Origin of the sequence: Brevundimonas sp. TWP2-3-4b2, from assembly GCF_049897345.1 — a bacterium.
GTDB lineage: Bacteria > Pseudomonadota > Alphaproteobacteria > Caulobacterales > Caulobacteraceae > Brevundimonas.
In genome coordinates this window covers 228558-447080 of sequence record NZ_JAFCWB010000002.1, presented here as the reverse complement: position 1 = coordinate 447080, position 218523 = coordinate 228558, and the positions used below count along the sequence as shown (strand labels likewise).

Genomic DNA, 218523 nt, shown 5'->3' with positions numbered 1-218523 from the left:
ATCCGACCAGGACGCGGATCGTCTCCGGATCGGTGACCCCCGGCATGAACAGGCCATCGGCCCCGGCCGAGCGATACAGGGCGGCGCGCGCCTCCGCCGCCTCCAGCCGTCCCTCGACCGGCCCGATCCCCCTCAGCCACAGGTCGCAGCGGGCGTTGATGAACAGGTCCGGCCCCACCGCCGCGCGGACGGCCGCGATCTTGTCGGCCAGCAGCTCCGGCGCGTCGGCGCCGTCCTCGATATTGATCCCCGCCGCCCCGGCCTCGACCACCCGCTGCACGAAGGACGCGGCCCCCGCCGGGGTGTCGGAAAAGCCGGCCTCGCAGTCGGCGCTGACCGGCGTGGTCCCCGCCGCCCGCACCATCCGCGCCAGCGCGCCGAGCAGCTCGCCTTCCGGCGGCTGGGCCCCGTCCGGCCAGCCCAGAGCCCAGGCCACGCCCGCGCTGGTCGTCGCCACCGCCTTGGCCCCCGCCGCCACCGCCAGCGCCGCCGACGCCGCGTCCCAGGCATTGGGCAGGATCAGCAGGCCGGACTCATGCAGCGCGTGGAAGGGGGTCATGGCACGGTCTCCGGTTCGGCCGCGATCATGCCCCGCCGGCCCGCCGCCGTCTCGCGGTTTTCGGACCGGAACACGGGACCGCCCGTGGCGTTACGGTCAAGCTGGTCGCCGCACTCCGCGCCGTCCCGGACAGGACAGAGCCCATGGTCAATCGCAGCGCCGGCCTTCCCCTCACGGCTCCCTCCGTGCCCCTGTTCGCCATCGCCGTGATCCTCGCGATCCTCGCCGTGCTGGCCCACTACGGCGGTGTCGCCGTCCCCTTCATCAGCGCGCACGTCTTCGACACCCTGGCCGTCGCCTTCGCCGTCCTCACCGCGGGCGTTCTTCTCCGCGGCGCATAGCCCGCCACTAGCCGAGCCGGGGGTCGGCACCTAAGTTCCGTTCATGAACCGTTCCAGTTCGCCCCCCAAGGGCTCCGCGCCGCGCATCACGAAACCGGTCCACGTCCCGGGCGAGTCCCTGGCCGAGGCGCCCGCCGCCTTCCTGCGCGACGAGGAGGGCAAGGGCCCCCGTATGCCGGTCAAGACCCCGAACATGCCGATGTTCGCTCCCGTCACCGGTCCGCGCCTGACGCCGGAAGAGGCCCCCGGCAAGCCCTCCGACTGGACCCCGCACCGGCCCGACCGTCCCGCCGGCCGCAAACACATCCCCTTCCGGCTGGAGACCAAATACACCCCCGCCGGCGACCAGCCCGCGGCGATCAAGGAACTGGTGGCCACCGCCGCCACCGGCGAACGCGATCAGGTCCTGCTCGGCGTCACCGGCTCGGGCAAGACCTTCACCATGGCCAAGGTCATCGAGGCCACCCAGCGCCCGGCCCTGATCCTCGCCCCCAACAAGACCCTCGCCGCCCAGCTCTATTCCGAGTTCAAAAGCTTCTTCCCGGACAACGCCGTCGAGTATTTCGTCAGCTACTACGACTACTACCAGCCGGAAGCTTATGTCCCGAAATCAGATACTTACATCGAGAAGGACTCGTCCATAAATGAGCAGATCGACCGCATGCGCCACTCGGCGACGCGGGCGATTCTGGAGCGGGACGACGTCATCGTCGTCGCCTCAGTCAGCTGCATCTACGGCATCGGCTCGGTCGAGACCTACACCGCCATGACCTTCACCCTGAAGGTTGGCGACCAGATCGACGAGTCCAAGCTCCGCGCCGACCTGATCGCGCTGCAGTACAAGCGCAACGACCTGAATTTCGACCGCGGCATGTTCCGCAAGCGCGGCGACGTGCTGGAGATCTTCCCCGTCCACATGGAGGACCGCGCCTGGCGCATCCAGCTGTTCGGTGACGAGCTGGAATCGATCCAGGAGTTCGACCCCCTGACCGGCAAGAAGACCGCCGACCTGACCGAGATCACCGTCTACGCCGCCAGCCACTACGTCACCCCGCGCCCGTCGCTGAACCAGGCCATCACCGGCATCAAGGCCGAGCTGAAGGAGACGCTCGACTGGATGGTCGAGAACGGCAAGCTGCTGGAAGCCCAGCGCCTCGAGCAACGCGTGCGCTTCGATCTGGAGATGATGGAGGCCACCGGCTCCTGCGCCGGCATCGAGAACTACAGCCGCTGGCTGACCGGCCGTTCGCCCGGCGAGCCGCCGCCGACCTTCTTCGAATACATCCCCGACAACGCCCTGCTGTTCGTCGACGAGAGCCACGTCACCGTCGGCCAGATCAGCGGCATGTACCGCGGCGACTACCGTCGCAAATCCACCTTGGCCGAATACGGCTTCCGCCTGCCCAGCTGTATCGACAACCGCCCGCTGAAGTTCGACGAATGGGACGCCATGCGGCCCCAGACCCTGTTCGTCACCGCCACCCCCGGCCCGTGGGAGATGGAGCGCACCGGCGGCGTCTTCACCGAACAGGTCATCCGCCCCACCGGCCTGATCGACCCCCCGGTCGAGATCCGCCCGGTCTCCGGCCAGACCCGCAACCAGGTCGACGACGTCATCGATGAGGTGAAGGCCGTCGCCCGCGCCGGCTACCGCTCCCTGGTCACCGTCCTGACCAAGAAGATGGCCGAGGACCTGACCGAATACATGCACGAACAGGGCGTCCGCGTCCGCTACATGCACTCCGACGTCGACACGATGGAGAGGATCGAGATCCTGCGCGACCTGCGTGTGGGCTCCTTCGACGTCCTGATCGGCATCAACCTGCTGCGCGAGGGCCTCGACATCCCCGAGTGCGGCCTGGTCGCCATCCTCGACGCCGACAAGGAGGGCTTCCTGCGCTCCGAGACCAGCCTGATCCAGACGATTGGCCGGGCCGCGCGCAACGTCGACGGCCGCGTTATCCTCTACGCCGACCGCATGACCGGCTCGATGGAGCGCGCCATCGCCGAGACCAACCGCCGCCGCGAAAAGCAGGAGGCCTATAACCTCGAACACGGCATCACCCCGGAATCGGTCAAGCGCGACATCCGCGAGATCATGGCCAGCCCCTATGAGTCCCGCGCCCTCGACAAGCTGACCGCCCCGGGCATGAAGGAGGAGTCCCGACCCTTTACCGGCTCCAACTTCCAGGCCGCCCTCAAGGACATCGAAGGCCGCATGCGCAACGCCGCCGCCAACCTCGAGTTCGAGGAGGCCGCGCGGCTCAGGGACGAGATCAAGCGCATGAAGCTGATGGACCTGGAGTTCGCCAATGAGGTCCTGACCGCCGAGGGGGAGACGGTCGACAAGTCCGCGCCGAAGCGTTGGCGGGCCGACGCGGCGGCGGAGAAGGCGGAGGCGTTCCGGAAGGGAAGGTAGGGGGGGGCGTGTTTCACCCCTAGGGGGCGCCCCTAGTCCTCCAATCAATCGTCTGCTGGATAGCGAGGTGAGGCGGGGAGAGTGACCTTCTGTCCCACTGTAATTTAAACTCGCTTCCAGGCGGCAGCGTTTCCGAGTTTTCCCGGAACCCGTTCTATCAAGACTTTATCGCGAAGCCTGTAAAAGACATCTTTCATTTGGTTTTCTGAGTGTATTCCAGTCATCTCTCTCGCATCAGCGTTACGAATCTCGGGATACTTACTTAAATATTCGATGACCATTTCTTCTGGTGTAGCGAGTGGCGTGTGCGGGATTGTCACGATTACGTAGTTGCCTTCCTCCCGCAGTACCGGATCTTTTAGTCTCCACTCTTTCATTTTGTCGAAAGCCGTATTGAGTCCCTCACCAAGATCCTTGTTCGGAGGATTCTTGTATCTTGCCAGTGAGCGAACGATCTTTGCGTTCCGGCTGTAGCGAACGTCGAGATAATTCTCTGTAGTTACAAATCCCGGCAGCTTGCCGGGACTTCTAATTTCGATTCGGTTCTGGTAAATTATTACTTGAACGTCGTCGGCAATCGAATAATCGCGATGAATGAGCGCGTTTACAAGAATTTCCCAAATAGCTTCAGGTGGATAGTCGACGGTCTTTAGGCCGTCAGGTCCCATAACGCTGATACTGGACATGATTTCCGCGACGCGCGCCGCGGTTTTATGAGCAAGTTGGTACAAAGGGCCGGAGATTGATTCGTTAATCTTTAAATGTTCACGCTCTGGTTTTTCAAGTTTAGTGTCATAGAAGACGATTTTGACAGCACATCTCTTAGGGAAACTTGCTGACGGGTTGTCGCCATACAAGAGCAAGCCGGCAACGCACGGCGAAAATGTCTTCCGATCAATCAGCCCCTCATTGACGCAAAATGCCAATGGCTCTTGAGCGGGTATGAGTTCGGCGCAAAATCTTGCCATCTCGTCAGAGTCGACAACTGTTTCCGCGTCAACATTGGCTAATGAGATATTCTCATAACTTGCCGCACCCTTTGCGAATGCAAGCGCGGTAATCTTGGCGGGATCAGTAATGGGTTGGGATGAGGCGCCGACCCGCTGGTATACTTTTCCGTCGGCAGTTTTTGCAACTTCAACAATCTTGTCGATGTACAATCTAAGGATCGTGCCCGGGAACGCGTCAGATTGGCAAAACTCGTATCTAAATTCGACGAAAGGGTTGAGCGTAAAGAGAGATTGCAAAAGACCATTGAAATCTTCTGGCTCGGACAAGCCGCTCCATCGCTTCGCAACTTCGGGCTCTTCTTTACTGTCCGCGATCCCTACCGTGACTTCGCCACCGTTGGCGTTGGCTAGAGCGACGGCAATCTTCTGCAGTCCGCGACCGTCTACCCTTGAGCTCTTCCGGTCGAAGAGCTCGTCCTCGGCACGGGCCGCAAGCGCCAGCGCTTCATCAGTTGACAATGAAAGGATCGCCATTGGTTCCTCAAACGCTAGTGAGCACCGACAGCAACTAACGGGTGGCCGTTGCTGGTCTTCCGCGTGTCGAGCGTGACCATACCGCAGGTTGTCGCGCTGTCCACGGCAAAGAAAGTCCTCGGGTGCCGGCCATGACATACCGCTTGGCTGTTTGGACCGACTGACTGCAGGCGACAAAGGAGCGTGCTATTCGCCCCGCTCATCGGTGAGCGTTCAAGGAGTTTGACCACATTGTTCTGCAATGCGGGTTGTCAGCGGCGAGCGGCGACGATTAAATCAACTCCACCTTCAGCCCTCGCCCCACCACCTTCGCGGCGCGGCTCAGCGTCTCCAGCGTCACGTTGAATTCCTCCGGGTCCAGCACCCGGTTCAGCTGCGCCCGGCTGGTGTCCATTTCGGCGGCCATGGCGGACAAGGTCATCTTCCGCTCGGTCATGGCCTGACGCAGCTGCAGCGCGATCACGCTCTTGATGGCGCGCAGGGTGACCTCTTCCCGGATGCCGTCCTCGTCGAGGAAGTCGTCCAGGGAGTCGAACTCGGAAATATCACGAGGTTGGATATCGTTCATGGGTTGCCCTCATAGGGACTGCACTCCTTCATTCGTCGATACGCCAGATCGAGGTCGGCCTTCGGTGCCTTCTGCGACTTCTTGAGGAAGCCGTGCACCACCACCAAGGCCTTGGCCTCGAGGTCGTGGAAGAAGATCATCCGTACCTCACGGTTCCCGCCGAGGCTCGAACGGACCTCCCACAGCCCGCTGCCAAGAGAATGGCAGAGGGGCAGTCCCATCGGAAAGCCAAACTGAATCCGTTTGAGATCGTAACCGAGGATGGCGCGATCAGGCTTATCGAACGAGCGCAGCCACTCCTTCATGACAGGCCGGCCAGCCAAGGTTCGGTAGAAGAGAACGGTGTGCATAAACACCTCCCGCGTGCAGGTTGATACAACTATGCATATCGGTTCATTCCGTCCACTGATTCACCCGACCCATTGCCGTGGTGTGCAGATGCAGTGTACCATAAATGATCCGAGATGCAAGTTGAGTTATCGCTGGCGGCGAGAGCGATCTTCAACGCACGGAGAGGCTAACCCTCTGACCATCCACCCGCTAAGGTGGGTGGATGGGGCAGGACGACAATCACTGGTGCGCGCTCGGCTTCGCCGAGCCGGCCGTCGTCTTCAAGGGGCCGACCCGGACCGCGCGGTCGGTCACCGAGGCCTGGGTCGCGCTGCACGGCTTCTGTCCCAATCGCGCCGCCGACCGCCTGCCGCAGCTGATCCCTTCCTTTCGTCATCCTCTGGCAAGGCGCTTCAGCGCCGCGACCGGGGGACCCAGCGGCGCGCGGGAGCGCGAACCTATCGCGGATGCCGCTGTCCGACATCGTGCGTGAAAAGATCGCCTTCGGCGCCGCTGGGTCCCCCGGTCTCCCCCCGCTTTCGCGGGGGTCGCCGGAGGATGACGAAAGGAAGGGCGCTGATCCTCCATCCGGGCATCCCCGCGAAGGCGGGGACCCAGGCTTGGGCCGCGCCGCCGGGGCCGGACCGGGCGAGGGTTCGTTCAGACAGGACCGCTGTCGCTCAAACCTGGGTCCCCGCCTTCGCGGGGATGCAAGGCGTGGGGGCGGCACTGTTCAGGCCGCGACCGGCGGTCGCGGGAACCGAACGCTGATCTGCAACCTTCAGTGCGACGGAAAGCGCCGCCCCGGGCGTTCAACAGATCGGAGGACCCGTATGACCGTCGAAAAATCCACCACCCCGCCGCGCCCGCGCGGTTTTGCGGCCATGTCGCCCGAGAAGCGGCGCGAGATCGCCGCCAAGGGCGGGGCCAGCCTGGCCCCCGAACAGCGCTCCTTCGCCCGCGACCCCGATCTGGCGCGCACCGCCGGCCAGAAGGGCGGACTGCGCCGGGTCGAGAAGCTCAAGGACTGAGGCGGGGAACCGGGCCCACGGTTTCTCCCTCCCTCCCCGAGGGAGGGATGTCGGCGCGCAGCGGCGACAGGGTGGGAGGGGCCCGGCGACGCAAGCGCCATGCCTGTCTCGCCGAAGCGTCCCCACCCGGTCGCTGCGCGACCACCCTCCCCCGGAGGGGGAGGGAGATATTCCTGCACCCGCCCGCTATACCCCTCCCATGCCGTCCTCCCGCACCTCTGCCCTGCTGGTCCTGATCGCCTCGGCGTGCGTGCTGGCGTTCGCGCCCATTCTGGTGCGGCTGACCGAGACGGGGCCGGCCGCCGCCGGCTTCTGGCGCTTCGCCTTTGCCCTGCCGCTGCTGTTGCTGCTGACCGTCCGACCCGCCGCCCTTGGCGGGGGCGGGGAGGGCATCGGGCGGCCGTCGAAATGGATGGCGCTGGCGGCGGTCTTCTTCGTGCTGGACCTGTCGTTCTGGCACTACGGCATCGTCATGACCTCGGTCGCCAATGCCACGGTGCTGTGCAACCTGACGCCGGTGGTGGTGACCCTGTTCGGCTGGATCGTGTTCAGGGACCGGCCGCGCCGGCTGTTCGTCGTCGCCATCGGCCTGGCCATGGGCGGGGCCTTCGCCATGTCGGCGGGGGCGGACGGGCAGCAGGGCAGCAATCCGCCGCTGGGGGACCTGTTCTCGCTGTCGGTGGCGCTCTGGTACGCGGGCTATTTCCTGGCCGTGAAGGCGGCGCGGGCGACGGCGGGGGCGATGCGGATCATGCTGTGGTCGACGGGGCTGGGGGCCCCGCTGCTGCTGGTCGTGGCGCTGGGGCTGGGCGAGGACCTGTGGCCGGCCTCGGCCGCGGGCTGGGCCGCCTGCGCCGCCATGGGGGTGATGCATGTGCTGGGGCAGGGGGGCGTGGCCTGGTCGCTGGGCCGGCTGCCCGCGTCGCTGACGGCGGTGACCATTCTGGTCCAGCCGGTGGTGGCCTCGGGGCTGGGCTGGCTGATCTTCCACGAGACCATGACGCCGGTGCAGATGATCGGCGGGGCCGTGGTGCTGAGTGCGATCGTCCTCGCACAATGGTCCGCCCGAGCGAAAACGGGCGCGGAACCCGAAAGTCCCGCGCCCGTCTCGTAAAACGTTTCAGTCGGCGATCAGAGAAGCTTGAGATCGATCGCCGACGTCTTGCCGCGCTGGGATTCCAGCTCGTATTCGACCTTGGCGTTTTCATCGAGGCCCTGAAGGCCTGCCTTCTGGACGGCGGTGACGTGTACGAACACGTCCTGACCGCCGCCGTCGGGCTGGATGAAGCCGAAACCCTTGGTCGGGTTGAACCACTTGACCGTGCCGGTCGCCATTTTAGCGTCTCCGTGAACGCGCTTGCCAGGCAGGCGTCCCGACGGGACACCCGTCAGCCCATCTGGACGAGCTCATTCAGCGAAGGAGCGCTGCGCGGGTGTGGAGGCCGCACGAAATCCGGACTGCCGGCAAACTATTCTCGCGCAATGCGTGCCCGGTCAACCGGATTCAGCCGGGGCCAACCGCCGCGCCCCGGCCGGCGTTCTTGGCCTGCTGAACGGGCGACGGCCCCATGGCGCACAGGGGGCGGGGCGCGCCGTCCAAGTGCAGGTGGTTGGCGTGGGCGTCGTTGTAGTCGGGCGTCAGCACGGTCGAGAACACCCGGCAGGCCCCGTCGCGGATGCGTTTGAGGAAGGTCTGCCCCTCCGCCCCGGCGGGCCCGCTGCCCTTCCAGTCGGCCAGGACGGAGACCTTGCGGCCGTCGGCGAGGGTCATGCCGCCGATGTCGAGGGCATTGGCCCGGGCGTGCTCGCTGGGCCGGGCCGACAGGTCGGTCTGGCCATAGATGCGGCGACAGGCATAGGTGCCGACGTCATTGATCCGGGTGACCCGGCTGCCGAAGGTCTCCAGCGCGGCCGGCTGCAGCACCTGGCGGTCCCAGATGACGTAGCGCACGGCCAGGGGGCACTGCATTACGGGATTGCCCGCCAGCGGCGTCACGTCCCCGCCGGTGATCCTGACCGCCCCGCGCACCAGGCAGAAGCCGCTGTCGTCCTTGTCGGCGGCGCGTTCGACGGTCACGCCGGCCTCGCGCAACACCTGGATACAGGCGTCGGTGACGGCGGTGGTCTCTTCGGGGGCGGCGGTGCGGGACAGTTCGAAATCGGCCACCTTGGCCCCCGTCGCCTGGCCGATCGGATGGCTGAGATCCAGCGGCTTCCACGGCAGGTCCTGGCCGGGGGCGAACGCGTTCAGCAGGGCGAACGCGGCGCACAGGCCCAGCGTCAGCTCCCACATCAGGTTCCAGAAATCGGCGAAGTCGCGCTTCATGCCCGGCCAGTCTCGACCGGACGGTGTCGCAACGCAAACCCTCAGACGTTAGCCCGCGAGATGATCCGCGATCAGCCGCTGGATCATCTGCTGACACGCCGTCCGGCCCGCCGCACCGTCGTTCGACACGGCGACGAAGCCGACGCCCCGCTGCGGGGCGATCAGGACCGAGGCGTACCACATGGTATTGGACCCGTCGTGCGCCAGCGTCGGCCCCGGCCCGCCCTGACCGGCCCACGGCTGTCGGCCCGTGCCCCAGCCGGCGGCATAGGCGGGTGGCGGACCCGCCGGCGGCGTGGTCAGGACCCTCAGGCTGTCTGCGCCCAGCCAGGCCGGTGCCCCGCCCATCATGGCCGCGAGGAAGCGGCCGTAGTCCGCCAGCGTCATATGCGCCGTGCCGGCGGGGCCGAGCGCCGGCGGATTGTCGGCACCGGGGCTGGCAGGGTCCATGGCGATGCCTTGCTCGCCCAGGGTGCGATGGCCCCAGGCGTTCGGACCCGGGGGTGGACCAAAGCCGGCCGAGGTCATGGCCAGCGGGCCGAACAGTTCGGCGCGCATGACGTCTTCCCAGGACTGTCCGGTGATCGTCTCGATCGCGGCCCCCAGCACGACATAGTTGGCATTGCCGTAGGCGAAACTGCCGGGCGTCCCCGTCGGCGGCTTGGACAGCGCCCGGGCGACGATGGCCGCGCGCTGCTCGGGCAAGGTGCGGGGGTCGGCGCGGGCGGTCATCAGCCACGGCCGGCCCACGACCTCGGCGTCCAGCAGACCCGCGCGGTGGTGCATGACGTCGTCCAGCGTCGTCCCGCTCCAGGCCGGGTCGAGGGTCACGCCCGGAAACGCCTCGGCCAGCGGCAGGGCCCAGCGAGCGCGGCCCTGTTCGACCAGCCGCGCGAACACGGCCGCCGTCATGGCCTTGGTGTTGGATCCGATGTGCCAGCGCTCGTCCGACGTGGCGGCCCCGGTCTCGCCGGAACGGCGGACGCCGCGCACGCCGTTCCAGCTCAGGCCGTCGCGGCTGATGATGCCGGCCGCCAGTGCCGGCGGGGCGGTCGAGGCGAAGACGGCGTCCAGCGCTGTGTCGCCCGCGGCGTCGATCCGGTGAGGGCGGGCCAAGGCCGGGACCGTGGCCAGGGCCGGAAGGCTGACGAGGCCGCCCAGCAGGGCGCGGCGGGTGGCGAGCATGGGAACCCCCTTGTCTTTCGTCCTGTGTATCACCCGTGCGGCGCACTGCACATGAGACCGACGACAGGCTTGCGGCGCATCCCCGGCGCTCGTGCGACACGGGTGAAACATGACGAAGATATTGCCGCTGTCCGGATGCGCGCCCATGGTGGCGGGATGGGAAAGACCGACGACTATCAGACCGAACTTGAACGCCTGCAGCTGAAGCTGGTGGAGGCCCAGGCCTGGGCCATCGACCAGGGCCTGAAGACCCTGATCGTCTTCGAAGGTCGTGACGCCGCCGGCAAGGACGGTTCGATCACCCGGATCACCGAATATATGTCGCCCCGGCAGACGCGCATGATCGCCCTGCCCAAGCCCAGCGACCGCGAAGCGACGCAATGGTATTTTCAGCGCTATGTGGCCCACCTTCCGGGTGCCGGCGAGACGGTCCTGTTCAACCGGTCCTGGTACAATCGGGCGGGCGTCGAGGCGGTCATGGGTTTCTGCACACCGGCCCAGCACGCCCAGTTCCTCGAGGATGCGCCACGGTTCGAACGGACGCTGGTCAATTCGGGGATTACCCTGATCAAGCTGTGGCTCGACATCTCGAGGGCCGAGCAGGCCGAACGGCTCAAGGAGCGGGTCGAGGACCCCCTGAAACGCTTCAAGATCTCGCCGCTGGACGCCGAGGCCCAGAAGAACTGGGACGCCTATTCCGCGGCCCGCAACCGGATGCTGGCCGAGACCCACAGCGACTGGGCCCCCTGGACGGTCATCGCCACCGACCACAAGAAGACCGCGCGGCTGAATGTCATCCGCCACGTGCTGAACCGGCTGAACGCTCCGGGTGTTCCGGCGGAAAGGCCCGACCCGGATGTCGTCTTCCCGGGCGACGAGGCACCGGGCCGGTTGTTCGACTAGAACCCGAGTTCGGCGCGCAGCGTCCGCGGGTCCAGCCCTTCGGCCCGCAGCTGGGCCAGGGTGACGGACGCGTCGCGCTTGGCGTAGCGGCGGCCGTCGGGACCGGTCAGCAGCCGGTGATGGCGATAGACCGGGGTGGGCCAGCCCATCAGCGTCTGGATCAGCACCTGGATATGGGTCGCCTCGAACAGGTCCTCGCCGCGAATGACGTGGCTCACCCGCTGGAGGGCGTCATCATGGGTGACGGCCACATGATAGGCCGTGCCCGCATCCTTTCGGGCCAGGACGACGTCTCCGGCGGTCTCGGGTCGGGCGCGCAGACGGCCGTGTTCGCCCATCGGCCCCCGGCCTTCTTCGACAAACGACAGCCCGGCCCAGGCCCGGTCCCCAAGGAGGTCGCGGGCCCGGTCCAGCGACAGCCGCCAGGCGAACGCACGCCCTTCCGACAGGAAGGCGGCTTCCTCGTCGGTCGGATGCGGACCCGGCCTCGCCGCCTCGGCGGGACCGTGCGGGGCGTCGCCGATGGCGTCCAGTATGTCCTTGCGGGTCCGGAAACAGCGGTAGAGCAGACCCCGACGATCCAGCGCGTCCACGACCGTCGCATAGTCCGCCAGATGCTCCGACTGCCGCCTTACGGGCCTTTCCCAGTCGAGGCCGAGCCAGTGGAGATCGTTTAGGATCGCCGTTTCGTGCCCGGCGTTGCAGCGCGTTGGATCGATGTCCTCGATCCGCAGCAGGAACCGTCCGCCGGCGTCGCGGGCCGCGGTCCAGCCCGTCAGTGCCGAGAAGGCGTGGCCGCGATGCAGCCGGCCGGTCGGGGACGGGGCGAAGCGCGTGGTGAACATCAGATGCGTTTCAACGCTCCCGCGCGCTCGGCTTCGGCCATTGCCTGTCTCAGCGCGTCCTCAGGGATGAAGTCGAACTGGCCGATCATGTCCTCCAGCACCACGGATGGCTGTTGCATGGCCCAGTCTACGGCCACCGCCGCGGGGCCCGTGACCCGGGGGCCCAGCAGTCCGGTCGGTGCCAATCGGGTCAGCGCCATCCGGTCAGGCAGCGTGTAGACACCGCTCCGCGGTATGAGCCGTTCCTGGCTCATGGCCACCTCGTCCCGAAAGGCGACGGAGCCCGCCAGGGCTGCCAGGGTGTTGCCCATGGCCGTGAGCTGCGCCTGCAGGCTGCGTCCCGCGTCCTCGGTCGCGGGACGCAGCCAGGCGCGAAATTGCGGGTTCTGCATCGCCGCTGACTCCAGCAGGCGAAAGAGGATACGACCGTACAGGGGCGTGACCGAAAAGGTCACGTGCAGCGACGCGCCTTCCGTGGTCATGGCATCATGGTACCAGCCCCGCGGGAGGTAGAGGACGTCGCCGGGCCGCATCTGAACCTCTTGCATCAGGGGGCCGCGGGTTTGGGCAAACCATCGCTGTGCCTCGACACGGTCGGTGGGCAAGTCGACCGGTGAATCCGCCCTGTTGCGGTACAGGCGCCAGGTCTTTTCTCCCTCGACCTGAACGGCGAAAACATGGTGCAGATCGTAGTGGGTTTCGAACGCGTGGACGCCGCCGAACGAGCAATAGAGATTGGCACCGGTCAAACCCGCGAACGTTCTTGACAGGGCTTCGGACAGCGTTCGCAACCCGGGCGTCAGGTCCTGCACTTCACCGCAGATGACGCTTGCACCCATGGCCAGGAGCGGCTGCACCCTGGCGGGGGACGGTCGCATCATCCGGCCCGACTGGGTTGTGACTTCGACGCAATACTCTCCCGGCGGGATCGGCTCGCCATTGTAGACCAGTTTGAGTGTCTGAGGCGTCCAGATCGACGCCTGGTCAAGCAACTGGTTGAAGCGGTCCCAATCCAGCAGGCTCCGCTTCGGGGCACCGGCTCCCGCCGGAACGTGCAGCGGTTTCCGGTCGTCATAGTCGGCGTGGAACTCCGCCGGCGTGATCGGATGCAGGAGTTCGTTCAGACTGATCATGGCGAACAGGATTAGATCGCCCGCCTGCCCCTGTCGATGAGGTCCGAATGTCCCCGCCGCCGTCCGCCGAACAGATCGCTGTCGCTCGTCTGGATCTTGCCTTGCGGGATCCGGCCCTGGCGCGCGCTCATGCCCAGACCCCGATGTTCGAATGGCGCGTGCGCACCGGCGGTTTCGAGGGCCTGTTCCACATGATCGTCGACCAGCAGGTTTCGGTCGCCTCGGCGGCTGCCATCTGGGCGCGCGTGGTGGCGGGCCTGGACGGCGACCTGACGCCGGAGAGGGTGCTGGCCACCGAGATCCAGACCCTCCGCGGCTTCGGCCTGTCGATCCAGAAGGCGACCTATGGCCACGAGATCGCGCGGGCCCAGGCCGACGGTCGCATCGACTTCGATCACCTTGAGCGGCTGTCCGACGACGAGGCCGTGGCCCGTCTGGTGGCCATCAAGGGCGTCGGTCGATGGACGGCCGAGACCTTTCTGATGTTCTGCGAGGGAAGGCAGGATGTCTTTCCCGCCGGCGACATCGCCCTGCAGGAGGCGATGCGCTGGGCCGACCGGTCACCGGTTCGCCCGCGTGAGAAGGACGCCGGGGCGCGGGCGGAGATGTGGCGGCCGCATCGCAGCGTTGCGGCGCATCTGCTCTGGGGATGGTATGGAGCGGTCAGGCGCGGCGAGGTCGCGCTGGAGGACCATCCCTCTCTCAAGCCGGCGAGCGCCGCGCGCGAGACGATAGAGAGCCAATAGAGTGACGCCCATCGTCGATCCCAATCTGGCCAATCCGGAAACAGTGCTGGGGGCCCTCGATTTCGCGGGCGTGGCGGTCTTTGCCGCCACCGGCGCGCTGGCGGCGGCGCAGCAGAGGCACGACCTGGTCACCTTCGCCTTCTTCGGCGCCATCACCGGTGTCGGCGGCGGGACCCTGCGTGACCTGCTGATCGGCGCACCGGTCTTTTGGGTGCAGGACTGGCGTTACATCGCCGTCTGTCTGGTGGCATCGGTCGCGGTTTGGATGGTCGGGGCGCGGCCATGGCGGTTTCGCGCCCTGCTGTGGCTCGATGCCATCGGTCTGGCCGCCTATGGCGTGATGGGGGCGGCCAAGGCCGAGGCCTTCCACGCCGCGCCGCTGATCTGCGTCGTCATGGGCGCCCTGACGGCCTGTTTCGGCGGGGTGGTGCGCGATCTTCTGGCCGGGCAGCCTTCGATCCTGCTGCGGCGCGAGATCACCGTCTCGGCCGCGCTGCTGGCCGCTACCGTCTTCGTCGTCGCCCGCGTCCTGGGTCTGGACGCCTGGCCCGCGGCCCTGATCGCCGCCCCTTGCGGCTTCGCCCTGCGCGCCGGTGCCCTGATGTGGGGCTGGAGTCTGCCGGCCTTTCCGGGAACCCCGTCGCGCGGTTGACCGTTACGGAACCGTCGCTGACCGGTCATCGCCAAGCCGTCGAATCAAGACTAGGCTTTGAGCTCAGACAGGGAAGGAGACAGGTCTTCAGTCCGTTCGCGTCCATGTTCCTCTCCCCGGCGGCGAGGGCCTGATGCAGGTCCTGAGCCGCCCTCCGTCCGGCTGGCCCGCGCTGGTGCTGAACGCCGACTTCCGCCCGCTGTCCTACTATCCGCTGTCGATCTGGCCGTGGGAAGAAGTGGTCAAGGCGGTGTACCAGAACCGCGTCGACGTGGTCTCGACCTATGACAAGGTCGTGAGCAGTCCGTCGATGGAGATCGTCCTGCCCAGCGTGATCGCGCTGAAGAGCTATATCGACCAAAACCGTCAGCCGGCCTTCACACGCTTCAACGTCTTCCTGCGCGACGGCTTCACCTGCCAGTACTGCCGGGCCACCGAACAGCTGACGTTCGACCATGTCGTGCCGCGATCGCGCGGCGGCCGCACGACCTGGGAGAACATCGTCGCCGCCTGTTCGCCCTGCAACCTGCGCAAGGGCGTTCGCACGCCTCAGCAGGCCGGGATGCCGCTGCGCCGCGCCCCGCACCGGCCGAACGCCTGGCAACTGCAGGAATACGGACGCCGGTTCCCGCCCCACTATCTGCACCAGAGCTGGCTCGACTACCTCTACTGGGACATCGAGCTGGAGCCATAGGATTGATCATGTGGTGGGTAATAGCTATTATTGCTCACTGATCCGGAGCGCAGCACATGACAATGACCGTTGAACTGGGCGGACTGGAAAAGGTGGTGGAGAAACTCGTTTCTCACGGACGCTTCAACTCCAAGAGCGAGGTCCTTCGAGAGGGGGTGCGTCTGGTCGAGGAACGAGAAGCGCGACTGACCGAGCTGTATGCAAAGCTCGACGTTGGCATCGCCGAGGCGGATGCCGGGCTGTTGATTCCCATCGAGGAGGTTCGGGCTGAAATCCTGGCCGAGCTGCGGGTGATGCGCGACGCATGAAGGTTGTCCTGACGCCGACAGCCAGGGCGGATCTGCTTGAGATCGCCGTCTGGATTGGCGCGGACAGTGTCCCTCAGGCTGAGAAGTTCGTCGAACGCCTGATGGTCAAGGCCCTGTCTCTCGAAAGGCTCGCCCTACGGTATCCGTTGATCGGGCGAGGCGGTCTGCGCCGTATGCCCTTTCGAGCCTATCTGATTTTTTACCGGGTGACAGACCAGGTTGAAGTTCTGCGCATCCTCCACGGCGCCCGCGATTGGGCCTCGCTGATTGACGACGGCGACTAACCGGAACACCGACCGGGCCCCGACGTTGACGGCGGACCTTCCTTGGCCCAGTCGAGACCTCATGAAAATCCGCGTCCGCGCCGAACTGGTCTATCGTTTCGATCCGCCGACGGATGCGATCTACAAGATCCAGGTCGCCCACTGGCCGGGCCAGACGGTGATCGAGGAGACCCTGACCACCACGCCCGAGATCGACTTCATCCAGGACCAGGACGAGGAGTTCGGCGCGCGAACCCTGCGGGCCCATCTGTCGGGCGAGGTCGCCCTGACCTATACGGCGGTGGTCGACAACGGCGTGCTGAAGGGCCTGCCGCCGGTGACGGTTCAGCATGACTGGAACGACCTGCCGGCCGAGGTGCTGACCTACCTCCACCCCAGCCGCTATTGTCCGTCGGACCAGTTCGGACGGTTCGCGGAGCGCACCTTCGGCGGCACGATCGGCGGCGATCGGGTGCTGAAGATCCTCGAATGGATCAAGGCCGAGATCGACTATGAGCCGGGCGCATCAGACAGCGAGACCACAGCGGCGCGGACCTTCATCGACCGGGCGGGGGTGTGCCGCGACTTCACCCATATGGGCATCACCCTGTGCCGGGCCTCAGGCATTCCGGCGCGGGCGGTCAGCGCCTTCGCGCATCAGCTGAACCCGCCCGACTTCCACGCCATCTTCGAGGTCTGGCTGTCGAACGGCTGGTGGCTGGTCGATCCCACGGGCCTGGCCCCGGTCGAGGGTCTGGTCCGCATCGCCTGCGGTCGCGACGCCGCCGACATCGCCTTCCTGACCACCCAGGGGTCGTGCCGGATGGTGCGTCAGGCTGTGACGGCGGAAGCCGTCTAGTTCGGCGAACCCGTGGCCTGCCAGGCTTCGATGAAGTCCAGCCGGCGCAGCACCCTGTTCTCGGGGTCGACGAGGATGTGGGCGGTCGGCGGCGCGGCGATGCGGCCGCGACCGCCCGTCATGGCCACCGTCTGGCGGCGGCCATCGACCTCGATCTCGACCGGCATGGGGAAGACCCCGCCGTCACCGGTGACCCATTCCAGCACCAGGCCGTCCCCCTCGCGCGTCTGATTCAGATCGGGCAGGGCGGCCTGGTACAGATAGCCGCGGAAGAACCAGGTCAGGTCCTGCCCCGTCTCCTCGTTGACGATGGCCAGCAGCTCGTCGGTCGTGCCGTAGCGGGGCTGGAAAGACCCCGGGCGGGGGTCGGCCGTGCCGTAGACGATGCGGGTGACCGAACGGAAGAAAGCGGCGTCCCCGATCAGCATGCGCAGCGAATGGGCGATCAGCGAGCCCTTGTTGTAGATATCCAGGCCCGGGCCGACGTCGCCCTTGTAGACCTCGTCCTCGGACTTGATCGTGCCCGAGACGACGGGGAATTTGTTGATCAGGTCGCGGCGCTGCTCCAGCAGGCTGGCCTGCATGAAGCGCTCGCCGTTCAGCCAGCGGTCGAACAGCGGCTGCATGTATGAGCCCAGCCCCTCGTGCAGCCACATGTCGTCGGCGTTGCGGTTGGTCAGCTGGTTGCCGAACCATTCGTGGCTCAGTTCGTGATGCAGCAGCCAGTCGAAGCCACGGCCGTCCAGCTTGTAGGCGTTGCCATAGGCGTTGATGGTCTGGTGCTCCATGCCCAGGTGCGGGGTCTCGACCACGCCCATCTTCTCGTCGCCGAAGGGATAGGGGCCGACCGTCGCCTCATAGAAGTCCATCATCGGCGCGAACTGGGCGAACAGGGCCTCGACCTTGGCCGGGTCGTCCGAACGCAGGTGCCAGTAGGACAGGGGAATCACATTGCCGAACCGGCTGCGGTAGTCGGCCTTGACCTCGTCATAGGGGCCGATGTTCAGGGCGATGGCATAGGTGTTGGGGTGGGCGGCGCTCCAGTTCCACGTGGTCCAGCCGTCGCCGTGGTCCTCGGTTCCGAGGAAGCGTCCGTTCGAGGGGGCCGACAGGTTTGACGGCACCATGATGTGCAGGTCGACCCGTCCGGGCTCGGCCAGAGGGCTGTCGATACAGGGCCAGAACAGGTCGCAACCCTCGGGCTGGACCGCCGTGGCGATCCACGGGGACCCGTCCGCCGTATTGGCCCAGACGAAGCCGCCGTCCCACGGGGCATGGGGGGCGACGCGGGGCCGGCCGGCATAGGCGATGCGCACCGAGATCGTCTGGCCGGCGGCGAGGGGGCCGGACAGGGGGATGGTCATCCGGCCCTCGGGATTGGTCCAGTCGCCGGCGGCGACCTCGCCCCCCTCGACCTGCACCGACGAGACGGTCAGCAGGGTGTCCAGCTCGACCACCACGGCGCTCACCGGGGCGGTGGCGGTGAAGTCCAGCACGGCGACGGCGTCGATCGCCTTGTCGTCGGGGATAACCTTGATCGACAGATCGGCCTTGTCCAGCCTCAGGGCCAGCTGTTCGGGCGTGCGGGGCTGGTCGGTGCCGAGGGTGAAGGCGGTCGATTCGCGCACGGGCGCGACGACGACGGCGGGCTCGGCCGGCGGGCGCACGGTCGCCGTCACGGCCGGAGCCGTGGCGCAGGCCGCGAGGGCCAGCAGGGCGGCACCGCTCAGGGCGGCGCGGACGGCGGTGATGGACACGAACGGACCCCCGGGAACAACCGCCCCAGCCTGTGACAGGCGCGTCGGCGGTGCAACCCGAAAGCCATCCGCCTGGTCATCAGGCCTGGTACCCATTCTCCGCTCATCCTCGCGAAGGCGGGGATGAGCGGAGAATGGGTACGCTTGATCGCTATCGGGTCAGGATACTGTTGCTCGAGAGGGCCAGACAGTCCGGCTCGCGGCCTTCATTGACGATCCAGTGGATGCCCCACCTCCGTGCACCCCGGCGAATGCCGGGGTCCAGATCAGGGAGTCGCACGGCAGGGATTTCGCGCCTGACCCGCTGTCCGGATCGCTTGCGTTGGCCATCTGGATCCCGGCATTCGCCGGGATGCACGGTGAAGGGTTGACGGTACGCAAGATCAAGCCCGGCCAAAGAAAAAGGCCGGTGTTTCCACCGGCCCTTTCAAATCTTCAGCGGCGTCGCCCGATCAGGCGGCGGCGGCTTGCTCGGCCAGCTTGGCCTTCACCTGGCGCTTGATGCGCTGGGCGGCGGTCGAGAGTTGCTCGTCCTTGGCCTTGACGATGAACGGGTCCAGGCCACCCTTGAAGTCCAGGGTGCGCAGGGCGGCGTTCGAAATGCGCAGGCTGAACGACTGGCCCAGGGCTTCCGAGGCGACCTTGACCGTCTTCAGCGACGGCAGAAAGCGGCGCTTGGTCTTGACGTTCGAGTGGCTCACGCTGTGGCCGACCATGGGGCCGATACCGGTGAGTTCGCAGCGACGCGACATCTGACTATCCTTGACGGAGCGGCCGGCAAACGGTGCGGACGCATGAAACTGAGGCGCGCAGGGACCGGGGTCCCCGCGCGAGAGGGGGCCGTATAGTGGAAGTCACCGCGCCCCGTCAAGGCTTGCTCGAGGCTTGTGGCGGTGCCGGGTCCGTTCAGCCACTGTTCAATTCCCGCCATATATTGCCTCTACTCATGTCGTGAAGCGCCACTGTCGAGGGTCTGTCCCATGAAGTTGTCCGTCCTGATCCGCACCGCCCCTGTTCTGGCCGGTGCCCTGCTGCTGGCCTCGGCCCCGATGGCGCGCCCGGCCCCACCGGTCCAGGACGCGTCGCAACCCGTCCTGCCCGGCTATTGGGAATATACCGCTCGGGCCCTCGGTCAGGGCGACACCGAAACCAAATGCGTCCGCCCCAGCGAGATCAACCGCTTCTTCGGCGGCCTTTCGACCCGTCGCTGGCAATGCACCTATCCGGTGCGCGAGGTCGGTGCCGGCAACGCGCGTTTCGAAGGTGTCTGTCAGGACAAGAAGGGTCGGCGCGTCAACGTCCGCCTGACCGGGACCTACCAGCAGGAAAGCTTCTCCTTCCGCGGCGGAGCCCAGCTGGCGCGGGGCACGCCCTATATCCCGGCCAGCATCCGTGCCCGCCGGCTGGCGGCGCAATGCCCGGCGAACGCCGAGTATTTCTAGGGACGTCAGACCTCGCCCACGCGCGCCACGACATAGGTGTGCTGGTCACCCGAGGGTAGGGACAGGCTGACGTATTCCCCGGCGACGAACCGCTCTTCGCCGAAGCGGAAGCCGCGCGCGTCTTCGGCGTCGCCGCCGTCCAGATCCAGGGTCCAGCGGCCGCCGGGGCCATGCTGCAGGCGACCGGTCCCGACCGTGTCTCCGCCCGAGAAAGACCGCACATGGCCGCGCTCGGGCTCGGCCCGCACGGCGTCGCCGTCCAGCCGTCCATCGGCGTCCAGCGGGGCGACGATGTCATAGCCCTCGGTCGGGTCGCCGGCCGGGTGGCCCGGCTCGCGCGCGAGCTCAAGGCGGATATGGTGAAACTGGGTCATGGATCGCTCCCGCTGGATCGGATGTCAGAGACCCGAAGGATCGGCTGTGATGACGGCCTGCGCCTTGCTCTGGATCAAACCGGGCGCGGGTGGCTTGTGCTAGAGGCGGCAGGCCGTTGTCGCGGCCATGACGGGAGATCGAGACGATGACGGTTCGACCATGGATCTTGCTGGCAATCCTGGCGCTCGCGGGCTGCGCGGGCCAGGCCGTCCGACAGGACAGAACCGAGCCCGTCGTCATGGGGTCGGCGGACCGGGGCGCGATCCTCGTGCGCCAGAACTGTGCGGGCTGCCATGCGGTCGAGCGCTCGGGAACCAGTCCGATGGCCGCCGCACCGCCGTTTTACACCATGGGCACGCTGTACCCGGTGCGGGACCTGCAGGAGGCCTTCGCCGAGGGTCTGGTCACCGCCCACCCGGCCATGCCGGCCTTCGAATTCGAGCCGACGCAGATCTCGGATGTGATCGCCTATATCGAAAGCGTGTCCGGGACCGGCCCGGGGCGGTGAATTGAAGAAGGCCCGGGATCGCTCCCGGGCCTTCTTTCTGTTTCGTTGTCGCGTCCTGGATCAGGCCGCTTCGGCCTCGGCTTCGGCTTCTTCAGCGGCTTCAGCGGCGGCGATGACGGCCTTCTTGGCGCTCAGCGACTTGGCCAGCAGCTGGACGGCGGCTTCCTTGTCGATGCGGTTGGCGGCGGCGACTTCGCGGGCCATGCGGTCCAGGGCTGATTCATAGAGCTGGCGCTCTGAATAGGACTGTTCCGGCTGGCTGTCGGCGCGGTGCAGGTCGCGGACCACCTCGGCGATCGAGATCAGGTCACCCGAGTTGATCTTGGCTTCGTATTCCTGGGCGCGGCGCGACCACATGGTGCGCTTGACCCGGGCGCGGCCCTTGAGGGTCGTCAGCGCCTTGGTGACCACGTCGTCGGCGGCCAGCGAGCGCAGGCCCGCCGTCTTGGCCTTCTTGGTCGGGACGCGCAGCGTCATCTTCTCGTGGTCGAAGGTCACGACATAGACTTCGAGCGACATGCCGGCGATTTCCTGGGTCTCGACGGCCGCGACCTTGCCGACGCCGTGCGCCGGATAGACGACCGCGTCGCCAACCTTGAATTCCAGACCAGTCTTGTTCGTCATGTCATTCCTTTCCCGGCGCAGGGAGGATGAGACGGAAACGCAAGTGACGGCTGTGCTCTCCAGCGACGGCGAACCGTCGGCGGCGCAGCGGATATCAGTCGTCAGGAGCGGAAACGGATCACCAAACCTCTGGCCGACCCCGTCTTCATGGACGGAGTTCTGTCGCAAACGCGGGCGGCGCGAGAAAATCGCTTACCGCCCGACCCAATGACGGTAACCTATCACAAAATTGCGGAAATTCAAAACGTCCACAGCGTCAGCGTACGGAGGAGTGTAAATCCTCGCCGGGCCCGGGCGATGCCGCGACCTTCCGGCAGGGTCGAACGCGCAGACGTCGCTCAGGAACCGCGGCCGGGTTTCTCGGAGAAGTATTTCTCGAACTTGCCGGTCTCGCGCTCGAACTGTTCGGCGTCGGCGGGCGGCGTGCCCTTGACCGTGATGTTGGGCCAGACCTTGGCGTATTGCGAGTTGACGATCAGCCACTTTCCGTCGGGCTCGTCCTCGGTGTCGGGCTTGATCGCGTCGACGGGGCATTCCGGTTCGCAGACGCCGCAGTCGATGCATTCGTCCGGCGCGATAACGAGGAAATTCTCGCCCTCATAGAAGCAGTCGACCGGGCACACCTCGATGCAGTCCATGAACTTACATTTCACGCAGGCGTCGGTGACGATGTAGGTCATGGGCGGTCTGGGGCGCTATCGACTGGCGGGAGGAACGGGCAGGCACATGACCCCGCCGACCGGAAGTGTCAACAGAAGTCGGGGCGGGAGCCCTTGTCGCGACGCCGTGTCATGCTATCTGTGACAGTTGTGATTACAGATTAAGCCCCCTTTCCTAGGATCCATCATGAAACCTCTCGTCCGCACCGCGCTCGCAAGCGTCGTCGCCCTTTCGTTGCTGACCTCCGGGTCCGTCGTCGCCCGCACCCAGGTCATCCGGGTTCCGGCAGAGGTCCGCGCCGGCGTCTATGCGCTGGACTCGAGCCACGGGAAGATCACCTGGTCGGTCAACCATCTCGGCTTCTCGACCTACTACGGCCAGTTCGTGAACGTGCAGGCGACCTTGAATCTCGACCCCGCCAATCCTTCGGCCTCGAGCCTGACCGCCACCATCCCCCTGACCGACGTCGATCCGAACTCGGACGGACTGAAGGCGCACCTGCAGACCCCGGACTTCTTCGACACCGCCAATCACCCGGTCGCCACCTTCGTGTCGCGCTCGGTAACCGTGGACGCCGATGACGCCAATGAGGCGACCGTCGTCGGCGACCTGACCCTGCGCGGCGTGACCCGGTCCGTGACCATGGAAGTCGAGTTCAACCAGGCGGGTCCGTCGATGGGCGGCGTCTACAAGACCGGCTTTGACGGCGAGGCCACGATCAAACGTTCGGACTTCGGCATCAACTATGCCCTGCCGGCGGTATCCGATGAGGTCGAACTGCACATCGAGGGCGAGTTCGTCTTGCAGCAATAAGGGTTAGTCCCGCTCGGTCAGGACATAAAGGGCGCGGGCTTCCCCGGGAGGTCCGCGTCGTTCGCCCAGCGCGTCGACCCTCAGATCCGTCAGCCGCCCGCCCAGGGCGAAGACCAGGCGGTCGCCGACGTGAACGCAACGGCTCGGCTTGTCGAGCCGTGCCTCGACTCCGTGGTGGGTCAGCCGCACCAGGCCCCGCTCGACCATGGCCGTCGCCAGCGCCCGCGATTTCGCGAAGCGCGCGCGCCAGAGCCAGACGTCGATGCGGCAGCCGGTGCCGGACAGGCTCAGCGGGGTCTTTCCCATTCCACGACCAGAAAATTGGGGGCTCTGAGATAGCGGTCGGCCTTGTCGCCCTGGATGGTGGGCCTGGGCTCCGAGAAGTGTCGCAGGGTGAAGCCCTGGTCGAGAAACCCCTGCATGTAGACGCTGAAGGGACGATGCCAGTTGACGATGGAGATTCCTTGCCACTCCGTCCGCACGGGGCGCTCGTCCATATAGTGGTCGATGCAGAAGCGCCGCGTCCCGTCCGGCTCATGCGTCCAGCCCAGGGGCACGGCGGCCGTATTGAAACCCTGCAGATTGGCGATCAGCACCCGTCCGCCCGGACGGACCACGCGCCAGGCCTCGGCAATGGCGGCCGGCAGGTCCGCTATGTCGATCAGCGACAGGTAGAAGACCGCCAGATCGACCGAGGCATCGCCCAGATCCAGCGCTTCGGCCGCCATGATTCGATAGTCGCCGTAGGGGTCGAGACCGTGGGCGCGTTCGATCAGCGCGGCGGTTGGATCGATGCCGATCGTCCGGATGCCCCGATCCCGCATCATCCGGCAGAACCGGCCCTCGCCGCAGCCGATGTCCACCGCCTCCCTGACGCGGCCGGCGTCGAGGCGGGCCAGCATCGGTGCGTCCAGCACGTGCCGGCGTCCCCAGTCGCCGTCGTCGCCGATGACGGCGATCCACGCCTCTGCTGAGTGGTCCCAGCCGTCCGTCACGTGTCTGTCCCCGACAGGGGTGCGATCCCGACCTGTGTTGTCCTGGCGCGGCGGCGACGCGCCGGCGGTTTGCGCTTCGTCTCTGCCGCGGGCCGGGTCAGGGCTGAAAGGGCCGCAAACGGCGAATCCTTGATCGGGCGGGCGGCGCGATCGACGGTGTCAGCCTGCTGGGCGCGGGTCGATTTCAGGGCGGCGAACAGGGCCCTGGCCTGATCCTGCGTCAGGCCCAGGGCCGCGATTTCGGCGTCGTCGATCAGTCCCTTGCCGCGGGCCCGGGCTTCGGTCATCGCCTCCAGCATCTCGACCGGCGCGGCCCAGCGGCCGGCGGCTCTCAGGCCGAGGGCCGACAGCAGGCGCGGGGAGGGCGGCGGATCGGGCAGCGGCGTGAGCGCCCCGGCAGAGGGCCGGAACGGCTCGCGCGCCCCGAACGCCTGCGCCATGGCGCGGGGACGCTCCTTCAGCAGCGCCGGCAGCCAGACCGAATGCACACCCAGCCGGATGCCGAACGTCTTGAGGGTGCGCCGCTCGACCTGGCTGAGCGCGGTCAGGTCGCGCTCGACCTCGCGCCGATCCAGGACACCGCCGGACTCCAGCAGGCGGAAGGCCAGGCCGCGGGGCAGGCCTTTCAGTGCCCCGGTCTCGATGGCCGACTTCAGGCGACGCAGCGGACGGAGCACCCTCCCCGCCTCCGCCGCCAGCCAGGCCTCCAGCCGCCGCTGCGCGCGCTCGCGTCCGGCCGTCGGGCCGAGTTCGCCCAGCAGGCGGACCCGGGGCGCGAACCAGTCGCCGCCGGTCAGCTGGCCCGCCTGGACGCCGCGCCACAGGATCGCGCCGTCCGGCGTGATCCCGAACGCCTCGTCCGCGTCCGCCGCCAGCCGCCCCAGCCGCCGCGCGATCTCGGGCGTCACCGCCTGCCGTGCCGCGTGCCGCAGGGCCCGGTCCTCCAGCGCCGACGAGCCCTTGTCGATCTGGAAGTCCACGCCGGTCAGCCGCCCCACCGCATGACCCTCGACAATCACCGCCCCTTCGGCATCGACGTCGGCCACGGCGTCCTCGCGCACGTTCAGGGCCCGCATCAGGGCCGTGGTGCGTCGGTCCACGAACCGGGCCGTCAGCCGCTCGTGCAGCACGTCCGACAGCCGTTCCTCCAGCGCCCTGGTGCGATCGCGCCACCCCTGGGCCTGATCCAGCCAGTCGGGGCGGTTGGCGATATAGCTGAGGGTCCGAACCCCGCTGAGCCGCGCCGACAGCTGGTCGATCTGGCCGTCGTCGCGGTCCAGTTCGGCGAAGCGCGGCGCGATCCAGTCGGCGGTCAGCCGGCCGCGCTTGCCGGTCAGGGCCTGGAAGATCTCCTTCGACAGCCGCCCGTGTTCGTCCAGCGTCGTCTTCTGGAAGTCGGGCAGCTGGCAGGCTTCCCACAGCCGCATGAGGGCTCCGCGCGAGCGGCCGATCCGCGCCACCTCCTCATCCTTGATCAGGCGACGCAGCAGGGTTTCGTCCAAGGCCGGCTGGGTCAGGTTCAGGCCGGCGCGGCCCGGTGTCACCACCAGCGAGCGCAGCAGGTCGGGCAGGGTGTCAAAGTCCAGCCGGGCGTTGCGCCATTCGGCACCCTCGACCGGATCGAAGCGGTGCTCGACCACCTGTTCGACCAGGTCCGGATCCAGCTCCAGCGATTCCCCGGTGACGCCGAAGGTGCCGTCGCGCAGGTGACGTCCCGCCCGCCCGGCGATCTGGCCGATTTCATGGGCGTGCAGCCAGCGCGTCCGGCGGCCGTCGAACTTTCTCAGGCCGGCGAAGGCGACATGATCGACCTCCATGTTCAGCCCCATGCCGATGGCGTCGGTGGCCACGAGGAAGTCGACTTCGCCGGACTGGAACAGCTCGACCTGGGCATTGCGGGTACGCGGGCTGAGCGAGCCCATGACCACGGCCGCGCCGCCGCGCTGCCGCCGGATCAGCTCGGCGATGGCATAGACCTGGTCGGTGCTGAAGGCGACGATGGCGCTGCGGGCGGGCAGGCGGGTCAGCTTCTTGGAGCCGGCATAGCTGAGCGTCGACAGCCGGTCGCGCTGCACGATCTCCACATCGGGCACCAAGGAACGGATCAGGGGTGCCATGGTCCCGGCTCCCATGAACATCGTCTCGAACCGGCCGCGCGCATGCAGCAGCCTTTGCGTGAAGACGTGCCCCCGCTCGGGATCGGCCACCAGCTGGATTTCGTCGACGGCGAGGAATTCGACCGACCGCTCCATCGGCATGGCCTCGACCGTGCAGACGAAATAGTGGGCGCGGGGCGGGACGATCTTCTCCTCGCCGGTGACCAGGGCCACGGCGGCCGCGCCGCGTCGCTTGACGATCCGGTCATAGATTTCGCGCGCCAGCAGCCGCAGCGGCAGGCCGATCATGCCCGAGGCGTGACCCAGCATCCGCTCGACCGCCAGATGGGTCTTGCCGGTGTTGGTGGGACCCAGGACCGCGACGACGCGCGAGGGGGCCTGACCGGTGCCGCGATCACTCATGATGCATAGAGGGTGGCGATTCGCGGCCGGTTCCTCAAGCGGAACCGTCAGGCGACGTTTCGACCCATGTCCCTTCGACCGAATGCGGCGCGAACGGCGAGATAGACCAGCAGCCCCAGCGGACCGGCCATCAGGATCAGGAACAGGGCGGGCAGCACGGCCCCGTGCGACAGGCCGCGCCGGCCCGCGTCCTCGACCGCCCAGGCCCCGACCCAGAGGTCGAACGCCAGATAGTGGACCCAGCCGACCAGAACCGCCTCGGGCCGCGAGAACCCGGCCGTCAGCCCGGCCAGGGTGGTGAAATCAACGCCCGACATCCCGCCCTGGGTGACGGCCCCTATCAGCAGAACGGCATAGGTCACGGCCATTACGACGCCGATGACCCGCGCCCCCGCGACCAGCGCGGACCGCCGCAGCGGTGCGAGAGCGAGCAGCAGCCAGCCCAGCAGGGCCACGGCGTTGGCGACGCTGAACAGGGCTTCTGGCGACATGGCGGACTCCCGATCGACCCGGGCTTAACGGCGCCGGCCCGCCGGCGGAACAGGGGCGAAACGAATCAGGACCGAATCACCGACACGGCCCGATTCGGGGTTTGTTCACCCCAACATATTGTATCTTAAGACGGATTAACCACAATCCGGATCAGGCCGCGACGACCTGGGCCTCGACCTGATCCAGCCGCTCCTTGCCGAAGAACATCTCGTCGCCGACGAAGAAGGTCGGAACGCCGAAGACACCGCGGGCGACCGCTGCCTCGGTGTTGGCCGCCAGCCGCGCCTTGACCGCGTCGCTCGCGGCCCGGGCCATCAGGTCCGCGCCGTCCAGTCCGGCCTCGTCCAGCACCGACTGCAGAACCGCGGGATCTCCCATCGCCAGACGGCGTTCCCAGAAGCCGCCCAGAACGGCCTCGACATAGCGGTCGAACGCCTCGCCGGGTTCGAGGGCGCACAGGCCGCGCATGGCCGTCAGGCTGTTGACCGGGAAATGCGGGTTCATCCGGAAGGCGGTGAGGCTGTGCCGGGCGACGAAGCGCCGGATCTCCAACATCTCATAGTCCATCTTTCCCTTGACGCCGCCGAAGGCCACGAACGGGGCCTGATTGCCCGTGGCCTTGAAGATGCCGCCCAGCAGACAGGGGATCAGATTGACCCGCGCGCCCGTCCGGTCCGCGACACCCTTCAGGGCGCGGTGGGCGAAATAGCCGTTGGGACTGGCGAAATCGAAGATGAAGTCGATGTTCGGGTCGGTCATCACCAGGTCTCCTTGAAGGGTCGCAGGTCCATCTCGAACGTCCAGGCGCTGCGTTGCTGATTGTGCAGCCAGACATAGTTACGGGCGATCTCGTCCGGCTTCAGGATGTCGTCCGCGTCGAGCAGGGGCTGGATGTCCGGCACGAGAGAGCGGGCAAAGGTGCCGTCGATCATGCCGTCGATCACCACATGGGCGACGTGAATGCCTTTGGGGCCCATCTCGCGGGCCAGGCTCTGGGCCAGCTGGCGCAGCGCCGCCTTGGCCCCCGCAAAGGCCGAGAAGCCCGCGGCCCCGCGCGTCGAGGCCGTGGCCCCGGTGAACAGGATCGTGCCGCGTCCGCGCGGTCCCATGACCCGCGCTGCCTCGCGCCCGGTGAAGAAGCCGGCCAGGGCGGCCATCTCCCAGACCTTGGAATAGACCTGGGCCGTCGTCTCCACGACCGGGAACCGCACATTGGCCCCGATGTTGAACACCACGACCTCCAGCGGCCCGACCTCGGCCTCGATCCGGTCGACCAGGGCGATCATCTCGGCCTCGTTGCGTGCATCGACGCCATAGGCATGGGCCACGCCGCCGTCCGCGCGGATCGTGGCGGCCAGGGCCTCCAGCCTGTCGAGATGCCGGGGACGGCGGGTCACGCAGACCGCCAGCCCTTCCCGCGCAAACGCCCTCGCCACCGCTGCCCCCACGCCGTCCCCGGCTCCGATGATCAGACATGTGCGGGGTGTCGTCACGGCGCGGTCTCCCATGGTCGAGAGAGTTTCATATCAATACGGACTGCTTGTCAAAACCGGAAATCAACCCGCCGTCTTCCGTCGGCCGTGATCAGCCGCTAGGAACGCCCCCGCGTGGCCCCGTAGCTCAGCCGGATAGAGCAAGGCTTTCCTAAAGCAGAGGTCGGGGGTTCGAGTCCCTCCGGGGTCGCCACCGCTCTCTCTTTCTCCAGAGAGATCAGTGCCACGCTGGTCCGAGGATCACGGGCCGGGGATGATGACGGATTGTACCCGACGGTCGGGTCCGGACCCTAGGCCGTCTCGCCGGAAGCGTTATGTGACATCATCCGACGCAGGCGGCTCTCCACCTCCACCATGCTGTAGGGCTTGGCCAGGATCGGCGAGCCCACCAGATGGTCCGGAAAAATGTTCGCCTGATCATATCCTGTGCTGAACGCGAACGGGATTCCGCGGTCCTTGAGAATACCGGCGACGTCCCAAGACATCTCGCCATCCAGATTCACATCCAGCAGGGCGGCATCGAACGTTCCGGTTTGAGCCAGCGTGATGGCCTCGTCCAGACGGGTGGCAGGACCCACGACTGTCCACGACAGTTCCTCGCACATGGCCTCCAGGGTCAGGATCACCAGATAGGAATCCTCGACGATCAACAGCCTCGGCTTGTCGGGAATCTCATAGGTGAGAACGGGACCCTCAGAGGGTTCGACCCGCATCAATGTTCTGTCCCCGATCTCCACCAGAGCCGATTTGGGCAGCATAATCTCGCAGACGACACCTGTCGGTGCATAGTCGATCGTGGCCTTGCCGCCGGTCTCCATGGCGAGGGCGCGCTCGATCAGACCGGAGCCGAACCCGCGTCGTGTGGGTGGCACCACATGGGGCCCGCCGGTCTCACGCCAGGTCAGGATCAAGGATCCGTCATCAGCAAGCCGCCATAAAACGGAGACCTGCCCCTCGGTGCGCGAAAGGGACCCGAACTTGGCCGCGTTGGTGGCCAGTTCGTGCAGGGTGAGCGACAGCGAAAGCGCCGATTTCGGAGTCAGGACAGCGTCATCACCTTCGAGGTGGACGACGCCGGAACCCTGGATGTAGGAGCCCAGCTCCTCGGTCAGCAGTCCCTCGATCGAGACGCCTGCCCAGCGACTTTGGGTTAGCAGGCTGTGCGCCTTGGCCATGGAATGGATCCGCCGGTCCAGGCCTTCCACAAAGCCGGTCAGCGAGGCGGCGTTTCGGCTGGATTGGGTGACCAGGGCCTGGATATTGGCCAGGGTGTTCTTCACCCGGTGATCCAGCTCGGCCATGAGCAGCTTGTCCCGCTCATGCGCCTTGACCCGTTCCTGCGACGCGGCCTCGATCCTGCGCAACACGACCTGAAGCAGGGAGACCCGCAGGTCGAAAGCCGAATCGACCTCGGCGACGGTCCAGGGCAGGGCGCGGTTTCGCACCGTCTGCTTCCAGACCTCGAACGATTTGCGCGGAGACAGCCGATCGCCGTTCGGGCCGGAAATCATCGGCTTTTCGGGATCGCCGGCCCACAGTGCCGTTTCCACCAGTTCGGGCCGGAACCACAGGATGAAGTCGGAGGGATCGCGCGACACGGCGATGACCAGAAGGCCCGACGCGACGTCCGCGAAATCCCTGGCCGGCGGGTATATCTCGCTCAACCGATCGGTTGCGAACACGCCCTCGGTCTCCGTCATATAGGACGTCAGCCACTCCGTCAGAGCCGTGATCTGCGCCTTGTCGGGCGTGGCTCCCAGCGAGGTGGTCGCGCCTTCCACCCGGACGGCAACCCCGCCGCCTCTCTGCCCGTCCAGAGCGATGTCGCCGCCATGGATATAGTCGAGCAGATTGGGCGTCTGCTGTGTCAGCCCATAGGCATAATCCTCGACGCCTGCGAGATTCAGCATCAGTTCCTGGAGAATCTTGCGGCTGGCCAGGCGGGCCTCGAATTGCTCGCTCCTTTCGCGGGCCTCGAGCTGCAGCGAGAACATCGAGCCGAACAGTTCGCACACCGCCCGCAAATGCCGGGGCAGCCTTCGCGGACTGTCATTGTGACAGGCGATCAGGCCCCAGAGCTTGCCCGCCACGATGATGGAAATCGACATCGAGGCATTGATGCCCATGTTGCGCAGATATTCACGGTGGATCGGCGAAACGTCGCGCAGGATCGCATGGCTCATGTCCAGCGGCTTGTCGGTGCGCGGATTCAGCTCCGGCGTCAGCGGTGCCGGATCGTAATCGACCTGGGTGATCAGCCGCAGCCAGCTCCTGAGGTAGAGCGCCCTGGCCTGTTGGGGAATGTCGGCGGCGGGATAGTGGAGTTCCAGGAACGGTTCGAGTTCGGGGGCGCGGCTTTCGGCGATCACCCAGCCGGACCCGTCCGGCATGAAGCGATAGATCATCACCCGGTCGTATTGCGCCACGCGACGCACGCTCGCCGTCGCCATCTGGCAGAGCAGGAAGAGCGACGGCGCGGCGCTGAACCCCTCGACCATCAACTGCACCGCAGCCAGCGGATCCGTGATAAAGGCATCGTCGGTCGCGGGGGCCTCGAACTCCAGGACAAGATCGCCCTCTACGCGGTGCGCGCTGGCGTCGAGGGGGGCACCCCCCGCGATGCGGAGAGCCGGGTCGAGCAGGTGGCGCGGCTTGACCAGATCCGGCTCCAGGCTGAGGGCGCGAAGGCGATTGATCTGTTCGCTGGAGAACAGGTCGTCGAGCGGTCGGGACAGAAGTGCGCTGACGGGGCGACCGAGCAGGCTTTCGGTGTCTCCCGCCGCCTGCAGCACACGAAGACTGGTGCCGTCGAGCACCAGCATGGCTCCATGCGGCAGGATCGCCCCCGGGATGTGGATCGGTTCGCGGTCGCAATTGGTGAGGTCGACCTGGTCACGGGCAGGGATGGAGTCAGTCATCGGTGTCGTTCCATCCGCCAAGCCAGCATTCGAACAGTGCAAAGGTCGCAGTCGCGGTGGAGAGGATCGTCGCCTGCTGTTCTGCCGTCCACGGTGTGGCCGATAACCGGGCGAGATAGGCGCGCCATGCACGACCGGTTTCGGACTGATGGCCGGTGAAGAAGCGACGCCCGTCCAGAACGCCGACGCCGATGAGCCCCTCCAGACCACGCGCCAGCGTGACGCCCCCGAGGGCAGAGCCTTCGACGACATAGAGCGCGCCCAGAAGCGGTTCAGGCTGGGCCAGGGCCGGAAATCCGGGACAGTGGGGCAGGGCGGCCCTGTGCTCTGGATTCATCCCCAGCGCCGCGAGGTCCTCCTCAAGCCAGACGCTCCGTTCCGGCTTGAGCCGGGCGGCGCGTTCGAAGGCGATATGGAATCCATACAGGCGCGCCAGGAGGCGACGGTAGGCCACGCTGTCGATGGTACCGTCCTGAACCGCCGCCAGCGCCGGATGCTGATGGAGTCGCTAATGGATCTCATGCGTCGCGGCGCGCAGTGCATCACGCACGGCATCCGGGGGGCGATGGGCGACCCGTACGGGTGCTCCTGCACGAGCGTATGCAGGATGGTCCGTGGCCGTGGAGCCTACGAAAAGCACGTTTTCCCCGCTTCGGCGAAGTTCACCGCGATACAGTGAGAGAGCGACGCCGGACGCAGAACCGCCAAGCTTTTGAACAGTTCCAATGATGGCGAAATGGTGCCCGCACGCAAGGACATTGCTTGCATTGCAACACTATGGACGCCACTGCGCGCCAACCTTCCGGTTCTGATGGCTCGGGATCGAGGTCGCCGGAACGGGCCTTGTCCTCCTCGACGACGACCCTGTGTACAGGCCGGGCCGGCGCGACCTTCGGCCTGAACATGCATCAGGTTCAATCGACATTCAGCAGGGCCGCTGGTCGTCCATCAAACACCGTCTTTCCGGGGCCGCGGAGCGGAACCCGGAATCCAGGGGATGGGACTCGACACGGGAGCGTGGGGCGGATGGCGGGGTACCGACGTCCGAATGCCGATTGAACCTAAGGGAATCTACCTAACCCAGGGTTAGGTCAAGATTACGAATTCGGCGTTATCCGTAATGTTTGATGGGCCCCGACACAGTCCCCCGGACAAGGTCGTCATGAAGCCAACCCTATCCATTGGCCGGCTGTTGCAATCCCTGGTCGGCCTGATGGCCGTTGTGGTGATCGGCATATGCGCCGCTGTTGCGAACCAGGCGTTTGAACGCCGCCAGAATGCTGAAAACATCGTGCGTGTCGTCGAGACCTCGCGCGATCTGTTCACGGCCAAGCAGAGCATTCGTCTCGAGCGCGTCACCGTCAATACCGCGCTGCTCATGCCGGGGGTGGCCGATGAAGAGACCCGCGCCACGATCGCCGCCCGGCGCGCGCAGGCCGAGGTGGCCCTTGACGCCGCCGTGGCCAGGCTTTCGATCGACTCGGCAGACCCGCGGCCATTGCGGCAGCTCCGGAGGCTCCGGACCAGTTTCGACAGATTGCGCGTGTCCGCCGATGCCGGCCTGCTGCTGCCGAGGGATCGGCGGGCCGCCGGTCTGAGCGCCGTCTGGATGTCGACCGAGGCTGAGCTGGTCGATGAGATCAACCGCCTGTCCGACGCGTTGTCGTCTGAAGTCGGTGGTACCGACCCGTACGTCTCCGAGATGATGAAGATCAAACAGCTCGCCTGGGCCACCCGCGACGCCGCGGGCGAGGACCGCATGCGCATTGGTGAGGCACTCGCGAACGGCCGCGGTCTGCGTCCCGATCAGGTCAAGCAACTCGACCTCCAGACCGGTCGCGCCGACGGCACGTGGGATCTGATTCTCGGCGAGCTTTCAGCGGGGCCGGCCGCGCCCCGGCTCGAGGCCGCCGTTGCGGCGGCGGACAAGGCCTATTTTGCCGAGCTGCGTGTCAAACGAAACGCCCTGGTCGCGGATCTGGTCGCCGGCAGGCCCGTTTCGACCTCCGGCACCGACTGGGTCAGCCTTTCCAACCCGGGTCTGCACGCCCTGGTCTCCCTGGCCAATACAGCCCTCGATCTGGCAGACGAACATGCCAGGGAACAGGCGCGAGCCGCCCTTGGAGACTTCATGGTCGCCGTTCTGGTGATCCTGCTGGCCGTAGGTTTCACCTTCCTCGCGGGCCTGGTGATCGTCGGGCGGGTGGTGCTGCCGGTGGAACGGATGACGGACATCATGGCCCGGGTCTCGAGGGGAGATCTGATGTGCGAGATCCCCTATGCGGAGCGCGCCGACGAGATGGGCGGGCTGGTCCGGGCCCTCGGCGTATTCCGTGCCAATGCGCTGGAAAGATTCCGCATGGAGGATGAACTGCTGAGCAGTCGCCTCGAGAAAGAGGCCGCCGAATCCGCGAACCGGCTCAAGTCGCAGTTCCTCGCCAATATGAGCCATGAAATCCGCACACCGCTGAACGGCGTTCTGGGCATGGTCCAGGTCATGGAGATGGACAAGACAACGCCCCTCCAGGCCGAACGCCTGCGGACCATCCGCGAATCCGGGGGCGCCCTGCTTCATATCCTCAACGACGTGCTCGACTTCTCCAAGATCGAAGCCGGTCAGCTGGAGCTGGCACCGGTGGAGTTCGACATACAGGAGGTGGTCAGCCATGCCTGCGGAACCTTCGCCTACACCGCAGACGTCAAGGGCATCGACCTCGGCTATGGGGTGGCCGAGGATGCTGCCGGCCTCTGGCTGGGCGACCAGCTTCGCATCCGCCAGATCCTCATCAACCTGTTGTCCAACGCCCTGAAATTCACCGAACAGGGCGCGGTGTCGGTCACCGTGGAACGGTGCGACGCGGGGCTCGCCCTCACGGTCCACGACAGCGGCATCGGCGTGTGCCCCGAGGCCCTGCCCAGGCTGTTCGAGAAATTCTCCTAGGCCGATGAGTCCAATACGCGCCGGTTCGGTGGCACCGGCCTAGGGCTGGCCATCTCCAGCGAGCTGGCCCAGCTGATGGACGGCACAATCAGCGTGGAAAGCCAGTTGGGCGTCGGCTCCAGCTTCCGGGTCACCCTGCCACTGCAACACCTTGGGGCCGCGGGCGGGTCCAGGCGTCCGGCGCCGAGCGCGGGCCGGCTAGGGTCTCCTGCGCGCGCGGGCCGACCTGTCCGGGTTCTCGCCGCCGAGGACAATCTGACCAATCAGAAGGTCCTGGCCGCGCTGCTGGCACCCCTCGACCTTGAGCTGACCATGGTCGACAACGGCCGCCTCGCCGTGGAGGCCTGCCGGGATGGGGGCTTGGACATGGTGCTGATGGACGTGCAGATGCCGGAAATAGGCGGCGTTGAGGCGACCGTCCTGATCCGCGCCGCCGAGGCGGCCGAGGGCCTCGCGCCCGTCCCGATCATCGCCGTGTCGGCCAATGCCTTGCGCCATCAGGTGGAAGAGTATCTCGCGGCCGGCATGAATGACCATGTCGCCAAGCCGATCGAGGCGACGGTGCTTTACGGCGCGATCAACAATGCCCTTGCAAGGGTGGCTGCGATCGCGGCCTGAACGCGGGGAACCGTGGTCGTCCTCGACGATCAACCTGTGTACAGACTGAAGCATGGCTCACCGCCGCGCGAGACGAACCATGAGCGATCACGAGTCCGGTGCCCGCAGGCCGAGCCTGCTCGGCCGCCTTGGTCCGGGTCTGATCACCGGGGCCGCCGACGATGACCCGGGCGGGGTCGCCACCCATTCCCAGGCCGGCGCGACCTTCGGGCTGAACATGCTGTGGAGCGTGGTGCTGGCCTATCCGCTGCTGGCCGGCATTCAGCAGATCGTCGCCCGGATCGGCCGGGTCACCGGACATGGCCTCGCCGCCAATATCCTGCGCGCCTTTCCGGCCTGGCTGCTGGCCATTCTGGTGCTGCTGCTGCTGGTCGCCAACACCATCAATATCGCCGCCGACGTGGCCGCCATGGCCGCCGCGGCGACGCTGATCGCGCCCGGAGTCGACAAGGTCATCTACGCGGTCGGCTTCGGCCTCGTCTGCGTGCTGCTTGAGATATTCATGAGCTACAAACGCTATGTCGGCGTGCTCAAATGGCTGACCCTCTCCCTGCTGGCCTATGTCGGCGTGGTCTTCACGGTGAAGATTCCGTGGGGCGAGGTGCTCTGGCGTTCGTTCTTTCCCGAGATCGTGCTGACGCCGGCCTTCATGACCATGGTCGTGGCCGTGTTCGGCACCACGATCAGTCCCTATATGTTCTTCTGGCAGAGCTCGCAGGAGGTCGAGGATCTGGGTCCGGACCCGGCGGCGCGGTCCCTGCTCAAGACCCCCGAACTGGCGGACGGCGAGTTGCGGCGGATCCGGCTGGATACCTGGACCGGCATGGCCGTCTGCAGCCTGATCGCCTTCTTCATCGTGCTGACAACGGCCGTGACCCTGCACGTCAACGGGATCACCCGCATCGACAGCGCAGCCCAGGCGGCCGAGGCGCTGCGTCCGATCGCGGGGGACCTGGCCTTCTGGCTGTTCAGCCTGGGGATCATCGGCACGGGCCTGCTGGCCGTTCCGGTTCTGGCCGGCTCGGCCGCCTATGCCATTTCCGAATCCTTCGGCTGGCCGATGGGCCTGGACCGCAAGCTGGGCCAGGCACCGGGCTTCTACGCCATCATCGCGGCGGCAACCCTCGGGGGGGTGGCGCTCAGCCTGACCGACGTGGATCCCATCCAGGCCCTTGTCTGGAGCGCGGTGCTCAACGGCCTCGTCGCCGTGCCGATCATGGCGGTCGCGATGATCCTCGCCTCGCGCAAATCGGTCATGGGGCCATTCGTCATCGGACGGACCCTGAAGATCCTCGGCTGGACGGCGACGATCGTGATGGCGGCGGCGGGCGTGGGGATGTTCCTCGTCTGAGCCTGCTCAGGGTTCGATCGACGTTCAGACGTCGATACTCGCTATACCTCCCGCGTCATTCCGGAGCTGGGACCGGCGTAGCCGGGACAGGAACCCGGAATCCAGGCGTTTGGACGCCGCCGCCCGCCCCACGATCCCGTGTCGAGTCCAGCCCTCTGGATTCCGGGATCCGCTCCGCGGCCCCGGAAAGACGGTGGTTGATGCGCGAGCCGTGGTTCTTCCGAATCTCGATTGAACCTAGCGCTTGCGCTTGATGATCATCACCGCCGCCATCGTCAGGATGACGGCGGGCACCAGGATCAGCAGCCACGACAGGATCTGTTCGATGGTCATGGCCGCGTCCCTCCCCGGGACGGGCGCAAGGGGCGCGTCATCGGGCGGGAAGTCAAACGGCGGCGGCGACGCGTCAGCCTCAGCCCCGGGGCCTCAGCGCCATTTCGAGCCTTCGCCGTGTTTGCCGTTGCTGTCGAACACCGGCGGTGCGGCCTTGTGGATGTATTGTTCCGACACCAGCCAGCCCTTCAGCGGTCGCAACACACCGAGGCAGCCGATGACCAGCAGGGGCATGGTCACCACCATATGCACCCAGATCGGCGGATGGACGGTGAACTCGAACCACATGAACAGCCCCATGCCGACGATGCCCACCAGGGTCATGCCGAAGAAGGCCGGGCCGTCAGCCGGCTCGGCGAAGCTGTAATCCAGCCCGCAGGCGGGGCAGGCGTCGCGGATGGTCAGGAACCCCGTCAGCAGCGGACCCTCGCCGCAGCGCGGGCAGCGGCAGCGCAGGCCGGTGGAGAGGGTGTTGAGCGGCGGGTACTGGAGATCGGTCACATCGGGGTCCTGACAGGAAACCAACGCGCATGTCGGCGCGAAGCTCCCTTGCCGCAACCCGTGCTGATGTCGCGGGACGGTCCGGTCAGGGCGTCGGCGCGACCCGGGCGGCATTCCAGACGAAGACGAACGCCCGCTGTTCCGCCCAGGTCTGACCCTCGACCCGGTCGCCCGCCAGGCAGGCAGCGGTATGATAGGGCCCGACGCCGTCGGTGGTGCGGAAGGACACGCACACCCGACCGTTCTGCGCCTTCCAGCGCCCGGCCTCGATGGCGCTGTCGTAGAAGTCGCCGCTGACCGTGCCGTCGGCTTCCAGCGTCAGGTTCATGGCCTTCACATAGGGCTGCGCCGGATCGGCCGACAGATCGACGGCCCAGCCGCCGTTCATGGCATCGGGCGTCGGCCCGGCCAGATGGACGAGCGTCGCGGCAAGGAGGGGCAGCAAGGTCATCGACGACTCCCGGGGTTCGCTACAGCTACGCTGGAGCGAAGCGCCCGGACGCGGCCCGACCCCGTCCGTTCTTGAGGGTGTGCGGCCGGCCCTCTTGCGGCGGGCTGGTCGGGCCGGTGCCTCATCCGGAACCCGTGTTTTTTGATTTCCCGTGATCGATCCGGTCATCAACCGTTAACCGCGCTGTAAGGCCGTTCGCGCGAGGGTGCGCGCGTATGTCCGGGGTCCCCGTCAGCAAGCGCGTTCTCAGAGCCACCGTGGCCGTCGCCGCGGCGGGCGCCGTCGTGCTCGCGCCTATGGTCACCACGGCCCAGGAGGCGTCGGCCCCTGTCGATCCGATCTCGATCCGCATCGGGGCCAATGCCGAATTCACCCGCATCGAATTTGCCGGCGTCATCGGCGCGCGCTCGCGCGTCCGGCGCGAGGGTCGCGATGTCATCGTCCGCATCGGCTCGACCGCCGCGCCCGACGTCTCGCGGCTGAAGGTCGATCCGCCCAAGGGGGTCGAGAAGGTCGAGACCCGCGCCGTCCAGGGGGCCACCGAACTGGTTCTGACGCTGGCCGAGGGGGCCGACGCCCGCAGCGGCACGGCGGACGGTGCGGTCTATCTGAACCTGTTTGCCTCCGCCCCGGATGCGCCGCCGCCACCCGCCGCGACCGCCTCGACCGTGGCCGTGGCCGCCCGGGCCACGCCCGCCAAGGTGTCGCTGTCCTTCCAGTGGGACAGGCCGGTGGGTGCCGCCGTCTTCCGCCGCGGCGAGGCGGTCTGGGTCGTGTTCGACACGCCCGCACGCCTCGACATGTCCGGTGCCCGTCAATTGGGCCCTGTGTCGGACGCGCGCTGGATCGCCGGTCCGGATCACGTCGCCGTCCGGATCGCCGCCCCCGAAGGCCTGGCGGTGTCGGCCGTCGCCCAGGGGTCGACCTGGACCGTCGTCATCGGCGGTCAGCCGGTGGCCGTCGAGGGCGTCAGGGTCGACCGTGACGACAGCGGCGAGCCCGTCCTGGTCGCGCACATGGCCGGTGCCACCAAGGCCGTCTGGCTGACCGACCCGCTCGTCGGGGACCGATTCGCCGCGGTGACGGCCCTCGCCCCCGGCAAGGGCTTTGCGGACCGCCGCCGGACGGTCGATCTGGCCCTTCTGCCGACCGCCCAGGGCCTGGCCGTCGAGACGACCTCCGCCGACCTCGGCATCCAGGCCGACGGCGATCTGGTCACCTTCAGCCGCCCCACCGGCCTGATCCTGTCGCCGCCGTCCGCCGCGCTGGACGCCGCGTCCGAAGAGAGCGGCGCGCCGCGCCGGGCGAAATATCCCGGCTTGATCCTGTCCGAATGGGCCGAGGCCGGTCATGCCGGCTTTTCCGCCCGCTACCGCCAGCTGCAGGACGCCGCCGCCCAGGAGGCCATGGCGGCCGGTGACGACCCTCGCGCCTCTGCCGAAGCCCGCTTCGCCTTCGCCCGCTTCCTGGTCGGTTCCGGTCTCGGTTACGAGGCCGTCGGCATCCTGAACGCGATCGTCACCAAGGCTCCCAACATGATCGGGGAGCCGGAGCTGCGCGGCCTGCGCGGCGCGGCGCGGGCCTCGATAGGCCGGATGGAAGAAGCCCAGGGCGACTTCGCGGCCTCTGCGGTTGCCGGCGACCCGGCCTCCGCCATGTGGCGCGGCTATATCGCCGCCGACCAGGGCGACTGGGCCGCGGCCCGACAGGCCTTTGCGGCCGGAGCGGTGGCCGCCGATGCCTTCCCGGCCGCCTGGCGCGCCCGCTTCGGTGCGGCCCACGCGCTTGCGGCGCTGGAGACCGGTGACCTGCCGGCCGCCCGTGCCCTGCTCGCCTACAGTTTCAGCCAGGAGGCCCCCGCCGCCGACCAGCTGACGGCCCGCCTCGTCCAGGCCAGGCTGTTCGAGCTGGACGGCCAGTCCGACCGGGCCCTCGCCGTCTACAACGCCATCAGCAAGGCACCGCTGGACGCGATCGCCGTGCCGGCCAAGCTGGGCGTGGTCCGCCTGTCCCTGGCCAAGGGCCAGATGAAGCCCGATGCCGCCGCTACCGAGCTGGAAGGCCTGCGCTGGCGCTGGCGCGGCGATGCCACCGAACTGGCCGTCATCCGCCAGCTGGGTCAGCTCTATCTCGCACAGGGCCTGTATCGCGAGGCGCTGACGGCGTTGAAGGGCGCGGGGCCCGGCCTGAACCGGCTGGACGAGGCCGCCGACATCCAGGCCGATCTCGGCAACGCCTTCCGCATGTTGTTCCTTGAGGGCGGTGCCGATGGCCTGCAGCCGGTCCAGGCCCTCGGCCTGTTCTATGATTTCCGCGAACTGACCCCGATCGGTGCCGACGGGGACGAGATGGTCCGCCGCCTGGCGCGCCGGCTGGTGGATGTGGATCTGCTGGACCAGGCCGCCGAGCTGCTGAAATACCAGGTCGACAACCGGCTGGAAGGCGTGGCCAAGGCCCAGGTCGCTACCGATCTGGCCACCGTCTATCTGATGGATCGACAGCCTGAGCCGGCGCTGCAGGCGATCTGGGCCTCGCGCAGCACGCTTCTGCCGAGCGCATTGAACACCGAACGGCGGGCGCTGGAAGCGCGCGCCCTGACCCAGCTGGGCCGCTATGACCATGCGCTGGAGGTGCTGGGTGCCGACGCCTCGCCCGAGGCCCGCGACGTGCGTGCCGAGATCTTCTGGAAACAGCAGAACTGGCTTCAGGCCGCGGCCCTGTACGAGGCCCGTCTGGGCCAGCGGTTCGCGGATCCGGCGGCCCTGACGGGCGACGAGGAGGCGCGTCTGATTCGCGCCGGGATCGGATATTCGCTGGGCCGTGACGCGGGAGGGCTGGGCCGCCTGTCGCGAAACTATCGGCCGTTCGTGGCCGGCGCGAAGGCGAAGACGGCCTTGTCCATTGCGCTGGATGAAGACGGCGTCGATCCGGGCGATTTCGCAGCCCTGACGGCTTCGGCCGACACCTTCGCCGGCTGGGTCACGGCCATGAAGGGTGATCTCAGAACGAAAACGGGCGGGAACCGTCCTGCGGCGCCCGCCCGTCCTTCAGCTGCGGCGGCGACCCCTGTGAGGCCCGCCGCCTAGACCTTTTCGGTCCTAGCCGTTCACGGCGTCCTTGAGTGGCTTGGACACGCGGAAGCGCACGGCCTTGGAAGCGGCGATCTTGATGGTCGCGCCGGTGGCCGGGTTGCGGCCTTCACGGGCGGCACGGGCGGCGGTGTCGAACACGCCCAGGTTGGAAATGCGCACATCGCCGCCGCCGATCAGCGACTTGTGGATGTTCTTGACGAGCGCGTCGAGCATACGGCCCGCGTCGGCCTGGCTGACGCCGGCGTCCTTGGCGACGGAGGCGATGAGTTCTGCTTGTGTGGTCATGTGGGTCGTTTCCCGATGAAAGCTCGCCCCTATTTAAGGGCGATGACGGACGGATTGACGCCGCTTTTTCTTCCCTTGGCAAGCGACTTCGCCGCTGTAAGTCCCACGGGGTGGGGATTTATCCGGTACCGGACGCTCGCTGGAAGCTCTCGACCAGGCTTCCGGCGACCAGTCTCCAGCCGTCCACAAGCACGAAAAAGATCAGCTTGAACGGCAGGGAAATCACTACCGGAGGCAGCATCATCATACCCATGGACATGAGCACGCTGGCGACCACGAGATCGATCACAAGGAACGGAACGAAAAGGAGAAATCCGATTTCGAACGCCTTCTTCAACTCACTGATCATGAAGGCCGGCGTGACCACCCTGAGGGGCAGGTCGGCGGCCGCCGTGGGGGCCTCCAATTGGGACAGGCGGACGAACAGCGCCAAGTCATCCCGGTCCACCTGCGCCAGCATGAAAGTCTTCACAGGTTCTGATGCCGCATCGAAGGCCTGGGGCAGCTCCATCTGCTGATCCAGCAGCGGTCGAATGCCCGAATCATAGGCGTCCTGCCACGTCGGAGCCATGACGATGGCGCTCAGGAACAGGGCCAGTGACACCAGAACGGCGTTCGGCGGTGACTGCTGCATGCCCAGCGCGGTGCGCAGCAGGGACAGGACCACGACGATGCGCACGAAGCTGGTGGTCATGATGACGATCGACGGTGCCAGCGACAGGACGGTCATCAGACCGACCAGCTGCACCACCCGCTCGGTCAGGCCCGCGCCGGTGCCCAGATCGACATTGATCGCCGCCCCGGGGCCGCCGGCCGCGGCAATGTCCTGGGCCAAGGCCGCCAGCGGCCAAAGCAGGCAGGCGAGGGTGGTGATCAGCGACAGCAGTGCGGCGCGCTTCAACTCGGCCCGGGTGGGCATGACGAACACGCCCCTGAGGCTCACTGGGCGGCTCCCGATGGGGTGACCGCGCCGCGCGGTTCAATCAGCTCGCGCCCTTCGCCGAGAATCAGCAGCCGCTCTTCATCGTCGATACGCACCAGAACCAGTCGTCGGGCCGGGTCCAGCATCAGGGTCTCGACCACCTTCATCCGCCTCTCGCCCCGTTCGGCGCTGAGCCGGGCGAGCAGCTGCGGCGCATAGCGGCGCGCGCCCCAGGCGGCGAGGCCGATGATGCCCAGGGTGATGGCGAGCGCGAACATGGCCCGCAGCAGGTCGAGGAAGTCCATGCGCCAGCCTTCGGCGATCATGGTTAACGGTGCGTTGAGATAACTCCGCGTTAACCATGCAGGCGGCAGTTTCTGCCCATCTCGGAGGGGCGATCCGCGCCCGGGGAGTGTCGACCGTGGGTTTCACCGACCTGCCGCTGCTCAGCCAGATCAAGGGTCGCCTGTCCTGGCTGGACGAGCGCCAGCGCGTCATCGCCCAGAATGTCGCCAATGCGGACACGCCCGGCTACGTCGGCCGCGACCTCAACCAGCCCACGGATTTCGCCGCGGCGATGCGGGGCGGTGGCGGCGTGACCATGATCCGCACCAGCGCCATGCATATCGCTCCGGCCGGGCATACGGCCCGGTTCGAGACGAAGTCCGCGCCTGATTCCGAGACGACGCTCGACGGCAATTCCGTCGTCGTCGAGGAACAGATGCTCAAGATGGCCGAGAGCCGCATGGCCTATGACGCCGCCATCGGCCTGTATCAGAAGTCCATGCAGATGCTGCGCATGGCCGCCCGCGCACCCGGCCGATGAGGAGCTGACCGATGCCTGACCCCATTCCGCCGCGCAACAGCACCATGGCCGTCGCCGCCAGCGCCCTGAAGGCGCAGCAGTCGCGCATGCGCGTCATCGCCGAGAACATCGCCAACGCCCAGTCGACCGCCCAGGTCGCGGGGGGGCAGCCCTACCGCCGCCAGATCCCCGTCTTCCAGGCGCGCGAGATCGACGGTGCCACCGGCGTCACCCTGGCCGAGGTCAGGCCCGACATGGGCGACTTCAAGAGCGAATACGATCCGTCCCATCCGGCCGCCAACGCCGAGGGCTATGTGCTGCGGCCCAATGTCGACACCCTGATCGAGGCGATGGACATGCGTGAGGCCCAGCGCGCCTACGAGGCCAATCTGAACGTCATCGAGACCGCGCGCTCGATGGACAGCCGCACGCTCGATCTGCTGAAGAAATAGGGCCTGACCGATGAACTCCCTGATGGCGGCCAAGGCCTATTCGGCGATCCAGGACGGGGCCATGCCGACCGCCGGCGGCGCGCCTGTCGGCCAGTCCGGCTTCGCCGACATGCTGTCCAGCGCCATGGGCAACATGACCGAGTCGACCCGGGCGGCGGAGACCCAGATGGCCTCGACCGTTCAGGGCCAAGGCAGTCTGATCGACGTCGTCACCGCCGTCTCGTCGGCCGAGGCCTCGCTGGAAACCGTCATGGCCGTGCGTGACCAGGTGATCCAGGCCTACCAGGAAATCATGCGGATGCCGATCTGACGGCCCTCAAGCCGTCGGCGCCCGCCCTCTCAGCCTTCGAGAGACACCACGGGCTGCAGGCTTGCCGGTGCGCGACGCGAGCGGCCTTTCAGCCAGCCGCGGATGCGGGTCTGGATCGGGGTGTCGATGACGACATGGAAGGCCCAGGCGAAGACGAAGGCCGCGACCACGCCCCCGACCCACAGGCCCCACTGAACCGGTACAGGCAGGGCGAACCGGGCGATCAGAAGATTGGCGATGCCGAACCAGGCGATCCGCACCACCTCATTGGTGATGAACATCGAGAATGAAACCTGCGCCGCCTTCTCGATCCATTTCGAGGGGCGTGGCGTGGGCGTCGCGCCGGCGGCCAGGATGATGGTCGCGATACAGGCCAGAGAGACCAGGGCGTGTTTGTCGAAATACTGGACGAAGGCCAGCAGCAGCGCGGCCGTGATCCCGGCCCATCCGGCCAGTTTCGGCGCGATCCAGACCTTCTGCGCGAACCAGGCCAATGCCATGCCGAGGAAGAACAGGGGCAGGGCGCGGAAGAAGCCGAGGCCCAGGGGCATCTGGTAGATGGGATAGCCCAGCAGGCTCCACGTCAGCTGGTTGGCCAGCAGATACAGGCTGACGCCCAGGGCCAGCACGCTCCACGGCCCCAGCCGCACCAGACCCTTGAGCATCCACGGGAAGGCCAGATAGCAGCCGATCAGCGCCGAGATCGACCAGCTGGGGGCGTTCCAGCCATAGCCGCCGGGCACGCCGAATGCCTGAACCAGCCCCAGCTGCGCCGGCAGTTGCGACCAGTCGAACCATTCCGGCGCCCGCGGCGGGGCCCCGAGGGCTGTGCCGCCGACGACCAGGGCGACCAGGCTCAGCCCCATGATGATGTGAGCCGGCCAGACCCGCAGGAACCGCTTGGCGAAGAAGTCGCCGGCCGACATCCGGCCCCCCGCGACGGAAGCCCCGTAGACCCGCATCAGCACATAGCCGCTGTCGATAATGAAGAAATTGGTCAGCAGGAACCCGCCCCGCTCGAACACCGGGTGCAGGCCCTCGGCCAGGGCCACCGGACCCGCGCCCTGGAAGTGATGCAGGATGATCAGGCTGGCCACAATGAAACGCAGGGCGTCGAGCCACCCGCCGCGAACGATGGGCGTTGTTTCATTTCGGGTCGAAATCGCCGTCCAGGCCATGAGAAACACCTTTTCCGAGGCGAATTCCGCAAGGATCGGGCCGTGTCATGCGGGCCCTGTCGCGTGGTCCCCGGTCAGCGGTTCCGTCCGCGACAGGTCCGGCCCGTCCGAACCGGAATTGCACCGCCTGCCCGGGTCCAAAGTCCCGACCTGCGGGACCTGCAAGAAAGCGCTTGCATATCCGAGGTGTTATAGTCATGTGTAACACCAGTTCGGTGCCGCATTGGACCGAACCAATGCGAGGGGGCGTCCGGAAGGGACGATGGATTCAGAGTGGAACGACGGTCAGCCGATCTATCGCCAGATACGCGATCGCGTGGTCGCCATGATCCTGGACGGGCTCCTCGGCGAGGGCGATCCGCTGCCGTCGGTCCGCAATGTCGCGACCGAGAGCCGGGTCAATCCGCTGACGGTGCTCAAGGCGTATCAGCAGCTGGTCGACGAGCAGCTGGTGGAGAAGCGGCGCGGGGTCGGCATGTTCATCAACACCGGCGCGCGAGCGTTGCTGCTGCAGGCCGAACGCCAGCGGTTCCTGACCGAGCAATGGCCCGAAATTCACGCAACCATCCAGCGGCTGGGCCTGACTCAGGAGCTGCTGGGCGCGGTGCCGCCGAAGCCGGCGGAGGACTGAGCCGATGACCTGCATCCGCGCTCGCGGCCTGCGCAAGACTTTCGGCTCCACCGTCGCCCTCGACGGTGTCGATCTGACGGTCGAGGCGGGCCGTATCGTCGGCCTGATCGGCCCCAACGGTGCGGGCAAGAGCACCGCACTCCACGCCATCGTCGGCCTCACCGCCTGTGAGGGCGAGCTCGAGGTTCTGGGCCGCGATCCCTGGACCCGCCGCGGCGAGCTGATGCACGACGTCTGCTTCATCGCCGATGTCGCCGTCATGCCGCGCTGGATGCGGGTCGGTCAGGCGCTGGACTTCATGGCCGGCGTCCATCCCCGCTTTGATCGCGCCCGGGCCGAAGGCTTCCTGGCCCGCACCACCATCCGGCACGCCAGCAAGATCCGCGACCTGTCCAAGGGTATGGTCACCCAGCTGCATCTCGCCCTGATCATGGCGGTGGATGTGAAGCTGCTGGTGCTGGACGAGCCTACGCTGGGCCTCGACATCCTGTTCCGGAAGCAGTTCTACGACTCGCTGCTGAACGACTATTTCGACGGCGATCGCACCATCCTCGTCTCGACCCATGACGTCGCCGAGGTGGAGCACATCCTGACCGACGTGGTTTTCCTCGACCGCGGTCGCGTCGTGCTAGACGCCTCGATGGAGGATGTGGAGGGGCGCTATCTGGAAGTGGTCGTCGGACCCGACCGGCTCGCTGCCGCGCGCGCCCTGCGGCCGCTGCATGAGCGGACGCTGCTGGGCCGCAGCAACCTGCTGTTCGACGGCGTCGGCCGCGATCAACTCGCCGCCCTCGGCGAGGTGCGCGCGCCCGGCCTGGCCGATGTCTTCGTCGCCCTGATGGGCGGGACGCAGGCGACACGGGAGGCGGCATGAGCCCCGAATCCGAACACCTGTCCGAAGTCCCGGCGGCCACGGCCCCGACCTGGCGCGCCCATGCGCGGACCTTCTACTGGCTCATCCGACGCGAGCTCTGGGAGCATCGCGTCCTCTACCTCGCCCCGACCGCGGTCGCTGCCTTCGGCGTGGTCGGCATGCTGGTCGGCTCGCTCGTTCTGTCCAACGCCGAACGGGCGGCGCGGCTGGCGGACCCTGCCCAGGCCCACGACTATATGGAGCCGTACGGCTTCGTGGCCGGCACGGTGTTTCTCAGCGGCGTGGTCGTCTCCATCCTCTACAGCCTCGCCGCCCTGCACGGCGAGCGCCGTGACCGCAGCATCCTGTTCTGGAAATCGCTGCCGGTGTCTGACCGGATGACGGTGCTGTCCAAGGCGGCTGTCCCGGCCCTGCTGGTGCCGGTGATCGTCTTCGCCCTCGTCGTTGTGGCGCAGCTGGCCATCCTGGTTCTGACCTCGCTGGTCTGGCTGGCTAACGGCTTCGATCCCCGGCTGATGTGGGCCGAGCTCGACCTGCCGTTCCTGTGGATCGTGCTGAGCTACGGCCTGGCGTTCATGACGCTCTGGCATGCGCCTCTGTTCGCCTGGCTGCTGCTGGTCTCGGCCTGGGCGCGTCGCGTGCCCTTCCTCTGGGCCCTCGCTCCGCTGGCGGCGGTCGCCATCGTTGGACGTCTGGCCTTCGGCACCGGGCCGACCTTCAATCTGCTCTCGCAGCGTCTCATCGGCGGCTTCACCGGGCCCTTCACCGTCGGCAGCAGGGGCGAGGCTCCGGTCCAGACCCTGGCCGATCTCGATCCCGCGCGGCTGTTCGGCCAGCCGGGCGTCTGGATCGGCCTGATCGTCGCCGCCCTGTTCCTCTTCGCCGCCATCCGCCTGCGCCGCACGCGCAGCCCGATCTGATCAGGGGGACGTCCGATCATGGAAGCCACCGCCGCCGACAATATCCTGCGCTTCGGGACCGAAGCTCCGGCCATCCTTCACGCCTTCGCCGCGAGTCTGCTGTTCCTGCATATCGCCGGTGCCTCCGTCGCCATGATCGCGGCCGCCGTGGCGGTGATCGCCCGCAAGGGCGACACCGTGCACCGGGCCGCCGGCAACGTCTTCTTCGTCTCGATGCTGGTCATGGCCGGGGTCGCCGGAGGCGTTTCGCCCTTCCTGCCCGAGATCGTGCCGACCAATATCGTGGCCAGCCTGATGGCCCTTTATCTGGTGACCACAGGCTGGACGACCGTGAAGCGTCCGGAAGGAGCCCTCGGCGGGTTCGAGACCGGGGCCATGTTGTTCGCCCTCGGCATGGCCGCGGCCGGTGCGGTGTTCGGCCGGATCACCGGCGACCCGACCCTCTATGCCTTCGCCGTGATTGCGACCCTCGCGGCGATGGCGGACTTCACCATGCTGCACCGTCGCGGCCTGAGCGGGGCACCGCGGATCGCGCGCCATCTCTGGCGGATGTGCGCGGCCTTCTTCATCGCCACCGGCTCGTTCTTCTTCGGACAGGCAGACGAAATACCGGTGGCGCTGCGTGGCCCGCTGACCATGGGGCTCGGCCTCGCGCCCCTCGGCGTGATGCTCTTCTGGCTGGTTTGGGTCCGGATCAGCCGGGCGTTCAAGACCGCTGCGGCCGTCCCCCTTGGGGCGTCGGCGGACGGATAGTCCAACAACAACAACAAACATCGGTGGGAGAAACGAAGATGCGTAGTGTCATCATGGGGATCACTGTGGCTGCGGCCCTGGTGTTCGCGCAGCCGGCGACGGCGGACACAGTGTCCGACTGGTGGGAGTTCGCCAACAAATTGGCACCCCCCGGCGGGTCCGGCACACCGGACCAGATGCGGTCCACGTCGCGCGTCTCTCTGGCCATGTTCGAGGCGTTGAACGCCATCGACCGGCGCTATGAAAGCTATCTGAACCTGCCGACGGGCGACCCGACCGCCTCGCAGGACGCCGCAGCGGTGACCGCCGCCTACCTCGTCCTGGTCCAGCACTATCCGGCCCAGAAGGCCGCGCTGGACGACAGCTATGCCATCGCCATGCAGGCCGTTCCGGATGCGGCGAAGCGCGAGGCCGGCCGTCTGATCGGCGAACAGGCCGCGGTCGCCGCGATGGCCGCGGGCGGGATCGATCCTGCCATCGTCCAGACGCCCTACCGGCCGGTCACGCGCCCGGGGCAGTGGATCAGCACGCCCCTGCCTCAGATCGAGCCCTTCATGTCCGCCTTCAAGCCCTGGGTGATCCCCGGCGTCGAGGCGCTGCGCCCGCCGCCGCCGCCCGCCCTGGACAGCGACGTCTGGGCCCGCGACTATGACGAGGTGCGTCGTGTCGGGGGCCGGACCAACACAGAACGGACGCCGACCCAGACCCTGGCGGCCCGCTATCGCCAGGCGTTCGACCTGACCCCGTCGATGCGCCTGGCGGCCGACGCTCCGGGGCGAACCCCGGTCCAGAACGCGCGCATGTTCGCCGTCTATCAGATGGCCTTCGATGACGCCGTCATGGCGATGAGCGCGGCCAAGGTCCACTATGACTTCTGGCGACCGATCACCGCCATCCGGAACGGCGCGGACGACGGCAATGCGGCGACGGTGCCGGACGCCGGCTGGGTTCCGCTGCTCGGCACCCCGAACTTCGCGGAATATCCGTGTGGCCATTGCACCGTGGCTGGAGCGCTGGGCGAGGTGATGGAAGCCGAGGTCGGTCCAAGGCCGGCGACCGGCGTCAGGGTCGCATCCTAGGCCATCCCGAACTCGGCGGTCCAGGTCCTGCCCAGCTGGGACGCGTGGGTCCAGGAGGTCTCGGACTCGCGCATCTACGGCGGCGTCCACTATCGATTTTCCAATGACGCTGGCGAGGAAATCGGCCGCCGCGCCGCCCGCATGGTTATCGATCAGGTGATGCGCCCGTTGCCGCGACGGTAGCCGAGACCCCTGAGGCTGGGGCGCGTGTTCTAGCCCCGCACCAGCCTCAGGAACTCCTCGCGTGTCCGGGGGTCGTCCCGCACGACACCGCTCAGATGGCTGGTGGTCAGGGTGGTACCGGGCGCATTGACGCCGCGCAGGGTCATGCAGCTGTGCTCGGCCTCGATGACGACACCCACGCCCTGGGGCCGCAACTCCTCCTCGATCGCCAGCGCGATCTCGGAGGTCATCTTCTCCTGGATCTGCAGCCGTCGCGCATAGCCGCGCACGACCCGCGCCAGCTTGGAGATGCCGACCACCCGGTCGGTGGGCAGATAGCCGACGTGGGCCACGCCCACGACCGGCAGCATATGGTGTTCGCAGAAGCTGACGAAGCGGATGTCCTTGAGCACGACCAGCTGGTTGTAGCCCCCGACCTCCTCGAAGGTCCGTTCCAGATACTGGCGCGGCTCGAGGTCATAGCCCGCGAACAGCTCCCTGTAGCTCCGGACCACCCGCGCCGGCGTGTCCAGCAGCCCCTCCCGGTCAGGATTGTCGCCCGCCCATTCGATCAGGGTGCGGACGGCGGCTTCGGCTTCGCTCTGGGAGACGGTCATGTCCCGCTTTACGCTGGACGATGCCGTTTGATCCAGTCGTCCGCATCCTAACGCGTCGTTAACCACGCTCCCGGCATTTTCTGCCCGGTATCCCGGAGTATGATTTCGATGAACGGCGCGGAAGTTCTGGATGTGGGGCGCGACGCCCTGTGGCTGACGATCCAGCTGTGCCTGCCGGTGCTGCTGGTCGGCCTGGTCGTCGGCGTGGTCATCGGTCTGGTCCAGGCCCTGACCCAGATCCAGGAACAGACCCTGATCTATGCGCCCAAGATCATCGCCATCTTCGTGGCCCTGCTGCTCTTTCTCCCGCTGATGGGCGCTCTGCTGGGCGGCTTCATGCGCCAGATCGCCGCCCGCATCGCGGGCATGTGATCGCCTGATCCGTGGAGCCCTACGCCACATCGGATCAGGTCTGGCAGGGCGCGCTGATCTTCGCGCGGATCGGCGCGGTCCTGATGATGCTGCCCGGTATCGGCGAAAGCTATGTGCCGCCGCGCATCCGTCTGTCTCTGGCCCTGGTCGTGTCGCTGGCACTGTGGCCGGTGATCGCCGGGGTACTGCCGGCCCTGCCTGCCACCGTGGGCGGCATGGCGGGCTGGATCATCCGCGAGGTGATCGTCGGCCTGATGATCGGCGGCCTGCTGCGCAGCTTCACCACCGCCCTGTCCACCGCCGGCGAGATCGTCGCCCTGCAGACCACCCTGGCCTTTGCCCAGACCGCCAACCCCCTTCAGGCCGCGCCCGGCGCCACGCTGGCGGCCTTTCTGATGTTGCTGGGAACGACCCTGGTCTTCGCCACCAACACCCATCACCTGTTCATCGCCGGCCTGGTCGGGTCATATGAGCTGATCGCACCGGCCCGGCCGTTGATCACCGGCGATTTCGCCGAGCTTGCGATCCGGACCCTCAGCGACAGCTTTACCTTGGGGGTGCAGCTGTCGGCCCCTCTGCTGGTGTTCGCCCTGATCTTCAACATCGCCTCGGGACTGATCGGCCGGGTCATGCCGCAGTTCCAGGTCTTCTTCGCCGCCGCTCCGCTCAGCATCATCCTGGGCCTGTCGGTCTTCGCGCTCAGCCTCGGCGTGCTGGGGACGGTCTTCATCGACCGCTACCGCGCCCTGGCCCAGCTCTTCGCGGCCGGATCGGGAGGGACCGCCGGTGGCTGAAGGCGCCGATCCCGAGTCGAAGACAGAAGAGGCGACACCTCAAAAACTCGAGGACGCACGAAAAAAGGGTGACGTCGCCAAGTCGCCCGACGTCGCCTCGGCCCTGTCGCTGGCGGGGGGCTCGGCCGCTGTGCTGATGACCGGCGGCTATTTCGCCACCTCAATGGCCGAGCAGCTGCTGCCCTTCATTGCCACGCCCCACAAGATGCTGGGCGGGCTCGAGACCGGGGCGGGCGTCGAGATCGGTGCCATCGCCCTGTGGTCTGTCGCGCCTTTCCTCGGCGTGGTCATGCTGGCCACCATCCTCGGCGGAGTCGGTGGCAATGTGGCCCAGTCCGGCCTGATTTTCAGCGCCCAAAAGCTGAAGCCTGACTGGTCAAAGGTCAGCCCGATGGCCGGGTTCAAACGGATCTTCGGTCCCGACGGTCTGGTGCAGTTCCTCAAGACCTTCATCAAGTTGCTGGCTGTCGGCTTCATCTGCTGGATGGTGCTGAAGCCGCATTTGCGGGATCTGGAGAATATGGCCGCCATGCCGCCGGCCATGATCCTTCCGGTCGCCCGCGACCTGGTCGTGGCGCTGATCGTGGCGAATCTGATCCTGCTCGGCTTCACCGCCGGGGCCGATTTTCTCTGGCAGAAATACCGCTTCGCCGAGCGGATGAAGATGACCAAGGAAGAGATCAAGGAAGAGTACAAACAGTCCGAGGGTGACCCGCACGTCAAGGCCAAGCTGAAGCAGATCCGGGCCCAGCGCAGTCGTCAGCGGATGATGCAGAACGTGCCCAAGGCCACCGTCATCATCACCAACCCGACCCACTATTCGATCGCCCTGCGCTACGAGCCGGGCGAGGGCGATCCCGCGCCCATCTGTGTCGCCAAGGGTGTCGACGCCCTGGCCATGCGGATCCGGGAGGTCGCCCGCGAACACGATGTGCCGATCGTGGAGAACGTACCCCTGGCCCGCGCCCTCTACGCCGCCGTCGATGTCGACGAGACCATCCCCCGCGAACATTTCGAAGCCGCCGCCAAGGTCATCGGCTTCGTCATGCAAAAGCGGAAGAAGCGTTGATCGTTCAAGGGTCTTAACCCGCCATTTACCATGGGCCCGGCATTTTCTGCCTGGCGGACCTCCAGTCGGTACCGTGAGTATTCGGGGCAGGACGCGTGGGCGGCTTCACGGCGGCATTGCAGAGATTCGGAATCGGTCGGTTGACCGTGGTGCTGGGCGTCGCCGCCGGCGTCGCGGCCGTGCTGGTCGCCGTCATGCTGCGCATCGGCCAGGCCCCCGATGCGCTGCTCTATTCCAACCTCGACCTGCGCGAAGCCTCCGAGGTCACCACGGCCCTGGACGGCGCCGGCATCAAATATTCCTCGAAAGGTGACGGCTCGACCATCTTCGTCAGCCGCGACCAGGTGGGCGATGCCCGGATGCTGGTCGCGGGCAAGGGCCTGGTGACCTCGGGCAGTGTCGGCTACGAGATCTTCGACAACCAGTCGGTGCTGGGCCAGACGGAGTTCCAGCAGAACCTGAACGAAAAGCGCGCGCTGGAAGGCGAGCTGTCGCGGACCATCATGAGCATGCGGGGCATCAATTCTGCCCGGGTCATGATCGCCCTGCCGCGCCGCGAACTGTTCCAGTCCGACGCCGCCGACCCGACCGCCTCCATCGTCGTCGGCGTCACGGGCGGTCAGCTGTCGGGTGCCCAGGTCCAGGCCATCCGCAATGTGGTCGCCTCGTCGGTGCCGAACCTCAAGCCGGAAAAGGTCACGCTGACCGACACCTCGAACCGCACCCTGGCGGCCGGCTCGGACTCCGAAAGCTTCAGCGCAGCCTCGGCCCAGGACGCGCAGGAGACCACCGAGTCCCGCCTGCAGGCCCGCATCAAGGACATTGTCGAGGGCGTCGTCGGCGTCGGTGGCGCGCGGGTCCAGGTGACGGCCGATATCGACCACAGCCGCTCGACGACCCAGGAACTGCGGTATGATCCGGATGGACAGGTCGTCCGCTCGACCTCGACCAACGGAACGGAATCCAGCGACACCTCGCCCCAGTCGGACGGCGGTGCCACGGCCACCAACAACATCCCGGGCGGTGCCGCACCCGCCACGGCGACGGCCGGTTCACGCGACACGGCCAATACCGAGACGACCAACTACGAGATTTCCAACACCACCACGACCACGGTGAAGGAAGCCGGCGAGATCAAGCGCCTGGCCGTCTCGGTCGCCGTCGACGGCAAATGGACCCCGGGGGCCAACGGCGCCGCCCCGACCTACGCCCCCCGCACGCCGGCCGAGATCGAGCAGATCAAGGCCCTGGTCGCCGCCGCCGTCGGGATCGACGCGACGCGCGGCGACAAGATCGAGGTCCTGAATGCCCGCTTCAACCGCGACCTGGCTGTCGTGGGTGGCGAGGAGGCGAAATCCTCCCTGTTCGATTTCACCAAGAACGACCTGATGCGCGGCGTCGAACTGCTGGTGCTGCTGATCACGGGTGTGCTGCTGATCTTCTTCGTGCTGCGGCCCCTGCTGAAGACGGCGACGGGCGGCGGCGGCCCGATGCAGCTGGCCGGGGCCATGGGCGGCGGCGGCTCGGTCACCTCCCTTCAGACCAGCACCGTGATGGGAGCCGGCGGCTCGATGCAGCAACTGTCCGGTCCGCCGTCCGAGATGGAGCAGCGGCTCGACATCGCCCGCATCGAGGGTCAGGTGAAGGCGTCCTCGGTCAAGAAGGTCGCGGATTTCGTCGAGAAGCACCCTGACGAATCCACCTCCATCCTGCGCAGCTGGGTGCACGAAGGCTGATGTCGGCGCGCCTCGTCAACAAGAAGCCGGCCGTCGAGGACGCCAGAAAGCTGTCGGGGCCCGAGAAGGCGGCCGTCATCCTGCTGTCCCTCGGCGAGGACCACAACCGCCTGTGGCAGAGCCTGGACGACGAGGAAATCAAGGAAATCTCCCAGGCCATGGCCAGCCTGGGCACGGTCACCTCCGCCGTCGTCGAGGAGCTGATGGTCGAGTTCGTCTCGGGCATGAGCGGCTCGGGCGCGGTCATGGGCAGTTTCGAACAGACCCAGCGCCTGCTGGCCTCGTTCATGCCGACCGAACGGGTCGAAGGCCTGATGGAGGAGATCCGGGGTCCCGCCGGCCGGACCATGTGGGACAAGCTCGGCAATGTGAACGAGGCCGTTCTCGCCAACTATCTGAAGAACGAATACCCGCAGACGGTCGCGGTGGTGCTGTCCAAGATCAAGCCGGACCACGCGGCGCGCGTGCTGACCAGCCTGCCCGAGGATTTCGCCCTCGAATGCGTCCAGCGGATGCTGCGCATGGAGCCGGTGCAGCGCGAAATCCTCGACAAGATCGAGCAGACGCTGCGCACCGAGTTCATGTCGAATCTGGCCCGCACCTCCAAGCGTGACAGCCACGAGATGATGGCCGACATCTTCAACAGCTTCGATCGCCAGACCGAGGCCCGCTTCATCGGCGCCTTGGAGGAACGGAACCGCGAGGCGGCCGAACGGATCCGCGCCCTGATGTTCGTGTTCGAGGACCTGGCCAAGCTGGACCCCGGCGGTATCCAGACCCTGCTGCGCGCCGTCGAAAAGGATTCGCTCGGCCTGGCCCTGAAGGGATCGTCGGAATCCCTGCGCGAACTGTTCTTCTCCAACATGTCGGAACGCGCGTCCAAGATCATGCGCGAGGACATGGAGTCGATGGGCCCCGTCCGCCTCAAGGACGTCGACCAGGCCCAGATGGCCATGGTCCAGGTCGCCAAGGACCTCGCCGCCAAGGGCGAGATCATGCTGGTGGGCCAGGGCGGCGATGACGAGCTGATCTACTGACATGACCCACCAGCCCCTCAGCACCCCCTTCGCCTTCGACACCGAGTTCGACGCCTCGGGCGTGGTCGTCCATGCCTCTTCCTTCCGTCCGACCAAGCGGTCCTACGCCCCGCTCGAGGTCGACGCCCTGATCGCCCACGCCCGGCTGGAGGCGCGCACCGAGGCCCTGGCCGAGAGCGCGAACGTGCAGGCCATGGCCCTGTCCGCCATCGGCCAGGCCCTGGACGTCGCCATTCCCGCCCTGGCCCTGGTGGCGCAGGCGCACCGCGAGCAGGCAGCGGAACTGGCCCTGTCGGCAGCGCGCGTCGTGGCGGCCTCGGCCCTCGACCGGTTCCCCGCCGCACCGCTTCAGGCCGCTCTTGAGGCCTTGGGTCAGGAGATCGACGCCTCGCCGCGTCTCGTGATCCGCACCGGCGACCTCGACGACGCGACCCGCGCCCGCATCGAACAGCTGTGCACAGACGCCGGCTTCTCGGGTGTGGTGGCCTTCCGCAACGACCCCGCCATGCCCGCCGCTGCCTTCCAGCTGGAATGGGCTGACGGCCGTGCCGCCTTTGATCCTGCCGACGCCTTCGCCCGCATCGGCGAGGCCCTGCACTCCGCCCTGGCCGCCGAAGCCGGCCACGCTGAAGCCCTGACCCCCGAAACCTCTCTGGAAGGAAGGCCGTAATGGCGTCCGACACCATGTCCCTGGAGGAGTTCCCGGACTCCACCGCCATCACCGTCAGCGACGAGGGGGTCGACAAGACCGCCAGCGATCTGGCCCCGGTCTTCGACGTCCCGGTCAATATCTCGGCCGTGCTGGGCAAGGCCCACATGTCGGTGGCCCAGCTGCTGAAGCTGAACCGCGGTTCGGTGCTGCAACTGGACCGCAAGGTCGGCGAGGCGATCGACATCTTCGTCAACAACCGTCTGGTCGCCCGCGGCGAGGTCGTCGTCGTCGAGGACCGGCTGGGCGTGACCATGACGGAAATCATCAAGACGGAAGACAGCAACGCCTGATTGGCGTCGCCTGGTAGAGATTGAAGGAGAAGACCCATGCGGCTTCTGGTGGTTGGCAGGCTCAGCGGACAGCTGGCGACGGCGGTGAAGATGGCCATGGCGCATGGCGCCAAGGTCAGCCACGTCGAGCGCGGCGATCAGGCGACGGAACAGCTGCGCCGCGGGCAGGGCGCCGACCTGCTGATGGTCGACTACCGCATCGACATCGCCGCCCTGATCGCGGCGAACGAGGCCGAGCGCATCCATGTGCCGGTGGTGGCCTGCGGCGTCGACGCCGACGCCAATGACGCGGCCAATGCGATCCGCGCGGGCGCCAAGGAATTCATCCCGCTTCCGCCCGAAGCCGACCTGATCGCCGCCGTGCTGTCCGCCGTCGCCGACGACGACCGCCCGCTGATCTCGGCCGATCCGTCGATGAAGGCCGTCGTCATGCTGGCCGACCAGGTCGCGCGTTCGGAAGCCTCGATCCTGATCACCGGCGAGAGCGGCGTCGGCAAGGAGGTGATGGCCCGTTACCTCCACACCGGCTCCAAGCGCGCCGACCGGCCCTTCATCAGCGTCAACTGCGCCGCCATCCCCGACAACCTGCTGGAATCCGAGCTGTTCGGCCACGAGAAGGGGGCCTTCACCGGGGCCATGGCCCGCCGCATCGGCAAGTTCGAGGAGGCCGACGGCGGCACGCTTCTGCTGGACGAAATCTCCGAGATGGACGTGCGCCTGCAGGCCAAGCTGCTGCGCGCCATCCAGGAGCGGGTCATCGACCGCGTCGGCGGCACAAGGCCGGTGCCGGTCAACATCCGCATCATCGCGACCTCGAACCGCGACCTCGCCAAGTCGGTGGCGGAAGGGACCTTCCGCGAAGACCTGCTGTACCGTCTGAACGTCGTGAACCTGCGCCTGCCCGCCCTGCGCGAGCGGCCCGGCGACATCGCGGTTCTGGCCGGCCATTTCGTCAAGAAATACGCCGCCGCCAACGGCGTGCCCGTGCGTCCCATCTCGGCTGACGCCCATCGGGCCCTGGTCTCGCACCGCTGGAACGGCAACGTCCGCGAGCTGGAAAATGCCATGCACCGCGCCGTGCTGCTGGCGGTCGGGCCCGAGATCGATGTCGAGGCCATCCGCCTGCCGGACGGCCAGCCGCTCAGCGCCGGTTCGCACGGTGCGGCGGCCTATGACGCCAGTCCCGCCGCCCGCGCCGCCCAGACCGCCGACGCCGTCACCCGCGCCCACGTCGGCCAGACGGTGGCGCAGATGGAGAAGACCCTGATCCTCGACACCCTGTCGCACTGCCTCGGCAACCGCACCCATGCGGCGACCATCCTGGGCATCTCGATCCGCACCCTGCGCAACAAGCTCAACGAATATGCCGACGAGGGCACCCAGATCATCGCGCCCCAATCCGGCATCGCCGCCGCCGGCTACGCGGCCGCCTGAGCATGACCGGGGGTACGGACCGCAGAAGCGTCCTGACCGGCCTCGGCGCGCTGGGCGTCATGGGCTGTTCGCCGGCCCCGGAGACCGCGCCGTTGCAGCAACCCGCCCGGCCGTCGGTGCGGGTCCAGATCGAGAATATCGACTTCTCCGCCCTGGAGCGGCGCAACGGCGGCCGTCTGGGCTTCGCGGCGATGAACATGGCGACCGGCCAGGCCGTGGGTTGGCGTCAGGCCGAGCGCTTCGTCTACTGCTCGACCTTCAAGATGTATCTGGCCGCCGCCACCCTGCTGCGTGTCCAGGCCGGCGACGAGCAACTCGACCGGTTAATCCCGGTCACCCGCGCCGACATGGTCAACCACGCCCCGGTGACCGAGCCCGCCATAGGCTCGAGCCTCAGCGTCGACCGCCTGATGCAGGCCGTGGTCGAGGTCAGCGACAACCCCGCCGCCAACCTGCTGCTGAAGGCGAACGGCGGGCTCGAGGCGATGCAGAATTTCTACCGTTCGATCGGCGATGAAAGCACGCGCGTCGATCGCTTTGAGCCTGAAATGAACCGGCTGGACGGAGACAAGGACACCATCCGGCCCGCGCAGTCGGTCGAGAACCTGAAGCGCCTGTTCCTCGAGGCGGCCTCGCCGCTGACGGCGGACTCGCAGGCCCGGCTCCTTCGCTGGATGGTCGATTCCCCGACCGGTGCCGACCGGCTCAAGGCCGGCGTTCCCGCGGGCTGGCGCGTCGCGCACAAGACGGGCACGGGCGGTTACGGCCCGACCAACGATATCGGCCTGCTGTATCCGCCGTCAGGCGCGCCGGTTGTTGTCGCCGCCTATTATCACGCGACTTCGGCGTCTTCCGCCGCCTCCAACGAGGCCGTCATCGCCGAGGCGACCCGCATGGTCCTGCGCGCCCTCGGCCACGACGTGACCGCATGACGGACGTCCCCGCCCCGGTGATGATGAAGGACGGCTACGCCCGTCCGACCGGCCGCGACATGATGGGCTGGATCGCGCGGGGCGAGGTGGCCATGGCCGTCGGCGTCATCGGCGTCATCCTGCTCCTGATCCTGCCGGTGCCGAAATTCCTGTTGGACCTGCTGCTGGCGGTTTCGCTGGTCTCGTCCGTGCTGATCCTGATGACGGCCGTGATGATGAAGCGGCCGCTGGACTTCGCCATCTTCCCGACGGTGCTGCTGGTCACCACCCTGTTCCGTCTGGGCCTGAACCTGGCCTCGACCCGGCTGATCCTCACCCATGGACATGAAGGCCACAGCGCGGCGGGTCAGGTGATCGAATCCTTCGCGGCCCTGATGATGGGCGGCAGCTTCATCATCGGCATCATCATCTTCGCCATCATCCTGGTGGTGAATTTCGTGGTCATCACCAAGGGCTCGACGCGGATCGCCGAGGTCTCGGCCCGCTTCACCCTGGACTCCATGCCCGGCAAGCAGATGGCCATCGACGCCGATCTGTCGTCCGGCCTGATCACCGAGGACCAGGCCAAGCTGCGTCGCAAGGAACTGGAGCAGGAATCGACCTTCTTCGGGGCCATGGACGGTGCCTCGAAATTCGTCCGCGGCGACGCCGTGGCCGGCCTGATCATCGTCTTCATCAACGCCATCGGCGGCATTCTGATCGGCACGATCCAGCATGGCCTGCCGATCGGCGAAGCCGCCAACACCTATATCGCCCTGACCATCGGCGACGGCCTGGTGACCCAGGTTCCGGCCATCATCATCTCCATCGCCGCCGGCTTCCTGGTGTCCAAGGCGGGCGTCGAAGGCTCGGCCGACAAGGCCCTGGTCGCCCAGCTGGCCACCAACCCGGTCAGCCTCGGCGTCGTGTCTGGCGCCGCCGGCCTGATCGGCCTGATCCCGGGCATGCCGTTGATCCCGTTTGCGGCCCTCGCGATCGGAGCGGGCTTCATGGCGTGGAAGCTGGGCCGCGAACGGCTCAAGCCCAAACCCACCGAGGCCGAGGTCGCGGCCACCGCCGCGGGACCCCGCGAAGAGGTCGAGGAACCGATCGGCACCGCCCTGACCATCGACGAGGTCAAGATCGAGCTGGGCTATTCCCTGCTGTCCCTGATCAATGATCTGGAGGGGCGTCGCCTGACCGATCAGGTCCGCGCCCTGCGTCGCTCCCTGGCCCAGGAGTACGGCTTCATCATGCCGTCGGTGCGCATCCTCGACAACATGCGCCTCGGCACCCAGGGCTACGCCATCCGCATCAAGGAGATGGAAGCCGGGCAGGGCGAGGTCCGTCTCGGCTCCCTGATGGCCATGGATCCCGCCGGCCGTCAGGTCGAGCTGCCGGGCGAGCACACCCGAGAGCCCGCCTTCGGCCTGCCCGCGACCTGGATCGACGAGTCTTTGCGCGAAGAGGCCACCTTCCGCGGCTACACCATCGTCGACCCGTCGACGGTGCTGACCACCCACCTGACCGAAATCCTCAAGGAAAATATGGCCGATCTGCTCTCCTACGCCGAGGTGCAGAAGCTGCTGAAGGAACTGGGGACCGAAGAGAAGAAGCTGGTCGAGGAACTGATCCCGTCGGTGGTCACCGTCACCACACTGCAAAGGGTGCTCCAGACCCTGCTGCGCGAGAAGGTCTCGATCCGCGACCTGGGGGCCATTCTGGAAGGTCTGGCCGAGGCCGCGCCGCATACCTCCAGCGTGACCACCCTGGTCGAACACGTCCGCGGCCGTCTGGCCCGCCAGCTGTGCTGGCAGCATAAGGGCGACGACGGGGCCCTGCCGATCGTGACCCTGTCGCAGGAATGGGAACAGGCCTTCTCGGACGCGCTCGTCGGTCAGGGCGAGGAACGCCAGCTGGCCATGGCTCCGTCCCGCCTGCAGGACTTCATCCGCGCCGTCCGCGATGTGTTCGAACGCGCCGCGATGTCGGGAGAGACGGCCGTCCTGCTGACCGGCCCGCAAATCCGCCCCTACGTCCGCTCGATCATCGAACGCTTCCGCGGCCAGACGGTGGTCATGAGCCAGAACGAGGTCCATCCGAGGGCCCGGCTGCGGACCATCGGCACGGTGTAAGTGATTTCCTTCTCCCCTTGCGGGAGAAGGTGGCCGAGCGCAGCGAGGTCGGATGAGGGGTCTCACCGACGGCAGCCGTAGCTCAAGCCGCGCAGCTTGCGCTCCTTGAGGTGCAGCCAGAGTCTGGCTTGCGGAGGCGTCAGCGCCTTCCGGAAAGCCTTGGCGCGTTCGTAGCTCTTTCCGTCAGCCACCGCGTCGCCCCCTCCGTCACAGCGCTCTGCGCCGCGCCACCTCCCCACAACTGGGGAGGAGAGGTCTTACTCCACCTCCGTCCAGCCCCCCGACGATGCCGTGCGGGCCGCGTCATTCGCCGGTCGCGCGACCAGGCCGGACTGGGTGATCCAGACCTCGTATTTCGCGCCGTCGGCCATCGGCATATAGGCACCGCCGCCGTACAGGGTGTCGACCGCATCGACGTATTTGCGATAGCGCCGCGCCGAATCCCAGGCGCTGATCTTCCACGGCAGCCAGGTCAACGAGGTATCGCCGCCCGTCAGCGGATGAACGCTGCGCGGGGCGTTGATTTCCTGCTCGGTCGACTGATACCGGCCCGAAAGCCGGTCCAGCCGGTACTGGGCATCCAGCCCGAGCACATTGGCCCACGGCTTCCATTTCAGCACCTGGGCCTCGATGCGCCATTCGTCGCCGTGCAGGGGATACAGATTGGTGACCGCCGGGGCGTGCTCGCCGCGGTCGGGCTGCATCACCGTGGCTTCGAAATACTGCGGGCCGAGCTGGCGCGTCTGGATCATCGCCACCGGACGCTCATAGGTCAGACGGCCATAGGTCTGGACGTCGAGCGCCAGCAGGGAGGCGATGAGCGCCGCCGCCATGAAGCCCGCGCCGCCGGCCCCCACCAGAAAGCCGCTGAAGATCCGGCCCTTGAAAAGCGCGCCCAGGCCCCTGATCAGCAGTACGACGCCGATCAGTCCCACGACCACCGGAACGATCCACCACCACCACACCATGTCACTTTTCCCCGATCCTGACGGACCACCTTTACCCTAAATCACCAGAGCGGTTCGGGTTTCTCCTTCTGCGCGACTGGACACGGCCGAACGCGCCGCTAATGCTCGCGCCCGATGATCCCGGCGCTGCGCCCCACGCTTCAGGCCCTTGGCCAATTCCTGCGCGCACCTTCGCTCGGACGGACCGTTGTTGCCTTGCTCACCGGGGCGATCGCCCTGTTGCTGATCGTCAATATCGCCGTCTTCGTGATGCTGCAGCGGACCCGGGACTTCAACGATAACGTCGACCGGGCCCAGCGCATCCAGTTGGCCGCCTACCAGGTGCTGACCCTGTCCGTCGACGCCGAGACGGGTCAGCGCGGCTTCCTGCTGACGAGTCGACCCGAGTATCTGGAAGCCTATACCAACGGCGTGGCGCGGCTGCCCGAGCGGCTGGCAGAACTGGCCAGCCTGACGGCGGGCGACCCGGATCTGTCCCTCCGTGTCGAACGCCTGACAGACCTGTCCCAGCAACGCATCGATCTGATCGACCGGACCATCGCCCTCGGCCGGATGGGTCGCGTCGAGGACGCGGTCGCCATCATCCGCGAGGGAACCGGCAAGCGGGTGATGGATCAGATGCGCGCGGAAACCGCCGCCATCGACGAGATTCAGGCCACCCGCCTTGAATTCAGCACGCGCCAGACCGAATGGGCAGCCGGCGCGACGGTTCTGGTCAATGCCCTGGCCGGTTTGCTCATCCTGGTGCTGGCCGGGGTCAGTGGCTGGCTGATCCGTCGCTATGTGCTGGAGATCCAGGAGGCGCGGAATGCCCTCGACCGGATGAACGCCGGCCTGGAGTTCAAGGTGCGCGACCGCACCTTCGAACTGACCCGGGCCAATGACGAAATCCAGCGTTTCGCCTATATCGTCAGCCACGACCTGCGCGCGCCGCTGGTCAACGTCATGGGTTTCACCTCCGAACTGGAGCAGGCCGGAAAGATCATCGACCTGCAGATGACCGCGGTGGAGACCAAGGCCCCCAAATTGGTCGAGCAGGACGCCCTGACGGCCGTGCGCGAAGATCTTCCCGAGGCCATCGGCTTCATCCGGGCCTCGACGGAAAAGATGGACCGGCTGATCAACGCCATCCTCAAACTGTCCCGCGAGGGCCGCCGCAATCTGCTGCCCGAGCGACTCGACATGACCGCCATGGCCCAAGGCGTGGCCGACAGCGTTCGCCACCAGACCGAGGCCTCCGACGCCATGATCGTCATTGAACCCCTGCCCTCGATCGAAAGCGACCGGCTTGCGATGGAGCAGGTCCTCGGCAATCTGATCGACAACGCCGTCAAATACCTCGCGCATGACCGCCCGGGTCGCATCCTGGTTTCGGGCGAGGCGGTCGCCGACGACTGGATCGTCTACCGCATCGCCGACAACGGGCGCGGCATCTCGGACCGCGACCACGAGCGCATTTTTGAACTGTTCCGCCGCTCGGGCAAGCAGGACAGGGCCGGCGAAGGGCTGGGCCTGGCCTTCGTGCGCAACAGTGTCCGCCGCCTCGGCGGCGATATCACGGTCGAGTCAGAGCTTGGAAAGGGCTCGACATTCATACTGAAATTCCCCACACGCCTCGTCCTCGCGGAGGCCGGAGACTACTGATGAGCACTGCGGTGAAAATCGTGATGATCGAGGACGATCTCGGTCACGCCAAACTGATCGAAAAGAACATCCGTCGCGCCAATATCGCCAATGATATCGAGCATTTCGCGGACGGCGGATCGGCTATCGAGTATCTGTTCAGCGAGGACGTGCGGCTGAACGGGCCGATGCTGATCCTGCTGGATCTGAACCTGCCGGACATGTCGGGCACCGACATCCTCGAACGGGTCAAGAACGACAGCCGTCTGAAGCGCGCGCCCGTCGTGGTCCTGACCACCACCGACGACAAGACCGAAATCCAGCGCTGTTATGACCTCGGCTGCAACGTCTACATCACCAAGCCGGTCGACTATGAGAGCTTCGCCGGTGCCATCCGCCAGCTGGGCCTGTTCATGTCGGTCATGCAGGCCCCGGAGATAGAGTGAGCGCATCGTGACGACCCGGCACGAGGTCATCCGTCTGCTCTACATCGACGACGACCGCGGCCTGTCGCGGCTGGTCGAGAAGGAGCTGGGCCGCCACGGCTATGCCGTCACCTGCGCCTCGGACGGGGACGCAGGGCTGGATATCCTCGTCGCCCGCCCGACCGAGTTCGACGTCGTCGCCCTGGACCACTACATGCCCGGCCGCGAAGGCCTGGACGTCCTGCCCGAGATCATCGCGCTCGAGAACCCGCCGCCCGTCGTCTATGTCACCGGAGCCCAGGAGGGCCGGATCGCCGTGGCCGCCCTGCGGGCCGGTGCCGCCGACTATGTCATCAAGGACGTGTCCGAGGACTTCACCGCCCTGCTGCGCAACGCGCTGGACGAGGCGGTGTCGCGCCGCCGGCTGCAACGCGAGAATGACGAGGCCCAGGAACAGGTCCGGCTCGCCCGCGACCGGGCCGAAGCCATGCTGCGCGAGGTCAATCATCGCGTCGGCAATTCCCTGCAGCTGGTGTCCAGCTTCATGTCGCTGCAGCTTCGCCACCTCGCCGATGACGGGGCCCGCGCGGCGCTGAAGGAAGCCCAGGCCCGGATCGAGGCGGTCGCTCACGTGCACCGTCGGCTCTACACGTCGGGGGACATGGCCAGCGTCGCCATGGACGAATATCTCTCCGGTCTGGTCGATGAACTGACGACGTCGCTGTGCCCTGACGACGATTCGCCCTGTATCGTCCTGACTGTCGAGCCGATGAATGTCTCGACGGACCAGGCCGTGTCCCTGGGCGTGCTGGTGACGGAACTCGTCACCAACGCGGTCAAATACGCCTACGCGCCCGGCCTTGGAGGCCAGATCCGCGTGACCTTGGCACCCCATTCCGAAGGCCGCGCGCTGCTGACGGTCGAGGACGACGGTCCCGGCCTGGGCGATGGCCAGGTCCGCGGCACCGGCCTGGGCGGCAAGATCATCACGGCCATGGCCTCGGGCCTGCGCTCGGCGGTCGAATATGACGGCGAGCACCGCGGCGTCCGCGCCTGTCTCGCCTTCGATCTTTGACGCCGGAAGCGCGTTACCCGGCGATGCTGCAATTCGGTTCGCGCGATCCCCAACTCGACTATGCCGCCCGTCCGACGGCGTTCGGCCTTGTGTTCCATGAGGCGAAACTGGCCTGCGTGCGCGTCGACCGGGGAGAGGGAAGCTATTTCGACCTGCCCGGCGGTGCCGTCGACGGCGACGAGACCGAGGAACAGGCCCTCGTTCGAGAGTTCGTCGAGGAAACCGGCCTGTCGGTCCGGCCGTTCGCCCGCATCGCCGAAGCCGCCCAGTATTTCCGCAAGTCAGACGGCGTGCCGCTCAACAACCACAGCGGCTTCTGGATCGCGGAGCCGCTGTCGCTGGATCCGGGTGCCAAGGTCGAGGCGGATCATGAGCTGGTCTGGCTGCATCCGCATACGGCGCTCGCCCGGCTTCGCCACGATGCGCACGCCTGGGCGGTGACGGTCTGGCTGCGGCGTCACGGATAGCGTGGCCATACGGAACGGCTTGCGCCGTCGACCGCTGATCCTGTCGAAGGCACCGCCGCTCTTGGCGGGCCTCTGTCAGGAGAGATTTCCATGGCCGATCATGATCGTATCGAAGGTGCCGCCAAAAACCTCGGCGGCAACATCAAGGAAGCCGCCGGCAAGCTGACCGGCGACGAAAAGCTGAAGGCCGAAGGCCGCGCCGAGCAGGTCGAGGGCAAGATCCAGAACGCCGTCGGCGGCCTCAAGGACACCTTGCGCGAAGACAAACGCAACTAGCGTCTGCTCGCCGGATCAGACCGAAAACGCCGTCCGCATCGCGGGCGGCGTTTTCATGTGCGTCGCCCTCAGAAGCGGGCGCTGAGCGTGACGCGCCCGTTCAGGGGCGCGCCCGTCGAGATGTTGTTGTTGTTGTGCGCGTCCGGGAAATAGCTCCGGTCGAACAGGTTCTCGACATTGACCTGCAGCTGAAGGGTGTCGCTGAGGTCATAGAAGACCGCGGCATCAACACGGGTGAAGGCCGGAAGCCGGGTCGTCGCCGCCGATGTGCGGATCGCGGCATACTGGCTGGATTGGTGAACCACGCCCAGACCGAAGCCCAGCCGGTCCGTGACGTCGTAGCGGTTCCACAGGCTGAAATGATGCTCCGGGACCTGGGCGAGGCGGACCGTGTCATTCCCCTTCAGCGCCGCATCCTGGTAGGCATAGCCGGCGGCCATCTGCCAGTTCGGACGGATCCGGCCGGTCGCCGCCAGTTCGATGCCCTGTGTCCGGGTCTCACCGACGTTGATCGTCGTCGTCGGATTGGCCGGGTCTGGCGTCGTGGCGTTGGTGCGATCCAGCTGGAACAGGGCGGCCGTCAGGTTCAGGTTCGGACGGACGTCCCACTTCACGCCTACCTCATGGTTGGTGAATCTCTCCGGCTCGAGGTTCTGCTGGGTGGCTGACAGGGTCAGGAACTGGTCGCCCGAACGCGGCAGGAACGACTGGCTGAAGCTGCCATAGATCGACAGGCTGTCCTGCGGCTTGAAGATCACGCCGATCCGGGGCGAGACCTTTTCATCGACCCGCGCGAACGGCCGGTCGGGATTGGGCTGCAGATCGACGCCCTCGATGTCGAAGCGGTCGAAGCGCACGCCTGCGACGATATCGAACCGCTCTCCCAGGCTGATCTGGTCCTGCACATAGACCGAGACGGATTTCACATTCGAGACCGTGTCCCGGTTCAGCGCCGGGAAGCTGACGGTGGGAAACACCGGATTGGCCAGGTTGAAGGTCGCGTTGGACAGCACCCCGTTGCGGCGCTGGTTGGTCGAGTCCTGGTCGCCGTATTCGAGCCCGATCAGGATCTTGTGCCCGACGGAACCGGTGGTCAGGTCCCAGACCAGACTGCTCTGGAGCAGCAGGTTCTGACGCGTCGTGGGGTCGGTATAGGCCGACAACGGAACGGTGCCGGTCTGGGCCGTGGCGGGGCCGTTGGCGAAGACGTTGGTGTAGACCTTGTCGTAGTCGCCAAACAGGACGGTGGTGGAAAATTCCAGATCGGGGGTCAGGGCACCGTCGATGCGAGCCTTCAGGATGTGGGCCTCCAGCGTCGTGCGATTGACGCCGGGGACGCCGAAGAACTGGTCGCGATAGCCCGTGATCGGCGCACCGCCGAGCGATGGGACGCCCCGGTCGGTGACGCGGTCGTCATGGACGTATTCGTAGGACAGCCCGGCCCTCCAGCCGGCCCCGAAGTCCATGGCGACATAGGGGTTCACCGCATACCGCTCGCCCTCGTAGACGTCGCGATGATTGGCCAGATCTTCGTAGACGGCATTGACGCGCAACGCCGCGCGGTCGCCCAGCGGCGCGTTCACGTCCGCCGACAGATCCCAGGCCCCGAAGCTGTTCGTACTGGCCCGGCCGCCGGCGAAGGCACCGCCGGCGCTGGGCGTCTTCTGGACGCGATTGACGATGCCGCCGCCGCCGCCTCGGCCGAAGATCAGGGCATACGGCCCCTTCAGGACCTCGACCCGCTCCAGATTGTAGAGCCCGCGATAGTATTGGGTGTCGTCGCGAACGCCGTCGAGGAAGAAGTCCGCCGAGGTGTTCTGGCCGCGCAGGGTGATCTGGTCGCGGTTGCCCTCGCCCTGGCCGAGGGTGACGCCGGGGACGTAACGCAGCACCTCGCCCAGGCTGCGAACGGCCTGGTCATCCAGCTGTTGGCGGGTGACGACGGTGACGCTTTGCGGCACGTCCAGCAGCGGCGTGTCGGTCTTCGTCGCCGTCACGGAATTGACCGCGACATAACCCCGGCTCTGGCCGGTGACGAGGATTTCGCTCAGCGTCGTGTGGGCCTCCTGGGCGACGGCGACGCCCGGCAGGGCCAGGATCAGGGCGGAGGACAGCAGGCGGGTACGCATGGCGGAATGATCTCAAAGCAAAGAAGGTCCTCCGCTATATTGAGAATCACTCGCAGTCGCAATCGCAATTCCGTCGGCCCTGCTGATGGCACTGGTGTGCGGCCTGGGTTCAATCGATATTCAGCGGGTCCGTTGATCGTCCATCCAACCCCGTCTTTCCGGGGCCGCGCAGCGGAACCCGGAATCCAGGGGACTGGACTCGACCCTGGAATATGGGGCGGACAGCGGCGTCCAGACGCCCGGATTCCGGGTTCTTGTCCCGGCTACGCCGGTCCCAGCCCCGGAATGACGGGGGAGGGAGAACGGGTACCGACGTCTGAATGTCGATCGAACCTAGTCGTTGCCGCCCAGCCGGATTTTCAGACCTTCCTGCGTCGGCGCGCGGCCATCGGCGGGCCGGCAGTCCTCGGTCCAGGCCACGCCGCCACCGGGTCTGGCACTGGGACGGGACGAACAGGTCGTCTCCTGCGGCGAGACCACCGGGCGCGCGGGCCGGTCCGGAGCCCCGCATTGCAGGGCGTAACGGTCACCCGCCGCCGCCTGCCGACAGTCGTCGGGGGCACCCGCGGGGGCCAGTCCGGGCGGCAGGGCGTCGCCCAGATTGGCGGCCAGTGCGATCCGCACCCGGGCCTGACAGGCCTCCATCGTCTCGGACGACTTGCGGACGAACGGGCTGCATTCGGCCCGTTCATAGCCGTAGGGGTCGGCCCGGGCGCTGTCGGGGATGACGGGGATCGCGACCGGCGCGACGGGCGGCGGTGCCGGCACCTCTTCCCATACGACCTGACCGGTCGCGGCCTGTTGCAGGATGACGGCGAACACGAGTGCGAGCATGGCGGATCCCTCGGGAGAGCTGTCGCCAGTCTAGCCTATTTGGCCAGGGCCCGCATCGCCTTCTCCAGGCCCTCCAGCGTCAGCGGATACATCCGCTCATCGACCAGTTCGCGCACCATGCCGACCGAGGCCGAATAGCTCCAGTATCGCTCGGGCGAGGGGTTCAGCCAGGCCACCTTGTCCCACTGCTGCGTGGCCCGTTTCATCCAGACCGCGCCGGCCTCCTCGTTCCAGTGCTCGACCGATCCGCCGGGCATGGTCACCTCATAGGGGCTCATGGTGGCGTCGCCGACGAAGATGGCGCGCCAGTCGGCGGGGTATTTGTTGAGCACCTCCCAGGTCGGGATCTTCTGCTCGTGCCGACGCCGGTTATCCTTCCACACGCCCTCGTAGAGGCAGTTGTGGAAATAGAAGAACTCCAGATGTTTGAACTCGGTCTTCGCGGCCGAGAACAGCTCCTCGCACATCTTCACATGGGCATCCATCGAGCCGCCGATGTCGAGGAACAGCAGCACCTTGATCGTGTTGCGCCGCTCGGCCCGCATATGGATGTCCAGCCAGCCCTGACGCGCCGTGCCGTCGATGGTGGCGTCCATGTCCAGCTCGTCCTGCGCCCCTTGCCGGGCGAACCGGCGCAGGCGGCGCAGGGCCACCTTGATGTTGCGGGTGCCCAGTTCGACCTGGTCGTCCAGATTGCGATATTCGCGCTTCTCCCAGACCTTGACCGCGCGGCCCTGTTTGCCCGGTCCGCCGACGCGAACACCCTCGGGATTGTAGCCGCCGTGCCCGAACGGGCTGGTCCCGCCCGTGCCGATCCACTTATTCCCGCCCTCGTGCCGGCCCTGCTGCTCCTCCAGACGCTGTTTCAGCGTCTCCATCAGCTTGTCGAACCCGCCCAGCGCTTCGATCTGCGCCTTTTCCTCGTCGGTCAGATATTTCTCATTGAGCAGCTTCAGCCAGTCCTCGGGCACGTCCAGCGCCGGTTCATCGCCCGCGCCCACGGTCTCGATCCCGGCGAAGACCTTGCCGAACACCTGGTCGAACCGGTCATAGTGTTTCTCGTCCTTGACCAGCACCGCCCGCGACAGGTGGTAGAAGTCATCGACCTTCCGCCCGGCCACATCCTTGTCCATGGCCTCCATCAGATGGAGCCATTCCTTCATCGACACCGGAACCTTGGCGTCGCGCAGCGCTGTGAACAGGGGGAGGAGCATGTGTTCAACCTGAGCCCGGGTCAGCCGCGCCGCAAGATGAACTCGTCATCCAGCCAGCTGCCCACCGGATACTGATACTCCCCCGCCTTCTCGAATCCGTACGCCGCATAGAGCTTCTGTGCCTTCAGGTTCCCGCTCCAGACGCCGATCCACAGAGGCCCGTCGGTGTTTGCCTCCATCCAGTCCAGGGCGACGGCCAGCAGCTTCGTGCCCAGCCCGAGTCCCTGCGCCGCCTTCGACACATACAGCCGCCGCAGCTCCGCATGGCCGGGTCGGGCATCCGGATGGGGCAGGGTGTTGGGCCCCGTGTTGGCGAAGGCCAGCAGCGCGCCGTCGCGCTCGGCCACCCACCAGGCCGCGCCCGGCTCGTTCAGCTTGGCCCGGATGGTGTCGGCGCTGAAACTGGCGTCCAGAAAGGCGGCCAGATCGTCGGCCGGGTAGGGGATGGCGAACCCGTCAACAAAGGTGTCGATGAAGGTCTGACGGCCCAGCGGGCCCAGGGCCTCGGCGTCTGCCTGGGTTGCGGGTCGGATGATCGTTTCGCTCATGGCTCCGCTTTCACCCCGTACACCTCCGGACTCAACCCCCAATTCCGTTCATCCCGGCGAAAGCCGGGACCCAGTGCTTTCGTGGGGCAGGCTGCGCGGGATTGGTGGCGGGGCCGACCGGGACCTCTGGATCGCCCAAAGCACTGGGTCCCGGCTTTCGCCGGGATGAACGGGTATTTTTTACAGGCCCGCGAGCCTAATCTCGAAGGATGAGCGTCGCCCTCTTCACCCATCCCGACATGATCGGGCATCGCCCCGGCGCGGGTCACCCCGAGCGGCCCGAGCGGCTGAAGGCCGTGCTGGATGCGCTGGATGATTCGGGCCTGTCGCTCGACCGTCGCGTCGCGACAGAGGCCTCTGTCGCCGACCTGGAGCGGCTGCATCCGGCCGCCTATGTCGCCCGGCTGCTCGACGCCTCGCCGGCCGCCGGCCTGAGCCAGCTGGACGCCGACACCGTCCTGTCGCCCGGCAGTATCCGCGCCGCCCGCCTGGCCGCCGGCGCGATCGTCGACGCCGTCCGCGCCATCGCCCGGGGCGAGACCGACCGCGCCTTCTCCGCCGTCCGTCCGCCCGGCCATCATGCCGAACCGGACAAGGCCATGGGCTTCTGCCTGTTCTCCAATGTCGCCGTCGCCGCCCGTGTCGCCCAGGCCGAGGGCCTGGCGCGGGTCGCCGTCATCGATTTCGACGTTCATCACGGCAACGGCACCCAGGCCGCGTTCGAGAACGACGCCAGCCTGTTTCTCGGCTCGATCCACCAGATGCCCCTCTATCCGGGCACGGGCGCGGCGTCCGAGACCGGGGTCGGCAATATCGTCAACGCCGCCGTCCCGCCCCATGCGGCCCGTGAGGCCTGGCGGGCGACCTTCTCGGGCGGCCTGATGCCCGCCCTGCAGGCCTTCAATCCCGACCTGATCCTGATCTCCGCCGGCTTCGACGCCCATCGCCGCGATCCGCTGGCGCATCAAAGTCTGGAGGCGGACGATTTCGCCTGGGCCACCCGGGCCATTCTCGAAGTCGCGCGTTCGTGTTGCGGCGGCAAGGTTGCAGCCTCGCTCGAGGGGGGTTACGACCTAGAGGGGCTGGGCCGTTCCGCGGTCGCCCACGTTCGGGCCTTGGGGGAGGAATAAGGACGTTTGGCCAAAGGCTTAGCTCCGCAAATCATGTCCGCCCCCGCCCGAGACTCATTGATGGCAGACCCGCCGCTTCCCGTGACCCGACAGCCGCCCCGCGCGGCCCTGGTCTCGGTGCGGCCCGGCGCGATCATCCTGGCCCGCCACGGCGAGCCGGCCCTGTCGCGCAAATGTCTGCTGACATCCGACCAGTACCGCGACTGGTGGGCGAAATATGAGATCGGTGGTCTGCGCGCCGGCCAGACGCCCCCGCCCGAACTGCTTGCGACGGCCGAAGGGGCCGGGGCCATCTATGCCTCGACGCGTCCGCGGGCCCAGGAAACCGCCGCGGCGATCTCGGCCGGTCGCGAGGTCATGTCGGACGCCCTGTTCATCGAAGCGCCCCTGCCGCCGCCGCATTTTCCGTCGTGGTTCAAGCTGCCGCCCAAATACTGGGGGGCCGTCGCGCGCTTCTGGTGGCACGCCTTCAACCATCATGACGGCCAGGAGACCCGCCGCCAGGCCGAGGGTCGCGCCGAAAAGGCCGCCCAGGCCCTGATCGCCCGCGCCGAAAGCGGTCAGGACGTGCTGGTCCTCGCCCACGGCTATTTCAACCATATGGTCGGCCGCCGCCTGCGCGCCGACGGCTGGGCCCTGGTCCACAACCAAGGCTTCAAATACTGGTCCCAGCGCCGCTACCAGAAGCCCTGACGCGAGGATGAAGGCGATGAGACGGCGATCCCTGCTCACCGGCGCCCTTTGCCTCGCCACACTGATCCTGGCCCCGGCCCATGCCTGGGCCCAGGCCGAAGGTCAGGCCGCGGTCCCCACCCCGGCGGTCCGGGTGGCGATTGAAACCAGCGCCGGAACCATCCTCGCCGAAACCGACCCGCGTGCCCCGGTCACCTCGGCCAATTTCCTGCGCTATGTCGACGAAGGCCGTTTCGACGGCGTGACCTTCTATCGCGGCATGGTGCTGGGCCCCGCCGCCGGCCTGATCCAGGGCGGAACGGGTGGCGCGCCGGAACGGGTGCTGCCGCCGATCGCCCACGAACCGACCGGCGAAACCGGCCTCAGCCACACCGACGGGGCCCTGTCGATGGCCCGGTTCGACCCGGGCACGGCAACGGGGGACTTCTTCATCATCGTCGGCAACGTCAGTTCGCTGGACGCCGGCAAGTCCGCGCCGGGCGATCCGGGCTTCGCCGTCTTCGGTCATGTGGTCGAGGGCATGGACGTGGTCCGCCAGATTCTCGCGGCGCCCAAATCCCCCACCGAGGGCGAAGGCTTCATGCGCGGCCAGATGCTGGACCCCCGCATCCGCATCGTCTCGGTCCGCCGCGTCGAGGCCGTGTCTGCGGCCGTCGAACAGGAATCCTGACCCGGAGTGCTTGAGACCGGGCGCTGCCGCCTCTAGGGTCTCCGGCGATGACTGACGCCGCGCCAATTCCCGCCGATCTCAGCTTCGAGGACGCCCTGCAGCGCCTCGAGGCCATCGTGTCCAAACTCGAGTCGGGCCAAGCCCCGCTCGAGGAGTCGATCGCCCTGTATGAGGAGGGTGCCCGGCTGAAGGCCCATTGCGAAAACCGGCTGAAGGCGGCCCAGTTGCGCGTGGAGAAAATCGTCGTCGGCCCGGATGGCCAGGCGAAAGGCGTCGAACCCGCCGAGTTCAACTGATGCCGGCTCCGGGCACCCCGATCACATTCGACGACTTCATGAAGGTCGATGTGCGCATCGGTAAGGTCCTGGCCGCCGATCCCTTCCCCGAGGCGCGCAAGCCGGCGTACAAATTGACCATCGACTTCGGCCCCGACGTTGGCGTCAAGAAATCCTCCGCCCAGATCACGCGCCACTACACCCGCGACGCTCTGGTCGGTCGCAAGGTCGCCGCCGTCGTCAACTTCCCGCCGCGCCAGATCGGGCCCTTCATGTCCGAGGTGCTGACGCTGGGCTTCCCCGACGCGGATGGAGAGGTCGTTCTGGTCGGCGTCGACCGCGAGGTCGAGATCGGCGGGAGGCTGTTTTGACGATGCTCGCCGCCAACTCTCCCGAACAGGGCGTGATCGACCGCGTCGCCGAGATCGCCGATCTGGTCACGGTCGCGCTCGACGAACTGCTGCCGCGCGCCAGCGGCCCGGAATCGCGTCTGACCGAGGCCATGCGCTACGCCGCCCTCGGTCCCGGCAAACGGTTGCGCCCCTTCTTCGCCCTTGAAGCCGCCAATCTGTTCGACATTGAGGAGCGGCCGGTGCTGCGCGCCGCCTGCGCCCTCGAATGCGTCCACGCCTACAGCCTGATCCACGACGACCTGCCCTGTATGGACGACGACGACATGCGCCGGGGTCGCCCGACCGTGCACAAGGCCTATGACGAGGCGACCGCGGTCCTCGCGGGCGACGCCCTGCAGACCGCGGCCTTCGACATCATCCTGCACCCCGACACCCATGACGACGCCGAAATCCGCTGTGAACTGGCGGCGCGTCTGTCGCTGGCCTCGGGCGCGCGCGGCATGGCCGGCGGCCAGATGATCGACCTGCTGGGGGTGCGCGACGACCTCGGCGGCGTGGCCCGGATGCAGCGGCTCAAGACCGGGGCCCTGTTCACCTACGCCTTCGAGATTCCGCTGATCATCGCCCGCGCCCGCGAGCTGCATCGTCAGGCCCTGACCAGTTTTGCCCACGACATCGGCCTGGCGTACCAGATCGTCGACGACCTGCTGGACGTCGAGGGCGACGAGGACATTCTCGGCAAGGCGGCCAACAAGGACGCGGCCCAGGGCAAGACCAATTTCGTCACCCTGCTGGGCGTCGACGCGGCGAGACACCGCGTCGCACACCTCGCCGACCAGGCCCGTGCCCACCTGGATGTGTTCGGCCCGGACGCAGAAATCCTGAAGGCCAGTGTGGACTTCGTGCTGAAACGCAAGTCTTGATAAGAGGAACGTCCGGCCCGCCGGGCCTGCACAGACCGTCCACGTCAGAGTCCTTGATGTCCGATACGCCGCTGCTCGACCAGGTTCACCTTCCCGCCGACATGCGGGCCTTCGACCTGCCTCGCCTGAAACAACTGGCCGACGAACTGCGGACCGAGACGATCGATGCGGTCTCGGTGACCGGCGGTCATCTGGGCGCGGGTCTCGGCGTGGTCGAACTGACCGTGGCGCTGCACCATGTATTCGAGACGCCGAAGGACATCCTGATCTGGGACGTCGGCCATCAGTGCTATCCGCACAAGATCCTGACCGGCCGCCGCGACCGCATCCGTACGCTGCGCATGCCCGGGGGGCTGTCGGGCTTCACCAAGCGCAGCGAGAGCGAGTACGACCCCTTCGGCGCGGCCCACGCCTCGACCTCGATCAGCGCCGCCCTCGGCTTCTGCGCCGCCCGCGACCAGAAGGGCGAGACCAACAAGGTCGTGGCCGTCATCGGTGACGGCTCCATGTCCGCCGGCATGGCCTATGAGGCCATGAACAACGCCGCCGAGACCACCAAACAGCTGGTCGTGATCCTGAACGACAACGACATGTCGATCGCCCCCCCGGTCGGCGGCATGAGCGCCTATCTGGCCAAACAGGTCTCGGGCGGCGCCTACCAGAATTTCCGCCGCTTCGGAAAGTCGGTCGCCGAACACCTGCCGCGTCCGTTCCGCAACGCCGCCCGCAAGGCCGAGGAATACGCCCGCGGCATGATCGTCGGCGGGACCTTCTTCGAGGAGTTGGGCTTCTACTACATCGGCCCGGTCGACGGCCACGACATGGACAATCTGGTCCCCATCCTGCGCAACGCCGCCGCCATTACAGACCGTCCGGTGGTGGTCCATGTCGTGACCCAGAAGGGCAAAGGCTATGCGCCGGCCGAGTCCAGCGCCGACAAGCTGCACGCGGTGGTCAAGTTCGACGTCGTCTCGGGCCAGCAGTCCAAATCGGTATCCAATGCGCCCAGCTACACCAAGGTGTTCGGCACCGAACTGATCAAGCGCGCGGCGCTCGACCCCTCCATCGTCGCCATCACCGCCGCCATGCCGTCGGGCACTGGTCTGGACCTGTTCGGTCAGGCCTTCCCCGAGCGCACCTATGACGTCGGCATCGCCGAACAGCACGCCGTCACCTTCGCCGCCGGCCTCGCTGCCGACGGCATGAAGCCGGTCTGCGCCATCTATTCGACCTTCCTCCAGCGCGGCTATGACCAGGTCGTCCACGATGTGGCGATCCAGAAGCTGCCGGTCCGTTTCGCCATGGACCGTGCCGGTCTGGTCGGCGCCGACGGCTGCACCCACGCGGGCAGTTTCGACATCGGTTTCATGGGCGCCCTGCCGGGCATGGTGCTGATGGCCGCCGCCGACGAGGCCGATCTGGCCGCCATGATCGCCACCAGCCTCGAGATCGACGACCGCCCGTCGGCCTTCCGCTATCCGCGCGGCGACGGCATCGGCGTCGAGATCCCGGAACTGGCCGCCCCGCTCGAGATCGGCAAGGGCCGGATTGTGCGCGAGGGCACGACCGTCGCCATCCTGTCGCTGGGCACCCGCCTGCAGGAATCGCTCAAGGCCGCCGACGCCCTGGCCGCGCGCGGCGTCTCGACCACGGTCGCCGACGCCCGCTTCGCCAAGCCGCTGGACGCCGACATGATCCTGCGCCTCGCCCGCGAGCACGAATGCCTGATCACGGTCGAGGAGGGGGCCATGGGCGGCTTCGGGGCCTTCGTGCTCCAGCTTCTGGCCGAAAAAGGCGCGCTCGACGCCGGCCTGAAGATCCGCACCCTGTGCCTGCCCGACGTCTTCCAGGACCAGGACAACCCGATGGCCATGTACGCCACCGCCGGGCTCAACGCCGAACACATCGCCGCCGCGGCGCTCCAGGCCCTGGGCGTCGAGGCCACGCGCGCGGTCCGGGCCTGATCCGTCTTCTCCCTCCCCATGAAGGGGAGGGGGAACGCAACCCTCATCCCTTCAACCCGTTCTGCTCCGGGGCTTTGAGGGTTGAGTCAAATGTACACGCGTATCCTTTCCGCCGTCGCCGCCCTGACCTTGGGCGTCGTCCAGCCCGCCGCTGCCCGGCAGGCCGAGGCACCGTCCGACGGACCCATCGCGGTCATGCGGGCCAACGACACCGCCATGACCTGCCCGCAGATTTCCGAAGAGGCCGCCGGGCTGAGTGAACAGATGGGCGGCGCGCCCGGCGGCGGGTTGTTCCGCGCCGTGGGCGGCGTGGCGCAGGCGGGCGCGGCCCTCGTCATCCCCGGCGCGGGCCTCGTCATGGCCGGGGCCGACGCCCTGACCCGCCCCGACCGCGAGCGCAAGGAAGCCCTGGCCGCCGCCGTGCGCCACCGCTGGTACTATCTGAACGGCCTCTATGCCGGTCAGGACTGCCAGGCCGCGACCGACGCGGCGGGCCCGACCCCGGCCAGTCCCGCGGATGCGGCACCGGCGGCGCGTCCGGGGAACTGACGGCGTGAGGCCTTTTCCCCTGTGGGAGAGGGCCTTGGCCAGCCCCCATCCGTGCATCCCCGCGAAGGCGGGGACCCAGGCTTTAGCCTCGCCGCCGGTGTCGGGTTGAGCAGGGGTACGTTCAGCCCGTCTCGTTGCCGCTCAAACCTGGGTCCCCGCCTTCGCGGGGATGCACGGTGTTTTGAGTGCGAGCAATAGACGCTCAGCCATACAGGTTCGTTCGGCTAACCGATTGATCTAGAATGATATAAAACCCGAACCAGCCTCATCTCCCAGCCGCAGGAAAGACCCGCCCCATACTACGCAGGTCCCGTCGCACAGGGAGGCTCGCTCGGCCGGCGATCCGAAGCGGCGGCGGGAGCGGAAGGAAGCGGGCCGCGACCGGTCCCCTCTCGGGGATCGGGACGCGGGCTGACGGGGCTGCAACGTCCAGTCGGCCAGGGGCGGTGACCGAATACCCGTCCGGACCAGCAGGCAGTCGTCGCTGCCGCTGCCCGCCGCGTGCAGAAGGGGAACTCGTCAATAGCGAGGCGTAGCCCCGCGCATGTGGAAGCGCCCTCCGCGCGGAGCGTCCTGTCTTCGTCGAAACGGTATTTCTCTACGCTTTTCCGGGCGAGGGCCCGGGCGCTCCGCCAAGCCTCCCGCTCGACCTGCCGCGCCTGCGCGGCGGGGCGAAGACGCCTGACCACCCCTCGAACCCTTCAGGCACCCCCATGCCCAAGCCTCGCACGCCCCGTCCCGACCCCGACCCCGGCCCGGAGATGCCCCCCGCGCAACGCGCCGCCATGATCGCGGACCTGCGCCGGGTCTTCATTCAGAATAAGTGGCGAATCCGGCAGCAGGAGCGTGACCGCGGCCGTCCCTCGATCGGCCTCGCCCTCGTCCGGACCAGTGAGCAGAAGGTCACACCCCGGTACGGACCCAACAATCCCTTGAGATATCAAAAGACTAATGAGGCAGATGACCGCCTTGACCAAAGCGGGTCGCGCCTATAGGTTCCGCGCCGAATTCAGACCCCCTTCGAGGCCCGCCTTCCGGCGTCAGCATCGAGGCGCTGAGGCCATCATGTCCCTGCCAACGGAATCGCGCGAAGAGGCGATCAAACGCCTTAACACCAGCGCATCCGACCTGGAGGCGCGCACCGCCCGGCAGATCTCTCACGAGGCGGCTGGTCAGGCGGCGGCAGGACAGGCCTGGAAGATTCTCGCTGACCTGTTCGGCGGCGTCTTCGTGGGTCTGGCGATCGGCTTCGGGATCGACCGGTTCGCCGGCACGACGCCCTGGGGAATCATCGGCGGTGTCCTGCTGGGCTTCGCCGTCTCGGTGTGGATGGCGTGGCGCACGGCGCAACGTCTGATGGCCGAGGCAAAACAATATGGGGAACCACAGTCGGTTCCCTTCGACGACGACGAAGACCAGGGAGTCTGATCGCCCGATGGCCGATCCGCTACACCAGTTCCAGGTTACACCCCTGCCGGGTCTCGACTTCGGCGAAGTGACTCTGCCCGTTGTCGGTACGGTGCATCTGGCCTTCACCAATTCGCATCTGGCGATGACCATCGCCTTCCTGCTGGTCGTCGGCTTCTTCCAGCTGGTCACCGCGGGTGCCAAGGTCGTTCCGGGCCGCGGTCAGGCCGCGGGCGAGACCCTGTTCGGCATGATCGACGGCATCGCCGACTCGATCATCGGCCACGAGGGTCGCAAATATTTCCCGTTCGTCTTCACCGTCTTCACCTTCATTCTGGCGATGAATCTGCTGGGCCTGTTCCTCAGCTTCACGGCGACCTCGCAACTGGCCGTCACCGCCACCTTCGGCGTGATCACCTTCGCCCTGGTCGTGGTGATCGGCATCATGAAGCACGGCTTCAAATTCCTCGGCCTGTTCTGGCCCACGGGCGCGCCGCTGGTCATGCGTCCGGTGGTCGGCCTGATCGAGTTCTTCTCCTTCCTGCTGCGCCCCCTGACCCTCACCCTTCGTCTGTTCGGCAACATGATGGGCGGCCACGTCGCCCTGAAGGTGTTCGCCGGCTTCGTCGTCAGCCTCGGCGGCATGGCCGCCGCCGGCGGTCTGGGTCTGCTGGGCCTGCCGGGTGCCGCGCTCTCGCTCAGCCTGGTCACTGCCCTGACCGCACTGGAGTTCCTGGTCGCCTTCCTCCAGGCCTTCGTCTTCGCCGTGCTGACCTGCGTCTACCTGAATGACGTGGTCAACCTAGGCGATCACCACTAACCCGACCCCTTATCTCCAACCAACCAACTCTCACAGGACTGAACACCATGGTTGATCCGCAAATCGCCGCCGCCAACGCCGCCGCCATCGTCTCGGCCGGCAACGCCATCGGCGCCGGCCTGGCCATGACCGGCATGATCGGTGCCGGCATCGGCGTCGGCAACATCTTCGGCAACTTCCTGTCGGGTGCCCTGCGCAACCCGTCGGCCGCCGGCTCGCAAATCGGCAACCTGTTCGTCGGTGCCGCCCTGGCCGAAGCCCTGGGCATCCTGTCGTTCGTCATCGGCATCCTGCTCTGGACGTCGGCGAGCTGATTTCGTCGAAACGGCGCTGACGCGGTCCGGGTGATCCCGGGCCGCGCCGGCTCCCACAGACGTTCTCGATCGCGCGAAAGACCAGGCGACAGATGACCATGACCCCCCAAGCCGTTCTGCCCTCAGACGCGACCGCCCCGGTTGCGATCGAGGACACGCACGCCTCGACCGAAGCCGCCCACGGCGAAGGCGGAGGCGGCCTGCCGCAGTTCGAGTTCCAGCACTGGTTCGGTCAGATCGTCTATCTGATCTTCCTGTTCGCCATCCTCTACTGGTTGATGGCCAAGGTCTTCGTGCCGCGTCTGCGCGGTGTCATCGACCAGCGCGCCGCCACCATCTCCGACGCCGTCTCGGCCGCCCGTCAGGTCCAGGCCGAGGCCGCCGGCCAGGCCGAAGCCGCCAAGGCCGAGGTCGAGGCCGCCCGTGCCTCGTCCCGCTCGATGGCCGCCGCCGCCAAGGCCCGCGTCATCGAACAGGCCAACACCCGCGCCGCCGAGGAAGAAGCCGTCGTCAACGCCCGCATCGCCGAGGCCGAGACCGCCATCGGCAAGACCCGTGACGCCGCCATGACCAATGTCGCCTCGATCGCCTCGGACACGGCCGCCGCCATCGTCGAACGCCTGACCGGCAAGGCCCCGACGGGTGCTGAAGCCGCTGCCGCTGTGAAGGGCGCCGCCTGATGGAATTCTTCAACCCGCATCTTTACGACCTGGCCAACCCGGAACTCTGGGTCGCCGCCGGCCTGTTCCTGTTCATCGGCCTGTGCATCTTCGTCGGCGTGCCGAAACTGGTCGCCGGTCAGCTCGACGCCAAGGCTGCGAAGATCCAGGCGGAACTCGACGAGGCCGCCCGTCTGCGCGCCGAGGCCGAAGCCCTGCTGGCCCAGATCCGCGTCGAAAAGGCCGAGGCCGAGGCCCAGGCCGCTGACATGCTCGCCGCTGCCGAGGCCGACGCCCGTCTGATGGAAGTCGAGGCCAAGGCCAAGCTCGAGGAAACCCTGGCCCGCCGTCAGGCCCTCGCGGAGCGCCGCATCGCCCAGGCCGAGGCCCAGGCGTCTGCCGAGGTCAAGGCCGCCGCCGCCGACCTGGCCGCGCGCGCCGCCGAACAGATCCTTGCGGCTCGCCTCGCCGGTCAGAAGAGCGACCCGCTGCTCGACGCCGCCATCGCCCAGATCGGCTCGCGCCTCAACTAGGCACAGCCTGGCCGGGGACGCCGTCCCCTCGATGTGATCCGGACGAAACACGCCCCGCCGGTCCCCGGCGGGGCGTTCGTCGTTTCAGTGCGCCGCCGCCGCGCCCGACATCATCCGGACCCGCTTGTCGCGCCGGACCAGCCGTCCATAGACGTTGCCCAGAACGATGCCGTAGATCGCATGGGTCGCGATCATCCAAGCAAAGGTTCCGAACCCGGCCTGCATGAAGAACAGCCCGACGGGCCGCCCTCCCAGCGCGCCGACCGCGGGGGCCACCGTGAGACCCATCAGGATGAAGGCCCCGATGGCGAAGACGATGCCCTTGGACTCCGGCGTGTCCGTCGGCAGCCGCGGACACAGCACGCCGAAGGCGGGGCCGAGAATCAGGGCCCCGACGAACAGATGAGCCGCCCAGCCAACGGCAATGGTGTCTGGCATCTGCAGCATGACGGACAGCAGCCGCGGGAAACTGGCGGCCCAGGGACCCAGCAACATGTTCGCGACCTCAAGCAAAGAGACCACGATCGTGGCCGCGAGACCGGCGACCACACCCTTTTGTACGCGTGACATCATGACCGTTAGCGCCTCCCAACGCCTGTTGTGGTTCAGACTCCGCGCGGGAGAGCATACGCCTGTCTGGCGGAACGGCGTTCACATTGCTGTGCTCGGATTCAGGCGGTGAATGTGACCCCGGTCAGGGCCTCCGACGCCGCCCACAGCCCGGCCGCGACCACCGGGTCCAGCGCCTGGGCCTCGATCTTGCCGGGTCCGGGCGGGCCCTTCATTTCACGCAGGTCGCGGGGTCCGTAATAGGCCCCGCCCGTCACGTCCGCTGCTGTCGCCGCCATCAGGATCGGCAAGGCCCCGTCGGCGGCGGAGTGGCTGAAGAACGGCTCGACAAAGGGCCGGTACAAGGACTTCAGAACCGTCCTTGCGACGGCGGACCGGCTCATCGGGCCACTGCCGATGAGGCCGGTTCGCGCATAGCCCGGGTGGGCTGCCACGCTGGTCAGGCCCCAGCCGTTCGCGCGGCTCCGGCGGTCCAGCTCCAGCGCAAACATCAGCATGGCCAGCTTGGACTGTGCATAGGCGGGCCAGGGCTTGTAGGCCGTCTCGAACTGCAGGTCGTCGAGCTGGATCCGGCCCTGCCGGTGCACGATGCTGGACAGTTGGACCACCCGGGCCCGACCGCTTCGCAACAGGGGCAGCAGTCGCGCCGTCAGGGCGAAATGGCCGAGATAGTTGGTCGCCAGCTGGGTCTCGAACCCGTCTTCGGTGACCGACCGCTGCGGCAGGGCCATCACGCCGGCGTTGTTGACCAGAAGGTCGAGGGGCCGGCCCTCGGCCAGCAGACGATCGGCGAAGGCGGCGACCGAGGCCTGGGAGGCCAAGGTCGAGGGGTTCGAAGCGCAGCCGGGCCTGCGGCTGGTCGCGCCGGATCGCGGCGATCGCGGCCTCCGCGCGGCCGGCGCTGCGGGTAGCGAGGATGACCTCGGCCCCTCTGGCGGCCAGCGCCTTGGCGGTCTCGAAGCCCGTGCCGCTGTTGGCCCCGGTGACGACGGCCAGTCTGCCGGTCTGGTCGGGGATGTCGCTGATCGTGAAGGGGGTCATGCCGGACAGGTCGGGGTCCGACCCGCCCGGCGCAAGATGCCCTGTCTATTCCGCCGCGATGTTCGAGCCTTCGGGCGCCGTCCAGCGCAGCACTGGCGTGCGGGCGGCGCGGGTCTCGTCCAGACGCTTCATCGGCGCATGGAAGGGCGCGCCCTTGAAGCGGTCGACGTCGCCGGCCTTCGCCGCGCCGGCCAGGGCCCGCATGGCGTGGATGAAGCGGTCCAGCTCCTGCTTCGACTCTGTCTCGGTCGGTTCGATCAGCATGGCTCCGTGGACGACCAGCGGGAAATACATGGTCATCGGGTGGAAGCCTTCGTCGATCATCGCCTTGGCGAAGTCGAGCGTGGTGATGTCCGTGCCCTTCAGCCATTCGTCGTCGAACAGGGCCTCGTGCATGCACGGACCATCGGGGAAGGCGGCGCTCATCACGTCCGACAGCCGGGCCTTGATGTAGTTGGCGTTCAGGACCGCATCCTCGGCGACCTGACGCAGGCCGTCCGAGCCATGGCTCATCATGTAGCTGAGGGCGCGGGTGTACATGCCCATCTGGCCCTGGAAGGCGCACATCCGGCCGAAGGCCTGGGCGGCCTCGTCCTCCTCGCGCTCGATCAGGCGATAGCCGTCCGCGTCATGCACGACCCAGGGGGCCGGGGCGAACGGGGCCAGGGCGGCCGACAGCACGACCGGACCCGAGCCGGGACCGCCGCCGCCGTGGGGCGTCGAGAAGGTCTTGTGCAGGTTGATGTGCATGGCATCGACGCCGAGGTCGCCGGGGCGAACCCGGCCCACGATGGCGTTGAAGTTGGCCCCGTCGCAGTAGAAATAGGCGCCGGCCTCATGGGTCAGCCGGCTGATCTCGAGAATGTCGCGCTCGAACAGGCCGCAGGTGTTCGGGTTGGTCACCATGATGGCGGCGACGTCGTCGCCCAGCTTGGACGCCAGATCAGCCACATCGACGCGGCCGTCGTCGGTCTGGGCCACTTCGACAACCGTGTAGCCGACGAAGGCGGCGGTGGCCGGATTGGTGCCGTGGGCCGAGGTCGGCACCAGCACCTTGCGGCGCTGCTCATGCTGGCCCGAGGCCTCATGGGCGGCGCGGATGGCCATCAGGCCGCACAGTTCGCCATGAGCACCGGCCTTGGGTGACAGGGCCACCGCCGGCATGCCCGTCAGGGTCTTGAGCCAGTGGCTCAGCGTATCCATCAGCTCCAGCGCGCCCTGAACGGTCGACTGGGGCTGCAGCGGGTGGATGTCGGAGAAGCCCGGCAGCCGCGCCATCTTCTCGTTGAGGCGCGGGTTGTGCTTCATCGTGCACGAGCCCAGCGGATAGATGGCCAGGTCGATGGCATGGTTCTTCTGCGACAGCCGCACATAGTGGCGCATGGTCTCCGGCTCGCTCAGACCCGGCAGGCCGATCGGATCGCGGCGGACCAGATCCCCGAGGTCGGATCCATCGGTCTTCGGGTCCGGCAGATCGACGCCGGTCTTGCCCCAGCCGTCACTCTCGAAGATCAGATGCTCGGCCTGCAACAGGCCGCGGCCGCCGGTCAGGGTGGCGGGCCTGGTTTCGACGCGGTGCGGCGTGGTCGGGCGGCCGACGGTGTTCATGGTGCTCATCGTTCCGCTCCTCAGTTCGCCAGGACTTTGGCGAGCGAACCCGCCAGAATCCTGATGTCGGCATCCAGTGTCGTCTCGGTCGTGGCGACCAGCAGGACATCGTCCATGCCGGCTGCGGGGGCGAGGCGGCTGTAGGGCACGCCAGCCAGAATGCGGTGCTGGGCCAGGGCCTCGACCACCTCGGCGGCGGGTCTGGGCAGGCGCACCGCGAACTCGTTGAAGAACCGCGGGGTCAACACCTCGACGCCCGGAATGGCGGCCAGCGCATCGCGTGTGGCCAGCGCCTTCTCGTGGTTCAGCAGGGCCAGTTTGCGCAGGCCGGTCTCGCCCAGCAGGCTCATGTGGATCGTGAAGGCCAGGGTGCACAGGCCCGAGTTGGTGCAGATGTTCGACGTCGCCTTGTCGCGGCGGATATGTTGCTCGCGCGTCGACAGGGTCAGGACGAAGCCACGGGCACCGTCGGCGTCCACGGTCTCGCCGCACAGGCGGCCCGGCATCTGGCGCACCAGTTTTTCGCGGCAGGCGAACAGCCCGACATAGGGACCGCCATAGTTCAGGGCGTTGCCGATCGACTGGCCCTCGGCGGCGACGATGTCGGCTCCCATCTCGCCCGGCGACTTCAGCAGGCCCATCGATACGGCCTCGGTCACCACGACGATCAGCAGGGCTCCGGCGGCGTGGGCGGCCTCGGCGATCTTCGTCACGTCGGTCGCGGTCCCGAAGACGTTGGGGGTCTGGACCACGACACAGGCGGTGTCCGGACCGATAGCGTCGATCACGGCGGCCTCGGCGTCGATGGCGGCGGGCAGGGCTCCTGTCTCGACGCCGACGGCATGGACCACGGTCTCGGTGGCCCGGACATAGTGGGGATGCACCCCGCCCGAGATCACCGCCTTGTTGCGGCGGGTCACGCGGGTGGCCATCAGCACACCCTCGGCCATGGCGGTCGAGCCGTCATACAGGCTGGCGTTGGCCACCGGCATGCCGGTCAGGTTCGCGACCTGGGTCTGGAACTCGTACAGGTACTGCAGGGTCCCTTGCGCGATCTCCGGCTGGTACGGCGTGTAGCTGGTCAGGAACTCCGAACGCTGGATCACATGGTCCACCGTCGCCGGGACGTGGTGCTTGTAGGCACCCGCGCCGCAGAAGAAGGGCACGGAGCCCGCCGACGCGTTCTTGGCCGCCATGGCCCCGAGCGCCCGCTCGACCTCCATCTCGCCCGCGACCCGGGGCAGGTCGACGAAGCCGTCGCGATGCGCCGCCTTCGGCACATCCACGAACAGGTCGTCGATGGATTTGGCACCGATGGCCGCCAGCATGGCGGTGCGGTCGTCGGGCGTCAGCGGGAGGTAGCGCATGGCGGGGGAGATCCGTGCGTGAAAGGGGTCAGAGGGTGGCGAGGAAGGCGTCGTAGGCGGCGCGGTCCATCAGGGCGTCGAGCTGCGATGCGTCGGCCACCTTGATTTTGGCGAACCAGCCTTCGCCTTCGGGGTCGGCGTTGACGGTTTCGGGTGCCGAGGCCAGGGCGGCATTGCCCTCGACGACGTCGCCGGTCACCGGTGCATAGACGTCAGAGGCCGCCTTGACGCTCTCGACGACGGCGAAGCTGTCGCCCTTCGCCACGGTCTTGCCGGCTTCGGGCGTCTCGACGAAGACGACGTCGCCCAGCTGGTCGGCGGCGTGTTTGGTGATGCCGACGGTGGCGACGTCGCCGTCGAGGCGAACCCACTCGTGATCCTTGGTGAAATGCATCGGTCTGTCTCCGAAAGGCTCAGACGGCCTTGGGTTTGCGGTAATAGCGTTGGGCGACGAAGGGCGTGGCGACGACCTCGGCGGCCGCGGGCTTGCCGCGCACCAGAACCTTCAGGTCGGTGCCAAGCCCGGCGAAGGCAGGCGGGACATAGCCCATGGCGATGTTGCGGCCCAGCGTGGGGGAGGGGCCGCCCGAGGTGATCGTGCCGATGATGTTGCCGTCCATGTCGGCGATCTCTGCGCCTTCACGGGCCGGGGCCCCTTCCTTGACGCTCAGGCCGATGCGGACCCGCGACGGACCGTCGGCCAGTTCCTTGAGGATGCGGTCGGCCCCGTTGAAGTCCGCCCGCTCCTTGCGCGATTTGGACAGGGCGAACGTGAGGGCCCCCTCGACCGGGGAGGTGGTCGGATCGATGTCGTGGCCGTGCAGCGGCAGGCCTGCTTCCAGCCGCAGCGAATCCCGCGCGCCCAGCCCGATCGGCTTGACCCGGGCATCCTGCAACAGCGTGTTCCAGATGCGTTCGGCGTCGGCGTTCGGCACCGAAATCTCGTAGCCGTCCTCGCCGGTATAGCCCGAGCGCGAGACGAAACAGTCGACCCCGAACAGCACCAGCCGGGCACAGTCCATGAAGCCGAACTCAGCCAGCACCGGCTCGTGTGCGGCCATGACCTCGGCCGCCTCGGGGCCCTGGATGGCGATCAGCGACCGGTCGGACAGCACGGACAGTTTCGCATCGCCCTGAAGGTTCGCCTCCAGGAAGGCGAAATCGGCGTCCTTGTTGCCGGCGTTGACCACGACGTACAGGCCATCATGGTCCGGCCGCCCGGCCATCAGGTCGTCCAGGATGCCGCCCTCGGCATTCAGCAGCAGGCTGTATTTCTGCCGGCCCGCCTTCAAGATCGCATAGTCGCCGGGGACGAAACGCTCGAACTGGGCGACGGCGTCCTCGCCGGTGATCTTGCACTGGCCCATGTGCGACACGTCGAACAGGCCGGCGTGTTCGCGGGTCCAGCGGTGCTCGGCCAGCACGCCCTCGTACTGCACCGGCATGTCATAGCCGCCGAAGCCGACCATGCGCGCACCGGCCGCGCGGTGCGCCGCGTTCAGGGGAGTGATCTTGAGGGCTTCGTCGGTCATCAGGGTCTCGCGGTCGCGTGTTGCGGCGAAAGCTCCGCCGTCATCGCGCCCCCGCTGTCCTGAAGCCTGAGAGATTCCGACGTCCACCCCGATCACCAGAAGGGGGGGCCGCCTTGCTCCGTCGGCGCGCTCACCAGAGCGACTTTCCAGCGTCCGTATGTTCTCGCGGTCCGTTTGCCTGAGCGTTTCCGGGGCGGTTGCGCCTTCGGCTCCGGGGCCTCGAAAGGTCCCGATCTCTCCCGCGAGAGCGAGGCGACCTAGGCCCCGACTCCCGGGTGAAGTCAAGCTGGGCGGAACGGAACTGCACCCGCGGGGGCGGGTTGGGATCGGCAGGTTGTCAGACCACAGCTTTTCAAAGGATCGCTCATGTCCATCATCGACAAGATTTTCGGTGCGCCCGACGCCCCCCGCGACAAGCCGGCCAAGGCGGATCACCAGATGCAGAAGGTACTGGATGAACTGGCCTCTCTCGGCGGCAAGCCCATAGAGAGCCTGACGGCCGAGGAGGCTCGCCGTCAGCCCACACCGACCGACGCGGTCAAGTCCCTGTTGAAGAAAGCGGGGCAGGACCCCGACGCCGACATGGGCGTCAAGACTACGGACATCACCATTCCCGGCCCCGCCGGCCCGATCAAGGCCCGCGTCTACAAGCCGCATGCGCATTCCGAGGACAAACTGCACCCTGTAGTCGTCTATTTCCACGGCGGCGGCTGGGTCATTGCCGATCTGGATGTCTATGACGGCGGCCCGCGGGGCGTGTCGATGATGGCCGACGTCATTGTGGTGTCGTGCCACTACCGTCAGGCACCCGAGAACAAATTCCCTGCCGCGCATGAAGACGCCATCGCTGCCTACAAATGGGTGGTCGAGAACGCGCAGAGCTTCAACGGTGACCCGCGCAAGATTGCTGTGATGGGCGAAAGCGCCGGCGGTAATCTGGCCATCAATGTCGCCATCGCCGCCCGCGACCAGGGGCTGCAGGCTCCGCTGCATCAGGTTCTGGTCTATCCGGTGGCGGGCAACGACATGGACACGCCGTCCTATGTCGAGAACGCCGACGCCAGGCCCCTGAACAAGGCGATGATGAAATGGTTCGTCGACAACACCTTCACCTCGCCCGACGAGACCGCCGATACCCGTATCAATGTGGTCGAGGCCGATCTGATCGGCCTTCCGCCCGCGACCCTGATCCTCGCCGAGATCGACCCCCTGCGGTCCGAGGGCGAGATGCTGGCCGAGCGGCTTGAGCAGTGTGGTGTCGACGTGCGGAACAAGACCTTCAACGGCTCGACGCACGAGTTCTTCGGCATGGGGCTGGTCGTTCCCGACGCCGCTGCGGCCCAGACCTTCGCCGCCCACGAGCTGAAGCGGGCGTTCGGAACGGCGATCCTGCCGATCTGATCGATCGCGGTGTCGTCGGCCTGACGATGGAAAAGGGCGCTCCGGACGGAGCGCCCTTTTCTATGTGCGGGCGTAGGCCTCCAGCTCGGCGATCCGTACTGCCTTTTCGGCCTCGCCCAGGAACGATCCCTCGAAACTGTTGCGGGCCAGCAGGGTGACCTGTTCGCGCGTCAGACCGACCGCCCTGGCCAGTTCGGCATAGTTGGCGTTCACATAGCCGCCGAAATAGGCCGGGTCGTCCGAGTTCAGGGTGACGTGCAGCCCCTGCCTCAGCATCTCGGGAACGGGGTGGTCCTTCAGGTCCTTGACCACGCAGAGCTTGAGGTTCGACAGGGGGCAGACCGTCAGCGTCATACCCTCGGCGACCAGCCGCCGCACCAGTGCCGCGTCCTCCATGGACCGGTTGCCATGGTCCATGCGGTCGATGTGCAGCAGGTCCAGCGCTTCATAGACATAGGCCGGGGGACCCTCCTCACCGGCATGGGCGCAGAGCTTGAGGCCCAGCGCGCGGGCCGCCGCGAAGACGCGTACGAACTTCGACGGCGGGTGTCCGACTTCGGATGAATCCAGGCCCACCCCGATGAAGTGATGCAGATACGGCCTTGCCGCCTCCAGCGTCGCAAAGGCCTCGTCTTCGCTCAGGTGGCGCAGGAAACTCAGGATCAGACCCGAGCTCACCCCCAGCTCCGCCTTTGCCCGGTCCATGCCGGCAATCAGGCCCTCGACCACCACGCCGAACGGGACGCCCCGGTCGGTGTGGGTCTGGGGGTCGAAGAAGATCTCGGCGTGCCGCACGGTGTCAGCCGCAGCGCGCTGGAAATAGGCGAAGGCCAGATCCTCGAAGTCGCGGCGGGTCAGCAGCACATTGGCCCCCGCGTAGTAGATGTCGAGGAAGTCCTGCAGGTTCGAGAAATCATAGGCCTCGCGCACGGCCTCGACGCTGTCGAACGGAATGGCGACGCCGTTGCGCTGCGCCAGTTCGAACATCAGTTCTGGCTCCAGCGAGCCCTCGATATGCAGATGAAGTTCGGCCTTGGGCAGGCCGGCGATATAGGCGTCAAGCGACATGGTCAGGCTCCCGGAAGCACGCCGTAGAAGATCCAGCCGGTCATGGCCAGATTGAAGCCGGCATGGGCGACGATCGCGCCCATGATGGAGCCGCTGGCGCGCCGGGACCAGAAGAAGATCAGCCCCGTAACAAACAGCCCACCCACCCACCAGACGGCCGGTCCGGGCAGGAACGTCCAGCCCGTGACACGCCAGACAAGGCCGAAATGGGCCAAGTGGACAAGGGCGAAGGCGGCGGCGTCGACCGCCGCGGCCCGCGCTTGCCCGAGGCGCGCCGAGAAGCACTCGTGCAGCAGCCCGCGGTAGAACAGTTCCTCGCCGACCGGGCTGAATGTCATGCCGATTCCAGCGAAGACGAGGAACAGGATCAGCCGGGTCTGGTCGTCCATCGGCGACGGAAGGCCGGCGTAGGTTCCCGCGATATAGGTGAAGGCGTTGTCGTCGCCCCAACCGAACAACATGCCAGCGCTGACGATCAGTATGCCGCAGCACAACCCGCCCGCCAGCGCCGCCGACAGCAGGTAAATCGGCCGCGCGGGGCGGGTCATGCCCGTGCGTCGCCGTCCTACCCGGGTCAGCAGCAGGAAGGGCGTGAGGGCCATTACGACGAAGAACGCCGACACCAGGCCGTAGCTTCGGCTGACGTTGGCCTCCAGCACGAGGCCGAACCGCACCACGGAGAACAGTGCCAGCAGGACCAGCCCGGTCCGGACGTCTAACCTCAGCCACCGGCGGAACGGAGACCGGAATGAAGGCGAGGACGCCGTGTTGTCTGTCATGCGGCAGAGCTTGCCGGTTCCGGCGGCCCAGCGCCAGCCGCTCGCTACATCCGCTCCGGCGTGTCGATTCCTAGAAGGTTCAGCGCCGTCTCCAGCTGCTCCAGCGCGGCCTTCGACAGCGCCAGCCGCGAGCCCCGGATCGCGGCGTCCGGCGCAATCAGCACCGGGCAGGCGGCGTAGAATTTGGAGAAAGACTGCGCCAGCCGGAAGGCGTGTTCGGCCACCACGTGCGGCATCCGCTTGTCATAGGCCTCGCTCACGGCCTGCGAGAAGGCGTCCAGCGTCAGGGCCAGATCGCGCTCGGCCGGTTCGGCGATGACGATGGGGCCGGGCATTGCACCCTGGTCCGCGCCCTTGCGCAGCAGGGATTTGATGCGGACGGCCTGGTACAGCAGATAGGGGCCGGTCTTGCCCTCGAAGCTCATGAACCGGTCCAGGTCGAAGACGTAGCTGGTGGTCCGGCTGTTCGACAGGTCGGCGAATTTCAGGGCCGCGACGGCCACCTTGTGGGCGATGGTCTCGAACTCGGCCTCGGGCAGATCGTCGCCGAGTTTGGCCTCATGCAGCCGCTCGCGCGCCTTTTCGACCGCCATGGTGATCAGGTCGTGCAGCTTCAGCACCCCGCCCGCCCGGGTCTTGAAGGGTTTGCCGTCAGGCCCGTTCATGGTGCCGAAGCCGAGGTGGTCCAGCGACCCTTCGACCGCATAGCCGGCCAGGTAGGCCGCGCGGAACACCTGTTCGAAATGCTCGGCCTGACGCTCGTCGACGACGTAGAGGATCAGGTCGGGGTTGATCGCCTTGCGCCGGTCCAGAATGGTGGCCAGGTCGGTCGTGCCGTACATGGCCGACCCTTCCGAGCTGATGACCAGCAGGGGCGGCGGGCTCGGGGCCTCGATCACCGAGCCGTCGGCCAGCTTCTTCTTGCGGGTCTCGCCGGGTCGGGCCACGTGAACCACGCGCGCGCCGTCGTCCTCGACCAGCAGGCCTGTGGCTTCCAGATGGGCGATCATCTCGGCCATCACCGGGTCGGCGTCGCTTTCGCCGTTCCACAGGTCGAAGGTGACATCGAGAGCACCGAACTCGCGCTCCAGCGCCGTGCGGCTGACGGCGACGAAATGTGCCCAGAGGGCGCGATAGCCCGGGCGGCCGACCTGCAGCTCGGCCGTCGCCTTGCGGGCCCGGTCGCGGAACTCGGGGTCTTCCTTGGCCATGGCGGCCGCGGCCGGATACAGGCGCTCGAGGTCTTCCAGCGTCACCGGACTATCGGGCGGGAACGGACCATCCCCCTGGACGAGGAAGCCGTCCGCCTTGCCCTCGTCGCCCACGGCGACGATCAGCAGGCCCATCTGGAAGCCCCAGTCGCCGAAATGGGCGTCGCCCCAGACAGTGTCGCCACGGAATCGGAACAGCCGCTTCAGACTCTCGCCGATGATGGACGAGCGCAGGTGACCGACGTGCATCGGCTTGGCCACATTGGGGCCAGCGAAATCGATGATGACCTTGCGGCGAGCCGAGACGGTCGACGCGCCGGAGTGGTCGGTGTCGGCTGCGACCTCTGCCGCGCGTTCAGACAGGGCGCGGTCCGCCAGCTTCAGATTGATGAAGCCCGGGCCGGCCACCTCGACGGAAGCCAGACGCGGATCGTCGGCCAGACGCCCGGCGACCCGCATGGCCAGCTCGCGTGGATTGGCCTTCAGCGCCTTGGCGGCGGCCAGGGCCCCGTTGGACTGAAAGTCGGCCAGATCCGGCCGGTCGGAGGTCGTCACTCGCGCCAGCGCGGGGTCCACGCCTTCGGCGGCGAAGGCGGCCCCGACCGCTTCGCCCAGGACAGTTCTGAGGTCGGTCATTTACTGGGCCGGGGGTGGTGTGGCGGCCGGGGTCCCCGCATTGACGCGGAAGCGGCTGCCCGATCGGTTGAACTCGGCCATCTGGGGCGTGACGTCGAAGCCGACCAGGATCTCGAAATGGTCGCCGCTGGTCGTGGCCTCGGCGCGCGGGATGACGATGGTCTGGTCCTGGGTGATCGTGGCCGTCTGGTCACCGTCGAAATTCACGGGCAGGTCGAAATATTCCTTGGCCAGGATGGCGCGGTTCCGTTCGGTCACGGCGATCCAGTAGCGATAGGTACGGCCATCGCCCTGGGCCTGAGGGCCACGGCCGAAATTGAACAGGATGCGGGCTTCGACGGTGATCGGCTGGTCCGACTGATAGCTGCAGTCCGACACGAGACCCTCGATCTCGCCGGTAAAGCCGACATTGGCGGCTGCGACCCGGTCTCCGGTCAGTTCGACATAGCGCGCTGCATCATACAGCACCTTCACATAGGGGCAGGGGCCGGCGGCAGCGCGGCGGCTCAGAGGCGCGATGCGCGGCGCACGCGGGGCGTCGGACTGTTCGCCCGGCTCACGCTGTTGCTGGTCCGGACGACCGGTCTGTCCCGGACGTCCCTGCTGTTGCTGGCCGGAGCCATACTGGGCATGGGCGGCCGTCGGGACGCCTACGACCGTGATCGCAACGGCGGCGAGGGCCGAAGCCAGGGAAACCTTGAGGACGCGACGCATGCAGGGGTCTTCCGGATACGAGGAGGGGCGGCGACAGCCAGACGCCGGCGGCACGCTCGCCGCTGATAGCGGCTAAACGGAGGCGCGGCAAACCCGCCGCGCGCAATCCCGGGGATGCATGCAGGTAGCGGGACGACGCTCGAACGACTAGGTTCCAGCCATGACTGTCCACGCGCCCATCCACCCGACCGCCAGGCGCGCCCTGACCGTGCGACTTGCCACCCCGCGCGGGTTCTGCGCCGGCGTCGATCGGGCCATCCAGATCGTCGAGCGCGCCATCGAGAAATTCGGGGCACCGGTCTATGTGCGCCACGAGATCGTCCACAATCGCCATGTGGTCGAGCGGCTGAAGGGCATGGGGGCCGTCTTCGTCAAGGAACTGGACGAGTGCCCCGACGATCGCCCGGTCGTCTTTTCGGCCCATGGCGTGCCCAAGTCGGTGCCGGCGACGGCTCGTGCGCGTGAGATGGTCTATCTGGACGCCACCTGTCCCCTGGTCTCCAAGGTCCATGTCGAGGCCGAGCGCCACCACGCCGCCGGTTGCCACATAATTCTGATCGGCCACGCCGGCCATCCCGAGGTCGTGGGCACCATGGGACAGCTGCCCGCCGGCGCGATCACCCTGGTCGAGACGGCCGCCGACGCGGAAGCCTTCCAGCGTCCGGGGGATGCGCCACTCGCCTACGCCACCCAGACTACCCTGTCGGTTGATGACACCAGCGAGATTCTGGCGGTGTTGAAGCGCCGGTTTCCTGAACTGCCCGATCCGCACAAGGAAGACATCTGCTACGCGACCACCAATCGCCAGGAGGCGGTCAAGCGGCTGGGTGAGGGGTGCGATCTGGTGCTCGTGATCGGTTCGGCCAACTCGTCCAACTCGGTGCGTCTGGTCGAGGTGGCCCTGCGGGCCGGGGCCCGCGACGCCCGTCTGGTCGATGACGCGACCCAGGTGGACTGGTCATGGCTGGACGGCGTTACAACGCTCGGCATAACCGCTGGTGCCTCGGCCCCGGAGCGTCTGATCCAGGACCTGATCGACGCCGTCCGCGCGCGCTTCGACGCCGATGTCATAGAGGACGCCGGCGAACGCGAAACGGTCGCCTTCAAGCTGCCGCGCCTGCTGACGGCCTGAGGAGGCCGTAACCCGGCCCTTGTGCAAGCGCAGCCTTTGGCTTTGGCTGGCGTTTACGGTTTGACCCAACGGAGTTCACATGCGCAGCCTTCGCATCGCCTGTACGATCGTCTCGACCGTCGCCCTGATGACGGCCGCGGGCTGCAGCCCTGATGCAGGGTCTCCGCCGACGGCACCGGTGGAGCCGACACCCGCGCCCGCCGGACCGATGTCCGCGCCGATCAGCTATGCCTGCGAAAGCGGGCAGGCGGTGACCGTAGCCTATCCCGACACGACGACGGCCCAGCTGACCTGGAAGGGCAAGGCCTACGCTCTGCGCGCTGTGCCGTCGGCGTCAGGCGCGCGCTTCACCGGCTCGGGTCTGGAATGGCAGAGTGCGGCCGTTGCCGGCCAGGAAACCACGACCCTCAGCCGTCTTGGGCCCGATCAGGATGTCGGCATCGCCGTGCTGGAACGCTGCAGCCGTCCGTCGGCGGGCCCCGTCGCCCCCGGCCCGGTACCGACCCCCGATACCCTGCCCGGCGGGCCGCTGCCCCCCGTGGACGCCCCCTGCAAAGGCCCCCAGCTGAAGCTCTCGGCCGACGGCGGCGACGCGGGCATGGGCCATCGGGTCACAATCGTCGGCGTTCAGAACCTGGGTACCCGGGCCTGCAGTCTGACCGGCTATCCTGTGGTGACCCTGCAGGATCCTCGCGGCAAAACCCTGACGACCGTGCGCGCCGACCAAAACCCCGGCAGCTATCTGCGCACCGGCGAGGCACCGGCCCCGGTCACGATCCAGCCGCAGGCCAGGGCCTTTTTCGACGTGGCCTGGAGCGTGGTCCCCAATGAAGGACAGGGTGAAACGGTTTGCCCGACCGCCGCCCGCATCCGCGCGGTCGCACCGGGCGACACCTCGCCCGTGACCCTCGCCCAGAGCTTCACCCCCTGCGGCGGCCGGATCCAGGTCAGCCCGTTCCGGGCCGTGGCTGAACCGGATGCGACACCGGGCGGATGAGTCTCACGCCCGGCGGGGGTTCAAACGGTCGCCAAAACGGCGTAGCGGAGCGCGCATGACCCAAGCCTCCAATCTGGCCTTCCACGACCGCATCCGCGCGGAGCTTGCCGATATCGACGCCCAGGGGCTGACCAAGCCCGAGCGGATCATCGCCTCCCGTCAGGGCCCGGTGATCAGGGTCGGCGGCCGCGATGTGCTGAATTTCTGCGCCAACAACTACCTTGGCCTCGCCGGCGACGAGCGGGTGGTCGAGGCCGGGATCGCCGCTCAGCGGACATGGGGGGCGGGTACGGCCTCGGTCCGCTTCATCTGTGGAACGCTGGAGATCCACAAGGAGCTGGAACGGTCGATCGCCGACTACCTCGGCTTCGAGGACACGATCCTGTTCGCCGCCGCCTTCGATGCCAACGGCGGCCTGTTCGAGCCGCTGTTCGGGGCCGAGGACGCCATCGTTTCCGACAGCCTGAACCATGCCTCGATCATCGATGGTGTGCGGCTGTGCAAGGCCAAACGCTACCGCTTCGCCAACTCCGACATGGACGACCTCGAGACCCAGCTGAAACAGGCCCGGGCCGACGGGGCGCGCGAGATCGTCATCGCCACCGACGGCGTCTTCTCGATGGACGGCTATATCGCGAAGCTGAAGGACATCCGGGCGCTGGCCGACAAATACGACGCCCTGATCATGGTCGACGACTGCCATGCCACCGGCTTCCTCGGTCCGCAGGGACGCGGCTCCTACGCCCACCACGGGGTCGAGATCGACTTCCTGACCGGCACCTTCGGCAAGGCCCTGGGTGGGGCCATGGGCGGCTTCATCTGCGCCACGTCCGAGGTGGTTCAGCTCCTGAAGCAGCGGGCGCGGCCCTATCTGTTCTCCAACGCCCTGGCCCCCGCGATCTGCGGCTCCAGCCTCGAGGCCATCCGCATTTCGGGTGGTGAGGAAGGCGATGCCCTGCGCACGCAGCTGTTCGCCAACGCCGCCCGCTATCGCGAGGCAATGACCGAGGCGGGCTTCACCCTGCTGCCCGGCGAGCACCCGATCATCCCCGTCATGCTGAATGACGCGAAACTGGCCCAGGATTTCGCCGCCCGCGCGCTGGAACTCGGCGTCTATGTGATCGGTTTCAGCTTCCCCGTGGTGCCTCGGGGCCAGGCGCGCATCCGCACCCAGATGTCGGCGGCGCATACCTTCGAACAGATTGATCAAACGGTCGCGGCGTTCACGACGGCAGGACGGGAATTGGGAGTTATCTGATGACCACCACCATGAAGGCCCTGGCCAAGACCAAGCCCGGCGTGGGCCTGGAGCTGATCGACGCCCCGGTCCCGGTCGCCGGCCCTGAGGACGTGCTCATCCGCGTCAAGCGCACGGCCGTGTGCGGCACCGACATCCACATCTGGAACTGGGACGAGTGGAGCCAGAAGAATGTCCCCGTGCCGATGATCACCGGTCACGAGTTCTCGGGCGAGATCGTTGCCATCGGCAAGGACGTCGACCGCCGCCTCAAGATCGGCCAGCGCGTCTCGGCCGAGGGCCATGTCATCGACCTGAACTCCGAAGCGGCCCGCGCCGGCCATTTCCACCTTGACCCCGCCACCCGCGGAATCGGCGTGAACCGTCAGGGCGCCTTCGCCGAATTCGTTGTGGCCCCGGCGTTCAACGTCATCGAGCTGCCCGACGACGTGCCCTGGGAGATCGGCGCGATCCTCGATCCGTTCGGCAACGCCGTGCACACGGCGCAGCAGTTCGACCTGCTGGGGGAGGACGTGCTGGTCACGGGCGCGGGTCCCATCGGCATGATGGCCGCGGCCGTCGCCCGCCACGCCGGTGCCCGCACGGTCGTCCTGACCGACATCAACGACTTCCGCCTCGAGCTGGCGCAGAAGGTCGCGCCTGGCGTGCGGACCGTGAACACCACCCGTGAGGACCTGCACGACGTCATGCACGAGCTGGGCCTGAAGGTCGGCTTCGACGTGGCGCTGGAGATGTCGGGCTCGCCGATCGCCTTCAAACAGTGCGTCGACACCCTGATCATGGGGGGTGGCATGGCCATGCTTGGCATTCCGTCGAAGCCGATGGAGACCGACTGGGGGGCCATCATCCTGAAGGCCCTGACCATCAAGGGCGTCTATGGGCGCGAGATGTTCACGACCTGGCGCAAGATGCTGGGCCTTCTCACGGCCGGCCTCGACCTGACCCCGTTGATCACCCACCAGATGGGCTATGAACGTTTCGAGGAGGGCTTCGAAGCCATGCGCTCGGGCCAGTCGGGCAAGGTTGTGCTCAACTGGGACAAGGCGGCCTAGGCCCGAACCATGTCAGTGTCCGCCCCGGTCGTGGCTTTCCTGGAAGGCGAAGGTCCAGACGCCCGGGGGCGGTCGTTGTTCGACGTCCTGGCGTTCGACAATGCGGCCCTTGAGAGCCACCACGACTTTATCCAGTGGCTGTTCCCGCTTCGGGAGCCTTCGCATGCCGTGCCCGGGTCGCCGGTGCTGACCGACGCCGAGGTCGAGGCGATCAAGGACTCCGGCATGGCCCAGTGCGCCCTCGCCGCCGCGACCGACCGGATGGACGCCTTCTATCGCGCCACCCACGACTGGCTGATGCCCAACGACCACAACCACCGGCGGATCACCCGGATCATCCGGTCCCTGCGGCTTCTGGTTGGCGACGACCAGGCCGAAGCCTTCAAGGCCGCGATCCTGTCGCGGGTCGAACTGACGCGGGCTCCCGTCAGCGCCCGCAGCCGCGGTTACTGGATGACAGCATGAACTATCGCCACAGCTTTCACGCCGGGAATTTCGCGGACCTGGTCAAGCATTCCCTGCTTCTGTGGCTGCTCGAGCGCGGTCAGGCCGACGGCCCCCTGACGGTCATCGACACCCATGCGGGTGCCGGCCTCTATGATCTCACCGGCGACGCCGCGCGGTCGAAGGAGGCCGAGGCAGGCGTCGTTCGCCTGATGGCCGCCGAAGGGCGTCCGCCCCGGATCGAGGCGCTGGCCGCTGCCGTCGGCCGACTGAACCCGCAGGGCGGAGCGGCCCTCTATCCCGGCTCGCCCCTGCTCGTGGCGCAGACGCTGCGCGACGAGGACCGTTATGTCGGTTTCGAACTGAACCCGCCGATCCTCAGCCTGCTGACCGAGGCGCTCGCGCCCTATCCCGAGGCCGCGGCCGAGGGCGGGGACGGCTATGACCAGGCGGTTGCCTGGGCGGCCGAGGCGACCGGTCCGCTCGTGCTGATCGATCCGCCGTTCGAACAGCCGGACGACTATCTGCGCGCGGCCGATACGGGGGCCGCCATCGTTCGCGCCGACGCCCGGGCCACGGTGGCGATCTGGACCCCCCTGAAGGACCTCGAGACCTTCGACGGCTTCCTGCGCCGACTGGATCAGGCCGGTGCGCAGCGTGTGCTGGTGGCTGAGGCCCGCCTGCGTCCGCTCACCGATCCGATGAGGATGAACGGCTGTGCGGTGGTAATCCTGAATCCACCCGCCGGTGCCGAGGCGGCGGCGAAGGAAATCTGCGGCTGGGTGGTGGCCAACCTTGGCGAGACCGGTGCCAGGGCCGACGTCTGGTTCACCTGACGGCCGGGGGCTCCGGTTCGAACACCTCGCCGGCTTCGTAGAGGTGGGGCTCGAAGGTGGCGATGGCCATGATCGGCTCCATGGCGGCGTTGATGGCCGGATCGCGCGCCATCGCCTTCCAGGCTTCGCGGGTCCGCCAGACAGCGTGCACCGCCGCCACCTTGCCGTTCAGCCCCCGATGCAGCGTCGCCGAGACGAATCCGTCCAGCGATCGCTGGGCCCGGACCATGACGGTCAACAGCTCCATCAACTCGTCCAGCCGCTCCGGTGGGCAGCGATAAACGTTGATCAGGACAACGGGCGCGGCGTCGGTATCGGTCATCGCGCCTCCATACCGGATCGCCCTTCCGCCGTCTTGCGCGATCGCCCATATCGGTGGGCTCGAGGAAACCTGAATGACCCGTATCGCAATTCTTGAGACCGGCGCGCCGCCCGCCGCCCTCGCCGGGACCCATGGCGACTATCCGGCCATGTTCCGCGACCTGCTGGGCGAGGGATTCGCTTTCGAGACCTTCGATGTCCAGGCGGGCGAGTGGCCGGATGCGGAGGCCTTCCACGCCGCGATCATCACAGGCTCATCCGCGGGGGTCTATGAAGCCGACCCGTGGATCGTCGATCTGCTGGACTGGATCCGCGCCGCCAGGGGTCGGACCCGGATGGTCGGCGTCTGCTTCGGTCATCAGGCCATGGCCCAGGCGCTGGGCGGCCGGGTCGAGAAGTCGGACAAGGGCTGGGGCGTCGGCCTGCACCGCTATGAGGTGGTTTCCAACGAGCCATGGATGAGTCCCGTCGCCGCTTCCGTGGCCCTCCCGGCCTCGCATCAGGATCAGGTGGTCGAACCGCCGACGGACGCCCGCGTCATTCTGCGCAGCGACTTCACGCCCTTCGCCGGGCTGGCCTGGGGCGAGGACGCCATCTCGATGCAGCCGCATCCCGAGTTCACCCCGGCCTTCGCGACCGCCCTGACGGCTGGGCGGCACGACCGGATCGATCCGGCGCTGGTCGAGCGGGCCGTGGACAGTCTGAAGACGGCCGATGACCGGGCGATTCTGGCTGACTGGATCAAGGCGTTTGTGGTCTCCCGCAACCCATGAGCGGGTGTCGTCAGGGCCACTTCACCACAGGCGGCATCGAGCTGAGGATCGATTCGACATTGCCGCCGGTCTTCAGTCCGAACGTCGTCCCCCGGTCGTAGAGCAGGTTGAACTCGACGTAGCGGCCGCGCCGGATCAGCTGTTCCTCGCGTTCCTCCGCCGTCCATGGCTCGGCCATGCGGCCGGCGACGATGGCGGAATAGGCGTCGAGGAAATGCATCCCCACGTCGCGCGTGAAGGCGAAGTCCCTGGCATAGTCGCCGCTGTCGTGGTGGTCGTAGAAGATGCCGCCGGTGCCGCGCGGCTCATTGCGATGGGGCAGCCAGAAATACTCGTCGCACCACTGTTTGAAGCGGGCGTGCCATTCGGGATCATGGGCATCGCAGGCCGACTTCATGGCCGCGTGGAAGGCGATCGTGTCGGCTGCGTCCGGGCGACGGTCCACATCAAGAACCGGCGTCAGGTCGCCACCGCCGCCGAACCAGCTCTTTGTCGTGGCGATGAAGCGGGTGTTCATATGCACCGCCGGGACGCGCGGGCTGACCGGATGGGCGATCAGGCTGATGCCGGTGGCATAGAAGCGCGGGTCCTCGGCGGCACCCGGCACCGTCTTCGCATAGTCGGCCGGAAACTCGCCGTGAACGGTCGAGACATGGACGCCGACCTTTTCGAACAGCCGTCCGTGCATCATCCCCAAGACGCCACCACCGCCGTCATGCCGGTCCCATGGGGTCCGGACGAACCGGCCCGGTTCGCCAGGGAACAGGTCGGCCGGTGCCGCGTCCTCCAGCGCCTCGAAGCCGGCGTGGATGCGATCGCGCAGGGTCTCGAACCAGGCGCGGGTCTCGGTCTTGCGTTGCTCAAGCGGGGGTGCGGCGGTGGTCATCCGCCTTCTCTAATCCCTTGACCCGTTGACGCACCACCCCCGTCTGCCACTGTTCTGCCTCTCAGTTCCCGGGAAACACCATGATCCGCACAGCCCTCCTGACCACGGTCGCTTCTGTCCTCATCGCCGGACCCGTTCTGGCCCAGACCGTCGATCCGGCGGGTGAGGCGCGCATCAGCCAGATTCTGCGCCGCACACCACTGATTGACGGGCACAACGACCTGCCGTGGGCGCTGCGCGAAAAATACGGCAATGACCCCTACGCTGTGGACCTGGCGACGGATCTCGACGCCACGACCGAACTGCACACCGATATTCCGCGCCTGCGGGCCGGTGGCGTCGGGGGTCAGTTCTGGTCGGTCTATGTTCCCGCGACCCTGACCCCCACCGAGGCCGCGCGCGAAACCTTCGAGCAGATCGACACCGTCAAGCGGATCGTCGCCGCCCATCCGGACGTGTTCGAACTGGCCACCACCGGGGCCGATGTCGAACGCATCCACCGCCGCGGCCGCATCGCCAGCCTGATTGGCATGGAGGGCGGCTATTCGATCGACGACTCCCTGGGTCTGCTGCGCGAATTCTTCGATGCCGGGGCCCGCTACATCACCCTGACCCACTCGAAGACCACCACCTGGGCCGACAGCGCCACCGATGCGCCGAAGTGGGGCGGCCTGTCTCCGTTCGGCGAGCAGGTTGTGCGCGAGATGAACCGGCTGGGGATGATGGTCGACCTCAGCCACGTCTCGGAAGAGACCATGCTGGACGCCATGCGGGTGTCCGAGGCCCCCGTGATCTTCTCCCATTCGTCGGCGCGGGCGGTAACGGCCCATCCGCGCAATGTGCCCGACAGCGTGCTGCGCCTGATGCCCGAGGACGGTGGGGTGGTGATGGTCACCTTCGTGCCCGGCTTCGTCTCCGAGACGGTGCGCGCCTGGAACAGCGCCCGGTCGGCCGAGGACGCCCGGCTGAAATCCCTGAACCCCGGCGATCCCGCCGCTGTGACCGCAGGCCTGGCGGCCTGGACGACGGCGCATCCGATCCCGCGCGCCACCGTCGCCGACGTCGTGGCCCACATCCAGCACGTTCGCGATGTGGCGGGGATCGACCATGTCGGCCTCGGCGGCGACTACGACGGCGTCGACGCCCTGCCGGTCGGGCTGGAGGGGGTGGACACCTATCCCCGCCTGCTGGCCGCCCTGATGGCCAACGGCTGGACCGAGGCGGATATCCGCAAGCTGGCCGGCGAGAATGTGCTGCGGGTGATGCGGGCCGTGGAAGCGGTGGCCGCGAGCAAGCGGGCAGAGCGGCCCCGGCTGGATGTGATCGCGGCTCCGGGGAACTGAGCGCCTGTCAGGTGTCCGGCTCGGCCCTGATCCGCTCGAACATAGCGAGCAATTCATCTGAACTGGCCCGTTCGGGCGCGCCGTCGGCCACCTCGTCCGGGGTCCACATCCAGGATCGGGCCGGGTCGTGGCGCATGGCCCATGTCGGGAAGAGGCGCTGCTCCGCCGGACCCGCGTGCAATCGTCGAACCTCCAGATGGCGGTCGTCGCGGGCTATGCGCCCGAACGCCGCGGTGACGGCATCGACGGGCCCTTCCAGCAGTTGCAGATACAGGTCTGCCCGGCAGATCAGTGAGCCGGTGATTCCCTCGCGCTCGTTCCACCGCCGCGCGTCGGCGAGGATGCCGTTGAGCATGCCTTCGTCGTAGCCGAACGGACGGGAGGCATAGACGACCTGAAACAGCGACATGGCGCACTCCGTCTCGATGCGGTCGTCGGAGGGGACCTCCGCCGCTCGACCACAGGAGCATCGGGCGGCTCGCAGGGCAAGCCGGGCTGCGGGCGGCTGCGACGCGGTGCCGGGCGCGAGGCGATCCCGCCGGTCGAAACCGATCAGGCTCCACGCGATTCCCACGCGCCACCGCCGCCGTTCTCGCCTAGAGTGTGGCCATGGATACCAGCATGTGGATCGCCGTGGCCGTGTTCGTCGGCCTGAATTTCGTCGCCGCGTCGAGTGGCGGCGCGTTCAGGCCCGGTGCCTGGTACCAGGCGCTCTCCAAGCCGGGCTGGACCCCGCCGAACTGGGTCTTCCCGGTGGTCTGGGGCTTCCTCTTCGCCATCAACGCCTGGGCGGGATGGCTGTTGTGGGAGGTGGCGGGCACCAGCGAGCCCCTGATCTTCGTCGCCTACATCCTGTCCCTGATGCTGAACGCCGGCTGGTCGTGGCTGTTTTTCGGTCGGCGGCGGATGGATCTCGCCCTGATCGACGTCACCCTGCTCTGGCTTTCGCTGGCGGCTCTGGTTGCCCTGTTCTGGCCACTGCGGCCGTTCGCGGCGATGCTGCTGCTGCCCTATCTGTCCTGGGTCACCATCGCCGCCTTCCTGAACCTGCGGATGATCCAGCTGAACCCCCGGGCTCAACGGGTCTGACGCAGGGCCTCGAACAGGCCGATGCCGGCGCTGACGGCGAGGTTCAGGGACCGGGCCTCCGCCGCGATGGGGATCACCACCCGCGCATCGGACGCAGCGTGCGCAAAGTCAGGCGCGCCCGACGGCTCGCTGCCGAACAGCAGGACGTCGTCGGGCTGGAAGACGAAATCATTCAGCGGCGTGGCCCCTTTCGTCGTGAACAGCACAAGCCGTCCGGCACCGCGGTCGCGCTGGAAGGCGTCCCAGTCCGAATGCCGCGTCATATGCCCGAGGGGACCATAGTCGAGTGCCGCGCGCTTCATGGCCCGGTCGTCAAGGCGAAAGCCGGTCGGCTCGATCACATGCAGTCCGACGCCGAAACAGGCACCCAGGCGGATGCAGGCACCGACATTCTGCGGAATGGCTGGTTGAAAAAGAGCGAGACGCATTCTAAGGCCCTCATACGCGCGGCCCGGGGGTCTGTCGCGGCTCGAATTGCGACTGTTTCTCAAGGAGGCAGGGCAGTTTGCGGCGATGAGCCGCAATATCGGGCCGGGCCAGATCGACTGCAAAGCGCTAAAGCACCCATGCCTGTCCTGCCGCGCCCCTGTTCGGGCCCGGATCACGGCGTACGAGGAGTAAGACGTGGCCGAATCGGTCGTGACTGAGAACGGTGAGGGCGGCGAAGCCTCCCGCCGGGACTTTATCCATATCGCGGCGGGTGCCGCCGCTGTCGGTGCCGGGGCCATGCTGGTCTGGCCGCTGATCAATTCGATGAACCCCGCCGCCGACACCCTGGCGCTGGCGTCGATCGAATTCGACATGAGCAAGGTCCAGGAGGGCCAGCAGGTCGTCATCAAGTGGCAGGGCAAGCCCGTGTTCGTCCGCTACCGGACGCCCAGGGAAGTCCAGGAGGCCGTTGCGGCCCCGATGTCCGCGCTGAAGGATCCGCAGGCCGATGCCGACCGCATCAAGGCCGGCCATCAGCAATATCTGGTCCTGCTGGGCAACTGCACCCATCTGGGCTGCATCCCGACGTTCGGGGCTGGCGATTTCGGCGGCTGGTTCTGCCCCTGCCACGGGTCGCACTACGACACCTCGGGCCGTATCCGTAAGGGTCCTGCACCCGCGAACCTTGTCGTGCCGGAGTATGCCTACCTCTCCGACACCCGCATCAAGATCGGCTGAGGGCAAGACCGATGAGCGATCACGAATCCACCTACGTCCCCAAGAGCGGCGTCGAGAAATGGCTCGATACCCGCCTGCCGATCATCCGCTTCGGGGCCGACTACATGTCGCTGCCGACGCCGAAGAACCTGAACTACTGGTACACCTTCGGCGGCATCCTCGCCCTGTGCCTGGTCGTCCAGATCGCCACCGGCATCATTCTGGCGATGCACTATGTGCCCAACACCGAAATGGCCTTCGCTTCGGTCGAGCGCATCATGCGCGACGTCAACGGCGGTGACCTGATCCGCTATACCCACGCCACCGGGGCCTCGATGTTCTTCATCGCGGTCTATATCCACATGCTGCGCGGCCTCTACTACGGCTCCTACAAGGCCCCGCGCGAAATGATCTGGATCGTCGGCTGCCTGATCTTCTTCCTGATGATCGCGACCGCCTTCCTCGGCTACGTCCTGCCCTGGGGCCAGATGTCCTACTGGGGTGCCGAGGTGATCACCAACCTGATCGGGGCCATCCCCCTGATCGGTGAGCCGGTGCTGATCTGGCTGCGCGGCGGCCCGGCGATCGATAACGCCACCCTGAACCGCTTCTTCTCGCTTCACTATCTGCTGCCGTTCGTCATCGCCGGCTGCGTGGTCCTGCACCTGTGGGCCCTGCACACGGCCGGTCAGAACAACCCCGTCGGCATCCTGATCCCCAAGGATCGGGAGAAGAAGGACATGCTGCCCTTCCACCCGTATTTCACGGTCAAGGACGGCTTCGCGATCATCATGTTCATGATCCTGTTCGCGATCTTCGTCTTCTTCATGCCCAACGCCCTGGGCCACGCCGACAACTACATTCCGGCCAACCCGCTGGTGACCCCGGCTCACATCGTGCCCGAATGGTACATGCTGCCGTTCTACGCCATCCTGCGGGCGATCCCGGACAAGTTCGGCGGCGTAGTGGCCATGTTCGGTGCCATCGGCGTGCTGTTCGTCCTGCCCTGGCTGGATACGTCAAAGGTGCGGTCGATGCGCTATCGCCCGACCATGCAGACCTTCTTCGTCATCTTCGTCGTCGTCGGCCTGATCCTGGGCTGGTGCGGGGCCCAACTGCCCGACGCGCCGGTAATCGGGACCTTCAAGACCTTCATCCTGATCGACGGGGACCTGAACTCCTATCTTTGGCTGACCCGCTTCGCGACCGCCTACTACTTTGCCTTCTTCCTGATCATCATGCCGCTGGTCGGCCTGAGAGAGACGCCGAAGGCCATTCCTGCGACGATCTCGGAACCGGTGCTGTCAGGCGGCGACGTCATGACATCGGCGGCTCCGGCCGCGCCCGAGAAGAAGGGCTGATCGCGACCATGACCCTCCAGACGAATATCCGCTCCATGAAGAAGTCCCTGGTTCTGATCGCGGCCGCCGCCGGTCTGGCGCTCGCCGCCACGCCGGCCCTTGCGGCCGGCAAGGCGCACGAGCTGCGTAGCGGCGGCTTCAGCTTTGAAGGCCCGTTCGGCACCTTCCAGCAGGGCCAGCTGCAGCGTGGCTACAAGGTCTATCGCGAAGTCTGCTCGGCCTGCCACAGCATGAATCTCATGCATTTCCGCACGCTGGCAGAACCCGGTGGTCCCTTCTTCGCCGAGGATCAGGCCAATCCGGCCGAGAACCGCTTCGTCAAGGCGCTGGCCAAAGAGGCGCAGGTTCCCGACATCGACACCGAGACCGGCGAGCCTCTGATGCGCGAGGGCACCCCGGCCGACCGCTTCCCCAGCCCCTTCGCCAACGCCACGGCCGCCGCTGCGGCCAACGGCGGCGCGGCCCCGCCCGACCTGTCGGTGATGGCCAAGGCCCGCGAGGGGGGTGCCAACTATATCTACTCGCTCCTGACCGGCTATCGCGACGCGCCCGCGGGTCTGACGATCCGTCCTGAGCAGAACTACAACATGTACATGGCCGGCGACCTGACGCCCTTCTGGACCGGCGAGGGCCACGCCCCGCTGGGCGGCTTCATCGCCATGGCGTCGCCCCTGTCGGACGGTCAGGTGACCTATGACGACGGCAAGCCCGAGACCGCCGATCAGTACGCCAAGGACGTGGCCGCCTTCATCGCCTGGGCGTCGGATCCCAAACAGGTCCAGCGCAAACAGGCCGGTATGGGCGTGATGATCTTCCTGTTCCTGTTCGCGGGGATCACCTACCTGAGCTATCGCCGCATCTGGAAGGGCGTCGCCCACTAGGCCAGCTGCGGTTCCCGGACCTGAACGAATGACCCGCCGGTGCCTCAGCGCCGGCGGGTTTTTCTTGCTCTTGCCCTTTCTCTGAAAGAACTTTACAAGACAAAGTGAAAAGGAGAGCCGCTCATGAAACCGCTCACCGGTATGGCTGTCGCCGCCGCCCTGTTCTGCATCCCCGCCGCCGCCTCGGCCCAGGCCATGAACCCCGAAGGCACGCCCGAACAGCGGGCCGCGATGCAGGCCCTGTCCTGGATGGATGGCGAATGGGTCGGGCAGGCCACCCTCTACATGGGCCCGGGCAGAACCGAGACCCACACCCACACCGAACGGATCGGCCCCATGCTGGGCGGTTCGATCAAGGTGATCGAAGGCCGCAGCAGCGGGGCCGCTGACCAGCCGGGCTTCAACGCCTTCGCCGTCGTCTCGTGGGATGACGGGTCAGATCGGTTCATGATGCGCTCCTACGCCAACGGCCAGGCGGGGGACTTCCCGCTCGCAGCCACGACCGACGGGTTCGCCTGGTCGACCCCGAGCCGCGGGGGCGAAATGCGCTATGTGACCACCTTCAAGGACGGCGAATGGGTCGAGGTCGGCCATTTCGTCATGCCGGGCCGCGAACCCTTGAAGGTCATCGAACTGCGCCTGCGCCGCCGCGGCGATACCGACTGGCCGGCGGGCAATCCGGTCGCGCCCTGATCCCGGGAAAATCCGCTCATCCCGGCGAGAGCCGGGACCCGGTCCCTTCGTGAGGTTCACTGTGCGGGATTGCCAGATGCGCGATGCTGGTAGCGTCTGATCGCCCAAAGTACCGGGTCCCGGCTTTCGCCGGGATGAGCGGAGCGAGCGTCAGCCTGATCGACAGGACGCGATCCAGGTCCTAACGTCATGCCCTCCTGTTCAAGGCTGAGGGTTCCCCTGTCCATGCGTCTGTTCCCGACCGCCGCCGTGCTTGCCGCCGGTGCCCTGTTGTCCGCCTGCGCGTCGACGGGAGGAGACGGCCCGACGGCTCCGGCCGCGACCTTCGACGCCGCCCGGCTGTCCGAACACGCGCGCGTGCTGGCCAGTGACGAATACCAGGGCCGGGGTATCGCCACGCCGGCCGAGGACATGACCATCCGCTACCTCAGCGAACAGTATGCGGCCGCGGGCTTCCAGCCGGGCGGCGCCAACGGTTCCTGGACACAGGACGTGGCCCTGAATCGTTTCACCGCCTCCAATTTCCAGGGCGTGCAGCTGAAGGTCGGGAATGACACCGTCCCGCTGACCCAGGGCCAGCAGATCACCATCTCGACACGTCGGCCCGGCGATCACGTCATGCTGACGGATGCGCCCCTGGTCTTCGTCGGCTACGGCATCAAGGCCCCCGAACGGAACTGGGACGATTTCAAGGGCGTGGACGTGCGCGGAAAGGTCATTGTCGTCCTGGTCAACGACGCCGACTTCGAGGAGCCGGCCCTGAACACCTTCAACGGCCGGGCCATGACCTACTATGGCCGCTGGACCTACAAATACGAGGAAGCCGCGCGTCAGGGGGCCGCGGGCATCATCATCGTGCACGAGACGGCACCGGCCTCATACGGCTGGGCGACGGTCCAGAACAGCTGGTCGGGTCCGCAGTTCGACATCGTCCGCGCCAACGCCGCGGCCGAGCGCGTACCGATGGAATCCTGGATGCAGCGCGACGTGGCCGTCGACCTGTTCCGCCGCTCGGGTCAGGATTTCGAGGCCCTGAAGACCCGCGCCCGCAGCCGCGACTTCCGTCCGGTCGAACTGGCCGGCGCGACCTTCAGCGGCATGTTCGACGTGGCGACCAGCCGGGTCACGACCCACAACGTCATTGCCCGCCTGCCGGGTACGACCCATCCTGATGAAACCATCCTCTACACGGCCCACTGGGACCACATCGGCGTGGGCGAGCCCGACGCCAACGGCGACCGCATCTTCAACGGTGCCGTCGACAATGCGACCGGCACCGCCGGCCTGCTGGAACTGGCCCGTCTCTGGGCCGCCGGACCCCGTCCGGAACGTTCGATCGTGATGATCAGCTTCACAGCCGAGGAGAGCGGGCTGCTGGGTTCGGAATTCTATGCCGCCAATCCGGTCTATCCGCTGGCCACGACCGTGGCGGGCTTCAACATCGATGCCATGAACGTCTACGGCCGGGTCGCCGACGTGGACATCATCGGCTCGGGCCAGTCCAATCTCGACGCCCGCGTCACCGCCGAAGCGACGCGTCAGGGCCGCACCGCCAAGCCGGACAGCAATCCGGCCTCGGGCAGCTATTTCCGCTCGGATCACTTCCCCCTCGCGAAGCGCGGCGTGCCGATGGCCTATGTCGACGGCGGCGGTGCCTTCCGCGACGAGCCGATCGCCGCGCGCGATGCCGCCCGGTCGGAATACGGTGCGCGCCGCTATCACCAGGCCGATGACGAATGGTCGGCCGACTGGGACCTGCGCGGTCAGGTCGAGGATCTGGAGCTGATCTTCACCATCGGCCGCGATCTGGCCAACAGCCGCGACTGGCCGGACTGGATGCCGGGCTCGGAGTTCGGTCCGGCGCGTGCGCCGAGCGCAGGCGAGCGGCGGTAGGCTTCGGCGTTCTCCCTCCCCCGCCGGGGGAGGGTGGTCGCGCCAGCGACCGGGTGGGGACGGCTCGGCAATCTGATCTCAGTGCGTGTCTCTCCCAGCCCCTCCCATCCTGTCGTCGCTTCGCGTCGACATCCCTCCCCCGGCGGGGGAGGGAGAACCGCGCCGCGCCTCCCACATGACCAAAACTTAACAGACGAGCCCCGGGCGGCCCCCTAGAGTGCGGGCCATTGATCCGGGGATGGAGCCCACACCTATGTTTCGCAAGATGATGGGCGGCGTCGCCGTCGCCGCCGTGCTGCTGGCCGCCGGCCTGGCCTCGGCCCAGGATTTCTCCGCCGCCCGGATCAGCGACAATATCCGCACCATCAGCGCCGACGAATACCAGGGCCGTTATCCCGGCACGGACGGCGAGCGGATGGTTCTGGCTTGGTTGCAGGCCCAGTATGAGGCCATGGGCATGCAGCCCGGCGGGCCGGACGGCCAATGGCTGCAGCCGGTCGAACTGAAGCGCTTCACCCCGGTCGCCGGCGCGACCGCCAGCTGGACCGGTCCGGACGGCACTGTTCACCCTCTGACGCCAGGAACCGATATCGCCTTGCGGGCCGCGACCAACGACGGACGGGCCAGCATCCGTGACGCCGGCCTGGTCTTCGTTGGCCACGGCATCTATGCGCCGGAGCGTCAGTGGGACGACTATGGCGTCGCCGATGTGCGCGGCAAGATCGTGATCGTCATGCCGGGCGAGCCGGAGGATGCACGCTTCAACGGCGCATACCAGACCGCCTATGCGTCCGCGGCCGCCAAGGCCGACGAGGCGTTCCGACGGGGTGCGGTCGGCGTACTGACGCTGGTGCCCGGACCCACCGCATCGCCCATGTGGCAGGGCTCCGTGCGCGGCAACGGCCGCACACGCACCCTGACACCGGGTGCCGCGGATCTGGAGTTTTCGGGCGGCATCAACCATGACACCGCCGCCGGCTGGGCCGCCGCTGCCGGGCTGGATATCGCCCAACTGCCGAACGTCGCCGACGGCACTTTCAAGGCCGTGGAACTGCGGGGCGTGACCCTGTCGGTCGAGGCGTCCGAGACCATCGACACCCTGGTCACGCACAATCTGCTGGCCCGTATTCCGGGGACCGAATTCCCCAACGAGACCATCATCTATTCGGCCCACTGGGACCATGTCGGCGGCGCGGCACAGCATCCTGGCGTCGCAGGCGACAACATCTGGAACGGGGCCTGGGACAACGCCTCGGGCACCATCGGCGTGCTGGAGATGGCGCGCCAGCTGAGCGCCGCCCCGCGTCCGAAGCGCTCGATCGTCTTCGCCCATATGGCGGCCGAGGAGATGGGTCTGCTGGGGGCTTATGGCTATGCGGCTGACCCGGTGTATCCGCTGGAGACCACGGTCGCCGACATCAATATCGACATGCTGCCGCTGTCGGCCCCGACCCGCGACCTGCCGATCTTCGGCAAGGGCCAGAATGACCTGGAAGACCGGCTGCAGGTGCTGGCGGCCGCCGAGGGCCGGGTGGTCACCGACGACCGCGAGCCGGAGCAGAACTATTACTATCGATCCGACCATTTCCCGTTCGCCCGGGCCGGCGTGCCGGCGATCATGCCGTGGCACGGGGTCGATCTGGACGAAGGGGGCGTCGCCGTCGGCCTGCCCGCCTACCGGGCCAAATTCTCGGCCGACTATCACAAGGCCTCGGACGAATGGTCGGCCGAGCTGGACTTCTCGTCGGCGGTCGAGAACCTGACCCTGCTCTATCGACTGGGTCTGGATCTCGCCAACAGCGCCGACTGGCCGGCCTGGAAGCCGACGTCAGAGTTCGCCGTGGTGCGCGCCCGCTCGGACGCCGCGCGCCAGTGACGACGATCCGCCCCCTGACCGGCGACGGCTCGCCGCCGGTCGAGGGCTCGTATCCGCAGGCGGTGGAGGTCACGGCCCCCACCCGCTGGCTGTATCTTTCGGGCCAGATTCCGGTCGCGCCCGACGGGGCGCTGGCGGCGGATTTCACCGGCCAGTGTGATCAGGTCTGGTCGAACATCGAGACCCAGCTGGACGCCGCCGGCATGTCTCTGGACAGCCTCGTCAAGGTCACGACCTTCCTGTCGGACCGGCGGTATGCGCTGGCGAACCGCGAGGTGCGCATCCGTCGTCTGGCGGGCCGGCAGCCGGCCCTGACGGTGATCGTCACCGGCCTCTTCGACGCGGCCTGGCTGGTCGAGATCGAGGTCGTGGCGGCGGCCTGAAGCGGCCCGGTCGCATGACGCCGATTTAAGCTGACAGGCTGGCGCGGCAGGCGTCTTGTGGGGGTGTCAGGGAGGAAACCGTCATGAGCATCGATCCCGCGGCCGAGACCGCGCGCTGGCTGGCGACGCTGTCACCCGAGGACACCGCCCGCGCCATCTCCTACACCCAGGGCGGCCACTGGCTCTTGCTGTGGGGCGCGATCGTGTCGATCGCCGTGGCCTGGATCATCATCCGGACCGGCGTCCTGAGCGGCATCCGTGACCGGCTCGAGCGGCGGCGCAAACGGCCCAAGCTGGTCTCGCTGCTGACGGGCGTCACCTGGTTGCTGATGACCTTCGTCCTCACCCTGCCGTGGTCGATCTACGAAAGCTGGTGGCGCGAGAAACAATACGGGCTGACCAGCCAGCCGCTGACCGGCTGGCTGACCGAAGCGCTCATGGGCACGGCGATCTCGGTCGTCTTCATGGGACTGCTGATCGTGGCCCTGTATTTCATCATCCGCCATGCGCGGCGGCTGTGGTGGGCATGGGGCGCGGGGCTGACGGCGGTGGCCGTGGTCTTCATGCTGCTGGTGTCGCCGATCCTGATCGAGCCCCTGTTCAACACCTATACCCCGGCCCCGGACGGCCCCGTGCGCGATGCAGTGGTCGAGCTGGCCCATGCCACCGGCACGCCGGACGACAAGATCTATATCTTTGACGGCTCGAAACAGTCCGACCGCTACACGGCCAATGTCTCGGGTCTGTTCGGCTCGGCCCGGGTGGCGATGAGCGACGTGATGTTCAAGAAGGGGGCCGATATCGCCGAGGTGCGCGGCGTCGTGGGCCATGAGATGGGCCACTATGTCCACATGCACTCGCTGTGGATCACCGGCATCTTCATTCTGCTGGCGGCCGCGGGCTTCTTCCTGATCGACCGTCTGTTCCCGCTGGCGAAGCGGCTCTTGGGGGCGGATCGGGTTGGCAAGATTTCCGATCCCGCCGGCCTGCCGGTGCTGGCTGCCATAGGGGCGGTGCTGGGCCTGCTGGCCACGCCGGTGATGTCGACGCTGATCCGGACGATCGAGGCGGACGCCGACCACTTCTCCATGGTCCACGCCAATGAGCCGGACGGGCTGGCGAAGGCCCTGATCAAGACCGCGGAGTACCGCGCACCGTCACCCTCGGCGATCGAGGAGTTCATCTTCTACGATCACCCGTCGGTCGGGAACCGCGTGCGCCGGGCGATGGAATGGAAGGCGGCGCATCCGCCTTCGCGCCCGGCCCCGCCCGTTGCGGTCAGGCCCGCTTCCTGACGAAGACGGTCCCGGCGGAATAGCCGGCGCCGAAGCTGCAGATCAGGCCGGTGTCGCCGGCCGCCATGTCCTGCTGGCGCAGGTGGAAGGCGATGATCGAGCCGGCCGAGGAGGTGTTGGCGTATTCGTCCAGGATGATGACGTTCTCTTCGGGCTCGGGCTCGCGGCCCAGCACCTTGCGGCCGATGAACTGGTTCATGTTGATATTGGCCTGGTGCAGCCACATCCGTTTCAGCGTCGTGGGGTCGATGCCGAGGTCGGCCGCGTGGTCGATGATCATCTCGGACACCATCGGCACCACGTCCCTGAAGACCTTGCGCCCCTGCTGGATGAACAGCTTGTCGGGGGCCCCGATCCCCTCGGGCGCGGCGTTGTTCAGGAAGCCGAAATTGTTGCGGATGTTGTTCGAGAAGACCGTCTTCAGCCGCGTACCGAGGATGTCCCAGCCGCCGGGACCGGCCACATCCGAAGCCTCGATGATCACGGCGGTGGCGACGTCACCGAAGATGAAATGGCTGTCGCGGTCGCGGAAATTCAGGTGGGCGGAACAGACTTCGGGATTGACCATCAGCACGGCCTTGACCGAGCCCGAGGCGACGAAGTCCGCCGCCGTCTTGATCCCGAACGTGGCCGAGGAACAGGCCACATTCATGTCGAAGCCGAAGCCGTCGATGCCGAGCGCCTGCTGGATCTCGACGGCCAGGGCCGGATAGGGGCGGGGCATGTTGGAGGCGGCGCACAGGACCGCGCCGATCTCGCTGACCGGCTTGCCCCAGGCCTCGATCGCCTGACGCGCCGCGGCGAGGGCCATCTCGGCCATGATCGACAGCTCGTCGTTGGAGCGCTCGGGGATGTTCGGCGTCATGCGGGCGGGGTCCAGCACCCCGGCCTTGTCGAGCACGAACCGGCTCTTGATGCCCGAGGCCTTCTCGATGAACTCGACCGATGAGGGGGTCAGTTCCGCGACGTCGCCCTCGAGGATTTCAGCCGCATGATCGGCGTTGAACCGCTCGGCATAGGCGTTGTAGGCGGCGACCAGTTCGGCGTTGGAGATCGACTGTTCGGGGGTGAACAGGCCGGTGGCGGCGATGACAGCGTGGGTCATGAGAGGTGGGGCCCTGTCGCTCGCGGCGCGGCCGCTCGCTGCATGAGGGCGGGGCGCTGAGCTCTGTTTCTGGACGACTAGATAGGCGGGACTGCGGCCCGCGTCGAGGCCGCCGCGTGACGGGCGAGCAGACGGTGTGCGGCCTCGAGATGCAGCCGCTCGACCATGCGGTAGCCGACGCGAATCGCGCCCTTGCCCTGTGCGTCGGCGGAGGCGAAGGCGGCGACGACTTCACGGGCTTTCGCGACCTCTTCGGGCGAGGGCGAGAAGGCGGCGTTGGCGGCGTCGATCTGGGCCGGATGGATCAGGCTCTTGCCGTCAAAGCCGAAGGCGCGGCCCTGCCGACATTCGGCCTGCAGTCGGTCGCTGTCGTCGGTGGCGTTGACGACGCCATCGATGGCCAGAAGCCCGTGCCCCCGGGCGGCGGCGACCACGGCGGCCAGCCAGGGCTTCAGCGGCTCGCGCTCGGGCCCCAGCACCAGATTCATCCGCTCGCCGAAATCGTTGATGCCCAGCATCAGGGCGGCCAGAGGGGCCCCGGCCCCGGCGATCTGGTCCAGACGCAGCACCGACAGCGGGGTCTCGACCATGATCCAGAGATCAGTCCCGATCGGCAGGCGGGCGGCGACCGCGCGGACGGCCTCCGGGCTCTCGATCTTGGGGGCGACGACGAAATCGGGCTTGTGAACGCAGAGGGCCGTCAGATCGTCCGCACCCCAGGCCGTATCCAGTCCATTGATGCGAACGCCGACGCGGGAGCCAAAACCACCCGCCGCAAGGGCATCGACCGCGGCCTGGCGTGCCTCGGCCTTGGCGTCGGGCGCCACGGCATCCTCGAGGTCAAGGATCACCGCGTCAGCCTTCAGGCCACGCGCCTTCTCGATCGCGCGCGGATTCGAGGCCGGCAGGTAGAGGACCGAGCGAACCAGCTCCATCAGACGCGGCCCGTGACCGGGATCAGCGCCCCTGTGATCGCGCGGCTCCCCGGCGAGGCGAGAAACAGCATGACCCGCGCGAGGTCGGACGGCCGGACCCAATTGGCCGGATCGGCGTCGGGCATGTCCTTGCGGTTCTGATCGGTGTCGAGGATCGAGGGCAGGACGGCGTTGACGGTAACCGACGTCGACTTCAGCTCTTCGGCGAGGCTCTCGGTCAGACGGTGAACACCCGATTTGGAGGCGGCGTAGGCGCCCATGCCCGCCGCGCTCTTGAGGGCACCGTTGGCCCCGACATTGACGATGCGGCCGTCGTCGGAGCGTTTCAGGTGGGGCAGGGCGGAACGGCTGGCGTTCAGGGCGGTGGTCAGGTTCAGGGCGAACATCCTGTCCCAGGCCGGGTTGGCGTCCTCGGTGGTCTGCCAGACAAAGCCGCCGGCGATGTTCAGCAAGGCGTCCACTCGGCCGAAATGCGATGCCACGGCGTCGATGGACTTTGCCGCAGCGGCGGCGTCGGTCAGATCGACCCCGCCCAGTTCCAGAACGCCGTCGGGCACGGACTGGCCGCTCGCATGGTCGATGATGGCCACCTTGAGCCCGTCGGCCAGGGCCGCCTCGACGACGGCGCGCCCCAGCACGCCATGGCCGCCCGTGATCGCGATCACCCGTTCCGACATGCTGTTCTCCTGTTGGATGGCTGGCTTAGCAGACCCGGCTCAGGCCGCGAACACCCGGCCCATCAAGCGTTCCAGTGCCATGGCGTCGATGGCGTCAAAGGCGGCCTTTTCGGTCGCATCGACGTCAAACACGGCGATCAGTTGTCCGGCCGCATCGCGCACCGGAACCACGATCTCGCTGACCGAGCGGCTGTCACAGGCGATATGACCGGGAAAGGCGTGGACGTCCTCGACGATCTGGGTCTCCAGATCCCGCGCCGCCGTGCCGCACACGCCGCGCCCGAAGGCGATCCGCAGACAGCCCAGGGTGCCCTGATAGGGGCCGACGACCAGCTCGCCGGCCTTGTCCGGATCGACGACGTAGAAGCCTGTCCAGAAGAACACGGGAAAGGCGTCGGCCAGCATGGCGGAGACGGTGGCCATGCGCGCGGTACGGTTGGGTTCGCCCTCCAGAACCGCCAGGATTTCGTCTTCCACTTCTGCGTAACGCGCGGCCTTGTCGGCGGGGCAATCGTCGCGGGCGGCATAGGCCATGAGGGAACTCCGGGCAGGTCTGGCCGACGCATATAGGGACACCCGCCCTCGCTGGCGAGGGCGGGTTTTTCGCCTGCGAGGCGAATGTGCAAGTCGCTGATTTGTGGGGATAAGTACGGACCCGAACACAAAAGCCTCAGGCTGCGGCAACGCTTTGTCGCAAACCGGCGTTAACCTTGACAGATGGTTAACAGGACGGGACTGTGACGCTTGCGCAAGGTCAGCGTGCAGTCGGTCGACGTCTGCGATTGGTCCAAGGGGTAAGCATGAGCGAGGGTCATTCGGATCGTGACGATCACGCCCGCTCGGGCAACCGTCGCGGTCCCGTGGCGATCGCAGCGGTCGCCGGAGTCCTGGCCCTGACGGCGCTGGCCATGGCCTCATGCGGCGACCGGGACGGCGTGCGCTTCTGGCAACGCGATGCCGGTGCAGCCAGCAACGCCTGTCCCCGCCCTGCATCGTTGACGGGATCCGAGTTCAACGCCCAGGAAACCGGCCTGAGGGCGCTGCGGCGCGCCGCCTTCCGCGGCGACTTCTTCGCCCAGCTTGAACTCGGCGCACGCTATGCGGCCGTGCGGGCCACCGACAAGAATATCGAGGACCCGATCGAAAGCGCGACCTGGTATGCGCTGGCCCTGTCCAATGACGAGGGTTATGCGCCGATCAACCGCGTCGATCGTGGCGGATTCGGCGGCTGGCGCCCGCTTTCGAAATACGACGACTGCCGGGCCTACGAGCGTCACGCGGCCTATCAGCGGCTGGACCGGCAGCTGGGCCAGATGACCCGCGACGAACAGGAAGCGGTGCGCGATCGCGTCATCTATGTGCTCTCGACCCAGGACGCCAACGGCTATCGCACCCTGGCCCGGCTTCACGACGGTCTGTACGGCCCGTTCGGCGAGCCCGAGGACAATCGCGAGGCGCGCGAAGCCTGGGGACGCAGTCAGAACGGCAATGGCGACGCCCGTGACCGCAACCGGCGCGGCTATTTCTCGGCGACCAATCTGTTCCAGCGGAATGATGTCGACGCCTATCTGTACAACTATCTGGCGGTTCAGACCGGCGACGTGGGGGCCTATGTCCTGCTGAAGGATTTCGAGCGTTCCGCGCCCAGCCGCGGCCAGTACCAGGGGTTCGTCGAGACCAAGGCGCGGCAGTGGACTCCGCCGTTCGAATTCTATCCCAACAGCGCCCCCCGATCCGGCGTGCCCTTCTCGGATGAAAGCCGCCCGCGCGGCGACGCCTACGAATATGCGCTCGGCCGGATGGCGGGCGAACTGCCCTTCATCCACGTCAGCCGGGCCCTGCGCTATCTCGGGATTGCCGACACTGCCGTCGCCCGTCCCGAAGACCTGTCCAAACGCCAGATCGAGACCCTTGAGGCGATGTTGGGTCACCCGATGGAGGGCCGGCTCTCCTATCTGGAGCGGGTCCGCGCCATCCAGATGGCGGCGATCAACGGCTCGTCTGAAGCCCAGCTGGTGCTTGCGGTCATGTATGCCGAGGGCATCGGCCTGCCCGCCGACTACGCCCGCGCCTTCAAATGGTTCGAGGAGGCGGCGCGCCAGGGCAGCCCGGAAGCCAAATTCGCCATGTCGAGCTATTTCGCCCTCGGCGTTTCCGGTGTGGCCGATCAGGACAAGGCCCAGGCCGTGGCCCTGAGGATCGATTCCGCCCTTTCCGGCTTTGGCCCCTCGGCCGGCCGCCTGCAAGCCGTGCTGGCCCAGGTCTCCCGTTCGCAGCAGCGCCGCTAAGGAGGGCGTAAGATCATGACCAGCCCCACGCCCTTCGGCCGTATCGCCAGTGTCTTCGGAGGGGCCATCGCCATGGCCGCCGCCGTCGGTGCATTCGTCCTGACCGACGTCCCGACCGCGCGCGCCCAGGTCGCCGCCAAGGTGGAAAGTCAGACCCGGCCCAATTTCGGTATCCTGCTGGACCCGCCCGCGCGCAGTGCCCGCGGCCGCGCTTCGTCGCACCGCCGCTTTGACTATGGTCGTCACCGTCCTGACTGGCGGCCCGGCTATCCCGGCGGTCGCCCAGGCGGGGAAGAAGTCGTGCTGGTCGACTGCGGCGGCAACCCGGGAACCGGCGCGGTCGAGGATGCGGTGCGCCGGGTTCGGCCGGGCGGCACCCTGGTCATCCGCGCGCGCGGCGGAGCCTGCGTGGGCTGGCTGAACATCGACAAGCCCCTGACCATTATTGGCGAGGGCGGTTTTGACCCACGCGACTGGGACCGCAACCCGACCCCGACGCTGACGGCACCCGACGGGCTTCCTTGCATGACCGTGGCGCAGGGCGTGCGGGTCGAGATCCGTGACATGGTGTTCGCCTCGCCGCGGGCCGGCGACGCGGCCTGCATCGTCGGCTACGGAGCCGAGATCGTGATGAACCGGGTCGGCTTCCGCCACGCCGGTGACGAGGCCGCCATCTATGTCGACGGCGGCCTGCTCGACATCCGCAACGCCGTTATCGACGCCCAGACCATCGCACCCGCCATTGTGGCGGACGGCGCGGTCCTGACCGCCTGGGAGATGGTGGTGACCGGTGCACAGTCCGGTCTGGAGCTGACCCCGGGTACCGGCCAGACCTCGCGAATCGGCTCGACGACCCTGAAAGGGACGGGCTCGCCCAACGCCTTCGGGCCTCGATCCATCGGTGTGGTGGTTCGGTCGGCACGCGAGTACGGCCGCGTCGAGATCGATAACACCGCCATCGTCGGCTATGTCGAGGGCGTCGCCGTCGAGGGGGCTTCCGTCCAGATCCAGGGCAGCCGCATCGGCCGCTCGGACAAGGGTGTGGTGCTCTACAACGGCGAACTGCGTCTGTCCGACAGCCGTATCCGGGCCTCAACGGTGGGCGTCGCCGCCGCCTCGGGCCATGCGGTCATCGTCAACAACGTCTTCTCCGGCGTTCGCGAAGTGATCTACGCCGAGAACCGCGCAACCGTGGAAGCCGACGGCAACCGGGTCTGGTCCCAGTACCTCTGCAGGGCCCAGTTCCGCGACCGCTACCGCGGCCGTTATGAGCCTTACTGGCGTCCGGGACAGGGCTGGGAGTGCATGTACGGCTCCTACCCGCAGAACTGGTGGGAAGACGAGGACGGCCTTCTGGGCCTGCCCTACCAGGACGACGGCTATCAACTGGATGGCTATCGCGACTATCAGAGCGGTCGCGGCTGGTACACGCGGGAAGGCACCTATGTGCGCGATGACCGCTATGAGGGCGATCAGCGCTGGCGCGGCGGCGGTTTCTTCGACCGTCGCTAGCCGGATATCGAAAAATCACGGCCCCGGCGCAGAGCGTTCGGGGCCGTTCTTGCGATTTGGTAGGCGCGGAGGGACTCGAACCCCCAACCAGACCGTTATGAGCGGTCGGCTCTAACCATTGAGCTACGCGCCCGCCGTGGGCGTGGCCTAGCAGGCCGGGCGGCGGCTTGCCAAGCGGTGTCCTTTCGACGCTTCATGTCGCCGATTTCACGCCGATGAACGGAAACTGCCAAGGTCCGCGAGCGTTCATTCAGTGGTCCACGGTCAAGGTGCGGCCATGGTCGTCGCTCACCTTCGGGCGAACGGCCCCATCCCTTCCAGGAGTCCCGACGCCATGAACCGTCCCGCTTTCGCAGCCGCCGCCCCCGCCGTATCCAACCGCCTGCTGCTGATGAGCGGCGCGGTGATGGCTGCCGCCGCCCTGTTCGCCGCCCCCGCGGCCCGCGCCCAGTCCCAGCCGGACGGCGGCGCACCCATGACGATGCATGCCATGGTCGCGCCGCCCGCGCTCAACCTGTCGGCTTATGGTGAGGTCAAGACGGCACCCGACATGGCCACGATCAGTTTCGGAGTCGTCACCGAGGCGACGACCGCCGCCGAGGCCATGCGGCTGAATGCGACGCGGATGACCCAGGTCATGGCCGCCCTGCGCCGCGCCGGCATCGCCGAACGCGACGTCCAGACCTCGGGGCTGAACCTGTCGGCGCAGTATGACTACGTCCAGAACGAACCGCCCCGGCTGCGCGGCTATCAGGCCAACAACCGGGTCACGGTGATCATCAATGATCTCGATGCCGTCGGCACCACCGCCGATGCCGTGGTCGCGGCCGGGGTCAACCAGATCGACGGTATCTCGTTCGGCCTCAAGGACCCGACGATGGCCGAGAACCAGGCGCGCCAACTGGCCGTGCGCAATCTGCAGGCCAAGGCGTCGCTCTATGCCCAGGCCCTCGGCGTCGGCCTCGGCGGCATCCGCTCCCTGTCCGAGGGCGGTGGCTACTCGCCGCAGCCCGTGCCGATGTACGCCGTGCGGGCCCAGTCGATGGACAGCGGGAGTTCGACTCCGGTCGCAGCCGGCGAGCTGACGATCCGGATCGACATCACGGGCGTCTACGATCTGATGCGCTAAGCCCACCGGTGGTTGGTGGTTGGTGACGAGTGGTCTGCGTGCGGTCGACATCCGGGCCAATCACCAGCCACCAGCCACCAGCCACCAGCCGCCATCTCCTCGACCGGGCCTAGCGCGACCCCCGCACCAGCATCAGGCCCACGCCGATGTTGAGGCCGTAGCAGATGCCCAGCACCGCCAGCGCGGTGACCGGGCCGTCGTCCATGAAATAGAGCGGCAGGCTCCATGGCAGGCCCATGACCTTGGCGGGCAGGAACGACACCATGCCGTCCGTCTGGCCCAGAAAGCGCAAGCCCGTGGGCGTCGCCAGCATCAGGGCCACGGCACCGACGACGGCGTAAAGGCCGAACAGGACCCACTGCAGTCCCTGGATGGTGCGCGTCATCGGTCGTTCTCCCTGCGAACAGGGAAGGCCCCGGACGGGCCGCCGTCAAGCCGCGGACTTGATCTCGTTGTGGTCGCCCAGCAGCACCACGGTTGGCGACCACTGTCGGGCTTCTTCCTGGGGCATCTGGCCGTAGGTGACGATGATGACCTTGTCGTTCTTCTGCACCAGACGGGCCGCAGCGCCGTTGACCCCGATGACCCGCGAGCCGCGCGGGGCCTCGATGGCATAGGTGGTGAAACGCGCACCGTTGGTGATGTTCAGCACATCGACCTGCTCGTGCGGAAAGATGCCTGCGGCGTCCAGCAGGTCGGCGTCGATGGCGATCGAGCCTTCGTAGTCGAGGTCGGCCTGCGTCACCGTCGCGCGGTGCAGCTTGGCCTTCATGAGGGTGACCAGCATGGGGAGTGCGGTCCGGATGTGACGCGGGGCAATCGCCCCCGCTCGCAGACGCCCATATAGGGGTTTGAACGGGCTCCATCAATCAGGCTCGTTGCGCCGCACCATCCGATGCTGCGGCGCGGCCCGCGCGTTACGGGACGTTCATTTGACGGCAGGGTCTGCCGCCCTATGGTCAGGATGAGGCCATTACCCGGCCCGCCCTCCGGACCATGGCCCGCCCCATGAAGCAGTTCTTCCTGACCGTGCTCGGTGTCTTCGCCGGCCTGTTCCTCTTTCTGGTGGTGGTGCCCTTCATCCTGATCACCGTGGCGATCAGTTCGGCATCGACCAAGGAGCCGACGCCGTCCCATACGGTGCTGGAACTGGACCTGCGGGAAGGGATCACCGACCAGACGCCGACCAACCCCTTCGCCGCGTTTGGCGGCAGCGGGCTGTCGACGCTGCAGATCGTCGATACCCTGGCCCAGGCCGAGACCGACAACCGGGTCAAGGCGCTGCTGATCCGCCTGCCGGAAGGCGGCATCACCCCCGCCGCGGCCGACGAGATTCGCCAGGCGGTTCGTCGCTTCCGTCGCTCGGGCAAGGTCGTCATCGCCCATAGCCAGGGCTTCCAGCCCGTCGGCACGGCGGTCTCAAGCTATATGATCGGTGCCTCGGCGTCGGAACTGTGGATGCAGAACACGGCCGCCTTCCAGCTGGCGGGCTTCTCGGCTGACGGCGTCTTCCTCGGCCGGGCCTTCGCCAAATACGGCCTCACGCCGCAGTTCGAGCAGCGCTACGAGTACAAGAACGCCGTCAATGAATACACCGAGAGCGACTACACCCCGGCCCACCGCGAGGCGATGACGGCCTGGATGACCTCGATCTACACCTCGGCCCTCGCCAATGCGGCCCAGGACCGCAAGCTGACGCCGCGGGCGCTGCGCACGACCATCGAGGCCGGACCCTGGTCGTCGGCCGAGGCGCGCCAGCGCCGGCTGATCGACAAGATCGGTCAGGTGGAAGACGCCCAGAACGAAGCCAAACGCCGCGCCGGCCGCAACGCCGAGATCGTGGAGTTCGCGGACTATGCCGCGTCGAAGGGCGAGCGCGCCGGATCTGGCCGTAACGCCATCGCCATCATCGGTGGCGAGGGCGCGATCAATACGGGTACGGGCGGCGGTTCACCGTTCGGCGGCGGTGCGTCGATCATGTCGGACGATATGGCCGAGGCCATCTACGACGCCATCGAGGACAAGTCGGTCAAGGCTATCGTCTTCCGTGTCTCCTCGCCCGGTGGCTCGCCCGAGGCGTCGGAACAGATCCTGGCCGCCGTGCGCGCCGCCAAGGCGGCCGGCAAGCCGGTGGTCGTGTCGATGGGCGACTACGCCGCATCCGGCGGCTACTGGATCAGCTCGGAAGCGAACTGGATCGTGGCTCAGCCCTCGACCCTGACCGGCTCGATCGGCGTGTTCGGCGGCAAGTTCGTGGTGGCCGAGGCGCTGGGCCGGTTCGGCGTCGACATGCGCAACCTGACCGTCGGCGGCGACTATGCCAGCGCCTTCTCGCCCTCGCAGTCCTTCACGCCGGCGCAGCGCGCGGCCTTCGCGGCCCAGATCGACCGGACCTATGACGAGTTCATCGCCCGGGTCGCGGCCGGTCGCCGTCTGCCGCCCGCCCGGGTACGCGAGATCGCCCGCGGCCGTGTCTGGACCGGGGCCCAGGCCAAGACCATCGGACTGGTCGATCAGCTGGGAGGTATGGAGGAAGCGATCGCCAAGGCGCGCGAACTGGCCCGTATTCCGGCGGATGAGTCCGTGCGCTTCAAACGCTATCCGACGCCGGAATCGCCGTTCGAGGCGCTGTCCGAGGCCTTTGGCGTCTCGGGCGAGGCCGCGCAGGTTCTGATCGGCATCGGCGGCGTCATGAACGACCCGGCCGCCGAGGCGACCGTTCGTCGCATCCAGGCCGACCGCGCCCGCGCCTCGGGCGCGTCCGTGCTGGCGGATCAGCCCTGGTAGCCCCCTCGGAACACTCGCCTGTGAAGCGCCGGTCATTGACCGTTCATGCCTATGCACCGACATTGAGGGTTCGGCGTTGTTCACAGCGTCTGTGAAGGTGAAGTCATGACCCAGTCCGACCGTCTGATCTTTGGTCCCGGCAGCCGTCGGCCGACGAACGGCCTTCTGGCGTCGGTGCTTTGGCTCGGTGGTCTGGTCGCGACCCTGGTGGCCATGGCCGTCGGTGCGGTGCTGGCGGTGTTCACCGCCGCCGCGGTGGCCGTCATCGCCCTGTTCGCCGCCGTGCTGGTCTTCTTCGCCGGTCTGGCCATGGGTGCCCGCCGCAAGGTCACCGTCCGCGCCCGTCGTACCGACGATGTGATCGAGGCCCGCAAGGTCGACGGGGCCTGGGTGGCCTACGGCTGGGAGCGGCCGGGCCGGTAAGCGCGCCGTGCTGACCGTCAAGGACGCGCCATCCCCCAATTTTGATGCCCGCCGGGCCGTGCCCGACATGCTGGTGCTGCACTACACCGGCATGAAGACGGCGCGCGAGGCCGTCACCCGGCTGCGGGATCCCGAGGCGAAGGTGTCGGCCCACTATGTCGTCGACGAGGACGGCTCGATCCTCCGTCTGGTCGCGGAAGAGCGGCGCGCCTGGCATGCGGGAGCCGGGGCCTGGCAGGGCGAGACCGACTGTAACGCCGCCTCCATCGGTATCGAGATCGTCAATCCGGGCCATGAGTTCGGCTATCGCGACTTCCCCGAGGCCCAGATCGACGCGGTCATCAGTCTGGTCAGCGACATTCGCACCCGCTGGACCATCCCTGATGCCCGCATCATCGCCCACTCCGATCTCGCCCCCGAACGGAAGCAGGATCCCGGCGAACGCTTCCCGTGGAAGCGGCTGGCCTCGCTCGGCCACGGTCTGTGGTTCGAGCCGGCGGCGGAGCGGATCGCGGCGCTGGGTGTGCCGCTGAATGTCGGCGACGAAGGTCTGGGCGTCGTCGTCCTGCGCGCCGGCCTGCATCGGCTGGGTTATGCGCTGACGCCGGGCGGCGACTACGACGAGGCGACCCGGCTGACGGTCGAAGCCTTTCAGCGCCATTGGCGTCCGGGCCGTGTCGACGGCGTCGCCGACGGCGAGACGCGAGCCACGCTGATGGGCGTGCTGCAACTGGCGACGGCGGAGAGCATCACGGGCGTCCTGCAGTAAGCCTTCTCCCTCCCCATGAAGGGGAGGGAGAACGTTGACGCAGCCGGCCGAAAAGCCCACCTAGCCCCCGTCAGACGGCCGGGCGGTCGCGGCGGGGGCTTGCCCCTGTCGAGGAAAGTCCGGGCTCCACGGTGAAAAGGCGGCGGGTAACTCCCGCCCGGGGCGACCCGAGGGATAGCGCCACAGAAAGCAAACCGCCTGCCCCCCGGGGCAGGGAAGGGTGAAAGGGTGGGGTAAGAGCCCACCGCGTGCCTGGCAACAGGGACGGCATGGCAAGCCCCGCCTGGAGCAAGACCGAATAGGGACGTCGCGCGGGTTCGCCCGCAGGGTTCATCGCCCGAGGCGTCCGGGTAGGTCGCGAGAACCGTCCGGCAACGGGCGGTCCAGAGGAATGATCGTCGCCCGCTTCGGCGGGAACAGAACCCGGCTTACAGGCCGTCTGACATTCTTTTTTGTAGGCCTACGCTCGCCGCGCGGCAGCTCGCTGCTTGAGGCCCGACATCTCCTCCCCATGAGCGTTGCGAATGGGGAGGTGGCTCGACGGCGACAGCCGGCGAGACGGAGGGGGTGACTCGGTGCGAGGGGATTGGCGGTCCACCGGGCCCCGCCGGCGTCCGTCAGGGCGCGAAGATGTGCCGCGCCACCTCCCCCGGCAGGGCAGGAGATCGGCGGTATGCTGTTAACCTTTTGGCCCGGAATGCGGCGCAGGATCAGTCCACAGCCTGTCTATACTTGGGTCGTTCTCTGTATGTTCTGAGCGTTGCAGGGTTTCGTGCCGCAATTAAGGTTAACCTTCGTCAACTAATCCCATTGAGACCCATTTCATCCCATGCTATCCCAATGACAGTGCGTTGGGGTGGGCGGACGCCGCGTGGCGTTGACAGGATCAGAGGGGCGGATCGTCAGATCCGAGTTTGGGGCAGGGCGTGTTTCTCTCGACCTACGAGAAACAATTGGACGGCAAGCGACGCCTGCTGATTCCGCAGGAGTTCCGTACCGCTGACAACGGCGCCGAGCATGGCGTCTTCTGCTTCTTCTCCATGGCGTCCGATTGCCTCGAAGCCGGCGGCGACAAGCTGATGGCCGAATACGTCACCCGCATCGAGGCCCTGCCGTTCGGCAGCGACCGCCGCACCGCGCTCGAGGAAACCTTCTACGCCGGCCAGCGCCCGCTCTCGTATGACGGCGGCGGCCGCATCACCCTGCCGGAAAGCCTGTGCCAGGATGCCGACCTCGGCGAGGATGTGGTCATCGTCGGCCTGGGCCCCCGTTTCCAGATCTGGGACCGCGCGCGCTGGAACGCCCGCCGCGACGCCCGCCGCGCCCTGGCCCGTCAGGTGATGCTGGGCGATGATGCGAACGGGCAGGGCACATGAGCGCGCCCCACGCCCCCGTCCTCCTCGATGAAGTGATCGAGGCGCTCGCGCCCCGGGCCGGTGATGTGATCATCGACGCCACCTTCGGGGCCGGCGGCTATTCGCGCGCCATTCTGGCGACCGGGGCCACGGTCATCGGCCTCGATCGCGACCCGACGGTCCAGCCCCACGCCGAAGCGGTGGCCAACGCCTACCCTAGCCGGTTCCAGCTGATCCGCACGGCCTTCTCGGGTCTGGCCGACGCCTTCGCGCAGTCGGGCGAGACCAGGCTGGACGGCGTGGTCTTCGACATCGGCGTCTCGTCGATGCAGCTGGATCAGGCCGAGCGCGGCTTCTCCTTCATGCGCGACGGGCCGCTGGACATGCGGATGAGCGACGAGGGCGAGACCGCCGCCGACATCGTCAACACCTGGGACCACGGGCCGATGGCCCATATCTTCAAACTGTACGGCGACGAGCGCCAATCAGGCCGGGTCGCCACCGCCATCCTGCGCCGCCGCGTGGAAAAGCCGTTCGAGCGGACGCTCGATCTGGCCGCTGTGGTCGAAAAGGCCCTGGGCGGCCGGCGCGGCGCGCCCATCCATCCGGCGACCCGCGTGTTCCAGGCCCTGCGCATCGCCGTCAACGACGAACTGGGCGAGCTGCGCGCCGGGCTGGAGGCGGCCGAGGCCACGCTGGCACCGGGCGGACGCATGGTGGTGGTCACCTTCCATTCGCTGGAGGACCGGATCGTCAAGGCGTTCCTGACCGAGCGCACCGGCAATGCCCCGGGCGGTTCGCGTCATGCGCCGGTCGCGATCGAAACCCGCAAGCCCAGCTTCACCCTGTTGTTCAAGGGTGCACACGAGGCCGGCGAGGTCGAGGTGGCGTCCAACCCCCGGGCTCGGTCGGCCAAGCTGCGCGCCGCCGTGCGCACCGACGCCGCCCCCTGGGGGAGGATCGCCGCATGAGCCCGGCCGTCGCGACCCTGAACCGGCTCTACGCCTGGAAAATCCGCGGCGTGCGCTGGGTCGAGATCATCGGCGTCATGCTGGTCGCGGCCATGGTGTTCTCGGTCTATCTGGCCAAGGCCGCCGCCGCCCGCGAGAGCGCCCGCATTGCCGATCTTGAGCGCCAGATCACGGACAACGGCCAGCGCGTCCGCCTGCTGCGGGCCGAGGTCGCCCGTCTGGAACAGCCCGGGCGGCTTGAATCCCTGTCGCGCGGCGCGGGTCTGGGCCCGGTCGATGTGCATCGTCAGGCGACCGAGGAGAACCTGCCGAACCTGACGGCCGTGCCCCCCCTTCCGGTGCCCGCCCCTCCGGTGCCGGCACCGGTCGCGGCTGCGAACCCCGAGACCGTCGCGCCCGCTCCGGCTCCCGCTCCGGAGCCTGTCCGGTGAGCGCCCACGATCCCTTCGCCGCGGACCGCCCGGTCTCCTATGGCGTCCGGCGCTACATGCCGTCGTGGCGCTGGCTGGCCGAGGCCATGTGGTGGGTCGAGCATTCCTTCGGCCGCGCCCACGCCGACGCCCGGCCCGAGGAAGACACCCGGGTCCGCATCTTCGTCATCCTGTCGCTGTTCTCCGCGGTCTTCTGCTGCCTGGCCCTGGGGGCCGCCCATGCCGCGCTGATGACCGACAAGGGCGGTGTCGGCTCGACGATCCATCCCAATGCGGTGGTCCGCGCCGACCTGATCGACCGCAACGGGGCGCTGCTGGCCACCAACATCACCCACTATGGCCTCTACATCGACCCGGCCGAAGTCTGGGACCGCAAGGCGGCCGCCATCCAGATCAAGCGTGCCCTGCCGCGCGTTTCGATGGCCAAGCTGAACAAGGTTCTCGGCGGAGACCGTCGCCTGCTGGTGATCAACCGCCTCACGCCGCAGGAGAAGGTCGCGGTCCACGCGCTTGCGCTGGGCGGGATCGGCTTCGAACCCGAGGACGTTCGCGTCTATCCGCTGGGCGAGTCGGCGCGTCACGTCGTCGGCAATGTCGATACCGGCGGGGTTGGCCTGTCGGCGGCCGAAAGCGCGTTCAATGACGAAATCCGTGCCGCCGGCGCGCGCGGCGAAAGCTTCCAGATCTCCATCGACCTGCGCATCCAGGGCATTCTCGAGAACGAACTGGCCGCTGCCGCCGCCGAGACCCAGGCCAAGGGGGCGGTCGGGATCATCACCGACGTTCAGACCGGCGAGGTCCTGGGCATGGCCAGCTGGCCGTCCAGCAACTCCCGCAACCTGGCCACCGCTGCGACCTTTGAAATGGGCTCGGTGTTCAAGACCTTCACCATCGCCGCCGCCATCGACACGGGCCGGGCCGATATGAACACCCTGCTGGACGCCACCGAGGCTTTGCAGATCGGCAACCGCCGCATCACCGACTTCCACGCCACCAACAAGGTGCTGACGCTCGAGGAGGTCTATCTCCACTCGTCCAACATCGGCACCTCGCGCCTGTCGACCGAGATGGGACCCCGCGTCATGCGCGACTATTTCGAGCGTTTCGGCCTGCTGTCGCGGGCCCCGTTCGAAATCCGGTCCGAGATGCCGATCATTCCGCGCGAGTGGTCGGACTCGACCCTGGCCTCGCTGTCGTTCGGCTATGGCATCTCCATCACGCCGCTACAGATGGCGGCCGCCATGCAGGCCCTGACCAACGGCGGGCGCTATATCCCCCTGACGTTGCGCAAGGGCGGTCGACCCGACGTGCAGGCGCGTCAGGTCATCTCGCCGACGACCTCGCTGACCATGCTGGACCTGATGCGCCGCAACGTCGTGCGCGGTTCGGGCGGGCGGGCCGAGGCTCCGGGCCTGCGCGTCGGCGGCAAGACGGGCTCGGCCAACAAGTCGGTCAACGGCCGCTACTCGACCGCCCATGCCGTCGGCACCTTCGCCGCCGTCTTCCCGGCCGACGGTCCGGTCAATGCGCGCCGCTACCAGATCATGGTGCTGGTCGACGAGCCCCAAACCTATCCGCGCACCGGCGGCTTCGTCGCTGCGCCCGCCGTGGGCCGCATCGCCGACCGGATCGCCCCGTTCCTGAACATCCAGCGTCGCGCCGACCCCTACCGGACCGCGGTCGGCGACAAGATCCCCGCCTTCGAGGACCAGGAAGGCGACGGCCGATGAGCGCCGTTCCGATCAGTATCAAACTGTCGGAGCTGCTGCGTCGCGACGTGGCTTCAGATCCGGTCATCACCGGCGTGACGGCCGACAGCCGCAAGGTCGGGCCGGGGTCGCTGTTCGTGGCCCTTCCGGGGACCGCCGCCGACGGTCGGGCGTTCATTCCGCAGGCCCTGTCGCGCGGGGCCGCCGCCGTTCTGGCACCGGCCGACACGGATGCAGCCATGGCACCGGTGCTGGTGACCTCGGGCGACGTGCGCCGGGCCTACGCCATCGCCGCCCGCAGCTTCTACGGCAGCCAGCCGGCGACCTGCGTGGCCGTCACCGGCACCAACGGCAAGACCTCGGTCGCCGCCTTCTGCCGTCAGATCTGGGCCTCCCTCGGTCTCCATGCCGCGAGTATGGGAACCCTCGGGGTTTTGGCACAAATGGGTAACGTTAACCGAGAGTTGACAGGCCCCGGTCTGACCAGCCCCGACGCGGCCGACGCTGCCCGCACCCTGGCCGATCTGGCCACGGCGGGCGTGACCCATCTGGCGCTGGAGGCCTCGTCGCACGGCATCGACCAAAGGCGGCTGGACGGCGTGACGTTGAAAGCAGCAGCCTTCACCAACCTGACCCAGGACCATCTCGACTACCACGGCAGTATGGACGCCTATCGCGACGCCAAGCTACGGCTGTTCGAGACCCTGTTGCCGCGCGGCCGGACCGCCGTGCTGAACGCCGACTCCGACGCCTGGTCCAGCTTCGCCGCGGCCTCGATCATGTCGGGCCTCGACGTCATGGGCGTGGGCGAGCGGGGCCGCGACCTGTCGCTGGTGGCCCGCCAGGCGACGCCCGAAGGCCAGCGCCTGACCATTGATGTGCGCGGGACTGTCTATGAGGTTCTCCTGCCGCTGGCCGGGGCCTTCCAGGCCTCGAACGCCCTCGTCGCCGCGGGTCTGTGCATCGCCGCCGGCGAGACGGTCGACCGTGTCCTGGGTGGGCTGGAGAAGATCACGGGTGCCCAGGGACGTCTGCAGCGGATCCCCGGTGGTGGTCGTGGCGAGGTCTATGTCGACTATGCCCATACCCCTGACGGCCTTGAGACCGTGCTCAAGGCCCTGCGTCCGCATGCGACCGGCCGGCTGATCGTCGTCTTCGGTGCCGGCGGCGATCGCGACAAGGGCAAGCGGCCCCTGATGGGCGAGATCGCCGGGCGTCTGGCGGACGTCGCCATCGTCACCGATGACAATCCACGCTCGGAAGACCCCGCCACGATCCGCAAGGCCGTCCGGGAAGGCTGCCCGACGGCGCGGGAAACCGGCGACCGCCGCGCCGCCATTCAACAGGCGATCGCGATGATGGGCGACGGAGATGTGGTGGTCATCGCCGGAAAAGGGCATGAGCAGGGACAGATCATCGCCGGGACCACCCATCCGTTCGATGACGCCACCGTTGCCGCCGAAGCCCTCCGACTCCATGCCTGACAGCCAGCCCCTCTGGACCTCAGCCGAAATTGAAGCCGCGACGGGTGGCCGCCTGTCCGGGCCTGCGTTTGCGGCAAACGGCATCACCTACAACAGCCGCGAGATCGTGCCGGGCGACCTGTTTCTGGCCCTGAAGGGCGTGCGCGACGGGCATGAGTTCGCCGCCTCCGCCTTCGCCGCCGGTGCGACGGGCGCGATCACCGAACACGCGGTCGAAGGCGGTCCCTGCGTCGTCACGGCCGACACCTTGCGCGCGCTGGAAGCCCTCGGCAGCGCCGCGCGCGATCGCAGTCCACAGGTCCGGCGCGGGGCCGTCACCGGCTCGGTCGGCAAGACCAGCGTCACCCAGGCCGTCAAGGCGGGCCTCGATCTGGCGGGTCCGGCCCACGCCTCGATCAAGAGCTACAACAACCATATCGGCGTGCCGCTGACCCTGGCCCGGATGCCGCGTTCGACGCAGCGCGCCGTGTTCGAGATCGGAATGAACGCGCCGGGCGAGATCGCGCCGTTGTCGAAAATGGTCCGCCCCCACGCCGCCTGCGTCACGGCCATCGGTCCGGTGCATATTGAGGCCTTTGCCGACGGCGAGGCCGGAGTGGCGGCAGAGAAGGCGTCGATCTTCGAGGGTCTGGCCCCCGACGGTGTCGCGGTGCTGAACGGTGACACCGGCTATTCGGCGCTGCTGGAGGCGGCCGCGCGCAGGGCCGGCGCGCGTCGCGTCAGCTTTGGAACCGCCATCGGGGCCGACGCCCGCCTGGTCGACTTCCAGCCCGGCCCGCAAGGCGCGAAGGTCACGGCCGAGCTGTTCGGCAGGACGATCGATTTCACCCTCGGTCAATCCGGCTTCCACTGGGGGCTGAACAGCCTGTGCGTCCTGCTGATGCTGGACGCGCTGGACGTCCCGCTCGACACCGGGCTGGCGGCGCTGGCCGACTTCCAGCCGCTGGCCGGCCGGGGTCAGACCCTGACCGTGGCGGCACCGGGCGGTGGCTTCACCCTGATCGACGAGAGCTACAACGCCAATCCGCTGTCGATGGCCGCGGGCTTCCGCAGCCTCGGTGCCAGGCCGGTCCCGGCCGGCGGGCGGCGCATCGTGGTCCTGACCGACATGCTGGAGCTGGGCGACCAGTCCCGCAGCCTGCACGAGGGCCTGGCCGTCGCCATCGCTGCCGCCGGGCTGGACCTGGTCCACACCGCCGGGCCGGAGATGAAGCGGCTGCACGACGTCCTGCCGCCCGCCCGCCGGGGCCTCTGGCGCGAGACCGCCGCCGAACTGGCTGCCGAGGCCGCCGATCTGGTGGCCTCCGGCGACGTGGTCATGGTCAAGGGTTCGAACGGGTCGAGGGCGTCGCTGGTCGCGAAGGCCCTGTCAGACCTCGGCTCCCCCTCAAGCAGCGACGCGCCGCGCGCGGAGCGATAGGGAAACAAGATGTTCTACCTCCTCTATCTCCACTACGCGGACATCGCGAAGGACTACCCGCTTCTGAACCTGGTCCAGTACCAGACGGTGCGGGTGGCGCTGGCCATGGCCACGGCCATGATCGTGTCGGTCGCCATGGGCAGCCGGTTCATCGCCTGGATGCGGGTCAAACAGGGCAAGGGCCAGCCGATCCGCGCCGACGGCCCGGTGTCGCACCTCTCCAAGGTGGGTACGCCGACCATGGGCGGGCTGATGATTCTGGCGGGCATCGCCGTGGCCGTGCTGCTGTGGGGCGACCTGACCAATCCCTACATCTGGATCGTCAGCTTCGTCACGGCGGCCTTCGGCGTGCTGGGCTTCATCGACGACTACGCCAAGGTGACCAAACAGACCTCGGCCGGCCTGACCTCGAAGCAGAAGCTGGTGGCGCAGGTCATCGTCTCGGTCATCGCCGGGGTCATGACCGTGCTGTGGATGACGGCCTCGCCGACCACGCCCAACCTCGAGACCTCGATCGCCTTCCCCTTTTTCAAGGCCGTGCTGCTGAACGTGGGCTGGTTCTACGTCCTGTTCGCCGCCTTCACCCTGGTGGGCTTTTCCAATGCGGTGAACCTGACCGACGGGCTGGACGGGCTGGCCATCGTGCCGGTGATGATGGCCGCGGCGGCGTTCGGGCTCATCGCCTATCTGGTCGGCAACTTCATCTTCTCGGACTATCTCGGCGTCCACCATGTGCCGGGCGCGGGCGAGCTGGCCATCTTCTGCGCCGCCATCATCGGCGGGGGCACCGGCTTCCTCTGGTACAATGCCCCGCCCGCCAAGATCTTCATGGGCGACACCGGTTCGCTGGCCCTCGGCGGTGCGCTCGGCGCCATCGCCGTGGCCACCAAGCACGAGCTGGTGCTGGGCATCGTCGGTGGCCTGTTCGTCATCGAGGCCGCCTCGGTCATGATCCAGGTCGCCTATTTCAAGGCCACCAAGAAGCGCATCTTCCTGATGGCCCCGATCCACCACCATTTCGAGAAGATGGGCTGGCCGGAATCCACCGTGGTCATCCGCTTCTGGATCGTCTCGGCCATGTTGGCGCTCGCCGGCCTCGCCACCCTGAAGCTGCGATAGGGCGATGATCCCGGTCCCCGGTTTCGAAGGGCGGCGCATCGCGGTCTTCGGCCTGGGACGGTCGGGACTGACGGCCGCGCGCGCACTCAAGGCCGGCGGGGCGCTGCCGGTGCTGTGGGACGACAGCGTCTCCAGCCGGATGCAGGCCGAGGCCGAAGGGTTCGCGGTCGAGGACCTGACCAGTGCCGACTGGTCGGGGTTCGCCGCCCTGGTGCTGTCGCCGGGCGCGCCGCTGACTCACCCCAAGCCGCACTGGACCGTCGGCAAGGCGAGGGCCGCGGGCGTCGAGGTTCTCGGTGATATTGAGCTGTTCGCCCGGGCGATCGCGGCGCTGCCGGAAGGCGGGCGGCCCAGGGTCGTCGCCATCACCGGCACCAACGGCAAGTCGACGACGACCGCCCTGCTGGGCTGGGTGCTGAAACAGGCGGGCCTCACGGTTCACGTCGGCGGCAATATCGGCATCGGCGTGCTGGCCCTGCCGGTCCCGACGCCGGGCGCCGTCTATGTGATCGAGGTGTCGAGCTATCAGCTGGACCTGACGACCTCGTTCGCGCCGGACGTGGCGATCCTGACCAACATCAGCCCGGACCATCTGGACCGGCACGGCGGCATGGAGGGGTATGTCGCGGCGAAGGCCCGGATTTTCCAGGCGCAGGGGCCTGGAGGGCTGGCGTTGGTGGGAACAGACGAGAGCTGGGGGCAAACGATCGCTGCCGACCTCGCCGCCGCTGATCGTCATGTCACGACCGTCTCCACATCCGTGCATCCCCGCGAAGGCGGGGACCCAGGTTTGAGCGACGATCCCCATGCCGGACGGCTATCCAGCGAGCGCTCGGACAGCGATGGTGAGGCCAAAGCCTGGGTCCCCGCCTTCGCGGGGATGCACGGAATTGAAGCGGGTGCCGGCGTGCTGAAGGTGGAGGGCGAGCCAGGAATAGACCTGTCCACCGCCCGCTCTCTCCCCGGCCGCCACAACGCGCAGAACGCCGCCTTCGCCTGGGCCGCCGCCCGCGCCGTCGGCGTCTCCCAAGAAGCCGCCGCCCAGGGATTGATGTCCTTCCCCGGCCTCGCCCACCGCATGGAGCATGTCGCCACCCTCGGCCGCGTCCGCTTCATCAACGACTCCAAGGCCACCAACGCCGACGCCGCGCGGCAGGCGCTGGCCAGCTATCCGCGCAGCTTCTGGATCGCCGGCGGACGGGCCAAACAGGGCGGCATCGATGACCTTGAGGAGCTTTTCCCTCGTGTGGTCGAGGCCTTCCTGATCGGCGAGGCAGCCGGGCCCTTCGCCGCTCGCCTCGGCGAGACGCCGCACCGGATCAGCGGCGACATGGCCTCCGCCGTGAAGGCCGCCGCCGAGGCCGCCGCCGCGACCGGGCGCGAGGAGGTGGTGCTGTTGAGCCCCGCCGCCGCCAGTTTCGACCAGTATCCCGACTTCGAGGCGCGCGGTGAAGCCTTTCGGGCCGCGGTCCTTAACCTCGGCGCTACCCCTTCAGGGCATGGTTAGCGAACCATGACCGCGCACAACTACAGCCCCGCCTTTTCGCGCAACGACCAGAGCCCGCTTGCGAAATGGTTCTGGACCGTCGACCGCGGCCTTCTGGCGGCGGCCCTGACGCTGGTGGCGCTGGGCGTGGCGCTGAGCTTCGCCTCCAGCCCGGCCGCCATCCTGGCCGACCAGTCCATCACGGACCCCTTCCACTATTCCTGGCGGATGATCGTCTGGGCCTCGATGGGTCTGGTGATCATGATGACGACGTCATTGCTGTCGCCGCGCGGAGTCCGCCGGATCGCCCTGCTCGGTTTGCTCGGTGCCATCGTGGTCATGACCGCCCTGCCTTTCATCGGCAATGAGGTGAAGGGCGCGGCGCGCTGGGTGAACCTCGGTCCGTTCAGCCTGCAGCCGTCCGAGTTCGCCAAGCCTTCGCTGATCGTCGTCGCGGCCTGGATGTTTTCCGAGGCCCAGAAGGGGAAGGGTGTGCCCGGAGTCAGTATTGCCTTCGCGGCCTGGGCCCTGACCGTCGGCCTGCTGTTGATCCAGCCCGACATCGGCCAGACCCTGTTGATCACCACCACCTTCATGGCCGTCTTCTTCATGGCCGGGGTGCCGCTGAAATGGGTTGCCGCCCTCGCGGCCGCCGGCGCCGCCGGGGTCGTCGGTCTGTATTTCGCCTTCAGCCACATGCGCGACCGGCTCAGCCGCTTCTTCTCGCCCGAGACCACCGACACCCATCAGATCGACCGCGCCTCCGAGGCCATCCGCGCCGGGGGTCTGGTCGGGCGTGGCGTCGGCGAGGGCGTGATGAAACGATCGGTGCCCGACCTGCACACCGACTTCATCTATTCCGTCGGGGCCGAGGAGTTTGGCCTGGTGCTCTCGCTGGCCATGATCTCGCTCTACGCCTTCATCGTCGTCCGCGGCATGCGCCGGGCGATGAAGCTGACCGATCCGTTCGAGCAGACGGCGGCGGCGGGCCTGTTCATGCTGATCGGTCTGCAGGCCAGCATCAATATCGCGGTCAATCTGAACCTGATCCCGACCAAGGGGATGACGCTGCCCTTCATCAGCTATGGCGGCTCATCCATGCTGGCCATGGGGCTGACCATGGGACTGGCCCTGGCCTTGACCCGCCGCCGCCCCGGTGCCTACGAGCCCGGTGCCAGCCTGCCACAGGGCCGGCGGATTTTGCCGTAAGGGCCGTCATGTCGTCGAAAATCTGCGTCGTCGCCGCCGGGGGCACCGGGGGGCATATGTTCCCCGCCGAAGCCCTGTCGCGCGAGCTTCAGGCGCGTGGCTGGCGCATCGCGCTGGCGACCGATCATCGCGGCGAGGCCTATGCCCATGACTTCCCCGCCGAGGAACGGATTGCGCTGGATGCCGCCACGGGGCGCGGGCCGATCGGCATGGCGAAGGCGGGGATCGCCATCTCGCGTGGGGTGCTGAAAGCCCGCAAGGCGCTGAACCGCCTGGACGCCGCCGTGGTGGTCGGCTTCGGCGGCTATCCGTCTGCCCCGGCCCTGCTGGCCGCCCTCAGCCAACGCCGCGCGACCCTGCTGCACGAGCAGAACGCGGTGCTGGGCCGCACCAACCGCTGGCTGGCCCCCTGGGTCGGAGCGGTCGCGTCGTCCTTCCCTCATCTGCAGAAGGTGCCGCAGGGGCTGGACGCGCGGGTCTCCCTGATCGGCAATCCCGTTCGTCCCGACATTCGCGCCCTCTACGACCGCGTCTGGACCCCGCCGATGTCCGACGGACCCATCCATGTGCTGGTCACTGGCGGCAGCCAGGGAGCCCGCATTCTCGCCGAGACCGCCCCGCGCGCGCTGGCAGCCTTGCCCGAGCCGATCCGCGCCCGGCTGCAGGTGCAGCAGCAGTCTCGCGCCGAAACCCTCGAGGCCGCGCAGCAGATCTATCTGGAGGCGGGGATCCGGGCCGAGGTCGCGCCCTTCTTCCGCGACATGGCGCACCGTCTGTCGGCGGCGCATCTGGTGATCGGCCGGGCCGGGGCCTCGACCTGTTCCGAGCTGGCGGTGGCCGCCGTGCCGTCGCTGCTGATCCCGCTGAAGATCGCCATGGACGACCACCAGCGCTTCAACGCCCTCAGCCTCGCCGAAGCCGGCGGCGCCGAGGTGATGCTGGAGGATGAGGTGAGCGTTCAGGCCCTGACCGGTGCCCTGCTGTCCCTGCTGTCCGATCCCGCCCGCCTGTCGGCCATGAGCGCGGGAGCCCGGTCCGCCGCCCTGCCGGATGCGACCCGGGCCCTTGCCGATATGGTCGAGGCATCGGTCCGGCCGGCCTGACCCGTCAGGGCTGGGCCGCGAAGATCTGCGCGGCCGTCGCGCGCGCGGCGGTCAGGTTGGCTACGGGCCGGGTTCGCGGTCGCTCGGTCGAACAGACGGCAGCCATGGTTACCGCACCGGGCGTGCCGGCGGTCGGAGCCGTCGCCGCCGCTGGTCCGGGATCTGTCCGCATGTGGGTCGCATCCTGATAGACCGCCGTGCGCACGGTGTGCACGGTCCCGGCGGTGCAATCGACATCCCATTCCATCGCCAGGGCGTTCGCGCCGTTGGCGATGGGCTGTTTCAGAAACAGCCAGGTCCAGGCCTGTTTGTGCCCCGTCTCGACCGGCCTTGGCTGGGTCATGAAGGCAACGACGCCCGGTACCTGGAAGATCGGCCGCATCGGCTCATCCGGGCCCGGGGTGACGTCCTGTGCCCGGACGGCTGCCGGGATTGCCACGGCGGTCGCCACGGCAAGACAAAGTGCGAGTGTTTTCATCCAAGCCTCCCGCAGCCGATTATGTCCGAAAAACGGCGATGCGCGAGTCCCGGAAGCGCTTGAATTCAATATTCAATGTGCGGTTACGGGGGCGGCCAGCGCTGCGCGTCCCACGCGAACGGCGTCGGCCAGAGTGTCGGCGTCCGCCTCGCCGACCGATGCGGGATCGCAGGCGACCGCCAGCAATTCCGCCGCATCCCCGCCCGCCGCCGCCGCATAGGCCGGGGCGGCATCCGGGGTCGCCGGCCCCTCGGTCCCGCCCTCACGCACCGAGGCGAAATCCAGCCGGTCGGCGGTCCGCGCCACGCAGTTGAAGGCCCACCACGACCATCCGCCCCAATAGGCCTGCCCGGCGGCCTGAAAGTCGTCTTCCGTGACCTGCAGGCTGCGCATCCGGACCGTGTCCCCGGTCCGCACGATGGTCGACAGGTCGGCCAGGACCGCGAACCGGCCCACCCCCGTCAGCACCAGCCGCAGCCCCTCCGACTGCGGCCCCTCGGCCCGGGCCCAGGCCGGACCGGCCAGGAGCATGAGGCCCAGAACGGTCGTCTGAAGGGCGTTTTTCATGCGCCATCGTAACCCGGTGTTGACCGCAGGGCGACTAGGTTGAGCCCCATGACGCGCTTCATGACGCTCGACTTCGCCGGCGGCGACCGGCCCGCGATGCTCAACCGCGTCATCGGCATGGCGCGCGGTGCCTATGGCTATGTCGTCACGCCCAATGTCGATCACGTCATCAAGCTGATGGACGGCCGCGTTCCGCGTGATGTCTATGAGGCTGCCGATCTGAAGATCTGCGACAGCCGCATCCTCTCGCATCTGGCCCGGCTGCGTGGCGTCGCCCTGCCGGTCTATCCGGGCTCGGACATGACGGCGGACCTGCTGGCGTCGCCCGCCGCCGAGGGCCTGGTCATCACCGTCTTCGGCCCGGATCGCGCGGCGTTCAACGATCTCGCCGCCCGCTATCCGCGCCAGACCCTGCGCTGGATCGAGGCCCCCATGCTGACACCCGGGACGCCCGGCTGGAACGCCGCCGTCCAGGCCGCCGCTCATGCCGAATGGGACGTTCTGCTGGCCTGCGTCTCTTTCCCGAAACAGGAGCTGTTCGCCCACGCCCTGCGCGCCGCCGGCCGCAAGACTGGCGTGACCCTGTGCGTCGGTGCCTCGGTGGATTTCCTCACCGGCCGCCAGCAGCGCGCCCCCCGCATCTTCCAGCAGCTGTCGCTGGAGTGGCTGCATCGGTTGGTGAGCCAACCCCGCCGCATGTTCCGCCGCTATGTCATCGAGGGCTCGGCGATCTTCGGCTGGTTCGTCAGGACCGAGGTGTTGGGACCCTCAAAATAATCCGCTCATCCCGGCGAAAGCCGGGACCCAGCGCCTTCGTTGCGCACGGTGGTCGGGATTGGCGGGTCTTACGCCGCCACGATCTCTTCCGCCTGCCCCAGGTCCACACTGACCAGCTGGGACACACCCCGCTCGGGCATGGTCACCCCGTAAAGCCGGTCCATCCGGCTCATGGTCACCGGATTGTGGGTGATGACGATGAAGCGGGTGTCTGTCCGCTTCCGCATCTCGTCCAGCATGCGGCAGAAGCGGTCGACATTGGCGTCATCCAGCGGCGCGTCGACCTCGTCCAGCACGCAGACCGGGGCCGGATTGGCGAGGAAGACGGCGAAGATCAGGGCTGCCGCCGTCAGGGCCTGTTCGCCGCCCGACATCAGGCTCATCACCGCCAGCCGCTTGCCGGGCGGGCAGGCGTAGATCTCCAGCCCGGCCTCCAGCGGATCGTCGCTCTCGACCAGTTTCAGCTCGGCCTGACCGCCGCCGAACAGGGCCTCGAACAGGCTTTTGAAATTGTCGTTGATGATGTCGAAGGCGGCGACCAGCCGCTCGCGGCCCTCGGCGTTCAACTCGTCGATGCCGTCGCGCAGTTTGGCGATGGCCGAGGTCAGGTCGCTGCGCTCGACCCGCATGGTGTTCAGCCGGTCGCCGTATTCGGTCGCCTCTTCCTCGGCCAGCAGGTTGACCGCGCCCAGCGCCTCTCGCTCGCGCTCCAGCCCGAACAGCAAGCTCTCGGCCCCGGCCGCATCCGGCGGGCGGGCGATGGCGTCGTCGGTCAGCTTCTGGCCCAACGCCTCCGGAGACATTCCGGCTGTCTCGCGCAAATTGTGCTCGGCTTCAGCCAACCGCTCCGCCGCCGCTTCCGACCGCGCCGCCAGCCCGGCCCGGGCCTCGCGCGCAGCCGACGCCTCCGCCTCGGCCGCGCGGGCTGCCCGGTCCGCCTCGCCGGCCGCGCCTTCAGCCAGGGCAAGGGTGTCGCCGGCCGCCTTGCGGCGCGTCTCGGCGCGGGTCAGGGCGTCCAGCAGTGACGATCGTTGCGCCGCCAGCCGGTCCGGCGCGTCGCCCGCGGCCTTCAACGCTGCGGACGCCTTTTCCGCATCCTTCCCGAGCGTGCTGATCCGGGCCCTGGATTCTTTGGCGCGCCCGGTCCAGCTGTCGCGTTCGCGGGTCAGGCCGTCCAGCCGCGCCTGGCGACCGGCGACCTCGCGGGCCTCGGTGTCGCGTTCGACCCGGGCCGTCGCCGCCGCGCCGCGCGCCGCATCTGCCGCCGCCCGCGCCGCCGTCAGCTCGGCGCGCAGGCTGTCCAGCGTTTCCGACGGGGCGTCAGACCCCTGCGCCTGGTCCAGCGCCACCCGCGCCGCCTCGACCTCGGCACCCAGCCGCGACAGGGCCTCGTCCAGCGCCTGGGCCCGGGCTTCCTTGCGGGCCTGTTCGCGGCCCAGCGCCTCGACCCGGTCGCGGGCCGCCGTGACGGCCTTGTCCAGCGGGAAGGGGGCCGCGCGGGCGGCCTTCACCGTCTCCTCGGCCGCCCGGAAGGCTTCGGCGGCGGCCTTCAGCGATGCCTGCGCGGCCTCCAGTGCCGGCTTGCCGGCGTCGATCTCGGCTTCCAGCTCCGACAGCCGGGTCCGCTGCGCCAGACGGACCGCGGCGGGCCGGGGGGCCTCGGCGCGCTGCACGAAGCCGTCCCAGCGCCACAGGTCACCCTCGCGCGTCACCAGCCGCGCGCCGACCGGCAGGGCCTTCGCCAGCCGCTCGATCCCGGTCACCGCAGCCACGCCGCAGAGCGCCAGCCCGGCCGCCAGCTGCTCCGGTGCCGACACGTGGTTCGCCAGCGGCTCCACTCCGTCCGGCCAGACCGGGGAGGGGACATCCGCCCCGGCCCAATAGGCTGCCGCCCGCGCGTCCAGCGCCGCGTCCAGATCGTCGCCCAGCGCCGCCGCCAGCGCGGCCTCATAGCCCTTGTCGGCCTGCACGCGGTCCAGCGCCGGCGCATGCTCGCGCCTGCCCTGCACCAGCAGCTGCGCCAGTCCCCGCGCCTCAGTCTGCAAACGACCCAGCCGATCCTCGGCCGCCCGGGCCGTCGTGCGGGCCTCGGCCTCGGCGCGCGCGTGGTCGCCGCGTTCGGCCTCCGCCGCCTCCACCGCCGCCCGGGCGGACGCCAGCTCGGCCTGCGCCGCCGCCAGCGCAGCCGTCGCGGCCTCGATCTCGGGGGTGACCAGCGGCCCCAGTCCCGCGCGCTCGGCCTCTGTTGAAGACAGCTGGGCCTCCGCCCGGGCGACCCGCGCCTCGGCATCGCGCTTCCGGGCGCTCTCGGCATTGATCCGGGCCTCGACCGAGGCCACCGCGCCCGCCACCCGTTCGACCTCGGCGTCGGCGGCCTTGCGGGCCTCTTCGGCGGCGGCGAGGGCGGCTTCCAGTTCGGGGCCGCGCGTCGGCGCACCGGCGATCTCGGCGGTCAGGGTCTCCAGCGCTTCGCCCAGCCGGGCCAGTTCGCTGTCGGCGTCGCCGGACATGGCGGTTTCGCGTTCGATGTCGGCGGAGAGGCGTGTCGTCTCGGCCGTCAGCCGTTCGACCTCGGCCCGCGCGGCCTGTTCGGCCATGTCCAGCCGGTCGCGCTCCAGACTGGCGCGGTGCAGCAGCGCCCCGGCCACAGCATCCTCTTCACGCGCCGGCTTCAGCGCCTCCTGCGCCGTCAGCGCCGCCGTCTGCGCCCGGCTGGACGCCGTCGTGGCCGCGCCCACGGCCCGCTCGGCCTGGGCCATGTCCTCGGCCGCGCCCTCGGCCGCCACGCGCGCATCGTTCCAGCGCACAAACAGCAGGGCCGCCTGCAGGGCCCGGATCTCGGCCGAGATCTTCTTGTAGCGTTCGGCCTGACGCGCCTCGCGCTTCAGACGGGTCAGCGCCGTCTCAAGCTCGCGACCGATGTCGTCCAGCCGCTCCAGATTGGTTTCCGCGGCCTTGAGCCTCAGCTCCGCTTCGTGCCGGCGCGTGTGCAGCCCGGCGACGCCACCGGCTTCCTCGAGGATGCGACGTCGGTTTTGCGGCCTGGCGGCGATCAGCTCGCTGATCTGGCCCTGTCGCACGAGGGCCGGACTGTTGGCACCCGTCGAGGCGTCGGCGAACAGCAGCTGCACGTCCCGCGCCCGCACCTCCTTGCCGTTGATGCGATAGGTCGAGCCCTGTCCGCGGTCGATGCGGCGCGACACTTCCAGCATCGGGCTGTCGGTGAAGGGCTGGGGTGCGCGACGCTGGGCGTTGTCTATGGTCAGCTGGACTTCGGCATGGTTGCGCGGCGGCCGGTCGGCGGCACCGGCGAAGATGACGTCGTCCATGCCCTGGCCGCGCATGGCCTTGGCCGAATTGGCCCCCATGACCCAGCGCAGCCCCTCCAGCACATTGGACTTGCCGCACCCGTTGGGCCCGACCACGCCGGTCAGGCCGGGTTCGATATGCACCTCGGCGGGATCGACGAAGGACTTGAAGCCCACAAGCCGGAGGCGCTGGAACTGCATGGGTTCCTACGCGGTCAACGGCTCGGCGCGGCCGCCCGGATCGCGACCTCCAGCCCGCCCAGAGAGCGGTCCGTCACCCGGCGTCCGTTGACGAAGAAGGCGGGTGTGGTGGTGGCGTCGGCGACAACGGCACTGTCGATGTCCCGGTTGATGGCGGCCCGGGTGGCCGGGGTCGCGACGCAGGCATCGATCTGGGCCCGCGTCCGCCCGCTGACGGCGATGGCCGGTGCATACCAGGCGTCCACCGTGCCGCCATTCAGAACGGCTTGCTGGCCGTGCATCAGACTGGCCGCGACGTCGAAGAAGCGGTCGGGCACCGCGCAGCGTGCCAGCGCGGCCGCCGGCAGAGACATCTCTTCCGGTGGCGTCGGCAGGTTGCGGAACACAAGCCGGACCTGACCCGTGTCGATGAACCGGGTCTTGAACACCGGATAGACGAACATATGCCAGTCAGCGCAGTGGTTGCAGGCGAACGAGGCGTATTCGATCACCGTCACCGGGGCGTCTGCCCGCCCGATGCTGCGGTCCGCCGCCGTCACGGCCGCGACCGGTTCGGTCGCGACCGCCGGCACTGACGCCGCGACCACAGGGGCCGCGATCGTCAGCGCCAGGATCAGAATGACACGCGACGGGCGCACCGGCGCGATCAGCCCTTCGCCAGCTCGGCGTCGATGGCCTTCGACAGATCGGCCATGGTCGCACCCTCTTCACCGGGCGAGATCACCTGAACGCCGTTGACGAAGAAGGCCGGAGTGCCCGTGACGCCGGCCTTCATGGCGGCCTGCGAACGCTCTTCCGACGCCTTCAGATTGGCCGGATCCTTGATGCAGGCCTCGATCTGCTGGTTGTTTAGACCGGCGCCGTTGCCGACGCGGAACAGGGTGTCGCGCGGGTTGACGCCCGCTCGCCATTCGGCCTGGCTGGCCATGATGCCGTGGATGACGTCGAAATATTTGTCCTCGCCGGCGCAGCGGGCGATCATGAAGCCGGCCGCCGCGACATTCGCGGGCGGGGTCGGCAGTTCACGGAAGACGTAACGGACCTTGTTGGTGTCGACATAGGCGGCCTTGAACGCCGGCCAGGTCGTTTCCTGCCATGCTGCACAGTGCGGGCAGGTGACCGAGGCGTATTCCACCACGGTGACCTTGGCCCCCTCGGCGGCACCCAGGGCCATGTCACCCTCGGCGGTTCCACCCGCGCCCCCGCCGCCGCAACCGGCCAGTGTGGCCATGGCGGCCATGGCGGCGGCAGTCATCGCCGCGCGGCGGCTCATGGCGGCGTATTTGGTCTGGGCGCTCATGGCGTCATCCTCAACGGGCGGTGTGAATCTGGGAAGCATCGCGCGATTCCCCGCGATCGCGCGTGTTCTGGCACTGTCGAGAACAGAAACGGCAAAGTTTTGTCAACGCCCCGCGCGGTCGCGGCCTTTCGAGGGATCGCCCAGAACGGCGCGCCCCAGCCGTTCCAGCGGCCCTTTCAGACTGTCGGGCGCGTCCGCGACGGCCGCTTTCAGCGCCGCCTCGTCCTGGGCGCCCAGCGGTTGTGCCGCCCGGCGCGGCTTTGGCGGGGCCGCGATGTCCGAGGGCGGTTTCACCGGCCCCTGCGCGATCCGCAGCTTGTCGACGCTGCCGGCACCGAGGAACAGATTGACCCGTGCGAGGATGTCTTCCGACTGATGCTGCACCAGCAGGGCCGCGGGTCCCGCCACGCGCAGTTCCAGCGTGCCGCCCGCGCCGCCGCGTCCCTTGGTCAGTTTCTGCGGGCGCGTGACCCGCGCCAGCCGGTCGCCGACGATCTCGCGCCAGCGCGGCTCAAGCGCCTGGGCCCCGCGGCCGAATTTGGCGTCCAGTTCCTTGATCAGCCCTTGCAGCGCCCGGCCGGCCTTGGGCGCGGAACGTGGCACCGGACGCGTACGCTTGCGCGACAGGATTTCGCGGACCTCGGCGTCAGTGGGCAGCGTGCGGCGCATTTCCGGGTTATAGCGCGGTCGATGCCCCCCGTCCCGGTTCACCCGCCCGCCGACCTGTCCGCCTTCCGCGCGGCCCTGCTGGACTGGTATGACGCCCATGGCCGCACCCTCGCCTGGCGCGCCTCGCCCGGCGCGGCGTCACCCGAGCCTTACCGGGTCTGGCTGTCCGAGGTCATGCTGCAGCAGACCACCACCCCGCACGCCACGCCCTATTTCCACAGTTTCACCGTCCGCTGGCCGACCGTCTCGGACCTCGCCGCGGCCGGGGACAGCGATGTCATGGCCGCCTGGGCGGGCCTCGGCTACTACGCCCGCGCCCGCAACCTGCTGGCCTGCGCCCGCGCCGTGGCCCGAGACCATGGCGGCGTCTTTCCGGACACGGAGGCGGGCCTGCTGGCCCTGCCGGGCGTCGGGGCCTATACTGCCGCCGCCGTTGCGGCCATTGCCTTCGGCCGGGCCGCCAACGTCGTCGACGGCAATGTCGAGCGCGTTATGTCCCGCCTGTTCGCCGTCGAGACGCCGTTGCCCGCCGCCAAACCGGAGCTGAAACGGCTTGCCGCCACGCTCGTCGCCGGGGACCGTCCGGGCGACTGGGCCCAAGCCCTGATGGATCTCGGTGCCACCGTCTGCCGCCCCGGCAGGCCGACCTGCGAGCGGTGCCCGTTGACCCGCTGGTGCGCGGGTTTCCGGACGGGCGCGCCGGAACGCTATCCCCTCAAGACAAAAAAGACCGAGCGGCCGCACCGCACGGGCACAGCCTGGGTCCTGCGCGACGCAGCCGGGCGGGTGGCTCTGGTCCGCCGGCCGGACAAGGGCTTGCTGGGCGGGATGACCGGGCTGCCGACGTCCGACTGGTCCGTGGATGCGGCTGTCGCCTCGCCGCCGGTCGCTGCCGACTGGCAGGATGCGGGCGCGATCGAGCACGTGTTCACCCATTTCTCGCTGACGCTGTCCGTGCAGACGGCGACCGGAACGGGCGACTTTCTCTGGACCCATGCTGACGAGGCGCTGGTCTCCCTGCCGACCGTTTTCAGCAAGGCGCTGGAGCGCGCGCTGGCTAGCTGACCGTCCGCACCGATACCGAGCCCTCGCGGCGTTTCGGAATGACGACCGTATGGTTGCCCAGCTGCTGGAACGACAAGTCCACGACGCCGTCCCCGACCTGCAAATTGGTCACATTCAGCCGGTCGATCCCGGCCGGCAGCACCGGGTCGTCGATCTCGACCACGCCGCGGACGGCGTCGATGCTGATGCCCAGGGCCGATTGCAGCATGAGGAACACCGACCCCGCCGCCCAGGCCTGGGGTAAGCAGGCCACTGGATAGGCGATTGGCTGCTCGCCCGGCTGACGTTCGAAGCCGCAGAACAGCTCGGGCAGGCGCAGGTGGAAATGGGTCGCCGAGGCGTAGATCTCGCCCAGCAGCAGGGCCACCGCCCGCCGCTCGCCATAGCGGGCCATGCCCGCCGCCGCCATGGCCGTGTCGTGGGGCCAGACCGAGCCGTTGTGATAGCTGATCGGATTGAACCGCGCCTGGCCCGTCGCCAGCGTGCGCACGCCCCAGCCCGAGCGGAACTCGGCCCCCAGCAACCGCTTCGTCACCCGTTTCGCCCGCTCCGGCGACGGCAGGCCGGTGAACAGCAGATGGCCCGCGTTGGAGCCGATCGACCGGCACGGCGCGCCGTCCCCGTCCAGGGCGATGGCGTAGAAGCCCTCATCCTCCATCCAGAACCGGTCCTCGACCAGGGCCCGGACCCGCGCGGCCTGACCCGCCCATTCCGCCTGCCGCTCATCGCCCAGCGTCGCCGCCAGATCCGCCATCGCCTGCCAGGCCGCATAGGCATAGCCCTGCACCTCGAGCAGGGCGACCGGCCCCTTGGGGAAACGGCCGTCGGTGTGGAAGATGGAATCCTCGCTGTCCTTCCAGCCCTGGTTGGACAGGCCCGTTTCAGCCCCGCGCTGATAGCTGATCAGGCCGTCGCCCTCGATGTCGCCATGGTCCTTCATCCAGCCCGTGGCGGCGATCAGATTGGGCCATAGCGCGCGGATCAGCGCGAAATCCCCGGTCCGCCGGGCGTAGGCACCCGCCAGGGCCACGAACAGGCAGGTGGTGTCGACCCCGCCGTAGTAGAGGCCGAACGGCACCTCGCCGAGGGCGCTCATCTCGCCGCCCCGGGTCTCGTGCATGATCTTGCCGGGGGCCGCGTCCTGGAAGGCCGAGAATTCCGTCGCCTGCCGCATGGCCAGATAGGTCAGCACCCCCTTGGCCAGGGACGGATCCAGCCACAGCATCTGCCAGGCGGTGATGATGCCGTCGCGCCCGAACGGTGTCGAGAACCACGGCACGCCCGCATAGGGGTAGGGGCCGGTCGGCAGGTCGGTGGTCAGAAGGGCGACGTCGGCGCGGCTCTGATCCAGCCAGTCATTGAACCGCGGACTGCGCGGCCCCCTCAGCGAGGCCCCGCGCCGCCGCCGGGTCCGCATCGCCACCCGCGCCTGCAGGGCGTTCAGGCGGAAGCGCCGTTCGTCCGGTTGATCGCAGGAGTCGAGGCCGCATTCGATATAGAGATCGCTGCGCTTGCCCTTGGGCAGGCTGAACATGAACTCGGCCCGCGATCCGTTCAGCCGGGCGGGCGGTTCCGAGAAGGCGAGGCAGCTCGTGCGGCGCACCGCGTCCAGCCCGACATAGGCGAACGTCACCCGCCGACCGTCGTGGGTCGGCGCCTCGGTCGTTCCGCGCTTCTCGCGCAGGGTCCCCCGGACCTGGAAGATGTCGGCGAAATCTGCACCGAAATCGACCGCCAGCGGCAGCAGGACATCCTCGATCCCGTGGTTGACGATCCGCACCCGCTCGAACAGCCGCCGGTCCCAGACGAAGCGCCGCCGCTCGATGTGCAGCACCCCCGCCGGGGCCGAGCGCCCGCCCATGGGCGGCAGCGGCCGGTTGGTCGAATGGCAGGTGAAGAAGACGTTGTCCTGGCTGACGCCCGAACTCAGCCGCGACGGCCGCGCCAGACCGACGGTCATCACCAGCCGCGACAGGATACGCGTGTCGTGGTCGAACAGGCCGTCGGCCCCGCCCTTCATGTCGCCCCAGCCGTCGGCGACCGCGAAGGTGTCGGCGTCCTTCAACGCCATCAGCCGTTCCAGCCCGTCGGCTTCCGAGGTGTCGGCGGCGGTGGTCTGAACGGAATAGGCGTCGTCCATCGGGGCTCCATGGGTGGTTTCAGGAAGGCCTGAAGGTTTCACCCGAATGGGGACGCAAGAGGGCCCCCCGGTACGGTAATGGACGAAGTCGCGGGCGGTTCAGCCGCGATCAGCCGTTGATCGCGAAGCTGCGGCCCTCATGCGCCCGCATCGGTGTCACCACATCCGCCAGCGGCTCTTCCGCGAAAGGGCGTTTGGCCAGCAGGTCGCCATAGACGTCCAGGTAGCGCCGGGCCATGGCCGTGGCCGAGAAGCGCAGGTCGAAACGCGCCCGGATGGCCTCGCGGTCCAGCAGATGCGCCCGACCGGCGGCCGCAATGGCCTGTTCCAGGGTGTCGACAAGGAAGCCGGTCTCGCCGTCCTCGATGACCTCGGGCGTCGATCCGCAGCGGAAGGCCACGACCGGCGTACCGCAGGCCATGGCCTCGATCATCACCAGGCCGAAGGGCTCCGGCCAGTCGATCGGGAACAGCAGCGCGTCCGCTCCGCCCAGGAACGCGGACTTCTGATGGTCGCCGATCTCGCCGACGAACTCGATCAGCGGATTGCCGTCGATCATCGGCTGGATGACCGTCTCCCAATAGGCCTTGTCGGCCGCGTCGACCTTGGCCGCCATCTTCAAAGGCTTGTTCAGCGCCGTTGCGATCTGGATGGCCCGGTCCGGCCGCTTCTCGGGCGAGATCCGGCCGAGGAAGGCGAGGTAGCCGCTGGATTTCGGCGAGAAGCGGTAGGTCTCGCCCGGCATGCCGTGGTGGACGGTGGCCTTCCAGTTGGCCAGCGGCAGGGGCCGGCGCTGGTCGTCAGAGATCGACACCAGGCCGAACTCGGGCCAGCGCTCGTAGACGCCGCCGATATCCTTCATGTCCAACCGCCCGTGCAGCGTGGTCAGCGTCTTGTCGGAGTGGCGTCCGAACATCGGAAACTGGATCATGTCGGTGTGGAAATGGATCACGTCAAAATCGTCGGCGCGCTTCAGCACCTCGGCCAGCATGACCATGTGCGCCGCCAGATCGGACTTCAGCGGCGCCGCGTCCAGCCGGATTGCCTGATCCCTCACAGACACCAGTCGCGCGCGTGTCTCGGCGTCCGCCGAGGCGAACAGGGTCACGTCATGCCCCAGATCGACGAGGGCGTCGGTCAGGTGGGCCACCACGCGCTCGGTGCCGCCGTACAGCCTTGGCGGCACGGCTTCGTACAGCGGTGTGACCTGGGCGATCTTCATGGCGCATGCTCCCGCCGCCCCTGACACGGGCGTCGGAATATCAACCATCTTGCAAGTGCGAAGTTCCCTGAACGCCGACTTTTCCTGTGCGAAACCGGCGACTTAGACGATCTGAAATGTCAGCAACCGCTCATTGCATCCCGGCGCGGACCTCGGCCCTCAGGGTGTCGATCGACCTAAGTCCCTGATCTGTCTTGAATCGCCAGTAGGTCCAGCCATTGCAGGCGGGCGCGTTCTCGAACAGCGCGCCCATCTTGTGGATCGAGCCGCTCAGCTCGCCCGCGACCAGGGATCCGTCGGCCCGAACCCGCGCCTCGCGGTCGCCCTTGGGGCAGTACAGCTTGTCGCCCGGCGACAGCAGGCCGGCCTCGACCAGCGCCCCGAACGGCACCTTCACCTCGGCCCGCTTCGAGCCCATGACGACCAGATCCTCGGGCGAGGCGGGGATCACCGCCTTGATCCGCTTCTCGGCCACCTTGGCATAGGTCTCGTCGCGCTCGATGCCGATGTAATGACGGCCCAGCCGCTTGGCGGCGGCCCCGGTGGTCCCGGTGCCGAAGAAGGGGTCCAGCACCACGTCGCCGGGCCGCGTCGCCGCCATCAGCACCCGGTGCAGCAGACCCTCGGGCTTCTGGGTGGGATGCGCCTTCCGGCCTTCGGCGTCCTTGATCCGCTCCTCGCCGGTGCAAAGCGCCAGCGTCCAGTCGGACCGCATCTGGACGTCCTCGTTGAAGGCTTTCAGGGCGTCGTAGTTGAAGGTGTAGCGCTTCTGGTCCCGGCTGCGGGCGGCCCAGATCAGGGTCTCGTGGGCGTTGGTGAAGCGGGTGCCCTTGAAATTCGGCATGGGGTTGGACTTGCGCCAGATGATGTCGTTCAGCACCCAGAAGCCCAGATCCTGTATCGCCGTGCCCAGGCGGAAGACGTTGTGATAGCTGCCGATCACCCAGATCGAGCCTTCCGGTTTCAGCACCCGGCGGCACTCGGCCATCCATTCGCGGGTGAAGGCGTCATAGGCGGCGAAGCTGTCGAACTTGTCCCAGTCGTCGTCGACCGCGTCGACCAGGCTGTTGTCGGGGCGCAGCAGGTCGCCGCCCAGTTGCAGATTATAGGGCGGATCGGCGAAGACCATGTCCACGCAGGCGTCGGGCAGGGACCGCAACACCGCGATACAGTCGCCCCTCATGACGACGTCGGTCTTGAACTCGGACATGGATGGTCGGCCCCGTACTGCTTGAAGGCCGATTGGTGAATCATCGCGGTTAAGGCGGGGTTTAGGCGGCGACGCATTGGACAGGCCGCGGCCAAAATAAGATACGGCCAAGCTGAAGCCAGCGGGCCCGATGAGCGTTGCGAGGAAAGCTCACTCTCCCGTCAGGACCTCCCATGGCTGCCTCAAAACCCACAACCGTCGCCGGAAACGGCGGAGAAACCCATCAGACCGCCTCGACGCCCGAGACGCGCATCACCACCAACCACGGCGTTCCCGTCAGCGACAATCAGAACTCGCTGAAGGCAGGGTCGCGCGGTCCGACCCTGCTGGAGGACTTCGTCCTTCGCGAGAAGATCCAGCATTTCGACCACGAGCGCATTCCCGAGCGCATCGTCCACGCTCGCGGCTCGGCCGCGCACGGCGTGTTCGAACTCACCGAAAGCCTTGAGGAATATACCACGGCGAAAATCCTCACCGAGGTCGGCAAACAGACCGAGCTCTTCACCCGCTTCTCGACCGTCGCCGGCGGTGCCGGCTCGGTCGACACGCCCCGCGACGTGCGCGGCTTCGCGGTGAAAATGTACACGACCGAAGGCAACTGGGACCTGGTCGGCAACAACATCCCGGTCTTCTTCATCCAGGACGCGATCAAATTCCCCGACCTGGTCCACGCCGTGAAGATGGAGGCCGATCGCGGCTATCCCCAGGCGGCCAGCGCCCATGACACCTTCTGGGACTTCGTGGGCCTGATGCCCGAGACCACCCACATGATCATGTGGGCCATGTCCGACCGGACCATTCCGCGCTCGCTGCGCATGATGGAGGGCTTCGGGGTCAACACCTACCGCCTGATCAATGCGGCGGGCGAGGCGACCTTTGTGAAATTCCACTGGCGCCCCCGGCTGGGGACCCAGTCGACCTGCTGGGACGAGGCGGTCAAGATCGCCGGCGCCGATCCCGACTACCACCGCCGCGACCTGTTCGAGGCCATCGACGCGGGCGACTTCCCCGAGTGGGATTTCGGCGTCCAGTTGCTGACCCAGGCCGAGGCCGACGCCCTGCCGTTCGACATCCTCGACGCGACCAAGCTGATCCCGGAGGAAATCCACCCCGTCCGCATGGTCGGCAAGATGACCCTCAACCGCAACCCCGACAATTTCTTCGCCGAGACCGAACAGGTCGCCTTCCTGCCCACCAACATCGTCCCGGGCATCGATTTCTCCGAGGATCCCCTGCTGCAGGGGCGGCTGTTCTCCTACCAGGACACACAGCTGTCGCGGCTCGGCACGGTCAATTTCCACCAGCTGCCGATCAATCAGGCCAAGGGTTGCCCGTTCCAGAACATGCAGCGCGACGGCCAGATGCAGACCCGGGTCTTCACCGGCCGCGCCAACTATGAGCCTAACAGCCTCAGCCGGGCGGGCGAGGAGGGCGGGCCGCGCGAGGACCCCAAGGGCGGCTTCCGCAGCTTCGAGGTTCCGGTGGAGGAAACCAAGGTCCGGCTCCGCGCCGAAAGCTTCGCCGACCACTACAGCCAGGCCCGCCTGTTCTTCCGCTCCCAGAGCGACATCGAACAGGCTCACCTCGCCAGCGCCCTGGTGTTCGAACTGTCCAAGTTGACCATGGACCACGTGCGCAACCGCGTTCTGGCCAACATCCGCAATGTCGACGAGACCCTCGCCCAGCGCGCCGCCGACGGGCTCAACGTCGCCCTGCCGCCGAAGAGCGATGCGGCCGCCCAGCCGTTCGACATGGATGCCTCGCCGGCCCTGCGCATCGTCGGCAAATATCCCGACACCCTGAAGGGCCGTGCGGTCGGCATCCTCGTCACCGACGGTGCTGACGGCGCGGTGGTCGACGCGGTCAAGGCGGCGGCCGAGGCCGACGGTGCGACGGTCAAGATCGTCGCTCCGAAGATCGGCGGGGTCACGCTGAAGGGCGGCAAGACGCTGAAGGCCGACGGTCAGCTCGCCGGCACGCCGTCGGTCGTGTTCGACGCCGTGGCGCTGGTCCTGTCCGAAGCGGGCTGCGCCGAACTGCTGAAGGAGAGCGCGGCGATCGACTTCGCCGCCCACGCCTTCGCCCACCTGAAGGCTATCGGGCACACGCCGGAGGCCCAGCCCCTTCTGGACAAGGCCGGTGTGGCGAAGGACGCCGGCGTCATCGACCTGGCCAAGGGCACCGACGCCTGGCTCAAGCCGGCCCGCACCCGCCAGTGGGGCCGCGAGCCGAAGGTGCGCATGCTGGCCTGACAGCGACACGGCGGGGGCGACGGGTTCAGGATCGACCGAGGCTTGCCATTTTCCGTGCATCCCCGCGAAGGCGGGGTCCCAGGCGACCGCACACGGCACCTCCCGTCTCCTCCCTGTTCGCGTAGCGAATGGGGAGGGGGACCGCGTAGCGGTGGAGGGGTAGAAGCAGGGAGCGCGGGCCGGCGCCCCTCCACCCCTTCGGAGTCCCCCTCCCCATCGGCTTCGCCGACAGGGAGGAGACACTGCGAGCCATCCACCGCCAGCCAGACGATTTCACCCGCCTAACCCGCTGTTTTAAATGATATAGCCAGACAGCTACCGTCATCTCCCCGCCGCATCTGCGCCCCGTGCGACACTGCTCCCTGTCCCGTCGCACCGGGAGGCTCGCTCGGCCGGCGATCCGAAGCGGCGGCGGGAGCGGAAGGAAGCGGGCCGCGACCGGTCCCCTCTCGGGGATCGGGACGCGGGCTGACGGGGCTGCAACGTCCAGTCGGCGAGGGGCGGTGACCGAATACCCGTCCGGACCAGCAGGCAGTCGTCGCTGCCGCTGCCCGCCGCGTTCAGAAGGGGAACTCGTCAACAGCGAGGCGTAGCCCCGCGCACGTGGAAGCGCCCTCCGCGCGGAGCGTCCGGTCTTCGTCGAAACGGTATTTCTCTACGCTTTTCCGGGCGAGGGCCCGGACGCTCCGCCAAGCCTCCCGCTCGACCTGCCGCGCCTGCGCGGCGGGTCGAAGACCGCTGCCCGCTATCCGGAACGTCACACCGGCTCACGGATTGTTACGACCCCGGCCTCGCCTTCGCGGGCGCAGCACGTTAGTCAGGCGGCATACGACCAAGGCTCAGGGGCTTGTCTATGACTCAGTGGGTGTACGGCTTCGGCGGCGGGTCCGCCGACGGCGACGCGTCGATGAAGAACCTGCTCGGCGGCAAGGGTGCGAACCTGGCCGAGATGTCCTCGCTCGGCCTGCCGGTGCCCCCCGGCTTCACCATCACTACCGAAGCCTGCGTCCACTACTATTCCAGCGGCCAGACATATCCGGACGCCCTGGCGGCCCAGGTCGCTGCGGGCCTGGCAAAGGTCGAGGCCGTCGTCGGCAAGACCTTCGGCGACGCGAAAAACCCGCTTCTGGTCTCGGTCCGCTCGGGGGCCCGCGCCTCGATGCCCGGCATGATGGACACCGTCCTCAACCTCGGCCTGAACGACGAGACGGTCGAGGGTCTGGCCGCCCTGTCCGGCGACCGTCGCTTTGCCTTCGACAGCTATCGCCGCTTCATCACCATGTATTCCAGCGTGGTCCTCGGCCTCTCGCACGACGATTTCGAGGGGGTTCTGGACGACCACAAGGACCGTCTGGGCATCACCATCGACACCGACCTGACGGCCGGTGACTGGGAAAAGGTCGTCGCCGACTACAAGGCGGTGGTCGAGGACCGGCTCGGCCAGCCCTTCCCGCAGGATCCGAATGACCAGCTGTGGGGCGCGGTCTCGGCCGTCTTCGCCAGCTGGATGAACGACCGGGCCAAATTCTATCGCCGCATGCACGACATCCCCGAAAGCTGGGGCACGGCGGTCAATGTCCAGTCGATGGTGTTCGGCAATATGGGCGACACCTCGGCCACCGGCGTTGCCTTCACCCGCAACCCGTCGACCGGCGAGGCCCGGCTGTACGGCGAGTTCCTGATCAACGCCCAGGGCGAGGACGTCGTCGCCGGCATCCGCACGCCCCAGTCGCTGACGAAGATCGGTCGCGAGGAGATGGGCGAGACCGCCCCCTCGATGGAAGAGGCCATGCCGGTCGTCTTCGCCGAATTCGTCGAGGTCGTCGGCCGGCTCGAGAGCCACTACCGCGACATGCAGGATATCGAGTTCACGGTTGAACAGGGCCGGCTGTGGATGCTGCAGACCCGCAACGGCAAGCGCACCGCCAAGTCGGCGCTCAAGATCGCCGTCGACCTGGCCGCCGAGGGCGTGATCTCGCAGGAGGAGGCCATCTCCCGCGTCGAACCCTCGGCTCTGGACCAGCTGCTGCACCCCACGCTCGACCCCAACGCGGTCCGGACCGTCGTCGCCGCCGGCCTGCCCGCCTCACCGGGCGCGGCGACCGGCAGGATCGTGTTCGACGCCGACGAGGCGGAGCGACTGTCCCAGCTCGGCGACGCCGTCATTCTGGTGCGCGAGGAAACCTCGCCCGAGGACATCCACGGCATGCACGCCGCACGCGGCATCCTGACGGCCCGGGGCGGCATGACCAGCCACGCGGCGGTCGTCGCCCGCGGCATGGGGCGGCCCTGCGTCTGCGGCATCCACGAACTGTCGATCGACGAGCGCGCCGGCACCTTCACCGCCCGGGGCCGCGTCTTCAAGGCCGGCGAGGTCATCACCATCGACGGCTCGAAGGGCGAGGTGCTCGAAGGGGCGGTCGCGATGATCGAGCCGGAGCTGACCGGTGACTTCCAGACCCTGATGGCCTGGGCCGACAAGGTGCGTCGTCTGAAGGTGCGCGCCAATGCCGAGACCCCGCTGGATGCCCGCACCGCGCGCGGCTTCGGTGCCGAGGGCATCGGCCTGTGCCGGACCGAGCACATGTTCTTCGACGACGCCCGCATCGCTGCCGTGCGCGAGATGATCCTCGCCGATGACGAAGCCGGCCGCCGCCTGGCCCTCGCCAAGATCGCACCGTTCCAGAAGTCCGACTTCGTCGAGCTGTTCCGGATCATGGCCGGCCTGCCGGTCACGGTTCGCCTGCTCGATCCGCCGCTGCACGAATTCATCCCCCACACCGACGCCGAGATCGACGCGCTGGCGATCGCCCAGAGACTGGACGCCGCCAAGCTGAAGCGGCGGGCGAAGGAGCTGCACGAGACCAACCCCATGCTCGGCCACCGCGGCTGCCGCTTGGGTGTCGCCTATCCCGAGATCTACGAAATGCAGGTCCGGGCCATCCTCGAGGCGGCGCTTGAGGTGAAGAAAACCGCGTCAGAGGCCCCCATCCCCGAGATCATGCACCCGCTGGTGGCCCTGGGTCTCGAGATGAAATACCTGCGCGAACTGACCGACCGTACCGCCGAGGCCGTCTTCGCCGAGGCGGGGGAACGTGTCGACTATCTGGTCGGCACGATGATCGAACTTCCGCGCGCCGCCCTGCGCGCCGCCGACCTGGCCGAGCACGCTGAATTCTTCAGCTTCGGCACCAACGACCTGACCCAGACCACCTTCGGCATCAGCCGCGACGATTCCGGCCGCTTCCTGCAGGCCTATATGGACAAGGGCATCTTCGAGACCGATCCCTTCGTCCGCCTCGATCAGGACGGCGTCGGCGACCTGATCCGCATCGCCGCCGAACGGGGCGGGGCGGCCCGGCCCGGCATCAAGATGGGCATCTGCGGCGAACACGGCGGCGATCCGTCCTCGATCGCCTTCTGCGAGACCGTCGGCCTCGACTACGTCAGCTGCTCGCCCTACCGCGTGCCGATCGCGCGCCTTGCCGCCGCCCAGGCCGCCCTGCATGCCCGCGCCGGCACGGAGCGCGAGAAGGACCGCTGACAGGTCGTCTCCGGCGTCGCCACGAAGATGCCTGAGTTGATGTAACGCGGTCTGTGCCTCGCGTCACACAGTTGTCGGCATGTATCGAAACGCCTCTGGAACGGAGCGTGCGCCGACCTATTTGTGTCTCCGCTGGATGGGGCTGGCAGCCGTTGGTTGCCACATCTGTAGGATACAAAAATGCGTAACGTTCTTCTCGCCACGGCTGCCCTGACTCTTCTCGCAGCGCCGGCCATGGCTCAAACCATCTCTGCACCGCAAGTAACCGGCTCGGTTGGCTACACCGTGCTCGACGGCGACGACGCCGACCTGGGTGCTATCACCGGCCGTCTGAACGCCAAATTCAACCGCTATGTCGGCGTTGAGGGCGAAGCCTCGTTCGGCGTCAAGGATGACGACATCTCGGTCGGCGGCGTGGACGGCAAGCTGTCCCATGAATACGACGCTGCCGCCTATGTGGTCGGTACCCTGCCGATCAGCCCGAACTTCGAACTGTTCGGTCGCGTCGGCTACGGCACGACCCGGATCAAGGCCGATGTCGCGGGCTTCACCGCCACCGAGGACGGCGAAAGCGTCAACTACGGCGCCGGTGCCAACTACTTCTTCGACGGCCGCAACGGCGTCCGCGCCGACTGGACCCGCCGCGACTTCACCGACGACAACGGCGGTGAACTCGACACCTACGGCCTGAGCTATGTTCGCCGCTTCTAAAGGCTGACGGCATCTGAAACGACGAAGGCGCGCATCCTCCCGGATGCGCGCCTTTTCGTTTGCCCGGGCGGATGGGTTCAGGCGACGCCGGGTTGCAGCGCCCAGCGCATCGAGCCTTCACCGAAGGGCTGGAAGAACAGGTCGCGGTATTTCTCGAACACCTCGACGATCCTGTTCGCCAGGTCCTGCGCCACGGTCTCACCACGCTGGCGTTTCATCGCCGCCACGCACTGAACCACATCGCGCTGGTGGGCCGAACCGCCCATGCGTTTGAGCACAGCGGCAATGTCCTGGGCGAGCGGGTCCACCTGGACCGCCCATGGATTGGTGTTCTGAGTCATGCGGGACGCCCCCTTGTTCTCGACACAAGCGAACCGGTCGCAAACTCTTGCCGCGGATGCAAGCGTGACCGCGAATTCGTGATCGACGCGAGGCATGGAGCCGTCGCTGCGGAACCGCGTTTGCCAAGTATGATCCTGCACCGCGCCCTTCCGTTCACCCTGTTTGCCCTCGCTGCCTGCGGCCAGTCCGGGGTCAATCCTCCGACAGCGCCCGCCGCGCCGATCAACACGCCCGAGGCCGAGGCACCGCCCCCGACCCCGCCGCCGGGCGTCGGCTCGATCATGCCGGGCTCGGGCCCCCAGACCTTCATCGGCCTGTGGGCCGCCAACCGCGCCTGGTGCATCAATCCCGCCGGTGCGCAGCGGCCGATCGCGATCAGCACCACGCGCTTTGAGGGCTATGAGAACAGCTGCGGGATTGTATCCGTCAGCCAGGTGGCTGACGGATATGAGGTTTCCCTGGCCTGCGCCGCCGAAGGCCAGACCTCCAGCGAGCGGGTGCGGATGAACGTCCAGGGCGACAATATGCGACTGACCTGGCTGAACCGGAACAGCGCGGTCGTCAGCCTGGCCCGCTGTCCGGTGCCGAGACCTGTGGTGATCCCGCCTAGTTGAACAGGAAGTTCATCACGTCGCCGTCCTTGACGACATAGGCCTTGCCCTCGGCGCGCAGCTTGCCGGCCTCGCGCGCTTTCGCCTCGCCCTTCAGCGTTACGAAATCATCGAAGGCGATGGTCTCGGCGCGGATGAAGCCCTTTTCAAAATCGGTGTGGATAACCCCGGCGGCCTGAGGGGCCGTGGCCCCGATGGGAATGGTCCAGGCCCGCGCTTCCTTGGGGCCGACGGTGAAATAGGACTGCAGACCCAGCAGGGCATAGGCCTCGCGAATCAGACGGTTCAGGCCCGGCTCGGCCAGACCGAGGCTTTCAAGGAACTCGGCCTGCTCGGCGGGGTCCAGGACGGCCAGTTCGGAATCGATCTTGGCCGAGATGACCACGGCCTTGGCGTTGTCGGCGGCCGCGCGCGTGGCGACCTGGTCGGACAGTTCATTGCCCTTGTCGGCCGAGTCCTCGTCGACGTTCGACACATAGAGGGCGGGGAGGGAGGTCAGCAGCTGCAGCATGTGCCACGCCTTCTCGTCCTCCTTGTCGACCTTGACCACGCGGGCGGGCTTGCCGGCGCGGAGCGGCGTCAGGGCCAGGTTGATGAGGCGAAGGGTCTGCTGGGCATCCTTGTCGCCGCCCTTTGCCTTCTTCTCCACGTTGACGACGCGCTTTTCGAGACTTTCGAGGTCTGCCAGCATCAGCTCGGTCTCGATGATTTCGAGGTCGCTGATCGGGTCGATGCGGTTCTCGACGTGGGTGATGTCGTCGTCGACGAAGCAGCGGGCCACGAAGGCCACGGCGTCACAGTCGCGGATGTTGGCCAGGAACTGGTTGCCCAGGCCCTCGCCCTTGGATGCGCCGCGCACGAGGCCGGCGATGTCGACGAAGGTGATCCGCGAGGGGATGATCTCCTTCGACCCGGCGATCGAGGCCAGGACGTCCAGCCGCGGCTCTGGCACGGCCACGTCGCCGGTGTTCGGCTCGATGGTGCAGAACGGATAGTTGGCGGCCTGTGCCGCCGCCGTCTTGGTCAGGGCGTTGAACAGGGTGGACTTGCCGACATTGGGCAGGCCGACGATCGCGACTTTAAGGGCCATGGGCGGGGGGCGGTTCCTGAAGCCTGATCAGCGGGTGGACGCAGGGTCCGGTCCGCTGACGGCGGCAATACAAATGGATGAGCGCGAGCCTTTAGCCGGTCGCGGCCCGTTTGTCAGGCTCGGGCGTCACAGAGCTGTCAGTGGGCGGTGGTCTGATCGTATTCCGATGCCACAGGCTGTGCGACCGTCGCCGTCACCTCGACGGGGGCCGCCGTGGCGAAGATCAGTTTCAGGGTGACTGTGTCGCCCACGGCCAGCGGCTCCTTGACGCCCAGAAGCATCAGATGATTGCCGCCCGGTGCCAGCGCCGTGGCCTGTCCGGCGGCCAGAGGCATGCCGTCCCGCATCTGCTGCATCATCATCATATTGCTCTCCATGCGGCTCTCATGGATCTGGACGATGTTGGCGTCCGGGCTTTCGACCGAAACCAGCCGGTCCGCGCCACTGGCTGTCAGCGTCATGTAGCAGCCGGTCGTCTGCCGGCCCCTGGGGGTCGGTCGACACAGGGCGTCGGCGACCTGGACCGTTGGTGCGCCAGGCGCGGGCGCTCGGTCGCCGGAGTTGCAGGCTGCGAGCGTCAGCAGGGCGGCGGCAGAGACGAGGGCGCGGAGAAACATGGCGGTGTCCTTGAAGGCTGGGCGCGGTCTATCCGGGCGCGCGACGTCAGACAAGGCGGCGGTCAGTCCTCGCCGCGAGCCGCTTGTCGCGGGCTGAATTTCGGGGCCGGAGCCAGACGCATGACTTCGGCCTGATACCGCTCATCGTCTCCACCCAGGGCGAAGGGCAGGGCGTCAGACACAGCGGCAAGCATCGGGTCCAGCCAGGCCTTGTCGGCCTTTTGGAAGTCGCCAAGCACATGCGGCATGACCAGGTGGCTCTCTCCGGGATGACCGACACCCATGCGCGCTCGACGGAAGTCCGCGCCCAGATGGCTGATCAGTGAACGGACACCGTTCTGGCCCGCCGCCCCGCCACCGGTCTTCATGCGGAACCGGCCCGGAGCCAGATCGATCTCGTCGTGGAAGACAATCACAGCCAATGGCTGGACCTTGTAGAAGCGCGCCGCCTCGCCGACCGCCCGACCACTCTCGTTCATGAACGTCTGCGGCTTCATCAGCAGAACCTTGACCGGCCCGGTCGCGGTTTCGACCTCGCCCTCGCGGATCACCGACTGAAATTTGGCGCGTTCTGGCCCGAACCGCCAACGCGAGGCGATCTCGTCGACGGCCATGAAGCCGATGTTGTGGCGGTTACCCTGATATTTGGGACCCGGATTGCCCAGGCCGGCGATGATGATCATGGCGCGAGGTCCGGATAAGGAAACGGCCCCGTCCGTTGCCGGATGGGGCCGCTCCAGTAGCAGGTTGTCGAGAGGCTATCAGCCCTCGGCGGTGTCTTCCGTGGCGGCTTCGCCCTGTTCGGTGGCTTCGACCTCGGCGGCCTCGGCCTCGACTTCAGCGGCGACTTCCGCATCGTGGGCTTCGTCGGCGGCGGCCGAGATGGCGGCCGAAGACGTCTTGATCGAGGCGATCACGAAATCACGGTCGGTGATCGTCGGCTCGACGTCTTCCGTGCCCTTCAGGTCGGTCCAGCGGATGGTGTCGCCCATCTTGTGGCCGGCCAGGTCGACGATCAGGTCTTCCGGGATGTGATCGGCGCGAACCTTCACCTCGACGGAGTGACGCACGACTTCCAGCGAACCGCCCTGACGGAAGGCTTCGCACTGGTCCTGGTTGATGAAGTGCACCGGAATTTCGATCTTGATGGTCTGCTTTTCGTCGACGCGCATCAGGTCGAAATGCAGCGGACGGTCCGACACGGGGTCGAACTGCACGTCGCGTGCGATGACGGGCTGGCTCTCGTCACCATACTTCAGCGTCACCAGGTGACCCAGAAGCTTGCCCGTGTAGAGCGACTTGCGGAAGTCGCGCTCGTTCACGGAAATCGCGACGGGGGCCTTGTCGCCGCCGTACAGTACCCCCGGGACCATGCCCGCACGACGCGCGGCGCGTGCGCCACCGGTGCCGACGCCATCACGGACGTCCACGTTCAGAATGATCTCGGCCATCGCCTCGCCTCAACAACACAAACGCCGCGCTGACCAGTCAGCCCTCGCGGCGGGGTCTAGGGACCCTGAATTCAAGAGCGCGGGTCATTACACGCAAGCGCACCGGGACGCAACAGCCTGACGCACCGCGTGTTGACGGCTCAGCGGCTGTTGTTCAACGCCGCCGTCGCCGAGACGGACGCCGCCGCCGCTTCCGCAGCCACAGGCGTCTGGACGGCTGTGGCATCGGGCGCGCCCCCGGCAACCGCCGTCTGGGGCACATCCACGGGCGCGGGGGTGATGTTCTGGGCCGTGCAGGTCGCCAAGTCGCGCGCCACGTGACGGCCCACGCAGAACATGTCCTCATAGCTGGGCCGCGATGCGGCCAGGCACTGGAACAGCATCAGCTTGGACATGTTCAGGCAGAATTCGCTGTTCTGCTCCACCGCGAGGGCTTCGGTATTGGCACGGGCCTCTTCTCCCCCGGCTCCCAGGGCGGCGAGGGCGGCGATGGCCAGAGACCGCACGACGGCCGGAGTATAGGGCGGTCCCGAGCGGGCCGCACCGAGTCCCAGCCCGGAACCGTTGTTGGCAGCGGCGAACAGACGGGATGACTCGTCAGCCGACGGCAGCATCTGCACGGCCGACAGGGCCTTGGCACCCTCCAGACGGGTGACCCGGTCGGCGATATGCACTGTGGCCCAGCGGCGTCGGGGGTCGTTGCGCTCCTGGATCGTGTAGGCGTCGCCCTCGACGGCGTCGGCAATGACCAGCATCGCCGCCGAATCGCGACCGATGGTGTCCACAATCAGCCCCGCGGCGGCGTCGGCACCCGGGAAGGTCGCGGCCGTGGCGGGATCGGCAAGGATTCGGGCAATCATCTGCTGACGCTGGGCGGGATCGACGGCGTAGGTCCGGACGCCCTGCACAAATTCCGGCGATTGCAGCGCCAGGATCGAGCCATAGGCGATCATGCCGCGCGAGAGCTGTGCCGGCTCATAGGACGCGCCCTTGCGGATCGCGGCCTGGATGGCCTCGGCGCTGTCGAAGCCGGCGCGGATGGTGGCAGCCTCGCGCATGAAGGCGACATAGATGGAGGCGGCCTGGGCCACGCCTTCATTCAGGCTGACGGCCGGGGGGGGCGCGACGGGCGGCGGGGGTGCGGGAGCCGGTTCCGGCTCGGGCGTGGCGCAACTGGCCAGGACAAAAGCGGCGGCGGCGGCGGCAAGCGAAAGGCCGCGGCGCGGGTAGGCCATGAACATGCGAAATTCCCCAGGACACGCACGACGCCGTGGCGGGGCGCCGAAACTCCAGATGCCTTATAACGCGCCGCGAATCGTTTGCCGATCACTAATCCGCCAGCCACAGCGTCGTGGAGGATCGCCGGATCAGTCGCCGGATGGACCCTGCGGAACAGGCGTCCCTGTCCCGATGTTCAGTTGTTCGGTCGGAGACACCGGCGAGCGCCGGGGCGGGTCCGGCGGAGCCGTGACAATGATCGACGGTGCATCGTCCGCCGGCACCACATCCGAAACCGTGACGGTGGCGGCGGGAAGAGCGGCAGCACGCGTACAGGTGGCCAGGTCGCGCACGATATGGCGGCCGACACAGAACATGTCCTCATAGTTCGGCCGCGACGCAGCAAGGCATTGGTACAGGTTGAGCTTTGACTCGTTCAGGCAGTTGCGGCTTGTCGGCTCAGACTGGAGGGCGACCGTATTGGCGTGCGCATCCTCGCCGCCCGCACCGAGGGCGGCGAGGGCAGCCAGCGCCAAGGCATTGGTCACCACGGGCGGAAAGGCGGGCTGACGGCGGCGACCGGCGGAGACGCCCAGTCCACCCCCGGTGTTGGCGGCTGCAAACAGGCGGGCTGTCTCTGCCGCGGACGGCGACATGGGCTGGCCCGAAAGGGCCTTGGCACCCGCAAGTCGGACCTCGCGGTCAGTGACGTGGGCGATGGCCCAGGATCTGCGGCCGTCGGCCTGAATGGCGTAGGCGTCATTCTCGATCGAGTTGGCCGCGGCGCTCAGGGCGTCAATGTCGACGTCCAGGGCGGCCATGATCAGACCCGCTGCCACATCCGCGCCGGGCAGGTAGGAGGCCGTGCGCGGGTCGGCGACGATGTCGGCGATCATCTTCTGCCGGCCGGCCGGATTGACGCCGTACTGGTTCACGCCGGCCACGAAGTCGGGCGACTGAAGTGCCACGATCGAGGCATAGGCGACCATGCCCCGGGAGATCTGGCCGGGATCATAGGCCGACCCCTTGCGCAGGGCGGCCTGAATCGCCTCGGGGCTTTCGAAGCCTCCGCGGAGGGTGGCGAGGTCACGGGCGAACGCCAGATAGACCGCCGCGTCCCGGGCGACGTCTTGGTTCAGGCTGATCGCGGGGGGTGTGCGGGCGGCCAGCGCGGCAGCTTCGGCGGCGACACGGATGGCCTCCGCCTCGGCCTCGGCCTTGCCCGAGGCGCAGCCCGCCAGAAGCGCGGCCGCGCACAGGGCGGCAAGCGAAAGGCCTTGGCGCATGGTGGCCGGATGCATGACATCTCCTCGACTGACTGTCGTGGAGCAGAGAACGTCCGACCGGCCATTTTGAGGCGGTCCGGACAAATGTTCGTAGGTCAGTCGAACAGTTTGGAGACCGATTCCTCGTTGGCGATCCGTCGGATGGCTTCGCCGATCAGCGGCGCGACCGAAACCGTGCGGATCTTTCCGCAGGTCAGAACTTCGTGAGGTTGTTCGATGGAATCGGTGATGACCAGTTCCTTCAGCGGGCCATCGGTCACGCGCTGGACGGCCGGGCCGGACAGCACGCCGTGACTGATATAGGCGGAAACCTCCGTGGCTCCCTTGTCCATCAGGGCCTTGGCGGCGTTGACCAGAGTCCCGCCGGAATCGACGATGTCGTCGAACAGAATGCAGCGCCGGCCCTCCACATCCCCGATGATGTTCATGACCTCGCTTTCGCCGGCGCGCGCACGGCGCTTGTCGACGATCGCCAGATCCGCATTGAGCCGCGACGCCAGCGACCGCGCGCGGACCACGCCACCCACATCGGGCGAGACGATCATCAGGTCATCTCCGCGCGGGTAGCGATCCCTGATGTCCTGGGCCAGCACGGGCGTGGCGACGAGGTTGTCGGTCGGAATGTCGAAGAAGCCCTGAATCTGTCCCGCGTGCAGGTCCATGGTCAGGACGCGGTGCGCGCCCGCCCGCGTGATCATATTGGCCACCAGTTTGGCTGAGATGGGCGTGCGCCCGCCGGTCTTCCGGTCCTGCCGCGCATAGCCGAAATAGGGCATGACGGCCGTGATCCGCCTCGCCGATGCCCTGACCAGGGCGTCGGTTATGATGAGCAACTCCATCAGGTTGTCATTGGCCGGATAGCTGGTCGACTGAATGACGAAGACGTCCTCGCCGCGGACGTTTTCCTCGATGACGGCGAAGACCTCATTGTCGGCAAACCGCTTCACCTGGGCCTTGGTGAGGGGCATGTCGAGGTGGGCCGCAATGGCCTGGGACAGGGTCCGGTTTGAATTGCCAGAGAGCAGCTTCATGTCCGGTCATCCTTTCGCCGTCATCGCCGGGCTGAGAATGCCGCCGTGGCGCTGGCGCGCTACATACCAGTGGACGGCTCCGCCACAAGGCGCGGCGCGTGTTTTTAAGGCTGTCTTCGCGCATTGGCGCAGACGAGTCCGCTGGTGTAGAGATCGCGTCTCGTTTTCGGGGGCGCCGACGGGTTCGCGCCCGCCGGCTATCATTTTGAGGTCGTCCTTGCCTGTTTTCAAGTTCCGCGCCGGCCTGATCCTGGCCACCGTGGCTGTTTCGGCCCTGACGATCTCGGCCTGTTCGGGCCGCACCAATCGTCCGCGCCTGGCCTATGAGGAGCGCCCGGTCGAGGCGCTCTACAACACGGGCTACCAGCGTATGCAGAGCAAGCGCTGGGCCGACGCCATCGACTATTTCCAGGAGGTCGAGCGCCAGCATCCGTATTCGGAGTGGTCGCGTCGCGCGATCCTGATGCAGATCTACGCCTACTATCAGAACAACAACTATGCCGAGGCCATCGCCGCTTCGGACCGGTTCATCCAGCTGTTCCCCGGGAATCCCAGTGCGCCCTATGCCTTCTACATGAAGGCGCTGTGCAATTTCGAACAGATCACCGACGTGGGCCGCGACCAGGGCTATGCCCAGGCGGCGCTGGACGGGCTGAAGGATGTTCAGCGTCGCTATCCCGGCACGTCCTACGCCATCGACGCCACGGTCAAGATCGACATGGTCAACGACCAGCTGGCCGGCAAGGAAATGGCCATCGGACGCTACTACCAGCGCGCCGGCCAGCCTCTGGCCGCTATCAACCGCTACAAGGCGGTCATCGACAACGAAGCCTTCCAGCGCACCTCGCACACGCCCGAGGCTCTATACCGTCTGGTCGAGGTCAATCTGATGCTGGGCCTCAAGGAAGAGGCGACCCGCAACGGCGCGGTTCTGGGTTTCAACTATCCGGGCAGCCCCTGGTACGCCGAGGCCTATGCCCTGCTGACCGAAGACGGTCGCCAGCCCGACGTCTCACCGACCGGTCAGCGCGAAAGCTGGCTGCGCCGGATCATCCCGGGCTGACGTTTCCGATATGTTCCGCTAACCTCGGGCTTTACCCGGGGGGCGAAAGGCCAGCATTCTCCGGCGTCGCCAGAGAGATCGATTCGCTTTGCCTCACCCTGATCCCTGCGCCGTCAGTCCCGTAAACCGCGAGGGAGCGGGCCCGTGCTGACCGCCCTTTCCATTCGCGACATCGTGCTGGTGGAGGCGCTCGACCTCAAGGTCGAGGGCGGCCTGACCGTGCTGACCGGCGAGACCGGGGCCGGCAAGTCGATCATCCTCGACGCCCTCGGTCTGGCGCTGGGCGCACGCGCCGACGCCGGCCTGGTGCGCGCGGGCGCCAAACAGGCCTCTGCCACCGCCGTCTTTACGGCCCCCGACGATTCTGCCCTGATCGAGATGATCGCCGAGCGCGGCTTCGACGTCGCGCCGGGCGAAGATCTGATTCTGCGCCGCACCGTGGCTGCTGACGGCCGCAGTCGCGCCTTCGTCAACGACCAGCCCGCGAGCGTCACCGCCCTGCGCGAGATCGGCCAGGCCCTCGTCGAGGTGCATGGCCAGCATGAAACCGTCGGCCTGCTGGACTGGAAGACGCACCGCGCCCTGCTGGACAACTACGGGGGCCTCCAGCCCCAGCTTCTCGGCGTCGCCGGTGCCGCCGAGCGTCTGAAGGTCGCCGACCGCACCGTCTCCGATCTCAAGGCCGCCGCCGCTGACGCCGCCTCGCGCGCTGAGGAGCTGACGCAGAACTTAGCCGACCTCGACGAACTGGATCCCCGGGCCGATGAGGAAACGGACCTGGCCGGGGAGCGCGCCATCCTCGGGGCGGCGGAAAAGGCCATCGGCGATCTGGCCGATGCCCGCACTCAGCTGGGCGGCGACAAGCTGGCCCAGAAATTGTCGGCGGCCCTGCGCGCCGTTGAACACGCGCGGCAACGGGCGGGGCAGGCGGGCACGGACCCCGAACACCCCCTGATGCAGAAGCTCTCCGCCGCCGCCGAGGCCATCGACCGCACCCTGGTAGAGGCCGAGGAGGCCATCGCCTGCGTCGACGCCGCGGCCAACGCCTTCGACTTCGAGCCCGGTCGCCTCGACAAGGCCGAGGAGCGGTTGTTCGCCCTGCGCGCCGCCGCCCGCAAGTTGAACACCTCGGTCGAGAGCCTGCCCGTGCTGCGCGTCCGCTTCCGCGACCAGCTGCGGCTGATCGAGGACGGGGCCGAAGCCATCAGCGTCGCCGAACGCGCCGCCTCGGCTGCGCGCGAAGCCTATGACGTCGCCGCCATGCTGCTGACCTCGGCGCGCGAGGCCGCCGCCCATCGCCTGACCACTGCGGTCATGACCGAGCTGGGCCCGCTGAAGCTGGATCGCGCCCGCTTCCGCGTCGCTTTCGAGCCGGTGACAGAGGGACGCCGCGGACCGCTGGGGGTCGAAACCACCCGCTTCGAGATCGCCACCAATGCCGGCACCGCCTTCGGCCCCTTGGACGCGATTGCGTCAGGCGGCGAACTGGCCCGCTTCGCCCTGGCCATGAAGGCGGCGCTGGCCGGGCGCGAGGATCAGCGCCAGCCGGTGATGATCTTCGACGAGGTCGATCAGGGCGTCGGCGGTGCCGTGGCCTCGGCCGTCGGTGCCCGCCTCGAACGGCTGTCGACGGGTGCCCAGGTGCTGGTCGTCACCCACAGCCCCCAGGTCGCCGCCCGCGGCCACGCCCACTGGAAGGTGCGCAAGTCCGACGCCGGCGGCCTGACCACAACCACGGTCGATGCATTGAACGACGACGCTCGTCGCGAAGAGATCGCACGCATGCTGTCGGGCGCGGTGGTCACGGACGAGGCCCGGGCGGCGGCCCGGTCGCTGATCGGGTGACCGCGTTCCTTCTCCCCTTGAGACAGAAGCGATTGGCCTAGCCCCGTAGCACCTTCAGCAGCTGCGGATGCAATTCCGAGTTCGTCGCCAGGATCTGTGCGCCCGTCTCGGGCCGGCCCTCGCCGTCGATGGTGGTGACCACGCCGCCGGCCTCGGTGACGAACAGGATGCCCGCCGCCACGTCCCACGGCTGGAGGTTGCGCTCATAGAATGCGTCGTACCGTCCGGCCGCGACCCAGGCGAAGTCTAGCGCGGCCGAACCCAGGCGGCGGATGCCCGCGACCCGCTGGCCGATGGCGTGGATGTCCTTGATCGACTGGGCATGGCCGGCCTTGCCGATGAAGGGCAGGCCGGTGGCGATGAGGCTTTCCGACAGGTCGCGGCGGCCGGCGACGCGGATGCGCTGGTCGTTCAGATAGCAACCCTTGCCCTTTTCGGCCCAGAAGAGCTCGTTCATCACCGGATTGTAGGTCACGCCCGCGACGATCTCGGACGAGCCGTCCGGTGCGGTGCGCTGCAGGCCCACGGTGATGGCGAAATGGGGCATGGCGTGCATGAAGTTTGTCGTGCCGTCGATCGGGTCGACGATCCACATGTGGGACTTGTCGGTCCCCTCGATCATGCCGCGCTCCTCGCCCAGGAAGCCGTAGCCCGGGCGAGCCTTCATCAGCAGTTCGTAAAGGCTGTCCTCGGCCTTGATGTCGGCGGCGGTGACGAAATCGCCGGGGCCCTTGCGCGACACCTGCAGTTGGGCGACCTCGCCGAAGTCGCGCAGCATCGGGCGGGCGGTCTTGCGGACCGCGTCAAGCATGACGGTGAGAAGGGCAGAGGCGAGGGCCATGGGGATCTCCTGGTCCGAAGGTCCTTGAAAGGCGTCAGCCCGGACAATCGGAGAAGGTCATGGAGGCGCAGGATCGCGCCTCCGGGTCGTGCTGTCGGTCGGGCCTATTCGGCGCGGCGGACGTACTCGCCGGTCGTGGTGTCGACGATGATCCGCTCGCCCACGCCCATGTACGGCGGGATCATGATGCGGACGCCATTGTTGGCGATGGCGGGCTTGTAGGAGGACGAGGCGGTCTGGCCCTTCACGGTCGGCTCGGTCTCGACCACTTCCAGTGTGACCTGATCGGGCAGGGTCAGGCCGATGGGCCGTTCCTCGTGCATTTCGATCGTGACCTTCATGCCGTCCTGCAGATAGGCGACACGGTCCTCGCCGACCCAGTCCTTCTGCAGTTCGGTCTGCTCGTAGGTCTGGTCGTCCATGAACACCAGGGCGTCGCCCTGCTCGTACAGATAGGAAAACTCCTTCTGTTCCAGCGTCACGCGCTCGACCTTGTCTTCCGACCGGAAGCGTTCGTTCAGCTTGTTGCCGGTCTCGAGGTTCTTGGCCTCGACGTTGGCGAAGGCACCGCCCTTGCCGGGCTTGACGTGGCTGGCCTTGGTCACGACCCACAGGCCCTTGTTGTGCTCAAGGACCATGCCGGGCTTGATGGTGTTGCCGTTGATCTTCGCCATGGGTGTCTCGGAAGGGATTGGGCGCAGCCTGCGATGGCGCGCGAACGGGCGCAGTCCCTAGAGGATGCGGCGTGATCCGGCAAGGCGCGGGTCAGTGAACGGTCGGGGCCTGGTCCCTCGACTTGCCCTGAACCAGATTGGCCAGATGCACCGATCCGCCGCTGGGCGCGGCCAGCTTGCCCGCGCGATTGTCCAGCTTGCGTGCTTCGTGGGCAAAGGCGGCCGCGAGGCCGGCGGACGACATGGCGGCCGCGATCTGCAGTCCACGACTGGCCGGCCGCATGGCAATCCAGACGGCGTTCAGCGCCTGGGCCGCCGCCCACAGACCCATGGCCGTCGTCCGCTCCGGCCGCGCCGGCGCGTTCCAGACCCGGACAGCCGACAGGGTGGTGACCGAAAAGACCGCCGGCAGGATCAGGCTCAGCGGCCCGCGCGGCCGCTCCGTGATCGGGGCGTCGTCGTCGGCCAGATGCATCGGCCGCGGCCGGATGGTGGTCCGCGCCAGAAGCGTGGCACCGAGGGCGAAACCGACGGTGACCGCCACGCCGAGGATGACATGACCGATGTCGCGCTGGTTGGCGTTGAGGAAGTCGCCGGCGGCGTCGCGGGCCTCGTCAAGAATGTCGTCGATATCGGTCACGCGCGGCTCTCCTGTCCGAGAACAGACAATGGCGGGACGGCGCAGCGGTTCCGTCAGCCTTCTTCGTCGTCGACCGGGGTCAGATCGGTCGGGTCGTAGCGATAGTCCAGCAGGTCGCCCGGCCGACAGTCGAGCGCCGCGCACAGCCGCGCCAATGTGCGGAAGCGGATACCCTTCACCTTGCCCGACCGGAACAGCGACAGCTGGGTCTCGCTAAGACCCACCTCGGCGGCGAGGTCGCGCGCCTTGAGGCCCTTCCTCACGATCAGGGCATCGAGTGTCACGCGGACGGGCATCAGATCATTTCGTCCAGTTCAGCCTGCATCCGGCCGGCCTGGTCGACGACCTTGCCGAGCAGGAACAGCGCCCCGCCGATCATGCCCAGCGTCATCCCCGCCACGTCGAAATGCAGGAAACCGCCGCACCCGTCCTCGATCATCCGTATGACGTTGGACACCACGAACACGCTCATCACGCCGCCCAATCCCAGTGACAGACCCACGCGCCGCAGGGCCGAGGACAGTGTCGGCTGGATCAGACGACCCTTCGCCAGCTGTCCCATGGCCGATCCGATCGACCAGACTCCGAACAGATAGAAGGCCGTCGGGGTGAACCAGACGAGGCTGGCGATATTGCGCGGGGTGAACGGCTCACGCCCCTCGCGCAGCCAGAGGATCAGCGGCGCGCCTATCCAGGTCAGCGCCATGCACAGGCCGACCGTCACCACCATGAAGATCGCCAGCCAGCGGAACTGGCCGCACATGCGGCGGAAACGGGCGAGATCGGGCTGGCTCATGCGGCGGTCCGGAGCGTGGCGTTGATGTCTTATCTTTAATCTTGACTTAAAGATGCGAGGTTCGCAACTTTATATCGCACTTAAACAAACGTGAGCGCTGCCGCCATGACCGCCGCCATCGAAACCCATGCCCTGACCCGTTGCTTCGGCGAGCATAGAGCCGTCGATGCGGTGTCGATGACCGTGTCGGACGGGGCCGTCTACGGTTTCCTTGGCCGCAACGGTGCGGGCAAGACGACGACGCTCAAGATGCTGATGGGTCTGATCCGTCCGACCTCTGGTTCGGCGCGGATTGCGGGCATTGACGTCGCCAGCGACCGGATCGGCGCGGCGCGGAAGGTGGGGGCGCTGCTGGAGGCGCACGGTTTCTACGCCAATCTGACGGGGCGTCAGAACCTCGACCTCACCCGCACGCTGCTCGGGCTTCCTGCGACGGAGATCGCCAGGGTTCTGGAGGTGGTCGGGATGAGTGCCCACGGTCGACGCCGAGTGTCAGACTATTCGCTGGGCATGCGCCAGCGGCTGGGTCTGGCTCGCGCCATGCTGGGCGCGCCGCCCGCCCTCATCCTCGATGAGCCCACCAACGGCCTGGACCCTGATGGCATCGCCGACATGCGGTGCTTCCTTAAGGACCTGCCTGCCCGGACCGGGGCCACGGTCCTGCTGTCCAGCCATCTGCTGGGTGAGATCGAGCAGATCGCCACCCACGTTGGCATCGTCCACGAGGGGCGGCTGGTGCTGGAGGGGGAACTGGCCCGGATCAAGGCGGACCTCGCGCCCGAAATCGCCCTTCGGGTCGATGACGTCGCCCGCGCCTCAGCCGTGCTCAACCCGTTCGATCTGGCGTTGTCCCCCACGAGCGATGGTCTGATCGCGCGGCTGAGTCCCGGGGACGATCCCGACGCTGCTGTTCCGGCCATGACCCGCGCCCTGGTCGAGGCCGGGATCGCCGTCCTCGCCATTGGTGCCCGCGCCCGCTCGCTGGAGGGCATTTACCGCCAGGCATCCATGCCGGCGCCCGCTTCCGTCACCGCCCAGTCCCAGCCGGAGTTCGTCTGATGTTCGCTGTCCTGTCCGTGGAAATCCGCAAGTTGAACCGGTCACTGGCCGTCCTGCTGGCCGTTGCCGCGCCGTCGCTGATCGCCATCTTCACCTTCTTCAACCTGCTGCGCGGCAAGGCACCACAGCCGTGGGAGATGTGGATGGTGAGTGCGATCGGCATCTGGTCCTTTTTCATGCTGCCCATGAGCGTGACCGCCCTGACGGCGCTCGTCGCCCACATGGAGCACGGGCCGAAGTCGTGGGATCACCTGCGCAGCCTCCCGCTGCCGCGCTGGCGTCTCTATGCGGCCAAGGCGATCGTGGTGCTGGCTGTGGTCGCCGTCATGAGCGGGGCGACCCTGGTCCTGACCTGGGGCGCGGTGACGCTGGGCACGACGATCAAGCCCAACCTGATGCCCAAGGGTCCTCTCGAGGTCGGCGTCTATGCCGCGACCATGGGCAAGGTCTTCCTCGCCGCCATCCTGATGGTCGCTATCCAGCTGTGGACCGCCCTGCGCTTCGCCAGCTTCGTGCCCGCCCTGGTGGTCGGAATCGGCGAAACCTTCTTCTCGGTCGTCGCCACTTCGGCAAGGGCAGGCGTCTTCTTCCCTTGGCAGATGCCGGTCAACATGCTGGCGACCGACACCTGGCGACTGAACACGGCCCTCGGCCTGGGCTGCGGCCTGGGTCTGGTCGTGCTGGTGCTCGCCGTGGTCCGTCTGGCACGGCGCGAGGTTCTGTAGCGGCGGGTTGGGAGAGTGGCGGCATCAGAGTGTGAACCCCGTCACCGCCAACCGCCCGCCTGTCCGCCGCCGGAGACGCCCATGCGCAGCCTGTCGCAGCGCCTCGCCCTTGCGTTCGGCGTTCTCCCCGGTCGGGTCCTGGTCTTGCGACAGCGGGCCCTTGAGGTGGCCGGGCTCGATCAAGAGCATCGCCTTGACCCAGGCGACTCTCAATCTGGCTGACGTGCTGGCGTATGGCTCTTTCCCCGTCGCGCTTGTTTCCGGGGCGATGTCGGTCATCCGGCCTCCCACCGGGCTGAAAACGGACTGCCGATACCCGTCATCAGTTACCCGGGGGCGATCTGTCCGGCGTGGGGCTGGTCCCGGCGGACGTGGGCACCGAGGTTCCCATTCAGGGTAGGCAAAGCTAAGGAGGGGGCATGCAGGCCTCCCAAACATCTCCGCAGCAGCTGGTTATCCGCGCGCCGGATGACTGGCATGTCCACCTCCGTGACGGCCGGATGTTGAGCGCCGTGGTCAACGATACGGCGCGGCAGTTCAGGCGCGCGATCGTCATGCCGAACCTGACCCCGCCGGTCACCACGGTCGCCGCCGCCGAGGCCTACCGGTCGCGGATCCTTGCGGCGGTCGAACCCGGCCTCGCGTTTGAGCCGCTGATGGTCTGCTACCTGACCGACGATGCCGATCCCGAGGAGATCGCACGGGGCTATGAGGCCGGGGTCTTCACCGCCTGCAAATTGTATCCGGCCCATGCCACCACCAACTCGGCGCATGGCGTCACCGAGATCCGCAACATCTACCTTGCGCTCGAGCGGATGCAGCGTATCGGCATGCCGCTGCTGCTGCACGGCGAGGTGACGGACCATTCGGTCGACGTCTTCGACCGCGAGGCCGTCTTCATCGAACGTATCTTCTCGAAGATCGTCGTCGACTTCCCGGCGCTGAAGACCGTGTTCGAACACATCACCACGGCCGACGCCGTGGCCTTTGTCGAAAGCGGCGGGCCGAACCTGGCCGCGACCATCACGCCACATCACCTTCGCATCAACCGCAACGCCATGTTCGCGGGTGGTGTCCGGCCTCATTTCTATTGCCTGCCCGTGGCCAAGCGCGAGCGGCACCGCCTCGAACTGCGCCGGGCAGCGACGTCGGGCTCGGCCAAATTCTTTCTGGGCACGGACTCGGCACCCCATTTGACGGGAGCCAAGGAGTCGGCCTGCGGCTGCGCCGGCATCTTCAATGCGCCGTTCGCGATCGAAAGCTATGCGGCGACGTTCGACGAGGAGGGGGCGCTGGACCGGCTCGAAGGGTTCGCGTCAGAACATGGTCCGCGCTTCTACGGCCTGCCGCTGAACGAGGACCGGATCGCTCTGGACCGCCGGGACATCGTCGTCCCCCCGCGCATCGGGACTGACCTCGGGGACCTGGTCCCCTTCCATGCCGACGAGACCCTGCCGTGGAGCCTCTCCGCGGCCTAGAGGCGCGCGGCCGCAGGGATTGATTTCCCTGAATGACTCCTCCGCCGCCCTATCTCTGGGTCGGCGGGTCTCAGTTCCCGGTGGCGCTCTTGTCCGGTGCGATCTCGGTCATGGCTGACTGCAGATAGTTCTGCTCACCCAACTGCTCGATCAGCTTGTGCTGTGCCTCGAGGAAATCGATGTGCTCCTCGGTGTCGTTCAGGATGCGCATCAGGATGTCGCGGCTGACGTAGTCCTTGGCGGCCTCGCACTGGGCCACGCCCGGGATCAGGGTGTCGCGACCGCCCAGCTCCAGCTGCAGGTCGGCACCGAGGCACTCGAAGGCGTTTTCGCCGATCTTCAGCTTGTGCAGATCCTGCATATTGGGCAGGCCGTCGAGGAAGAGGATGCGCTTCATCAGCATGTCGGCGTGCTTCATCTCGCCGATCGATTCGTCGTAGATGATCTGGCCGAGGTGTTTCAGGCCCCAGCTCTCGAACATCCGCGCATGCAGGAAATACTGGTTCACCGCGGTCAGCTCGTTGGTGAGCACAGCGTTGAGCGTGCGGATGATTGCGGGATCGCCCTTCATCGTCGTTCTTTCCGTCAGCGGCGCGGCGGTCGGCCCGACCGCCATGAATCACCGGCTTTGAGCGCCTGTTCTAACACGAGATGCGGTCTTGTGTTCACCTGCGAAGACGTCTCGCGACATTGAAAATGCGACTGAATCTCCCTTGCGGGAGGGCAGGGCCTATTCGGCGGCTATGGCAAAGGTCTCACGGCTGTCCTGGATCATCTCGCGCATCTCGCAAACGCATTTGGCGCACTGGGCGGTGCACTGGTTGCGCGCGAAGACGTCACGGGGTCGCGTCGCGCCCGCCTCGATGGCGGCGGCGACATCCCTTTTGCGAAGGCCATTGCAGTTGCAGACGTACACGACGAACCCACAGGCTTGTTGCGAATGGTTCTTCTTAACAAGCAAATCGCGGCGAATGCAAGTCGTTCGCAGTCCCGGAGTTGACGCACGGCCGCGTCCGTCGCACTTCGCGGGCATGGCCAAGCCCCCCATCGCGCCGATGCGCCCGCCCTGTCAGCTGTATCTGATCACCCCGCCCGTCTTGCCGGACATCGCCGCCTTCGCGGTGGCGCTCGCCGCGGCGCTGGACGCTGGCGAGGTGGCCGCGCTGCAGATCCGGCTCAAGGACGCCGATGACGCAACGGTTCTGGCCGCCGTGTCAGTGCTGAAACCGATTGCCCAGGCGCGCGGCGTCGCCGTCATCCTGAACGACCGGCCGGATCTGGCGGCGCGTTCAGGCTGTGACGGCGTCCATCTGGGGCAGGGTGACGCCTCCGTGGCCGAGGGGCGACGGATCATGGGCCCGGACGCCATGATCGGTGTGACCTGCCACGACAGCCGGGAACTGGCGATGGACGCGGCAGAGGCCGGTGCCGACTACGTCGCCTTCGGCGCCTTCTTCCCCACCGATACCAAGCAGACGTTGCACCGGCCGGACCCGGACATCCTCGGCATCTGGCAGGAGACCGTCGAAATCCCCTGTGTCGCCATCGGCGGTATCACGGCGGTCACCGCAGGCCGCCTTGCGCACGCCGGAGCCGACTTCGTAGCGGTGAGCGCCGCCGTCTGGGGCCATCCCGCCGGACCCGGTGTGGCCGTGCGTGAATTGACCGAGGCGATCGCCGACAGCGCCTGACCTTCAGGGGATATTAGGAAGCGGCGACGTATGGGTCGGGATCACGCTGTCGATCCAGGACCCAAGATGCCGATGAGCCGTGTGCTCGACCCTGCCGACGCCGTAGGACCTTCGCCCGAAGGCCTCGCGGCTGCACGCGCGAATGACACCGCCCGTACCAACAGCGCGTCGGCCTTCTTCAAGCAGCCCCTGGCTCCCGTCTTCACCGCCATCGCCGTGATGGTGCTCGTGGTTCTGGCGGTCCAATTCGCCCGGTCGGCCGGCCTGGTCGCGGCCTTGTGGGGTGCGGGCGGGGTGTCGATCGCGGTCTGGCTGCGGAACTCGCGCGGACCATCCTACGACCTGTGTTTCGGGGCCCTGCTGGTCGTTGGCATCGCGGCCGGCGAGCTGCTGGTGGGCAATTCCACCCTTCTGACCGTGGTCTTTACGGTCGCCAACATGATCGAGATCGTCGGCGCTGTTTTGCTCGCGCGCCGTTTCGCGCCGACGCTGAATCTGGTCAGCGTGGACGGGGCCTGTCGTTTCCTGGTGAGCGTAGCGTTTGTGGCACCGGTACCCGCTGCTCTCATCGCGTCGATCTCCCTGCATCTCATCAACGGGGCCGATATTCTGGCCAGCTTCCAGACCTGGTGGTTCGGCCACGCTCTCGGAATCGCAGTCATCGCCACCTTTGGTGTGTCCCTGACGCGGCGTCATCTGGCCGTGCTGGCCAACCCGTGGCGACTACTTGAGGCCCTGGCCCTGCTGGTGCTGCTGTCGCTTGTCTGTGCCTTCGCCTATTTAGAGTCGCGGGTGCCCGTCGGTTTCGTGGTCGTGCCGTTGCTGATCCTCATCGCCGCCCGGTTCCGCGTCCTGGGTGTGACGACAGCCCTGCTGATCGTCTCGGTGCTGGCGATCGGCGGGACGTTGGCTGGATATGGACCCTATGTCCTGTCAGCGCCGGAGCTGGCTGACCGGGCCTTGATGATGCAGCTGACGGTGCTGCTGGGCTGCTTGCCCATCCTGCTGGTGGCGGCCTTGCTGGAAGAGCGTGACCGGCTTTCCGACCGTGCCAAGGCGGGGCAGGTGCGGGCAGAACGGGCCTCGGAGGCCAAGTCGCGCCTGCTGGCTAACGTCGCCCATGAGATCAAGAGCCCCGTCGGCGGCATCATCGGCATCGGCGAACTTTGGAAGACCGGTCAACTCGGACCGGTGAGCGACACCCAGACCGAGATGGCCGAGATGCTGGTCAAGACGGCCCGACAGGTCGAGGCTCTGGCTCACGACCTGCTGGACGTCGCCCGCGCCGAGTCCGGGGCGGTCAAGGTCGAACTGCGCCCCACCGATGTGCCTGGGGTGCTTGAGGATGTGAAACGGGCTGTGGCCCTGCGGCCCGAAGCCCAGGGTGTGCGGCTGGAGCTGATAACCGAGGGCGACGGTCTGGTGGCGTTGGCCGATTCCCAGCGCCTGACCCAGGTTGTCGCCAATCTTGCCTCCAACGCCGTCAAATACGGCGGCTCGGGAGGTCAGGTCATATTCCGCGTCAGCCGAATTTACGACGGCGTCCGTATCGAAGTCAGCGATCGCGGCCCCGGCCTGACGCCCGAGAAACTGGCCCAGCTGTTCGAACCCTTTAACCGCCTCGGGCTTGAGCGCTCCACGGTCGAGGGTCACGGCATCGGCCTTGCCCTGGCCAAACGCCTGGTCGAGTTGCAGGGCGGCTCGATCGGCGTCGACTCGGTGCAGGGTGAGGGCGCGACCTTCTGGGTCGAACTGCCGGCAGCCTGACCCCACCGGGACTTGCCGTTCGCGGGCCGAAGGGGGAAGGTCGCCCCATGAAAATCCTTGCCGCCACCGCCGCCGCCTTGATTGTCACCGGAGCCGCCCAGGCCCAGACCGTGCCCGCCGCGCCGACCAGGCCATCATCCGCGCCTGCCAGCGACCTGACCCGCGAGTTGAACAGTGGGCCGCCGACGCGAGGTGTCACCGCCGCACCCCCGACGACCGCTGCGCCGAGCCCGGCGAGTCCCGTCGTCCGTCCTGCGACCTTGTCCGCGCCGGTCCTGCCGTCGTCCGGTCCGGCTGTGTCGTCACCGGCTGCAACGCCATCCCCTGCGACGCCGATCCCGGCGACACCCGTGCCCCAGCCGCGGACCGCTCCGATCGCGACGCCCGTCGTTCCGGCACCGGTCACGACTGCGCCGCCGCCCGCCGCTGCGATCGTCCCAGTGGCAACGCCGCCGTCTTCGAACCTGCCGTCGTCCGGTCCGGTGCCCCGCACGCAACCGCCGGCGACGGGCCCGGCCGTTGTCGCGCCCACAGTCGGTTCAGCGCCGGCTGCCAGCCCGGTTCCGGCCCCTGCACCGGCCGCTGTCCCACCGCCCCCGAGCGTGTCGACCCTCACCGTGCTTGACGCCGCGACCCGCGCCGCCCTGCCGTTTTCTGTCACCCTGCCGCCCGGGTTCGAGATCGTCACAGGCCGTCCGGGCCCGGACTTCCGCATCTATACGGTCCGTCGCGGCGAGCAGTCCTTTGTCATGGTCTATGCCGGGCCGGCCTCGCAGTTCCCGATCTACAGCGGCCAGATGCTCGAGGCGGGCGGTCGGGCCTCGATCGTCTCCACGGAGGATGGCGTGCGCCACGCGATGGAGCACCTGTTCCAGCGGCCGGACGCCCCGCGCGAGGTCCATGTCTGGACCATGAGTCTGGACGGCGGCGACCGCGCCCTGGCCGAGCAGATCGCCCAGTCGGTCGATATTCGCTAGGGCTGTCAGGCCAAGACTGAAAGGGCCTGACCCCGGTCTTCTGTCAGGAGGCCGGGAAGCTCAGGGTCTGGGCCTGCGATCCCGGACGGAAAACCACCGTCCGCGTCACGCCGTTCAAACGCACATTGACCTGCTGTTCCTGATCGTCGTGCACGCCCGGGAAGAAGTCGAGATCGACCGTGACGCGGGTGATCTCCCGATCGTCTGTCCGGCCGCCGAAATCGACGCGGATATTGTCGCCGGCCAATTGTGTGACGGTGTGCGTGACGGGAACCGCATCGCCATCCAGCGACAGGCGGAATCGTTGTCCCAGATGGGCCTCCAGATCGGCGACCGCCCGCGGGTCGTCGAGGCTGGGCTGGGCTTCCGGCGCGATCGAGACCAGGGCGGGCTCGACGTCATGGGCGGCGAACCGGTGCGTCACGCTGACGGCACCCGAGACCGCATCGATCTCGACCACCGTCAGTCCGCCATGACCCCTGTGGGCCATGGCGGGCGTGGCAAGGACGGCGACCAGCCCCGCTACCAGCAGGAACCGCTTCATCACTGGGCCGCCGTCGGACGGCGAACCCGCGTCGCCGTCGAGTCCGGACTGACCTCGACGTCCGAGTCCCGCATCCGGTTCTCGCCGGGAGGCTGGGCGGGGGCGAGGCGCAGGGTGCGCTCGTCGATCTGGCGCGGGAACAGGTTGTTGGGCCGGTTGGCGTCGGCGGTTTCCCGCAGCGGATCAACCTCGGCCGAGACGAGGGTCTTCGACGAAACGTGCTGCCAGATCACCTGCTGGCTGTTGCGGCGCCAGATCTCCGCCGGGATGCGGATCGTCTCGTCAGAGCCGTCCGTATAGGTCAGCTTCAGGATCACCGGCATCACCAGCCCACCCACGTTCTTGAAGGTGAACCGGTAGATGTTGTCGTCGAAGCCTTGTGCTGCGCGGCGGTCGGCGTCGGCGCGCCGGGTGGCGCTTTCGGCGTCACGACGTTGCTGGGCCGTGGTCGTGAAACGGTCGGTCTCGTTGTAGAAGTCCCGCGTCGCCGGATCGCGCTCGACCACGGTCTCGATGCCGCGGTTGTTCTCGACCGTGCGGGAGATCGGCTCTTGCTCAAACCGCTCGCGGGCGGCGCGGTTGCGCACTTCCGGGTCGGTCGATTCCAGCGTCGCGGCGGTCACGCTCTCCAGCGAGATGTCGACGTGGTCGGTGGAATAGAACCAGCCGCGCCAGAACCAGTCGAGGTCGACGCCCGAACTCTCTTCCATGGTGCGGAAGAAGTCATAGGGCGTCGGGCGCTTGAAGGCCCAGCGCTGCGAGTATTCGCGGAAGGCGCGGTCGAACAGCTCGCGGCCCAGGACGGTTTCACGCAGGATCACCAGGGCCGTCGCCGGCTTGGCATAGGCGTTGTTGCCGAACTGGAGCAGGCTGTCGGAGTTGGTCATGACCGGCACCTGGTCCTGACTGATCATGTATTCGATGATGCTGGACGGCTCGCCGCGGGCCGGGAAGTCGGCGTCCCAGAGCTTTTCGGCCTGGAACTGCAGGAAGCTGTTCAGCCCCTCGTCCATCCAGGTCCACTGCCGCTCGTCCGAGTTGACGATCATCGGGAAATAGGTGTGGCCGACTTCGTGGATGACCACGCCGATCAGGCCGTTCTTGGCGCGTTCGGTATAGGTCAGGCGGCCGTCGTCGCCCCGCACCGGGCGCGGCCCGTTGAAGGTGATCATCGGATATTCCATCCCGCCGACCGGGCCGTTGACCGACTGGGCCGTGGGATAGGGATAGGTGAAGGCGAACTGGTTGTAGACGTCGATGGTGTGGGCGATCGACCGGGTCGAATAGGTGTCCCACAGCGGTCGGGCCTCCTTCGAATAGAAGGACATGGCCATGACGACCGGATAGGTGGCGCTGTCCTGCTCGACGCCCATGGCGTCCCAGACGAATTTGCGCGAGCTGGCCCAGCCGAAGTCGCGGACATTGTCGGCGCTGAAATTCCAGGTGCGGGTTCCGGATCGGGCCGGGCGGGCCTCGGCGGCGGCGGCCTCTGCCGGGGTGACGACATAGACCGGCGCGTCGGCGGTGCGGGACCGGGCCAGACGCGCGCGCTGTTCGGCGCTCAGGATGTCGGGGTTGGTCAGTTCGCCGGTGGCGGCCACGACATGGTCGACGGGGGCGGTGATCGAGACGTCATAGTCGCCGAACTCCAGGGTGAACTCGCCGGCCCCGAGGAACTGGGCATTATGCCAGCCCTCATAGTCCGAATAGACCGCCAGACGCGGGAACCACTGGGCCGCCAGGAAGATGCAGTTGCCGTCCTGATCCGGCTTGGTGAAACACTCATAGCCGCTGCGGCCGCCCACGACATTGGTCTCGGGCAGGGGCACGGAGAAGTCGATCGTGAAGGCGAAGCTCTGACCTGTGGCCAGCGGCTGCGGCATCTTGATCCGCATCATCGAATCGACGACCGTGAAGGGCAGGGGCTGGCCGTCGGGGCCGGTGACCTTCATGTCGTTGAAGCCGCCCTCCCAGTCCTGCATCCGCTGCACCCGCAGCACCTCATTGACGCTGACCGTATCCGACGCCGTGTAGGTCCGGCTGCGTTCGGCCAGGGAGGCGCGGCGATAGTTCTGCTGGTCCAGCAGCAGCCACAGATAGCCCAGGGCGTCGGGGGAGTTGTTCGTATAGGTCACCGCCTCGCGGCCGGTCAGGGTGCGGCGCGGCTCGTCCAGCGTCACGTCGATGTCATAGTCGACCTGCTGCTGCCAGTAGCGATGGCCCGGCGCGCCCGAGGCGTTGCGATAGTCGGTCGGGGTCGGCCAGTCCTCACCCTCGAACTGGCGGAACTTGTCCTCGAACGTGCCCTTGGACTGGTCGACCGGCCCGATGCTCTGCTGGGCCAAAGCGGCCGAGGCCATGAGGGAAACGCCGGCGACCGACGCCAACAACAAACCGATCCGCATACGAAACACCCGTTCACTGTCTGAAAAGCCCGCGCGGACCTTAGTCGGCGAGCGCCGGGGCGCAAGGCGAGGCCACCTTACGGATTGGTAATGGGGCCGACCGGGCAGGCGTCTTCGCTCTCTGGCAGCGCTGCCGGAAAGGTCGGGGAGGGCGCGGGGCGGCCGGGCCTCGCCCGGTGCTTTGATTGTTTTACCGTTTCGACGAAGCAGACCGCTCCGCGCAGTCGTTTTCCACGGGCTCTCCGGTGGGGGCCCTGTTCGGACCTGGCCGGATCATCGCCCGGTCCATTGCTGGACCGGACGCGGGACGAACTTCACACCCGGTGGCGGATCGATTCGCTCCTGAAGCCCGCGGCGAGCAGGCGGGCGCCATCCGTCGACGCCCGCAAGGACCCCCGGAGTATCCTTCCCCCGGGCTTCATCGCTCGACCACAGCCCGCCGCCATCGAGGAACGTGGATCCGACGCCCTCCCCACCGACGGGATGGGGGGATTATGCGGGCAGATGCAGCGCGACCAACAATAGAGTTTGAGATCGCCGCAGGGCGTTGATCGGGCGCGGGTTTTGCGCGCCAACCCGACTATGGGTTCGCGGATTGTCAGCAGAGTCCGGGGGTCCATGGGGCCTCTTGTGAACGGGTGTGGGGCATCGGATGCAGACGGTCCTGAGGGTCCGGTTGTTGCTCTGGTCGCAATGTCGGCTCCCGACCCAAAGCGGACGCCGCCTTACAGACAATTAACGGGACATGATTTCCATAAGCGATTATGGAAATGGCATGAACCAAGGCATCGGTACCCAGCTCCGCCATTTACTCGAACTGCTCGATGGTGCGGTCACCGAGGCCTATGCGAACGAGTCTTTACGCTATCGCCCGCGCTATACCCCAGTGATGCGCGCGCTGATCGCATCCGAGCCCCGCGCCATCAGTCAGATCGCTGAGGCCGCCGGCATCTCCCAACCTGCAGCCACACAGACTGTAAGCCTCATGATCCGCGACGGCCTGGTGTCGTCCGCGCCCGGCAGAGACGCTCGCCAGCGGATGATCCGGCTCACGCCGGCGGGACGGGACCTCTTGCCGAACCTGCAGAGGTGCTGGCGCGCCACGGCTGCGGCTGCGGCCGGTCTCGACGCAGAGCTGTGTAGCCCCCTGTCGCAGGTGCTGGCCGATGCGATCACTGCGCTGGAGCGAAAATCGTTTGGTGATCGCTTGGCCGAGGCTCGCCCTCCGACCTGACCCCCAAGTCGGCATTCCACTGGAAAGTCCAGGATAACAGCCCGCGTCCGCGGCAAGTCTCGTGGACGCCAGAATTCTCAATCGTTCCATAGCCCTAGCCGTTTTTAGTCAGAGGAAGTGTTCATGCGTCTCGCCATCCTTTTCGGGTCTCTCGCGCTCGCCGTGACCGCCTTGCCCGTCCATGCTCAAGTCGAGGCCTCCGGTTCGCTGACATCCCTGCCCTCGGTCGACAGCAGGGCGGTCGTGGCCGAAGTCCGCCGTGTCATCGGCGAACGCTATGTTCTGCCTGAGCGCCGTCCCGCGCTCGATGCCGTGATGGCCGAAGGCCTTGCCTCGGGCCGATATGCCGTCACGGACGGCGCTGTCCTGGCTGAACGGCTCAACGCTGATCTGGAAAGGGTCGGACAAGACCGTCACCTTGGTTTCCGCTTCAATCCGCAAGAGGCCGCGATGATCGCGTCCGGTTCGGTCGAGCAGCCCGGCGCCAATCCCGCGTTCGAGCGGCTGATTCGCAATGCCAACCATGGCGTCACCGATTTACGTCTGTTGCCGGGCAACGTGCGGCTGATGAAGTATGACGGCTTCCACTGGACGGGGGCTGAGAGCGCCGCCGCGCTCGACAACGCGATGCGCTTCTTGGCGGGCGGCGACGCGGTGATCATCGACCTTCGCGCCAACGGCGGCGGCAACCCGGAGGCGGTGCAGCATATCATCAGCCGCTTTCTGCCGGCTGGTACGCAGCTGACGACCTTTTACATGAATGGCTCGGCCGAACCCGACGGCTTCTCGAGCCTGGAAACGCCAACTGAGCAGCGGATGATCGGCAAGCCGCTCTATGTCTTGACCAGCGGCGAGACCGGCTCGGCTGCCGAGGAGTTCACTGGCCACGTTGCCGGATACCACCTCGGCGAGATCGTTGGCGCCAACACCGCTGGGGCGGCGTTCCGCAACGACATGGTCGCCGTCGGCGAACAATTCGTGCTCAGCGTCTCGGTCGGGCGCGCCGTCCTGGCGTCCACCGGCAAGGACTGGGAGGCAGTCGGCCACGCACCAACGGTCGAGGCCGAGGTCACCGCCGCCCTGGATATCGCCCACGCTGCCGCGCTGCGGACTGTGGCCGCCACGGCGCCAGCCGACGAGCGCGCCGTGCTGGAGGCCGTTGCCGAAGCAATGGCGGCTCGCGGGCTGCGGCGCGCTCCTGAACTCGACCTTGCGGCCTATGCCGGCGTTTATGGCGACCGCACCATCACCTCAGACGGTGGGCGGCTCTTCTCACAGAGACCCGACAGACCTTCATTTCCGCTGATCGCCTTGGGTGGTAACCGCTTCGCTGTTGAATCCGCCCCAGGCATGCGGATGGTGTTCGAGGCAGCCGGCGCGGCCGTGCAGGCTATGACAGTCGAGTACGTCGGTGGCCCCGCCCAGCCGCGGACCGAGCGAACGGCGCCGGCCCGCTGACCATGAGTGGAAAAACATTGCAATCTTACAGGCTGATCGGGCCGCTTCGCTGCTAAGCCCCGATGTCCGCTTTCCCCCCGTAGCGGACGTTCTCTGAGTCCGCTTCAGGCCAGTGAGGTCCGTCATCACCGCTTTTTGCGAACCCACCCGTCTCGCGGCAAGCGCCACCCTCCCCATGAAGGAAAGGGAAACGTGGAGTCAGACCAGCTCCACCGCCACGGCCACGGCTTCGCCGCCGCCGATGCACAGGCTGGCCATGCCCTTCCTGCCGCCGCGGGCCTGAAGCGCCGCCAGCAGGGTGGTCAGGATGCGGGCACCCGAGGCTCCGATGGGGTGCCCCAGGGCCGTCGCGCCGCCGTTGACGTTCAGTTTCGCCCGGTCGATGCCGAGGTCGCGCATGGCGATCATGGCCACCACGGCGAAGGCCTCGTTGATCTCCCACAGGTCGACGTCCTCGACCGACCAGCCGGCCTTCTTCAGGGCCTTCTGCATGGCGGGCACCGGCGCGGTGGTGAACAGGCCCGGCTCATGGGCGTGGGCCGCATGGCTGACGATGCGGGCGACGATCGGCAGGCCCATGGCTTTCGCCACGCTCTCGCGGGTCATGACCAGGGCGGCGGCACCGTCCGAGATCGAGCTGGCGTTGGCGGCAGTGATGGTGCCGTCCTTCGAGAAGGCGGGCTTCAGCGTCGGGATCTTCTCCGGCATGGCCTTGCCGGGCTGTTCGTCCTCGGTGACCGTGACGACGCCCTTGCGCGAGGTGACCTCGACCGGGGTGATTTCGGTCTTGAAGGCCCCCGAGGCGATGGCTTCCAGAGCCCGGCTCAGGCTCTCCAGGGCGTAGGCGTCCTGGGCCTCGCGGGTGAACTGATAGGTCTGCGCCGAGTCCTCGGCGAAATTGCCCATCAGCTTGCCCGGCGTATAGGCGTCCTCGAGGCCGTCCATATACATGCTGTCGACGATGACGTCGTGGCCGATGCGGGCCCCACCGCGGTGCTTGGTCATCAGGTAGGGCGCCCCGGTCATCGACTCCATGCCGCCCGCGACGATGACATCGGCCGAACCGGCGGCCAGGCTGTCAGACGCCATCATGACCGCCTGCAGGCCCGAGCCGCACATCTTGTTGACGGTGGTCGCCTCGACGTGGAGGCCCAGGCCGGCACCGATGGCGGCCTGACGCGCCGGGGCCTGGCCCAGCCCGGCGGGCAGGACACAGCCCATATAGATCTGGTCGATCTTCTCCGGATCGACGCCGGCCCGCTCAACAGCGGCGCGGACGGCGGTTGCCCCCAGTTCGGTGGCCTTGACCCCGGACAGGGCCCCCTGGAATCCGCCCATCGGCGTGCGGGCGAAGGAGACGATGACGACGGGATCGGACATGGAAACGCTACCCTCGAGAGGAAGAATTGCGCGGCTGGATGGGCCACGTCGCAAGGATTGGCAAGAGGGTCAGGCGGCGTCCTCGTCCGGCCGCTCGCGCGGCATCATCTCGCCGACGGTCGGACGGTTCTCGGCCCGGGTCAGAAGAATGTCGCGCGGCTTGACGATCTCGTTGCAGTGACCGCAGGCGATCCGCGGGGCTAGGTCATGGCCGCAGGTCTTGTGGATCATGGAGACGCCGGAATCCGCATTCCCGTAGACGTGTTTGGCCCCCCAGCCATGCAGGGTGACCAGCACGCCGTACAGATCCTTGCCCTTGGTGGTCAGGACATATTCGTTACGGGGCGGCCGCTCGGAGTAGAGATGGGGCTCCAGCACGCCGTGCTGGACCAGCGACTTCAGCCGCGCCGCAAGCACATTGCGGGCGACGCCCAGCCGTTCCTGCCATTGCTCGAACCGGCTGACGCCATTGAAAGCGTCGCGGATGACCAGCAGGGTCCAGGGATCGCCGATGACTTCCAGCGTCGCGGCGATCGAACAGCTCTGGCGTGAGTAGTCTGCGGTGCGTCCCATGGGACGAAAGTGACCCTGCGTCAGCCGTTTTGCAAGAGGGTTGCCAATCTGGACGCACTGGGTCAGTTTTGTTTGGCTACGGAGCCGAAGTCGCGTCTTCTGATCCCCGAACTTTGGGCGGGAGGCTCCGCCGTCTTCCGCCTGCCCTTTATCCGCGTTAGCGACACCTGATGACCCAACAGACCCTGGCCGAAGCCCTGACCCTGACCGACACCGGTGCAGGCGGCTGGACGGCGCGGCTTGACGGTGGCTTTTCCAACGGGCCCCAGTCGATGCCCCAGGAGCGTGGCGCGCCTTTCGGCGGGCTTATGGCCGCCCTGGCCGCCGGGGCCATGCGACAGGGCCTGGGTATCGAGACGCCGTTGCAAACCCTGACGATCCAGTATCTCGCCGCCGCCCGGTTCGAGGATGCGGTGTTCACGCCGACCCTGAACCGCGGTGGCCGTAACGTCGCCTATGCTTCGGTCACCGGCGGCCAGGGCGACCGCATCGCGGTCCAGGCGTTGGGCACCTATGGCCGCGATGTCGCCGGGCCGGTGCTGAAGCCCATGGTCGCCTCACCGCCGCCGGTCGGCGATCTGGAGTCCACGCCGCTGGATACCAGCTTCGGTCCCTGGTTCACCCGGCACATCGACCACCGCTTCGTGGCAGGCCCGAAACTGTACGGGGAAAACGCGGGTGCAGCGCCCGAGCTCGGCTGCTGGATGCGGACCATCGACGCCGCACCGCTGGACGAGGCACGTCTGCTGTTCCTGCTCGACGGCCTGTATCCGACCTATTTCACGGCCTTCCCCGCACCGCCCACGATCTCGGCCAGTGTTGATTTGCGGGCGGACCTGCTGGCCGCCCTGACGCCGGACACCTCACCCGAGGGCTGGGCCTATTTCCACTTCACCAGTCGCGATGTCGGTGGGGGCTGGGCCGTCGAGGACGGTGAGGCCTATGCGCCCGACGGGCGACCGCTGGCCCTGGTGCGGCAGCGGCGCAAGCTGATGCCTAGCCGCGGCTGAGGTGCATTTCAGCGGTCGCTACCGGCCGCGGAAGCGCCACTCGTTACGGGGTGACGATGGTCAGCAGGACGAGGCTGACGGCCAGGCCCCAACTCACGGCGATGGCCGTTGCAACGGCGGGTCGCAGCTTGAGGTGAAACCTCGGGTTACGGGTCTGCGGGCGGGGGACGAACGGCGATTGGGTCATTTTCATCGGTGAAAAACTGACCATGGACGTTCCGGTTTCCGCCGATCGACCAAATCCGCCAGGGTGAGGCCTGGCTGCAACAGTCAGCCCACAGCGTCCGGCGTTTCAGGCGGTGGCCGTCGTCGTCCTGATGAAGCCGCCGCCCAGCAGGCGATCCGGGTCGGCCGGGTCGTACAGGGCACAGGCCTGGCCGGGGGCCACGCCTTCCTCGCCGGTTTCGAACAGGACCGAAACCGCGCCGTCGACCATGGACAGGCGAGCCGGCGAGGGCGGGCGCGTCGAACGAACGCGGGCCAGCACCGGCGCGCCGGCTTCAGCCGCCGCCTCGATCGAGGCCTCGTCGCCCAGCCAGTTGGTCTCGTCCAGCGTCAGCGAGGCGGTCGCCAGCGCCTCGCGCGGGCCGACGATGACGTGGCGTTTCACCGGATCCAGCCGGGTTACGAACAGGGGTTCGCCGACAGCGACGTTGAGGCCGCGGCGCTGGCCGATGGTATAGTCGGTGATGCCCGAATGGCCGCCCAGCACGCGTCCGTCCATATGCACGATCTCGCCCGCCTCGCGCCCCTGCGGCCGCAGCTTGTCGATCAGGGTGCGATAGTCGCCGTTGGGAACGAAACAGATGTCCTGGCTGTCCGGCTTGGCGGCGATGCGCAGGCCCAGTTCGGCGGCGACGCCGCGCACTTGGGGCTTCTCCAGATCAGCAAGCGGGAAACGCAGGTAGTCGAGCTGCTGCGCCGTGGTGGCGAACAGGAAATAGGACTGGTCGCGTGAGTGGTCGATCGCCTTGCGCATCTGGACGCGGTCGTCGACGACCGCGCGCCGGACATAGTGGCCCGTCGCCATGGCTTCGGCCCCGAGATCGCGGGCGACATCCAGCAGGTCGCGGAATTTGACCGTCTGGTTGCAGCGGATGCAGGGCACGGGTGTCTGGCCGGCCAGATAGGAATCCGCGAACTGGTCGATCACCGCGTCGCGGAACCGGCTTTCGTAGTCGAGGACATAGTGGGGGATGCCCAGCATCTCGGCCGCCAGCCGGGCGTCGTGGATGTCCTGCCCGGCACAGCAGGCGCCCTTCTTCTTCAGCGCCGCGCCATGGTCATAGAGCTGCAGCGTCACGCCGACGACGTCATAGCCGGCCTTGTGCAGCAGGGCGGCCACCACGGTGGAGTCCACCCCGCCCGACATGGCCGCAACGACGCGCGAGCCGACGGGCAGGCCGACCGCCGCGCGCGCGGACTCGACCGCTGCATCCATGTCGGCCTTGCCGGCCATGGGGGCGATGTCCGGGATCGGGCAGATGTCTTCCGCGAGCGTCATGGCGCGCTATCTAGTGCGAAACCCGCGCGATTTCGAGGCCGGTGCGAAACGCGGCCCGAAACGACAACGGCCGCCCCCGTTTCCGGAAGCGGCCGCAGTCGGCTCGGGGAGATGTGTTTACGGGCGGCCGTAGTGCTGGATCCGCGTCGTGCGCAGGCCCTGCATGCCCCATTTGTCGATCGCCTTCTGCCAGGCGAGGAATTCCTCGGCCGTCAGACGGTAGCGCGCCAGGGCGTCGTCCAGGCTGATCAGCCCGCCGCGCACCGCCGCCACAACCTCGGCCTTGCGCCGGATCACCCATCGGTCCGTATTGGCCGGCGGAAGATCATGCATCGTCAGCGGCGTGCCCGTCGGACCCACCACATATTGTTCGCCTAGGCTATTCAGACGTCGCTCTTGCAACATGGGCTTTTGCCTCATTGACCACCACCACTATGAACATGACCATAGGGGGCCGCGGCTAAGGGCCGTTTAAGCGTCGTGGTGAAGGAAAGCCTAAAATGCCTTCCGTCCACCCTCTCAATATTCAACAAAATATTCATTGAGGTTTACGGCCCGTTACTTGGGGATCAGCGTTTTATGCTGATGAGTTCAGCCAGCATTTCGTCGGCTGTCGTGATGATCTTCGAGGACGCGGAATAGGCCCGCTGGGTGGTGATCAGGCCGGTGAATTCGGCGGACAGGTCGACGGTCGAGGCTTCCAGCTGGGAGGCGCCGATCATGCCCGCACCGCCACTTCCGGCTCCCTTGAGGTTGAAGGTGCCCGAGCCCTGGGTGACGCGGAAAGCGTTGCCGCTGGCCTCGGCAAGGCTGTCCGGGCTGGTGAAGGTGGCGAGGGCGACCAGCGCGATCTGGCGGGTCACGCCATTGTCGAAAATCGCGGTGACGAAACCCTTCTCGTCGATCTTGATCTCCGACAGGTTTCCGAAGGCGGTGCCGTTCGTCAGCGTCGCCTGGACCACCGACGCGCTGTCGTACTGGGTCAGACCGCCGGCGGCGTTGGCGAGCTCGAACGAGACGCTCTGGCTGTCGATGCCGAGGCTGGGGGCCCAGTTAAAGGCTCCGGCGGCCGGGGCCGCGGCGTCAGAGGCCCCGAAGGACAACGAGGCCACGGTCGGATCCGGGAACAGGGCCTCGCCGGCCGGCATGGCCTGCATGGCGGCGACGTCCAGGCGGCCGTCCTGGGTGAAGGCCACCCGGCCGGTACGGAGCTGACCGTTGCTCAGGCCTGCGCCCGTAACCACATCGCTTGCCGGGATGGCGCGGATCTCGGCGTACCATTCGTTGGGGACGCTGCTCTTCAGGAATGAGAGCGAGACCGTGCGCTGCCCCCCTTTGGAATCCGACACGGGAATGGTGAGTTCGAAATCGGGCTTCACGCCGGTTCCGGTGTCAGGATCCCACATGGCCATGGAGTTGGCCGTCGGGCTGTAGGCATTGGGTCCCGCCGGCACAGCGGCGGCATCGGCCGCCTCGGCCGTGATCGTCTGGCTGGAACGCAGGTTTGCATTGAGCTCGACACGCGTCGTGGCTTCAGCCGTTCCGCCCACGGACCCGACATTGATGGTCCTGAGCCGCGTCAGATCGGACGGATCCGAGTTGACGTTGCCGTCGCTGCCGATCGGCCAGCCCTGCAGATACAGTCCGGCTGTGTTTTTCAGAAAGCCGAGATTGTCGACCCGGAAGGCCCCGGCGCGGGTGAACAGACGGCTGTCCGTCGGCGCAAGATTTTCGGCCTTCTCGGTGACCACGAAGAATCCCTGGCCCGCGATCCCGAGGTCGGTCGAGGAGCTGGTGCGCTGCAACTGCCCGTTCTGGCTGGTGAAGTGGCGCGCGCTGGCCTGGACGCCGCCGGCCGAATAGCCGGCACCCTGGGACTGGCTGTTGACGACCGTTGCGAACTCTCCCGCGGTCCGTTTGTAGCCGACCGTATTCACGTTCGCGATGTTCTGGGAGATCGCTGCCAGCGCGGCGGCGTTCGCGGTCAGGCCGGACACGCCGGCGAGAAGGGCGCTGTTGATACTCATGGGACGGGCTCCTTACGAAAACAGGTTCGAGGGGTTGAGCGACGAGGCGAGCGAGCTCAGCAGGCCTGGCTTTTCGTCGACTGAAGGATTCCTGGCTTCTTCCAGGGCGATGACGCTGGAGAGCGGAAGGATGGCGTTGCCGACCGTCAGATACGGTTCGCCATCGTACATCTCGACGCCAGTGATACGGCCGCGCGTCAGGACCTGGCTGTCCAGCGCCCCGCCGGCGGCGTCCTTGGCCGTGATCTTCAGCGTGTAGACCTCACCGTCCTGGCCATCGTTGCCACTGGTCGCCTTGCCGTCCCAGGTGAAGTCATGCAGCCCGGATGCCTTCGACGGCGCATCGCCGGACCAGACGACATTGCCAGACCCGTCGAGGACCTGCAGCGTCGCGGACGAGGCGTTGGCCCCCAGCTCATAGCTCCAGGTCGCCTTGCCGTCGGCCATCTTGGTGGCGGACCAGGCGGCCGTAGCCTCCTTGCCGATATAGGTCGCCGCCTGGCCCAACCCGCCGCCGCCCTGGACGGAGACCAGACTTTTCAGCAGGTCGTTGGTCAGCAACTGCTGCTCGACGCCGGCCATCTGGGTCAGCTGGGCGGTGAACTGGTTGGAATCGACCGGCGAAAGGGGGTCCTGGTTCTTCAGCTGCGAGGTCAGCAGGGTCAGGAAGGTCTCGAAATTCGAGGCCAGCATGCCGGTGCCGGCCGCGATCCGGCCCGTGGCGTTGGTGGTGGCGGAGACGGCGTCGACCATCGATCAGACTTTCAGATCCACGCCCGCAGGCGAGAGGGAGAGCGCCATCCAGCGGGGAGGCTGGGCGACGTCGATTTCAGCGTTCAGGCGCGAGGCGGCGGCGAAGGCGCGGTCCTGGCCGTGGCGGGCGTCCTGGCCCCGGTCGAAGCTGCTGGAGCCGCTGTCGCGTTCGGTGAATTCGAAGGCGTCGTCGGCCAGGTGGAAGCCGGCGTCCTCCAGCTCGCGTCGAAGCTGGTCGGCCCGGCCACGCAGGTCCGTCGCGGCGGCAGGATTGTCGAACGCCAGCCGGGCGGCCAGCCGGCCTTCGGAATCGATGTCCAGTTTCACATCCACGCGCCCGAGGTCGTCGGGGGTCAATGCCATCTCGAACCGCGTCGTTCGGCCCTCGAGCTTTCGCAGGATCTGGGCGGCAATCTGGGCCGTGGCTTCGATGGTGGTGCGCGAAAGGCCGGAGAGGCTGACCTCCCGGGTATGGCCCAGGGTCGGGCTGTTCGTGGTCCCTCCCGCCGCCGCCGGCGCGGCGTCGATGGAGGGCGCGTCAGACGCGAGGGCGGCGTCAGCCGGCAGCCGGGGCGGGCCGTCCCTGGGAGCGTCCACCCGGACGGGGGCCATCGCCGGATCCGGTGCGGCCGATGCTGTGGCAGCGCCCGCCCTGGCGTCGGTCGTGCCCTGGCCCGAGGTCGACGCATCGGCTGTCTTGTCCGCGGTCGTGTCCAGAGGCCGGGCGGCGCGCTCGGCGAGGGCGCGCAAGGGCGGAAGCGGAGGCGGCACGGGTGTAGAGGCCTTGTCCGGAGAGGCGGGGAGGGCCCCGGCAGCAGGCGTGCCTCCGATGGCCGTCCTTGCCGCGGCCGCGTCGGGCTCAACCGCGTCGGGCTCGATGGCATCAGGAGCGGCGGCTCGCGCGGCGTCCCTGGCAACCCCGGCCGCGACCGCCGGCAAAATCCAGGTCGCCGGCTGGGCCCCGCCGTTCGCCTTGGGCGCGGGTCGCTCGATGTCAGCCGGTGCAATCGCTGCAGCACCTTCGGCCGCTGTTGCGGCCCCCGCTTCAGGGGCAGGTTCGGCCGGCAGAGTCATAGCCACAGGGACGACGATCGTTGCGGGCGCAACGGGCGCAATCGCCGCCGGCGCGACCGCGTCAGCCTGAGGGACGACGATCGCTACGGACGCAACCGGTACGGCCGTCATTGGCGCGACGGCGTCAGCCGGGTCCTTCGGAAGCTCGGTGTCCGACGATGCCGCGTCTGCAGACTGGCCCGCCTGGTCGATGCAGGTCTCCAGCAGGCTCTTGAAGCCGGTCGCATCGGCATCACCGGCCGCCCCCTGGGGGGTGCCGGGTCTGGCAGGCGCGATGGTGATCGGCAGAGCGAGGGCGGACATTGTCCCGGGGGGATGATCGCAACAGCGATGGTAGCGGGGGCGCCTGCTGCGCCGGACATTCGGACACCACGGCGCAAGTCGCGGGCCACACACGTGTTTGCCGATAACTATATGAATACAGTGACGAAAAAACTTCCCTCGATCGGGCGTGTTCCTGTCCTGTCCGGTCGAAACTTGCCGCGTGCCGACGATTCTTGCCCGGTGGCACAGGCGATAATCTGTGCGGCGCACGGATGGCCCGCTCCTTGCGCTCCTTGCGAGTCATGACCCAGGCGCAAAACGCGATAGCGCGTAAAATCAGGGACTTACTGGACGGCGTCTCACCAAACGCCGGGCAAAAAGCGCGCGTCGGCTGGCAGGGCTTGCCGGGTGCCGCCCGTATGGAGCGTTTCGGATGTCGCTGAACGCCATCATGAACACGGCGTCCTCGGGACTGGCAGCGGCCCAGACCCAGCTGCGCGTGGTCTCGGACAACGTCTCCAACGTCAATACCCCGGGCTATGTTCGCAAGATCGCGGATCAGACCACCCTGACCAGCGACGGGATGGGCTCGGGCGTCGAGATCTCGCGCATCCGTCTGGCCACCGACCGGTTCCTGCAGGCCGCCAACCTCAACGCCGGAGCCGAGTCCGCGCGTCAGGGCGTGCGCTACGAACTGTACGACCGGATCCAGTCGCTGTTCGGCGATCCGGGTGGCGACAATGGCTTCTTTTCCAAGGTCGACGGCGTGTTCTCGGCCTTTGCCGCCAGCGCCGAGGACCCGACCTCGTCACCGCGCCGCCAGGACGCCCTGTTCCGCACCCAGGCCCTGTTCGACGAAGCCAGCCGCGTCGCCAAACAGATCCAGGCCGTTCGCGAGGATGCCGATGGCCGTCTTCAGAGCGCGGTGGAAAAGACCAATGGCCTGCTCAAGCAGATCGAGGGCCTGAACCTTGAGATCGCCCGCGCCACGGCCGTCAACGGCGACGCCTCGGGGGCGGAGACGGCTCAATCAGCCCTGATCGGCCAACTGGCCGAACTGGTGGATATCCGGGTCTCGGCCCGGCCCGTCGGTGGTGTGTCGATCCGCACGGGTGCCGGCACACTCCTGGCCGGCCACGGGGCGGCGACCCTGGAATACAATCGCGCCGGGACGGTCACGGGCGAGACGACCTTCAACGACCTCTGGATCACCGAGCCGGGCGGCCAGAAGCGGTCCTTGCTGGACAGCATCTCCTCGGGAGAGATCAAGGGGCTGGTCGAACTGCGCGATGTAGAGGCTCCTGCGACGGCCGAACGACTGGCCGAACTGGTGTCCCATGTCGCCGACGAACTGAACCGCGCACACAACGCCAATTCCTCCGTTCCCGCTCCGGTCAGCCTGACCGGCCGCAATGTGGGCCAGTCCTTCGACAGCGCGGTCGCCGGCTTCACGGGCCGCACGACGGTCGCCGTCACAAACGCGGCGGGCGTGATCCAGAATCGGGCGGACATCGTCTTCTCCGGCGCGACCATGACCGTGAACGGAGCGGCGGCCACGCCGTCCACCTTCCTGTCTGTGCTGAACGCCCAGCTCGGTGGGGGAGCAACAGCCAGCTTCAACAACGGCCGCCTCAGTATCGCCGCGACCGCCCCGAACGGCGTGGCCGTCGCCGACGACGCGACCCTGCCTTCGGCAAAGGCCGGTCGCGCGTTCTCGCACTATTTCGGCCTGAACGATCTGATCTCGACGGACCGGCCCGCCTTCTATGACAGCGGACTGACAGCCGCTTCACCGCACGGCTTCACCGCCGGTGAAACCGTGACCTTCCGCTTCTCGGGCGAGGCCGGGTCGAAACTTCGGGACATTCAGGTCGCCGTCCCGCCCGGTGGGACCGTGGGCGACCTGGTCACGGCCCTGAACGACCCGGCGACGGGCGTCGGCCGTTTCGGAGCCTTCAGTCTCGCGGCGGACGGCTCGTTGTCCTTCGCCGGGCTCGGCAATCCCGTGCCGGCGCTCAGCGTCCTCGCAGACACGACGACCCAGGTTCCCTCAGGCGTATCCGTGACGGAGTTGTTCGGCATCGGCGGCGGCGTCCGGTCGTCCCGGGCGGACGGCTTCTCGCTACGGTCGGACATCCGGCAGACGCCAGCAAGGCTGGCGCTGGCGCAGCTGAATCTCGCGGCGGCCGCCGGGGCCCAGGCGCTGAGCCCGGGCGACGGCCGCGGTGCCCTGGTGCTGGCGGATGCGGGTGAACGTTCTGCCAATTTCCAGGCCGCCGGCGACTCGACGGGTGGTTCGATCTCGGTGTCCCGGTACGCCTCTGAACTGTCCGGCGAGATCGGCGGCAGGGCCGCGGCGGCCAAGAGCCGCCAGGAGACGGCGGCGGCCCTCTACTCAGAGGCCAGTTCCCGCCAGACCGCGCATGAAGGCGTCAACCTGGATGAGGAACTGGTCCTCATGACCACCTACCAGCAGGCCTTCAACGCATCGGCGCGCCTGATCCAAGCCTGCAAGGATATGTACGATACGCTGATCGGGATGGTCGGATGACCCGGATTGCCACCTATGGAAACTATCAGTCAGCCCTGCTGAACCTGATGAACACCCAGCTTCGCTCCGCCGAAGCGCAGGAACGGGTCTCGACACAGAAGAACGCCACGGACCTGACCGGCTTCGGTCGACAGGCCGAGACCCTGACCGCGATGAAGGGGGCACAGAGCCGGATCCAGGGCTTTATCGATACGGCCGAGGCGGTGACCTCGCGCCTGACCACCCAGGATCTGGCCATGACCCAGATCAGCGACAGCATCACCGGCCTGCGGGAAGCCATCGGCAACGCCCTGTCCACGGATTCCGCCGGGTCGCTGATGCTGGATCTGGAAGGCCATTTCCAGTCGATCCGCGGGGGCCTGAACATGCGGCACCAGGGCGGGTATCTGTTCTCCGGTGCCTCGACCACCACGGCACCGGTGGACGTCACCAACCTCAGCGAACTGGCAGCGGCCCCCAGCGTCGCCTCCGTTTTCCAGAACGACACGCTCAAGGCGGCCAGCCGGGTCGCGGACGGCACGACGCTCGAGACGGGCTTCCTGGCCGACGAACTGGGTACGGACGCCCTGACCATCCTGCGCGACATGCAGACGTTCCACGCCACGGGAGGACAGGGGCCTTTGACCGGCAAGCTCACCGAGCCGCAAAAGACGTTCCTGATCGCCCAGTTGAGCCGGCTGGAGTCCGCCGGGACGGCCGTGGTGGACAAGGTCGCCAAGACCGGTTCGCTCGCCAAACAGGTCGACACGATCTCACTGGGTCATGTCGCTCAAAAGAATGCGCTGGATGAACTTGTGGCGAACCGGACGGACGCCGACATGGCCAAGGCCGTGACGGATCTGCAGCTGTCGCAGATCGCGATCCAGGCCTCGGCCCAGGTGATCAGCCAGCTGCGGGATGTCTCGCTGCTCAACTATCTGAGGTAACGCGGCAAATCGTCATCACGGCCACGCTGGACTCGCTGTTCCCCATGGAACATAGAGTGAACAAATGGCCCAGCTCGACCTCCGACAGAAACTGTCCATCCTCGCGGATGCGGCGAAATACGACGCCAGTTGCGCCTCGTCCGGATCGTCGAAGCGGGATTCCGTGGGCGGAAAGGGTGTCGGCTCGACGGAGGGCATGGGCATCTGCCACGCCTACACGCCCGACGGTCGGTGCGTGTCCCTGCTCAAGATCCTGCTGACCAATTTCTGCATCTACGACTGCGCCTACTGCATCAACAGGGCGTCCTCGAACGTCCAGCGAGCGCGGTTCAGCGTCGACGAGATCGTGGAACTGACGCTGAATTTCTACAAGCGGAACTATATCGAGGGACTGTTCCTGTCGTCCGGCATCGTCCGATCGGGCGACTACACCATGGAGCAACTGGTTCTGGTGGCGAAAAAGCTGCGCGAGGAGCACGATTTTCGCGGCTACATCCATCTCAAGCTGATCCCCGAGGCTGATCCCCGGCTGGTGGATGAGGCGGGGCTCTACGCGGACCGGCTCTCGGCCAATATCGAACTGCCGCGCGACGAGGCCTTGCTCAGACTGGCACCCCAAAAGGACGTCGGGGTGATCAAGCGGGCCATGGGGCAGGTCAGGCTGAAGGTCGAAGCCGCACGGCCTGCGAAGAAGGACCGGGCGAAGCCGCCGAAATTCGCGCCGGCCGGCCAGTCGACCCAGCTGATCGTGGGGGCCGATGGAGCGCCGGATACGGAGATCATCGCGCGGTCGGCGTCGCTGTACGGCGGCTATGGCCTGCGACGGGTCTACTATTCCGCGTTCAGCCCCATTCCGGACTCTTCCAGCGTCCTGCCACTGTCGAAGCCACCGCTGATGCGCGAGCACCGGCTGTATCAGGCCGACTGGCTGATGCGGTTCTACGGCTTCTCGCCGCCCGAGATCGGCGAGGCGACCGTGGACGGCATGCTGGACCTGGCCATCGATCCCAAATTGGCGTGGGCGCTCAACAGCCGGGCGCAGTTTCCGGTCGACGTGAATACAGGCCCGCGTGAGATGCTGTTGCGCGTTCCGGGCCTCGGGGTGAAGTCGGTCAACCGTATCCTCCAGGTACGCCGCTGGCGGACCCTGCGGCTTGAGGACATCGGACGGCTGTGCCGGGGCATCGACAGGGTTCGCCCGTTCATTACGGCGCTGGACTGGACTCCGGGCGGTCTGACCGATGCGGAGAACCTGCGGGCCAGGATCGGTCCGGACCCCAAGCCGGTCCAGCTGAGCCTGTTCTGAATGAAGGCCGCAACGCTTTCGCACGAGACCGACTTCGACGGCTGGCGTCGGGCTGCGAGGTGTTTTCGGACCGGCCGGGTGTCGCCCGCAGACGCAGTGTTCCGGATCGGTGACAGGGACGCCGGTCTGTTCGACGAAGTCGCCCTGTCGGAGGATGTCGAAGTGCCGTTCGGGGTGCCCAAGGCCTTTGTGGATGTGGCGCAAGCGGTCATCCTTCACCGGACTCCGGACCGCTTCGACCTGCTTTACCGCCTGCTGTGGCGGCTGAAGGACGAGCCCGATCTGATGAAGGTCGTGACCGACATCGATGTCGCCGACGCGCTGGAGCGGGCCAAAAACGTCAGCCGCGCCAGCCACAAGATGAAGGCCTTCGTCCGGTTCCGCCAGGTCGAGGACGAGCGCGGCGAGGCTTGGGTCGCCTGGTTCGAACCCGCCCATCGCGTGCTGGAAAGGACGGCGCCCTTCTTCGTCCGGCGCTTCACGACGATGCGGTGGTCGATCCTGACGCCGGACGGGTCGGCGATGTGGGACGGTCAGGCTCTGGCCTTTGGGGCCCCGGAGACCCGGGACATGGCCCCGACCGAAGACGAGATCGAGACATTCTGGAAGACCTACTATGCCTCGACCTTCAACCCCGCCCGGCTGAAGACGAAGACGATGCAGGGCGAAATGCCCAAACGGTACTGGAAGAATCTGCCCGAGGCGGCGCTGATCCATGAACTGGTGGCGCAATCCGCCGGTCGTACGGACGTCATGGTCGCGCGGCCCGCAGCCGAACCAAACCCGCGGCTGGCCAAGACCCTTGTGCGGATCAATCGGGATCGCTCGTTCGATGAAGGGTTTGTGCCTTCGACGCTCGAGGAACTGCAACAGGCGGTGCAGTCCTGTCGCCGCTGCCCGCTCTGGCGGGACGCGACCCGGGGCGTTTGTGGTCAGGGGCCGAGGAAGGCCCCGCTGATGATCGTCGGGGAACAGCCGGGCGATCAGGAGGATCTGGCAGGACAACCCTTTGTCGGCCCGGCAGGCGAGGTCCTGGATGCCGCGCTGGAGCAAGCCGGCATTGATCGCCAGGATGTCTATGTCACCAATGCCGTGAAGCATTTCAAACACGAACCGCGCGGCAAGCGACGCATCCACAGAACCCCGCTCGTCAGCGAAATCAGTGCCTGCCGATGGTGGCTGGACGCCGAGCGCAGCCTGGTGAAGCCCCGGGTCATCCTCACCCTCGGTGCGACGGCGGCACTGGGCGTGACGGGCCGGAAAACGACGGTCATGCAGGCGCGCGGTCAGGCCATGGCTCAGCCTGACGGCTCGACCGTTCTGATGACCGTGCACCCGGCCTATCTGTTGCGCCTGCCGGATGAGGCGACGCGTCGTGATGAGCGCGGACGGTTCGTTGAAGACCTCAGGCGCGTCCGTGGGTTGTTGTGATGCGTAAACATTGAAACCGTGGCTGAACGAATACGGATGCGCCGCGTTGTCTGGTCTGCCCCAGCTTTGCCGTTCGGCCGGCGTAGGCAAAATGACCGGCGCAATCTAGGTAGGGGCATGGCCGCAGCGGATTTCCAGATCGACGACGGCGGGCCCGGTCTGACCTTGCGTCTGACCGGCGACTGGACGGCGACCGAGCTCGGCCGGATTTCGCGCCGTCTCGACGATGAGTTGCAGGATCGCAAGGTCGAGGCCGTCGACCTGTCCGCCCTTGGCAGATTCGACACGGCCGGCGCGCTTGCGATCGTTCAGGCTTCGCACTGTGTCCTGCCGGAAGCGGCGTGGGCCGACCGGCCCGAGGCGGGACGAACCTACGCGATGGTCCACAAGCTCGAGCGCGAGAGCGCCGGGCCTCCGCGGCAGTCGCCCGGCTGGGTGCGTGGCTTCGCCAAGGTCGGCCGCGGTGTCGGCGATATCGCTGCCGAAGCGACCCTGTCGATGGCCTTCCTCGGGCGGCTTATCGTGGCGGTCGGCACAGCCCTGCGCCATCCCGGGCGGATACGCTGGGCCGCCTGGTTCAGCCAGGGCGAGCGGTCGGGGCTGGATGCCATACCCATTGTCGCGGTGACCAATTTCTTTATTGGCGCTGTGATCGCCTTCCTCGGTGCCAATCTGCTGACCCAGTTCGGAGCCGGTGTCTTCACGGTACAGCTCGTCGCCGTGGCCACACTGAGAGAGCTGGCAGTCCTGATCACGGCGATTCTGCTGGCGGGCCGTTCGTCCTCGTCATTCGCCGCCGAGATCGGCTCGATGCGGATGAATCAGGAGGTCGATGCCATGCAGGTGATGGGGGTCAACCCGTTCCAGGCACTGGTCATTCCGCGTCTGGCGGCGATGGTCGTCATGCTGCCGCTGCTCACCTTCATCGGCATGGTCGCCGGCCTGTTCGGGGGTCTTCTGGTGACCTGGAGCCAGCTCAGCTACGGCCCGTCGTTCTTCGTCCAGCGGATCAGCGAAGACCCGAATATGGGCACGCATTTGATGGTGGGCATGATCAAGGCACCGGTCTTCGCCATCGTCATCGCTGCCATTGGTTGCCGGCAGGGCATGGCGGTCGCCGGCGACGTGGAAAGCCTTGGCCGGCGGGTCACGGCGGCGGTGGTGCAGGCCATCTTCGCCATCATCCTGCTGGATGCCATCTTCGCCCTGATCTTCCTGGAGCTGGACCTGTGACGGATTCCAGACCTCCCGCCGTTCCCGAAGCGCCGGAGCGCATGATCGAAGTGCGCGGTCTGCTCAGCCAGTTCGGCGAGCGCATCATCCACGAAAACCTCGACCTCGACCTCGAGCGCGGCGAGGTTCTGGGCGTCGTCGGCGGGTCGGGCACGGGCAAGACCGTCTTGCTGAACTCGATCATCGGCCTGAAAGAGCCCGAAGGCGGAACGGTCAAGATCCTCGGCTATGATCGGGCAACCATGACCCGCGAGCAGGAGGCCGACATCGAACGGCGCACCGGCATCCTGTTCCAGCAGGGGGCCCTGTTCTCGTCACTGAGCGTCATCGAAAATGTGGCCTCGCCGCTGGTCGAGCATACCGAACTGTCCAGAGATGTGATCCGCGAGCTGGCCGAGATGAAGATCGCCATGGTCGGCCTCAAGCCGGAAGCGCATCACCTCAAGCCTGCTGAACTGTCGGGCGGCATGCGCAAGCGAGTCGGTCTGGCGCGGGCCCTGGCGCTGGATCCCGAGCTGCTGTTTCTCGACGAACCGACGGCGGGGCTGGACCCCATCGGCGCGGCCGCGTTCGACGAGTTGATCAAGCAGCTGTCGACAGATCTGGGCCTGACCGTCTTCATGATCACCCACGATCTCGACAGCCTTTACGCCATCACCGACAAGGTCGCGGTGGTGGCCGACAAACATATCGTCGCCAAGGCCACGGTTCAGGAACTCGAGCGTTCCGATCATCCGTGGATACGAGAATATTTCCTTGGTCCGCGCGGTCGCGCCGCGGTCAAGGCGGCTTAAGGAGAGCCGAACGATGGAAAGAGACGCTCATTATGCTGCCGTCGGCATCGCCACCATCGCCCTCCTGGCGGCGCTGGCGGTGTTCACGATCTGGCTGGCCCGGCTTCAGTTCAACAATGACTTCGATGTTTATGACATCGTCTTCTACGGCCCCGTGCGGGGTCTGTCGGAGGGCGGCGAGGTTCACTTCAACGGCATCCGCGTCGGGGAGGTCACCGACCTGAACCTGGATCCCAAGAAGGGCGATCAGGTCATTGCCCGGATCCGCGTGGACGCCACCACGCCCGTGCGTGTGACCTCGCGCGCCCAGCTCGAGCCCCAGGGGATCACGGGTCTGAACTATATCCAGATCACGGCCGGCAATCCGCAGAGCGCGATCCTGAAGACCCAATATCCGGACAACGTCGTGCCGGTGATTCAGAGCCAGCCGTCACCGATCGCCGAACTGCTCAGCGGCTCGGGCACGGTTCTGGCCCAGACCGTGGATGCGCTGAACCGGATCAACCGGGTGCTGTCCGACGACAACATCCGCTCCTTCTCGACCAGCGTGAAGAATGTCGAATCCCTGTCCAGCGAACTGGAAGCCCGCAAGGGGATGTTCGCCCAGCTGGAGCAGGCGCTGACCAAGGCCAATGCGGCCATCGGCGAATACCAGGCTCTGGGCGTCAGTGCCCGCCAGCTGGTCGAGGGTGACGGCCGTCAGGCGATCGCCAACATCAACCGGGCGGCGGAACAGGCGGCAGATGCGGCGGCCTCGGCCAACCGCACGATCAGCGGCCTGGAGCGGCCGGTGAACGACTTCGCCACCACCGGCCTGCCCCAGCTTCAGCAGTCGATCCAGAGTCTCGAAGACGCCACCCGTGCGTTGGAAGGTCTGGTCGAGGAGGTGCGGTCCAGCCCGCGCGACTTCATCGGCCGCGCGCCGACCAAGGAAATGGAGGTCCAGCCGTGATCCGTACGTCCCTTATCCGGCTGACCGCCGTCGGTGTCGCCGTCACGGCCCTGGCCGGCTGCGCGCTGCTGAGTTCTCCCGATCCCGTCCAGACCTACCGGTTTGGCGGGGCGGCCCCGGCGGTGTCCCAAAGCGTCAGTTCGTCCGCGCCGTCCATCGCCCTGAGGCGAGTCGAGTTCCCCGAGGCGGTCGAGGGCGACAAGCTCCTCGGCGTCACCGGGACGGAAACCGCCTACATCAAGGGCGCACGCTGGGTCTCTCCGGCGGCCGACCTTTATATGGAAAGCCTCGAGAACGCGTTTGCCGGTCAGGCCACGGGCGTGCGGCTGATCGGCCCGAGGGAGTCCGTGCGGAGCGGCCGGAGCCTGGACATCGACGTTCGCGCCTTCGAGGCCCGTTATGACGCGCCGGGGGCTGTCCCGACGGTGGTGGTCACGGCGCGCGCCCGTGTGAGGAACCTGCCGGATCGTACCGTCTCGGCCGAGCGGATGTTCAGCGTCGAACAGCCGGCGACCGAGAACCGGGTCTCGGCCATCGTTGCGGCTTTCGACACGGCAACGCGCGACCTGAACACCCAGATCGTCGCCTGGACGGAAGCCAACGCGCGCTAGGGCTCGAGGCTGGTCCCGACGGCGGCCAGCCGACGCTCGACGTCGACACGGCGAACCGCGAGAGAGGCCAGTTCCCCGAGGGTGCTGTCGATGCGGGCAAGCGCCTGATCCCGGCTTCGGGTCAGACGGTCCTGGTCAGGGCGGATGCGCCGCGGGCGTTTGCCGGACAGTCCCAGGGCGTCGCGCCAGTCCTCACGCCATGCCGCCAGCCCGTCCGTACACAGTTGGAGCGCCTCCATGGTCCGGGCGTCGGCGTTCTGGGCACCCCGGATGAGGGACAGGGACTGAAGTGCGGCGGCGCGGCAGGCGTCCAACGTCTCCGTGCGGCCTTGCAGGGGATGTGCGGCACCGTCTTCAGCAGACTCATGGCCGGTCAGTCGACGCGCGGCGACGGCGATATGGGCGTCCAGATCGGTGACGACGGCGCGGAGTTCGCTCCAGACCGCGTCGAGTGCACCGGACCGTCGGGCGGCCCCGTCGACGGCTGTGCCCACATCGGCAGCGCTTTCGGTCAGGCGCGTGGCGGTGTCATGGAAGGCCTCACGCAACCGCTTGAGACGTTTGGCCCGGCTGTCGAACAGGCCGGCGATGCCCCGACGGGGCTCCAGCGCCTGTGGCCGCAGCGCCTCGACCCGCCCGCGGGCGTCGGCTAGGGCGGCGGCAATGCCGCTCAGATCACCGGCGCGGGCGGCGGTGATGGCCTGCTCGACGCCGCCGACGGCCGTCGCGCGGGCCGGCTCGCCGAAGGCCTGTGCGGAGTGCGCGTCATAGCTCGCGTCGATCTGGTCCACGCGCGCCGCATCCGGTGCCGGTGCACTGCCAACCCAGCGGTAAGCGCCGTCCGCCATCGTCAATCCCTGTTCGCTTGCATCCGCGACGGGATCGCGGAAGGCTTCAGGGGAGACTTTGACTACGAGTCAAGCCCGGCGGCAACGGTGTAGCTGGCCTCGGTCTTCTGCGCGACCTCATCCAGGGTGACGCCCTCGGCCAGTTCGATGAGCTCGAGGCCGGTGCCGTCCGCCTTGACGTCGAAGACGCACAGGTCGGTGATGATGCGGCTGACCACGCCCGTGCCGGTCAGCGGCAGGGTACAGGCCTTCAGCACCTTGGACTGGCCGTGCTTGTTGGCGTGATCCATGACGACCACGACGCGTTTGACGCCGGCGACCAGGTCCATGGCCCCGCCCATACCCTTCACCAGCTTGCCCGGGATCATCCAGTTGGCGATGTCGCCGTTCTGGGCCACCTCCATCGCGCCGAGGATGGACAGGTTGATGTGGCCGCCGCGGATCATGGCGAAACTGTCGGCCGAGCTGAAATAGCTGCTCTCGGCGATCTCGGTGATGGTTTGCTTGCCAGCGTTGATCAGGTCGGCGTCGACCTCGTCCTCATACGGGAAGGGGCCCATGCCGAGCATGCCGTTCTCGGACTGGAGGGTGACCTCCATGCCGTGCGGGATGTAGTTGGCGACGAGCGTGGGAATGCCGATGCCCAGGTTGACGTAGAAGCCGTCCTGCAGCTCGCGGGCGGCGCGTTCAGCCAGTTGTTCGCGGGTGCGGGGCATTATGCGGTCTCCCGGGCACGGACGGTGCGTTGTTCGATGCGCTTCTCGGGCACGGTCAGGATGATGCGGTCGACATAGATGCCCGGCGTGTGGATCTGGTCGGGGTCGAAGGTGCCGGTCGGGACGATGTGCTCGACCTCGACGACGGTGACCTTGCCGGCCGTGGCCATCATCGGATTGAAGTTGCGGGCGGTCTTGCGGAACTGGAGATTGCCGCGGCCGTCGGCCTTCCACGCCTTGATGATCGACAGGTCGGCGACAAGGCCGGTTTCCATGACGTAGTCGCGGCCGTTGAAGGCGCGGACTTCCTTGCCGTCGGCGACGAGGGTGCCGACGCCGGTGGCGGTGAAGAAGGCGGGGATGCCGGCACCGCCGGCGCGGATCCGTTCGGCCAGGGTGCCCTGCGGGTTGAACTCGAGCTGGAGCTCGCCGGCCAGATACTGGCGCTCGAACTCCTTGTTCTCACCGACATAGGACGAGATCATTTTCGCGATCTGGCGCGTGCCCAGAAGCTGGCCCAGGCCGAAGCCGTCGACCCCGGCATTGTTGGAAATGACGGTCAGGTCCTTGACGCCGCTGTCGCGCAGGGCGGCGATCAGGTGTTCGGGAATGCCGCAAAGGCCGAAGCCGCCGGACATGACGGTCATCCCGTCAAAGGTCAGGCCCTCCAGCGCTGCGCTCGCGTCGGGGAAGATTTTCCGCATCGCTTCCTCATATTTTCACCACCTGATGAATAAAGGCGGCCTTGCTGTGTGCGTAACGTGGCGAGGCGGGGCGGGCAAGGCGAGCGGAGAAAAACACGGTCCGAAGCGTCCGATCGTCGGGTCGGAGGAGGATCCTGCGCACGCCACCCCGTGCCAGGCTCACTGCCGGATCAGGGAGGATTGAAGCCTGACGTCACCGCCTTGTGCTCGTGATCTGGATCCCGGCATTCGCCGGGATGCACGGAAGAGAAGGAGGGCGGTGAGGCAGACGGAGCGGTTCAGCGCCCGTGGCCAACCGTCACCGGCCGCGTCGGCACCGGGCCGCGGTGGCGGTAGCGGGCCCCTTTGACCATCATCTTCAGCGCTTCCCAGTGGATGCCCGCCGTTACCTTCCAGGTCAGAAGGGGGTGGGTGATGAAGGCGCGCAGCAGCTGGCCGTCGGTCAGCGGGCGGCGGCGGCCCGCGAAGCTGGCGGTCAGGATGGGGGTCTCGCCGCGCCTCACGGCGACGACGACAGACACGGCATCGCCGGGCGGGCGGACGGTGAAGTCGTAGCTCAGGTCGCGGTCCATGAAGGGTGAGACGAAGAACTGCTTTTCTACCGTCTGTCGCAGGGGCCCGGCCTGACCGGCGGGCACGGCCACCAGATAGCTGTGGCGTTCCTGGAAGGTATTGGTGACCTCATAGACGAGGGCGGCCAGGGCCCCGTCCGGGGTGTGGCAGAAGAAGACACTGATGGGGTTGAAGCCGTAGCCGAGGATACGCGGCATGGTCAGAAGGCGGATCGGTCCGCCCACGATATCGATGCCGGCCTCTGTCAGATGGCTCTCGACCTGAACGCGCAGGGGGCGGCCGGAACGGTCACCATGGTCGGCGGTGCGAAAGCTGATCAGGCCGAACCGGCCGCGACGGAGCAGGCGCAACCGGTCCTGCAGGCCGTCCAGTTCGTCGAGGTCGGCCAGGACCATCCAGAGGCCATAGCGCAGGCGGTGATCGAAGGTGCGCGCCCGTTGATGCACGACCTCGCCGACGAAGAGGGCGGAGGCGACCGCCGGCGGAGGTGTGGACGTGGCGGCGGTCACGCCGCCTCGGTCAGCCGCCCGGGCGCAATGTCGGGCGCGTGCACATGAATGCGGCCGCTCTCATTGGCCACCGACCAGGGGCGGCGCACACCCCCCAGCTGCTCCGCGACGGCCAACCCGGCCTGCAGGCCATCCTCATGGAAGCCCGAGCCGAACCAGGCTCCGGCGAACCAGACATTGCGACGGCCCTGGAGGCTCCAGAGCTCTGACTGTGCCGCGACCGCCGCGGCGTCGAAGACCGGGTGTTCGTAGTCCCATTCGCCGAGGACCAGTTCGGGATCGGGTGCCTTGGCGGGGTTCAGGCTGACGAACAGGGGCGGCCCGGGAAGGCTCTGCAGTTCGTTCATCCAGTAGGTCACGCCGCCTTCGCCCGCACGGTCGGAATAGCCGAGATGGCTCCACGACGCCCAGGCCTTGCGCCGCTGGGGCATCAGGGATGTGTCGCGGTGCAGGATGACGCGGTTGGGCCGGTATTCGATGGCGCCGAGCAGGCGGCGGTCATCGGGGGACGAGGACTCCAGCAAGGCCAGGGCCTGATCGGAGTGGGTGGCCAGAACGACGGCGTCGAACCGCTCTAGTCGGCCGTCGGCGAAGCGCAGGGCGGCTCCGTCCAGACCCCGCACCACGCAGGTGATTCCGGCCTCCGTGACCACCCGCCCCCGGAACGCTGCCACCAGGCGGCTGACATAGGACCGGCTGCCGCCGTCCACGGTCCGCCAGGTCGGCTTGAGATCCAGCTTCAGCAGGTTGTGGTTCATGTAGAAGCGCACGAAAGACGCGGCCGGGTAGCTGGCCATCTGCCCCATGGAGCAGGACCAGATCGCAGCCGCCTGCGGCAGCAGATGGGCCTCGCGGAACAGGGTGCCGTAGCCGCCGCGGGTCAGATAGGCGTCGAGGGTCTCGCCCGATCGCTCAAGCGCCGGAAGATCTCGCGGGGCCTGCTTCTGGAAGCGCACCACGTCGCGGATCATGCGCCAGAATTTCGGACTGGCGTAGTTTCGCTTCTGGGCGAACAGGGCCCCGATGCCATGGCTGGAATATTCGAAGGCACCGTCGTCGATGGAGACGGCGAAGGACATATGCGCCGGCTTGGTCGGCACGTTCAGATGCTCGAACAGGGCCTTCAGATTGGGGTAGTTGTCTTCGTTATAGACGATGAAACCGGTGTCGACGGCGACGGGCTCGCTGGGCGACGGGGCGTCGACGGTGTTGGAATGGCCGCCCAGCCGGCTGTCGGCCTCGAACAGGGTCACGTCATGCGATTGCGACAGTAGCCAGGCGCAGGACAGGCCCGCGATCCCGGACCCGACCACGGCGATGCGTCGGCCGGCGGGCGGTGTGGACGTTGCGACCAGGTGGGGGGGCATGCCGGCTCCATCGAAACTTGGTATCAGCTACGCACTGACGGCTGAGATGGATGCCAGACATCCAGATCGCGATCCTAGCCGTAACTGTAGCGTTCGTCAGCCTGTCAGGACCTATCATGAGCCTCGCCACCGCAGCCATCCGCCGGCTTCAGGATGCGCCCTTCCCGGATTTCATCGCGCGACCGGCGATCGACAGCCTGGTCAGTGAGGCGCGGCGGCGGCTGGATCGTGAGGGACCGCATGACGAGGCGGCCTTTGCGCGGGACATGGCTGAACGCGCCATTGCCGAGCATACGACGGCCGCCAATGAGCAGCACTACGAACTGCCGCCGGAATTCTTCCAGCTCTGCCTCGGCAAGCGGCTGAAATACTCCTGCTGCCTGTACCCCTCCGCCGACACGACGCTGGATCAGGCCGAGGAGGTCTCGCTGGCCGAGACGTGCGAGCATGCGGAACTGGCCGACGGCCAGCGCGTGCTGGAACTGGGTTGCGGCTGGGGCAGTCTGAGCCTGTGGATGGCGGAGCGGTATCCCCGATCCAGCATTACGGCGGTGTCCAACAGTCACGGCCAGCGCCAGCATATCGAGGCCCAGGCGAAGGCGAGGGGGCTGACCAATCTGACAGTCATCACCTGCGACATGAATGACTTCAATCCGGACCGCGGCGCGGGCTTCGACCGGATCGTGTCGGTCGAAATGTTCGAGCATATGGCCAACTGGCGGGCCCTGCTCACCAAGGCCCGTGGCTGGCTGAAGTCCGACGGCCGGATGTTCATCCATATCTTCACGCACCGCGATGCGCCGTACCGCTTTGACCATACCGACAGTGGCGACTTCATCGCCCAGCATTTCTTCACCGGCGGCGTCATGCCCAGCAAGGCGCTGATGCGGCAGTTTCCGGACCTGTTCGCCGTCGAGCGGGAATGGACGTGGAACGGCGTCAACTACAAGCGCACGGCGGACCACTGGCTGGCCAATATGGACGCCAATGGCGACCGGGTGATGGAGCTGATGCAGGCGACCTATGGCCCCGATGCGGCGCTGTGGCGCCGCCGCTGGCGCCGGTTCTATCTTGCCACGGCCGGTCTGTTCGGCAACGACGACGGGAACACCTGGGCTGTCAGCCACTATCTGCTGAAGCCGGCTGGGGAGAGCTGAACCGATGATCAAATACATCGTCGCCTATCTGGGCGCGGGCCTGACCTTCGCCGCGATAGACGCGGTCTGGCTGACCACCATGACGAACCGGCTCTACAAGCCCGTTCTGGGGCCGATCCTCGCGGAAAAGCCGGACATGAAGGCCGCCGTGCTCTTCTACCTGATCTCGATCGCCGGGACGGTGTTCCTGGCCATCACCCCGGCGTTGCGTGAGGGCGCGTGGCAGAGGGCGGCCCTGAACGGGGCGGTGCTGGGGTTCGTCGCCTATGCAACCTATGACCTGACCAACCAGGCGACGCTGAACGTCTGGTCGGTGAAGCTGACGATCATCGACCTGTGCTGGGGCACGACGCTGACAACCGTGTCGGCCGTGGGCGGCTATTTCGCCGCGCGCTGGGCCGAGGGCCGCTTCGGTTAACCTTTTTCTTCTCCCGAGACGGGCGCGAGGTGGCGGCGCGGGCGCGATAGGGTAAAAGAGCCGACGGAACAGGGTTCAGTCGGGGGACGGATTTGCGTGCTGGCGTCAATGCTCTGACGGCGACCTTCGTGGTCGGCGTTTTGGCCGGTCTGGTGCTGACGCCAGACGGCCGGGCGTGGCTGCGCCATCCGACCCTCATGCTGGGCGACAAGGCCGCGGCCTCCGCGCCGCCTGCGCCCACGATCCCTGCGGCCCCGGTCGCGGCCGTCGCGCCCGCCCTGCCGGCGGTGACCCCGCTGAGTGTGCGGGCGGCACAGGGGCCGCTGCGGATCGGGGTGTTCGGGGATTCCATGGCCGACGGCCTCTATGCGGGCCTGTATCGCGATCTGCAGAACACGCCGAATGTGACGGTCAGCAAATTCTCGCAGGTTTCGACGGGCCTCAGCCGCTACGACTACGTCGATATACAGGCCAAGACCCGCGGCCAGCTGGACGCAGAGCCGGTCGACGTCGCCGTCATGCTGTTCGGCACCAACGACGCCCAGGGCATCGAGATGGACGGCCAGGTCCATCCGTTCGGGTCCGACGGGTGGAAGATCGCCTATGCGAAGCGGGTCGACGATCTGGTGGCGCTGCTGCGCAGCCGCGACGTGGTGGTCTACTGGGTCGGCCTGCCGCGCATGAAGCGCGATACGTTTGAAGCCCGGATGGCGCTGATCAACGGTGTGGTCGAGGCGCGGATGAAGGCGCTGGGCGTGCCTTACATCGAGACCAGGGCCCTGACCTCGAACGGCGACGGTGGCTATGAGGCCTATCTGCCGACCGACAGCGGGCGGCGCACCCTGATGCGGGCCAATGACGGAATCCACATGTCGATGGCCGGCTATCTAAGGCTCAGCGCCCCGGTCTCGGCACGGCTGAAGCGTGACGCCGGGCTGGATCGGCCCGTGGCTCAAGCCGCCGCACCCGCCGCCTGAACATGAGGGCAGCGCTGGCGGCCCTTTCTGCCGGGATATGGTTGGCGGCGACGGCCGCCGTCATGGCGCAGGAAGTCCCGTACGCTGTTGCCGTCATGCCTCCCGCCGGGTCGTCAGACTGCCCGGACGGCATCTGCCAGGCCGGGGCCCTGACCGGCGTGTTCGAAGCCCTGGCGGCGACCGAGGCTGGGCAGCGCGCGCGGCCGGTGCACATTCTCCAGATCGGCGACAGCCACACCGCCGGCGACCGGATCACGGGCAAGCTCAGGGCGGATTTTCAGGCCCGGTTCGGCGCGTCCGGTCGCGGCGTGCTTCCGCCGGGCCAGCCGTTTGACGGCTATGCGCCTTATCAGGTGCAGATGGCTTCGGCGGGTTGGACGAGCGAGCGTGCGCCGCTCCAGCCCCCTTCCGGGGCACCGTCGCCGCGCGTGGGTCTGGCGGGGATGCGGACGACGGGTGGGGACGGGGCCCTGATCGGGTTTGAGCTGGATCCGGGGGCCGAGGCCTCGGTGGTCGGCGTCTGCGGCCGGGCGCGCGGGGCCGGTGCGGGCCTGTCGGTCGAGGCAGGCGGGCTGGGACGGGGTCTGGATTTCAACGCGCCCTCGCCGGATCAGGAAGTCTGCCGCGAGTTGAAGCTGGCGGGGCCGACGTCGTCGGTGCGGCTGAGTCCGCTGGACCGGGGTCTGGTGATGGACTCGGTGATGCTGTCCGGCACCGGACCGGGTGTGATGGTGTCGAGTCTGGGCGTTATCGGTGCGACGCTGCGCGATCTGGCCAGCCGCGACGAGGCGATCGCGGCGAGCGAGCTTGCCCTGTGGCGGCCCAGCCTGGTCGTGCTGGCGTTCGGCACCAATGAGGGGTTCGACGACGGGCTCGATGTCCGGGCCTATGAGGCGCTGATGCGGGGCCAGATCGCGCGGATGCGCCGCCTCGCACCGGCGGCATCACTGATGCTGCTGGGGGCCCCGGACGCCTTGCGCAGCGGCACGGCCGGAGGGTGCAGCGCCGACGGACAGCGCGCGCCACCACCGTCTCTGGCCGTGGTGCGCGACGTGCAACGACGGGTCGCTGCCGACATGGGTGTGGCGTTCTGGGACTGGCAGGGACGGATGGGCGGGACGTGTTCAGCGGATCGGCTGGCCTTGAGGGACGACCCCTTGATGCGGGGTGATCGGGTGCATTTCACCAGTACGGGTGCGGACTGGATCGGCGGGGTGCTGAGCCATGACCTGCTGACGGCCTTCGACGCCTGGAAGGCCACGCGCACGCCGGTCGTCGGGGAGGCGCGCTAGATGCTGTTCCCGACCCTGGCCTTCGGCATCTTCTTCCTGTTCGTCTATTTCACCGCTTGGTCGCTGGATCGCGAGAACGGGCGGCGCAAGCTTTTCCTGCTGCTGGCCAGCTGGTTCTTCTATGCCCAGTGGGACTGGCGGTTTGTGGCCCTGCTGATCCTGTCGGCGGTGCTCAACTGGGCCGTCGGGGCGCTGATCGCACGGCAGCCGGGGGTGAAGAAGGCGTGGCTGGTCGGTCTCGGGGTCGCGGCCAATCTGCTGATCCTCGCCTTCTTCAAATACTACGGCTTCTTCATCGAACAGGCCGGCGACCTGCTGCTGCGGTTCGGCTGGGAGCGGGATCTGCCACTGCTGCAGATCGTGCTGCCGGTGGGGATCAGCTTCTTCACCTTCCAGGGCATCAGCTATGTCGTCGACGTGCATCGCGGGAAGACGCCGCCGGCGAAGAGCCTGCTCGACGTCATGCTGCTGATGAGCTTCTTCCCGCACCTGGTCGCCGGGCCGATCGTGCGGGCGTCCGACCTGCTGCCGCAGTTTGACCGGACGCCGCGGCTGACGCGGGCGATGGCGACCCACGGTCTGCTGCTGATCGTCTGGGGCCTGTTCAAGAAGACGGTGATCGCATCCGAGATTTCCGTGAACCTGGTCGATCCGGTGTTCTTTGATCCGTCGGCCTACGGGGCCGTCGACATCGCCGCGGCGGTCTATGGCTATGCGGTTCAGATCTATTGCGACTTCTCGGCCTATTCGGACATGGCGATCGGGATCGCGGCCCTGCTGGGCTATTCCTTCCCGCGCAATTTTGACCAGCCGTATCGCGCCAGTTCCATGCAGTCGTTCTGGCGGCGCTGGCACATCAGCCTGTCCAGCTGGCTGCGTGACTATCTGTATGTGCCGCTGGGGGGCGGACGTAAGGGGCTGATTTCGTCCTGCATCAATGTGTTCATCACCATGGTGCTGGGCGGGCTTTGGCACGGTGCGGCCTGGACCTTCCTGGCCTGGGGCACGCTGCACGGCGGGGTGCAGGTGATCGAGCGCCTGGGCCGCGCGGTTTTCGGCGACCGCAAGGTCGTGCCGACCGTGATCGGGGTTCTGGTCACCTTCCACATCGTCTGCCTCGGCTGGATCCTGTTCAGGGCCGAGAATTTCGGTCTGGCGATGGCCATGCTGCAGGGTCTTGGCCGGATCGGGCCCGTGGTCGCCCTGACGCCGCTGCTGCTGACGCTGATCGTCGGCGGACTGGCCATGCACTGGCTGCCGCCGCGCGCCATCGAGGGGCTGGCCGAGCGGTTGAAGACGGCCCCGTCACTCACCCTCGGTCTGCTGATCGGCGCGGCCTTCCTGCTGATCGAGGCCGTACGGCCGGACGGCGTCGCTCCCTTCATCTATTTCCAGTTCTAAGGCGTTGGACCTGCCATGACCGACGACACCAGAGGCAAGGATCAGGATCAGCGGTACATGCTGGAGCCGTTCCCGGTTCAGAGGACGGATTCACCGTTCCCGCCGCTTTACGAAAGCCTGCCGGCATCGCCCGCCGATCCCTCCAGTGACTGGATCGCATCCGCTGACGCCCACGATTTGCCAACGCGCGAGAACCGTCTCGCCGCCCTCGGCCGGTTCGCCTTTCCGCCCGCGCCGCCCCTGGACGACGAGGGTGTGGCGGCGCGCGACCGGCGCTGGGCCAGCCGGACGATTTTCGTGGTCGCCGCCTTTTTGCTGATCTTCAATGCCGTGTCGCCGCTGAACTGGTCGAGACAGCAGGCCCCCGGCTGGGTTCAGGGCACCGTGCAGCAGATGTCCGAGGTCTGGGTCGCGCAGCTGGCTGTCTTTGGTGTCGACATGCCGCGCCAGGGCGTGCGCGAGATGTGGACGACCGCCCGGCAAGCGCGTTTCATCAGTCAGGGCGTGTCGCGTGGGGCGCGAGAAGACTCGACAGACAAGGCCGGTTCGCCAACCATGAGGTGAGCCGTCCCTGACCACTGCGCCAGGGCACGCCGGGGGGCATGCGATGACGATAAGCCGACGATCAGCGCTTGGAGCGGGCGCGTCCGCACTGGTGGGACTGGCCGCCGGACCGGCTCTGGCCCAGACCTCGTCGCGTCGCATCCGCCGCGGCGTTTCGCAGTTGTCGGAGCACAGCGACGACCTGGTCGCCTTCCGCGAGGGCGTGGAGGAGATGAAGCGGCTCAGGGGCTCGAACCGCCTGTCATGGGCCTGGCAGACCGATATTCACCGCCTGCGCGCCGAGCACGGGAATGGGCTCTTCCTGCCCTGGCATCGTCTCGAACTGGCGCACCTGGAGCGGATCATCGGCGCCCTGACGGACCACAAGTCCTTCGCCTTGCCTTACTGGGACTGGCAGGGAGACCGTTTCCTGCCGAACTGGCTGACCCGGCCCGGGTCGCCCCTGTACGAGCGGCGGCGAGCGGCCGGCGTCGATGTTCTTGATTTCAACAAGGCGCGCTGGAGCGCGGCCTCGCGCTTCGCCAATGTGGTTTCCGACCGCTTCCTCCAGTTCGCCGGCGGGCCACGCAGCGCCGGCAATGTGGAGCTGTACGGGCACAATCACATTCATGTCCTGATCGGCGGCAAGCAACCCGGCCCGCTCGGTCTGATGAGCCGCCCGGAGACCGCGGCGGGGGATCCGGTATTCTGGCTGCACCACTGCAATATCGACCGTGTCTGGGCGACCTGGCACCGGAACGTCGGCCCCGGCGTCTATCCCAAGGAGTGGGCCGACCTTGAGCTGGGCGGTTTCGTCGGACCGCAGGGGCAGGATACGGGCCCCTGGCGCGTCGGCGGCATCGTTGAGACGCGGTCGCTGGGCTACACCTATGACGAACTGTATCCCTTTCCGAGGTTCAATGTGCAGGCCGAGGGCCCGGACGGGGCGACGGCGCGCGAACCGCTGGGGGGTACGGTCTACAAGGTGCAGGCGGAGGCGACTCCCGGCGCGGGCACCATGACGCTGGTCCTGCCGGACGAAGCCGTGCGGCGGATGCGGGCCGCCGACGACACCCTGATGATTTCGGGTGTCGGCACGGCCTCCTTCGCGCGGGAGGAAGGCCTGCACGACCGCTCGCTAGAAGTGGGGATATCGACGGGCGGGCGACGCATGTCGCTGGGTTCATCGCCGACCTTCGTGCACGTCGGCGGGCCTCATGCCGGCCACGCCGACTACGCCATCGGCTACAGTTTCGGTGAGGAAGTCCTGAACCTGCTGGCCGAAGGAGACGGGCCGGTCACGATCTCGGTGGACGCCGAGGATCTTGCACCGGAGATGGGCCGTCCGGCGGTACGCGCGCTCGGCATCGAACTGGCTCTCACCCTGACCGAAAGCCGCTGGGTATGAAGCGGCTGGCCCTGATGCTGCTGGGCCTGCTGGTGCTGGCCGGCTGCGCATCAATCCAGGAGCAGGCTCCTCCGCCGCCTCCGCCCCCGCCGCCGCCCGTTGTGACGATGGCACCCCCGCCCCTGCAGGCGGACGTCTGGCCCGATGGCCGGGTTCCGCTGTGTTTCGAGGCTCCACTCGAGGAGGATCAATGGGCGCGCGAACAGGTTCGCACGGCGGCCGCGGCCTGGGAGGCCGTCGCGCAGGTCTCGTTCGATTTCGCCGAGGATTGCGCCGTCCCCTTGCCGGGCGAGGATCGGCGTATTCCGATCCGGATCGTGCACAATCCGGCGCTGGCCGCGTCATCAACCCACCTCGGAAACAACCTGATGCGCGGGGGGTCGATCACCCTCAACGCCGAATACCTGGCGATCAACCGGGTCTGCGGCCGCAACGGGACCATCAGAAGAACCGGCTGCTTCTATGCGGACTCGCTTCACGAGCTGGGTCATGCGCTCGGCTTCACCCACGACCACATCAGCGCCGGCGCGCCGGTCTGCCGGGCCCGGATGTCGACCCCGGAAGCGACCGATCCCGACGAGACCTACTACGACGCCGACTCGATCATGAACTATTGCAATCCCGATCGCTGGAAGGGCCGCCTGAGCGAAGCCGACATCTGTTCGCTGAGGGCCGCCTATGGGGATACGCAGGGGCGGCGACCGGCGCGAACCAGCTGCTACACCCTGGCCGCCGGCCCCCGGGATCCTTGACCCCCATCGTCTGCGGTGCGGACTTGACCGGTGTCACTCGCCGACCCTAGCGTCCGGCCCGGCCGGCGTTCGGCGGGATGGGGAATCAATCATGCGTCATCGTCTGCTCGGTCGGGCCCTGCCCGCCTTTGTCATGCTGGCGGTCCTCGCCGGACCCGCCCTGGCCCAGGAAGGCCGGACCTATCAGCAGCCGCCGGCACCGATCGCGGACATTCTCGACACCAGGCCGACCCCGACGCCCAGCCTGTCGCCGGACCGGACGACCCTGGCCCTGTTCGATCGCGCCAACCTGCCGCCCATTGCGGAGCTGGCCGAGCCGATGCTGCGGCTGGCGGGATACCGGATCAATCCACGCAACAACGGCCAGGCCAACAGCCGGGTGACCTGGCTGACCGGCCTCAGCTTCCAGCCCGTCGCCGGCGGACCCGCGCGTACGGTCAGCCTGCCGGCGAACGCGCGCTTCGTCTCGCCCGGCTGGTCGCCGGATGGCCGCTCGGTGGCCCTGCTGATGGATGCGCCGGCCGGGCTGGAGTTGTGGGCGGTGGACGTGGCCAGCGGCGTCGCGCGCAAGCTGACCGACGCCCGGGTCAACGCAGCGGGCGGCGGTGCCTTCGACTGGCTGCCCGACAGCTCGGGCCTGCTGGTGCGGATGACGCCGGCGGGTCGCGGCCCTGCGCCGGACATGAGCCGTCCGCCCGAGGGCCCGATCGTTGAGGAAAGCATGGGCCGGACGGCCCCCGCGCGGACGTATCAGGACCTGCTGTCCAACGCCGGGGACGAGGCCCTGTTCGAGCACTATTTCACCTCGCAGCTGACTCTGGTCCCGCTCACAGGGCAGGTGCGGACGCTGGGCGCGCCGGCGGTTTATCTGGGCTCGGGCGTGTCGCCGGACGGGCGCTACGTCCTGCAAACGCGGGTGAGGCGGCCCTACAGCTATGTCGTCCCGGCGGCCCTGTTTCCGGCCGATGTCCTGGTGACGGATCTGGAGGGCGTGGTCGTGCACCGGGTCGCCGACCTGCCGTTGCGCGATAACATCCCGACGCCGTTCGACTCCGTCGCGCCGGGACCGCGTTCGGCCCAGTGGCGGGCGGATGCGCCCTCGACCCTGGTCTGGGTCGAGGCCCAGGACGGCGGCGATCCGCGGACGCCCGCCGAGGTGCGCGACCGGGTTTATACCCTCGCCGCGCCGTTCGATGACGCGCCGACGCCGCTGATCGACCTCAAGGACCGCTATGGCGGCGTGATCTGGGGCGACGCAGACACCGCTCTGGTCGTCAGCCGCCAGTTCAACAGCCGGCGCGAGACCCGCTATCTGGTCGATCCGTCCAGCCCCGGCGAGGGCCGCGTCTTGCTGGAGCGGAACTATCAGGACCGCTACAATGACCCGGGCTTCCCGGTGACCGAGGCCAATGCCAGTGGCTTCCCGGTCATGCGTTTCACCGCCGACGGATCGCGGGTGCTGATGAGCGGCGCCGGGGCGACGCGCACGGGGGAGTATCCCTTCCTGTCGACCATGGACCTGACCACCGGCACCATGGAGCGTGTCTGGACTTCGGCCGACGGCGTCTATGAGACCGTGGTGGGCATCCTCGACGAGGACGGCCGGCGGCTGGTGACGCGACGCGAGACCCGCAACGATCCGCCGAACCTCTTTGTCCGTGACCTGGACGCCCAGGCGACGGCGCTGACCACCTTCCCGGACCCGGCCCCGCAGATGGCCGGGGTGACCAAACAGCTGATCAGCTACACCCGCGCCGACGGGGTCCAGCTGTCGGGAACGCTCTATCTGCCGGCCGGCTACGACAAGGACCGCGACGGGCCGTTGCCGCTGGTCATGTGGGCCTATCCGGCCGAGTTCACCGACGCGGCCGTGGCGGGGCAGGTGGTCGACACGGCCAACCGCTTCACCCGGCCGGGCGGCATCAGCCACCTGTTCCTGCTGACCCAGGGCTATGCCGTGCTGGACGATCCGTCGATGCCGATCGTCGGCGTCAACGGGGCCGAGCCCAATGACACCTATATCCAGCAGCTGACGGCCAGCGCCGAGGCGGCGGTCGAGGCGGTCGTCGGCATGGGCGTAGCGGATCGCGACCGCATCGCCGTCGGCGGGCACAGCTACGGCGCCTTCATGACCGCCAATCTGCTGGCCCACACCGATCTGTTCCGCACCGGCATCGCCCGCTCGGGCGCCTATAACCGGACGCTGACACCGTTCGGCTTCCAGTCCGAGCAGCGCACCTATTGGGAAGCCGGCGACACCTACGACCAGATGTCGCCCTTCACCTTCGCCAACCGGGTCAATGAGCCGATCCTGCTGATCCACGGTGAGGCGGACGACAACTCCGGCACCTTCCCGGTCCAGTCCGAGCGGTTCTACGCTGCCCTGAAGGGCAATGGCGCCAACGTCCGCTACGTGGTCCTTCCGCTGGAGGCGCACGGCTATCGGGCGCGGGAGTCGGTCGGTCATACGCTGTGGGAAATGACCCGCTGGCTGGACCAGTATGTGAAGAACGCAGGGCCGCGGGCTGCGGCCGCTCAATAGGCCGTTGAGGGCCGGTCGTCAGGCCTCGACGATCGGCCCCAGCCCGTCAGCGTCGCGCGCCACCGTAAAGGTCTTCAGCACGCCGGCCTCATAGGGTTTGGCGAACAGGGTCGAGACCGTGCGCAGCTCGGCCTTCGCCTGATCCGGCGTCAGGGTCAGCAGAACATACCCCTTGGCCGACTGGTCGCAGAAGACGACCTCGTCATTGGCCTGCATCAGGGCCGCGCCCAGCGGTATCTGCGGTACGGCGTCGCCGGGCGAGGGGCTGGAGATCGCGCTGGTTCCGAACTCGACGCCCCGGCGGGCCCCGGCGGCGTCCTTCAGGTCGTCGACCCAGAAGGCGTGGCTGTCGCCGGCCAGGACGATCGGCTGGACGCCGGCTTCGGCGAAGGCGGCGTACAGGCGTTCGCGCCCGGCGGGATAGCCGTCCCAGCTGTCGAGATTGAAGGGCACGCCCAGTTTGAACAGGTCGATCGACTGGCGGACCTGATTGCGAACGGCGGCGGGCAGGGTGGCCAGCAGGCCGGCGATCTGCAGCGGATTGGCCATGGTGGTGATGTCAGGACCCTGGACGCGGGCCATGACGACCTGGTTGCCGATCACCTGCCAGGGCTTGCCCGACGTGCGGGAGGCGTCGAGCGTCGACCTGATCCAGTCGCGCTGGCCGTCCCCCAGCAAATCGCGGGCCGGATCATTGCGTTTGGTCTGGAAGGCCGCGACGTCGGGACGACCTTCCACGACCGGCATGTCGGTCTGGTAGCGGAGCTGTTCGCCGCGCGCGAGCAGCCGGGTCTCGACCATCAGCAGGCTGGCCAGGTCGCCGAAGTCGAAGCTGCGGTAGATGGCTTCGGGTGTCAGGCCACCGGCCGGTTCGCGGATCGGCATCCACTCGAACCAGGCCTTCAGGGCCGCCGCCTTGCGCACGGCATAGTCGCCTTCGGTCGCCGGGGTGTGGTTCTCCGCCCCCTGCGTCCAGGCGTCATTGGCGACCTCATGGTCATCCCAGACGCAGATGAAGGGCGCGCGGGCGTGGGCGGCCTGCAGATCGGGGTCGGACTTGTACTGGGCGTGGCGGGTCCGGTAGTCGGCCAGGGAGACGATCTCGTGTGGCGGCTGTGGCGTGCGGCCGAGGCGCGCGCCGGAGGCCATGCCGTAGTCGTCCGCCTCGGCGCCATATTCATAGATGTAGTCGCCCAGGTGGACGACGGCGTCGACGCGCTCCAGCTTCGAGACGGCGTCCCAGGCGTTGAACAGACCGCCCGGATAGAGCTGGCAGGAGGCGACGGCGAGCACGACCTCGGGGGTCGGACCGACGGGCAGGGTGCGGGCGCGGCCGTGGGGCGAGCGAGTCTTACCGGCTGTGAAGGCGTAGCGGTATTCGACGCCGGGCTGCAGTCCGGTGACGGCAACCTTGACGGTGAAGTCGCGATCAGGCCCCGCCTCGACGGTTCCCGAGGCGACTGAGGCCACGGTGTCCCCATCGCGCCAGACCGACCAGTCGACCCGCACCGCACGGACAGACGGGTCCGTCGGTGTGACGCGGGTCCAGATCACCATGCCGTCCGGCTGGGGGTCCCCGGAAGCCACGCCATGGATGAAGGCGACGGTCGGTGCCGTCTGCGCCATCGCCGGGGTAGCCGCCCCCGCCGCGCCGGCTCCGAACAGTCCGAGAAGGTCGCGGCGGTGCAGGCTCATTCCGGTGCCCCTAGTAGCGCAGGCTGAGGGTGGCACCGTAGGTGCGGGGCTCGCCGGCGATGAAGGTCGGCACGCCCAGGGAGTCGCCGGTGTTGCCAGCGTCCTTGATGTAGGTTTCTTCCAGCAGATTGTCGCCGAACAGCTCAACGCCCCAGTTGGCGGCGGACGGCTCGTAACGGATCCGCAGGTTCATCAGGCCGTAGCTCTTCTGCACTTCATCGACCACGGTATCGGGCACGAAGTTGGCGGTCTGCAGGCTGGCGCGGTCATTGTTGTCGTCGAAGAAGGTCTCTGACTGCCAGCTGTACGTCGGCTGGACCTCGACCGTGCCGCCGAACAGGGCCGTGCGCCAGGTCGCACCGAACGAGGCGCGGTTGTCGGGCGACAGGCGGAACTTGTTGCCGTCGAAGATGCCCGCCTCGAAGCGCGAGTGGTTGTAGCTGTAGGTGGCGAACAGATCGAGGCTGTCGGACGGGCTGAAGAAGAGCTGGCCCTCGAACCCGTAGGACCTGGCCTCACCGGCGTTGGTCGTGATGAACTGGGTGCCGACCTGAACCGTGGTCTGGAAGTTTTGATAGTCGTAAAGATAGACCGCGCCGTCGAGGCGAAGCGCGCCGCCCATCATCGCGGTCTTGGCACCGATCTCGTAGCTGTCGACCTGCTCGGCGTCGACGAAGGTGAAGGTCGGGGCGGCGAAGGGCTGTGAAGGCGGACGGGCCGCCAGGACGGCCGGGCGGCGGCCCCGGGCGTAGTTGGCGTAGAGGTTGGTGTTGTCGGTCACGGCATAACGGCCGGTGACACGCCAGGTGACGCCGTCGTTCTCGAGGTCCTGGTTGACGACCGAGCCATTGCCCGCGGTCGGCTGGAAGGTCAGGCCGAACAGCGGGAAGGAGGCAGTGACCGGGGCATTGGCGGCACCGGGCTGGGCCAGCTGGAACACGTAGCCGTTGGCGATCCCACCGAGGGCCGCAGCCTGCGTCAGGGCGGCCGGGGTGCCCTGTGCGATCAGGGCGTTGATCTGGGCGGTCAGACCCTGGACGGCCAGCAGGCCTCCGAGGTTTGAACGGCCGTTCAGGGCGGCGGTCGAAATGCCGGTGGTCTTGTCATCCTGCGTCCAGCGGACGCCGGCGGAGAATTCCAGCCGGTCGGTCGGACGCCAGGTCAGGTCGCCGAACAGATCGAGCGATTCCAGCTCGCTGAAGTTCGTGCCTGTCTCAAGATGCGAGGACTTCAGATTGTTCCGGATACCCGCAATGAACGGGGCGGGAATGCCGAAGCCGGCCAGGATCGGATCCAGCAGGGCCGGGCTGGAGAAGGCGGCCAGGGGCAGGGCGGTGGTCAGGCTGACGCCCGGTGCGCCGTCCAGCAGACCGGCCAGCTGTGCCAGGGCGACGCGTTCGTTGAATTCGGTCGGGGTGCGCTGGAAGCCGTCTTCCTTGAAATAGCCGGCCCCGATGAAGCCGGAGAGGGTGCCGCCATTGTCCCAGTTCAGCCGGAGCTCCTGGCTGAACTGCTTGCCTTGGGCATCCTCGATGGCGTTCAGCAGCGGCAGGGAAATGCCGTCGGGATCGAACACCTCAAGCGAGTCGAA

General features: G+C 67.5%; 218 protein-coding genes, 2 tRNA genes, 1 other RNA gene, 2 pseudogenes and 2 riboswitches (2 of these 225 running past the window's edge). Of the genes and pseudogenes, 125 read left to right on the top strand and 98 right to left on the bottom strand.

Annotation, left to right across the window (positions count from 1 at the left end; all coding sequences use genetic code 11):
* Window positions 1-559 carry the 5' portion of an isocitrate lyase/phosphoenolpyruvate mutase family protein gene (locus ACP7AS_RS05780; RefSeq protein ID WP_426027900.1) on the bottom strand. The gene continues 227 nt to the left of window position 1, outside the view, so only the first 559 of its 786 coding nucleotides appear in the window; it begins with the start codon at window positions 557-559; its stop codon lies beyond the left edge, outside the window.
* Window positions 560-702: 143 nt separating this feature from the next.
* Here ACP7AS_RS05780 and ACP7AS_RS05775 point away from each other — a divergent pair, with 143 nt between their 5' ends.
* Window positions 703-900, top strand: coding sequence for a hypothetical protein (locus ACP7AS_RS05775; RefSeq protein ID WP_426027899.1), 198 nt, complete (start codon window positions 703-705; stop codon window positions 898-900).
* A 193-nt stretch (window positions 901-1093) separates the two neighbouring features.
* The gene (uvrB, locus tag ACP7AS_RS05770; protein ID WP_426028146.1) at window positions 1094-3319 is read left to right on the top strand and encodes an excinuclease ABC subunit UvrB; all 2226 of its coding nucleotides are present in this window, start codon (window positions 1094-1096) and stop codon (window positions 3317-3319) included.
* 104 nt (window positions 3320-3423) lie between these two features.
* Here the strand turns inward: uvrB and ACP7AS_RS05765 are convergent, their stop codons facing one another.
* The 3 genes from ACP7AS_RS05765 to ACP7AS_RS05755 form a co-directional block, all read right to left on the bottom strand.
* On the bottom strand, window positions 3424-4803 hold the full coding sequence (locus tag ACP7AS_RS05765; RefSeq protein ID WP_426027898.1) for an ATP-binding protein: 1380 nt from the start codon (window positions 4801-4803) through the stop codon (window positions 3424-3426).
* A 271-nt stretch (window positions 4804-5074) separates the two neighbouring features.
* On the bottom strand, window positions 5075-5371 hold the full coding sequence (locus ACP7AS_RS05760; RefSeq protein WP_426027897.1) for a helix-turn-helix domain-containing protein: 297 nt from the start codon (window positions 5369-5371) through the stop codon (window positions 5075-5077).
* Complete coding sequence (locus ACP7AS_RS05755) at window positions 5368-5721, bottom strand: type II toxin-antitoxin system RelE/ParE family toxin (protein WP_426027896.1); 354 nt, start codon at window positions 5719-5721, stop codon at window positions 5368-5370. Before ACP7AS_RS05755 ends, ACP7AS_RS05760 begins: the two co-directional genes overlap by 4 nt.
* Window positions 5722-5924: 203 nt before the next feature.
* Between ACP7AS_RS05755 and ACP7AS_RS05750 the strand changes: the two genes are divergently transcribed.
* The 3 genes from ACP7AS_RS05750 to ACP7AS_RS05740 all read left to right on the top strand — a co-directional run bounded on the left by ACP7AS_RS05750 (window position 5925) and on the right by ACP7AS_RS05740 (window position 7846).
* On the top strand, window positions 5925-6194 hold the full coding sequence (locus tag ACP7AS_RS05750; protein ID WP_426027895.1) for a hypothetical protein: 270 nt from the start codon (window positions 5925-5927) through the stop codon (window positions 6192-6194).
* A 340-nt stretch (window positions 6195-6534) separates the two neighbouring features.
* Window positions 6535-6732: a general stress protein gene (locus ACP7AS_RS05745; RefSeq protein ID WP_426027894.1), complete on the top strand. Its 198-nt coding sequence runs from the start codon at window positions 6535-6537 to the stop codon at window positions 6730-6732.
* Between the two features lie 199 nt (window positions 6733-6931).
* Entirely contained in the window at window positions 6932-7846 is a 915-nt protein-coding gene (locus tag ACP7AS_RS05740; RefSeq protein WP_426027893.1) for a DMT family transporter, read from the top strand.
* Between the two features lie 17 nt (window positions 7847-7863).
* Here the strand turns inward: ACP7AS_RS05740 and ACP7AS_RS05735 are convergent, their stop codons facing one another.
* From ACP7AS_RS05735 to ACP7AS_RS05725, 3 genes are all read right to left on the bottom strand, one after another.
* Window positions 7864-8067 carry a cold-shock protein gene (locus tag ACP7AS_RS05735; protein ID WP_409605239.1) on the bottom strand — a complete coding sequence of 68 codons (204 nt, stop codon included), beginning with the start codon at window positions 8065-8067 and terminating at the stop codon, window positions 7864-7866.
* Between the two features lie 169 nt (window positions 8068-8236).
* Complete coding sequence (locus ACP7AS_RS05730) at window positions 8237-9058, bottom strand: extensin family protein (RefSeq protein WP_426027892.1); 822 nt, start codon at window positions 9056-9058, stop codon at window positions 8237-8239.
* A 48-nt stretch (window positions 9059-9106) separates the two neighbouring features.
* Window positions 9107-10243, bottom strand: a complete 1137-nt coding sequence (locus ACP7AS_RS05725) for a serine hydrolase domain-containing protein (RefSeq protein WP_426027891.1) — start codon at window positions 10241-10243, stop codon at window positions 9107-9109.
* 156 nt (window positions 10244-10399) lie between these two features.
* On the opposite strand from ACP7AS_RS05725, the gene ppk2 reads away from it, so the two are divergent.
* Window positions 10400-11146, top strand: a complete 747-nt coding sequence (gene ppk2, locus ACP7AS_RS05720; RefSeq protein WP_426028145.1) for a polyphosphate kinase 2 — start codon at window positions 10400-10402, stop codon at window positions 11144-11146.
* Here ppk2 and gluQRS read toward each other — a convergent pair.
* Window positions 11143-11994, bottom strand: coding sequence for a tRNA glutamyl-Q(34) synthetase GluQRS (gene gluQRS, locus ACP7AS_RS05715; protein WP_426028144.1), 852 nt, complete (start codon window positions 11992-11994; stop codon window positions 11143-11145). The two genes, ppk2 and gluQRS, sit on opposite strands and share 4 nt — an antisense overlap.
* Window positions 11991-13124, bottom strand: a complete 1134-nt coding sequence (locus tag ACP7AS_RS05710; RefSeq protein ID WP_426027890.1) for a JmjC domain-containing protein — start codon at window positions 13122-13124, stop codon at window positions 11991-11993. Before ACP7AS_RS05710 ends, gluQRS begins: the two co-directional genes overlap by 4 nt.
* A 47-nt stretch (window positions 13125-13171) precedes the next feature.
* On the opposite strand from ACP7AS_RS05710, the gene ACP7AS_RS05705 reads away from it, so the two are divergent.
* The 6 genes from ACP7AS_RS05705 (at window position 13172) to ACP7AS_RS05680 (ending at window position 16646) form a co-directional block, all read left to right on the top strand.
* Window positions 13172-13870: a DNA-3-methyladenine glycosylase family protein gene (locus ACP7AS_RS05705; protein WP_426027889.1), complete on the top strand. Its 699-nt coding sequence runs from the start codon at window positions 13172-13174 to the stop codon at window positions 13868-13870.
* Window position 13871: 1 nt separating this feature from the next.
* Window positions 13872-14522: a trimeric intracellular cation channel family protein gene (locus ACP7AS_RS05700; RefSeq protein WP_426027888.1), complete on the top strand. Its 651-nt coding sequence runs from the start codon at window positions 13872-13874 to the stop codon at window positions 14520-14522.
* A gap of 133 nt (window positions 14523-14655) precedes the next feature.
* Window positions 14656-15216, top strand: coding sequence for an HNH endonuclease (locus tag ACP7AS_RS05695; RefSeq protein WP_426027887.1), 561 nt, complete (start codon window positions 14656-14658; stop codon window positions 15214-15216).
* 56 nt (window positions 15217-15272) lie between these two features.
* Window positions 15273-15524, top strand: coding sequence for a type II toxin-antitoxin system ParD family antitoxin (locus ACP7AS_RS05690; protein ID WP_426027886.1), 252 nt, complete (start codon window positions 15273-15275; stop codon window positions 15522-15524).
* Window positions 15521-15808: a type II toxin-antitoxin system RelE/ParE family toxin gene (locus tag ACP7AS_RS05685; RefSeq protein ID WP_426027885.1), complete on the top strand. Its 288-nt coding sequence runs from the start codon at window positions 15521-15523 to the stop codon at window positions 15806-15808. Before ACP7AS_RS05690 ends, ACP7AS_RS05685 begins: the two co-directional genes overlap by 4 nt.
* Before the next feature lie 61 nt (window positions 15809-15869).
* Window positions 15870-16646 carry a transglutaminase-like domain-containing protein gene (locus ACP7AS_RS05680; protein WP_426027884.1) on the top strand — a complete coding sequence of 259 codons (777 nt, stop codon included), beginning with the start codon at window positions 15870-15872 and terminating at the stop codon, window positions 16644-16646.
* On the opposite strand, the gene ACP7AS_RS05675 is transcribed toward ACP7AS_RS05680, so the two are convergent.
* Together ACP7AS_RS05675 and rpmB are read right to left on the bottom strand one after the other, a co-directional pair.
* On the bottom strand, window positions 16643-18403 hold the full coding sequence (locus ACP7AS_RS05675) for a M1 family metallopeptidase (RefSeq protein ID WP_426027883.1): 1761 nt from the start codon (window positions 18401-18403) through the stop codon (window positions 16643-16645). The two genes, ACP7AS_RS05680 and ACP7AS_RS05675, sit on opposite strands and share 4 nt — an antisense overlap.
* A gap of 452 nt (window positions 18404-18855) precedes the next feature.
* Window positions 18856-19155, bottom strand: coding sequence for a 50S ribosomal protein L28 (gene rpmB / locus ACP7AS_RS05670; protein WP_304880394.1), 300 nt, complete (start codon window positions 19153-19155; stop codon window positions 18856-18858).
* Between the two features lie 228 nt (window positions 19156-19383).
* Here rpmB and ACP7AS_RS05665 point away from each other — a divergent pair, with 228 nt between their 5' ends.
* Window positions 19384-19845, top strand: a complete 462-nt coding sequence (locus ACP7AS_RS05665; protein WP_426027882.1) for a DUF3617 domain-containing protein — start codon at window positions 19384-19386, stop codon at window positions 19843-19845.
* Between the two features lie 5 nt (window positions 19846-19850).
* Here ACP7AS_RS05665 and ACP7AS_RS05660 read toward each other — a convergent pair whose 3' ends face one another.
* Entirely contained in the window at window positions 19851-20219 is a 369-nt protein-coding gene (locus ACP7AS_RS05660) for a hypothetical protein (RefSeq protein ID WP_426027881.1), read from the bottom strand.
* Between the two features lie 146 nt (window positions 20220-20365).
* On the opposite strand from ACP7AS_RS05660, the gene ACP7AS_RS05655 reads away from it, so the two are divergent.
* The gene (locus ACP7AS_RS05655; protein ID WP_426027880.1) at window positions 20366-20728 is read left to right on the top strand and encodes a c-type cytochrome; all 363 of its coding nucleotides are present in this window, start codon (window positions 20366-20368) and stop codon (window positions 20726-20728) included.
* Window positions 20729-20788: 60 nt separating this feature from the next.
* Here ACP7AS_RS05655 and ACP7AS_RS05650 read toward each other — a convergent pair whose 3' ends face one another.
* Both ACP7AS_RS05650 and fdxA read right to left on the bottom strand, forming a co-directional pair.
* Window positions 20789-21352, bottom strand: coding sequence for a CarD family transcriptional regulator (locus ACP7AS_RS05650; RefSeq protein ID WP_426027879.1), 564 nt, complete (start codon window positions 21350-21352; stop codon window positions 20789-20791).
* Window positions 21353-21690: 338 nt separating this feature from the next.
* Window positions 21691-22032: a ferredoxin FdxA gene (fdxA, locus tag ACP7AS_RS05645; protein ID WP_426027878.1), complete on the bottom strand. Its 342-nt coding sequence runs from the start codon at window positions 22030-22032 to the stop codon at window positions 21691-21693.
* A 166-nt stretch (window positions 22033-22198) separates the two neighbouring features.
* On the opposite strand from fdxA, the gene ACP7AS_RS05640 reads away from it, so the two are divergent.
* On the top strand, window positions 22199-22825 hold the full coding sequence (locus ACP7AS_RS05640) for a YceI family protein (protein ID WP_426027877.1): 627 nt from the start codon (window positions 22199-22201) through the stop codon (window positions 22823-22825).
* A 3-nt stretch (window positions 22826-22828) separates the two neighbouring features.
* On the opposite strand, the gene ACP7AS_RS05635 is transcribed toward ACP7AS_RS05640, so the two are convergent.
* From ACP7AS_RS05635 to ACP7AS_RS05610, 6 genes are all read right to left on the bottom strand, one after another.
* Window positions 22829-23131, bottom strand: a complete 303-nt coding sequence (locus ACP7AS_RS05635; protein ID WP_426027876.1) for an RNA-binding S4 domain-containing protein — start codon at window positions 23129-23131, stop codon at window positions 22829-22831.
* A complete protein-coding gene (locus ACP7AS_RS05630; protein ID WP_426027875.1) occupies window positions 23113-23820 on the bottom strand; it encodes a class I SAM-dependent methyltransferase in 708 nt (235 codons plus the stop codon). Before ACP7AS_RS05630 ends, ACP7AS_RS05635 begins: the two co-directional genes overlap by 19 nt.
* Complete coding sequence (locus ACP7AS_RS05625) at window positions 23817-26339, bottom strand: helicase-related protein (protein ID WP_426027874.1); 2523 nt, start codon at window positions 26337-26339, stop codon at window positions 23817-23819. The genes ACP7AS_RS05630 and ACP7AS_RS05625 overlap by 4 nt, the downstream gene beginning before the upstream one ends.
* Before the next feature lie 47 nt (window positions 26340-26386).
* Entirely contained in the window at window positions 26387-26830 is a 444-nt protein-coding gene (locus ACP7AS_RS05620) for an ABA4-like family protein (protein ID WP_426027873.1), read from the bottom strand.
* Window positions 26831-26981: 151 nt separating this feature from the next.
* Complete coding sequence (locus ACP7AS_RS05615; protein WP_426027872.1) at window positions 26982-27590, bottom strand: 2-hydroxychromene-2-carboxylate isomerase; 609 nt, start codon at window positions 27588-27590, stop codon at window positions 26982-26984.
* On the bottom strand, window positions 27590-28324 hold the full coding sequence (locus ACP7AS_RS05610; protein WP_426027871.1) for an SDR family NAD(P)-dependent oxidoreductase: 735 nt from the start codon (window positions 28322-28324) through the stop codon (window positions 27590-27592). The genes ACP7AS_RS05615 and ACP7AS_RS05610 overlap by 1 nt, the downstream gene beginning before the upstream one ends.
* Window positions 28325-28440: 116 nt before the next feature.
* On the opposite strand from ACP7AS_RS05610, the gene ACP7AS_RS05605 reads away from it, so the two are divergent.
* Window positions 28441-28517 (top strand) — tRNA-Arg (locus ACP7AS_RS05605).
* 97 nt (window positions 28518-28614) lie between these two features.
* Here ACP7AS_RS05605 and ACP7AS_RS05600 read toward each other — a convergent pair.
* Together ACP7AS_RS05600 and ACP7AS_RS05595 are read right to left on the bottom strand one after the other, a co-directional pair.
* Window positions 28615-31242 carry an HWE histidine kinase domain-containing protein gene (locus ACP7AS_RS05600; protein WP_426027870.1) on the bottom strand — a complete coding sequence of 876 codons (2628 nt, stop codon included), beginning with the start codon at window positions 31240-31242 and terminating at the stop codon, window positions 28615-28617.
* Window positions 31235-31729 (bottom strand): biliverdin-producing heme oxygenase, encoded by a 495-nt coding sequence (locus ACP7AS_RS05595; protein ID WP_426028143.1) that lies wholly within the window; start codon window positions 31727-31729, stop codon window positions 31235-31237. Before ACP7AS_RS05595 ends, ACP7AS_RS05600 begins: the two co-directional genes overlap by 8 nt.
* Before the next feature lie 633 nt (window positions 31730-32362).
* On the opposite strand from ACP7AS_RS05595, the pseudogene ACP7AS_RS05590 reads away from it, so the two are divergent.
* The 3 genes and pseudogenes from ACP7AS_RS05590 to ACP7AS_RS05580 all read left to right on the top strand — a co-directional run.
* Window positions 32363-34318, top strand: a pseudogene (locus ACP7AS_RS05590) (ATP-binding protein); the annotation flags it as partial.
* Complete coding sequence (locus ACP7AS_RS05585; protein WP_426028142.1) at window positions 34319-34801, top strand: response regulator; 483 nt, start codon at window positions 34319-34321, stop codon at window positions 34799-34801. It begins immediately after the preceding pseudogene.
* Between the two features lie 79 nt (window positions 34802-34880).
* Window positions 34881-36152, top strand: a complete 1272-nt coding sequence (locus tag ACP7AS_RS05580; RefSeq protein WP_426027869.1) for an NRAMP family divalent metal transporter — start codon at window positions 34881-34883, stop codon at window positions 36150-36152.
* Between the two features lie 426 nt (window positions 36153-36578).
* On the opposite strand, the gene ACP7AS_RS05575 is transcribed toward ACP7AS_RS05580, so the two are convergent.
* Together ACP7AS_RS05575 and ACP7AS_RS05570 are read right to left on the bottom strand one after the other, a co-directional pair.
* Window positions 36579-36986, bottom strand: coding sequence for a DUF983 domain-containing protein (locus ACP7AS_RS05575; RefSeq protein WP_426027868.1), 408 nt, complete (start codon window positions 36984-36986; stop codon window positions 36579-36581).
* A gap of 85 nt (window positions 36987-37071) precedes the next feature.
* On the bottom strand, window positions 37072-37437 hold the full coding sequence (locus ACP7AS_RS05570; RefSeq protein ID WP_426027867.1) for a hypothetical protein: 366 nt from the start codon (window positions 37435-37437) through the stop codon (window positions 37072-37074).
* A 257-nt stretch (window positions 37438-37694) separates the two neighbouring features.
* Here ACP7AS_RS05570 and ACP7AS_RS05565 point away from each other — a divergent pair, with 257 nt between their 5' ends.
* Window positions 37695-40523, top strand: coding sequence for a tetratricopeptide repeat protein (locus tag ACP7AS_RS05565; protein ID WP_426027866.1), 2829 nt, complete (start codon window positions 37695-37697; stop codon window positions 40521-40523).
* A gap of 12 nt (window positions 40524-40535) precedes the next feature.
* Here the strand turns inward: ACP7AS_RS05565 and ACP7AS_RS05560 are convergent, their stop codons facing one another.
* From ACP7AS_RS05560 to ACP7AS_RS05550, 3 genes are all read right to left on the bottom strand, one after another.
* On the bottom strand, window positions 40536-40814 hold the full coding sequence (locus ACP7AS_RS05560; protein ID WP_322255530.1) for an HU family DNA-binding protein: 279 nt from the start codon (window positions 40812-40814) through the stop codon (window positions 40536-40538).
* Between the two features lie 118 nt (window positions 40815-40932).
* Entirely contained in the window at window positions 40933-41733 is an 801-nt protein-coding gene (fliP, locus tag ACP7AS_RS05555; RefSeq protein WP_426028141.1) for a flagellar type III secretion system pore protein FliP, read from the bottom strand.
* 20 nt (window positions 41734-41753) lie between these two features.
* A complete protein-coding gene (locus ACP7AS_RS05550) occupies window positions 41754-42041 on the bottom strand; it encodes a FliO/MopB family protein (RefSeq protein ID WP_426028140.1) in 288 nt (95 codons plus the stop codon).
* A gap of 116 nt (window positions 42042-42157) precedes the next feature.
* On the opposite strand from ACP7AS_RS05550, the gene flgB reads away from it, so the two are divergent.
* Genes flgB through fliE form a run of 3 tightly spaced genes read left to right on the top strand, consistent with a single transcriptional unit; the run spans window position 42158 to window position 43303 of the window.
* Window positions 42158-42562, top strand: coding sequence for a flagellar basal body rod protein FlgB (flgB, locus tag ACP7AS_RS05545; protein WP_426027865.1), 405 nt, complete (start codon window positions 42158-42160; stop codon window positions 42560-42562).
* A gap of 11 nt (window positions 42563-42573) precedes the next feature.
* On the top strand, window positions 42574-42993 hold the full coding sequence (gene flgC, locus ACP7AS_RS05540) for a flagellar basal body rod protein FlgC (RefSeq protein WP_426027864.1): 420 nt from the start codon (window positions 42574-42576) through the stop codon (window positions 42991-42993).
* 10 nt (window positions 42994-43003) lie between these two features.
* On the top strand, window positions 43004-43303 hold the full coding sequence (fliE, locus tag ACP7AS_RS05535; RefSeq protein WP_426027863.1) for a flagellar hook-basal body complex protein FliE: 300 nt from the start codon (window positions 43004-43006) through the stop codon (window positions 43301-43303).
* A 29-nt stretch (window positions 43304-43332) separates the two neighbouring features.
* Here the strand turns inward: fliE and ACP7AS_RS05530 are convergent, their stop codons facing one another.
* On the bottom strand, window positions 43333-44481 hold the full coding sequence (locus ACP7AS_RS05530; protein ID WP_426027862.1) for an acyltransferase family protein: 1149 nt from the start codon (window positions 44479-44481) through the stop codon (window positions 43333-43335).
* A 262-nt stretch (window positions 44482-44743) separates the two neighbouring features.
* Here ACP7AS_RS05530 and ACP7AS_RS05525 point away from each other — a divergent pair, with 262 nt between their 5' ends.
* Genes ACP7AS_RS05525 through ACP7AS_RS05505 form a run of 5 tightly spaced genes read left to right on the top strand, consistent with a single transcriptional unit; the run spans window position 44744 to window position 48738 of the window.
* Window positions 44744-45112, top strand: coding sequence for a GntR family transcriptional regulator (locus ACP7AS_RS05525; RefSeq protein ID WP_426027861.1), 369 nt, complete (start codon window positions 44744-44746; stop codon window positions 45110-45112).
* Between the two features lie 4 nt (window positions 45113-45116).
* Window positions 45117-45986 carry an ABC transporter ATP-binding protein gene (locus ACP7AS_RS05520; RefSeq protein WP_426027860.1) on the top strand — a complete coding sequence of 290 codons (870 nt, stop codon included), beginning with the start codon at window positions 45117-45119 and terminating at the stop codon, window positions 45984-45986.
* A complete protein-coding gene (locus ACP7AS_RS05515; protein WP_426027859.1) occupies window positions 45983-46906 on the top strand; it encodes a hypothetical protein in 924 nt (307 codons plus the stop codon). The genes ACP7AS_RS05520 and ACP7AS_RS05515 overlap by 4 nt, the downstream gene beginning before the upstream one ends.
* 18 nt (window positions 46907-46924) lie before the next feature.
* A complete protein-coding gene (locus ACP7AS_RS05510; protein ID WP_426027858.1) occupies window positions 46925-47659 on the top strand; it encodes a hypothetical protein in 735 nt (244 codons plus the stop codon).
* A gap of 38 nt (window positions 47660-47697) precedes the next feature.
* Complete coding sequence (locus tag ACP7AS_RS05505) at window positions 47698-48738, top strand: vanadium-dependent haloperoxidase (protein ID WP_426027857.1); 1041 nt, start codon at window positions 47698-47700, stop codon at window positions 48736-48738.
* A gap of 212 nt (window positions 48739-48950) precedes the next feature.
* Here ACP7AS_RS05505 and folE read toward each other — a convergent pair whose 3' ends face one another.
* Complete coding sequence (folE, locus tag ACP7AS_RS05500) at window positions 48951-49517, bottom strand: GTP cyclohydrolase I FolE (protein ID WP_426027856.1); 567 nt, start codon at window positions 49515-49517, stop codon at window positions 48951-48953.
* A 108-nt stretch (window positions 49518-49625) separates the two neighbouring features.
* Here folE and fliQ point away from each other — a divergent pair, with 108 nt between their 5' ends.
* The 10 genes from fliQ to flhA all read left to right on the top strand — a co-directional run bounded on the left by fliQ (window position 49626) and on the right by flhA (window position 60007).
* Window positions 49626-49889 (top strand): flagellar biosynthesis protein FliQ, encoded by a 264-nt coding sequence (gene fliQ, locus ACP7AS_RS05495; RefSeq protein ID WP_426027855.1) that lies wholly within the window; start codon window positions 49626-49628, stop codon window positions 49887-49889.
* 11 nt (window positions 49890-49900) lie between these two features.
* A complete protein-coding gene (gene fliR / locus ACP7AS_RS05490; RefSeq protein WP_426027854.1) occupies window positions 49901-50683 on the top strand; it encodes a flagellar biosynthetic protein FliR in 783 nt (260 codons plus the stop codon).
* The gene (flhB, locus tag ACP7AS_RS05485) at window positions 50676-51752 is read left to right on the top strand and encodes a flagellar biosynthesis protein FlhB (protein ID WP_426027853.1); all 1077 of its coding nucleotides are present in this window, start codon (window positions 50676-50678) and stop codon (window positions 51750-51752) included. The genes fliR and flhB overlap by 8 nt, the downstream gene beginning before the upstream one ends.
* 95 nt (window positions 51753-51847) lie before the next feature.
* Entirely contained in the window at window positions 51848-53488 is a 1641-nt protein-coding gene (fliF, locus tag ACP7AS_RS05480; RefSeq protein WP_426027852.1) for a flagellar basal-body MS-ring/collar protein FliF, read from the top strand.
* Window positions 53488-54525, top strand: coding sequence for a flagellar motor switch protein FliG (fliG, locus tag ACP7AS_RS05475; protein WP_426027851.1), 1038 nt, complete (start codon window positions 53488-53490; stop codon window positions 54523-54525). Before fliF ends, fliG begins: the two co-directional genes overlap by 1 nt.
* A 1-nt stretch (window position 54526) precedes the next feature.
* On the top strand, window positions 54527-55195 hold the full coding sequence (locus ACP7AS_RS05470; protein ID WP_426027850.1) for a flagellar assembly protein FlbE: 669 nt from the start codon (window positions 54527-54529) through the stop codon (window positions 55193-55195).
* Window positions 55195-55527: a flagellar motor switch protein FliN gene (fliN, locus tag ACP7AS_RS05465; protein ID WP_426027849.1), complete on the top strand. Its 333-nt coding sequence runs from the start codon at window positions 55195-55197 to the stop codon at window positions 55525-55527. The genes ACP7AS_RS05470 and fliN overlap by 1 nt, the downstream gene beginning before the upstream one ends.
* Window positions 55528-55563: 36 nt before the next feature.
* Window positions 55564-56961, top strand: coding sequence for a sigma-54-dependent transcriptional regulator (locus ACP7AS_RS05460; protein WP_426027848.1), 1398 nt, complete (start codon window positions 55564-55566; stop codon window positions 56959-56961).
* A gap of 2 nt (window positions 56962-56963) precedes the next feature.
* Window positions 56964-57893 carry a class A beta-lactamase gene (gene bla / locus ACP7AS_RS05455; RefSeq protein WP_426027847.1) on the top strand — a complete coding sequence of 310 codons (930 nt, stop codon included), beginning with the start codon at window positions 56964-56966 and terminating at the stop codon, window positions 57891-57893.
* Complete coding sequence (flhA, locus tag ACP7AS_RS05450) at window positions 57890-60007, top strand: flagellar biosynthesis protein FlhA (protein WP_426027846.1); 2118 nt, start codon at window positions 57890-57892, stop codon at window positions 60005-60007. The genes bla and flhA overlap by 4 nt, the downstream gene beginning before the upstream one ends.
* A gap of 257 nt (window positions 60008-60264) precedes the next feature.
* Here the strand turns inward: flhA and ACP7AS_RS05445 are convergent, their stop codons facing one another.
* Window positions 60265-60975 (bottom strand): hypothetical protein, encoded by a 711-nt coding sequence (locus tag ACP7AS_RS05445; protein WP_426027845.1) that lies wholly within the window; start codon window positions 60973-60975, stop codon window positions 60265-60267.
* Window positions 60976-61170: 195 nt separating this feature from the next.
* On the opposite strand from ACP7AS_RS05445, the gene ACP7AS_RS05440 reads away from it, so the two are divergent.
* From ACP7AS_RS05440 to ACP7AS_RS05420, 5 genes are all read left to right on the top strand, one after another.
* On the top strand, window positions 61171-62619 hold the full coding sequence (locus tag ACP7AS_RS05440; RefSeq protein ID WP_426027844.1) for a sensor histidine kinase: 1449 nt from the start codon (window positions 61171-61173) through the stop codon (window positions 62617-62619).
* A complete protein-coding gene (locus tag ACP7AS_RS05435; protein WP_426027843.1) occupies window positions 62619-63044 on the top strand; it encodes a response regulator in 426 nt (141 codons plus the stop codon). The genes ACP7AS_RS05440 and ACP7AS_RS05435 overlap by 1 nt, the downstream gene beginning before the upstream one ends.
* Before the next feature lie 7 nt (window positions 63045-63051).
* Entirely contained in the window at window positions 63052-64098 is a 1047-nt protein-coding gene (locus ACP7AS_RS05430; RefSeq protein WP_426027842.1) for a sensor histidine kinase, read from the top strand.
* Window positions 64099-64121: 23 nt separating this feature from the next.
* A complete protein-coding gene (locus ACP7AS_RS05425) occupies window positions 64122-64565 on the top strand; it encodes an NUDIX domain-containing protein (RefSeq protein ID WP_426027841.1) in 444 nt (147 codons plus the stop codon).
* Window positions 64566-64655: 90 nt separating this feature from the next.
* On the top strand, window positions 64656-64841 hold the full coding sequence (locus ACP7AS_RS05420) for a CsbD family protein (protein ID WP_426027840.1): 186 nt from the start codon (window positions 64656-64658) through the stop codon (window positions 64839-64841).
* Between the two features lie 68 nt (window positions 64842-64909).
* Here the strand turns inward: ACP7AS_RS05420 and ACP7AS_RS05415 are convergent, their stop codons facing one another.
* The 4 genes from ACP7AS_RS05415 to ACP7AS_RS05400 all read right to left on the bottom strand — a co-directional run bounded on the left by ACP7AS_RS05415 (window position 64910) and on the right by ACP7AS_RS05400 (window position 69566).
* A complete protein-coding gene (locus ACP7AS_RS05415) occupies window positions 64910-66970 on the bottom strand; it encodes a TonB-dependent receptor (RefSeq protein WP_426027839.1) in 2061 nt (686 codons plus the stop codon).
* A gap of 333 nt (window positions 66971-67303) precedes the next feature.
* Window positions 67304-67804, bottom strand: a complete 501-nt coding sequence (locus ACP7AS_RS05410) for a hypothetical protein (protein ID WP_426027838.1) — start codon at window positions 67802-67804, stop codon at window positions 67304-67306.
* 35 nt (window positions 67805-67839) lie between these two features.
* Window positions 67840-69018, bottom strand: coding sequence for a vWA domain-containing protein (locus tag ACP7AS_RS05405; RefSeq protein ID WP_426027837.1), 1179 nt, complete (start codon window positions 69016-69018; stop codon window positions 67840-67842).
* Window positions 69019-69038: 20 nt separating this feature from the next.
* Complete coding sequence (locus ACP7AS_RS05400) at window positions 69039-69566, bottom strand: GNAT family N-acetyltransferase (RefSeq protein ID WP_426027836.1); 528 nt, start codon at window positions 69564-69566, stop codon at window positions 69039-69041.
* A gap of 209 nt (window positions 69567-69775) precedes the next feature.
* On the opposite strand from ACP7AS_RS05400, the gene ACP7AS_RS05395 reads away from it, so the two are divergent.
* The 13 genes from ACP7AS_RS05395 to ACP7AS_RS05335 all read left to right on the top strand — a co-directional run bounded on the left by ACP7AS_RS05395 (window position 69776) and on the right by ACP7AS_RS05335 (window position 79856).
* Window positions 69776-70696, top strand: a complete 921-nt coding sequence (locus ACP7AS_RS05395) for a histone deacetylase family protein (RefSeq protein ID WP_426027835.1) — start codon at window positions 69776-69778, stop codon at window positions 70694-70696.
* 60 nt (window positions 70697-70756) lie between these two features.
* The gene (locus ACP7AS_RS05390) at window positions 70757-71389 is read left to right on the top strand and encodes a histidine phosphatase family protein (protein ID WP_426027834.1); all 633 of its coding nucleotides are present in this window, start codon (window positions 70757-70759) and stop codon (window positions 71387-71389) included.
* A 16-nt stretch (window positions 71390-71405) separates the two neighbouring features.
* Entirely contained in the window at window positions 71406-72059 is a 654-nt protein-coding gene (locus ACP7AS_RS05385) for a peptidylprolyl isomerase (protein WP_426027833.1), read from the top strand.
* A 47-nt stretch (window positions 72060-72106) separates the two neighbouring features.
* Window positions 72107-72355 carry an exodeoxyribonuclease VII small subunit gene (locus ACP7AS_RS05380; RefSeq protein WP_426027832.1) on the top strand — a complete coding sequence of 83 codons (249 nt, stop codon included), beginning with the start codon at window positions 72107-72109 and terminating at the stop codon, window positions 72353-72355.
* A complete protein-coding gene (locus tag ACP7AS_RS05375; RefSeq protein WP_426027831.1) occupies window positions 72355-72705 on the top strand; it encodes a tRNA-binding protein in 351 nt (116 codons plus the stop codon). The genes ACP7AS_RS05380 and ACP7AS_RS05375 overlap by 1 nt, the downstream gene beginning before the upstream one ends.
* A 2-nt stretch (window positions 72706-72707) precedes the next feature.
* Entirely contained in the window at window positions 72708-73610 is a 903-nt protein-coding gene (locus ACP7AS_RS05370; protein WP_426028139.1) for a polyprenyl synthetase family protein, read from the top strand.
* A gap of 53 nt (window positions 73611-73663) precedes the next feature.
* Entirely contained in the window at window positions 73664-75574 is a 1911-nt protein-coding gene (gene dxs / locus ACP7AS_RS05365) for a 1-deoxy-D-xylulose-5-phosphate synthase (protein WP_426027830.1), read from the top strand.
* A gap of 90 nt (window positions 75575-75664) precedes the next feature.
* Window positions 75665-76123 carry a hypothetical protein gene (locus ACP7AS_RS05360; protein WP_426027829.1) on the top strand — a complete coding sequence of 153 codons (459 nt, stop codon included), beginning with the start codon at window positions 75665-75667 and terminating at the stop codon, window positions 76121-76123.
* Window positions 76124-77083: 960 nt separating this feature from the next.
* Window positions 77084-77551, top strand: coding sequence for an AtpZ/AtpI family protein (locus ACP7AS_RS05355; protein WP_426027828.1), 468 nt, complete (start codon window positions 77084-77086; stop codon window positions 77549-77551).
* Window positions 77552-77558: 7 nt separating this feature from the next.
* A complete protein-coding gene (locus ACP7AS_RS05350) occupies window positions 77559-78350 on the top strand; it encodes a F0F1 ATP synthase subunit A (RefSeq protein ID WP_426027827.1) in 792 nt (263 codons plus the stop codon).
* 47 nt (window positions 78351-78397) lie between these two features.
* On the top strand, window positions 78398-78664 hold the full coding sequence (locus ACP7AS_RS05345; RefSeq protein ID WP_055829911.1) for a F0F1 ATP synthase subunit C: 267 nt from the start codon (window positions 78398-78400) through the stop codon (window positions 78662-78664).
* 98 nt (window positions 78665-78762) lie between these two features.
* Window positions 78763-79344, top strand: coding sequence for a hypothetical protein (locus tag ACP7AS_RS05340; RefSeq protein ID WP_426027826.1), 582 nt, complete (start codon window positions 78763-78765; stop codon window positions 79342-79344).
* Window positions 79344-79856: a F0F1 ATP synthase subunit B gene (locus ACP7AS_RS05335; RefSeq protein ID WP_426027825.1), complete on the top strand. Its 513-nt coding sequence runs from the start codon at window positions 79344-79346 to the stop codon at window positions 79854-79856. The genes ACP7AS_RS05340 and ACP7AS_RS05335 overlap by 1 nt, the downstream gene beginning before the upstream one ends.
* An 84-nt stretch (window positions 79857-79940) precedes the next feature.
* Here ACP7AS_RS05335 and ACP7AS_RS05330 read toward each other — a convergent pair whose 3' ends face one another.
* The 7 genes and pseudogenes from ACP7AS_RS05330 to gcvT all read right to left on the bottom strand — a co-directional run bounded on the left by ACP7AS_RS05330 (window position 79941) and on the right by gcvT (window position 85974).
* A complete protein-coding gene (locus ACP7AS_RS05330; RefSeq protein WP_426027824.1) occupies window positions 79941-80426 on the bottom strand; it encodes a DUF6789 family protein in 486 nt (161 codons plus the stop codon).
* Window positions 80427-80527: 101 nt separating this feature from the next.
* Window positions 80528-81247, bottom strand: a complete 720-nt coding sequence (locus ACP7AS_RS05325) for an SDR family NAD(P)-dependent oxidoreductase (protein WP_426027823.1) — start codon at window positions 81245-81247, stop codon at window positions 80528-80530.
* A gap of 85 nt (window positions 81248-81332) precedes the next feature.
* A pseudogene (locus ACP7AS_RS05320) lies at window positions 81333-81467 on the bottom strand (short chain dehydrogenase); the annotation flags it as partial.
* Between the two features lie 45 nt (window positions 81468-81512).
* The gene (gcvPB, locus tag ACP7AS_RS05315; protein WP_426027822.1) at window positions 81513-83084 is read right to left on the bottom strand and encodes an aminomethyl-transferring glycine dehydrogenase subunit GcvPB; all 1572 of its coding nucleotides are present in this window, start codon (window positions 83082-83084) and stop codon (window positions 81513-81515) included.
* 11 nt (window positions 83085-83095) lie between these two features.
* Window positions 83096-84442 carry an aminomethyl-transferring glycine dehydrogenase subunit GcvPA gene (gene gcvPA, locus ACP7AS_RS05310; protein WP_426027821.1) on the bottom strand — a complete coding sequence of 449 codons (1347 nt, stop codon included), beginning with the start codon at window positions 84440-84442 and terminating at the stop codon, window positions 83096-83098.
* Window positions 84443-84470: 28 nt separating this feature from the next.
* Complete coding sequence (gcvH, locus tag ACP7AS_RS05305; RefSeq protein ID WP_426027820.1) at window positions 84471-84836, bottom strand: glycine cleavage system protein GcvH; 366 nt, start codon at window positions 84834-84836, stop codon at window positions 84471-84473.
* A 19-nt stretch (window positions 84837-84855) separates the two neighbouring features.
* Entirely contained in the window at window positions 84856-85974 is a 1119-nt protein-coding gene (gene gcvT / locus ACP7AS_RS05300) for a glycine cleavage system aminomethyltransferase GcvT (RefSeq protein ID WP_426027819.1), read from the bottom strand.
* Window positions 85975-86026: 52 nt separating this feature from the next.
* Window positions 86027-86126, bottom strand: a riboswitch (glycine riboswitch).
* A gap of 4 nt (window positions 86127-86130) precedes the next feature.
* Window positions 86131-86226, bottom strand: a riboswitch (glycine riboswitch).
* Between the two features lie 114 nt (window positions 86227-86340).
* Here gcvT and ACP7AS_RS05295 point away from each other — a divergent pair.
* Window positions 86341-87375 carry an alpha/beta hydrolase gene (locus tag ACP7AS_RS05295; protein ID WP_426027818.1) on the top strand — a complete coding sequence of 345 codons (1035 nt, stop codon included), beginning with the start codon at window positions 86341-86343 and terminating at the stop codon, window positions 87373-87375.
* Between the two features lie 60 nt (window positions 87376-87435).
* On the opposite strand, the gene ACP7AS_RS05290 is transcribed toward ACP7AS_RS05295, so the two are convergent.
* Genes ACP7AS_RS05290 through ACP7AS_RS05275 form a run of 4 tightly spaced genes read right to left on the bottom strand, consistent with a single transcriptional unit; the run spans window position 87436 to window position 91783 of the window.
* On the bottom strand, window positions 87436-88443 hold the full coding sequence (locus ACP7AS_RS05290) for an adenosine deaminase (RefSeq protein ID WP_426027817.1): 1008 nt from the start codon (window positions 88441-88443) through the stop codon (window positions 87436-87438).
* Between the two features lie 2 nt (window positions 88444-88445).
* Window positions 88446-89222: a CPBP family intramembrane glutamic endopeptidase gene (locus tag ACP7AS_RS05285; RefSeq protein ID WP_426027816.1), complete on the bottom strand. Its 777-nt coding sequence runs from the start codon at window positions 89220-89222 to the stop codon at window positions 88446-88448.
* 44 nt (window positions 89223-89266) lie between these two features.
* The gene (argS, locus tag ACP7AS_RS05280) at window positions 89267-91069 is read right to left on the bottom strand and encodes an arginine--tRNA ligase (RefSeq protein WP_426027815.1); all 1803 of its coding nucleotides are present in this window, start codon (window positions 91067-91069) and stop codon (window positions 89267-89269) included.
* Window positions 91070-91783, bottom strand: a complete 714-nt coding sequence (locus ACP7AS_RS05275; protein ID WP_426027814.1) for a Tat pathway signal sequence domain protein — start codon at window positions 91781-91783, stop codon at window positions 91070-91072.
* A 160-nt stretch (window positions 91784-91943) separates the two neighbouring features.
* Here ACP7AS_RS05275 and ispH point away from each other — a divergent pair, with 160 nt between their 5' ends.
* The 6 genes from ispH (at window position 91944) to rlmJ (ending at window position 97502) form a co-directional block, all read left to right on the top strand.
* Window positions 91944-92915: a 4-hydroxy-3-methylbut-2-enyl diphosphate reductase gene (ispH, locus tag ACP7AS_RS05270; protein ID WP_426027813.1), complete on the top strand. Its 972-nt coding sequence runs from the start codon at window positions 91944-91946 to the stop codon at window positions 92913-92915.
* Between the two features lie 79 nt (window positions 92916-92994).
* On the top strand, window positions 92995-93912 hold the full coding sequence (locus ACP7AS_RS05265; RefSeq protein WP_426027812.1) for a DUF4232 domain-containing protein: 918 nt from the start codon (window positions 92995-92997) through the stop codon (window positions 93910-93912).
* 55 nt (window positions 93913-93967) lie between these two features.
* Window positions 93968-95170 carry a glycine C-acetyltransferase gene (locus ACP7AS_RS05260; protein WP_426027811.1) on the top strand — a complete coding sequence of 401 codons (1203 nt, stop codon included), beginning with the start codon at window positions 93968-93970 and terminating at the stop codon, window positions 95168-95170.
* A complete protein-coding gene (tdh, locus tag ACP7AS_RS05255) occupies window positions 95170-96222 on the top strand; it encodes an L-threonine 3-dehydrogenase (protein WP_426027810.1) in 1053 nt (350 codons plus the stop codon). Before ACP7AS_RS05260 ends, tdh begins: the two co-directional genes overlap by 1 nt.
* Window positions 96223-96231: 9 nt before the next feature.
* Window positions 96232-96687 carry an opioid growth factor receptor-related protein gene (locus ACP7AS_RS05250; protein ID WP_426027809.1) on the top strand — a complete coding sequence of 152 codons (456 nt, stop codon included), beginning with the start codon at window positions 96232-96234 and terminating at the stop codon, window positions 96685-96687.
* Window positions 96684-97502, top strand: coding sequence for a 23S rRNA (adenine(2030)-N(6))-methyltransferase RlmJ (rlmJ, locus tag ACP7AS_RS05245; RefSeq protein ID WP_426027808.1), 819 nt, complete (start codon window positions 96684-96686; stop codon window positions 97500-97502). The genes ACP7AS_RS05250 and rlmJ overlap by 4 nt, the downstream gene beginning before the upstream one ends.
* Here rlmJ and ACP7AS_RS05240 read toward each other — a convergent pair.
* On the bottom strand, window positions 97495-97824 hold the full coding sequence (locus tag ACP7AS_RS05240) for an antibiotic biosynthesis monooxygenase family protein (RefSeq protein WP_426027807.1): 330 nt from the start codon (window positions 97822-97824) through the stop codon (window positions 97495-97497). The two genes, rlmJ and ACP7AS_RS05240, sit on opposite strands and share 8 nt — an antisense overlap.
* Before the next feature lie 73 nt (window positions 97825-97897).
* On the opposite strand from ACP7AS_RS05240, the gene ACP7AS_RS05235 reads away from it, so the two are divergent.
* Window positions 97898-98596, top strand: a complete 699-nt coding sequence (locus ACP7AS_RS05235) for a type 1 glutamine amidotransferase (protein WP_426027806.1) — start codon at window positions 97898-97900, stop codon at window positions 98594-98596.
* Between the two features lie 10 nt (window positions 98597-98606).
* On the opposite strand, the gene hemF is transcribed toward ACP7AS_RS05235, so the two are convergent.
* Window positions 98607-99482, bottom strand: coding sequence for an oxygen-dependent coproporphyrinogen oxidase (gene hemF, locus ACP7AS_RS05230; protein WP_426027805.1), 876 nt, complete (start codon window positions 99480-99482; stop codon window positions 98607-98609).
* A gap of 80 nt (window positions 99483-99562) precedes the next feature.
* On the opposite strand from hemF, the gene ACP7AS_RS05225 reads away from it, so the two are divergent.
* The gene (locus tag ACP7AS_RS05225) at window positions 99563-100825 is read left to right on the top strand and encodes a dipeptidase (protein ID WP_426027804.1); all 1263 of its coding nucleotides are present in this window, start codon (window positions 99563-99565) and stop codon (window positions 100823-100825) included.
* Window positions 100826-100832: 7 nt separating this feature from the next.
* On the opposite strand, the gene ACP7AS_RS05220 is transcribed toward ACP7AS_RS05225, so the two are convergent.
* On the bottom strand, window positions 100833-101234 hold the full coding sequence (locus ACP7AS_RS05220) for a BLUF domain-containing protein (RefSeq protein WP_426027803.1): 402 nt from the start codon (window positions 101232-101234) through the stop codon (window positions 100833-100835).
* 200 nt (window positions 101235-101434) lie between these two features.
* On the opposite strand from ACP7AS_RS05220, the gene ACP7AS_RS05215 reads away from it, so the two are divergent.
* Window positions 101435-101914, top strand: coding sequence for a TspO/MBR family protein (locus ACP7AS_RS05215; RefSeq protein WP_426027802.1), 480 nt, complete (start codon window positions 101435-101437; stop codon window positions 101912-101914).
* Here the strand turns inward: ACP7AS_RS05215 and ACP7AS_RS05210 are convergent.
* Window positions 101902-102342, bottom strand: coding sequence for a tRNA (cytidine(34)-2'-O)-methyltransferase (locus tag ACP7AS_RS05210; protein WP_426027801.1), 441 nt, complete (start codon window positions 102340-102342; stop codon window positions 101902-101904). The genes ACP7AS_RS05215 and ACP7AS_RS05210 overlap by 13 nt on opposite strands.
* A 196-nt stretch (window positions 102343-102538) precedes the next feature.
* Between ACP7AS_RS05210 and petA the strand changes: the two genes are divergently transcribed.
* From petA to ACP7AS_RS05170, 8 genes are all read left to right on the top strand, one after another.
* Window positions 102539-103081: a ubiquinol-cytochrome c reductase iron-sulfur subunit gene (gene petA / locus ACP7AS_RS05205; protein WP_426027800.1), complete on the top strand. Its 543-nt coding sequence runs from the start codon at window positions 102539-102541 to the stop codon at window positions 103079-103081.
* Between the two features lie 11 nt (window positions 103082-103092).
* Window positions 103093-104421 (top strand): cytochrome b, encoded by a 1329-nt coding sequence (locus ACP7AS_RS05200; RefSeq protein WP_426027799.1) that lies wholly within the window; start codon window positions 103093-103095, stop codon window positions 104419-104421.
* Window positions 104422-104429: 8 nt separating this feature from the next.
* A complete protein-coding gene (locus ACP7AS_RS05195) occupies window positions 104430-105302 on the top strand; it encodes a cytochrome c1 (RefSeq protein WP_426027798.1) in 873 nt (290 codons plus the stop codon).
* Window positions 105303-105425: 123 nt separating this feature from the next.
* The gene (locus ACP7AS_RS05190; protein ID WP_426027797.1) at window positions 105426-105995 is read left to right on the top strand and encodes a DUF1579 domain-containing protein; all 570 of its coding nucleotides are present in this window, start codon (window positions 105426-105428) and stop codon (window positions 105993-105995) included.
* Between the two features lie 225 nt (window positions 105996-106220).
* A complete protein-coding gene (locus tag ACP7AS_RS05185; protein ID WP_426027796.1) occupies window positions 106221-107888 on the top strand; it encodes a M28 family metallopeptidase in 1668 nt (555 codons plus the stop codon).
* 253 nt (window positions 107889-108141) lie between these two features.
* Window positions 108142-109764, top strand: a complete 1623-nt coding sequence (locus ACP7AS_RS05180) for a M28 family peptidase (RefSeq protein ID WP_426027795.1) — start codon at window positions 108142-108144, stop codon at window positions 109762-109764.
* Window positions 109761-110147, top strand: a complete 387-nt coding sequence (locus tag ACP7AS_RS05175; protein ID WP_426027794.1) for a RidA family protein — start codon at window positions 109761-109763, stop codon at window positions 110145-110147. Before ACP7AS_RS05180 ends, ACP7AS_RS05175 begins: the two co-directional genes overlap by 4 nt.
* Before the next feature lie 83 nt (window positions 110148-110230).
* Window positions 110231-111442: a M48 family metallopeptidase gene (locus ACP7AS_RS05170; protein ID WP_426027793.1), complete on the top strand. Its 1212-nt coding sequence runs from the start codon at window positions 110231-110233 to the stop codon at window positions 111440-111442.
* On the opposite strand, the gene ACP7AS_RS05165 is transcribed toward ACP7AS_RS05170, so the two are convergent.
* The 4 genes from ACP7AS_RS05165 to ACP7AS_RS05150 all read right to left on the bottom strand — a co-directional run bounded on the left by ACP7AS_RS05165 (window position 111426) and on the right by ACP7AS_RS05150 (window position 114693).
* Window positions 111426-112547: a beta-ketoacyl-ACP synthase III gene (locus ACP7AS_RS05165; RefSeq protein ID WP_426027792.1), complete on the bottom strand. Its 1122-nt coding sequence runs from the start codon at window positions 112545-112547 to the stop codon at window positions 111426-111428. The genes ACP7AS_RS05170 and ACP7AS_RS05165 overlap by 17 nt on opposite strands.
* A gap of 77 nt (window positions 112548-112624) precedes the next feature.
* Window positions 112625-113482 carry an HpcH/HpaI aldolase/citrate lyase family protein gene (locus ACP7AS_RS05160; RefSeq protein WP_426027791.1) on the bottom strand — a complete coding sequence of 286 codons (858 nt, stop codon included), beginning with the start codon at window positions 113480-113482 and terminating at the stop codon, window positions 112625-112627.
* Window positions 113482-114159, bottom strand: a complete 678-nt coding sequence (locus tag ACP7AS_RS05155) for an SDR family NAD(P)-dependent oxidoreductase (protein ID WP_426027790.1) — start codon at window positions 114157-114159, stop codon at window positions 113482-113484. The genes ACP7AS_RS05160 and ACP7AS_RS05155 overlap by 1 nt, the downstream gene beginning before the upstream one ends.
* A 39-nt stretch (window positions 114160-114198) precedes the next feature.
* Window positions 114199-114693, bottom strand: a complete 495-nt coding sequence (locus ACP7AS_RS05150; RefSeq protein ID WP_426027789.1) for a GAF domain-containing protein — start codon at window positions 114691-114693, stop codon at window positions 114199-114201.
* 266 nt (window positions 114694-114959) lie between these two features.
* On the opposite strand from ACP7AS_RS05150, the gene ACP7AS_RS05145 reads away from it, so the two are divergent.
* Window positions 114960-116447: a tetratricopeptide repeat protein gene (locus tag ACP7AS_RS05145; RefSeq protein ID WP_426027788.1), complete on the top strand. Its 1488-nt coding sequence runs from the start codon at window positions 114960-114962 to the stop codon at window positions 116445-116447.
* A 15-nt stretch (window positions 116448-116462) separates the two neighbouring features.
* Window positions 116463-117959, top strand: coding sequence for a hypothetical protein (locus tag ACP7AS_RS05140; RefSeq protein ID WP_426027787.1), 1497 nt, complete (start codon window positions 116463-116465; stop codon window positions 117957-117959).
* Window positions 117960-118016: 57 nt separating this feature from the next.
* Here ACP7AS_RS05140 and ACP7AS_RS05135 read toward each other — a convergent pair.
* Window positions 118017-118092 (bottom strand) — tRNA-Ile (locus ACP7AS_RS05135).
* 201 nt (window positions 118093-118293) lie between these two features.
* On the opposite strand from ACP7AS_RS05135, the gene ACP7AS_RS05130 reads away from it, so the two are divergent.
* Window positions 118294-119088 (top strand): SIMPL domain-containing protein, encoded by a 795-nt coding sequence (locus ACP7AS_RS05130; RefSeq protein WP_426027786.1) that lies wholly within the window; start codon window positions 118294-118296, stop codon window positions 119086-119088.
* A 109-nt stretch (window positions 119089-119197) separates the two neighbouring features.
* Here the strand turns inward: ACP7AS_RS05130 and ACP7AS_RS05125 are convergent, their stop codons facing one another.
* Together ACP7AS_RS05125 and panD are read right to left on the bottom strand one after the other, a co-directional pair.
* On the bottom strand, window positions 119198-119473 hold the full coding sequence (locus ACP7AS_RS05125) for a hypothetical protein (RefSeq protein ID WP_426027785.1): 276 nt from the start codon (window positions 119471-119473) through the stop codon (window positions 119198-119200).
* Window positions 119474-119518: 45 nt separating this feature from the next.
* Window positions 119519-119875, bottom strand: a complete 357-nt coding sequence (gene panD, locus ACP7AS_RS05120) for an aspartate 1-decarboxylase (protein ID WP_426027784.1) — start codon at window positions 119873-119875, stop codon at window positions 119519-119521.
* Between the two features lie 221 nt (window positions 119876-120096).
* On the opposite strand from panD, the gene sppA reads away from it, so the two are divergent.
* From sppA to murG, 14 genes are all read left to right on the top strand, one after another.
* Entirely contained in the window at window positions 120097-121875 is a 1779-nt protein-coding gene (sppA, locus tag ACP7AS_RS05115) for a signal peptide peptidase SppA (protein WP_426027783.1), read from the top strand.
* A gap of 105 nt (window positions 121876-121980) precedes the next feature.
* Complete coding sequence (locus tag ACP7AS_RS05110; RefSeq protein ID WP_426027782.1) at window positions 121981-122298, top strand: hypothetical protein; 318 nt, start codon at window positions 121981-121983, stop codon at window positions 122296-122298.
* 67 nt (window positions 122299-122365) lie between these two features.
* Window positions 122366-123067 carry a peptidoglycan recognition protein family protein gene (locus ACP7AS_RS05105; RefSeq protein WP_426028138.1) on the top strand — a complete coding sequence of 234 codons (702 nt, stop codon included), beginning with the start codon at window positions 122366-122368 and terminating at the stop codon, window positions 123065-123067.
* A 70-nt stretch (window positions 123068-123137) separates the two neighbouring features.
* An RNA gene (gene rnpB, locus ACP7AS_RS05100) (RNase P RNA component class A) lies at window positions 123138-123514 on the top strand.
* A gap of 479 nt (window positions 123515-123993) precedes the next feature.
* The gene (locus tag ACP7AS_RS05095) at window positions 123994-124443 is read left to right on the top strand and encodes a division/cell wall cluster transcriptional repressor MraZ (RefSeq protein WP_426027781.1); all 450 of its coding nucleotides are present in this window, start codon (window positions 123994-123996) and stop codon (window positions 124441-124443) included.
* Window positions 124440-125393 (top strand): 16S rRNA (cytosine(1402)-N(4))-methyltransferase RsmH, encoded by a 954-nt coding sequence (rsmH, locus tag ACP7AS_RS05090; RefSeq protein WP_426027780.1) that lies wholly within the window; start codon window positions 124440-124442, stop codon window positions 125391-125393. The genes ACP7AS_RS05095 and rsmH overlap by 4 nt, the downstream gene beginning before the upstream one ends.
* Entirely contained in the window at window positions 125390-125824 is a 435-nt protein-coding gene (gene ftsL, locus ACP7AS_RS05085; RefSeq protein ID WP_426027779.1) for a cell division protein FtsL, read from the top strand. Before rsmH ends, ftsL begins: the two co-directional genes overlap by 4 nt.
* Window positions 125821-127554: a peptidoglycan D,D-transpeptidase FtsI family protein gene (locus ACP7AS_RS05080; RefSeq protein ID WP_426027778.1), complete on the top strand. Its 1734-nt coding sequence runs from the start codon at window positions 125821-125823 to the stop codon at window positions 127552-127554. Before ftsL ends, ACP7AS_RS05080 begins: the two co-directional genes overlap by 4 nt.
* Complete coding sequence (locus ACP7AS_RS05075; RefSeq protein ID WP_426027777.1) at window positions 127551-129017, top strand: UDP-N-acetylmuramoyl-L-alanyl-D-glutamate--2,6-diaminopimelate ligase; 1467 nt, start codon at window positions 127551-127553, stop codon at window positions 129015-129017. Before ACP7AS_RS05080 ends, ACP7AS_RS05075 begins: the two co-directional genes overlap by 4 nt.
* Window positions 129010-130437 carry a UDP-N-acetylmuramoyl-tripeptide--D-alanyl-D-alanine ligase gene (locus tag ACP7AS_RS05070; RefSeq protein ID WP_426027776.1) on the top strand — a complete coding sequence of 476 codons (1428 nt, stop codon included), beginning with the start codon at window positions 129010-129012 and terminating at the stop codon, window positions 130435-130437. Before ACP7AS_RS05075 ends, ACP7AS_RS05070 begins: the two co-directional genes overlap by 8 nt.
* 9 nt (window positions 130438-130446) lie before the next feature.
* Complete coding sequence (mraY, locus tag ACP7AS_RS05065) at window positions 130447-131556, top strand: phospho-N-acetylmuramoyl-pentapeptide-transferase (RefSeq protein ID WP_426027775.1); 1110 nt, start codon at window positions 130447-130449, stop codon at window positions 131554-131556.
* 4 nt (window positions 131557-131560) lie between these two features.
* Entirely contained in the window at window positions 131561-133063 is a 1503-nt protein-coding gene (murD, locus tag ACP7AS_RS05060) for a UDP-N-acetylmuramoyl-L-alanine--D-glutamate ligase (protein WP_426027774.1), read from the top strand.
* A gap of 6 nt (window positions 133064-133069) precedes the next feature.
* Window positions 133070-134251: a peptidoglycan glycosyltransferase FtsW gene (locus tag ACP7AS_RS05055; RefSeq protein ID WP_426027773.1), complete on the top strand. Its 1182-nt coding sequence runs from the start codon at window positions 133070-133072 to the stop codon at window positions 134249-134251.
* Between the two features lie 8 nt (window positions 134252-134259).
* Window positions 134260-135354, top strand: coding sequence for an undecaprenyldiphospho-muramoylpentapeptide beta-N-acetylglucosaminyltransferase (gene murG / locus ACP7AS_RS05050; protein WP_426027772.1), 1095 nt, complete (start codon window positions 134260-134262; stop codon window positions 135352-135354).
* Window positions 135355-135358: 4 nt separating this feature from the next.
* On the opposite strand, the gene ACP7AS_RS05045 is transcribed toward murG, so the two are convergent.
* Window positions 135359-135832, bottom strand: coding sequence for a hypothetical protein (locus ACP7AS_RS05045; RefSeq protein ID WP_426027771.1), 474 nt, complete (start codon window positions 135830-135832; stop codon window positions 135359-135361).
* Window positions 135833-135904: 72 nt separating this feature from the next.
* Window positions 135905-136399: a hypothetical protein gene (locus ACP7AS_RS05040; protein ID WP_426027770.1), complete on the bottom strand. Its 495-nt coding sequence runs from the start codon at window positions 136397-136399 to the stop codon at window positions 135905-135907.
* Window positions 136400-136447: 48 nt separating this feature from the next.
* Here ACP7AS_RS05040 and ACP7AS_RS05035 point away from each other — a divergent pair, with 48 nt between their 5' ends.
* Window positions 136448-137176, top strand: a complete 729-nt coding sequence (locus ACP7AS_RS05035) for a WecB/TagA/CpsF family glycosyltransferase (RefSeq protein WP_426027769.1) — start codon at window positions 136448-136450, stop codon at window positions 137174-137176.
* 68 nt (window positions 137177-137244) lie between these two features.
* Here ACP7AS_RS05035 and smc read toward each other — a convergent pair whose 3' ends face one another.
* The 4 genes from smc to ACP7AS_RS05015 all read right to left on the bottom strand — a co-directional run bounded on the left by smc (window position 137245) and on the right by ACP7AS_RS05015 (window position 142654).
* Complete coding sequence (smc, locus tag ACP7AS_RS05030) at window positions 137245-140685, bottom strand: chromosome segregation protein SMC (RefSeq protein ID WP_426027768.1); 3441 nt, start codon at window positions 140683-140685, stop codon at window positions 137245-137247.
* Between the two features lie 14 nt (window positions 140686-140699).
* Complete coding sequence (locus ACP7AS_RS05025) at window positions 140700-141323, bottom strand: thioredoxin domain-containing protein (RefSeq protein WP_426027767.1); 624 nt, start codon at window positions 141321-141323, stop codon at window positions 140700-140702.
* Between the two features lie 8 nt (window positions 141324-141331).
* Complete coding sequence (locus tag ACP7AS_RS05020; RefSeq protein WP_426027766.1) at window positions 141332-141985, bottom strand: thioredoxin domain-containing protein; 654 nt, start codon at window positions 141983-141985, stop codon at window positions 141332-141334.
* A gap of 102 nt (window positions 141986-142087) precedes the next feature.
* Window positions 142088-142654 carry a DUF721 domain-containing protein gene (locus tag ACP7AS_RS05015; protein WP_426027765.1) on the bottom strand — a complete coding sequence of 189 codons (567 nt, stop codon included), beginning with the start codon at window positions 142652-142654 and terminating at the stop codon, window positions 142088-142090.
* 21 nt (window positions 142655-142675) lie between these two features.
* On the opposite strand from ACP7AS_RS05015, the gene mutY reads away from it, so the two are divergent.
* The gene (gene mutY / locus ACP7AS_RS05010; RefSeq protein WP_426027764.1) at window positions 142676-143719 is read left to right on the top strand and encodes an A/G-specific adenine glycosylase; all 1044 of its coding nucleotides are present in this window, start codon (window positions 142676-142678) and stop codon (window positions 143717-143719) included.
* Here mutY and ACP7AS_RS05005 read toward each other — a convergent pair.
* From ACP7AS_RS05005 to ACP7AS_RS04995, 3 genes are all read right to left on the bottom strand, one after another.
* Window positions 143712-145859 carry a glycogen debranching N-terminal domain-containing protein gene (locus tag ACP7AS_RS05005; RefSeq protein ID WP_426027763.1) on the bottom strand — a complete coding sequence of 716 codons (2148 nt, stop codon included), beginning with the start codon at window positions 145857-145859 and terminating at the stop codon, window positions 143712-143714. The genes mutY and ACP7AS_RS05005 overlap by 8 nt on opposite strands.
* Before the next feature lie 109 nt (window positions 145860-145968).
* Entirely contained in the window at window positions 145969-147081 is a 1113-nt protein-coding gene (locus tag ACP7AS_RS05000; protein WP_426027762.1) for a glycosyltransferase family 4 protein, read from the bottom strand.
* A 130-nt stretch (window positions 147082-147211) separates the two neighbouring features.
* Entirely contained in the window at window positions 147212-148291 is a 1080-nt protein-coding gene (locus ACP7AS_RS04995; protein WP_426027761.1) for a site-specific DNA-methyltransferase, read from the bottom strand.
* Window positions 148292-148464: 173 nt separating this feature from the next.
* Between ACP7AS_RS04995 and ACP7AS_RS04990 the strand changes: the two genes are divergently transcribed.
* The 3 genes from ACP7AS_RS04990 to ACP7AS_RS04980 all read left to right on the top strand — a co-directional run bounded on the left by ACP7AS_RS04990 (window position 148465) and on the right by ACP7AS_RS04980 (window position 154798).
* Window positions 148465-150543 (top strand): catalase, encoded by a 2079-nt coding sequence (locus ACP7AS_RS04990; RefSeq protein ID WP_426027760.1) that lies wholly within the window; start codon window positions 148465-148467, stop codon window positions 150541-150543.
* An 853-nt stretch (window positions 150544-151396) separates the two neighbouring features.
* On the top strand, window positions 151397-154087 hold the full coding sequence (gene ppdK, locus ACP7AS_RS04985; protein ID WP_426027759.1) for a pyruvate, phosphate dikinase: 2691 nt from the start codon (window positions 151397-151399) through the stop codon (window positions 154085-154087).
* A 180-nt stretch (window positions 154088-154267) separates the two neighbouring features.
* Complete coding sequence (locus ACP7AS_RS04980) at window positions 154268-154798, top strand: porin family protein (RefSeq protein WP_426027758.1); 531 nt, start codon at window positions 154268-154270, stop codon at window positions 154796-154798.
* Window positions 154799-154875: 77 nt separating this feature from the next.
* Here ACP7AS_RS04980 and ACP7AS_RS04975 read toward each other — a convergent pair whose 3' ends face one another.
* A complete protein-coding gene (locus ACP7AS_RS04975) occupies window positions 154876-155139 on the bottom strand; it encodes a hypothetical protein (RefSeq protein ID WP_426027757.1) in 264 nt (87 codons plus the stop codon).
* Window positions 155140-155268: 129 nt separating this feature from the next.
* Here ACP7AS_RS04975 and ACP7AS_RS04970 point away from each other — a divergent pair, with 129 nt between their 5' ends.
* Window positions 155269-155754: a hypothetical protein gene (locus ACP7AS_RS04970; RefSeq protein ID WP_426027756.1), complete on the top strand. Its 486-nt coding sequence runs from the start codon at window positions 155269-155271 to the stop codon at window positions 155752-155754.
* Here the strand turns inward: ACP7AS_RS04970 and ychF are convergent.
* From ychF to ACP7AS_RS04935, 7 genes are all read right to left on the bottom strand, one after another.
* Window positions 155747-156841: a redox-regulated ATPase YchF gene (ychF, locus tag ACP7AS_RS04965; RefSeq protein ID WP_426027755.1), complete on the bottom strand. Its 1095-nt coding sequence runs from the start codon at window positions 156839-156841 to the stop codon at window positions 155747-155749. The genes ACP7AS_RS04970 and ychF overlap by 8 nt on opposite strands.
* Window positions 156842-156978: 137 nt before the next feature.
* Window positions 156979-157458 (bottom strand): copper chaperone PCu(A)C, encoded by a 480-nt coding sequence (locus ACP7AS_RS04960; RefSeq protein ID WP_426027754.1) that lies wholly within the window; start codon window positions 157456-157458, stop codon window positions 156979-156981.
* A gap of 62 nt (window positions 157459-157520) precedes the next feature.
* Window positions 157521-158141, bottom strand: coding sequence for an aminoacyl-tRNA hydrolase (pth, locus tag ACP7AS_RS04955; protein WP_426027753.1), 621 nt, complete (start codon window positions 158139-158141; stop codon window positions 157521-157523).
* 78 nt (window positions 158142-158219) lie between these two features.
* Window positions 158220-158909, bottom strand: a complete 690-nt coding sequence (locus ACP7AS_RS04950; RefSeq protein ID WP_426027752.1) for a 50S ribosomal protein L25/general stress protein Ctc — start codon at window positions 158907-158909, stop codon at window positions 158220-158222.
* A gap of 140 nt (window positions 158910-159049) precedes the next feature.
* Entirely contained in the window at window positions 159050-160150 is a 1101-nt protein-coding gene (locus tag ACP7AS_RS04945; protein WP_426027751.1) for a hypothetical protein, read from the bottom strand.
* Between the two features lie 126 nt (window positions 160151-160276).
* On the bottom strand, window positions 160277-161428 hold the full coding sequence (locus tag ACP7AS_RS04940) for a hypothetical protein (RefSeq protein WP_426027750.1): 1152 nt from the start codon (window positions 161426-161428) through the stop codon (window positions 160277-160279).
* Between the two features lie 80 nt (window positions 161429-161508).
* Window positions 161509-162444 (bottom strand): ribose-phosphate pyrophosphokinase, encoded by a 936-nt coding sequence (locus ACP7AS_RS04935; protein WP_426027749.1) that lies wholly within the window; start codon window positions 162442-162444, stop codon window positions 161509-161511.
* Between the two features lie 205 nt (window positions 162445-162649).
* Here ACP7AS_RS04935 and ACP7AS_RS04930 point away from each other — a divergent pair, with 205 nt between their 5' ends.
* Together ACP7AS_RS04930 and recN are read left to right on the top strand one after the other, a co-directional pair.
* The gene (locus tag ACP7AS_RS04930; RefSeq protein WP_426027748.1) at window positions 162650-163507 is read left to right on the top strand and encodes an outer membrane protein assembly factor BamD; all 858 of its coding nucleotides are present in this window, start codon (window positions 162650-162652) and stop codon (window positions 163505-163507) included.
* Between the two features lie 144 nt (window positions 163508-163651).
* Window positions 163652-165352 (top strand): DNA repair protein RecN, encoded by a 1701-nt coding sequence (gene recN / locus ACP7AS_RS04925; RefSeq protein WP_426027747.1) that lies wholly within the window; start codon window positions 163652-163654, stop codon window positions 165350-165352.
* 37 nt (window positions 165353-165389) lie between these two features.
* Here the strand turns inward: recN and ACP7AS_RS04920 are convergent, their stop codons facing one another.
* The 5 genes from ACP7AS_RS04920 to ACP7AS_RS04900 all read right to left on the bottom strand — a co-directional run bounded on the left by ACP7AS_RS04920 (window position 165390) and on the right by ACP7AS_RS04900 (window position 168303).
* Complete coding sequence (locus ACP7AS_RS04920) at window positions 165390-166193, bottom strand: inositol monophosphatase family protein (protein ID WP_426027746.1); 804 nt, start codon at window positions 166191-166193, stop codon at window positions 165390-165392.
* Between the two features lie 104 nt (window positions 166194-166297).
* Window positions 166298-166867, bottom strand: a complete 570-nt coding sequence (efp, locus tag ACP7AS_RS04915; RefSeq protein ID WP_426027745.1) for an elongation factor P — start codon at window positions 166865-166867, stop codon at window positions 166298-166300.
* A gap of 91 nt (window positions 166868-166958) precedes the next feature.
* The gene (locus tag ACP7AS_RS04910; protein ID WP_426027744.1) at window positions 166959-167507 is read right to left on the bottom strand and encodes a tryptophan-rich sensory protein; all 549 of its coding nucleotides are present in this window, start codon (window positions 167505-167507) and stop codon (window positions 166959-166961) included.
* A 53-nt stretch (window positions 167508-167560) separates the two neighbouring features.
* On the bottom strand, window positions 167561-167803 hold the full coding sequence (locus tag ACP7AS_RS04905; protein WP_426027743.1) for a helix-turn-helix domain-containing protein: 243 nt from the start codon (window positions 167801-167803) through the stop codon (window positions 167561-167563).
* The gene (locus tag ACP7AS_RS04900) at window positions 167803-168303 is read right to left on the bottom strand and encodes a DUF2975 domain-containing protein (protein ID WP_426027742.1); all 501 of its coding nucleotides are present in this window, start codon (window positions 168301-168303) and stop codon (window positions 167803-167805) included. Before ACP7AS_RS04900 ends, ACP7AS_RS04905 begins: the two co-directional genes overlap by 1 nt.
* A gap of 105 nt (window positions 168304-168408) precedes the next feature.
* On the opposite strand from ACP7AS_RS04900, the gene ACP7AS_RS04895 reads away from it, so the two are divergent.
* Window positions 168409-169362 (top strand): ABC transporter ATP-binding protein, encoded by a 954-nt coding sequence (locus ACP7AS_RS04895; protein WP_426027741.1) that lies wholly within the window; start codon window positions 168409-168411, stop codon window positions 169360-169362.
* The gene (locus tag ACP7AS_RS04890) at window positions 169362-170087 is read left to right on the top strand and encodes an ABC transporter permease (RefSeq protein ID WP_426027740.1); all 726 of its coding nucleotides are present in this window, start codon (window positions 169362-169364) and stop codon (window positions 170085-170087) included. The genes ACP7AS_RS04895 and ACP7AS_RS04890 overlap by 1 nt, the downstream gene beginning before the upstream one ends.
* A 24-nt stretch (window positions 170088-170111) precedes the next feature.
* On the opposite strand, the gene ACP7AS_RS04885 is transcribed toward ACP7AS_RS04890, so the two are convergent.
* Entirely contained in the window at window positions 170112-170366 is a 255-nt protein-coding gene (locus ACP7AS_RS04885) for a hypothetical protein (RefSeq protein ID WP_426027739.1), read from the bottom strand.
* 140 nt (window positions 170367-170506) lie between these two features.
* On the opposite strand from ACP7AS_RS04885, the gene pyrC reads away from it, so the two are divergent.
* Window positions 170507-171565 (top strand): dihydroorotase, encoded by a 1059-nt coding sequence (pyrC, locus tag ACP7AS_RS04880; protein WP_426027738.1) that lies wholly within the window; start codon window positions 170507-170509, stop codon window positions 171563-171565.
* 70 nt (window positions 171566-171635) lie between these two features.
* Here pyrC and bfr read toward each other — a convergent pair whose 3' ends face one another.
* Together bfr and ACP7AS_RS04870 are read right to left on the bottom strand one after the other, a co-directional pair.
* Window positions 171636-172136: a bacterioferritin gene (gene bfr / locus ACP7AS_RS04875; protein WP_426028137.1), complete on the bottom strand. Its 501-nt coding sequence runs from the start codon at window positions 172134-172136 to the stop codon at window positions 171636-171638.
* Between the two features lie 159 nt (window positions 172137-172295).
* Window positions 172296-172481 (bottom strand): (2Fe-2S)-binding protein, encoded by a 186-nt coding sequence (locus tag ACP7AS_RS04870; RefSeq protein WP_426027737.1) that lies wholly within the window; start codon window positions 172479-172481, stop codon window positions 172296-172298.
* Window positions 172482-172596: 115 nt separating this feature from the next.
* On the opposite strand from ACP7AS_RS04870, the gene thiE reads away from it, so the two are divergent.
* The 3 genes from thiE (at window position 172597) to ACP7AS_RS04855 (ending at window position 176000) form a co-directional block, all read left to right on the top strand.
* A complete protein-coding gene (gene thiE / locus ACP7AS_RS04865) occupies window positions 172597-173256 on the top strand; it encodes a thiamine phosphate synthase (RefSeq protein ID WP_426027736.1) in 660 nt (219 codons plus the stop codon).
* A 72-nt stretch (window positions 173257-173328) separates the two neighbouring features.
* Window positions 173329-175023, top strand: a complete 1695-nt coding sequence (locus tag ACP7AS_RS04860) for an ATP-binding protein (RefSeq protein ID WP_426027735.1) — start codon at window positions 173329-173331, stop codon at window positions 175021-175023.
* 602 nt (window positions 175024-175625) lie between these two features.
* Window positions 175626-176000, top strand: coding sequence for a hypothetical protein (locus tag ACP7AS_RS04855; protein ID WP_426027734.1), 375 nt, complete (start codon window positions 175626-175628; stop codon window positions 175998-176000).
* 43 nt (window positions 176001-176043) lie between these two features.
* Here ACP7AS_RS04855 and ACP7AS_RS04850 read toward each other — a convergent pair whose 3' ends face one another.
* Together ACP7AS_RS04850 and ACP7AS_RS04845 are read right to left on the bottom strand one after the other, a co-directional pair.
* Window positions 176044-176544, bottom strand: a complete 501-nt coding sequence (locus tag ACP7AS_RS04850; protein WP_426027733.1) for a DUF6702 family protein — start codon at window positions 176542-176544, stop codon at window positions 176044-176046.
* Window positions 176544-178904, bottom strand: coding sequence for a M1 family metallopeptidase (locus tag ACP7AS_RS04845; RefSeq protein WP_426027732.1), 2361 nt, complete (start codon window positions 178902-178904; stop codon window positions 176544-176546). Before ACP7AS_RS04845 ends, ACP7AS_RS04850 begins: the two co-directional genes overlap by 1 nt.
* An 820-nt stretch (window positions 178905-179724) precedes the next feature.
* Between ACP7AS_RS04845 and ACP7AS_RS04840 the strand changes: the two genes are divergently transcribed.
* Complete coding sequence (locus ACP7AS_RS04840) at window positions 179725-180183, top strand: MarR family winged helix-turn-helix transcriptional regulator (RefSeq protein ID WP_425993135.1); 459 nt, start codon at window positions 179725-179727, stop codon at window positions 180181-180183.
* Window positions 180184-180306: 123 nt separating this feature from the next.
* Window positions 180307-181641 (top strand): S41 family peptidase, encoded by a 1335-nt coding sequence (locus ACP7AS_RS04835; RefSeq protein ID WP_426027731.1) that lies wholly within the window; start codon window positions 180307-180309, stop codon window positions 181639-181641.
* 198 nt (window positions 181642-181839) lie between these two features.
* Here ACP7AS_RS04835 and ACP7AS_RS04830 read toward each other — a convergent pair whose 3' ends face one another.
* Together ACP7AS_RS04830 and ACP7AS_RS04825 are read right to left on the bottom strand one after the other, a co-directional pair.
* Window positions 181840-183021 carry a thiolase family protein gene (locus tag ACP7AS_RS04830; protein ID WP_426027730.1) on the bottom strand — a complete coding sequence of 394 codons (1182 nt, stop codon included), beginning with the start codon at window positions 183019-183021 and terminating at the stop codon, window positions 181840-181842.
* Window positions 183022-183090: 69 nt separating this feature from the next.
* The gene (locus ACP7AS_RS04825; protein WP_426027729.1) at window positions 183091-183594 is read right to left on the bottom strand and encodes a winged helix-turn-helix transcriptional regulator; all 504 of its coding nucleotides are present in this window, start codon (window positions 183592-183594) and stop codon (window positions 183091-183093) included.
* Window positions 183595-183764: 170 nt separating this feature from the next.
* Here ACP7AS_RS04825 and ACP7AS_RS04820 point away from each other — a divergent pair, with 170 nt between their 5' ends.
* Window positions 183765-184604 (top strand): acyl-CoA thioesterase, encoded by an 840-nt coding sequence (locus tag ACP7AS_RS04820; protein ID WP_426027728.1) that lies wholly within the window; start codon window positions 183765-183767, stop codon window positions 184602-184604.
* A gap of 43 nt (window positions 184605-184647) precedes the next feature.
* Here the strand turns inward: ACP7AS_RS04820 and ACP7AS_RS04815 are convergent, their stop codons facing one another.
* The 6 genes from ACP7AS_RS04815 to ACP7AS_RS04790 form a co-directional block, all read right to left on the bottom strand.
* Complete coding sequence (locus ACP7AS_RS04815) at window positions 184648-184791, bottom strand: hypothetical protein (RefSeq protein WP_426027727.1); 144 nt, start codon at window positions 184789-184791, stop codon at window positions 184648-184650.
* A 105-nt stretch (window positions 184792-184896) separates the two neighbouring features.
* The gene (mnmA, locus tag ACP7AS_RS04810) at window positions 184897-186108 is read right to left on the bottom strand and encodes a tRNA 2-thiouridine(34) synthase MnmA (protein WP_426027726.1); all 1212 of its coding nucleotides are present in this window, start codon (window positions 186106-186108) and stop codon (window positions 184897-184899) included.
* A 117-nt stretch (window positions 186109-186225) separates the two neighbouring features.
* Entirely contained in the window at window positions 186226-186513 is a 288-nt protein-coding gene (locus ACP7AS_RS04805; protein ID WP_426027725.1) for a DUF1153 domain-containing protein, read from the bottom strand.
* Between the two features lie 164 nt (window positions 186514-186677).
* On the bottom strand, window positions 186678-188135 hold the full coding sequence (flgE, locus tag ACP7AS_RS04800) for a flagellar hook protein FlgE (protein WP_426027724.1): 1458 nt from the start codon (window positions 188133-188135) through the stop codon (window positions 186678-186680).
* A 12-nt stretch (window positions 188136-188147) separates the two neighbouring features.
* Window positions 188148-188888, bottom strand: a complete 741-nt coding sequence (locus ACP7AS_RS04795) for a flagellar hook assembly protein FlgD (protein ID WP_426027723.1) — start codon at window positions 188886-188888, stop codon at window positions 188148-188150.
* A 3-nt stretch (window positions 188889-188891) separates the two neighbouring features.
* Window positions 188892-190265 carry a flagellar hook-length control protein FliK gene (locus ACP7AS_RS04790; protein WP_426027722.1) on the bottom strand — a complete coding sequence of 458 codons (1374 nt, stop codon included), beginning with the start codon at window positions 190263-190265 and terminating at the stop codon, window positions 188892-188894.
* Window positions 190266-190659: 394 nt separating this feature from the next.
* Here ACP7AS_RS04790 and flgK point away from each other — a divergent pair, with 394 nt between their 5' ends.
* The 8 genes from flgK (at window position 190660) to ACP7AS_RS04750 (ending at window position 200030) form a co-directional block, all read left to right on the top strand.
* Window positions 190660-192777, top strand: coding sequence for a flagellar hook-associated protein FlgK (flgK, locus tag ACP7AS_RS04785; protein ID WP_426027721.1), 2118 nt, complete (start codon window positions 190660-190662; stop codon window positions 192775-192777).
* Window positions 192774-193703, top strand: a complete 930-nt coding sequence (locus ACP7AS_RS04780; protein ID WP_426027720.1) for a flagellin — start codon at window positions 192774-192776, stop codon at window positions 193701-193703. The genes flgK and ACP7AS_RS04780 overlap by 4 nt, the downstream gene beginning before the upstream one ends.
* Window positions 193704-193767: 64 nt before the next feature.
* Window positions 193768-195009: a putative DNA modification/repair radical SAM protein gene (locus ACP7AS_RS04775; protein WP_426027719.1), complete on the top strand. Its 1242-nt coding sequence runs from the start codon at window positions 193768-193770 to the stop codon at window positions 195007-195009.
* The gene (locus ACP7AS_RS04770) at window positions 195010-196440 is read left to right on the top strand and encodes a UdgX family uracil-DNA binding protein (RefSeq protein WP_426027718.1); all 1431 of its coding nucleotides are present in this window, start codon (window positions 195010-195012) and stop codon (window positions 196438-196440) included.
* 117 nt (window positions 196441-196557) lie between these two features.
* Window positions 196558-197673 (top strand): MlaE family lipid ABC transporter permease subunit, encoded by a 1116-nt coding sequence (locus tag ACP7AS_RS04765; RefSeq protein ID WP_426027717.1) that lies wholly within the window; start codon window positions 196558-196560, stop codon window positions 197671-197673.
* Window positions 197674-197714: 41 nt separating this feature from the next.
* A complete protein-coding gene (locus tag ACP7AS_RS04760) occupies window positions 197715-198467 on the top strand; it encodes an ABC transporter ATP-binding protein (protein ID WP_426027716.1) in 753 nt (250 codons plus the stop codon).
* Window positions 198468-198480: 13 nt separating this feature from the next.
* The gene (locus ACP7AS_RS04755; protein ID WP_426027715.1) at window positions 198481-199419 is read left to right on the top strand and encodes an MlaD family protein; all 939 of its coding nucleotides are present in this window, start codon (window positions 198481-198483) and stop codon (window positions 199417-199419) included.
* Complete coding sequence (locus tag ACP7AS_RS04750) at window positions 199416-200030, top strand: ABC-type transport auxiliary lipoprotein family protein (protein ID WP_426027714.1); 615 nt, start codon at window positions 199416-199418, stop codon at window positions 200028-200030. The genes ACP7AS_RS04755 and ACP7AS_RS04750 overlap by 4 nt, the downstream gene beginning before the upstream one ends.
* Here the strand turns inward: ACP7AS_RS04750 and ACP7AS_RS04745 are convergent.
* From ACP7AS_RS04745 to ACP7AS_RS04725, 5 genes are all read right to left on the bottom strand, one after another.
* The gene (locus tag ACP7AS_RS04745) at window positions 200027-200878 is read right to left on the bottom strand and encodes a hypothetical protein (RefSeq protein WP_426027713.1); all 852 of its coding nucleotides are present in this window, start codon (window positions 200876-200878) and stop codon (window positions 200027-200029) included. The two genes, ACP7AS_RS04750 and ACP7AS_RS04745, sit on opposite strands and share 4 nt — an antisense overlap.
* Window positions 200879-200940: 62 nt before the next feature.
* Complete coding sequence (locus tag ACP7AS_RS04740) at window positions 200941-201594, bottom strand: 3-oxoacid CoA-transferase subunit B (RefSeq protein ID WP_426027712.1); 654 nt, start codon at window positions 201592-201594, stop codon at window positions 200941-200943.
* Window positions 201594-202298 carry a CoA transferase subunit A gene (locus ACP7AS_RS04735; protein ID WP_426027711.1) on the bottom strand — a complete coding sequence of 235 codons (705 nt, stop codon included), beginning with the start codon at window positions 202296-202298 and terminating at the stop codon, window positions 201594-201596. Before ACP7AS_RS04735 ends, ACP7AS_RS04740 begins: the two co-directional genes overlap by 1 nt.
* A gap of 278 nt (window positions 202299-202576) precedes the next feature.
* Window positions 202577-203380, bottom strand: a complete 804-nt coding sequence (locus tag ACP7AS_RS04730; protein ID WP_426027710.1) for a DUF1365 domain-containing protein — start codon at window positions 203378-203380, stop codon at window positions 202577-202579.
* On the bottom strand, window positions 203377-204747 hold the full coding sequence (locus tag ACP7AS_RS04725) for an NAD(P)/FAD-dependent oxidoreductase (RefSeq protein ID WP_426027709.1): 1371 nt from the start codon (window positions 204745-204747) through the stop codon (window positions 203377-203379). Before ACP7AS_RS04725 ends, ACP7AS_RS04730 begins: the two co-directional genes overlap by 4 nt.
* A gap of 116 nt (window positions 204748-204863) precedes the next feature.
* Between ACP7AS_RS04725 and ACP7AS_RS04720 the strand changes: the two genes are divergently transcribed.
* The 9 genes from ACP7AS_RS04720 to ACP7AS_RS04680 all read left to right on the top strand — a co-directional run bounded on the left by ACP7AS_RS04720 (window position 204864) and on the right by ACP7AS_RS04680 (window position 215237).
* Window positions 204864-205904 carry an SAM-dependent methyltransferase gene (locus ACP7AS_RS04720; RefSeq protein ID WP_426027708.1) on the top strand — a complete coding sequence of 347 codons (1041 nt, stop codon included), beginning with the start codon at window positions 204864-204866 and terminating at the stop codon, window positions 205902-205904.
* Window positions 205905-205908: 4 nt separating this feature from the next.
* The gene (locus tag ACP7AS_RS04715; protein WP_426027707.1) at window positions 205909-206322 is read left to right on the top strand and encodes a DUF2177 family protein; all 414 of its coding nucleotides are present in this window, start codon (window positions 205909-205911) and stop codon (window positions 206320-206322) included.
* Between the two features lie 92 nt (window positions 206323-206414).
* Window positions 206415-207299: a DUF459 domain-containing protein gene (locus ACP7AS_RS04710; RefSeq protein WP_426027706.1), complete on the top strand. Its 885-nt coding sequence runs from the start codon at window positions 206415-206417 to the stop codon at window positions 207297-207299.
* 62 nt (window positions 207300-207361) lie between these two features.
* On the top strand, window positions 207362-208591 hold the full coding sequence (locus tag ACP7AS_RS04705; protein ID WP_426027705.1) for a GDSL-type esterase/lipase family protein: 1230 nt from the start codon (window positions 207362-207364) through the stop codon (window positions 208589-208591).
* A complete protein-coding gene (locus ACP7AS_RS04700; RefSeq protein WP_426027704.1) occupies window positions 208592-209992 on the top strand; it encodes an MBOAT family O-acyltransferase in 1401 nt (466 codons plus the stop codon).
* Between the two features lie 15 nt (window positions 209993-210007).
* Complete coding sequence (locus ACP7AS_RS04695) at window positions 210008-210556, top strand: hypothetical protein (protein ID WP_426027703.1); 549 nt, start codon at window positions 210008-210010, stop codon at window positions 210554-210556.
* 43 nt (window positions 210557-210599) lie between these two features.
* Window positions 210600-211943 (top strand): tyrosinase family protein, encoded by a 1344-nt coding sequence (locus ACP7AS_RS04690; protein ID WP_426027702.1) that lies wholly within the window; start codon window positions 210600-210602, stop codon window positions 211941-211943.
* Window positions 211940-212695, top strand: a complete 756-nt coding sequence (locus tag ACP7AS_RS04685; protein WP_426027701.1) for a hypothetical protein — start codon at window positions 211940-211942, stop codon at window positions 212693-212695. Before ACP7AS_RS04690 ends, ACP7AS_RS04685 begins: the two co-directional genes overlap by 4 nt.
* Before the next feature lie 91 nt (window positions 212696-212786).
* The gene (locus ACP7AS_RS04680; RefSeq protein WP_426027700.1) at window positions 212787-215237 is read left to right on the top strand and encodes a prolyl oligopeptidase family serine peptidase; all 2451 of its coding nucleotides are present in this window, start codon (window positions 212787-212789) and stop codon (window positions 215235-215237) included.
* A gap of 18 nt (window positions 215238-215255) precedes the next feature.
* On the opposite strand, the gene ACP7AS_RS04675 is transcribed toward ACP7AS_RS04680, so the two are convergent.
* Together ACP7AS_RS04675 and ACP7AS_RS04670 are read right to left on the bottom strand one after the other, a co-directional pair.
* On the bottom strand, window positions 215256-216932 hold the full coding sequence (locus ACP7AS_RS04675; protein ID WP_426027699.1) for an alkaline phosphatase D family protein: 1677 nt from the start codon (window positions 216930-216932) through the stop codon (window positions 215256-215258).
* 10 nt (window positions 216933-216942) lie between these two features.
* A protein-coding gene (locus ACP7AS_RS04670; protein WP_426027698.1) for a TonB-dependent receptor crosses the window boundary here: on the bottom strand, window positions 216943-218523 show its 3' portion. Its footprint extends 993 nt past the window's final position; only the last 1581 of its 2574 coding nucleotides appear in the window; the start codon falls outside the window, past its right edge — the gene reads right to left on this strand; the stop codon is at window positions 216943-216945.

Excerpts from the sequence above, each read along its gene's own strand:
- ACP7AS_RS05775 (WP_426027899.1), top strand. The coding sequence starts at position 703 with ATGGTCAATCGCAGCGCCGGCCTTCCCCTCACGGCTCCCTCCGTGCCC.
- uvrB (WP_426028146.1), top strand. The coding sequence starts at position 1,094 with ATGCCGATGTTCGCTCCCGTCACCGGTCCGCGCCTGACGCCGGAAGAG.
- ACP7AS_RS05765 (WP_426027898.1), bottom strand. The coding sequence starts at position 4,803 with ATGGCGATCCTTTCATTGTCAACTGATGAAGCGCTGGCGCTTGCGGCC.
- ACP7AS_RS05760 (WP_426027897.1), bottom strand. The coding sequence starts at position 5,371 with ATGAACGATATCCAACCTCGTGATATTTCCGAGTTCGACTCCCTGGAC.
- ACP7AS_RS05755 (WP_426027896.1), bottom strand. The coding sequence starts at position 5,721 with ATGCACACCGTTCTCTTCTACCGAACCTTGGCTGGCCGGCCTGTCATG.
- ACP7AS_RS05750 (WP_426027895.1), top strand. The coding sequence starts at position 5,925 with ATGGGGCAGGACGACAATCACTGGTGCGCGCTCGGCTTCGCCGAGCCG.
- ACP7AS_RS05745 (WP_426027894.1), top strand. The coding sequence starts at position 6,535 with ATGACCGTCGAAAAATCCACCACCCCGCCGCGCCCGCGCGGTTTTGCG.
- ACP7AS_RS05740 (WP_426027893.1), top strand. The coding sequence starts at position 6,932 with ATGCCGTCCTCCCGCACCTCTGCCCTGCTGGTCCTGATCGCCTCGGCG.
- ACP7AS_RS05735 (WP_409605239.1), bottom strand. The coding sequence starts at position 8,067 with ATGGCGACCGGCACGGTCAAGTGGTTCAACCCGACCAAGGGTTTCGGC.
- ACP7AS_RS05730 (WP_426027892.1), bottom strand. The coding sequence starts at position 9,058 with ATGAAGCGCGACTTCGCCGATTTCTGGAACCTGATGTGGGAGCTGACG.
- ACP7AS_RS05725 (WP_426027891.1), bottom strand. The coding sequence starts at position 10,243 with ATGCTCGCCACCCGCCGCGCCCTGCTGGGCGGCCTCGTCAGCCTTCCG.
- ppk2 (WP_426028145.1), top strand. The coding sequence starts at position 10,400 with ATGGGAAAGACCGACGACTATCAGACCGAACTTGAACGCCTGCAGCTG.
- ACP7AS_RS05710 (WP_426027890.1), bottom strand. The coding sequence starts at position 13,124 with ATGATCAGTCTGAACGAACTCCTGCATCCGATCACGCCGGCGGAGTTC.
- ACP7AS_RS05705 (WP_426027889.1), top strand. The coding sequence starts at position 13,172 with ATGTCCCCGCCGCCGTCCGCCGAACAGATCGCTGTCGCTCGTCTGGAT.
- ACP7AS_RS05695 (WP_426027887.1), top strand. The coding sequence starts at position 14,656 with ATGCAGGTCCTGAGCCGCCCTCCGTCCGGCTGGCCCGCGCTGGTGCTG.
- ACP7AS_RS05690 (WP_426027886.1), top strand. The coding sequence starts at position 15,273 with ATGACAATGACCGTTGAACTGGGCGGACTGGAAAAGGTGGTGGAGAAA.
- ACP7AS_RS05685 (WP_426027885.1), top strand. The coding sequence starts at position 15,521 with ATGAAGGTTGTCCTGACGCCGACAGCCAGGGCGGATCTGCTTGAGATC.
- ACP7AS_RS05680 (WP_426027884.1), top strand. The coding sequence starts at position 15,870 with ATGAAAATCCGCGTCCGCGCCGAACTGGTCTATCGTTTCGATCCGCCG.
- rpmB (WP_304880394.1), bottom strand. The coding sequence starts at position 19,155 with ATGTCGCGTCGCTGCGAACTCACCGGTATCGGCCCCATGGTCGGCCAC.
- ACP7AS_RS05665 (WP_426027882.1), top strand. The coding sequence starts at position 19,384 with ATGAAGTTGTCCGTCCTGATCCGCACCGCCCCTGTTCTGGCCGGTGCC.
- ACP7AS_RS05660 (WP_426027881.1), bottom strand. The coding sequence starts at position 20,219 with ATGACCCAGTTTCACCATATCCGCCTTGAGCTCGCGCGCGAGCCGGGC.
- ACP7AS_RS05655 (WP_426027880.1), top strand. The coding sequence starts at position 20,366 with ATGACGGTTCGACCATGGATCTTGCTGGCAATCCTGGCGCTCGCGGGC.
- ACP7AS_RS05650 (WP_426027879.1), bottom strand. The coding sequence starts at position 21,352 with ATGACGAACAAGACTGGTCTGGAATTCAAGGTTGGCGACGCGGTCGTC.
- fdxA (WP_426027878.1), bottom strand. The coding sequence starts at position 22,032 with ATGACCTACATCGTCACCGACGCCTGCGTGAAATGTAAGTTCATGGAC.
- ACP7AS_RS05640 (WP_426027877.1), top strand. The coding sequence starts at position 22,199 with ATGAAACCTCTCGTCCGCACCGCGCTCGCAAGCGTCGTCGCCCTTTCG.
- ACP7AS_RS05635 (WP_426027876.1), bottom strand. The coding sequence starts at position 23,131 with ATGGGAAAGACCCCGCTGAGCCTGTCCGGCACCGGCTGCCGCATCGAC.
- ACP7AS_RS05625 (WP_426027874.1), bottom strand. The coding sequence starts at position 26,339 with ATGAGTGATCGCGGCACCGGTCAGGCCCCCTCGCGCGTCGTCGCGGTC.
- ACP7AS_RS05620 (WP_426027873.1), bottom strand. The coding sequence starts at position 26,830 with ATGTCGCCAGAAGCCCTGTTCAGCGTCGCCAACGCCGTGGCCCTGCTG.
- ACP7AS_RS05615 (WP_426027872.1), bottom strand. The coding sequence starts at position 27,590 with ATGACCGACCCGAACATCGACTTCATCTTCGATTTCGCCAGTCCCAAC.
- ACP7AS_RS05600 (WP_426027870.1), bottom strand. The coding sequence starts at position 31,242 with ATGACTGACTCCATCCCTGCCCGTGACCAGGTCGACCTCACCAATTGC.
- ACP7AS_RS05580 (WP_426027869.1), top strand. The coding sequence starts at position 34,881 with ATGAGCGATCACGAGTCCGGTGCCCGCAGGCCGAGCCTGCTCGGCCGC.
- ACP7AS_RS05570 (WP_426027867.1), bottom strand. The coding sequence starts at position 37,437 with ATGACCTTGCTGCCCCTCCTTGCCGCGACGCTCGTCCATCTGGCCGGG.
- ACP7AS_RS05560 (WP_322255530.1), bottom strand. The coding sequence starts at position 40,814 with ATGACCACACAAGCAGAACTCATCGCCTCCGTCGCCAAGGACGCCGGC.
- fliP (WP_426028141.1), bottom strand. The coding sequence starts at position 41,733 with ATGCCCACCCGGGCCGAGTTGAAGCGCGCCGCACTGCTGTCGCTGATC.
- ACP7AS_RS05550 (WP_426028140.1), bottom strand. The coding sequence starts at position 42,041 with ATGGACTTCCTCGACCTGCTGCGGGCCATGTTCGCGCTCGCCATCACC.
- flgC (WP_426027864.1), top strand. The coding sequence starts at position 42,574 with ATGCCTGACCCCATTCCGCCGCGCAACAGCACCATGGCCGTCGCCGCC.
- fliE (WP_426027863.1), top strand. The coding sequence starts at position 43,004 with ATGAACTCCCTGATGGCGGCCAAGGCCTATTCGGCGATCCAGGACGGG.
- ACP7AS_RS05530 (WP_426027862.1), bottom strand. The coding sequence starts at position 44,481 with ATGGCCTGGACGGCGATTTCGACCCGAAATGAAACAACGCCCATCGTT.
- ACP7AS_RS05525 (WP_426027861.1), top strand. The coding sequence starts at position 44,744 with ATGGATTCAGAGTGGAACGACGGTCAGCCGATCTATCGCCAGATACGC.
- ACP7AS_RS05520 (WP_426027860.1), top strand. The coding sequence starts at position 45,117 with ATGACCTGCATCCGCGCTCGCGGCCTGCGCAAGACTTTCGGCTCCACC.
- ACP7AS_RS05515 (WP_426027859.1), top strand. The coding sequence starts at position 45,983 with ATGAGCCCCGAATCCGAACACCTGTCCGAAGTCCCGGCGGCCACGGCC.
- ACP7AS_RS05510 (WP_426027858.1), top strand. The coding sequence starts at position 46,925 with ATGGAAGCCACCGCCGCCGACAATATCCTGCGCTTCGGGACCGAAGCT.
- ACP7AS_RS05505 (WP_426027857.1), top strand. The coding sequence starts at position 47,698 with ATGCGTAGTGTCATCATGGGGATCACTGTGGCTGCGGCCCTGGTGTTC.
- folE (WP_426027856.1), bottom strand. The coding sequence starts at position 49,517 with ATGACCGTCTCCCAGAGCGAAGCCGAAGCCGCCGTCCGCACCCTGATC.
- fliQ (WP_426027855.1), top strand. The coding sequence starts at position 49,626 with ATGAACGGCGCGGAAGTTCTGGATGTGGGGCGCGACGCCCTGTGGCTG.
- fliG (WP_426027851.1), top strand. The coding sequence starts at position 53,488 with ATGTCGGCGCGCCTCGTCAACAAGAAGCCGGCCGTCGAGGACGCCAGA.
- ACP7AS_RS05470 (WP_426027850.1), top strand. The coding sequence starts at position 54,527 with ATGACCCACCAGCCCCTCAGCACCCCCTTCGCCTTCGACACCGAGTTC.
- fliN (WP_426027849.1), top strand. The coding sequence starts at position 55,195 with ATGGCGTCCGACACCATGTCCCTGGAGGAGTTCCCGGACTCCACCGCC.
- ACP7AS_RS05460 (WP_426027848.1), top strand. The coding sequence starts at position 55,564 with ATGCGGCTTCTGGTGGTTGGCAGGCTCAGCGGACAGCTGGCGACGGCG.
- bla (WP_426027847.1), top strand. The coding sequence starts at position 56,964 with ATGACCGGGGGTACGGACCGCAGAAGCGTCCTGACCGGCCTCGGCGCG.
- flhA (WP_426027846.1), top strand. The coding sequence starts at position 57,890 with ATGACGGACGTCCCCGCCCCGGTGATGATGAAGGACGGCTACGCCCGT.
- ACP7AS_RS05445 (WP_426027845.1), bottom strand. The coding sequence starts at position 60,975 with ATGGTGTGGTGGTGGTGGATCGTTCCGGTGGTCGTGGGACTGATCGGC.
- ACP7AS_RS05435 (WP_426027843.1), top strand. The coding sequence starts at position 62,619 with ATGAGCACTGCGGTGAAAATCGTGATGATCGAGGACGATCTCGGTCAC.
- ACP7AS_RS05425 (WP_426027841.1), top strand. The coding sequence starts at position 64,122 with ATGCTGCAATTCGGTTCGCGCGATCCCCAACTCGACTATGCCGCCCGT.
- ACP7AS_RS05420 (WP_426027840.1), top strand. The coding sequence starts at position 64,656 with ATGGCCGATCATGATCGTATCGAAGGTGCCGCCAAAAACCTCGGCGGC.
- ACP7AS_RS05415 (WP_426027839.1), bottom strand. The coding sequence starts at position 66,970 with ATGCGTACCCGCCTGCTGTCCTCCGCCCTGATCCTGGCCCTGCCGGGC.
- ACP7AS_RS05410 (WP_426027838.1), bottom strand. The coding sequence starts at position 67,804 with ATGCTCGCACTCGTGTTCGCCGTCATCCTGCAACAGGCCGCGACCGGT.
- ACP7AS_RS05405 (WP_426027837.1), bottom strand. The coding sequence starts at position 69,018 with ATGCTCCTCCCCCTGTTCACAGCGCTGCGCGACGCCAAGGTTCCGGTG.
- ACP7AS_RS05400 (WP_426027836.1), bottom strand. The coding sequence starts at position 69,566 with ATGAGCGAAACGATCATCCGACCCGCAACCCAGGCAGACGCCGAGGCC.
- ACP7AS_RS05395 (WP_426027835.1), top strand. The coding sequence starts at position 69,776 with ATGAGCGTCGCCCTCTTCACCCATCCCGACATGATCGGGCATCGCCCC.
- ACP7AS_RS05390 (WP_426027834.1), top strand. The coding sequence starts at position 70,757 with ATGGCAGACCCGCCGCTTCCCGTGACCCGACAGCCGCCCCGCGCGGCC.
- ACP7AS_RS05385 (WP_426027833.1), top strand. The coding sequence starts at position 71,406 with ATGAGACGGCGATCCCTGCTCACCGGCGCCCTTTGCCTCGCCACACTG.
- ACP7AS_RS05380 (WP_426027832.1), top strand. The coding sequence starts at position 72,107 with ATGACTGACGCCGCGCCAATTCCCGCCGATCTCAGCTTCGAGGACGCC.
- ACP7AS_RS05375 (WP_426027831.1), top strand. The coding sequence starts at position 72,355 with ATGCCGGCTCCGGGCACCCCGATCACATTCGACGACTTCATGAAGGTC.
- ACP7AS_RS05370 (WP_426028139.1), top strand. The coding sequence starts at position 72,708 with ATGCTCGCCGCCAACTCTCCCGAACAGGGCGTGATCGACCGCGTCGCC.
- ACP7AS_RS05360 (WP_426027829.1), top strand. The coding sequence starts at position 75,665 with ATGTACACGCGTATCCTTTCCGCCGTCGCCGCCCTGACCTTGGGCGTC.
- ACP7AS_RS05355 (WP_426027828.1), top strand. The coding sequence starts at position 77,084 with ATGACCGCCTTGACCAAAGCGGGTCGCGCCTATAGGTTCCGCGCCGAA.
- ACP7AS_RS05350 (WP_426027827.1), top strand. The coding sequence starts at position 77,559 with ATGGCCGATCCGCTACACCAGTTCCAGGTTACACCCCTGCCGGGTCTC.
- ACP7AS_RS05345 (WP_055829911.1), top strand. The coding sequence starts at position 78,398 with ATGGTTGATCCGCAAATCGCCGCCGCCAACGCCGCCGCCATCGTCTCG.
- ACP7AS_RS05340 (WP_426027826.1), top strand. The coding sequence starts at position 78,763 with ATGACCCCCCAAGCCGTTCTGCCCTCAGACGCGACCGCCCCGGTTGCG.
- ACP7AS_RS05335 (WP_426027825.1), top strand. The coding sequence starts at position 79,344 with ATGGAATTCTTCAACCCGCATCTTTACGACCTGGCCAACCCGGAACTC.
- ACP7AS_RS05330 (WP_426027824.1), bottom strand. The coding sequence starts at position 80,426 with ATGTCACGCGTACAAAAGGGTGTGGTCGCCGGTCTCGCGGCCACGATC.
- gcvPB (WP_426027822.1), bottom strand. The coding sequence starts at position 83,084 with ATGAGCACCATGAACACCGTCGGCCGCCCGACCACGCCGCACCGCGTC.
- gcvPA (WP_426027821.1), bottom strand. The coding sequence starts at position 84,442 with ATGCGCTACCTCCCGCTGACGCCCGACGACCGCACCGCCATGCTGGCG.
- gcvH (WP_426027820.1), bottom strand. The coding sequence starts at position 84,836 with ATGCATTTCACCAAGGATCACGAGTGGGTTCGCCTCGACGGCGACGTC.
- gcvT (WP_426027819.1), bottom strand. The coding sequence starts at position 85,974 with ATGACCGACGAAGCCCTCAAGATCACTCCCCTGAACGCGGCGCACCGC.
- ACP7AS_RS05295 (WP_426027818.1), top strand. The coding sequence starts at position 86,341 with ATGTCCATCATCGACAAGATTTTCGGTGCGCCCGACGCCCCCCGCGAC.
- ACP7AS_RS05290 (WP_426027817.1), bottom strand. The coding sequence starts at position 88,443 with ATGTCGCTTGACGCCTATATCGCCGGCCTGCCCAAGGCCGAACTTCAT.
- ACP7AS_RS05285 (WP_426027816.1), bottom strand. The coding sequence starts at position 89,222 with ATGACAGACAACACGGCGTCCTCGCCTTCATTCCGGTCTCCGTTCCGC.
- argS (WP_426027815.1), bottom strand. The coding sequence starts at position 91,069 with ATGACCGACCTCAGAACTGTCCTGGGCGAAGCGGTCGGGGCCGCCTTC.
- ACP7AS_RS05275 (WP_426027814.1), bottom strand. The coding sequence starts at position 91,783 with ATGCGTCGCGTCCTCAAGGTTTCCCTGGCTTCGGCCCTCGCCGCCGTT.
- ispH (WP_426027813.1), top strand. The coding sequence starts at position 91,944 with ATGACTGTCCACGCGCCCATCCACCCGACCGCCAGGCGCGCCCTGACC.
- ACP7AS_RS05265 (WP_426027812.1), top strand. The coding sequence starts at position 92,995 with ATGCGCAGCCTTCGCATCGCCTGTACGATCGTCTCGACCGTCGCCCTG.
- ACP7AS_RS05260 (WP_426027811.1), top strand. The coding sequence starts at position 93,968 with ATGACCCAAGCCTCCAATCTGGCCTTCCACGACCGCATCCGCGCGGAG.
- tdh (WP_426027810.1), top strand. The coding sequence starts at position 95,170 with ATGACCACCACCATGAAGGCCCTGGCCAAGACCAAGCCCGGCGTGGGC.
- ACP7AS_RS05250 (WP_426027809.1), top strand. The coding sequence starts at position 96,232 with ATGTCAGTGTCCGCCCCGGTCGTGGCTTTCCTGGAAGGCGAAGGTCCA.
- rlmJ (WP_426027808.1), top strand. The coding sequence starts at position 96,684 with ATGAACTATCGCCACAGCTTTCACGCCGGGAATTTCGCGGACCTGGTC.
- ACP7AS_RS05240 (WP_426027807.1), bottom strand. The coding sequence starts at position 97,824 with ATGACCGATACCGACGCCGCGCCCGTTGTCCTGATCAACGTTTATCGC.
- ACP7AS_RS05235 (WP_426027806.1), top strand. The coding sequence starts at position 97,898 with ATGACCCGTATCGCAATTCTTGAGACCGGCGCGCCGCCCGCCGCCCTC.
- hemF (WP_426027805.1), bottom strand. The coding sequence starts at position 99,482 with ATGACCACCGCCGCACCCCCGCTTGAGCAACGCAAGACCGAGACCCGC.
- ACP7AS_RS05225 (WP_426027804.1), top strand. The coding sequence starts at position 99,563 with ATGATCCGCACAGCCCTCCTGACCACGGTCGCTTCTGTCCTCATCGCC.
- ACP7AS_RS05220 (WP_426027803.1), bottom strand. The coding sequence starts at position 101,234 with ATGTCGCTGTTTCAGGTCGTCTATGCCTCCCGTCCGTTCGGCTACGAC.
- ACP7AS_RS05215 (WP_426027802.1), top strand. The coding sequence starts at position 101,435 with ATGGATACCAGCATGTGGATCGCCGTGGCCGTGTTCGTCGGCCTGAAT.
- ACP7AS_RS05210 (WP_426027801.1), bottom strand. The coding sequence starts at position 102,342 with ATGCGTCTCGCTCTTTTTCAACCAGCCATTCCGCAGAATGTCGGTGCC.
- ACP7AS_RS05200 (WP_426027799.1), top strand. The coding sequence starts at position 103,093 with ATGAGCGATCACGAATCCACCTACGTCCCCAAGAGCGGCGTCGAGAAA.
- ACP7AS_RS05195 (WP_426027798.1), top strand. The coding sequence starts at position 104,430 with ATGACCCTCCAGACGAATATCCGCTCCATGAAGAAGTCCCTGGTTCTG.
- ACP7AS_RS05190 (WP_426027797.1), top strand. The coding sequence starts at position 105,426 with ATGAAACCGCTCACCGGTATGGCTGTCGCCGCCGCCCTGTTCTGCATC.
- ACP7AS_RS05185 (WP_426027796.1), top strand. The coding sequence starts at position 106,221 with ATGCGTCTGTTCCCGACCGCCGCCGTGCTTGCCGCCGGTGCCCTGTTG.
- ACP7AS_RS05180 (WP_426027795.1), top strand. The coding sequence starts at position 108,142 with ATGTTTCGCAAGATGATGGGCGGCGTCGCCGTCGCCGCCGTGCTGCTG.
- ACP7AS_RS05170 (WP_426027793.1), top strand. The coding sequence starts at position 110,231 with ATGAGCATCGATCCCGCGGCCGAGACCGCGCGCTGGCTGGCGACGCTG.
- ACP7AS_RS05165 (WP_426027792.1), bottom strand. The coding sequence starts at position 112,547 with ATGACCCACGCTGTCATCGCCGCCACCGGCCTGTTCACCCCCGAACAG.
- ACP7AS_RS05160 (WP_426027791.1), bottom strand. The coding sequence starts at position 113,482 with ATGGAGCTGGTTCGCTCGGTCCTCTACCTGCCGGCCTCGAATCCGCGC.
- ACP7AS_RS05155 (WP_426027790.1), bottom strand. The coding sequence starts at position 114,159 with ATGTCGGAACGGGTGATCGCGATCACGGGCGGCCATGGCGTGCTGGGG.
- ACP7AS_RS05150 (WP_426027789.1), bottom strand. The coding sequence starts at position 114,693 with ATGGCCTATGCCGCCCGCGACGATTGCCCCGCCGACAAGGCCGCGCGT.
- ACP7AS_RS05145 (WP_426027788.1), top strand. The coding sequence starts at position 114,960 with ATGAGCGAGGGTCATTCGGATCGTGACGATCACGCCCGCTCGGGCAAC.
- ACP7AS_RS05140 (WP_426027787.1), top strand. The coding sequence starts at position 116,463 with ATGACCAGCCCCACGCCCTTCGGCCGTATCGCCAGTGTCTTCGGAGGG.
- ACP7AS_RS05130 (WP_426027786.1), top strand. The coding sequence starts at position 118,294 with ATGAACCGTCCCGCTTTCGCAGCCGCCGCCCCCGCCGTATCCAACCGC.
- ACP7AS_RS05125 (WP_426027785.1), bottom strand. The coding sequence starts at position 119,473 with ATGACGCGCACCATCCAGGGACTGCAGTGGGTCCTGTTCGGCCTTTAC.
- panD (WP_426027784.1), bottom strand. The coding sequence starts at position 119,875 with ATGCTGGTCACCCTCATGAAGGCCAAGCTGCACCGCGCGACGGTGACG.
- sppA (WP_426027783.1), top strand. The coding sequence starts at position 120,097 with ATGAAGCAGTTCTTCCTGACCGTGCTCGGTGTCTTCGCCGGCCTGTTC.
- ACP7AS_RS05110 (WP_426027782.1), top strand. The coding sequence starts at position 121,981 with ATGACCCAGTCCGACCGTCTGATCTTTGGTCCCGGCAGCCGTCGGCCG.
- ACP7AS_RS05105 (WP_426028138.1), top strand. The coding sequence starts at position 122,366 with ATGCTGGTGCTGCACTACACCGGCATGAAGACGGCGCGCGAGGCCGTC.
- rsmH (WP_426027780.1), top strand. The coding sequence starts at position 124,440 with ATGAGCGCGCCCCACGCCCCCGTCCTCCTCGATGAAGTGATCGAGGCG.
- ftsL (WP_426027779.1), top strand. The coding sequence starts at position 125,390 with ATGAGCCCGGCCGTCGCGACCCTGAACCGGCTCTACGCCTGGAAAATC.
- ACP7AS_RS05075 (WP_426027777.1), top strand. The coding sequence starts at position 127,551 with ATGAGCGCCGTTCCGATCAGTATCAAACTGTCGGAGCTGCTGCGTCGC.
- ACP7AS_RS05070 (WP_426027776.1), top strand. The coding sequence starts at position 129,010 with ATGCCTGACAGCCAGCCCCTCTGGACCTCAGCCGAAATTGAAGCCGCG.
- mraY (WP_426027775.1), top strand. The coding sequence starts at position 130,447 with ATGTTCTACCTCCTCTATCTCCACTACGCGGACATCGCGAAGGACTAC.
- murD (WP_426027774.1), top strand. The coding sequence starts at position 131,561 with ATGATCCCGGTCCCCGGTTTCGAAGGGCGGCGCATCGCGGTCTTCGGC.
- ACP7AS_RS05055 (WP_426027773.1), top strand. The coding sequence starts at position 133,070 with ATGACCGCGCACAACTACAGCCCCGCCTTTTCGCGCAACGACCAGAGC.
- murG (WP_426027772.1), top strand. The coding sequence starts at position 134,260 with ATGTCGTCGAAAATCTGCGTCGTCGCCGCCGGGGGCACCGGGGGGCAT.
- ACP7AS_RS05045 (WP_426027771.1), bottom strand. The coding sequence starts at position 135,832 with ATGAAAACACTCGCACTTTGTCTTGCCGTGGCGACCGCCGTGGCAATC.
- ACP7AS_RS05040 (WP_426027770.1), bottom strand. The coding sequence starts at position 136,399 with ATGAAAAACGCCCTTCAGACGACCGTTCTGGGCCTCATGCTCCTGGCC.
- ACP7AS_RS05035 (WP_426027769.1), top strand. The coding sequence starts at position 136,448 with ATGACGCGCTTCATGACGCTCGACTTCGCCGGCGGCGACCGGCCCGCG.
- smc (WP_426027768.1), bottom strand. The coding sequence starts at position 140,685 with ATGCAGTTCCAGCGCCTCCGGCTTGTGGGCTTCAAGTCCTTCGTCGAT.
- ACP7AS_RS05020 (WP_426027766.1), bottom strand. The coding sequence starts at position 141,985 with ATGAGCGCCCAGACCAAATACGCCGCCATGAGCCGCCGCGCGGCGATG.
- ACP7AS_RS05015 (WP_426027765.1), bottom strand. The coding sequence starts at position 142,654 with ATGCGCCGCACGCTGCCCACTGACGCCGAGGTCCGCGAAATCCTGTCG.
- mutY (WP_426027764.1), top strand. The coding sequence starts at position 142,676 with ATGCCCCCCGTCCCGGTTCACCCGCCCGCCGACCTGTCCGCCTTCCGC.
- ACP7AS_RS05005 (WP_426027763.1), bottom strand. The coding sequence starts at position 145,859 with ATGGACGACGCCTATTCCGTTCAGACCACCGCCGCCGACACCTCGGAA.
- ACP7AS_RS05000 (WP_426027762.1), bottom strand. The coding sequence starts at position 147,081 with ATGAAGATCGCCCAGGTCACACCGCTGTACGAAGCCGTGCCGCCAAGG.
- ACP7AS_RS04995 (WP_426027761.1), bottom strand. The coding sequence starts at position 148,291 with ATGTCCGAGTTCAAGACCGACGTCGTCATGAGGGGCGACTGTATCGCG.
- ACP7AS_RS04990 (WP_426027760.1), top strand. The coding sequence starts at position 148,465 with ATGGCTGCCTCAAAACCCACAACCGTCGCCGGAAACGGCGGAGAAACC.
- ppdK (WP_426027759.1), top strand. The coding sequence starts at position 151,397 with ATGACTCAGTGGGTGTACGGCTTCGGCGGCGGGTCCGCCGACGGCGAC.
- ACP7AS_RS04980 (WP_426027758.1), top strand. The coding sequence starts at position 154,268 with ATGCGTAACGTTCTTCTCGCCACGGCTGCCCTGACTCTTCTCGCAGCG.
- ACP7AS_RS04975 (WP_426027757.1), bottom strand. The coding sequence starts at position 155,139 with ATGACTCAGAACACCAATCCATGGGCGGTCCAGGTGGACCCGCTCGCC.
- ACP7AS_RS04970 (WP_426027756.1), top strand. The coding sequence starts at position 155,269 with ATGATCCTGCACCGCGCCCTTCCGTTCACCCTGTTTGCCCTCGCTGCC.
- ychF (WP_426027755.1), bottom strand. The coding sequence starts at position 156,841 with ATGGCCCTTAAAGTCGCGATCGTCGGCCTGCCCAATGTCGGCAAGTCC.
- ACP7AS_RS04960 (WP_426027754.1), bottom strand. The coding sequence starts at position 157,458 with ATGTTTCTCCGCGCCCTCGTCTCTGCCGCCGCCCTGCTGACGCTCGCA.
- pth (WP_426027753.1), bottom strand. The coding sequence starts at position 158,141 with ATGATCATCATCGCCGGCCTGGGCAATCCGGGTCCCAAATATCAGGGT.
- ACP7AS_RS04950 (WP_426027752.1), bottom strand. The coding sequence starts at position 158,909 with ATGGCCGAGATCATTCTGAACGTGGACGTCCGTGATGGCGTCGGCACC.
- ACP7AS_RS04945 (WP_426027751.1), bottom strand. The coding sequence starts at position 160,150 with ATGTTCATGGCCTACCCGCGCCGCGGCCTTTCGCTTGCCGCCGCCGCC.
- ACP7AS_RS04940 (WP_426027750.1), bottom strand. The coding sequence starts at position 161,428 with ATGCATCCGGCCACCATGCGCCAAGGCCTTTCGCTTGCCGCCCTGTGC.
- ACP7AS_RS04935 (WP_426027749.1), bottom strand. The coding sequence starts at position 162,444 with ATGAAGCTGCTCTCTGGCAATTCAAACCGGACCCTGTCCCAGGCCATT.
- ACP7AS_RS04920 (WP_426027746.1), bottom strand. The coding sequence starts at position 166,193 with ATGGCCCTCGCCTCTGCCCTTCTCACCGTCATGCTTGACGCGGTCCGC.
- efp (WP_426027745.1), bottom strand. The coding sequence starts at position 166,867 with ATGGCGAAGATCAACGGCAACACCATCAAGCCCGGCATGGTCCTTGAG.
- ACP7AS_RS04905 (WP_426027743.1), bottom strand. The coding sequence starts at position 167,803 with ATGCCCGTCCGCGTGACACTCGATGCCCTGATCGTGAGGAAGGGCCTC.
- ACP7AS_RS04900 (WP_426027742.1), bottom strand. The coding sequence starts at position 168,303 with ATGAGCCAGCCCGATCTCGCCCGTTTCCGCCGCATGTGCGGCCAGTTC.
- ACP7AS_RS04895 (WP_426027741.1), top strand. The coding sequence starts at position 168,409 with ATGACCGCCGCCATCGAAACCCATGCCCTGACCCGTTGCTTCGGCGAG.
- ACP7AS_RS04890 (WP_426027740.1), top strand. The coding sequence starts at position 169,362 with ATGTTCGCTGTCCTGTCCGTGGAAATCCGCAAGTTGAACCGGTCACTG.
- ACP7AS_RS04885 (WP_426027739.1), bottom strand. The coding sequence starts at position 170,366 with ATGACCGACATCGCCCCGGAAACAAGCGCGACGGGGAAAGAGCCATAC.
- pyrC (WP_426027738.1), top strand. The coding sequence starts at position 170,507 with ATGCAGGCCTCCCAAACATCTCCGCAGCAGCTGGTTATCCGCGCGCCG.
- bfr (WP_426028137.1), bottom strand. The coding sequence starts at position 172,136 with ATGAAGGGCGATCCCGCAATCATCCGCACGCTCAACGCTGTGCTCACC.
- thiE (WP_426027736.1), top strand. The coding sequence starts at position 172,597 with ATGGCCAAGCCCCCCATCGCGCCGATGCGCCCGCCCTGTCAGCTGTAT.
- ACP7AS_RS04860 (WP_426027735.1), top strand. The coding sequence starts at position 173,329 with ATGAGCCGTGTGCTCGACCCTGCCGACGCCGTAGGACCTTCGCCCGAA.
- ACP7AS_RS04850 (WP_426027733.1), bottom strand. The coding sequence starts at position 176,544 with ATGAAGCGGTTCCTGCTGGTAGCGGGGCTGGTCGCCGTCCTTGCCACG.
- ACP7AS_RS04845 (WP_426027732.1), bottom strand. The coding sequence starts at position 178,904 with ATGGCCTCGGCCGCTTTGGCCCAGCAGAGCATCGGGCCGGTCGACCAG.
- ACP7AS_RS04840 (WP_425993135.1), top strand. The coding sequence starts at position 179,725 with ATGAACCAAGGCATCGGTACCCAGCTCCGCCATTTACTCGAACTGCTC.
- ACP7AS_RS04835 (WP_426027731.1), top strand. The coding sequence starts at position 180,307 with ATGCGTCTCGCCATCCTTTTCGGGTCTCTCGCGCTCGCCGTGACCGCC.
- ACP7AS_RS04830 (WP_426027730.1), bottom strand. The coding sequence starts at position 183,021 with ATGTCCGATCCCGTCGTCATCGTCTCCTTCGCCCGCACGCCGATGGGC.
- ACP7AS_RS04825 (WP_426027729.1), bottom strand. The coding sequence starts at position 183,594 with ATGGGACGCACCGCAGACTACTCACGCCAGAGCTGTTCGATCGCCGCG.
- ACP7AS_RS04820 (WP_426027728.1), top strand. The coding sequence starts at position 183,765 with ATGACCCAACAGACCCTGGCCGAAGCCCTGACCCTGACCGACACCGGT.
- ACP7AS_RS04815 (WP_426027727.1), bottom strand. The coding sequence starts at position 184,791 with ATGACCCAATCGCCGTTCGTCCCCCGCCCGCAGACCCGTAACCCGAGG.
- mnmA (WP_426027726.1), bottom strand. The coding sequence starts at position 186,108 with ATGACGCTCGCGGAAGACATCTGCCCGATCCCGGACATCGCCCCCATG.
- ACP7AS_RS04805 (WP_426027725.1), bottom strand. The coding sequence starts at position 186,513 with ATGTTGCAAGAGCGACGTCTGAATAGCCTAGGCGAACAATATGTGGTG.
- flgE (WP_426027724.1), bottom strand. The coding sequence starts at position 188,135 with ATGAGTATCAACAGCGCCCTTCTCGCCGGCGTGTCCGGCCTGACCGCG.
- ACP7AS_RS04795 (WP_426027723.1), bottom strand. The coding sequence starts at position 188,888 with ATGGTCGACGCCGTCTCCGCCACCACCAACGCCACGGGCCGGATCGCG.
- ACP7AS_RS04790 (WP_426027722.1), bottom strand. The coding sequence starts at position 190,265 with ATGTCCGCCCTCGCTCTGCCGATCACCATCGCGCCTGCCAGACCCGGC.
- flgK (WP_426027721.1), top strand. The coding sequence starts at position 190,660 with ATGTCGCTGAACGCCATCATGAACACGGCGTCCTCGGGACTGGCAGCG.
- ACP7AS_RS04780 (WP_426027720.1), top strand. The coding sequence starts at position 192,774 with ATGACCCGGATTGCCACCTATGGAAACTATCAGTCAGCCCTGCTGAAC.
- ACP7AS_RS04775 (WP_426027719.1), top strand. The coding sequence starts at position 193,768 with ATGGCCCAGCTCGACCTCCGACAGAAACTGTCCATCCTCGCGGATGCG.
- ACP7AS_RS04770 (WP_426027718.1), top strand. The coding sequence starts at position 195,010 with ATGAAGGCCGCAACGCTTTCGCACGAGACCGACTTCGACGGCTGGCGT.
- ACP7AS_RS04765 (WP_426027717.1), top strand. The coding sequence starts at position 196,558 with ATGGCCGCAGCGGATTTCCAGATCGACGACGGCGGGCCCGGTCTGACC.
- ACP7AS_RS04760 (WP_426027716.1), top strand. The coding sequence starts at position 197,715 with ATGATCGAAGTGCGCGGTCTGCTCAGCCAGTTCGGCGAGCGCATCATC.
- ACP7AS_RS04755 (WP_426027715.1), top strand. The coding sequence starts at position 198,481 with ATGGAAAGAGACGCTCATTATGCTGCCGTCGGCATCGCCACCATCGCC.
- ACP7AS_RS04745 (WP_426027713.1), bottom strand. The coding sequence starts at position 200,878 with ATGGCGGACGGCGCTTACCGCTGGGTTGGCAGTGCACCGGCACCGGAT.
- ACP7AS_RS04740 (WP_426027712.1), bottom strand. The coding sequence starts at position 201,594 with ATGCCCCGCACCCGCGAACAACTGGCTGAACGCGCCGCCCGCGAGCTG.
- ACP7AS_RS04735 (WP_426027711.1), bottom strand. The coding sequence starts at position 202,298 with ATGCGGAAAATCTTCCCCGACGCGAGCGCAGCGCTGGAGGGCCTGACC.
- ACP7AS_RS04725 (WP_426027709.1), bottom strand. The coding sequence starts at position 204,747 with ATGCCCCCCCACCTGGTCGCAACGTCCACACCGCCCGCCGGCCGACGC.
- ACP7AS_RS04720 (WP_426027708.1), top strand. The coding sequence starts at position 204,864 with ATGAGCCTCGCCACCGCAGCCATCCGCCGGCTTCAGGATGCGCCCTTC.
- ACP7AS_RS04715 (WP_426027707.1), top strand. The coding sequence starts at position 205,909 with ATGATCAAATACATCGTCGCCTATCTGGGCGCGGGCCTGACCTTCGCC.
- ACP7AS_RS04705 (WP_426027705.1), top strand. The coding sequence starts at position 207,362 with ATGGCGCAGGAAGTCCCGTACGCTGTTGCCGTCATGCCTCCCGCCGGG.
- ACP7AS_RS04700 (WP_426027704.1), top strand. The coding sequence starts at position 208,592 with ATGCTGTTCCCGACCCTGGCCTTCGGCATCTTCTTCCTGTTCGTCTAT.
- ACP7AS_RS04695 (WP_426027703.1), top strand. The coding sequence starts at position 210,008 with ATGACCGACGACACCAGAGGCAAGGATCAGGATCAGCGGTACATGCTG.
- ACP7AS_RS04690 (WP_426027702.1), top strand. The coding sequence starts at position 210,600 with ATGACGATAAGCCGACGATCAGCGCTTGGAGCGGGCGCGTCCGCACTG.
- ACP7AS_RS04685 (WP_426027701.1), top strand. The coding sequence starts at position 211,940 with ATGAAGCGGCTGGCCCTGATGCTGCTGGGCCTGCTGGTGCTGGCCGGC.
- ACP7AS_RS04680 (WP_426027700.1), top strand. The coding sequence starts at position 212,787 with ATGCGTCATCGTCTGCTCGGTCGGGCCCTGCCCGCCTTTGTCATGCTG.
- ACP7AS_RS04675 (WP_426027699.1), bottom strand. The coding sequence starts at position 216,932 with ATGAGCCTGCACCGCCGCGACCTTCTCGGACTGTTCGGAGCCGGCGCG.